The sequence below is a fragment of the Microbacterium jejuense genome, assembly GCF_019511665.1.
Classification (GTDB): Bacteria; Actinomycetota; Actinomycetes; order Actinomycetales; family Microbacteriaceae; genus Microbacterium; species Microbacterium jejuense_A.
On record NZ_JAEUAW010000001.1, the window covers coordinates 57672 to 288357 of the forward strand.

A 230686-nucleotide genomic window follows, 5' to 3' on the forward strand; every position below is an offset into this window, starting at 1 on the left:
CGGTAGTCCACGATCGCCTGCGTCGTGGCGAGGATGTGCGTCTCGTTGAAGCTGCCGGTCAGCGACGAGCCGCGGTGGCCGCTCGTGCCGAACACGACACGCTGCTCGGCCACGGCGGGGTCCGGCGCGATGTCGTAGTACGCGGCGATCAGCTCATCGATGTCGATGAGGTCGGAAGGTTCGGCGGGCTGTCCTGCGCGACTCATCCCTTTAGTCTGCCTGTCCGCTCGGCCGGATGCACGGCCGATGACGTTCGTCCGGTACGCGGAGGGGAAGGGATGCCGCGGGCTAGGGTGGTTCCGTGACTTCCGACCTCCCCGGTGCCGAGGCGCCCGTCCGCCGTACATACAGCTACCTGGGACCGGCCGGAACCTTTACGGAAGCCGCGCTCGCGCAGGTGCCGGAGGCGCGCGGGCGCGACTGGCGTCCGGTCCGCAACGTCGGCGAAGCACTGGCCGACGTGGTCGAGGGCCGCTCGGACGCGGCGATGATCGCGATCGAGAACTCGGTCGACGGCGGCGTGTCGACGGCGCAGGACGCGCTGGCGACGATTCCCGGACTGCGGATCGTGGGGGAGTACCTCGTGCCCGTCGAGTTCGTGCTCGTCGGCCGGCCGGGAGCCCGGCTGCAGGACGTCGGGCTCATCGCCGCGCACCCCGTGGCGTACGCCCAGTGCCTGCAGTGGCTGTCGCGCGAGCTGCCCGCGCACTCGCACGTGCCCGCCGCGAGCAATGTGGCGAGCGCGATGAGCCTGCTCGACGGATCCAGCGACGCGGATGCCGCGATCGCGCCTCCCGGCATCCTCGAGCACCACGAGCTCGAGCTGCTCGCCTCGAACATCGGCGACAACCCGAACGCCGTGACGCGCTTCGTGCTCGTCGCACGGACGGTCGTGCCGCCCGCCCCGACGGGCGCCGACAAGACGTCCCTCATCGTCGAGCTGCCGGACGACCACCCCGGCGCGCTGCTGGAGATGCTGGAGCAGTTCGCCACCCGCGGCATCAACCTGTCGCTGCTCGCGTCGCGTCCGATCGGCGACGAGCTCGGCCGGTACCGCTTCGTCGTCGATGCCGACGGGCACCTGCAGGACGAGCGCATGGCCGACGCCCTCATGGGACTGCGCCGCTTCAGCCCGCGCGTGACGTTCCTCGGGTCGTATCCGCGTGCCGACCGCGCCGTCGTGCACTACCCCGAGCGCTACGCCGACGACGTGTTCGTCGAGGCGCGCGACTGGCTGCGCGGCCTCCTCTCGGGCGAGCCCGAGACCGACTGACGACGGCGGGTCAGACGACGAGGGGTACCTCGTGGACCTCGTCCGCCGGATGCCCGGTGCGCTCGTGGATCCGCATGACGGCCTCCTTGGACGGCGCCTCCGACAGGCAGAACACGACCCCCGTCTCGGGGTCCGCCCAGGCCGTCTTGAACGTGACCTCCTCTTCGCCCTGGATCGCCAGGTCAGCGTCGTGCGCCGCTTTCAGCGCATCGGCGGTGATGCCCACCATCCCGTGGTGGACGTCCATGAACTCAGGCATTTCGATCACTCCCCTCGGAACCTCGGGTGCGGTTGCGCGTCCGGTATACGCCCGCGGGAGAGGCCCGTCAATCGGGACTTTCGGCAGTCCGGCTGCGCGGGCTTCAGAGGGCGGGCTCGACTGCCGGCCGCCGCGCGGCGCGCGCCACGGGGGCTGAGCGCCTTCGCGCCCAGCCCCCGTGTCGTTCGCGCTGTCAGGCGCGACGGCGCCGGGTCGTGACCACGACGAGCGCCAGGCCGAACAGCGTCGCGAGCAGTCCGGCGCCGAGGGCGACGATCGGAACCGCCCCGCCCGTGGCGGGCAACGCGCGCGGCACCGCTGTGCCGGTGTAGTGCGAGGGATCGTCGTCGGTGACGGACATCTCGGTGCCCGGAACCTTCGCCGTGACGGTCCCCACGTTCGCGTAGGCGCCGGTCACGGCGATGCCGTGTGCATCGCACGTGAACGACTCGCCCGGGGCCAGAGGCCCGGGGAAGACGTTCGACGCGGTGCCGTCGCACCAGATCTCGAACGCCGGCACCTTGTCGTCGGTCACCGTCACATCCGCGAGCGGCGTGTTGCCGGTGTTGGTGACCACGTAGGTCCACTCCACGATCGAGCCCGCCGGCACCGCGACACCGGGCGCCTGGTCGGCGTCCTGCCCGTTGGTGGCCTTCTCGATGTCGATCGCGGGGGCGGCGCCGAAGTAGTGCGACGGGTCGTCGTCCCCCACCTCCACCCCGGGCACCGGCTCGCCGTCGACATCCGTCGTCTCGGGTCCGGTCGCGGTCACCGCCCCGAGGTTGGCGTACTGGCCAGCCGTGGCCGCCCCGGTCGCGACGCAGGTGACCGAAGAACCCGGTGCGAGCGGCCCTGGAACGGTGTTGCCGCCGGTCTCGTCGCAGTCGATGTCGGTCGGCTCCACGCGGTCGTCCGTGACGGTGACGTTCGTGAGCGGCACGTTGCCGGTGTTGGTCACCACGTACGTCCACTCGACACCGCCGCCGACGGGTACCAGCGGGCCGGTCGGCTCGTCGGCGTCCTCGTCGTTGGTCGCCTTCTCGATGTCGATGGCCGGGTTCGCACCGAAGTAGTGCGACAGGTCACTGTCGGTGACCTCGTCGCTGGGGACGGTCTCGCCGTCGACGTCGGTGGTCGCGGGACCGGTTCCCGTCACGGTGCCGGTGTTCGCGTACTGTCCGGCGACCGCCGTGCCGGTGGCGACGCACGTGAAGGACCCCTGGGGTTCCAGCGGTCCGGGCGCCACGTTGCTTCCGGTCTCGGCGCAGTCGATGTCGGCGGCAGCCACGAGATCGTCGGTGACGGTCACGTCGGTCAGAGCGGTGTTGCCGGTGTTCGTGACCACATAGGTCCACCGGACGTCGCCTCCCACCGCCGCGAGCGGTCCGGGCGCCTCGTCGGCGTCCTGGGCGTTCGTCGCCTTCTCGATGTCGACCGAGGGCTGCACGCCGAAGTAGTGCGACGGGTCGTCATCGTCGACCTGCACGCCGGCGACCGGATTCCCCTCGACATCCGTCGTGCCCGGGCCCGTGGCCACGACGCTGCCGAGGTTGGCGTACTGGCCGAGCGACGCCGTGCCGGTGGCGACACATGTGAACGACGCCCCCGCTGCGAGCGGCCCCGCGATGACGTTCGACCCAGTGCCGTCGCAGTCGATGTCGGCGGCATCCACCTGGTCGTCGGTGACGGTCACATTCGTGAGCGGCGCGTTGCCCGTGTTGGTGACCACATACGTCCATCGCACGTCGCCGCCCGCCGTGACCAGGGGGCCGGTCGGCCCGTCGGCATCCTGAACGTTCGTCGCCTTCTCGATGTCGACCGAGGGCGCCGCGCCGAAGTAGTGCGACGGGTCTTCGTCGGTCACCTCGACGTCCGTGGGGTCTGACCCGGTGACCGAGCCGGTGTTCGCATACTGGCCCGCCGTCGCGACGCCGGTCGCGACGCATGTGAGGGATGCCTCTGGCGCAAGCGGTCCGGGAATGACGTTGCCGCCCGTGCCGGCGCAGTCGATGTCGGCGGCGTCCACCTTGTCGTCGGTCACCGTGATGTCCCTGAGGTCCACGCCTCCCGTGTTCGTCACGACGTAGGTCCACACCACCGCGCCGCCCGTCGTCACATACGGACCGGTGGGCGTGTCGGCATCCTGCAAGTTGGTCGACTTCTCGATGTCGATCCCGGGCGTGGGCATGACGGCGAGGTCGACTGTGAAGGCGGTGAAGTCGTCGGGGAGCAGAGGACTCCCGAGCCCTGCGACGTTGTCGTCAGCCGGTCCGTTGCCGCCGGCCAGGTCGTCGCCGGCGTACCGGTAGGTCAGCGTGACCGGCGTGCTGGTCAAGCCGGAGGCCGCCGGATCCGCGCTCGCCGTGTTGTTGTTGTCGGCGCCCTCGTTGGGGTCGAGCGCGTCGCTGGAGGCGACCGTCCGCACCACGTGGTCTGCCAGCGGACCGCCGGTCTGGAACATCGCTGCCGGGATGTGCGCGGTGTACGTGCCCGCAGGCAGCGCCTCGACCGACCAGCGGCCGTCGGCGTCGGTGACGGCCGTGCCGACGATGTCGCCGTCGTCGTCGAGCACCTGCACCGTCACACCGGCCACGCCCTGCTCATCGGCGTCGAACCGGCCGTCGCCGTTGCGGTCGCTCCACACCAGGTCACCGAGCGTGAACCCGGGCATCAGCACGTACGGCTCGTTCGACAGCAGGGGCTGATCCTCGAAGGTCGGCGAGAAGATCATGGCCCGGTTGACGTACACGTTGTCGAGTTGATTGCTTGTCGAGACCGCCGGGATCTCGGCACGCACCCTGGACTGGGTCGGAAGCGGGGAGCTCGACACGAAGCGCACCGCGGTCACATCGTCGAAGTCCGCCACCTCGGCCGCGGTCAGCCATCGCCCGCCCGCGGCCGCGGGATCGGAGTTGGAGCCGTCCCGCGGGTCGTGGTTGATCGTCGACGGGGCGGCGGTCGTGTAGTACCAGGTGCCCGGCACCTCACCCCCGCCGGTGGGACGGATGTAGGTCGGTGCCGACAGAGGGCCGACCAGCTGCGCCAGCCCCTGATAGTCCGAGGAGTACTGGTCGCGGCGCGAGAGCGCGCCGCCCGCGCCGTCGCCGTTCCACGGAAGCACGTCGATGACGTCGGGAGCCTGGAACGTCAGCACGGTGGACGTGTTGCCCCAGTCCAGCGTCCAGGAGTACTCCTCTCCGCTGGCGACGAAGGGCTTGTCGACCCGCTTCGAGATGCCCATCTGGCCCGACCCGACGACCTGGATCGTCGCCGTGTCGGTGGGCGCGTTCGTCGAGTTCGTGGCCGTCGCCTGCATGGTGTTCACGTAGGTCTCGCCGGGCTGCGCCAGCGTGTCGACGGTGGTGCAGATCTGCAGGTGGCGCGCTCCCGCGGCGGTGGGGTGGAAGATCCACTGGTTGACCCCCGTGCTGACGATGGGAACGTCTCCGCCGAGGAAGGTCACCTTGCGTGTGGCCGCGTCGTAGCTCATCGTCACGCCCTGTGGCAGTCGCGCCTGGGTGCATACGGGGTCGAAGTGCAGATCCGGCGGGATCGTGTCGACAACGGCCACGTCGAGCATGGTCATGCCCGCGAAGGTCCGGTTCGCCAGCACGTTCAGGTCCCAGATGGCGGTGCCGCCGGGAAGGTACTGCGTGGGACTCACCGTCTTGTCGACCGCCAGCTCCGGACCTTCGAAGCGCCGCTCGCGCAGCGTGGTCGCCCAGCCGCTACCCGCCGTCGGCCATCCGCCGGCGTTCGACAGGCGGATGCGGTGGGGGATGACCTCCCCGGCATCGGGCCCGCCGTTGTAGATGGGCCGGACCTGCAGCCCCGACCACAGGTTGAGGCTGAACGGGCCGACCTCCGTGAGCCCGGCGGTGATCGGCCGCACGCGCATCATGTTGACGTGATCGCGCCAGTCCTCGCCGAACGACGTCGGCTCGCTCGACCACGGGCCGGCGAAGCCTCGGCAGTCGGCAGCGGCGTCGGTGAGCGAACTGGTGTCGCTCGGGAAGAGGTTGACCGACGTGTTGAACGGCCCTGCCTGGGTGTCGACCTCGTTGGGACCGACGGCGTACTCGATCACGTAGTCGGCCGGATCGACCGAGCCGGACGCCGAGATCCAGGCTTGCCCTCCGGGCCGGATGAACTGGGTCGACACGTCGAACACGTCGCAGAGCACGATGTCGGTAGCCGAGACGCGATTGCTGCTGGCGTTGAGACTGACCCTTGTGTTGAGCGTGTGCCCCGCGTACGAGGCCCGGAACTGATTGGGGTCGCTGCCGTATGCGCCGCCGGTCTCGGTGGCGATGTACTGCTTGTCTCCGGTCAGGGTGCCGCAGTCGCTGGCCGACGGGCGGACGCTGCGCACGTCGACGTTGTTGCCGGTGGCGTTCGTGCCGTCCCAGCCGGGCTCGAATCCGGTCCCGTTGTTGGGCTGCCCGTCGACCGTCCAGTGCTCCGAGCCGATCGCCTCGTTGCGCAGGTCCAGCGTGACGTTCGACGTGCAGGGGTCGGCGGGCAGCGCGGTCATCGGGATGAACATGCGTGCGTCGAACTGCCCCAGCCGGAGGTTGAAGCCCGCCTGGTTCGGGACGAAGCTCATGTCCCAGCCATCCGTCGGCTGCACGCCCGTCTCGCAGGTCGGGGTGCCGGTGTTGAGTGCGCCGACGGGGGAGCATGACACCAGGACGGCGCCAGGGTGGCTCACCAGCCGGTCGCGGAACGTCACCGGACGATCAAGCCAGGGGCCCACGTTGTCCGACCCCGCGAGGTCGCGAACGGTCAGCCGGTACGAGATGTAATAGCCGTCGACCGCGGCGCCGTTGACGGTCTCGGTGCCGTACGAGGGTCCGCCGATGAACACCTTCTGAAGGTCCCATTGCGGGGCGGCGGCAGAAGCCACCCGGACCGCCAGGTTGTTGCCGGTGCCGTCCCAGCCCGGTTCGTGGCCGTCGCCGTAGTTGAGCGCGCCGCCGTTGAGCGACCAGTGGTCGGTGCCCTCGGCGCGATTGGCGAAGTCGAACGTGCCCGTAGGGAGGTCGTCGCCCGGCTCCCACGCCGGGTCGATGGCACGATTCATCTCATCCAGGGGAACGAAGACGGTCATCACCATGTGTCCGACACCCGTGTCTCCGCCGACCCCGCTGTTGGGCCGGATGCTGAGCTGCCAGCCGTCAGCCCCCTGAGTCTCGGCTTGGCTCGGACATGTCAGCGTCCACGCCGACCGTCCGGCGTTGTCGGCGAGGTTGGTCGGCCGGCACTCGGTGATGCGCGCACCGGGGAACTCGGGCATGACATCGGTGAAGGTCACCGGCCAGGACAGCTCCGCCCCGCCGGCTCCGCCCAGCGTGTCGGTGATGTTGAACTGGTACCGCACCAGGTAGCCCTGGGTCGCGACGCCGTCGATCATGAGCTCCGTGAAGTCGGGCCCGGCCGCGACGTTTCCGTTCGTGGGGTAGACGATCTTCTCCAGATCCCACCGAGCGGTGCCGGTCACCTCGACCGTCGGCCCCGACACCGAGTTCGAGGTGCCGGCTTCGCCGCCGCCGGCATATGCGTGCATCGCGATGCTCGCGTGCGAGGGGATCGGCGTGTCGGTCGTGAACCGGTACGCCAACTGCACGGCCGCGACGTTGGACGACATCGTGCCCAGGTTGCACTTCACCGTGATCGATCCGTCGGCGTTGAGGGTGCGCGACGAGGGCGGGTTCGCGCCGTTCTCGGCGGCGAGGCATCCGGCCGGGATCCCGTTGGTCCCGGGGCCGGCCAGTTCCAGCGACGCGCCGTCCGGGGACGAGACCGTGAACTCGGCGACCACGTTCGGCACCGAGGCGCCCGTGGGCAGGCCGGTGAGCGACACCGAGTACGACTGCATGACGGTGTCGCGCGTGCGGACGACGCAGTTGCCCGGCCCGGTGTCCTGTCCGGGGCCCTCGACCTCGTCGAACGGCGGGATGCCGGTGATGGCGAACCCCTCGCATCCGTTCGCCTCCGGGAGGCGTGCGACGACCAGGTTCGCGATCGGCTGCAGTCCGGCATCGAGGCCTGTGACCTGCGTGCTGCCGGCGATCGTGAAAGGCGCCGTGACCCCGCGCTCGGGCTCGCCGGTGTTGGGGACTCCCGCCCGCACGAAGTCGTTCGCGCCGCTCGTCGCCGCCGGGAAGACGAAAGGCCCCGGAGCGTCGATGCGCACGACGTAGTCCCCGTCCGCGGCGTTGGCGAAGCTGTACACGCCGGCCGCGTTCGTGGTCGTCGTCGCCACCACTGCGCCGCCGGGCGACGACAGCAGCTGCACGGTGACCCCGGATCGCGTGGGCTCGGTGGACTCCCGCACGCCGTCGCGGTTCGCGTCGGCCCACACGAATCCGCTGACGAGGCTCCCCGCTGCGGCCCATGCCGCTGGTGCCGCCGTCAGCGGCATGACCAGGCCGGCGATCACCGCCAGCACCGTGACGATCACAACGGCCGGCCGTGCCTGCCACGGCGTTCCGGACACACGACGAACCAACGGTCGAGCAGACATACGATCCCCCCGGATCCCGCGGAGCCGTGCCCGTCACGGTCGACGCGGATGCTGCTCTCCACCGTTCCGAATGATCGCGTCGGTCGACATCACGCAGATCACGTGATGTTTCCGTCGGCCGCCGGGCGGGGCGGTCGGCGGCGGCTACGCGAGCGGGAGCTCGGCCGCCAGCAGCTCGAGCGTCTGCACGCGGCCGGGCGAGGCATCCATCGGCTCGGCCTCGTACGCGCCGGCGATGGGCGAGATCATGACCTCGTCGACCCCATGCTTCTGCGCGAAGGCGCGGAGATCGGATGCCACGGCCCGCGGCTCTCCGACGAACCAGTTGGCGCGCGCCGACGCCATGAACGAGTCGCCCAGCGCGTCGAAGTCGGCGGCGCCGGCGATCGCCTGCTCGACCGTCTCGAGCGGGATGAGCGGCTTGTTGGTGCGCAGCCGCGCCGTCATGCGCAGGTTGGGCAGCGCGCGCTCGTCGGCCTCGGTCTGCGTCCGGGCGACGAGCACGTTGGCGGTGAGGAACGTCCGGGGCTCGGACAGCGCCTCGGACGCGACGAACGCGGTGCGGTAGAGATCGAGCGCGCGCTCGAGCCCGTTGCCCGAGAAGTGGTTCGCGAACACGTACGGCAGCCCGAGCGCGGCGGCGAGCTGCGCGGAGTAGTCGCTCGAGCCGAGCAGCCAGACCTCGGGCGTCGAGGTGGCGGCGGGCGTGGCGTGCACGTCGTACGTGCCGCCGGACGTGAAGCGCAGCGCGGCGCCGTCGGGCGCGACGAGCGACAGGATGTCGCGCACGTGGTCGGGGAAGCGCTCGACGTCGCTCGTGGTGCCGCTCTGGCGCAGCAGCTGCGTGATGACGGGGTCCGAGCCGGGGGCGCGGCCGATGCCGAGGTCGATGCGGCCCGGGGCGAGCGCCTCCAGCGCCGCGAACTGCTCGGCCACGACGAGCGGTGAGTGGTTGGGCAGCATGACGCCGCCCGAGCCCAGCCGGATGCGCTCGGTGCGCGCCGCTGCCGCCGCCGCCAGCACCGGCGGCGTCGTCGAGGCGACCGCCGGCATGTTGTGATGCTCGGCGAACCAGTACCGCCGGAACCCCAGGCGGTCCGCCGCGTCTGCGAGGGCGAGGGATGCCGCCACCGCCTGAGCGCTCGTCTGCCCGGTGCGCACCGGCACCAGGTCGAGGACCGAGAGGGAGAGGGGAGCCGGGGCGGGAGCTGCGTCGTTCATCCCTGACGGCAACCGGCCGCGGCATCCCCTCATTCCCCTCACCGCGCATCATCCGGCCGTTCTTGGCGAGTCGCCAGAAACGGCGGGTTGCGCGCGGCGTTCCTGGCGACTCGCCGGACGCTGGAGTCAGGGGAGGCGGTTCGCGATCGCCAGGTTCGCCCGCAGCTCGTCGGCCGTCTGCCGCGTGACGTACGCGGGGCGGTCGCGCTCCAGGCGCCACGACTCGCTGAGCGGTCCGGCACTGACGGTGTCGAAGCCCAGCGCGTCGTAGATGCCGGTGATCAGTTCGACGGCGTCGTCATGGTCGCTCGCGGTGCCGAGCGCGCGACGGTTCGGGTCGCCCGCGGGGAGCCCGGTCGTGTTGATCTCTGACGCGAGGATCTGGTTGAACCCCTTCACGACCTTCGACGCCGGCAGGTGGTCCTGCACCAGCTGTGACGTGGTGGTCTCGCCGCGGTCCAGCGCGTCGATGTGGCCGTCGCGCTCGAAGTAGTAGTTGTTCGTGTCGATCACGATCTTGCCGGCGAGGGGCTCGACGGGCACGTCCTTCAGCGCCTTGAGCGGAACCGTCACGACGGCGATGTCGGCGGCGGCGGCGGCGTCGAACGCGGTCGCGGCGGTGACCTTCGGCCCAAGCTCGGCCACGAGATCGCTGAGCGTCTCAGGCCCCCGCGAGTTGGCGATCACGACGTCGTAGCCGAGTCCCGAGAACGCCCGCGCGAGCGCGCTGCCGATGTGTCCTGCACCGATGATTCCGATAGTGGTCATGGTCGTGCGCAACCGGTCCGCGGGGAGCGGATATTCCGGCATCCGTCACTTTCATCCACTTGCGCGATCCTGCAAGTTCTTGCGTACACTGAGCGCATGTCGAAGCGTCTCGCCGAAGTGGCGCGCAAGGTCGGGGTCAGCGAAGCAACCGTCAGCCGTGTGCTCAACGACAAGCCCGGCGTGTCGGAGGCCACGCGCCAGGCCGTGCTCACCGCGCTCGACGTTCTCGGCTACGAGCGGCCGACCAAGCTCCGCGGCGAGCGCGCGCGCCTCGTGGGGCTCGTGCTGCCTGAGCTGCAGAACCCGATCTTCCCCGCGCTGGCCGAGATCATCGGCGGCGGGTTGACCCAGAACGGCTACACGCCGCTGCTGTGCACGCAGAACGCCGGCGGCATCACCGAGTCGGACTACGTCGACCTGCTGCTGCAGCAGCAGGTGTCGGGCGTCATCTTCCTCGGCGGCAACTACAGCCAGGCCGACGCGGCCCACGATCACTACGAACGCATCCGCCAGGTCAACCTGCCGACGGTCCTGGTCAATGCGCGCATCGACGCCCTCGATTTCGCCACGGTGTCGACCGACGACGCGGCCGCCGCCGAGCAGGCGATCCAGCACCTCCACCAGCTCGGGCATCGCCGCATCGGCATGCTGCTGGGCCCGCTCGACCACATCCCCTCGCAGCGCAAGCTGGCCGCGGCGCAGCAGGTGCTGCAGCGCCTCGGCTCGCCGCTGGACGAGAGCCTCGTCGTCCGCGGGCTGTACTCGCTCGAATCGGGTCAGGCCGGGGCATCCCGTCTCTTCGCCGCCGGCGCGACAGCCGTCGTGTGCGCGAGCGACCCGCTCGCCCTCGGCGCCGTGCGCGCCGCGCGCCGGGCGGGCCTGGGCGTGCCCGAGGACGTCAGCGTCGTCGGCTTCGACGACTCGTTCCTGATGAGCTGCACCGAGCCGCCGCTCACCACGGTGCGCCAGCCGATCGAGTCCATGGGCCGCACCGTCATCGATCTCCTGCTCTCGCAGATCGCCGGCACCACCGAGGCCGGAGACGAGCTGCTCTTCGAGCCCGAGCTCGTCCTGCGCGCCTCAACGGGGCCCGCCGCCCGCTGACCGCGACCGCGCTCGCCCCCATTCGGCGTGCCGTGCTCTGCCTGTGCCACGCTTCCCCTGTCGCGCTCTGCGGGGGCGCACCGCGGTTTGCGACAGGGGAGCCGTAGTGCGTCGCTGGATGCCGCGAGCCCGGCTCGCCTGTCGCAATCTGCTGGGGCGCACCGCGGATCGTGACAGGGGACGGGAGATGGCCGAGATATGCGTGGCGTTGCGCAATCGTGATCTTGCGTAGTTCTGTCAAAGAGTTGCGTTAACCCATCCCGCGTCGTACATTCTCTGCATCGAGACTTTTCAACGACGAACGAGGAGATCTGTGGACACCGAGGTCCTCACGCGCGGCGACCGCGCCGTGCCCGCCGAAGACGACGCACTGTGGTGGCGGTCCGCCGTCATCTACCAGGTCTACGTGCGCAGCTTCGCGGACGGGAACGGCGACGGCACCGGCGACCTCTCCGGCGTCCGGCAGCACCTCGGCTACTTGAAAGACCTCGGCGTCGATGCCATCTGGTTCAACCCGTGGTACCCGAGTCCGCTCGCGGACGGCGGCTACGACGTGCAGGACTACCGCGACATCGACCCGCGCTTCGGCACGCTCGACGAGGCAGAGCTGCTGATCCAGGAGGCCCTGGCCCTCGGCATCCGCACCATCATCGACGTCGTCCCCAACCACGTGAGCGACCAGCACCCGTGGTTCCAGGCGGCGCTGGCAGCCGGCCCCGGCAGCCCCGAGCGCGAGCGGTTCTGGTTCCACCCGGGCAAGGGGCCGAACGGCGACGAGATGCCCACGCACTGGGAGTCGAGCTTCCAGGGCGAGACGTGGACGCGAACGACGAACCCCGACGGCACGCCGGGCGAGTGGTACCTGCACATGTTCACGCCCGAGCAGCCCGACCTCAACTGGAACCATCCCGACGTGCGCCGCGAGCACGAGGACATCCTGCGCTTCTGGTTCGACCGCGGCGTGGCGGGCGTGCGCATCGATTCGGCCGCCCTGCTCATCAAGGACCCCGACCTGCCCGAGGTGGGCGAGAAGCAGGGTCCTGGCCAGCACCCCACCGAGGACCGGGACGAGCTGCACGACGTGTACCGCTCGTGGCGTGCGATCGCCGACTCCTACCCCGGAACGCGCGTGCTCGTGGGCGAGATCTGGGTGCCCGACATCGTGCGGTTCACGAACTACCTGCGGCCCGACGAGATGCACACCGCCTTCAACTTCGACTTCCTCGCGCGGCCCTGGGGCGCGGCATCCTTCCGCGAATCGATCTCGGCCACCCTCGAGGCCCACGCACCGGTCGGCGCGCCGAGCACGTGGGTGCTCAGCAATCACGACGTCACGCGCCCCGTCACGCGCTACGGCCGCGAAGACACGGCGTTCGCGTTCCTCAAGAAGCGGTTCGGGGTGCCGACCGACCCCGAACTGGGTCTGCACCGCGCCCGTGCCGCCGCCCTGCTGGTCGCGGCGCTACCGGGCAGCCTCTACATCTACCAGGGCGACGAGCTCGGCCTGCCCGAAGTCGAGGACCTGCCGCTGCACCTCATCGAGGACCCGATGCACTTCCGCTCCGGCGGCACCGACCCGGGACGGGATGGATGCCGCGTCCCGCTGCCGTGGGCCGGCGACCGGGCTCCGTTCGGGTTCAGCCCCGACGGTGCCGAGACGTGGCTGCCGCAGCCCGAGGGGTGGAGTACCCTGACCGTCGCCGCGCAGGCGGCGGATCCGGCATCCACCCTCAACCTCTACCGAGCTGCGCTGCGTCTGCGCCGCGAGCTGCCCGAGCTCGGCGACGGACCGCTCACCTGGTGGGACGACGCTCCCGGGCTCGCGGACCGCAGCGGTACCGGCCACGATGCCGACATCCTCGCGTTCCGGCGCGGCGACGGCTTCGCGTGCGTCGTCAACGCCGGCGACGACCCGGTCGCGCTGCCCCCGGGCGCGACCGTCCTCCTCTCGAGCTCGCCGCTCGAGGCGGGCGACCTGCCCGCGAACGCAGCCGCATGGCTGCAGCTGGAACCCGAATCCACCACCACCACCACCACAGGGGCTTCCGCGCCGAGAGGCTGACGCGGAGCATCCTCCACGAAAGGAAAGACGATGAAGTCACCAGCAAGGGTCCTGCTCGCCGGTGTCGCCACCGTGGCGACGGTCGGCGCACTCGTCGGCTGCTCGGCGGCCGGCGGCGACGGCGGCGACAGCGACAAGATCGAACTGCGCGTCGCGACCTTCCCGCCGGGCGCCGACGCTGCGGCGTACGACGCGTTCGCGACGCAGGAGAAGCAGTTCGAGAAGGAGCACCCGAACATCGACATCATCGGTGTCGAGTACGAGTGGGAGGGGCCGACGTTCGCCGTGCAGCTCGCCGGCGGCAGCCTGCCCGACGTGTTCACGGTGCCGTTCACCGACTCCAAGACCCTGCTCGAGAACGGGCAGCTCATGGACGTCACCGCCGAGGTGAAGGACCTCGGCTACGAGGACAGCTTCAACCCGATCATCCTCGACGGCGTGACCGGCGACGACGGCAAGATCTACGGCTTCCCGCGCCAGGCCTACGCGATGGGTCTGCACTACAACCGCGATCTGTTCGAGCAGGCGGGCCTCGACCCCGACCAACCTCCGACGACGTGGGACGAGATCCGCGAGTACGCCAAGAAGATCCACGACGCCACGGGCAAGGCCGGCTACGCGCAGATGGCGATCAACAACACCGGGGGCTGGCAGCTCACCGCCCAGACCGTTGCGCGCGGCGGTCGCACGCAGACCGACAACGAGGACGGCACCGCCACCTCGACGGTCGACAATGACGCCACCAAGGCGAGCCTGCAGTTCCTGCACGACCTCAAGTGGGAGGACGACTCGTTCGGCTCGAAGGTCGACCTCGACTGGGGCACGATCAACCAGGAGTTCGCCGCCGGCAACATCGGCATGTACACGTCGGGCTCCGACGTCTACACGGCGCTCGTGCGCGACTTCGGCCTTGACCCCGACGTCTACGGCCTCGGCGTGGTTCCTGTCGAGGGCGACGACCCGGGCACGCTCGGCGGTGGCGACATCGCCGTCATCAGCCCGACGGTCGACGACCCCACCAAGGAGGCGGCGGTCGAGTGGATCGACTGGTACTACATGCAGAAGCTGATGGACAAGGATGCCGCGGTGCAGGACGCCAAGGCGCTCGCCGACTCGGACCAGGCCGTCGGCACCCCGGTGCTGCCGGTGCTCAGCCGTGAGCTGTACGAGGAGTCGCTCACCTGGATCGAGCCGTACATCAACGTGCCGCGCGACCAGATGACGTCGTTCACCGACAACATCTGGGACCAGACGCCGGTCGGCGAGCCCAAGAAGTCGACGCAGGAGGTCTACGCTCTGCTCGACACCGTCGTCCAGACGGTGCTGACCGACCAGAACGCCGATATCGACGCCCTGCTCGCCCAGGCCCAGACCGACGCCCAGGCTCTGCTCGACGAGTAAGGAGTCGTGGTCCCCGCTCCCACTCCAAGCGCCGCTGGCGCGTCGCTCGGAGCCTCAGGGGGCGGGGGCCCAGCCGCACCCCGCGCTGCTCGAAGCCTGGGGTGCGGCATCCGCTCGCGTTTCGTCTCGCTTCGCTCGCTCAACGACCGGAGCATCGGTTCCGGTCGTTGAGCGAGCGAGGAACGAGCGAGACGAAACGCCCCAGACGCACGAACAACCTCCACAGCAAAGGCCGACGATGACCGCGACCCTTCCTGAGCGCCCCGCCGCGGCGGCGGCGCCCCCGCCCCTCGCGCCGCCGGAGCGTCGCAGGACCCGACGCACGCCGCTCACCTGGTACCGCGGGGGAGGCCTCGCGAACCTGCTGTTCGTGCTGCCGATGGTGTTCGTGTTCTTCTTCTTCTCGTGGTCGCCGATCGTGCAGTCCGTGATCATGAGCCTGCAGAAGACGAACCTGCTCGTCTCGGAGTGGGTCGGGCTCGACAACTACGTGGCGGTGCTGAGCGATCCGCAGCTCGGCCGCGCCGTCGTCAACACGATCTACTTCGCCGTGCTCGCACTGCTGTTCGGCTTTCCGCTGCCCCTGTTCATGGCGGTGCTCATGAGCGAGGTGCGCCGCGGCAAGGGGCTGTACTCGGCCCTCGCCTACCTGCCGGTGGTGATCCCGCCGGTCGTGGCGGTGCTGCTGTGGAAGTTCTTCTACGACTCATCGCCGAACGGCGTGTTCAACACGGCGCTCGGGTGGTTCGGGATCCCGCCGCAGCCGTGGCTGTCGTCCGCCGCGCAGGCGATGCCCTCCCTCGTGCTCGAGGCCACGTGGGCGGCGGCCGGCGGATCGATCATCATCTACCTCGCAGCGCTGTTGTCGGTGCCGCCCGAGCTGTACGACGCCGCCGAGGTCGACGGCGCGGGCATCTGGCGCAAGGTGTGGCACGTCACGTTGCCGCAGCTGCGCGGCATCCTCTTCATCATGCTGATCCTGCAGGTCATCGCGACCGCGCAGGTGTTCCTCGAGCCGTTCCTGTTCACCGGCGGCGGGCCGGCGGGCGCGACCAAGACGATCCTCCTGTACATCTACGACAAGGCGTTCCGCAACAGCCTGGGCGGCGACTACGGCGAGGCCACCGCGGTGTCGGTGCTGCTGGCGATCGTGCTCGCGATCCTGTCGTGGCTGTACTTCAAGCTCACCAACCGCTGGAGCACCTCATGACCACGTCGATCACCAACGCCGAGCGCCGCGAGGGCATGAGGGGCTTCCTGTCACGGCGGGGATCCGGTGGCGGCCGCAAGCGGGATTCCGTCGACGATCTGGCCGAGCGCACCATCGTCTCGGCGTCCGAGCGTCGCCGTCCCGGCACGCGATTCGGCATGTCGGTGACGCACGTCTTCTTGTTCGTCACGCTCGTGATCGCCGGGCTCGGTCCGATCCTGTGGCTCGCGAAGTCGGCGGTCACGCCGTCGCAGGACACCATCCAGCAGCCGTTCGCGCTGTGGCCGAACGGCATCGACTGGGCCAACCTGTCGGCCGCGTGGAACGACATCCACATCAGCCAGTACTTCTGGAACACCATCGTCATCGCGGCGGGCGCCTGGTTCGCACAGCTGTTCATCGCGACGACGGCCGGCTACGCGCTGTCGGTGTTGCGGCCGAAGTACGCGCCGGTGCTCAACGCCCTGGTGCTGGCGACGCTGTTCATCCCGGGCATCGTGCTGCTCGTGCCGCTGTACCTGACGATCGTGTCGCCGCCCCTCCTCGGCCGCGACGCCAGCCTGCTCAACAACTACCTCGCGGTGTGGCTGCCGATGGCGGCGAACGCGTTCAACATCCTGCTGGTCAAGCGGTTCTTCGACAACCTGCCGCGCGAGGTGTTCGAGGCGGCCAAGACCGACGGCGCCGGACCGTTCCGTCTGTTCTGGTCGATCGTGCTGCCGATGTCGAAGCCGATCCTCGGCGTCGTGTCGGTGTTCGCGATCATCGCGGCCTGGAAGGACTATCTCTGGCCCATGCTCGTGCTGCCCGATCCGGCCGTTCAGCCGCTGTCGGTGCGCCTGCCGGCGGTCGCCAGCCAGACCGAGCTCGACGTGTTCCTCGCGGCGCTCGCGATCGCGACGCTCATCCCGATCGCCATGTTCCTGCTGTTCCAGTCGGTGTTCCTGCGCTCGGCCGGCCTCGGCGGCGCAGTCAAGGGCTGACGAACCTCGGACCGAGTGGATGCCGCGGCCCGCGGCATCCACTCTCTCCGAGGTCTGCGGGTCAGAGGCCGTCGGTGTCGTGGCCGCGGGGCAGCACGACCTTCAGGGCGCCGGCGGCGACGTGCACGCGGACGGCGGTGGCTTCGCCGAACTCGTCGCCGTCGAGCTGCACGGGCCGCGCCTCCTGGGCGGCGAGGTCGATCCCGGCGCCGCGCGAGTACACGACGGAGTTGTCTTTCGTTCGCAGCGCGAGCACCTGGCGACCGGCGCGGAAGCGGCGCAGCACACTGTTGTCCCACGCGACGCGTCGCCACACGAACAGCCAGCCGAAGAGGCCTTTCGGCTGGAACACCACGATGTCGAGGTCCCCGTCGGCGATGGACGCCTCGGGGATGAGCTCCAGCCCCGCCGGCAGCGACCCGCAGTTGGCGAACAGCACGCTCTGCACCTTCGTCGAGTGCAGGCGCCGGCCGACGAGCTGATACATGACGCGGAAGGACTTCGCGCGCGGAAGGGCCCGTGCGGCGCCGTCGACGTAGGCGACCCAGCCGACGGCCTTCTTGAGCTCCGGGCGGGTGTTGGCGATCATGGCGGCGTCGAGCCCGATGCCGCCCATCACGACGAACGCGTGCTCGGCGATCTCTCCGTCGGGGCGCGTGAGGCGGCACCAGCCGATGTCCATGTCGAGCGTGTCGCCGTCGAACACCGCCGCCACCATCGCGGAAGGATCCGTGAGAGGAAGCTTGAGGTTGCGCGCGAGCAGGTTGCCGGTGCCGCTCGGCACGATGGCGAGCGGGACGCCCGACCCGCTCATCGCCTCCGATACGGCGCGGACGGTGCCGTCGCCGCCGGCGACGAGCACCGCGTCGACCTTCTCGGCGAGTGCCTGCCGGGTGACGTCGTCGCCGAGGTCGTCGACGGTCGTCTCGTAGAACAGCGGCTCGGACCATCCGGCCTCTGCCGACAGGCGGCTCACGGTCTCGCGCAGCGCGTCACCGTCGGCCTTGATGGGGTTGTAGACGAGCGCGGCCTTCGGTGACGGGCGTCCGTCGTCGGCCAGCGGGCGCGTCTCGCCCTCGGGGCCGACGCGTCGCGCCTGACCCGTCTCGTCGTCGGTGGTGTCGGGTTCGACGTCCTCGGGCTCGCGGATCACGTCGTCGGGAGCCGCCGCCGCCTCGGGGTCGGGCTGCGCGCCCGCGGGGGTGTCGGAATCAGGAGCTGCCGGACGCTCGGCGTCTGCGGCGTGCGCCTCGGCGGCCGCGATGTCGAGCTCGCCCGTCGTCGGCCCGTCGGCATAGACCTTGTCGGCCGGATGCGGCGCCAGGTCGTCGGGAGGTGTGTCGTCGCCCGCTCCGGATGCCGCCGCCATGTGGTCCACCCTAGGACCCCGGCGCGGCATCGGGCACGAGCGCGCCCGTCGCCGCACCGGGTGGCGCGGTTCAGGCGCCGACTAAGCTTGCAGGGTGATCGATCCCGTGCTGCTTCGCGACAATCCCGAGCTGGTCAAGCGCTCGCAGGAGGCGCGTGGCGAATCGCCCGACACCGTCGACGCCGCGATCGAGGCGGACCGGGCGCGACGGGCCGCCATCACGGCGTTCGAAGAGCTCCGCGCGGCGCAGAACGCGCACGGCAAGCGCGTCGCGCAGGCTCCCAAGGACGAGAAGGCGGCGCTGGTCGCCGAGGCCAAGGAGCTCAGTGAGCGGGTGAAGCAGGCCCAGCACGCCGTGAGCGCTGCGGAAGAGGCATCCACCGAGGCATTCGCCCTCATCGAGAACATCGTGATCGACGGCGTCCCCGCCGGCGGCGAGGACGACTTCGTCACGCTGCGCACGCACGGCGACATCCCGGCGTTCGGCTTCGAGCCGCGCGACCACCTCGAGCTCGGCGAGAAGCTCGGCGCTATCGACATGGAGCGCGGCACCAAGGTGTCGGGCAGCCGGTTCTACTTCCTCACCGGCGTCGGTGCGCGCCTCGAGCTCGCGCTCATGAACCTCGCCCTCGACCGGGCGCTGCAGGCCGGCTTCACGCCCATGATCCCGCCGACGCTCGTGCGTCCGGAGGTCATGCAGGGCACCGGATTCCTCGGAAAGCACGCCGCCGAGGTCTACCACCTCGAAGACCAGGACCTGTACCTCGTGGGCACCAGCGAGGTGCCGCTCGCCGGCTACCACATGGGCGAGATCCTCGACCTGTCGCGGGGTGCCAAGCGCTACGCCGGCTGGTCGACGTGCTACCGCAGCGAGGCCGGCTCGTACGGCAAGGACACCCGCGGCATCATCCGCGTGCACCAGTTCAACAAGCTCGAGATGTTCGTCTACACGACCCCCGAAGAGGCCGAGGCCGAGCACCTGCGGCTCGTCGAGCTGCAGGAGGGCATGCTGCAGGACCTGGGCCTCGCCTACCGTGTCATCGACGTCGCCGCGGGCGACCTGGGCTCGTCGGCGGCGCGCAAGTACGACGTCGAGGCCTGGGTGCCGACGCAGGGTGCTTACCGCGAGCTCACCTCGACATCGAACTGCACGACGTACCAGGCGCGGCGCCTCGACATCCGGTACCGCCCAGAGGACGCCGGCAAGACGCACCCGGTCGCGACCCTCAACGGCACGCTGGCGACCACCCGCTGGATCGTGGCCCTGCTCGAGACCCACCAGCGCGAAGACGGCTCTGTGACCGTGCCCGAGGTGCTGCGGCCCTTCCTCGGCGGACTCGACGTCCTGGAGCCCATCGCGTGACCGAAGCCCACCTGCCCGCGACGGGGTCCATCAAGGTCGTCAAACCGAAGAAGGCCGCCAAGCTCGTCGAGCAGGTCGCGCGCGACACCGAAGACCCCCGGGTCGCCACCGAGCGGCTGCTCATCGCCCTCGACATCGACGGCACCGTCATCCTCGAAGACGAGTCGCTCAGCCCGGGAGTGGTGGATGCCGTCGAGCACGCGCATCGCGCCGGCCACGAGGTGATGGTCGCCACAGGCCGCAGCTGGCAGGGCACCCGCGGCATCCTGCGCGTCCTCGGGATCGCCCCGGAGTTCGCCGTGTGCTCGAATGGCGCCGTCGTGCTCAAGCGGGTCGAGGCGGACGAACTGCGGTACGAGCGGTGGCATGTCGAGACGTTCGACCCGCGCGAGGTGCTCGAGCAGCTGCGCGAGCACCTGCCCCACGCGCGCTACATGGTCGAGCTCGCCGACGGGCAGCGGCTGTACACCGAGCCTCTGCAGGACTGGAACCTCACGCAGGCACGGCGCGTCGCCTTCGACGAGCTCGCGGCGCAGCCGGTCTGCCGCATCGTCGTGGTGTCGCCCGACCAGGGCGAACAGGACTTCGTCGAGCTCGTCTCGCGCATCGGGCTCAATCACGTGTCGTACGCGGTCGGCTGGACCGCCTGGCTCGACATCGCGCCGCTGGGCGTCGACAAGAGCACGGGCCTCGAACGCGTGCGTACCGCGCTCGGCATAGACCCCGAGCACGTGCTCGTCATGGGCGACGGACGTAACGATGTCGGCATGTTCCGGTGGGCGCTCGACAACGGTGGCCGGGCCGTCGCGATGGCGCAGGGTCCCCAGGAGGTTCGGGATGCCGCCGGCGAGACGACCACGTCGGTCGAGGCCGGCGGGGTCGCGGCCGTGCTGCGCGAGCTCTGACGGACCGGGTCGGCTAGACTCGATCGCGATTCGGCGGATGCCGCCCCGCGGGGCGGGCATCGGTCGGGAGGGTTGTCCGAGCGGCCGATGGACCTGGTCTTGAAAACCAGTGGGCAGCAATGTCCCGTGGGTTCGAATCCCACACCCTCCGCAGTACGTTCCGTGCTCAGTCGAACGTCGACAGCATGATGTTGCGGCTGCCCTCGGGGCTGGCGAAGAGCGCGCTGCACCCGGCATCCACTGTCACTTCCGTGTCGTTGGCACCGGGCGAGTGACGCAGCTCGAGCGGGCCGAGGGCACCGTCCGGCAGCTTCACCTCGTACGAGATGGTGCGGGTCTCGCCCATCTCGAGGAGGACCGTCCTGCTCAGGGCGGTGTTGCCGTGGTCGGTGCCTGCGCGGTCGCGGAACCGGTTGCCCTGCCAGGCTGCGGAGTCCTGCCAGTCGCCGCGTTCGGGGTCCGTCCAGAGGATCTCCGCACCGGGCGGCGCGAAGAACAGCACGTCGAGCATCATCGTTCTGGGGTCGATCCCGCGGAATCCGTTGCGGAGCCCGAGCGTGTACTCGCTCTTGATGGCGTCGGTGATGCCGCTGTGCAGCTCCATCGTGACGGTGATGGTGCGGTCTTCGACGTCACAGGTCGCGCGCTGGTCATAGTCCAGCCAGAAGTTGAGCTTGCCGACCGAGTAGTCGTTGAAGTAGATCCCCAGCTGCGTCGCCTCCGCGTTGTCCTCGCGGAGCGCGCCGTCGAGTCCGTACTCGTGGGCGAGGCCCTGCAGCCCGTCGTCCTCGAACCAGAGGAAGATGCGGCCCTCGTCGGCGCTGCGCACGAGCTGGTCCCACATGGCGCCGATCTCCCAGTCGCCGCCCGTCAGAGCGTCGAACATGACCGTCGTCACCTCACTGAAGAACGCGTCCATCGCGGCGTTGTCGGTTCCGAATCGCTCGTAGGGCTCGCTCATCAGAAGCGAGGCGGCGTTCGCCGAGTCCACGACCTCACCGGAGGCCAGCGTCAGCGGTCCTGTCGCCTCGAGCATGTGAGCGAGGACGACGGGGTCGATCGAGATGACGCCGTCGAACGCGGGCTGGTCGGTCCATTCGCGGGTGGCCTGGAAGAGTTCCACCGCGCGCGGGAAGTGCGGTGTCATCGTGAAGTTGGACGACCAGTTCGTCAGCTCGGAGGGGTAGAGGGATCGCACAGCGGACGGGAGCTTGATGAGCGACCCGTTCACCGTGTCGAATCCCTTCTCAGGCAGCGTGGAGTACATCAGCTCGACGCCGTCCTCCTGGCTGAGCAGGTCCATCTGGCCGTTCTCGACCTTGAGGACGAGCCAATGCGCGGGCCCGCCGCCTGTCGCGCGGATCTCGGCAGGCGTCTGGATCACCAATTGGTAGAGCATCGGGCCGTCCGCGCCCGCGGCGTGCAGGATGGCCGGAAGGTGTTCCTGTGCGATCTTCAGGATCGGGGTCGCCTGAGCGATCAGCCCGACCATTTCGTCCAGAGGCTCGTACACGGCCGGGAGGACTTCGGTCCGATCCAGCCCTGCTGCGATGGCCGAGGCTTCTTCGAAGGAATCGATGACGGTTGGCAGGACGGTCTCGGCCCCGAGGAAGGGCAGCACGTTGAATCCGAGGCCGCCCGCGGGCGTGGTCCCTGTGTCGGCTGCCGAGACCATGTCGACGATCGGCGGGAGCGACTGCGTGGTGATCGTGGTGACCACCTCGGTCACCGCGCGCACCGCGAGCACGTTGCTGCCCACCCGAGGGACCTCTGCGGCGAGGTCCCACAGCACCCCGTTCGAGGTCGCCTGTGCGCGCTGCGTCCGCTCGATGATCTCGTCGCTGGCCTGCTCGAGGGTGGGGACATCCATCGAGACAGCGGCAGCGGCGAGAACCTTCAGCTGCGCCTTCGCGGCCTCCATGTCGTCGCGGACCTGCAGCACCTGCATCGCGAACGTTCCGGCGGCGATCGCGGCGACGGCGAAGATCGCCGCCAGCGGGCCCCCGATCAGACATGCGGCCAAGCGGGCTCGCCGGCGCCGGCGCTCGGCCACGGTCTCGCGTGCGGCGTGGCGAGCGAACGGTCGTGCCGCGGCACGTCGCCGCGGGGCGGGATCGGCCGCGGCGCTGTCCGTTGCCGTCGAGGGCGCAGAGCCGGTCACGCCCGTGATAGTACCGGTAGCCGCGGAACGGAATCCTGCGAGACCGCCGACCATCGACGTCCGCTTCGACCCGCCCAGGCATCAGCGGATGTCCAGGACGGCATGGCAAGGTTGGCGGGAAGGCCAGACGCGTAACGTTGTCGGTTCAGACTCTGAATGACGCATGAATGTGCAGGAGATGCCAGTGTCCTCGAAGGGCAGAGTGAGCGCGACGAGCCACGCTCGTCGCGGGCGCCGCACGGTGGCGCGCCACGGTGAGCTGCGCTCTCCGAGCCCTGTCAGCTTCCTGCTGAAGATCGTCGGCATCGTCGCATCGGTCCTGCTGGTGTCGGGTGCCGGTGTCGCCGCGTATGCCGCGACCGACGTGGTCGCGAGCTTCGCCGAGGGTGCCGTGGAACTCGAGGGCCAGGGGACCGTTCCGCCCGACATCGGCGCGATCGAGGGCGGCGTCGACCTCCTCCTCGTCGGCACCGACGAGTGCGAGGAGGAGTACGCCTACCTGTTCGGCGATCGCTGCACGGGGGCGGACGCCGAGGGTCAGCTGAACGACGTCAACATGCTCGTCCACATCTCCGACAACCCCCGTCGCGTGACGGTGGTGTCGTTCCCGCGCGACCTCATGGTGCCGATCCCGTCGTGCACGCGCGAGGACGGGTCGACCACGTCGGCGACCTCCAAGACGCAGATCAACGCGGCATGGGGTTACGGCGGCCTCTCGTGCGTCGCGAAGACCGTCAAGGAGCTGAGCGGATTCAACATCCCCTTCGCGGCGAAGGTGAGCTTCGGCAACGTGATCAACATCACCGACGCCATCGGCGGCGTCGACGTGTGCATCGGCAACGGCGGCATCAAAGACATTTACACCGGCATCAACTGGCCGGCCGGTGAGCGCACCATTCAGGGCGTCGAAGCCCTGCAGTTCCTGCGCACCCGCCACGGCCTCGAGAACGGCAGCGACCTCGCGCGCATCTCGAACCAGCAGCAGTACATGTCGAGCCTTGCGCGCAAGCTCGTGAGCGACGAGGTGCTGTCGAACCCGGCGACGCTCTACAAGCTCGCGACGACCGCCGTCGACAACATCACACCGAGCCAGTCGCTGACCAACCCGATGACGCTCGTCCAGATCGCGCTCGCCGTGAAGGACGTGCCGTTCGAAGACATCGTGTTCGTGCAGTACCCCGTGCTCACCGACCCGGCGGACTCGAACCGCGTCGTGCCCGACTACGACTCGGCCGAGCAGCTGTGGGCGGCACTGCAGGCGAACGAGCCCATCGAGGTCACCCACGACCAGGACCAGACCGGCGGCGTCATCGTGGCCGACCCGCAGCCGACCGAGGGCGCGACCGACCCGGCGACCCCTGACCCGAACGCGACGACCGACCCGAACGCGACGCCTGCGCCGACCGACACCCCGGTCGCGCTCCCGCAGAACATCCCCGGCCAGAACGCCGCGCAGCAGACCTGCTCGGCCGGCAACGTCAGGGCCAAGGGCTGATGGCGGCGGCGAAACGGCCCTCGGCAGGGGGCCGGGTCACCATCGCGCGCCACGGAGTGCTGCGTACGCGGCATCCACTCGTCTCGCTTCTTGCGATGTTCGGCGTCGTGCTCGGCGTCGTCGGCGTGAGCGGCGTCAGCCTCGCCGCCTACAACGTGTGGGACGCCTCGCAGGCGATCGCGACGAACGCCGTCGTCCTCGACGAAGAGAAGCCGCTGCCGCCGTCGCTCGGCGCCATCGAGGGCGGCGTCAACATCCTTCTCGTCGGCACGGACTCGTGCGAGGGCGAGAACGAGCAGCTGTCGGGCGCGTGCAAGAACCACGACACCGAGGGGGAGCGCAACGACGTCACGATGCTCGTGCACATCTCGGACGAGCCGCGCCGCGTCACGGTGGTGTCGTTCCCGCGCGACATGCTCGTGCCGATCCCGGCATGCGACAAAGCGGACGGCAGCGGCAAGACCTCGGCGATGTCGTCGCAGATGCTCAATGCGTCGTACTGGTACGGCGGTCTCGGATGCACGGTCGACACCGTGGAGGCGCTGATCGGCAACGAGCAGATCAACATCGACTTCGCGGCCGCGATCCGCTGGACCGGCGTGATCAACGTCTCGAACGCGATCGGCGGTGTCGACGTGTGCGTGGCCGGCGACATCAACGACGGCAACACGGGCCTGCACCTCACGGCGGGCACGCACACGCTCCAGGGCGTCGAGGCGCTGCAGTTCCTGCGCATCCGTCACGGCATCGGCGACGGCTCCGACCTCGGCCGCATCTCGAACCAGCAGCAGTTCATGAGCTCGATGGTGCGCAAGCTCCAGTCCGACGCGGTGCTCGCGAACCCTGCGACGCTGTTCAACCTGGCGACCACCACCATCAACCAGGTGCAGGCGGGCCAGCTCGTGCTCTCGTCCGGACTGACGAACCCGACGCTGATGGTGCAGATCGCGATGGCCGTCAAGGATGTGCCGTTCGAAGACATCGTGTTCGTGCAGTACCCGACGGTCTACGCGCCCGGCGTGAACGGCAGCGGATCGAGCCGTGTGCTGCCCGTGAAGGATGCCGCCAAGACCCTGTTCGACGCGCTCGCGGCGAACCAGCCGATCAACCTCACCGGCAAGGCCAGCGGCGGCAACGCCATCGAGGTCACCGGCGAGGCCGCCCAGCCCGTCGTGGCGCCGACCACCGCTGCCACGGACGCGGCCACGCCGCCCGCGACCGATGGCGGGACGGATGCCGCGACTCCGCCGGCCGACGAGACCCGCGTCGACCTTCCGTCGGCGATCACCGGACAGACCGCCAAGGACACCACCTGCACGCTGCCGCAGAAGTGACCCGGTTCGGCGGACCCTCGCCGACCGGTTATGATTGCTGGGCGCATCCCGTTGCTCTTGAGTGCAGGATGCCTGGAGACGTCGCATAGTCAGGCCTAGTGCACCACCCTGCTAAGGTGGAGTCCCCGTAAGGGGACCGAGGGTTCAAATCCCTCCGTCTCCGCAGAAAAAACCCCCGGTCAGGCCCGGGGGTTTTCTCGTTCGTGGCCACAGCATGCGCCCGGTGCTGCAGGTCGACCTCTCCGCGGACGCACGTGCTGACCACCACGAATTCGACACCCTTGTCAAGGCCCTCAGTGCCGCGGCTCGCGGCCCATAACGTGGCGCTCCCTGAGCACGAAGGAGGCCACCATGGTCGACCGCACGCGCGACACGCGTTACGCCGAGACGGCTATTCAGAAGACGGCCCTCATCGTCGGCATCGTCTTCCTGATCGTCGGCATCGCTGGGTTCATCCCTGGACTGACCCATCCCATCGAGCACCTCGACGGCGCCGGAGCAGATTCCGACGCGCTGCTGATGGGTGTCTTCCAGGTATCGGTGCTGCACAACATCGTCCACCTGCTGTTCGGTGTTGCCGGACTCGCGGTCGCCGCGGGCGCCCGGGCGTCCCGCAACTATCTGATCTGGGGCGGGGTCATCTACCTCGTTCTGTTCGTCTACGGGCTGTTCGCCGTCAATGCTCCAGAGGTGAACCTCGTGCCCGTCAACGGCGCCGACAACTGGCTGCACCTGGTGCTCGGGCTGGGGATGCTCGCACTCGGCCTCCTCGTGGACCGCGGTCGCAACCGCACCACCGCGACGCGCAACGTCACCTGACCCGTCGCCTGCGCCGCGCTGTGAACTGCGAGGAGCTCACCATGGTCAACCAGGCTCCACGGGCTGAGTCGCCCATTCACCCCCCGATCCTGCCGCCGCGGCAGGCGGCTCTGCTCAGCACGACGCGCGTCGAGCAGAAGGGCAACACCGTGGTTCGGTGGATCACGTCCACCGATCACAAGACCATCGGGTATCTCTACCTGATCGCGTCGGTGCTGTTCTTCCTGCTCGGCGGCGTGCTCGCCCTGATCATCCGCGCCGAGCTCTTCGAGCCCGGAATGCAGGTGGTGCCGACGCGGGAGCAGTACAACCAGCTCTTCACGATGCACGGCACGATCATGCTGCTGATGTTCGCGACCCCGCTGTTCGCGGGCTTCGCGAACGTGATCATGCCGCTGCAGATCGGGGCTCCCGACGTCGCGTTTCCGAGGCTCAACGCCTTCGCGTTCTGGCTGTTCCTCTTCGGATCTCTCATCGCCGTGTCCGGGTTCCTCACGCCGCAGGGCTCGGCGTCGTTCGGATGGACCGCCTATCGGCCGCTCGCGGACGACACCTTCACGCCGGGCGTGGGCGGCACCCTCTGGTTCGTCGGCCTGGGGATGAGCGGCTTCGGCACGATCCTCGGCTCAGTGAACTTCATCACCACGATCATCACGCTGCGCGCGCCCGGGATGACGATGTGGCGGATGCCGATCTTCACGTGGAACACGCTGATCACCAGCATCCTGGTCCTCGTCGCTTTTCCGGTGCTGGCCGCAGCGCTCTTCGCCGGCGCCTCGGACCGGATCCTCCAGTCGCACATCTACGACCCGCAGAACGGCGGTGTGCTGCTGTGGCAGCATCTGTTCTGGTTCTTCGGCCACCCCGAGGTATACGTCATCGCGCTGCCGTTCTTCGGCATCGTGTCCGAGATCTTCCCGGTGTTCAGCCGCAAGCCGATCTTCGGCTACAAGACCCTCGTCTACGCGACGATCGCGATCGCCGCGTACTCGGTAGCTGTGTGGGCGCACCACATGTACCCCACGGGGGCCGTACTGCTGCCGTTCTTCGCGCTCCTGACGATGCTGATCGCCGTTCCGACAGGGGTGAAGATCTTCAACTGGATCGGCACCATGTGGCGGGGCTCCGTCACTTTCGAGACTCCGATGCTGTTCGCGCTCGGCTTCCTCGTCACGTTCGTGTTCGGCGGACTGACCGGTGTGATCCTCGCCTCGCCGCCTCTGGACTTCCACCTGCACGACTCGTACTTCGTGGTCGCCCATTTCCACTACGTGGTGTTCGGCACCGTCGTGTTCGCGATGTTCGCGGGCTTCTACTTCTGGTGGCCGAAATTCACGGGGCGCATGTTGAACGAGCGCCTCGGCTACGTGCATTTCTGGATGCTGTTCGTCGGCTTCCACATGACCTTCTTGATCCAGCACTGGCTGGGCGTGGAAGGGATGCCGCGCCGGTACGCCGACTACGCCGACCAGGACCTCTTCACCTGGGAGAACCAGGTGTCGACATTGGGCGCGATGCTGCTCGGTGCGTCGATGATCCCGTTCCTGTTCAACGTGTGGATCACGGCGCGCAAGGCGCCCAAGGTCACGGTCAACGACCCGTGGGGCTACGGTGCGTCGTTGGAGTGGGCGACGTCGTGCCCGCCGCCTCGCCACAACTTCACGTCGATTCCCCGCATCCGCAGCGAGCGGCCGGCCTTCGATCTCAACCATCCCGAAGCCGCCCCACCCGTGGGTGTCGGCCCGGCGGATAGCGGCGAGCGGGCGGCGACGACGAGCTGAACGACCAGCGCGAGTGAAAAGTCGGCATCCTGTGGGTGGATTGCGACTTTCCTGGAACTGGTGCCCACCAGTGGCAGAGAGGGACTGCCCGTGTCAGTCTCGCTCGTCGACAGCGAAGACGTCCTTGGCGACGGTGATGGCTGCCATCGCTCTGGGCCAGCCCGTGTAGAAGGCCAGGTGGGTCAGGGCTTCGATCAGTTCCTGCTGGGTGACGCCGTTCTCGCGGGCGAACGCGAGGTGGAAGTTCAGCTGCTCGGTGCTGCCCATGGCCACCAGTGCCGAGACGGTCGCGAGGCTTCGGTCGCGCTTGGACAGCTCGGGACGCTCCCACACCTCGTCGAAGAGCACCTTGTCGGTGTAGTGGGCAAGGGCGGGGGCGATGTCGCCGACCGCGTTCTGACCACCGGTCCAGCCGGTGTTGATGGTCTCGCTCACGGCCTTGGTCCCTTCCGAGAGGTGGCGGCGTCGCCTGGCAGCCCAGGTCGCGCTGTCCGTCCCGCAAGTGCGGCAGGGACGGCTACCGTGGGTGGCGCGAATGCGGCGAACCGCGACAGCAGTGCTGCCCAGTTCGCGCGAGATGAGAGTCGCTGCATGTTGCTCCGTTCGTCACCTCCGAGTCAACGCCTCACCGGTGCGGTGGGGGAGTCTCCCGTGAAACGTGTACTGGCAGTGCATTCCTCGTCACCGACCCGGGGCGTAGCGTCGCAGTCATGGACAACCACAGCGAGGTGCGGGAGTTTCTCACCTCTCGTCGCGCGCGGCTGACGCCCGAGCAGGCGGGGCTGCAGGCGGGCCGCAACCGCCGTGTGCCCGGGCTGCGGCGAGGCGAGGTGGCGATGCTTGCTGACGTCAGCGTGGAGTATTACTCGAAGATCGAGCGAGGCAATCTCACCGGTGCGTCCGACGCTGTCCTGAACGCCATCTCGCGGGCGCTGCAGTTGGATGCGGCGGAGCGTGCGCACCTGTTCGATCTCGCGCGCGCCGCGACTGCTCCCGCCCAGGGGGCGCCGAGGCCAAGACCGAAGGGGTGGGTCGCGCGGCCAGGGCTGCAGTTGATCCTGGAGACGATCACCGGCGGTCCGGCATTCGTCCGCAACGGGCGCATGGATATCCTCGCCACCAATGTGCTCGGCCGAATCTTCTACGACGAGGCGTTCGGCGGGCCGGGGCGGGGCAACATCGCTCGTTACGCGTTCCTCGACGAGCGTGCTCGCAACTTCTATCCGGACTGGGGGAAGGCCGCGGACATCACCGTCCAGATCCTGCGCACCGAGGCGGGCCGTGATCCGTATGACAAGGGGCTGCAGGACCTCGTCGGTGAACTCTCCACCCACAGCGACGAATTCCGTACCCGATGGGGCGCGCATGATGTCCGGCAGCACACCACGGGCACGAAGCGCTTCCGCCATCATGCTGTCGGTGAGCTGACTCTGACGTACGAAGAGCTGGCACTGACCGCCGAGGCCGGCCTGTCGTTGCTCGTCTACGCCGCCGAGCCCGCTTCCGCGACGGAAGAGCGGCTGCGGCTGCTGGCCAGCCTCGCAGCCACGGGCGACCACCTAGGCCAGGCTCTCCGCACCGAAGGGTACACGACAGCGAGCAGCGAGTAACACGGTGCACCCACACGCATTCCGACAGTCCTACGGGTCTCCGCGATCGGGCTCAGCTGGATCGTGATCACGCCGGACGGTCTTCGGGACGAGACTCCGGGCGCCCGGCATCCCGCGGTTGAAGGTGGTCTGGCCTCACGGAGACGCCCGCGAGACACGGCCGGTCAGCGCACCTGGTCGGTGGGGCGGATCAGGAGGCTGTTCACCGAGACGTGCTCGGGCTGGCGCATCGCGTACAGCACGGCCTCGGCGATGTCGCCGGGTTGCAGTGTGCGCATCGAGTCGGCGATCTCGGCGGCCATCCGGCGGCTGTTCGCGTCGGTGATGTGGGTGGTCAGCTCGGTCGCCACGAAGCCGGGCTCGATGAGCGTCACGCGCACGCCCTGCGTGGTGACCTCCTGCCGCAGGGATTCGGTGAACGCGCCGACGCCGAACTTCGTCGCGGAGTAGACGCCGCTGCCGAGGGATGCGATGCGCCCGGACGTCGACGAGACCTGGACGATGTGGCCCTTCGCCTCGATGATGTGCGGCAGTGCCGCGTGGACGGCGTACATCGAGCCGAGCAGGTTGGTGTCGACCATCCGCTGCCAGTGGCGGATGTCGGCGCCGAGGATCATGCCGTTCAGCATGACGCCGGCGTTGCTGATCAGCCCGTCCAGTCGCCCGAAGCGCTCGACGACCTGCGCGACGCCGTGTGCGACGGAGTCGTAGCTCGTCACGTCGAGCGGGACGCTCATCACCTCTCCCGGCGCGGATTCCTCGAGCGCGCTCAGGCGGTCGGTGCGACGCGCGCCGACGGCGACCCGCAATCCGGCGTCCGACAAGGCGAGCGCCGTGGCCCGCCCGATCCCCGATGACGCGCCGGTCACGAGCGCGACCTTGCCGCGCAGTTCCGGAACCGTGGTGGGGGAGTCGCTGGCCATGATCGAGCCCTTTCGTGATCGGATGCTGGTACCTGGGGCCCGCGTCGGTGCAGACGCGACCCGACAGCACTGACAGCGGAGGGATCCGATGTGTGACGGCTCGTCGCGTGAGGGCGCTCACCGGCAGAGCGAGCTCGCGTTCTTGACGCGCTGATCCCGAACGACGAACAGCGCCGCAGCGGTGACGGAGCCGCCGTTAGTGTGAAGCCGTGGACATCCTGCGCATCGCCCGCGGTCCGGACGGGAGCCGGCGAGCCCGCCGGAGCGGCCGCGGACCTCTGACGGACGGCTTGCGATGACGAGAGCCGCGGTCACCGCCGCCTACGGTGCGCGTGCCGGCGAGTACACCGACCTGTTCGGGACGATGGATGCCGCACACGCGGCCGACCGAGCGCTGATCCTCGACTGGGGCCGCCGCCTCGACGGTCCCGTGTTCGATGTCGGGAGCGGCCCGGGGCACTGGACCGATTTCCTCGTCCGCCACGGCGTGGATGCCGAGGGGATCGAGATGGTGCCCGAGTTCCTGGAGCATGCGCGCACGCGCTTCTCTGACGTGCGCTTCCGCGCTGGAAGCCTTCCCGACCTCGACCTGCCGGACGCCTCGGCCGCCGGCATCCTGTCGTGGTACTCGCTCATCCATCTCGCGCCGGACGAACTGCCGGCGGCGCTCGCCGAGCTTGCCCGCGTGATCCGCCCAGGCGGCGGCTTGCTCGTGGGGTTCTTCACCGGCGAGCGCGTCGAACCGTTCGCGCACGCGGTCGTCACTGCGTACTACTGGCCGATCGAGGCGCTCGGCCGGCTGCTCGCCGAGGCGGGCTTCCGCATCGTCGCCACGAGCTCACGAGCGGACCCCGGCGGGCGGAAGCAGGCGACGATCGTCGCCGAGCGCGTCTGACGCGCGGTTCCGCGCGGCCGGGCGCCCGCCCTACTGGCCGCGGGCGCCGCCGGCGGGAGCGCGCAGGAGCTCGAGCTCGTACGCACGCTCCACGACCTCCGAGCGGGTCGATGCACCGAGCTTCCGGAAGATCGAGCCCAACTGGGTGCTGACGGTGTTCCGTGAGACGTGGAGCCGCTGCGCGATCTCCACCCGGGTCAGATGAGTCTGCAGGAGGGGCAGCAGACGCCGCTCTGCCGCGGTCAGCGCGATCGAGCGGGATCTCCGGTCGGCGGTCGCGTGGTGCGCGCGGACCCGTTCGCGCGCCCGCTCGACGCGGTGATCGAGGGCTCCGTGATGCAGGCCGCGGGGGAGCATGTCCTCGATCTCGGCGAGCAGCATCTCGGCCGCTTCGCCGTCGCCGAGACCGAGCTGCGCCCGGACCAGGAGCAGCCGCGTCGGGATGCCGAGCAGGGGCACGGACCTTCCACAGCGCTCGCGCTCGGACATGGCCATCGCGAGGTGTCGCAGGCCCGTCGTGCGTCGTCCCGCCGTCAGGTCGACGCAGGCGGCGGCGGCATGCGCGTAGGCGACCATGACGTAGCCGTCGATGCCTCCGGTGCTGATGGTCTCGAGTGCCCGCTCGACGTGCTGCTCCGCGGTCTTCCATGCGCCGCGCTCGATGGCGACGAGCGCCAGCTCGGCTTCGCAGATCACGACCGACGCCGGATTGCCGTGGGCGCCCGCCAGGTGGATCGCCTCGGTCAGCACCTTGGTCGCCCGCTCCTCGTGGCCCGCGTGCAGCAGCGTGCTGCCGAGGATCTGGACGGCGGGGTCGCGCCACGGGCTGTCGAGCGGCTCGAGCTCGATGGCCAGCTCGGCATCCGCGAGCGCCGCCTCGATGCCGTCCTCCATCAGGATGGCCCGGATCATCGCCTTCGCCGACGCCACCGTGACGCCGACCGCCTCGGCGTCGTCGGGAATCCGGTTGAGCAGCGTGCCCCACTTGAAGGCGTCGTCGTCCGTTCCGGCGAGCACCGCGAACCACGTCATGACGACGACGGCTGACGGATTGAGGAGCAGGTTGGTGTCGCCGATCGCGCGCACCCATCGGCCGAGGGTCGCACTCTGACCCGCCTCGTACGCGGGCAGCGCGGCAGCGGTCACCAGCATCGTCGCGGTGGGGAAGTCGGCCGCCGCGATCGCGTGGTCGATCGCAGCGGGGAGCTGACCCCGCTCGGCGAACCACGCCGATGCACGGCGGTGAAGGTCGGGGACCGACGATGCCTGCTCGCTCTCGAGAGCACCCTGCAGATACTCCCGGAACAGCGGGTGCAGCCGGTAGCTGCGATGTCCGCGGTCGGCGGTGATGAAGAGCTGTCGAGACTCGAGGTCGCGGAGCACTTGCGCCGAATCGGCGCGTGCGAGCACGGCGTCGCACAGTTCGGGGATGTGCGCGTCCAGGATCGAGGTCCGAAGCAGGAACTGGCGGGTGTCCTCGGGCAGGTCGCGCACGCACTCGTGATACAGGTAGTCGGCCAGCACCGCGTCGCCGGAAGACGCGAACGGACCGCGCTTCGACAGCAGTGCGCACATGTGCAGTCCCGCGGCCCAGCCGTCGCAGCGCTCGATCCAGTCCTGCAGCGTCTCGGGCTCGACGTGCGCGCCCGCTTCTTCCGCGATCCGGACGGCCCCTGCCAGGTCGATCCTGAGGTCCGCGGCGCCGACGTCGGCGGCCGACGTCGCGACACGGCCCCGGGCCAGGCGGGTGGGGTGGTGGCGGCTGGCCAGCACGACCTGCGATCCGGTGGGGACCCCGGTGAGCACGACCTCCAGCACATCGAAGCACTCGGGTCGCTCGACGACGTGGACGTCATCGATGAACAGCGCGAACGGCTGCTCGCACCGCGACAGGGCCAGGGCCAGCGCCGGGGCCATATGGCTCAGCACGCCGTCGGATGTCGTCGCGATCTGGCTGAAGACGGAGTCCGCGGTCGTGGCGAAGCGCTCGCACGCGTGCGCGAGCAGACGCACCAGCGCCGCGGGATCATCGTCCTCGACGCGGAGCGTGAGCCAGCCGGTGGCCCGGTCTTCGGACTGCCACCACTCGGCGAGGAGCGACGACTTGCCGTAGCCGGCGGGTGCCGTCACCGTGATCAGCCGGGAGTCTCCGGCCCGCAGCGTCTCGATGAGCTCCGTGCGACGGACGAACGCCGGGTTGAAGACGGGGGCTGTCGTCTTGCTCTCGAGCAGCAGCGCACCCAGATCCTCGCCCGCGAGTACCATGCCGCCCCCACACTCTCACGTGTCGCCACGGCCGGCTCCGCGCGGGTCGCGGCGGGCAACGCATCGTGGCATCCCGATCGGGACCGCGGCCATACTATCGGCGACCGGTTCGGGACGATGGATGCCGCGCACGCGGCCGACCGTGCGCTCACGCGCCGAGGGCGCGGCATCCACTCGCTCCAGCCCGAGTCGCCCGGGCCCGAGGGGCACGCGGGCTCCTCGGGCGCTGCCGGGCTGGGCGACCTCAGGCGCTCAACCGCTCCGGGACGTCGTAACCGCCCGCCGCGATGTCGTCGAGCAGCGTCGGCTGCGTCGGCTGCCAGCCCCAGCGCTCGCGCGTGAGGGTGCTCGTCGCGGTGAAGTCCTGCGAGAAGAACGCGCCCACCCATCCGAAGTGCTCGGGCGCATCCTCGGCGCGCACCGACGCCGTCGACAGGCCCAGTCGTGCGGCGAGCGCCTCGGCGATCTCCTTCGACGGCACGCCCTCCTCGGCGATGGCGTGGACGACCGAACCGCGGTCGGGGGCCTCGGTCGCCAGGCGCACCAGCCGTGCAGCGTCGTCCCGGTGCACGGCAGCCCACCGCGACGAGCCGTCGCCGACGTACGCCGACACCCGGCGCTCGCGTGCGACCTCTGCGAGTCGCTTGACGAACCCGTGGTCGCCGGCGGTGCCGTGCACGCTCGGGGCGAAGCGGAGGATGAGCGGCTTGACGCCGCGGTCGGCCAGCGACAGGACGAACGTCGCGTTCTCGCTGCGCGGGTTGGGGATCTGCGGGACGTCGTCTTCGGTGGCGGGACGGCCGGCGACGAGGCCCGCCACGCCGGACGCGATCGCGAACGTCTTGCCGGTTCCCTCGAGAGCGGAGGCGAAGGTCTCGATGGCGTCGCGGTCCACGCGCACGGAGGTGAGGAAGTCGTTGAAGTCGTGGATGAACCCGAGATGCACGACGACGTCGCTCTGGGTCGCGGCATCCCTCAGCACATCCAGATCCGTGAGTGCGCCGCGCACGACGTCGGCGCCGAGGGCTGCGACAGCCGCGGCGGATGCCTCGGACCGGGCCAGCCCGGTGACCTCATGCCCGGCCGAGAGGAGCTCGCGCGTGACGGCCGTACCGATCCAGCCCGACGCGCCTGTGACGAAATACCGCATGTTTCCTCCTGAAGAGAGTGATGTCAGGTGCTGACATCACGAGACGATACCACTGATGTCAGTGACTGTCATCAGCTATCCTCGAGCCATGGTCAGATGGGAGCCCGATGCGTCAGGGCGCTTGCGCAGGGCCGCTGTCGAGCTCTTCGCCGAGCGCGGCGTCGAGGCGACGACCGTGGCCGCCATCGCCGAACGCGCCGGGGTGACCGAGCGCACGTTCTTCCGCTACTTCACCGACAAGCGCGAGGTGCTCTTTACCGACCAGGGGCAGTTCGCGTCGTTGTTCGTCACCGGCCTGCGAGACGCACCCGCCGACGCGTCGCCGTGGGATGCTGTCGCCGCGGGACTGCGCGAAGCTCAGCGCTTCTTCCCGCCCGAGCGCCGGGAAGGCTCGCGGGTGCGCGCCACCGTCATCGCGACCAACGACGGGCTCCGGGAACGCGAGCTGCTGAAGATGGCGGGCGTCGCCGACGCCATGGCTGCCGCCCTGCGTGAGCGCGGCGTCTCCGAACCGTCCGCGACCATCGCGGCGCATGCCGGCATCGCGGTGTTCGGGGCGGCGTTCGCCGCCTGGCTCGCCGAGGGCGAGACCCGAGAGTTCCCGGCGCTGCTGGACGAGTCGGAACGCGCGCTGCGCTCCCTCTCCGCCGACTGACGGTCCGTCGCGTTCCCGGCGAACTCCGAGCAACCGAGCTCGCCCGGATAATGCATGATGGGACCAGATTTCCAGAGGGAGGCCAGCGATCGCGACGCACGACGAGGTGACCGACGAGTTCGCGGATCTCGCGGAGCTCATGCGCGAAGAGCGGGAGCTGACGGACGGTCTCGCCGACGTCGATCCGGACGCTCGGCTGAGACGCCGCCGACGGCGCAGGATCGGCCTCCTCATCACCGCGATCGTGCTCGTCGCGCTCCTCGGCACCACGGGTGGCTATGTCGTGTGGGCCCTCCACGCACCCCTGCCCGCGCCGACGGCGACCTCACGGCAGCCTGGGCCGCCGGCATCCGGTCCCGCTGTCCAGCTGGCGCTGCCGACCGCGGCGTCCGCCATCTCGGTCTCGGGCGGCGAGGCCTACCTCGGCCCGGGTGCCAGCGGCATCTGGGCGACCAGCGGCACGAACGACCCGGTCCCCATGGCGAGCATCAGCAAGCTCATCACCGCGCTGGTGATCCTCGACGCGAAGCCCCTCGCCGACGCGAACGACCCCGGTCCGACGATCACCTTCAGCAAGGCCGACCACGACCTGTACGACAAGTACTACGTGATGGGTGCGACCATCGTCTCGATGCCCACCGGCAGCTCGATGACACAGCGTGATGCGCTCGCGATGATGCTGCTGCCGTCGGCCAGCAACTATGCCGAGGCCGTGTCGACGTGGGCGTTCGGCTCGCAGGGGGCGTTCGTGGCGGCGGCGCGGCGCTGGATCGCGGCGAACGGGCTCGCGGGGACCACGCTCGTCGAGCCGACCGGCATCAGCCCGCGCAACACGAGCACGCCCACCGACCTCATCGCGCTCGCCCGGCTCGCCGCGGCGAACCCGACCGTGGCGGCGCTCGCCGCGACGCCGTCCATGGTGGTCCCCAGCGTGGGGACCATCACGAACACCAACGACCTGCTCGGGGTCGACGGCATCACCGGCCTGAAGACGGGCAACCTGGGCGACGGCGCGTACAACCTGCTGTACACGGCATCGATGGACGTGGGGATCGGCGATCGGCTCGCTGTCACAGGCGTGCTGCTCGGAGGGATGTCGCGACCGTCCGTCGACAATCAGGTGCGCGCCCAACTCGACAGTATCCGCGAGGGCTTCCACGACGTGCCCGTCGCGTCGCACGGGCAGCAGGTAGGCGGTTACGCGACGCCGTGGGGATCGACCGCGAAGATCGTGATCGCGCAGGAGGCGTCGATCCTGACCTGGTCCGACACGCCCATCACGGTCACCATGCAGACAACGACCCCGAAGACCTACCTCGACGACGAGATCGTCGGCAGCATCACGTGGACCGCCGGGCCGAAGACCACGACGATCCCGCTGGTGATCGAGGGTGACATCGAGCCGCCCGACGACTGGTGGCGGCTGACCCACCCGGACGAGCTGGGCTGACGCGTCAACCCTGGGCCTGACCGAGACGGCGCGCGAGGCGCGCGAACGTCGGGGCAGAGAAGGCGACGAGACGGATGTCGTCGACCGCGGTCCCGGTGCCCTGCAGCACCTCCACGGCCGCGTCGATCGCGTCATCGAGCGGCCAGCCGTACACGCCGGCGCTGATGAGGGGGAACGAGATCGAGCGCGCGCTGAGCTCGTCCGCCACCTCGAGCGAGCGCCGGTAGCAGGACTCCAGCAGCGACCTGTCGCGCTCGCCGGCGGCGAAGTTGGGACCGACCGTGTGGATGATCCACGTCGCCGGCAGGTCGCCCGCCGTGGTCCAGCCGGCGTCGCCGGTCGCCAGCCCGTGCGGGAACCGCGCGATGCAGTCGGCCAGCACGGCCGGGCCGCCCGCGCGGTGGATGGCGCCGTCCACGCCGCCGCCCCCGCGCATGCGGTTGTTCGCGGCGTTCACGACCGCGTCGACGTGCTGCTGTGTGATGTCGCCGTGGACGGCGGTGAGGGTCGGCATGCCGACCAGTCTGATCGTCGAGCGTGGCGGGCGGAACAGCGGAAGAGTGGATGCCGCGGGCTGCGGCATCCACTCTTCTCGAGGATGGTGGAACGGGTCAGGCCGACGTGGGCTTGGTGTACGTGTCGTTGCTGTAGCCCGTGATCAGGTACCCGATCGGGTTGAGCAGGAACAGCAGGAAGAAGGAGAAGGCGCCGCCGTGGCCGAACGCGCGGCCGTTGCGCAGCGCGACGATGATGCCCAGCACGATGTTGGCGATCGGGATGAACCAGAGGATGCCCAGCCAGGCCGAGTAGCCGGCGATCTTGACGAGGACGAAGAGGTTCACGATCGGGATGATCGACAGCCACCCGGGGTAGCCGGCCTTGGTGAACGTCTTCCAGAAGGCGATGATCGTGACGATCCAGTAGATGAGGCCCACGACGATGTACCCGAACATGGCACCCGCCGACACGCCCTGGCTGATCGGCTCGATGTCTTCGATGAAGGTCATGCGCTGAGCATAGAGGCTGGGAAAGTCCTGAGAGTGAACCACGGGCGTCCGTGTCGTGGTGCGGGCTAGCATCGCGACATGAGCTTGGAACGGATCGACCCCACCGCCGCGCCTTCGGGGCCCGGCTGTCAGGAATGCGAGGCCGCCGGCGGGTGGTGGGTGCACTTGCGCCGCTGCGCCGAATGCGGCCACATCGGCTGCTGCGACACCTCGCCCGCCCAGCACGCGACAGCCCACTTCCGCGAGACCGGGCATCGCTACATGCGCAGCTTCGAACCCGGCGAGGAGTGGTTCTGGGACTACGTCGCCGAGGACTATGTCGATGGCCCGTCCCTGGCACCGCCGGAGTCGCGCCCCGAGTCCTGGCCGTCGCCGGGCCCCGAAGGCCGCGTGCCGGATGACTGGCGTCAGCTCATCCACCGGTGAGGCGGCGATGGGTGCGATGAAGCAGGCGCAGATCGAGCGGATGGCCAAGCCGCCGCTGTCGGACGCGCAGTGGGATCGGCTGACGGCGTTCGGCGACCCCCAGGATGTCGCCGAGGGCGAGTACCTCTTCCGCGCGGGCGACCTCGACTACGACCTGATCCTGGTCGACACCGGCGAGGTGCAGATCGTCCGCGACGCCCTGTCGTGGGTCGGCGAGACCGTGATCGGCACCATGGGACCTCGCTCTTTCGTGGGCGAGCTCGGTCTGCTGAACGGTCAGGGCGCCTTCCTGTCGGCGCGGGCGACCAAGGCAGGGCGCATGCTGCGCGTGAGCCGTGCGAGCCTGCGCCTGCTGATGGCCGAGGACGATGAGCTGTGCGATCTCGTGCTGCACGCGCTGTGGGCCCGGCGCGAGATGCTGCGCCGGGGACCGGCCGCGCTCACGCTGAAGCTCGTCGGGCCGCGCTCGTCGCGCGACTTCCTGTCGCTGCGGCGGTTCGCCGAGCGGCTCGACCTCGTGCACACCGCGGTGGAGCTGCCGCCGGACGGCCTGGATGCGCTCGCGGACCACGACATCGCGCCGAACGACCTGCCGGTCGCCTTCATCCAGGGCGAGCCGCTGCGGCGCGCGACGCCGGGCATGGTGGCCGAGCGGCTCGGCCTCAGCTACCAGGCACAGGCCGACGAGGTGGTCGACCTCGTCGTGATCGGCGGGGGTCCAGCGGGGCTCGCCGCCGCGATCTACGGTGCATCGGAGGGGCTCAGCACGGTGCTGCTGGACGCCGTCGCGCCGGGCGGCCAGGCGGCGGCGACATCGCGCATCGAGAACTTCCTCGGCTTCCCGTTCGGGGTGAGCGGCGGCGACCTCATCGGACAGGCATCCCTGCAGGCGCTGAAGTTCGGCGTGCGGGTCTATGCGCCGTGCGAGGCGCGTGAGCTGCGCTCATCCGGCGACACGCTCGACATCACGCTCACCGACGGCCGCATGCTCCGTGCGCGCACGGCGATCGTGACGTCGGGGGCGGCCTACCGCACCCTCGACCTCGACCGCTGGGGCGACTTCGAGGGCGCCGGCATCTTCTATGCCGCCACGCCGCTCGAACTGCGTCAGGTGCTCGAGTCGCCGGTCGTGGTCGTCGGCGGCGCGAACTCGGCGGGTCAGGCATCCCTCTTCCTCGCGGCGAACGGATGCCCCGTGCACCTGGTCGTCCGCGGCTCCGACCTCGGCACGCGCATGTCGTCGTACCTCGTCGACCGTCTGCTCGAAGACCGGCGCATCGAGGTGCACACGCATTCGCACGTCGTCGGGCTGGACGGCGGTGCGACGCTCGAGCGCGTGAGCATCGACTCGGTCGGGGAGGTGCCGGCGCGCGGGCTGTTCTGCTTCATCGGCGCCGAGCCGGCGACCTCGTGGCTCGGCGAGCTGGACCGCGACGCCGACGGGTTCCTGCGCACCGGCACCGATGTGTCGGTGCAGTCGCTCCAGCGGTGGCAGGGGCTCGGACGCGAGCCGCTGCCGTTCGAGACGTCGGTGCCGCGCATCTTCGCCGCCGGCGACGTGCGCCGCGGCTCGATGAAGCGGGTCGCGGCCGCCGTCGGCGAGGGGTCCAGCGCCGTGGCGTCGGTGCATCGGGCGCTCGCCGAGCTGCGCTAGGCGCCCCGCCCGGAAGGGTGTACCGGCAGTACCTGTCTCGTCAGGGTCTGCCGCGCCGGCGCCGGACGTTGTGGAATGGGGATGCCGCGGGCGAGCGCCCGGGCATGTCGAGGAGGAACCATGCACACCAGAACGCTCGGCCAGGGACTCGACGTCTCGGCGGTCGGCATCGGCGCCATGGGAATGTCGATGAGTTACGGACCGAACCCCGGTGACCGCGACGACATGATCGGCGTGCTGCGGTACGCCGTCGAGCACGGCGTGACGTTCATCGACACGGCCGAGGTCTACGGGCCGTACGACAACGAGGTGCTGGTGGGGGAGGCGATCGCGCCCATCCGCGACGAGGTCGTCGTCGCGACGAAGTTCGGCTGGAACATCGTCGACGGCAGGATGCAGGGCACCGACTCGCGACCCGAGCACATCCGCCGCGTCGCCGATGCGTCGCTGCAGCGCCTCGGTGTCGAGACGATCGACCTGTTCTATCAGCACCGCGTCGACCCCGACGTGCCCATCGAAGAGGTCGCCGGCGCGGTCGCCGAGCTGGTCCGCGAGGGCAAGGTCAGGCACTTCGGCTTGTCGGAGGCCGGTGCGCAGACGATCCGCCGCGCGCACGCCGTGTATCCGGTGACCGCGGTGCAGAGCGAGTACTCGCTGTGGACCCGCGACCCCGAGGCGGAGGTGCTGCCGACGCTCGCCGAGCTGGGCATCGGCTTCGTGCCCTTCAGCCCGCTCGGCAAGGGGTTCCTCACCGGAACGGTCGCTCCCGACGCCACGTTCGGCGCCGACGAGATCCGCGGGCGAGTGCCCCGGTTCCAGCCCGACAACCTGCGTGCGAACCAGGCCATCGTCGACGGCGTCCGCGCGATCGCGGCCGCACGCGGCGCGACGCCGGGGCAGGTGGCGCTCGCGTGGCTGCTGTCGCGGCATCCCTTCATCGTCCCGATCCCCGGAACCCGGCGGCGCGAGCGCGTCGACGAGAACGCCCGATCGACGGAGGTCGCCCTGTCGGCCGACGACATCGCGGCCCTCGACGCCCTCGGCGCGAACGTCGCGGGCAACCGCTACGACGACGCCGGCATGGCGATGGTGGGTCTGTGAGGGCCGGGTGGGACGAGCACGACCTGCGCCGCCACCGAGCCGCGGGTCTCATCACGACGGCCTGACAGTGCGCTGCGGTCGTTCGTGACGATCCGGCACGCGGCCATGGGGGACGCGCCGGCGGTCACCGCTCAGATCGGCAGCGACCTCGTCACCAGCCGCTGCGCGTGGGGGTGTGGCCCTCTCTGGCGTCGTCGGGCATCGCCATCTCGGCGCGCATGCCGAGCAGGCGGATGGGCCGGCCGGGCTCGATCTTCGCGACGAGCTCCATCGCCTTCTCGACGACGACGGACCGGTCGGAGGTCGTGGCGACCTTCTTCGTGAACGTCTTCGTGAGGAACGGGGCGTAGCGCACCTTGAGCCCGAGGCCGACGACAGGGCGCTCATCGGCGGCGACCTCGGCGAGCACCTGGTCGAGCAGGCGCCGGGCTTCGCGCTCGATGTCGGCCGGGTCGACGATGTCGGTCTGGAACGTCGTCTCCTTGCTGTGGCCGCGCGCCACCCACGGGGTGTCATCGACCACCGACGAGCCGTCGCCGCGGCCCAGCTGCCGGTACCAGAGGCCCATCTTCGGCCCGAACTCGGTCACGAGCGCGGCCTCGTCGCCGGCGGCGAGCTCGCGCACCGTCTGGATGCCGAGCAGCCCGAGGCGCTTCGAGACCTTGGAGCCCACACCCCACAGCTCCACGACCGGCCGTTCGCCCATGACGTCGAGCCAGTTGTCGGCGGTGAGCCGGAAGACGCCGCGCGGCTTGCCGAAGCCCGTCGCCACCTTGGCGCGCACGAGCGTGTCGCCGATCCCGACGCTGCAGTGCAGCCGCGTCCGGTGGAGCACGTCGGCCTGCAGCCGACGGGCATAGTCCTCGGGGTCGTCCGTCCGGACGCCCACGAAGGCCTCGTCCCAGCCGAGCACCTGCACGACGGCGCCCGGCTGATCCCGCAGCGTCGCCATCACCTCTTCGGACGCCGCGAGATACGCCGGAGCGTCGACCGGCAGGATGACGGCGTCCGGGACCTTCCGCGCGGCGATGCGCAGCGGCATCCCCGATCCCACGCCGAACTCGCGCGCTTCATACGACGCGGTCGAGACGACTGCGCGCTCGGTCGGATCGCCGCGCCCGCCGACGATCACCGGCTTGCCGGCCAGCTCGGGGCGCCGCAGGATCTCGACCGCCGCGATGAACTGGTCGAGGTCGACGTGCAGCACCCACGTGTGCATGGTCCGAGCGTAGGCCGCACCCACGACACGACTCCACCCTGCCGCTACTCCGGCCGGGTCATCGCGTCAAGCCCCGTGTCGTCGGGCGACCCGGGCCGTAGCGTTCATCGTCAGGGCAAACCCCTGCCGACCGGACTCACGAGAGGACGCCATGTCAGACACCCTGCCACCCGACGTGCCCCCGGCTCCCGACGGCCAGCCGGGCGTCCAGCCCGTCCGCGACCGCGACACCACCATCGAACCCGATCCCACGCGCGACCCGGCGCAGGCCGAATGGGATCGCACGACGGCCGAGGACGCAGGTGCGACCGACGACACCGCGACCGCGACCGGCGACGACCCGGCGCACCTGCCGTCGCCCGACGACGACGTGCCCCGCACCGATCTGCCACCCGAGTCGTTCCAGCCCGAGACGCAGGGCGTTCCGCCCGAAGACGCCGAACTGGGCGACCTCGGCCAAGGAGACCTTTCCCCCGAGGACCGCTGACCCCCAGCAGCGGTGGGACGGGATGCCGCGGCTCGCGGCATCCCGTCCCCTCATTCGAAGCCGAACACCGGCGGAAAGACGACCACCACGACGGCCGCCCACGCCAGATAGACCGGGAGGAACGCCGTCTGCCACCGTTCCAGGCGCTCCAGGGGCGCCCGGTGCATCGCGAAGCGCAACTGCAGCCACGCCGCACCGGCGAGGTTCGCCAGCAGGATGACGTTCAGCCCGAGCGAGGCCAGCTTGTTGGGGCTCGCACCCCACTCGGCGATGCGGCCGATCATCGCGATCAGCACCATGAGGTCGACCACGATCGCGGCAGCCACCATCACGAGCTGCAGGCGGTCGAACCAGGACGGCGGGGCGAGCGGGTCGCGGGCGGACTGCGCGTACAGCAGCAGCCCCACCACCACCACGAGCACGACGTCGAACAGGATGAGCAGGTCGCGCTGTCCGAACACCTCGACGCCAGATGCGGTGCTCACGCCCTGCACGATGCCCGCCACGATGAAGGCGAGCAGCAGGAGCGTGAACAGCGGCGTGAAGAGCTTCGTCAACACGGGGGCGATGTTCTCGATGACGCTCTGCTTGGCCTCGACCAGCCACGCCGCGACGACGACCGCTCCGGCTACGCCGCACGGCAGCATCCAGTCCTGCACGAACATGCCGGCGTCCACGCCGATGGCGGAAAACACGCCCATCGTGAGCGCGATGAGCACCCCGCCGCCGAGCGCGATGAGCGCGAGGTACACGACCCACTCGCCCGTGAAGCGGATGAAGTCCATGCGTGCGCGGCTCGATCGCACGCGCCCGTCGACGTAGGCGATGCCGATCACGAGCCACAGCGCGACGGCGCAGTGCGTGGTCGCGAGCACGAGTGTCGCAGCGCCGGTCGCGAACGGGTACACCGCCATCAGCACCGCGGCCACGGCGAACGGTGCGGCCACGACGGCGATCGTCCCGGTCGTCGCGCGCCGGCGCACCAGGAAGTAGGCGGCGACGAACGGCAGGATCAGCAGGGGCAGGAAGCGGGGGTAGAAGTCGCCCGAGCTCGCGAAGTCGATCCCGAACAGCGCGGGCACCTTGATCGCGACCGCGGCCCCGATGGCGAGGCCGACCGCGAGTGCGAGGCCGCCGGCGCGCGGCGCGGCCGGCTCGTCGGCGAACATGAGCTGCTTCCACAGCCGCTCGGAGTGCTCGCGCGCGAACTCGCGTGACAGGTCGTCGAGCGCGCCGAGGCGCTTCACGGCGACGAGGAACGCCTCGTCAGGATCGAGACCGGATGCCGCCAGCCGGGCGATCTCGCCGCGCAGATGGTCCTCCAACTCGTCGACGTCGCGGCCGTCGATCGCCTCGGGGCGCGACACGTAGGCGCGCCACGCCGAGATCTGCTGCTCGGTGCCCGTGTCGAGGACGCCGTCGAGATCGTCGCCCACGTCAGGCACCCCCGAGCGCGGGGGCGCCGAAGAAGTCGGTCCCGCTGCTGTGGCCGTGCCACACCTGCTGCAGCGCCTTGCTGACGACGCTCCACTGGCGCCGCTGCTCGGCGAACGCGGCGCGGCCCTCGGCGCTCAGCCGGTAGTGCTTGCGAGGACGCCCGCTCGGGGACGCGCCCCACGACGACTCGACGTGGCCGAGCCGCTCGAGACGGTGCAGCAGGGGATAGAGCATGCCGTCGCTCCACTCCAGCTCGCCGCCCGACAGCTCGCCGACGCGCTGCAGGATCGCGTAGCCGTACGACTCGCCCTCGGCGAGGATGCCGAGCACCATGGGCGTCGCCGCCGCGGCGACCAGGTCTTTGCCGATCTTCATCGCCCGCCTCCACTCTTACCTAGAACCACAAGGTACATAGAAGTACAAGTTACCTAGAAGTGCAAGGCACTATGGATGACGCCGCGTGACGCCGCGACCGGCGGCGCGGGAATTCCGCCCTCGCGGACGTGTTGGGATGGAGTATGACTTCGCCCGTGAGCGCCCCCGACACCGCCGCCGTCCAAGCCGGCGCAGCCGCCGACCAGCGCTGGGCCGCGGTCTCGGCCCCGCACGGAACGGCGGCCCTGCGCCACACCCACTGGCTCGACGCCGAGCCGCGCGCGTACGAGGGTGCGCCCGGGCTGTGGCACGGCGAGGACGGCCGAGTCGTGGGCACCGGGCTTCCGGGCGAGCCGACCGACGTGACGCTGTCGGCCGGCGAGCACGTCGACGTCGGGCCGCTGCGCCTCAAGGCGATCAACCGGGGCGGCGCCCCCGCGCTGCGCGTGTTCGACCCCGAGACGCCCGGACGGACCTCGCTGCGCGGCATCCTCTCGTTCCCGCACGACGAGGCCTGGGCGATCCCGGGCGTCTTCCACCCGGCGGCGGAGGGCCAGTCGATCGTGATCGAGAGCGTCGACGGCTATGAGCGCGTCGAGCCGGCGGTGGGCACCATCGCCCTCGAGGTCGGCGGCGAGCCCGTCGAGCTCACGGTGTGGGGCGACCTCGACGACGAGCTCGAGGCCGTGATCGCCGACGGCACGAGCAACGTCGACGCGTACCGGTTCCGGTTCCTGCCGATCGAGGTGCCCGCGGCCGACGGCTCGGTGACGGTCGACTTCAACCGCGCATACCTCCCGCCCTGCGCGTTCAGCGACCATTATGTGTGCCCGCTGCCGCCGCTCAACAACCGGCTCGCCGTGCGCGTCGAGGCGGGGGAGCGCATCGCCGACCGCGCCTGACGCGTCGCCCGCGCGCCGTGCGCCACAATGGTGCCGCGGGCGGCACTCCGCTCCCGTGAGCGCGTGGGGATGGCGGGGGCGATGGCCAGGAGAGTGAAGCCGAAGAAGGTCCGTTCGGAACTCAAGAACACCGCGTACGAGATCTTCATCGGCGTGCTGTCGGTGCTGTCGATCGCCAATCTCGTGCTCGTCTGGCTGTTCCGCAGCGATCCGTCGCTGCAGACCGTGCTGGGCGTCATGAACGCCCTGTTCAGCGGCATCTTCCTGATCGACTTCCTCTACCGGATCGTGACAGCACCCTCGGCGAGCCGGTACTTCTTCCGCAACTTCGGCTGGGCGGACCTGTTGGCCAGCCTGCCGTTCGCAGAGTTCAAGGTGCTGCGCATCTTCCGGCTCGTGCGCGTCGCCCGGCTGCTGCGCGAGCTCGGCGTCCGCTCGCTGATCGGAGCGCTCGTGCGCGACCGCGCCAACAGCGCTCTCTGGACGCTGCTGCTGCTGGGGATCCTGGTGCTGGAGTTCGGCAGCATGTCGATGCTCGCCATCGAAGAGGACGCCGAGGGCGCCAACATCACGAACGCCTCCGACGCGCTCTGGTACACGATCGTCACGATCGCCACCGTCGGCTACGGCGACACCTATCCGGTCACCAACGCCGGGCGCCTGCTCGGGGCGGTCATCATCGTGGTCGGCGTCGGCATCTTCGGCACGTTCACGGGCTATCTCGCGAACCTGTTCCTCGGGTCTCCCAAAGACGAGGGGCCCGCGGACGACGACGTGGATGCCGCCCCCGCCCCCGCCCGCGCTCCGGCGCTCGCGGTCCAAGGGTCCGAGGTCGACGCGGCGCGGCTGCAGGCCCTGCTGGCGCAGTCCGAGGCCACCAACGCAGAGATCCGCCGGCTGCTCGCCGGCGGGGCCGCGCACTGACGCACCCGACACCCCCGGGCGCAATCGACCGGACGAATGTTCGCGCTCACATCCGTTACGTTTTCGTTGCACGAACGCGGGCGTCCCGCTCTTGTGAGCGCTAACAGTGAGCGCTAACATCCTGAATCGCGGCCACCGTCGGCGCACCGGAAGCACAGCGATGCGGCATCCCTCCGGCTGACGACGCAACGCGCCGCACCCCAACCTGAACAGAGAGGTTCACTCACATGAAGAAGCTGCTCTCGATCGTCGCAGCCGGCGCGCTGCTGCTCGGTCTCGCGGGCTGCGCCAGCTCGGGTGACGGCGGCGACAGCGCCGGCGGCGACGCTCCGAAGGCGCTCGGCGACCTGGTCGTCGGGTTCGCGCAGGTCGGTGCCGAGTCGGGCTGGCGCACCGCCAACACGAAAGACATCCAGGACTCCTTCAAGGAGGCCGGGATCGAGCTGAAGTTCTCAGACGCCCAGCAGAAGCAGGAGAACCAGATCAAGGCGATCCGCTCGTACATCCAGCAGGGCGTCGACTACATCGCCTTCTCGCCCGTCGTCGAGACGGGCTGGGACGCGGTGCTCAACGAGGCCAAGGCCGCCGGCATCCCGGTCATCCTCACCGACCGCGCCGTCGACAGCAAGGACACGTCGCTGTACGTCTCGTTCCTCGGCTCGGACTTCATCGAGGAGGGCAAGAAGGCCGGTCAGTGGGTGCTCGACGAGTACAAGGACGCCACCGAGCCCGTCAACATCGTGCAGCTGGAGGGCACCACCGGCGCCGCTCCCGCGATCGACCGCGCCGAGGGCTTCGCCGAGGTCATCGCCGACAACGAGAACCTCAAGGTGGTCGCGAGCCAGACCGGTGACTTCACGCGCGCCGGCGGCAAGCAGGTCATGGAGGCGATGCTGAAGTCGCAGCCCGACATCGACCTCGTGTACGCCCACAACGACGACATGGGTCTCGGCGCCATCGAGGCCATCGAGGCCGCCGGGCTCGTGCCAGGCGAGGACATCAAGATCGTGACCGTGGACGCCGTGCACGACGGCATGCAGGCGCTCGCGGATGGCAAGATCAACTTCATCGTCGAGTGCTCGCCGCTGCTGGGAGCCCAGCTCGTCGACATCATCAAGACGCTGAACGAGGGCGGCACGGTCGAGCCGCGCATCATCACCGAAGAGACGACGTTCACGCAGGAGCAGGCCATCGAGGCCCTGCCCGACCGCAAGTACTGAGCGCGTGCGAGGGGCGGATGCCGGCGGCATCCGTCCCTCGTCACGCCGAAGGCCCCCGTTCGACGGAGAACCAGGATGACCGACCACACGCGTCCACCCGCCCCTGACGGCGCCCCCGAGCCCGTCGTCGAGATGACCGACATCTCGATCTCGTTCCCCGGTGTGAAGGCGCTCGACACCGTCTCGTTCCGCATGTTCCCCGGCGAGGTGCACTCGCTCATGGGCGAGAACGGCGCGGGCAAGTCGACCCTCATCAAGGCGCTCACCGGCGTCTACCAGATCGACTCGGGCACCATCGTGCTCGGCGGCGACGAAGTGTCGTTCCACTCGACCGCGCAGGCGCAGGACGCCGGCATCTCGACCGTCTACCAGGAGGTCAACCTCCTGCCCAACCTGTCTGTCGCCGAGAACATCATGCTCGGTCGCGAGCCGCGCCGCTTCGGGGCGATCGACACGCGCCGCATGCGGGCGCGGGCGCGCGAGGTGCTCGCGGGACTCGGACTCGACGTGGACCCCGGCTCGCTGCTCGGCTCGCACTCGCTCGCCATCCAGCAGCTCATCGCCATCGCTCGCGCCATCAACATCGACGCGCGCGTGCTCATCCTCGACGAGCCGACGTCGAGCCTCGACGCCGACGAGGTCGCCGAGCTGTTCCGGATCATCCGGTCGCTCAAGGACGCCGGCGTCGCGATCCTCTTCGTGTCGCACTTCCTCGACCAGGTGTACGAGATCGCCGACCGCCTGACGGTGCTGCGCAACGGCCGTCTCGTGGGGGAGTACCTCACGCCCGAGCTCCTGCGCATCGACCTCGTGCAGAAGATGATCGGCAAAGAGATCACGGCGCTCGACGACCTCGAGCAGCGCGTGCGCGAATCCGACGCGGATGCCGCCGATCCGACCGTGTTCCTGAAGGCCCGGGGGATCGGGCGCCGGGGTGCGGTGCAGCCCGTCGACGTCACGATCCACGAGGGCGAGGTCGTCGGGTTCGCGGGTCTGCTCGGATCCGGCCGCACCGAGGTCGCGCGGCTGCTGGGCGGCATCGACCGCGTCGACAGCGGCACACTCACGGTGCGCGACGACGCGCTTCGCCTGCGCAGCCCGCGCCAGGCCCTGTCGCACCGCATCGCGTTCTCGAGCGAGAACCGGCGCTCGGAGGGCATCGTCGACGAGCTCACCGTGCGCGACAACATCATCCTCGCGCTGCAGGCCGACCGCGGGTGGTTCCGTCCCATCCCGAAGAAGCGGCAGGACGAGCTGGCGCAGAGCTACATCCAGGCGCTCGGCATCCGCCCCGCCGATGCCGAGGCTGTCGTGCGCAACCTGTCGGGCGGCAACCAGCAGAAGGTGCTGCTCGCGCGCTGGCTCGCCGTCGCGCCGCGCCTGCTGATCCTCGACGAGCCCACGCGGGGCATCGACATCGGTGCCAAGGCCGAGATCCAGAAGCTCGTCGTGAGCCTCGCCGAGAACGGCATGAGCGTCGTGTACATCTCGGCCGAGCTCGAGGAGGTGCTGCGCCTGAGCCATCGCGTCGTCGTGATGCGCGATCGGCGCAAGGTCGCCGACCTCGCCAACGACGACCTGACCGTCGACAGCCTGCTCGCCCTCATCGCCGAAGGCAGCGACGACGCCGATGCGCCGTCCGAACCCCGACCCGCCCCTGCGACCGCGGAGGAACCCGCATGACCGCCCTGTTGGCCCGGCTCGCCTCGAGCAGGCTGTTCTGGCCCCTCGTGATGCTCGCCGTGCTGCTGATCATCGACGTGATCGCCGTGCCCGGCTTCTTCTCCATCGCCGTGCGCGACGGCAACCTGTACGGCAGCCTCATCGACATCCTGCGCAACGGGGCCCCGACGCTCATCGTCGCGATCGGGATGACGCTCGTCATCGCGACCCGCGGCATCGACCTGTCGGTCGGCGCCGTCGCCGCGATCTCGGGCGCCGTCGCGTGCAGCATCCTGCTCGGCTCGCCCGATCCCGGCAATCCGGCGACGGTCGCCATCGCGATCGCGGTGGCGCTGCTCATCTCGCTCGTGCTCGGAGTGTGGAACGGCTTCCTCGTGGCGGTGCTCGGCATCCAGCCCATCATCGCCACGCTGATCCTCATGACCGCCGGGCGCGGCGTCGCGATGCTCATCACCGAGGGCCAGATCCTCACCGTGACGAGCCCGCCCTTCAAGGCGCTGGGCTCGGGCTTCTGGCTCGGCGTCCCGATCGCCGTGTACATCGCGGCGGCGGTGTTCGCGCTGGCCGCGACGCTCACCCGCCGCACCGCCCTCGGCATGATGATCGAGGCCGTCGGCATCAACCCGGAGGCCTCGCGTCAGGCGGGCATCCGCGCGCGCGGGCTGCTGTTCGCCGTCTACACGTTCTCGGCCGTCTGCGCCGCGGTCGCGGGCCTCATCCTCACGGCGAACACCATGGCCGCCGACGCCAACAACGCCGCGCTGTTCATCGAGCTCGACGCGATCCTCGCCGTCGTGATCGGCGGTACCTCGCTCGCGGGCGGACGCTACTCCCTGGCCGGCACCCTCGTCGGGGCGCTGGTGATCCAGACGCTCGTGACCACGGTCTACACGGTCGGCATCCCGCCGATCGCGACCATGGTGTTCAAGGCCGCCGTGGTCACCGTCGTCTGCCTGCTGCAGTCGCCGACGACCAACCAGGCGCTCGCATCGTTCCGGCGAAGCCTCGCCGTCCGCGCAGGAAAGGGCGTGGCATCCGCATGATGACGACTCTCACCCCCGCTCCGCCGAGCCTGCCCGCCCCCGGCGCGGCGACGCAGCGCGCCGGCTTCGGCGCCCGCGTGCGCGACGCGTTCACGAGCCCCAAGTACGGACCCGTCCTCGTCACCGCGGTGCTCTTCGTCGCCGTGTTCGTCGCTGGCGGGGTCCGTTACCCCGGGTTCCTCAGCGGCCAGGTGCTGCTCAACCTGTTCGTCGACAACGCGTACCTCATCGTGCTCGCCGTCGGCATGACCTTCGTGATCCTGACCGGCGGGATCGACCTGTCGGTCGGCGCGGTCGTCGCGCTGTCGACGATGATCGCGGCCAGCCTGCTGCAGGCAGGGCTCCCCCCGGCGGTCGTGATCCCGCTGATCCTGGTCACGACCAGCGTGCTGGGGCTGCTCGTCGGCCTCATGATCCACTTCTTCAAGGTGCAGCCGTTCATCGCCACGCTCGCGGCGATGTTCTTGGCGCGCGGCCTCTGCTACGTCATCAGCCAGAGCTCGATCTCGATCAGCGACCCCGCGTTCATCGCGCTCGCCGTGGGTCGCATTCCGCTCGGCGGCGGCATGTCGATCACGTGGAGCGTCGTCATCGCGCTGATCGTCGTCGTGCTGGCGGTGTGGATGCTGCACCGCACGCGCTTCGGACGCACGGTGTACGCGATCGGCGGCGGTGAGCAGAGCGGCATGCTGATGGGGCTCCCCGTCGCGCGCACGAAGGTGCTCGTGTACGTCGTGAGCGGCTTCTGCTCGGGCCTGGCCGGCGTCCTCTTCACCTTCTACACGCTGTCGGGGTACCCGCTCACCGCGATCGGCACCGAGCTCGACGCGATCGCCGCGGTCGTCATCGGCGGCACGCTGCTCGCCGGCGGGTACGGCTTCGTGCTGGGGTCGGTGCTGGGCGTCCTGGTGCTCGGCATCATCCAGACGATCATCACGTTCGAGGGCACCCTCTCGTCGTGGTGGACGAAGATCTTCATCGGCGTGCTCCTCCTCGTGTTCATCGCCCTGCAGCGCGTGCTGACGGCGCGGCGCCGATGACGGGCGGAATGCACCCCGGCCCGGCCTTCGGGCTCGGCCGCCGGCATCCCGCGATAATGGGGGGCGGGACGCGTCACGACGTTCCCGAGGGGAGCGAGCGCAGCACGTGAGCGCGAACGGCGACCGCAACCGCGTCGCGACGATCTTCGACGTCGCGCGCCTGGCCGGTGTGTCGCACCAGACCGTGTCGCGCGTGCTCAACGACCTGCCGAACGTGCGTCCCGCGACGCGCGAGCGCGTCGAGAACGCCATCACGCAGCTGCGCTACGTGCCGTCGCAGGCCGCGCGCGCCCTCGTGACGCGGCGCTCGCGGACCATCGGCCTCGTCGCGACCGGCCTGCCCGACTACGGGCCGTCGAGCGTCGTGCTGAACTTCAACCAGTCGGCGCGCGACGCCGGGTACGCGGTCATCGCGACGAACCCGGCCGATGCGGCCGCGGCGACGCTGCGGTCGGCGACCGAGATGCTCATCCGCCAGAACGTCGAAGCCGTCGTGCTGCTGGCCGCCGAGCGCGCGGCGCTGGACGCGTTCGACGGGTGGGAGCTCGGCGTGCCGCTGGTGTCGATCGCGTCCGAGTCGCGCGGTCGCGGCATCCGCGTCGCGCTCGACCAGTACCAGGGCGCGCGCACGGCGGTGTCGCATCTGCTCGCCCTCGGCCACCGCGACGTCGTGCACATCGCCGGTCCCGAAGGGTCGATGGACGCCGAGGAGCGGCTGCGCGGCTGGCGCGACCGCCTGGCCGAGGCGGGCATCGCCGGGCGCGAGCCCGAACGCGGGGACTGGTCGCCCGAGGCGGGCTACCGCATCGGCGCCGAGCTGGTGCGCGCCGGCGTTCCCGGGGCGGTGTTCGTCTCCAGCGACCAGATGGCGCTCGGCCTGCTGCATGCCCTCGGCGAAGCGGGCCTGCGCGTTCCCGACGACGTCAGTGTGGTGGGCTTCGACGACATCCCCGAGGCCGCGCACTTCTCGCCGCCGCTGACGACGGTGCGGCAGGACTTCGTCGGGCTCGGCCGCGACGCCATGGCCGCCGTGCTGACGCAGCTGCAGGACGAGGAGGCGACGGCACCGCCGCCCACCCGCGTGCCGCAGCTCGTGGTGCGCGCCAGCACGCGCCAGGTCTGATCCCGGGGCGTCTCGCCTTCGCTCGCCTCGCGGGACGCGATGTGCCGCTTCGGGCGGGGCGAAGGGACCATATACGCCACGTGAACGCCGGGGCCGGCGGTGGCGTCAGCGCTGCGCGCGGGTGAGTCGGCGTGCGGCGAGCAGGTTCCAGACGCCGGCGGCCAGCACGACCGCGGCCGCGACGAGCGGCGCCATGAGCGCGGCACCCGCGCCGGAGGCCTCGGCGACGAGGCCGGTGAGGGCGGATGCCGCCGACTGGCCCACCACGAGGGCAGAGCCGAGCATCGTCATGACGGTGGCCGATCGGCCCTGCGGGCTGAATGCCGCGGCGAGGCTGTACTGCGTCACGAGCGTCGGACCGATGCCGACGCCGATGATCAGCAGCGCGGCGGCGATCGCGGCGACGCTGTCGACGAAGGGCAGGACGACGGTGCCGGCGACCAGCACGCCGGCGAACGTCAGCCAGCGCGCCGGGAGCGTGAAGCGGGCGGGGAACAGCGCCACGCCGAGGGCGAGGGCGGCCGAGCCGATGCCCATCGCGCCGTACACGAGACCGGCCTGCTCGGGAACGCCACGCTCGGCCATGAACGCCGTGAGCGAGGTGAGCATCGACCCGAAGAACAGCCCCATGCCGAGCGCCCCGGCCGCGGGTGCCAGCACGCGCGAACGGAACAGCTCCCGCGCCGGCGCCTGCGCGGGACCGGCATCGCCGTGCGCGACGACGGTGCGTGCGGTGGGATGCAGGGCGAAGGCGCTCACGAACACGAGCGCGAGGACGGCGGCGCCGATGACCGGGGCGGCGGGGTTCATCGTCGTCGCCAGCAGACCCACGATCACCGGGCCGAAGACGAACACGATCTCGTCCGCCGCGGACTCGTAGGCCATCGCGCCGTTCACGACCTTCGTGCGGCGCGCGGCCGGGTACGCGCGGCCGATGATGCCGACGAGGCGACTGCGAGAGAGCGGCGCCACCTGGGGCATGGAGGCGCCGATGAGGAACGCGACGCCCAGCAGGGCGGCATCCGCCACCGGGGCGAAGGCGAGCCACGCCATCGCGACGAGCAGCAGGCTGTTCGCAGAGCCCGCGATGAGCAGCACGCGGCGCTGACCGAACCGGTCGGCCGCGGCGCCGAGGAGAGGCCCGACCAGCGCCGTCCCGAGCCCGGTCATGGCGCTCGTCGCACCGCCGAGTGCGAGCGAGCCGCGGGCCGAGACCACAAGGGTCAGGATGCCGACGACCATCATCGCGAACGGCAGGCGTGCGATCAGCGCGATCGGGAAGTACGCGTAGCCGGCCTCGCGGATGAGACTCGGCGGACGGCCGGGCGTCCCTGCTTCGGACGCGCGGGTGTCGGCGGGCGACGTGACGGTGTGCATCTGGCTCCTGGCTCTCTGGCCGCCGACGGCGGCTGGTCGTGCCGCCTTGCTCCGCGGGTCGGCGCGGGCAGGTAGATGCACATCGGGGATGGCCCGGCCAGTCTACCGGGGTCGCCTGGACGCCGGCCGGGTGCTGCACGGCGCCGGGCCGGACGCCGGCCAGGTGGCGGCATCCCTCGCCTACAGCGTCGCGCCGACCATCGCCTCGCCCAGCGGACTGCGGCGGTGCAGGACTCGCGCGCCGTCGCGTGTGCTGACGACGAGCCCGGCCTCGCGCAGCACGGTGAGGTGGTGCGACGCGGTCGAGACGGCGAGCCCGGTGTCGCGGGCGACCTGCGAGGTCGTCCGTGGCTCGTGCGCCTCGAGCAGGATGCGGGCCCGCGCCGGTCCGAGCAGCGCCCCGAGCGCGTCGGCGACGTCGCCCGCGTCGCGCGCCCAGGTCGCCGTGACGCCCTGCGCGGGGTAGAACAGCGTCGGCTGCGCGGGCGGCTCGGTCAGCACGAAGCACCCCGTCGATCCCATCACCGACGGCACGAGCACGAGTCCGCTCCCCCGGCAGTCGACCACCTCGCTCCAGATGCGCATCGTCACGCGCACCGCTCCGTCGGCCCACGCGACGCGGTCGTGCAGCGTCTCGATCATGTCGCCGATGCCGCTCTCGGCGATGCGGCGCGAGCGCACGGCGATGTCGGCGCGCAGCAGACGCTCCAGCTGCGTCCACACCGGCGCGACTGCGGCGTTCCACACCGACAGCCACGCCTCGGCGATCATCGCGCGTGCGCGGTCGGGCTGGTCCAGCATGTGCTGCACCGCGGTGCGGCGCGCGCCGTCGGAGCGCACGAGCACCTTGGTCATGTCGATGTGGAAGCGCTCGTCGTCGATGTCGCGCAGGCGTTCGGCCTCCGCCTCGGGCGTGAGCTCCCACATCGGGGTCGTGGTGAGGAAGTCCGGGAAGTACCCCTCCTCGCGGATCAGCAGGGCGAGCACCTCGAAGTGCTCGCGGGGGACTGCGCCGCGGTTCGCGCGCATCCAGCCCCACTGCAGCGGGTACTCGTCGGGGCGCAGGAGGGCGCGCACGGCGTGGCACAGCTCGTGACCGGGCGAGATGCCGAAACGGATCGCGGTCAGGTCGTCGGGCGCGAGCTGGAAATCGACGTACTTTCGATCCACATCGAAACTCTACGGGCGGGGATGCCGCCCGGCCAGGCTGAAGCCATGAACACCGCAACCCCCGCCATCGTCCCCGCCACCGAGCTCGGCATCGGAACCGGTCGCACGCGTCGGTTCATCGGCGCCGAGCACGACGCCGCCGTGTCGTACTTCTTCGTCGACAACGAGCCCGGACAGGGCCCGGATCTGCACCGCCACCCCTACGCAGAGACCTGGGTGGTCCTCGACGGCGAGGCGCGCATCACGATCGGCGACGTCGTGCTGCACGCCGTCGCCGGCGACACCGCGACCGGGCCCGCGAACGTGTGGCACGGCTTCAAGAACAGCGGCACCGGGCGCCTGCGCGTCCTGTGCATCCACGCGTCGGATCGCATCATCCAGGAGTGGCAGGATGCTCCCGGAGTGCTCGACATCCCCAGCTCAAGCAACTGAACACTCAGGAGAACACCGCATGTCGTTCCAGGCATACCTCGACAACATCGAGACGAAGACCGGCCGCACGCCTCGTCAGCTCGTCGACGAGGCGCACGAGAAGGGCTTCGACGCGAACACCAAGGCCACGCCCATCATCGAGTGGCTCGCCGCCGACTACGGCCTCGGCCGTGGTCACGCGATGGCGCTCGTCCACGTCATCACGAAGGGGCCGCAGATCAGCGAGAAGCACGTCGGCACCGACGGCACGCACTCCGACGTCACGAACGTCCTGTGGCTCGACGGCAAGGCGACGAACCCGAACCCCTGAGCGGGACTCAGGTCGCCGCGGGGATCCAGACGCGCATCGTCGAGGGTCCCCGCTGCGCCCACGCGTGGTACGCCACCAGCGGAACGGCTCGGGATGCCGGCGGCCGGGCCGTCTCGCCGGTCGGCCCGTACGGCCAGCCCGCGTCGGCGGTCGCGCGGTCGATCACCTCGATCCACACGCGGCCGTCGCGCTCGGCCGGCACGGACCCGGGAGCGAGCGCGAGGGTCGACACGTCGGCGCCGGCGTCGACGGACTCCAGTGCGAGGACCTCCGGCCCCCGCTCGACGGCGACGCAGCCGCGCACCGCGTCGATGCGGTCATCGGGCGCCGTGAGGCGCGGGGCCATCGGAAGCACGAGCTCGACGACATCTCCGTCGCGGAACGCGCGTCGCACCTCGACCGTGCCCGGCGCGGCCTCCCGCTCGTCGACGTCGCCGCCCGCCGCAGTCACACGCACGCGTGCGCCCGACGCCCACGCGGGAACGCGGAGCGAGAGCGTCCAGGGTGCCGCGGCGTCCCCTCGCGAGACGACGCGGATCGCGCCGGACGCGGGGTAGTCCGTCTCGACGTCGAAGGCCACGACGCGGCCGTCGGCGAGCGTCGTGCGCACGGAGGCGGGGGCGTACTGGTGCAGCTGCACTCCGTCGTCGTCGGCGGTCGCCACGTAGGCGTCGAGGCTCGCAAATGTGCGGGCGACGTTCGGCGGGCAGCACGACACCTCGAACCACGGCGCGCGCAGCGACGACGAGGCGCGCGGCGAGGTCGCGTCGCGGTCGGCGGGCGATCCGGGCACGCGCTGGTGCAGGGTGTTGGCGTAGAAGAACGCGCGGCCGTCGGGCGCGGGCGAGGTCGCCACGACGTTGTACAGCGTGCGCTCGATGAGGTCCGCCTGGCGCGGATCCCCGCCGGCCAGGAGCAGCCGCCACGAGAACATGATCGAGCCCACGCCCGCGCACGTCTCGGAGTAGGCGCGGTCGGCCGGCAGCTCCCAGTCCTCGCCGAACGCCTCGTCCTGGTGGTGCGAGCCCTGGCCGCCGGTGACGTAGGTGCGGCGCGCGACCGTGCGCTCCCACTGCCGGCGCAGCGCGCCGAGCAGCTCGTCGTCGCCGGTGTCGACCGCCACGTCGGCGGCCCCCGAGGCGAGGTAGTTCGCGCGCACCGCGTGGCCGCGCAGCGCGACCGCGTCGCGCACCGGCACGTCGTCCTGGAAGTAGGAGCGGCCCCACTCGATGTCGCGCAGCGTGCCGTGGCCGTGGCGCTCGACGAACAGACGCGCCTGTTCGAGGTACCGCGGATCGCCCGTCACGCGAGAGAGCTCGGCGAGCCCGACCTCGACCTCGGCGTGCCCGCAGATCCCGTCACGGCCGTCGGCACCGAACTCCGCGCACACCAGGTCGGCGGCGCGGATCGCGATACCGAGCAGGCCGTCGTCGGACCCGGGCCGGGTGCGTTCGCGCGCGGCGGCCGCCTGGAACAGGTGGCCCAGGCAGTAGAGCTCGTGGCCCCACTCGAGGTTCGACCAGCGGTCGGCCTGTCCGGGACGGCCGAAGTTCGTGTTGAGGTAGCCGTCGGGCTCCTGAGCGGCGGCGACGCGCGCGACGACGGCGCGCAGCCGCGTCTCTAGCGCGGGGTCGTCGGTGCGCCCGATCTCCCACGCGAGCGCCTCGAGGTACTTGTAGACCTCGGAGTCGGCGAACTCGCGCCCGCGGCGTCCCTCGGGGAGCGTGCCAGCGGCGGCGCGGTCGAAGTTGCCCAGCCACCCCTCGGACTCCAGTCGCGACTGGATGTGCTCGAGGGTGGCGCTGCCGTTGACGGACTGCCGGTCGCCCCAGAAGCCGCCGGTGATGCGTACCTCGCGCTGACCGAGCGGGCGCAGCCGGCCGCGGGCGGGGACGACGGGAGCCTGAGCGGCGGTGGTGGTGTTCTGCATGGTCATCCCTTGAAGGCTCCCGACATGAATCCGCGGACGTAGTGGCGCTGGAGCACCAGGAACAGCACGACGCAGGGGAGCGCCAGCACGACGACCCCCGCCTCGGTCGCGCCGTAGTCGATGACGCCCTGCACTTGGACGCGGAGGTTGGACACCGCGAGCGGCAGCGTCATGCGGTTCGTGTCCGTGATGAGGATCAGCGGCGCCATGAAGTCGTTCCACGCCGCGAGGAAGGCGAACATGCCGACGGTGATGAGTCCCGGCTTGACCGCCGGCAGCAGCACGCGGCGCAGCGCGCCGAAGGTCGAGGCGCCGTCCACCATGGCCGCTTCGTCGAGTTCCCGCGGCACGGACTCGAACGAGATCCGCATCATGAACATCGAGAACGGCAGCTGGAACATCGTGAGCACGATCGCGACGCCGACGAGCGAGTTGCTCAGCCCGACCGCGTTGAGGATCACGTACAGGGGGATGAGCAGCGTCGTGTACGGCACCATCAGGATGGCGAGCACCGTGAGGAACAGCAGGTTCTTGCCCGGGAACGAGAAGCGCGCGAAGGCGTAGCCGCCGAGCGTCGAGACGACGAGTGTGAGCGCCACCGTCAGCAGCGCGACGAAGGCCGAATTCCCGAGGTACACCCAGACGCCCGCCTGGTAGTTCGCGAGCGCGGCGTAGTTGCCGAAGCCCCAGCCCTCGGGCTGGCTCGTGCCGGCCCGCGGCGCGACCGAAGAGACGGCCGTCCAGATGAGCGGGTACAGGAACATGATCGCGAGCGCGGTGGTCAGCACCGCGTACGGGATGCCGAACACGACGCGCATCGCCGGCGAGCGGCGACCGCGCCGCGACGGCTGCACCTCGATGAGGTGCGTCGCGGAGGGAAGGGTCTGCACAGACATGGCGGGCGGCCTCAGTCCTCGTCGGTGCGGCGGAACGCGCGCAGCTGGGCGATGTTGATCAGGATCAGGGCGAGCAGCACGATGACCGACAGCGCCGCGGCGATGCCGAGGTTGTTCTGGCCCTGGAAGGCGACGTTGTAGATCAGCTGGACGATCGTCATGGTGCTGTTGTCGGGTCCGCCCTTGGTGAGGATGTAGAACTGCTCGAACGCGAGCAGCGAGCCCGTGACACACAGCACGATCGTGAGCGCGAAGGTCGGCCGCAGCAGCGGCAGCGTGATGCGGCGGAAGGTCTGCCACGTCGAGGCGCCGTCGATGCGGGCCGCCTCGTACACATCGTCGGGGATCGCCTGCAGGCCGACCAGCATGAGCAGCATGTAGAACCCGGCGTAGCGCCACACGATGAGGAACACCGTCGACCACAGCGCGCCCTCCGGCGTGCCGAGGAACGTGAAGCCCCACGACTGCATGAGGTCGGCGAACGGCCCGGCGTACGGCGAGTAGAGCACGTAGAAGAGAAGGGATGCCGAGGCCAGGCCGAGTGCGCTCGGCACGAGGAACGACGTACGGAGGATCGACTTCCACCGTGTGGACTCCTGCACCAGCAGGGCGAGTCCGAGCCCCAGACCGATGAGCAGGATCGTCGTGATGACGGTGTACTTCAGCGTGAACCACGTCGCGTCCCAGAACAGCCTGTGCTGGACGGCATCCACGTAGTTCTCGGGGAGGTTCCACCCCTGGTTGCCCGACAGCAGCGGCCAGTCCGACGCAGACATCTGCAGCACGAGCGCCAGCGGCACGAGGAAGACGAACACCACGAACAGGGCTGTCGGCGAGGCGTACAGCCAGCCGCGCAGCGCGTCGCGGCGGGCGCGGGACGTGCGGCGCCGCGGTGGCGGGGCGATCGGGGGACTCGTCGGCGGGGTCAGCGTCTGCGCGGTCATGTCATCGTTCTCCGGGGGAAGGCCGGCGGTGGCCCGGTCGCCCGGGCCACCGCCATGGTTCACTGCGCGAGGATCTCGGTGATGCCGTCGTTGTCGGCGTCGACCGTGTCGGTGCCTTCGAGCACGGCGTTGCGCACGAGGGTCAGCCAGGGGCTGCCGGGTGCGTTGAACGCCTGCTGGAAGTTGAGGGCGACCGGGGTGTCGCCCTGCGCGGCCACCTGGTTGATCGTGACCAGGCGCTCGTCCTTGGCCGCGTACTCGTTGTCGGCGAAGTCGGCGCGCGAGACCACGTCGTTGTCCTTCGCGAGCACGCCGACCTGGGCGTCCTCCGACATCAGCCACGTGAGGAAGTTCCACGCCTGCGCGGTCTTCTTGGAGTCCTTCGAGACGCCGATGCCGTCGCCGCCGACGAACGTCGACGCGCCCCCGTCGACGCCGGGGATGCCGGCCACGCCCACGTCGAACGGGGTCGATGACAGCAGCGTCGCGGGGTAGTACATCAGGCCGACGTTGCCCTCGGTGAAGGCGGCCGTCCACGTGGGACCGGCCTCGTCCTGCGAGCTCGGCAGCACGGCGCCCGACTCCCACAGGTCGCGCCAGGTGTCGTACACCTCCTTGGCGGCGTCGTTCGCGAGAAGCGACTCGCGACCGTCGTCGCTCAGCACCTCTTCGCCCGAGGCCCAGATGCCGGGGAACCACGTGAAGACGAGGCATCCACCGCAGTTCAGGCCCGTCGCGGTGCCGTACACGCCGTCCTTGCCGAGCGCCTGGACCTTCTTGGCGGCGTCGGCGTACTCGGCCATCGTCGCGGGCGCCTTGTCGGGGTCGAGGCCCGCCTCGGCGAAGAGCTCCTTGTTCCAGAACAGCATCGACAGGTCGAGCACGAACGGGAGGACGTGCTCCTTGCCGTCCGCATCGGTGCCGGCCGACAGGTGGCCCTGGTTGATCTGGTCCTTGTAGTCGAGGCCGTCGATCTGGGCGCTGAGGTCCTGGAACAGGCCCTGCTCGACCCAGTTGGGCACGTAGACGATGTCGGCGGCGAACAGGTCGGGGAGGCCCCCGGAGCCGGCGGCCGCGCCCACCTTGGCGACGTAGTCGTCATTGGGGACGACGGTCAGCTCGACCTGGTTCTCGTGCGAGGCGTTGTAGGCGTCGACGAGCAGGTTGGCCTGCTTCTCGAGCGGCGCCCGCGTCCACAGCGTGAGCGTCGAGCCGTCGTCGGTGCCGTCCGCGGGGATCGACTCGGCCGGTGTGGGCGCGCCGCCGCTGCCGGTGCAGGCGGCCAGTCCGCCGATGAGGGCGCCGGCCGTGACGAGTGCCGTGGCCGCGCGCAGCGCGGCACGACGTCGTGTGGTGATCATGCAACTGTCTCCTCTGGCTCTTCTTCGAGCGGATGACGCCGATCCGGGTCGGCACCGCTGCGTCGTGGTGCAGGAGGCTTTCGAAATCACCGAAAGCCATTTCGAGCAAGCTATCGCCCACGCTATCGTGGCGTCAAGTAGTGTCTTCGATAACCTTTAAGCACCGAAGGGGGTGCCGGTGGCAGCGAACGAGCCCGGATCGAGAACCGCGACGCTCAGTGACGTCGCGCGGCTGGCGGGCGTCTCGATCGCGACGGCGTCCAAGGCGCTCAACGACCGCGACGATGTCGCGGTGGCCACGCGTCAGCGGGTGCTGCGCGCGGCGGAAGAGCTGTCGTTCACCCCGAACGCGATGGCCAAGGGCCTTCTCGCCGGTCGTACCGGCACCGTGGGCCTTCTCACGAGCGACCTCGAGGGCCGCTTCATGATCCCCATCCTCATGGGCGCCGAAGACGCGTTCGGGGCGGGGCAGGTCAACGTGTTCCTGTGCGACGCACGCGGCGACGCGATCCGTGAGCAGCACCACCTCAAGGCGCTCCTGAGCCGGCGCGTCGACGGCATCATCGTGGTCGGGCGCCAGACCGATCCCCGTCCGTCGCTCGGACAGGAGATCCCGGTGCCCGTCGTGTACGCCTACGCGCCGTCGGACGATGCGCGCGACCTGTCTCTCACCCCCGACAACTACGCGGGCGGACGCCTGGCGATCGAGCACCTCATCTCGTGCGGCCGCACCCGCATCGCGCACATCACGGGCGACCCCGCGTACGCCGCCGCACAGGATCGCATCGCAGGCGCCCGCGCCGCGCTCGCCGCGGCAGGGCTGGAACTCGTCGGAGACCCGATGTTCTCGGAGTGGAGCGAGCACTGGGGGCGCGACGCCGCCGCCATGCTGCTGCAGCGCCATCCGGACGTGGACGCGGTCTTCTGCGGGTCCGACCAGATCGCGCGTGGCGTGCTCGATACGGCGCGCGATCTCGGCCGCAACGTGCCCGACGACCTCGCCGTCATCGGCTACGACAACTGGGAGGTGCTCTCCACCAACTCCCGCCCGCAGCTGACGAGCATCGACGCCAACCTGCAGCAGCTCGGCCGCCAGGCCGCGCAGCGGGTCTTCGACGCGATCGACGGCGTCGACATCGGGCAGGGCACGCACCACCTGCCCGTGCGGCTGGTCATCCGGGGGTCGACGATCCCGCGCCGCTGAGTCTTCGCTGCGTGAGCGGACGAGTGGATGCCGGGGCTACCGGCCGCGCCCCCACCACCGACGGCGGGGCCGGGGTGCGGCATCCGTCGTCTCATCCTCGGCGGCCGCGGCGCGGGCCTCGCGCCGGGCGTGCCACGCGGCGATCTCGGCGTCGACGTCGCGCGTCGGGGTCACGACGGGCGGGCCGCCGAGCAGCTGCCGGCGAGCCTCGATCACGCGGCGGTTGAAATCCTCCAGCTCGGTGCGGACGTCGGACTCGCGAGTGAACTCGTCGAGACGGTCGTCCAGCGTCTCGTTCTCGACCCTGAGCATGAGCGCGGGCGGGCCGAGGCCGGTGAGCTGCTCGGTCTCGATCTTGCGCCGGATCCACCAGTCCGGATCGTGGTGGTCGCCCAGGCCCGGCAGCGGCTTGCCGGCTCCGGGCAGGTCGTCGAACTCACCGCGCCGGATCGCCTGCTGGATCTCGGTCTCGATCACCGCCGCGCGGTCGGCGGCCGAGTACGCCTGCGCGCGCTCGCGCGACGCGCCGGACGCCGGCGGTGCGGCATCCTGTTCCGCGTCCTGCGCGGCGCGGTACCGGGCGGCGGCGAGGCGCGGGTCTTGGCTCATGATCCCGAGACGTGGTCCCGCCACGAGTGCTGAGGGTTGTAGCCGAGCAGCCGGCGGGCCTTGTCGATCGACAGCAGCGTCTCGTGCTCTCCGAGCTCACGGGTCAGCGGCACCCCAGGGAACACCTCGGCGACGAGCTCGGCGTTCGGGCGCGACATGACGGTGTCGGCCGCGGCGATGATGTAGGTCTCGAAGCCGGTCGGGGCGACCTCGAGCGCCCGCTCGATCGCGTGCGCGCCGTCGCGCGCGTCGATGTAGCCCCACAGGTTCCACTTGCGCGTCGTCGCGTCGTCGTCGTACGACGGGAACGCCGCGTAGTCCTCGGGGACCATGACGTTCGAGAAGCGGAACGCGGTGATCGACAGATCGGGATGCCAGCGCACGAGCTCGACGGCCATGCGCTCTTCGAGGGTCTTCACGAGCGAGTACACCGATTCGGGCCGCGGCGGGTACTCCTCGTCCACGGGGATGTACGGCGGCGGCACGTCGAACGGCAGGCCCAGCACGGTCTCGCTCGACGCGTACACGATCTTGCGGATGCCCAGCCGCACCGCCGCCCAGAACACGTTGAACGTGGCGGTCATGTTGTTGTGGAACGTCGCGACGTCGGAGCGGATGCCGGGGGCCGGGATCGCGCCGAGGTGCACGACCGCGTCGAATCCGGAGTGGCGGTCGTTGACGGCGGTCAGGGCGTCGACGACCTGGCCGTAGTCGGTGAGGTCGACCTGGACGAAGCCGGGACCGCGGGATCCCACCACGTCGAGGCCGATGACGTCATGGCCGGACGCGCGGAGTTCGCGTGCGACGACGGTTCCGAGCTTGCCGGACGAACCGGAGAGGGCGATGCGCATGACACCAGCCTGCCACGGTCACCCGGGTGCGGGGCCCGACGAGCGGCGCGGTACCAGCATGGGCGGACGAGGTGCGCGCTCGGGCGGCGGGGTGCCGTCGATGAGGGCCAGGAGCGTGCGCACGGCGTGCCGCCCTGTCGCGTCGAAGTCGTTGCGCAACGTCGTCAGCGGCGGGTCGAAGTACGCGGCTTCGGGGATGTCGTCCACCCCGACGACGCTGACGTCGTCCGGGATGCGCAGGCCCTGCTCCTTCAGGGCCAGCATCGCTCCGAGCGCCATCTGGTCGTTCGCCGCGACGACCGCCGTCGCTCCCGCCGGGCCGCCGGATGCGGCCGCCGCCTCGTACCCCGAGGCGGCCGACCAGTCGCCGTGGCGGACGCCGGCCGAGGTCAGCCCATGCAGCGCGATCGCCGACTCGTACGCGTGCTGGCGGCCGCGGGCCGATGACCAGTCGGCCGGTCCGGCGATGTGCAGGAAGCGACGGTGGCCCAGGCCCGCGAGGTGGGCGACGAGCTCGGCGATGCCCGTCTCAGAGAAGCTCGACGGGTCGTCGACCTCGACTTCGAGGTGGACGGGCACGCGGAAGTCGACGTCCGACAGCGCCGCCACCATCTCGTCGGTCGACGCCAGGGCGAGGATGCCGGCGAGCGAGTGCTGCGTCAGCTGGTCGAGCGCGTCTTCGATCGCGCGCGGGTCGCGCATGTCGACCGAGATGAGGTCGAGGACGTAGCCGGCCTCGCGTGCCGCGGCGCTGGCCGCCTCGGCGATCCGGCTGGGACCGACCTCGGACGCCTCGTGGGTGATCGCGCCGATGAGATGGGATCTGCCCGACTTCAGGCTGCGTGCGGCCTTGTTGGGGCGGTAGTCGAGTGCCACGAGCGCCTGCGTCACCTTCGCCCGCGTCTCGGGGCGGATCCCCTCGAATCCCGCGAGGAACCTGCTCACCGTCTGGTGCGATACGCCCGCCGCCGCGGCGACGTCGTAGATCGTCGCCGGACGGGCGGCGCGGGGCGAGGCATCCATGCCGGTGATGTTACCTCTTGACACGCCGATGTTATCGGCAACATAGTGGTCCCCACGGATGGATGTTATCGGAAACATCCGGCCCTGCCCCCGCGCGCAACTCGTCACAACGGAGTACGTCTTGAACCCTCACCGCACGCCCCAGCTTCCCAGCGGCATCCTGTTCGGCGCCGCCTACTACGCGGAGTACCACCGCGAAGATCGCACCGCACTCGACCTCGACCTGATGAAGCAGGCGGGGTTCACCGTCATCCGCGTCGGTGAGTCGGTCTGGTCGACGTGGGAGCCCCGCGACGGCGAGTTCGACCTCGACTGGCTGCAGCCGGTGCTGGACGGTGCGCACGCGCGAGGGATCTCAGTGATCCTCGGCACGCCCACCTACGCGGTGCCGCCGTGGCTGCAGGCGGCCTACCCCGAGATCGCGGCCGAGCGCACCACCGGCGGCCCTGTTCCGTGGGGAGCGCGCCAGGAGGTCGACTACTCGCACCCGGCGTTCCGGTTCCACGCCGAGCGTGTCATCCGTGCCGTCATCGAGCGGTACGCCGGGCACCCCGCCGTCATCGGATACCAGGTCGACAACGAACCGGGCATGCTGCTCTTCCACAACCGCGGCTCGTTCCAGCGGTTCGTCCGCCGCCTCAAGGCGCGCTACGGAGGCGTCGAGACGCTCAACCGCGAATGGGGCCTCACGTACTGGTCGCATCGGCTGTCGGACTGGTCGGAGCTGTGGACGCCGGACGGCAACACGCTGCCGCAGTACGACCTCGCCTGGCGGCGGTACCAGTCCGAGCTCACCACCGAGTTCATCGCCTGGCAGGCCGACATCGTGCGGGAGTACGCGCGGTCCGAGCAGTTCGTCACGACGTGCATCGCGTACCCGCGCCCCGCCGTCGACGATGAGCACGTCGTCCGCGCGCTCGACGTCACCGCAGGCAATCCGTACTACGCCATGCAGGATCACCTGGATGCCGCACTCGAGCTGGCGCCGGCAACGCCGTGGACGACCACGGGCGTCGCGGCCCTCTTCCGTCAGGCCGACCGCCTGTACTCGTCGAAGCAGTCGCGGTTCCTGGTGACCGAGACCGACGCCCAGTCGATCGGCGGTGCGGAGTTCAACCTGCCGCCGTACCCGGGGCAGCTGGCGATGGCGGCGTTCGCCCTCATCTCGCGCGGCGCGGCCATGATCGAGTACTGGCACTGGCACACGCTGCCGTACGGGACCGAGACGTACTGGGGCGGCGTGCTGCCGCACAGCCTGGTGCCGGGCCGCGTCTACCGCGAGCTCGCACAGCTGGGTGACGACCTGGGACGCATCGGCGGAGCGCTCGACGGCTACGAGCCCGACGCCGACGTCGCGCTGCTGTGGTCGAACGACAGCCGCTACGCGTTCGAGTTCGCCCCGCCGCTGGCGACGGCCGACGGGGGACCCGACCGCACGGCGTACACGCGGATCTTCGACGCGTTCCACCGCAGCGTCCTCGATGCTGGAGCGCAGGCCCGCATCGTCCACATCGATCAGGCGGCAGCCCTGGGGCCGGAAGAGCTCGCGGCGCGGTTCCCGGTGCTCGCGGCGCCCGCCCTGTACGCGGCATCCGACGAGCAGCTCGACCTGCTGCGCGAATACGCCGCGTCAGGCGGCCACCTCATCGTGGGCATCCGCACGGGCTATGGCGATGAGGAGGCCCGCGCCCGCGTCGAGGTCGCGCCGGCGAGACTGGCCGCCGCTGCCGGCATCCACTACGAAGAGTTCTCGAACCTGGCCGGCGACCTCGCGACCGTGCCGGAGTCGGGCGTCACGGCGGATGCACCGCCGGTGCACGGTGCCGCCCGGCTGTGGGCGGACGGTCTGATCGTCGACGACGCCACCGTGCTGGCGCGCTACGACCACCCCCGGTTCTCGGACTTCGCCGCCGCGACGACCAGGGCCCACGGCGACGGGCGGATCACGGTGGTCGGCACTGTCCCGTCGCCTGAGCTGGGTGCGTCGATCATCCGGCACGCCGTCCCCACGCCGATCGCCGACGCCCTCGTCTCGGAACGTCCGCCGGCGGTCACCGTGTCATCGGGCACGCTCCCGGGCGGTGGCCGGGCGTGGTTCGTCTTCAACTGGGGATGGGAGCCGCAGACCGTCGTGCTGGCGGCATCCGTCACCGACGCCGTGACGGGGGAGTCCCTCGCGTCCGGCACCGAGATCTCACTGGCGTCCTGGGCGACCAGGGCGCTGCTCGCACAGTGAGTGCCAAGGGATCACCGCGATCCGAACGATCACAGGAGGAACCGAAATGAGGAACACGCGGAGGACAGCAGCGACGCTGCTCGGCGGGACCGTGGCGCTGGGGCTGGTGCTCACCGGCTGCAGCGGCAGCGGCGACGACGGCGGCGGCACGAGCGGCGAGGCCGTCACCCAGGACCAGATCGACGAGGCGATGAAGAAGCCGACCGAGCTGACGTTCTGGACGTGGGTGCCCGACATCGACAAGGAGGTGGCCCTCTTCGAGGAGAAGTACCCGGCGATCGACGTCAAGGTCGAGAACGTCGGCCAGGGCCTCGCCCACTATCAGAAGCTGCGCAGCGCGCTCGAAGCCGGCGAAGGCGCACCCGACGTCGCGCAGATCGAGTACCAGTACATCCCGTCGTTCGTGCTGAGCAAGTCGCTGCTCGACCTGAGCCCGTACGGCGCCGACGACATCGCCGACGACTACGTCGACTGGGCGTGGAACCAGGTCTCTCCGGGCGACGAGGTGTGGTCGATCCCGCAGGACGTCGGGCCGATGGGCAATCTGTACCGCGACGACATCCTCACCTCGGCCGGCATCACCGAGCCGCCCGCCACGTGGGACGACTACGCCGCCGCGGCCAAGTCCGTCAAGGACGCCACCGGCTCGTACATCTCGAACCTCGGCGCCACGCAGGCCGGCCAGATGATCGGCTTCTTCTGGCAGGCGGGTGTCAAGCCGTTCGCCTACGACGGGGCCGAGACCGTGTCGATCGACGTCAACAGCGACGGGGCGAAGAAGGTCGCCGACTACTGGACCGGCCTGATCCAGCAGGACCTCATCTCGACGGACGTGGACTTCAACGACCAGTGGTACCAGGGGCTCGCGAACGGCAAGTACGCCGGGTGGCTCACCGCGGCGTGGGGTCCGGTCTTCCTGCAGGGCACCGCCGAGAGCACGTCGGGGCTGTGGCGCGCCGCGAAGCTCCCGCAGTGGAACGCCGGGGACGACGTCTCGGGCAACTGGGGCGGGTCGTCGGATGCCGTCCTCGCCTCGAGCAAGAACCCGATCGCCGCCTACAAGCTCGCCGAGTTCATCAACCACGACGACGAGTCCGCGATGATGCTGGCGACCGAGCAGTTCCTGTTCCCGCCGCAGGTGTCGGTGCTCGACGATCCCGCGTTCGCCGATCAGGAGTCGGAGTTCTACGGCGGTCAGCAGGTCAACAAGCTGTTCGCCGAGATCTCCGACACCGTCGACACCGACTTCCAGTGGCTGCCGTTCATGGACTACGTCTACTCCAGCTACGAAGAGACGGTCGGCACGGTCATCGCCGACAAGGGCGACATCTCGGACGCCCTCGACACGTGGCAGGACCAGCTCGTGTCGTACGCGGAGTCGCAGGGCTTCACGGTCGAGTAGGCCGGCACACCGCTCGACGGGTCCGGCCGGAAGGCCGGCCGGACCCGTCGAGCGCACACATCCGCACAAGGAGCAGCAATGTCGCACTCTCGAACCCTCGCCCCGCCGGCCGGCGCGGCGATGTCGTCGCCACCGTCCGGTCGCCGGCGCAACGCCATGACCCGTCGCCAGCACCGGGCGGCGTACCTGTTCATCCTCCCGTTCTTCATCGTCTTCGTGACGATGCTGGTGGTCCCGCTCGTCTACGCCGGATACCTGAGCCTCTTCGAGAGCAAGCTCATCGGCGGCGAGCAGTTCGCAGGCCTCGCCAACTACCTCCGCGCGTTCGCCGACCCGGACTTCTGGGCCGGTCTGGGCAGGGTCGGTCTGTTCCTGGTCGTGCAGGTGCCGATCATGCTGGGGCTCGCGCTGTTCTTCGCACTCGCTCTCGACAGCGGCCGCGCCCGCGGCTCCCGCAGCGTGCGGCTGCTGATCTTCATGCCGTACGCCGTCCCTGCCGTCATCGCGACGCTGATGTGGGGCTACCTCTACGGCCCCGACTTCGGGCCGCTGGCGCAGATCGCGCGCGCCGTGGGCTGGGGCACTCCCGAGTTCCTGTCGCCCGGCAACATCTTGGGCTCGATGATGAACATCGTCACGTGGGAGTTCGTCGGCTACAACATGATCATCATGTACGCGGCGCTGCGCGCCATCCCCGCCGAGCTGTACGAGGCGGCCGAGATCGACGGCGCCGGTCAGTTCCGCGTCGCATGGAGCATCAAGATCCCGGCGATCCGCCCGGCGATCATGCTGACCGTCATCTTCTCGATCATCGGCTCGTTCCAGCTGTTCAACGAGCCGAGCCTGCTCAACGCGATCGCCCCCGACGCCATCACGAACTCGTTCACGCCCAACTACTACGCGTACAACCTCGCGTTCGTGAACCGGGAGCTGAACTACGCCGCGGCGATCGCCTTCCTGCTGGGGCTGTTCATCGCGATCGTCTCGTACATCGTCCAGCTCGGCGAGCAGAGACGGGAACGCCGCGAACGGAGGGGAATGTCATGACCGACCTCGAGACCCGCGCGATCGTGACGGGACGCCCGGCGCGTCCGCGCCGGCGCACGCCGCGGCGCTACGTGCCGGAGAAGCGGCGCAGCATGCTCCTGACCGTGCTGCTGTGGCTGTGCGTCGTGTACTTCGTGCTGCCGCTGTGGTGGCTGCTGGTGTCGTCGACCAAGGACACGTCGGCGCTGTTCTCGACCTTCGGGCTCTGGTTCGGCGGCGACTTCTCCCTCGGCGAGAACCTTCTCGAGCTCTTCACCGTGCGCGGCGGGCTGTTCGCGCGGTGGCTCCTGAACACGGTCGTGTACGCCGTCGTCGCCGCGTTCGGCGCGACCCTGCTGGCGGCCATGGCCGGCTACGCCTTCGCGAAGTACGAGTTCCCCGGGCGGCGCGCGCTGTTCAGCGTGACGCTCGGCGCCATCATGATCCCGCTGACGGCTCTCGCGCTGCCGACCTACCTGCTCTTCGCCCGTGCGGGACTGACGGACACGCCCTGGGCGATCATCGTGCCCTCGCTCGTGAGCCCGTTCGGCGTGTACCTGATGCGCGTGTACGCCGCAGACGCCATCCCCGACAGCCTGATCGAAGCCGCACGCGTGGACGGCGCAGGCGAGTTCCGCACGTTCTGGCAGGTGGGCCTGCGGCTGCTCGGCCCCGGGCTCGTGACGGTGTTCCTGTTCTCGCTCGTCGGAACGTGGAACAACTACTTCCTGCCGCTGATCATGCTCAACACGTCCGAGCTGTACCCCATCACGGTGGGCCTCGCGCAGCTGCAGGCGGCCGCCTCGGCGGGCGGGGGCTCACAGGCTGTCTTCTCGACCGTCATCACGGGATCGCTGGTCTCGGTGCTGCCGCTCGTGATCGCCTTCCTGTTCCTGCAGCGGTACTGGCAGTCCGGGCTCGGCACGGGCGGGGTCAAGGGATGAGCGAGGGATGCCGCGCCTCGGCGCCGAACGGAGGTGCCCGTCGTGCGGCGCTACCCTGAGCGTCATGCCTGAGGCCGTTCCGTCCAGCCCGCCTGCGGGGATCCGCGACGTGGCGCGCGCAGCCGGCGTGTCGACGCAGACGGTGTCGCGCGTCATCAACGAGCGGCCGAACATCCGTCCCGAGACGCGCGACCGCGTGCTGGCGGCGATGGCGGAGCTCGGCTACCGCGTCAACAACGCGGCGCGCGCGCTCGGCACGCGCACCACGCGCACGCTCGGCGTCATCGCCTCCGACGCGACGCTGTACGGACCCGCGATCGGCATCGCCGCCCTCGACGCCGCTGCGCGCGACGCCGGGCGGTGGATCGCCACGGCCTACGCGGACGCGGTGGACGAGGCATCCGTCCGCGACGCGGCCGACCGGCTGCTCGGGCAGGGCGTGGACGGCCTCATCGTGCTGGCACCGCACGCAGCCACGCTCACGGCACTGGTCGACGCGCATCCCGGCGTCGCGATCACCGCTCTGCACACCGGATCGGGCGCCGCGCGCCAGGAGGAGGGCGCCGCCCTCGCCGTCGCGCACCTGGTCGCGCTCGGGCACTCGCGGATCGCCCGGATGTCGGGTCCGGAGGAGTGGCTCGAGGCGCAGTCGCGCGACGTCGGCGCGTTGCGCGCGCTCGCCGAGGCCGGCCTGACGCCCGGCCCGCGGTGGTCGGGGGACTGGACCGCCGCAGCCGGCGCCGCGCTCGCCGCGGATGTCGCGGCGGCCGTGCGCGCGCCGGACGGACCCACCGCGATCGCCGTCGCCAACGACCAGATGGCTCTCGGACTCGTCGCGGGCCTGCGCGAAGCGGGGCTCGCGGTCCCGGCAGACGTCAGTGTGACGGGCTTCGACGACAACCCCGACGCCGCGTTCTACAGCCCTGCGCTCACGACGGTGGGCCTCGACCTCGTGGGTGAGGCGCGCCGCGCGGTGGCGGGGGTGCTGGGCTCGGACGCTCCCGAGCCTGCCGCACCGCGACTGGTCGCCCGTGCGTCCACGGCGGCCCCGCCGGCCTGACAGCGAACGCGGCGCGACAGTGCGGGCGCAGAGTGGATCGTGCACCTCTCCGAGTGGCACCATGACCATTGTTACCGGTAACATCGACAACCGCGGCATCGAACGCCGCTCCACGAGACCCGACGGAGGACCCCGTGACCAGCCCCGAACCGGCGACACCCGCGCCGACGTTCTCTCCCGAGGTGGAGGCATCCATCGCCGCCGTCCGCGCCGACGTGGCGAAGCTGCACGGCGAGCTCGTGCGCTACGGCCTCGTCGTGTGGACGGGCGGCAACGTGTCGGGCCGCGTGCCCGGCGCCGACCTGTTCGTCATCAAGCCCTCGGGCGTGAGCTACGACGACCTGGCCCCCGAGAACATGATCCTGTGCGATCTCGACGGCAACGTGGTGCCGGGCTCCGAGGGCAGTGAGCGCAGTCCCTCGAGCGACACCGCAGCGCACGCCTACGTGTACCGGCACATGCCCGAGGTCGGGGGAGTCGTGCACACCCACTCGACGTTCGCGGTCGCCTGGGCGGCGCGCGGCGAAGAGATCCCGTGCGTCATCACGGCGATGGCCGACGAGTTCGGCGGTCCGATCCCGGTCGGGCCCTTCGCGATCATCGGCGACGACTCGATCGGCCGGGGCATCGTCGAGACGCTGACCGGCCACCGCAGCCGCGCCGTGCTCATGCAGAACCACGGCCCCTTCACGATCGGCGTGTCGGCCAAGGACGCCGTCAAGGCCGCCGTGATGGTCGAGGACGTCGCCCGCACCGTGCACCACGCCCGCGAAGCCGGGCCGCTCATCCCGATCCCGCAGGAGGCGATCGACAGCCTCTATCACCGATACCAGAACGTGTACGGGCAGTCGTCCGACGAGCGACGCGAGGGCGAGAAGTGACAGTGGCGGGTGTGGATGCCACCGCCCAGGCGATCCTCGACGGCCGCACCGCGCTCGGCATCGAGTTCGGCTCCACACGCATCAAGGCATGCCTCGTCGACGCCGACGACCCGTCGACGGTGCTCGCCGTCGGCGGGCACGAGTGGGAGAACCAGTACCGCGACAGACTCTGGACCTACGCCCTCGACGACGTGTGGTCCGGGTTGCGAGCGGCGTTCGCCGACCTCGTGGCCGACGCCGAACGCCGCCACGGCGCGCGCCCCACGACGTTCGGTGCGATCGGCGTCTCGGCGATGATGCACGGCTATCTCGCCTTCGACGAGGCGGGCGACCTGCTCGTGCCGTTCCGCACGTGGCGCAACACCAACACGGGCCCGGCCGCCGCCGAGCTCACCGAGCTGTTCGGCGTGAACATCCCGTTGCGCTGGTCGATCGCCCACCTGCACCAGGCGGTGATCGACGGCGAGGCCCACGTGCCCGACGTGCGCTTCGTCACCACGCTCGCCGGGTACGTGCACTGGCGGCTCACGGGCGAGAAGGTGCTGGGCGTCGGCGACGCGTCGGGCATGTTCCCGATCGACTCCGGCACCCGCGACTACGACGCGGACCTGGTGTCCCGCTACGACGAGCGCGCAGCCGGTCGCGTCCCGGCACTCGCCGACCTGCTGCCACGCGTGCTCGCCGCAGGAGAGGCCGCCGGGGCGCTGACGGCAGAGGGCGCGGCACTCCTCGACCCGACCGGGACGGTGGGCGCCGGCATCCCGTTCTGCGCTCCCGAAGGGGATGCCGGAACCGGCATGGTCGCCACGAACGCGGTCGCGCCGCGCACGGGCAACGTCAGCGCCGGCACGAGCATCTTCGCGATGGTCGTGCTGGAGCGGCCGCTCCACAGCGTGCACCACGAGCTCGACCTCGTCACGACGCCGTCGGGCGACGCGGTGGCGATGGTCCACTGCAACAACGGCGCGAGCGAGCTCGGCGCGTGGGCGGGCCTGTTCGGGGGCTTCGCCGCCGCGGCGGGCGTCCCGGTCGACAGCGACGCCGTGTTCGAGGCGCTGTTCCGCGCCGCGCTCGACGGCGACGCCGATGCCGGCGGGCTGCTGGCGTACAACCACCTCGCGGGCGAGCCGATCGCCGGACTGGACGAGGGGCGTCCGCTGTTCGTCCGCACGCCCGACAGCGCCTTCACGCTCGGCAACTTCGCGCGCGCCCAGCTGTACGGCGTGTTCGGCACGCTCGCGCTCGGCATGCGCGTGCTCGATGCCGAGGGCGTCGGGCTCGACCGCATGTTCGCGCACGGCGGGCTGTTCCGCACGGCGGGCGTGGCCCAGCGCTTCCTCGCCGCTGCCCTGAACGCGCCGGTGGCCGTCGGCGACACCGCGAGCGAGGGCGGCGCGTGGGGCATCGCGGTGCTGGCCGCGTACACGAGGGCGGTTCAGGATTCTTCGTCTCGTGCGTCGCTCAGCACACGTGCCGGGCGTCCGGCATCCACCCTTCCCGAGTATCTCGAGCAGACCGTGTTCGCCGACGCAGCCATCGACGTCGCCGCCCCCGAGCCGGCGGACGTCGCCGGCTTCACCGCCTACCTCGACCGCTACCGAGCCGGCCTCGCCGTCGAAGCCGCTGCCGTCACCGCACTCTCCGGTCGTTGAGCGGAGCGACGAAGGAGCGAAGACGAAACGTCCAGAGCTCGGCTCACCGCGTTTCGCCTCGCTCCGCTCGCTCGACGACCGGTCCCTACAGAAAGAACTGAGAAATGACCCGTACCCCCCTCTCGACCAGCCTCGACGCGTACGAGATCTGGTTCGTCACCGGCAGCCAGACCCTGTACGGCGAAGAGACCCTGCGCCAGGTCGCCGAGCAGTCCCAGGCCGTGGCGGCCGGTCTCGACGGCCTGCCCGTCAAGGTCGTCTGGAAGCCGGTGCTGAAGGACTCCGACTCGATCCGCCGCCTCGCGCTCGACGTCAACGCGCGCGACGAGGTCATCGGCGTGATCGCGTGGATGCACACGTTCAGCCCCGCCAAGATGTGGATCGCCGGGCTCGACGCCCTGCAGAAGCCGCTGCTGCACCTGCACACGCAGGCCAACGTCGAGCTGCCGTGGGCCGACATCGACTTCGACTTCATGAACCTCAACCAGGCCGCGCACGGCGACCGGGAGTTCGGGTACATCCAGACCCGCCTCGGTGTCGCCCGCAAGACGGTCGTCGGCCACGTGTCGAACCTCTCAGTGCGTCAGCAGGTCGAGGACTGGCAGCGCGCGGCGGCCGGGTGGGCGGCATCCCGCTCGCTCAAGCTCGCGCGCTTCGGCGACAACATGCGCTACGTCGCCGTCACCGAGGGCGACAAGACCGAGGCCGAGCTGCGGTTCGGCGTTCAGGTGAACACGTGGGGTGTCAACGAGCTCGTCGAAGCGGTGGATGCCGCAAGCGACGCCGACATCGACGCCCTGGTCGACGTGTACCTGGCTGAGTACGACGTGGCCGACGAGCTGCGACCGGGCGGCGAGCGGCACCAGTCGCTGCGCGACGGCGCGGCGATCGAGCTCGGCCTGCGCTCGTTCCTGGAGGAGGGGGGCTTCGGCGCCTTCACGACCTCGTTCGAGGACCTCGGCGCGCTGAAGCAGCTGCCGGGTCTCGCCGTGCAGCGGCTGATGGCCGAGGGCTACGGCTTCGGCGCCGAGGGCGACTGGAAGACCGCGATCCTCGTGCGCATCGCGAACGTCATGGGCGAGGGGCTCCCGGGCGGTGCCAGCCTCATGGAGGACTACACGTACGACCTGGTGGCCGGCGACGAGAAGATCCTCGGCGCCCACATGCTCGAGGTGTCGCCGTCGCTGACCACCGCCAAGCCCCGCCTGGAGGTGCACGCGCTCGGCATCGGCGGCAAGGACGACCCGGTGCGCCTCGTCTTCACCGCAGACCCCGGCCCCGCGCTGGTGGTGGCGATGAGCGACATGCGCGACCGGTTCCGGCTCGTGGCCAACGTCGTCGAGAACGTCGACGCGCCCGACCTGCCGAAGCTGCCGGTCGGCCGGGCCGTGTGGAAGCCGGCGCCCGACTTCGCCACCAGCGCCGCCTGCTGGCTGGCCGCCGGGGCCGCCCACCACACCGTCATGACGACAGCGGTGGGCATCGAGGTGTTCCGCGACTTCGCCGAGATCGCCGGCACCGAGCTCGTCGTGATCGACGACGACACCACGGTGCGCGGCTTCCAGCGCGAGCTGCGGTGGAACCAGGCCTACTACCGCCTCGCGCAGGGCCTGTAACCGCACCGCTACTCTGGTCAGCGGCATCCCCTCACCTGCAAGGAGCCCTGTATGGCACGTCCCCCCGCATCCGGAACCCAGCACGCCCTGCGCGCCGGCGACTACGAAGCCGTCGTGGCGAGCGTCGGCGCGACGCTCCGCTCGCTCACGTACCGCGGTCGCGACCTCGTGGTACCGTTCGAGGCCGACGAGGTGCGCCCCGCCCACCGCGGCGCGACACTCGCGCCCTGGCCCAACCGCGTCGTCGACGGGCGGTACTCGTTCGGCGGGCAGGACTTCCAGCTGCCGCTCACCGAGCCCGCGCGCTCGCACGCGCTGCACGGCCTGGCCACGTGGCTGGACTTCGAGGCGATCGACAAGGGGCCCGACCACGTCACGCTGGCCGCCGTCATCCAGCCGTCCACGTTCTACCCGTGGCGACTGGTCGTGACGACGACGTTCGCGCTCGGCCCCGACGGCCTGACCCAGTCGGTCACGGCGACCAACGAGAGCGACGCACCCGCGCCGTGGGGCACCGGTCCGCACCCGTACCTCGTCGCGGGCGAGGGGCACGTCGACGGCTGGACGCTGGAACTGCCCGCCGCCGAGGTGCTCTCGGTCACCCCCGACCGCCTGAATCCGGTCGCCCTCGGCCCGGTCGACGCCGACGACCCGCAGCGCTTCGACTTCCGCGAGGCCCGCACGATCGGCGCCGCCGAGATCGACCACGCGTACACCGGCCTCATCCGCGACGCCGAGGGCTTCGCCACGGTGCGGCTGACGGATGCCACGGGCTCCGGTGTCGAGATGACGTGGGATGCCGCGTGCCCGTGGGTGCAGGTCCACACCGCCGACAAGCCCGAGCCCGCGCAGAGCCGGCTGGGACTCGCGGTCGAGCCGATGACGTGCGCGCCCGACGCGTTCAACGCGGCCTCGTACGACTACGACGCCGGTCTCATCGTGCTGGAGCCCGAGGCATCCACCACCGCCTCGTGGCGCATCGCGGCCATCGCCTGAGCCCGCGGCACGCTCCGCAGAGCCCCGCATGACGAAGGCGGAGCCGGCCCCCCGGTCGGCTCCGCCTTCGTCGTCTGCGGATCAGTGGTCGTCGCGCAGGTCTTCCTTGATGTCGTTGCGGGTCTTGACCGAGTCGCGCTCGGCCTCAGCCTTCTTGACGTCGGCATCCGCCTTCATCTCGTCGACCTTGTCGCCGATCCGATCGGTGGTGTCCTCCCACGCGTCCTTCAGCTTCTCGCCGACGGCTTCCGCGGTTTCTTTGGCGTCGTCCATGAATCCCATCGGTCGCTCCTCTCGTGGGGTGGTCCATTCACCGTACGGCGAGACGCCGGTGGGACGACGGGGGTTGCATCGCGCCCGCGCGCTTGCTAGTGCACGGGCGTGCGCGTATCGATCGCGTCGCGCAGCGGGCGGCGCATCGGGACCCAGTAGTGCGTCGGCGTGATGCGGGTGAGCACGTCGACCAGTCGCGCCTCGCGCCCGATCAGGATGCGGGGCCGGCGCCGGATCGTCGCCTCGACGATGTGCGCCGCGGCGTCCTCGGGCTCCGTGTGGTACATCGCCGCCTGGGCCTCGGCGGCCCGCTGGGCCACCGCGGGGTCGATCGCCGCCGCGTACCGCCCGCGCAGGATGATGCCGGTCTTGACGCCTGCGGGGTACACGGCGCCGACCGACACGGTGGTGCGCTCGAGCTCGTGCCGCAGCGCCTCGGTGAAGCCGCGCACGGCGAACTTGCTCATGGCGTACGGGATGCGCCCGGCCGGCGCGGCCAGGCCGTAGATCGACACCAGATGCGTGATGTGCGCGGCCGGCTCGCGCTGCAGCGCCGGCAGCAGCGCCTGCGTGATGTTGACCGTGCCCCACAGGTTCACGTCCATGAGCCAGCGCATCTCGGCCATCGTGAGCTGCCCGATGTCGCCGAGCATCGACGATCCGGCGCACGTGATGAGGGCCTGGACGTGCGGATGGGATGCCTCCACCTCCGCGGCCGCGGCGGCCACCGCCGCGTCGTCGGCGAGGTCGACCGCGTGCGTCGTGTGGCCGCTGCCCGCCAGGCTCGCCGCGACGTCGGCGAGGCCTTCGGCGTTGCGGTCCACGAGCGCGACGTGCGCGCCGCGTACCGCGAGCTGACGCGCGACGTCGGCCCCCATGCCCGCCGCCGCACCGGTGATGACGGTGGTGCGCCCGCGCACAGCCAGGGCTCGCCGTCTCGTCATGTGAAGCCTCCTGCTCCGGATCGTCCCCGTCGACGATCGCGCCTACGATTCTCGCTGACTCGGAAGCCGCCCGCGGACGCTAGCCTCTTTACGGGAGGTGTGATGGGCAAGACCGCAGAGGCGATCGCCGAGGGGGTGTCCATCGCGTCCGCCGCCGCGCGCCTGTCGATCCGCAACCGCATCCTCGTCGACACCATCGCGAACGACGAGCCCTTCGAGGTCTCGCGGTTCGTGCCGTTCGCGCACGAGACCCTGATCGCGCTGGCCGACGAGCAGGCCGCTGCTGCCGAGCTGGTCAAGCGCCAGCGCAAGAAGGCGTGGGGCAAGTTCACCGACCCCGACGGCACCCACGACTACCGCGATCGCGACACCCGCAATCTGCGCAAGCGGGGCAAGCAGTACGCCGGCGTCGCGCAGGCGCTGCGCCGCATGGCCGACGATCCGCACGTCGTCCGCACGCTCATCGAGCAGTCGCGCGACGCGGCGTGGGGCGACGTCGAGGCCAACCTGCAGCGCCGGCTGCAGGTCGAGGGCATGCGCGCCGACCTGGACCCCGACTACGAGCGCATGCGCGCGGCCCGCATGCAGTCGATCCGTCTCGTCGACCTGCCGCGCCTGGCCGCCCACAAACGTCGGGCCGAAGAGTCCGAGGCGTCCGAGTCTGGTGACCCGGCACCGGTCGTCACGCCGTCGCCGCGCGTCTCGGGCATCGACGTCAGCGAGCTCGACGGCTGACGGTCGCCCGCGGTTGGCGTACCCTCGCCCTCGTGGACGAGGCTCCGACGCATGCGATGTGGTTCCCGCCCGACCACCCGCTCCCGGTGCGGGTGCGCTCCCTGTGCCTGCCGTACCCCGAGGCGGTCGAGGCGATCTCGCACGGCCGCTGCACCTTCCGCGCGGGCAAGCGGCAGTTCGCGATCGTCGGCGTCGGCCCCGACCCCGCCGTGCTGTTCCTCCCCGACGACTTGGAGCGTCCCGCACTGCTCGAGCGCGACGACGTCTTCATCCCGCCGTACGAGGGAGCCTCCGGTTGGCTCGCCCTCCGTGTGGACGTGGATGCCGGCGACTGGACCCTCCTCGCCGAGCTCATCGACACCTCGTACCGGCGTGTGGCGCTCCAGCGGCAGCTGCGCGCGCTGGACGCCGCCGGGCTCTGACGCGGGCGCCGAGACCGCCGGACACGCCCGGGATTCCGGCATCCCGTCTCGATTCGCGCCGAACCGGGGCGTGAGGTATTCTTGACGACGTTGTGCGCGAGAGCGAACGACATGCGCCCGTAGCTCAATGGATAGAGCATCTGACTACGGATCAGAAGGTTAGGGGTTCGAGTCCCTTCGGGCGCGCACTGTGTTGAGACAGTAAGCATTGAAAGCCCGCGGAATCCCGCGGGCTTTCGTGTTTTCTGGGGCGGTCTTGAGCTGCCAACTTGTAAGAACCATCTGCCAGGGGCCGCGGTGGCGGAAGTCGTGTCAGTGCATCGTCCGCCTCTTGCTTGAGACGTCCGTCAGTCGTACGTGTCGGTCCAGGCGGCGATGTCGACGCCGTGGTTGTCGGGTGACGCGAGCGACCACCACATCGGCGCGTGCGAATCGTCGGCGAGCCGGCCGCCAGCGGCGAGTGCGGCATCCACCCGCTCCTGCGCCTGATCGGCCGGCACGAAGACATCGAAGTGCGTCCGGCCTCGCGACGGAACATCGCCGGCGATCGGGTTGAAGGCGAGCGGCGGGCCGCTGCGCAGCGGGTCGACCGCATCGGTGTCGCCGAGTTCTTCGTACCCCAACGCGGCGAGAAAGAAGGGGCGCACGTCGGCGCCCGAGTGCTGGGCGACATAGACGCCCACCGACTGGACGCGCGAGGGATCCGCCACCATGTTGAGGTCGCGCGCGGCGCGCGAGACGATGACGGCGAACTCCGCGGCGCGCGCAGGGATGCCGACGGGATCGCGGGGCGGGACGCGTACGATCACGCCCTCCGGGCGCACGTCGATGTCGGGACGGATGCCGCAGCGTTCGGCCGCGGCGACGACGGGAGCCACGAGCGCCGCTGCCTCGGTGAGCGAATCGGCGGCGAAGACCGCCTGGGGCCCGGTTGCCGTCACCCGCCAGTCCGACACACCCGGCGCACGATGGAACTCAGCCGGGCTGATCCCTGCCTGCTCGCTCGTCGAATCTTCCATGAGGAAGTCCCTTCTTCCGTGCGCGAAGCCCAGCGTACTCGGCAGGGCGCGCGCAGTTCAGGAGTCCCGCATGCGGGATCTGAGCACGTCGAACTCGCAACCCGGCGCGTCGGGATCGAACCCGTGCTCGATGAGCCAACGGGATGCGACCAGGCTGCGTAGCGACCACCACGCGCGGATGACGCTCCGGTCGGCATCGTCGCCGTACCCGGCGAGCAGGTCATCGAGGCGTTCCTCGTGTCCCAGGGTGAGGGTCGCAAGGTCGAACATGGGATCGCCGGGGCCCGCTTCGGACCAGTCGATGACGCCGGTGACCTCGTCGCCTTCGACGAACACGTGAGTGATCTGCAGATCTCCGTGGATGAACCGCGGTTTCCATGGCCGGAGTGCTGCCTGGGCGATCTCGCGGTTCCGGCGGATCGTCTCGGCGGGCAGCACGGCGTTGTCGAGCAGCCAGGAGCACTCCGTCTCCAGCTCCGCGACCACGTCGTGCAGGCTTCGTCCCGGCCAGGGTGGAAGCGGCGCGTCGTGCAGCTTCCGGATGGCGGCACCCGCTGCTGCCCACGCCGCCTTCGACGCCGTGGACGGTTCGCCGAGGACGCCGAGCGCCTCGCCGGGCACGGCGGTGATCGCGAGCACCGGCGGCCTGTGCCAGAGCACGGCTGGGGTGGGGATCGGCGCCACGGAGATCGCCTTCATCTCGACCTCGGCGTGCGCCGGGTTGTTGTCGACCTTCAGGAAGACGTCGCCGACGCGCAGGGTCGCCCGTTGGGAGTGGGCGACGATCACTTCGACATCTTCCATACGACCATCCTGGCGGGACCGACACAGGTGTGAGCGGGTCACCTGCCGTCGCAGAGGATGCGAAGGAAGCCAGTTTCCTGGCATCGCCGGATCGTGTACGCGCAATTCACCGGACGTTCTCGGAGCCGTCGCTCGTGCCGCCTACCGTGGCGGCATCGTCCGTCCGCCGACGAGCGGTTGCGGCATCCTGTCTACGCATTGGAGCACCCATGAAGATCGTCCAGATCTCGGACACCCACATCAGCCACCTCGGCGGCTCGCCGACCGACAACGCGGTGCGGGTCGTGGAGTTCGTCAACGCGCTGCAGCCGGACTTCGTGGTTCACAGCGGCGACGTCACCATCCTCGACCCCGACGAGGATCGAGACCGCGTGGCGGCACGTGAGGTGCTCGCCGGCATCGCGGCGCCCCTGCGCGTGCTGCCGGGCAATCACGACGTGGGCGAGCCGGGAGAGGAGCCGTTCGGTGACCGTCCCGTCACGAGCGAGCGCGTCGCCGCCTTCCGCGCCCACTTCGGCGAGGATCGCTTCGTCGAAGAGGTCGGCGACTGGGTCGTGATCGGCGTGAACAGCGAACTGTTCGACTCCGGACTGCCCGAGGAGGACGAGCAGTGGGAATGGATCGACGCCCTCCCGGCGCTGGTCGGCCCGCGCCCCGCACTCTTCTTCACGCACAAGCCCGTGTGGGCGCTCAGGCCGGAGCTGCAGGACCCGCGCCTCTCGGTGGGGCCGCAGTCGCTGCCCCGGCTGGAGTCCGCGCTGGCTGCTCTCGACGTGCGCGCGTACGGCAGCGGGCACCTGCACCACTACGCCCTCACCTTCCGCGACGGGGTCCCGGTCGTATCGGCCCCGTCGACCGCCTTCGTGCACCGCGGCGCCGTCAGTGCCGACATCGTCGGACCCGGCCTCATCCAGCTCGGCGTCGTGGAGTACGTCATCGACGAGAGTGGAGCGCTCCCGTTCTTCCGCGCGCCGCACGACCTCGTCGAGCCGGAGTTCCTGCAGGTCGAGCAGGCGCGCCTCGCGCTGGACGCGATGGGTGTCGTGCTCCCCGCGTGATCGCGGCGTGGTAGACCCGACAGCATGTATTCGCACGTCGCCGAACCGCCCGTCGGCGGGACCATCGACCACATCCTCTCTGTGCTGCCTTCGCTCGTGCCGAGCGCGCAGCGCGTCGCCCGCATCTGCGCGGAGCGACCGCAGGAGGTCGTCGACATGTCGGGTGCCGATCTCGCCGAGGCTGCGGGCACGTCGGCCGCAACCGTCAGCCGCACCAGCCAGGCGCTGGGCTTCCGCGGATTCCAGCACATGCGGATGCTGCTCATCCGTGATCTCGGCGCCGCCGCGCAGGACGAAGAGGCCAGACCTCAGGGAACCGAGGGATGGCTTCACACGCTCGCCGACGGTGCGGCCGGGCTCATCCGCAGCTCGCTGGCCTCCGTCGATGCCGAGATCTTCGACGCGGCTGCGGACGCCATCGCCGGTGCGCGGCGGGTCCTCGTCGTCGGCACCGGCGGGTCGCATCCGGCGGCGCAGGCCGTCGCCGTCAACTTCATCATGAACGGGCGCTCGTGCGAGGCGCCGATCGACGGCGTCGTGCAGCAGCTGACGGCGAGCGTGCTCGGCGAGGGCGATGTGTGTCTGGTCGTGAGCTCGAGCGGCGCGAACTCCGTCACGCTGGCGTCGGCGGCCGCAGCAGCCGACGCAGGGGCCACGGTCATCGGCGTCACGGGGTTCGCCCGCGCGCCCATTGCCGAGTACGCGGACCTGCTCCTGGTCGGAGGGGCCCGGTTCCAATCGTGGGACAGGGGGACGCTGGGCAGCGGCCTCGTGCAGCTCTTGCTCCTCACGGCTCTCCAGATCGCCGTGGCCGAGCGCATGACCGACGTCGCGGAGCATGCGCAGGCCGCCGTGCGCGACGAGGTGCTGGGCATCGTCGCCGAAGAGACTGCGGACGGGCCGGTCGAGTCCGGTGACGATCCGGACGCGGCCTCGGATGTTCGCGGTGAAACCGTCTGACGTTGGCGCCGAGTTCGCCCGCAATTCACTTTCCCGGCTTTGAATCGCCAGGCAAGCGAATTTCACGGGAAGGTCCCGCCAGGTAAGTCGCTTGCAGAAAGCGACTCATGGGCACGATCCAGCTCTCGGGCATCGGGCGCACCTTCAAGAGCACCGCTGCCGTCCGTGACATCTACCTGACGATCGAGGACGGCGAGTTCGTCGTCCTGCTCGGACCATCGGGCTGCGGCAAGACCACGCTGCTGCGGATGATCGCCGGTCTGCTCGAGCCGACGACCGGCCGCATCCTGCTCGACGGCGTCGACATCACCGAGCTTCCGTCGAAGAAGCGCGACCTCGCGATGGTGTTCCAGAGCTATGCGCTCTACCCGCACCTCAGCGTGCGCAAGAACCTCGCCTTCCCGCTCAAGGTGCAGCACCTGGGCAAGGACGAGATCGAGCGTCGTGTGCAGGACGTCGCCGACTCGCTGGAGATCGGCCACCTGCTGGACCGCAAGCCCAAGGAGCTCTCGGGCGGCCAGCGGCAGCGCGTGGCCGTCGGGCGCGCGCTCGTGCGCAACCCCAAGGCCTTCCTCATGGATGAGCCGCTCTCGAACCTCGACGCGAAGCTGCGCACGCAGACGCGCCACGAGCTGACCGCACTGCACCGCCGCCTCGGCGCCACCTTCGTCTACGTCACGCACGACCAAGTCGAGGCCATGACGATGGCCACGAAGATCGTCGTGCTGAACGCCGGCGCCATCGAGCAGTTCGGCAGCCCCGAGGAGGTGTACGACTGCCCTGAGTCGGTGTTCGTCGCCGGCTTCCTCGGCAGCCCGGCGATGAACCTCCTCGAGGCGCAGGTCATCGGGCGCGAGGGGATCGTGTCGCTGTCGGGCACGGGACTGGCAGGTGACCTCTGGCCCGGTGACACCGACGACCTCGACGTCGTCGTGGGCATCCGTCCCGAGCACCTCGAGATCGCCGCACTGTCGGACGAGCACGACGGAATCCTGCTCGACGGCACCGTCGAGATCGTCGAGAACCTGGGCGGCGAGCAGATCCTCACCTTCAGCACCGGCCGCTCGCGCATCCACATGCGCACCTCCCGCGACGTGCGCGTCTCGGTCGGCGAACAGCTCACCCTGCGCGCCGCCGCGGAGCACGTGCACCTCTTCGACCGCGCCTCCGGCCGCCGCCTCGAATGGGTCGCCGAGACCGCCGCCGATGCGGTGGGCGCCGCCCGCGAGAGCGCCGAGCCGACGGCCGAACCGGCCGCCGCGGCATCCCTCACCAGCCGCTCCGAGCCGCTTCTCACCGCCTGACCATTCCGTCCCCGCCCACCCGAAACAGGAGAACCACGACATGAACACCCGAACCCGCCGTGCGGGTCTTGCGGCGGTCGCCGCTCTCGGCATCGCCGCCCTCAGCGGCTGCGCCGGAGCTGCAGCGACCGGCGCGGCCCCCGCCGCCGGACTGGCCCCGCTCGACGACGACCAGAAGGTCGAGATCACCTTCGAGTCCTACAACCTCAGCAACGCGGGCATCTGGTCCGACACGATCAACACGCTGCTCGACGAGTTCATGACCGAGCACCCCAACATCACGGTCGTCGGCCAGCCCAGCGACTCGGCGAGCGGCACCGCGGCGAGCGTGCAGAAGCAGGTGCTCGCGGGCGACCCGCCCGACGTCGCCCAGCTGACGTTCAACGAGCTCGACTTCGCCGCCACCACCCTCGGCGCACAGAACCTCACCGCCCTCGTCGGCCAGGACGGCCTCGACGAGGAGTTCGGCGGTGAGTACCCGTACCACGAACGCGCCCGCACGCTGGCGGACTGGGACGGCCAGACCTACGGCCTGCCCTACGTCTTCTCGACTCCGATCCTGTGGATCGACGAGGCGAAGTTCGAAGCGGCCGGTCTCGACCCGGCGACGGTCGACCTCTCGAGCTGGGATGCCGTCGCCGCCGCCGCCGAGCAGATCACGGCCTCGACCGGCGCACCCTCGATGAGCGTCACGTGCGTCGTCACCGGCGGCAGCTGGTGCATGCAGGGCCTGTTCCGCTCCAACGACGCCCAGGTGCTGAGCGACGACCGCACGACGATCGAGTTCGGCTCCGACCAGGCGATCGACACCGTGCAGGTGTTCCGCGACATGTACGACGACGGCATCCTCACCAACGAGGACTCCACCTCGCAGTACGAGGCGTTCGCGCAGGGCAAGACGGCGATCCACGTCAACACGTCGGCGCTGCAGGGTGCCTTCATGCAGGGCGCTCAGGCGGGTGGATGGACGCTCGACGCCCGCCCTCTGCCGGCCTTCGGCGACCAGCCCGTGGTGCCGACGAACTCGGGTTCGTTCCTCGCGATGTTCGCGAGCGACCCCGCCAAGCAGGCGGCCGCCTGGGAGCTCATGCAGTGGATGACGAGCCCGCGCGCGTACGAGCTCATCTCCACCGAGATCGGCTACCTGCCGCTGCGCACGTCGCTCACCGAGGAGGGTGGCCCGCTGTACGACTGGGTCGAGCAGAACCCGCTCGTCAAGCCGAACCTCGCGCAGCTGGACGACCTCGAGCCATGGGTGTCGTACCCCGGCGACAGCTATGCCCAGGTCGATCAGGTGCTCGCGACCGCCATCGAGGAGTCGATCTTCTACGGTGCCGACGCGCAGGACGCGATGACGGATGCCGCAGACCGTGCCCAGGAGCTGATCAAATGACCGCCGACGACACACTGACCGAAGCGGTGCGCCGGCACGATGTGCCCGGCGTGTACAACCTGCGCGACACCGGCGGCTATCGGGCCGCGACGGGAACGAGCCGGTGGGGCAAGCTCTTCCGCTCCGACGCCCTGCACCGGATCGATGACGTCGGGCGTGCCCGGCTCGCCGGACTGGGCATCGCACATGTCGTGGATCTGCGCGGCACGGACGAGCGTGAGACGGCGCCGAGCCTGCTCGAAGGGCTGGATGCGCGTGTGCACCACCTGCCGGTCTTCGACGACGCCGCGCCGGCCGTGCAGGCGGGCACCCCCGTCGGCCTGGCGCCCATCTACGACCACATGGTCGACGAGCGCGGCGAGCACCTGGCAGCCGCCATCAGGGTGATCGCCGAGGCGGGTGACGACGAAGCGGTGCTGGTGCATTGCACCGCGGGCAAGGACCGGACCGGCCTGGTGGTCGCGTTCGCGCTGCGCGCGGCGGGAGTCGACCGCGACGAGGTGGTGGCCGACTACGCCCAGACCTCCGACAACCTGCGCGGCGAATGGGCCGACGCGATGCTGCAGGCCTTCACGGAACGCGGGCACGACCTCACGCCCGAGATCGTCGAGCTGGTGACTGCGAGCCCCGCGCCGATCATGGCGGCTCTGCTGGAGCGCATCGAACAGCAGCACGGCTCGATGGCCGCCTACCTGCGCACGCGGGGCTTGACCGACGCCGAGCTCGAGCGCCTCACCGCAGCACTCATCGACTGACCCCCACCCCGAACGGAGAGACCCATGACCGGAATCCAGCCGCAGCACCCCGCGGCCGAGCACTTCATCCTGCACGTGTCCGACACGCACTTCGTCGGCGACGGCGACCTGCTGCACGAGCGCATCGACTCCGACAAGAACCTCGCCGAACTGTTCGACGGCTTCGCGAAGTCGAACGCGCGCCCCGAGGCGATCGTGTTCACCGGCGACCTCGCCGACACCGGTCGTGCCGACGCGTACGAGCGGCTCAGGGCGCTCGTCGAGCCGGCCGCCGAGAAGCTCGGCGCCCAGGTCATCTGGGTGATGGGCAACCACGACGAGCGCGTCGCGTTCCGGCGCGGTCTGCTCGACGAAGAGGGCGAGCAGTCCGAGCCCGTCGATCGCGTCTTCGACGTCAACGGCCTGCGCATCATCGCCCTCGACTCCACCGTGCCGGGCCAGCACTACGGCGAGATCTCGGACGAGCAGCTGGACTGGCTGCGCCACGAGCTCGAGGTGCCCGCGCCCGACGGCACCCTGATCGCCCTTCACCACCCGCCTGTCCCGAGCCCGCTCGGGCTCCTCGCGCTGGTCGAGCTCAAGGACCAGGACCGCTTCGCCGAGGTCATCGCCGGAACCGACGTGCGCGGCATCCTGGGCGGACACCTCCACTACTCGACCCACAGCACGTTCGCCGGCGTGCCGGTCTCGGTGGCATCGGCCACCTGCTACACGCAGGATCTGAACGTGGTGTACCCGGGCGCGCGGGGTCAGGACGGCGCGCAGTCGTACAACCTGGTGCACATCTACGGCGATCGCGTGCTGCATTCGGTCGTGCCGATCGGGCAGTTCCCGACCGTGTACGAGATGACGCCCGAGATGCTGGAGTCGTTCATGAAGCTCAGCGCCGACGAGCAGCTCGCCGCCGTCAACGCGTCGGTCCAGGAGTAGGAAGCGCTCGCCGCATGTTCGTCACCGTCGCCGCCCCCTCGGGGGCCGTCGCCGGCACTGCGGATCCGACGCCTCGCCGGCGTCGGATCCGCCCCGCCCGGCTCGTGCCCTACCTGTACGTCCTGCCCGGGGTCGCGCTCCTGCTGATCTGGACGTACAGCCCCCTGGTCCAGACGTTCTTCCTGTCGTTCTACGACTGGAACCTCCTGCCGACGAGCCCGAAGACGTTCGTCGGCCTCGACAACTACGTCGACGTCGTGCAGCTGCCCGAGCTGCACACCGCGATCGTCAACACCGTCATCTACGTCTCGGCGTTCCTGGTCTTCTCCCTCGTGCTGCCGATCGTGATCGCGATGCTGGCACGTCAGGTGCGCGGCCGCATGCGCACCTTCTATCAGGCGCTGATCTTCGTCCCGTTCCTCGTCACGCCGGTCGCGACCAGCGCCGTGTGGCGCTGGCTCTTCGCCGAGCAGGGGGCCATCGCGACGGTCCTCGCGGGCATGGGCGTCGACATGCCCAACGTGTTCCGGGATGCCGACCTCGCCATCTGGGCCGTCATCGTCATCGTCGGCTGGCAGATGCTCGGCTTCGGCGTGCTCGTGGTCGCCGCCGGGTTCGCCGGCATCAGCCCCGAGTACGGACAGGCCGCGTCGCTCGACGGCGCCGGAACCGGCACCATCACGCGCCGCATCACCCTGCCCCTGCTGTCGCCGACGATCGTGTTCCTCGCGCTCATGACCATCCTCCTGGCGGCGCAGTGGACCTACCCGATCATCGACCTGCTCACGCAGGGCGGGCCCACCAACTCCACGACCAACATCTACTACCTGCTGTACCAGTTCGGGTTCCAGAACTTCGACACCGGGATCTCTTCGGCGGCAGGGGTCATCTTCTTCCTCGGCTTCGGCGTCATCGCGCTCGTGTTCCTCGAGCTGCAGGACCGCCTGAGCTTCTACGACAACTGAGAGATCATCGACATGGCATTCGTCATCGTCGCCGCACCGGTCGCCGTCACCGGTCGAGCGAACCCCCTGCAGTCCAAGGTCGAGGATCTCGCGGTCGGCTCTCGCAGCCACGTGGGCGTCGTCGTGGGTCACGTCATCCTGATCGCGCTCGCACTGTTCAGCATCTTCCCCGTGTACTGGATGTTCGCCACGGCGCTGCGCGCCCCCGGCGACGCGCTCGATCAGACGCTGCTGCCGTGGCCGCTGAGTGTCGAGAACTTCGCCTACGTGTGGAACACCGTGCCGATCGGCAGCATGCTCGTGAACACCTTCGTGATGTCGCTGATCCTCGCGGCGGTCCAGCTGTTCGTGGCGGTCCTCGCCGCCTACGGGTTCGCCGTGTGGGACTTCGTCGGCAGCAAGTTCCTGATGTTCCTGTTCATCGGCTCGTGGCTGGTTCCGTTCCAGGTGACGATGATCCCGAACTACCTCCTGGTCTCTCAGCTGGGACTGCTCGGGACCATCGGCGGCGTGGTCGTGCCGCAGCTCGCCGGGGCGTTCGCCGTGCTGCTGATGGTCCAGCACATGCGCGCCTTCCCGCGCGAGCTGCTGGAGGCCGCGCAGCTCGACGGCCGCTCCAGCTGGTCGACGCTGTGGACCGTCGTCGTGCCGAACATGAAGCCCGCGCTCGCGGCGCTGGGCATCATGGGGTTCATCTCGGCGTGGAACGAGTACCTCTGGCCGGCGCTCATCATGCGGCAGGGAGACGCGCTGATCCAGGTCGGGGTGCGCAGCTTCCTCTCTGCCGAGGGCAACAACTGGGGTGCGACCATGGCCGCCGCCGGTCTCGCCTGCGTCCCGGTCCTGCTGATCTACATCTTCCTCCAGCGCTACGTCGTGGACGCGTTCGTGCGCTCGGGCCTGAAGTAGCTCTCCGACACCGGTCGTACCCGCCGGGAAGGTGTCGGTGGGAGGGTCTACCGTTCGAGCATGGTCGCCGCCTCTGCCAAGCCCGAGCTGCACGTCGATTCCGTCGAGGAATGGGAGCGCTGGCTGGAGGCCGATCCCGATCCGGACGGAGTGCGGCTGCGTCTCCGCAAGGTCGCGTCGAGCAAGCCGGGGATCACGTACGCGGAAGCACTGGACGTCGCACTCTGCTTCGGCTGGATCGACGGGCAGAAGCAGTCGCTGGATGCCGACTACTTCCTGCAGGTCTTCACGCCCCGCAGGCCGCGAGGCGTGTGGTCGAAGGTCAACGTGCAGCACGCCGCCCGTCTCATCGACGAAGGACGCATGCGGCCCGCGGGCCTCAGGGAGATCGACCGTGCGAAGGCGGACGGGCGATGGGATGCGGCCTACCGTCAGAGCGACGGCGAGATCCCGCCCGAGCTGCAGGCGGCACTCGACGCGGACCCGATGATCGCCGCCGCATTCGCCGCGCAGTCGGCGCAGAACCGTTTCGCGATGGCGTTCCGTGTCAGCAGTCTGAAGCGGCCGGAGACCCGCGCGGCCCGCGTCGCCCAGTACGTCGAGATGCTCGCGCGCGGCGAGACGATCCACTGAGTCCGGCGCAACTACCCCCAGCCGCGGACAGTGGAGAGCGTTGCGGCAGAGTGGCGTGGCGGGTTCAGTCCGGATCGTGAACCCGACTGCCGTAGGCTCCTCGGATGACCTTCGAGAAGGATGCCGCGGTCCAGGGCGTCGACGGATTCCTCCGCAAGATTCGGGTCGGCGGTCGGTTCAGCCACGCAGCCCCGTCGGCCGCAGTCCCGGACAGCGAGAGCGTCGCGTGAGCGTCCACCTCATCGGCGGCGGCGCGACCACTGCCGCGGACGCACCTCTGTACGCGCCCTTCGTCGCTGAAGCTGCACAGCGAGCGGCCGACCAGGGCCGCGCGCGGCCGCGCATCGCCGTGATCTCGCTGCACCCCGAGGCCGACGAGAAGGCTGCCGCGCTCGGCGACCTCCTCGCCGAGGCTGGAGCGGATCCCGGGATCGAGGCACACCTGACCGCGGGCCGACCTGGTACGCCGATCGGGGTCGAGGCGATCGCCGACGTCGACGGCGTCGCGGTCGGCGGCGGCGTCGTCGAGGACGTACGCGCCGGGCTGGAGCCGATCTTCAGCGAGTTGCGCCGACTCGTTGCGGGCGGCGTGCCGTACCTCGGCGTGTCGGCCGGAGCGATGATCGCCGCGGAGGGTTCGTTCGGAGGCGGCTCGCGCATCGGCGGCGTGGTCGTCTCGCCGGAAGACCCCGACGAACCCGGCGAGGAATTGGAGATCGAGGCCGGAATCGGCCTCGTCGACGTGGCCATCGAGGTGCACGTGGCCCAGCGCGGCATGCTGTCGCGACTGGTCGCCGGCGTCGAGGCCGGCATCATCGCGGGCGGGCTGGGCATCGACGAGCGCACGGCGCTGATCGTGGGCGATGGACGGCTCCGGGTCGAAGGCAGCGGCAGCGTCTGGCGAGTGCTGCCGACAGACGGCGGCGTACTGGTGTCGACCATCGGACATTGAGGGCGCCCGGCGTCTGCGGCGTCCGAACGGCCTCCCCATCCAGATGTGCCCAGTAGCCTTACGCGGCGTTCTCGTACGCGGCCGCCAGCCATCGCCGGAGCTCACCGTCGACCTCGTCGGGACGGCGCAGCTCGATGTGGTGCATCCATACGTTCTTCGAGGGGTGCGCCACCTCTTTGATTCGAGGACTCTGCAGTCGCTCCGCCAGGCGGAACGACACGACCGCGGGGACGTCGCTGGTCACATACTGGCCTGGTCGCCACACGAACGCGAAGCCTCTGCGCCGGCGAAACGCGATCTGGCTCTTGCTCACCGCGATCTCTGCGGCCCCGAGGTCGGCGATCGCGCCCGCAACCGCCTCGTACACGGCGAGCCCCTCCGGCGACCCAGCGAAGAAGTCTCGGGGTGTCGACGGTGCTGCGGCGTTCACAGGGGACCCGCCTGACGTATCGGTCGCACCGGGCTCACGCTCCGTTCCGCCTCACGAGCTGGTCGCGGCGGCGGGTGAGGTACGCCCGCTCGGCGGGGTTGGAAGCAAGCCCGAGAGCGTCGTCGTACGCGGCGCGCGACTCGTCGCTGCGCCCGAGGCGCCGCAGCAGGTCGGCGCGTGCCGCGTGGTAGGCGTGATATCCGGCGAGGGCGTCGCCGAGCCGGTCGACCTCGGCCAAGGCGACATCCGGGCCGTCGACCTCTGCGACGGCGACCGCGCGGTTGAGGCGCACGACGGGAGAGCCGTCGACCCCGAGGAGCCGATCGTAGAGTGCGACGATCTGCGCCCAGTCCGTGTCGCGCGCCGACGGCGCATCGTCGTGGACGGCGTTGATCGCGGCCAGCAGCTGATACCGACCGACGGTGCCGGCACCGGCCGCGGACGCGGCGATCCGCTCGCGGACGAGGGCGTGCCCTTCCTCGATCAGGCTCCGGTCCCACGCGCCGCGGTCCTGCTCGTCGAGCGTCACGAGCTCGCCGCTCTGCGATACACGGGCTGCACGTCGAGCCTCGATGAGGAGCATCAGGGCGAGCAGGCCGGTCACCTCGCCCTCGTCAGGGAGAAGGCCGCGCAGCAGGCGGCCGAGGCGGATCGCTTCGTCGGTGAGATCCGGCCGCAGGGCGGAGTGGTCGCCGGTCGCCAGGTATCCCTCGTTGAAGATGAGGAAGACGACGGCCAGGACGCCGGGGAGCCGGTCGGGGATGTCGTGCGCGGACGGCACGCGGTACGGGATGCGGGCGGCCTTGATCTTCGCCTTCGCGCGCGTGATGCGCTGCGCCATCGTCGTCTCGGGCACGAGGAACGCTCGGGCGATCTCGGCGACCGTGAGTCCGCCGAGCAGACGCAGGGTCAGTGCGACCCGCGCCTCGATGGCGAGTGCGGGATGGCAGCAGGTGAAGACCAGCCGGAGCCGGTCGTCGTCGACGGGTCCGGTCGGCTCGGCGGGTGTGTCGTCCGACAGCATGTGGGCGGCCTGGTGCTTGGCGTCTCGTCGGGCCTCGCGTCGCAGCCGATCTATCGCCTTGCGCGTCGCGGTGGTGGTGAGCCAGGCAGCGGGATTCGGCGGTACTCCGTCGCGCGGCCAGCGCTCCAGGGCGGTGACATAGGCATCGGCTGCGGCTTCCTCGGCGAGGCCGAGGTCGTCGAAGCGACGCGCGAGGCCGGCCACCAGCCGCGCCCACTCCTCACGGTGGGCGCGGGCGATGGCCTCCTCGACGGACGGTCGCGTCACGGCTCCCCGGCGTGCCGCACCGGCCCGCGCGTCGCGACCCGGTTCACGTCACGAGGTCGTGACCGCATGCTTCTTGACGACCTCCGCCATGTCGGACGGGAAGCGGTGCACCTCCTGCGGCCAGTCCAGCGCCACGGCGAGCCGACCGGCCCAGTAGCGGGCGGCGTCGTCGTCCGGCACCTCGATGACGGTGAACCCGCCGAGGTGCTCCTTCGTCTCCACGAACGGCCCGTCCGTGAAGACGGGCTCGCCGCCCTTGTTCACGACGCTGAACACCGCCGTCGAGGCGTCGATCCCTCCTTCGGCGAAGAGGAAGACGCCGGCGGTCGTCATGTCCTCCAGCACGGAGCGCGAGGCCTCGCTCTTGCGCTGCAGCTCTTCGGCGGTGTGCGGCGGCACCCACTCGTCGTTGAACGCGATCAGATACTTCGGCATTGTCGTCTCCTCACATCGGACGTGAGCCGTGTCGTGGCTCGTCGGTCGCGGCGACCCGGAGGGGCCGCACACCTCATCCACGAACGGCGACGCTCGAATACGACACTATCCCCGCATCTGTTCCGCACGACCTGCGGATTCGGCGCTCTGACGGCCCGCCGCGATTCACGCGAGGTAGGGGTCGACGAGCAGGGGTCCGCGGATCTCGCGGAGCGTGTCGACGAGCCGGTCCAGCGTCTTGGCGTTCCAGGCGGCGACCTGCAGGTCGTGAGGCCCGAGGGGCTGCAGCCTGCCGGTGCGGATCCTCACCACCTCCCACTTCGCGGCTCGCAGCGCGCGGTCTTTGCGGCGGTCGGAGTCCTCCTTCTTGCCGACGTGCTCGAGCCCGTGGCGGCCGGTACTGTCGTACTCGATCGCCACGCGCAGCTCGGGCAGCAGGATGTCGGGCCACACCTCGAGGTGGTCGAAGAACGGCCGTGCCACGCGGACGGCGTTGAGCCCGGGGGTCACTGCGAGCCGGGCGAACACGTCGGCGCGCAGCTGCGCCTCGACCGCGGACGCCGGCTTCGGCGCGCAGTCCGAGAGGAAGGCTTCGCCGGTCGGCAGCTCGGGCGTCTTCGCGCACAGCTGCAGGGTGCGCGGCGGTCGGCGCGGCCGGAGCACGGCGCGGGCGACCGGGTTGCTGACCGCGGCGGGCACGGGCGAACCGGGCGGGGTGACCACGTCGCGCATCGGCAGCGCGCGGGCGGGCCGTGCGAGGTCGGAGCACTCCGGGCACCAGGCGGAACGGCGACGTTCGCGGCCGGGCCGATGGCGCTGCTCGTCGGGGGTGGCGGCGAACTTGTGGCCAGCTTCGCACTGCCACAGCAGCAGGACGTCGGCGGCCGGCGGGATCTGGGTCAGCGCGATGCCGGCGTTGAGCTCGGGATGGTACTGGCGGATGAGTGCCGGGAACGACGCCCACGCCTCGCGGTAGCGGCCGACCGGGTACGGCACCTCGGCGCCCTTGGAGAACTGGCGCCGGGCCCACCACAGTTCGACGCGCTCGGCCATGAGAGCACAGTAGACGCGGCCGGCGACATCGCGGGGGGCGGATCATTCGTGCTCCGGAAGCAGTGGCGTGGACCACCCGGGGTCGCGCCCGAGCTGCGCCGCTCGCGCGACGGATGCCGAACCGAAACGGTCGCGCACGGCGTCGAGCACCGTGTCGAGGCGGACGCCGTCGTCCCAGTCGATCGGCAGCTCGGGCGGCACGCGGTCGATGCGCCCGAGCTGCGTGAGCGAGACGCCGATCAGGGTGATCCCGCGGGCCTCGATCTCGGGCTGGGCGGCCGCGAGCAGCCCCTGCGCGACCGTGAGGATGAGCGCCGTGCGGTCGGTCGGTGCGCGAAAAGAGCGGGAGCGGGTGGCCTTGGCGTAGTCGCCGAAGCGCAGGCGCAGCACCACGGTCCGGCACACGCGGTCCCCGTCGCGCAGGCGCCGGGCGAGGCGGTCGACGATCTGCGCCAGGATCACCTCCAGTTCGGCGGCGGACCGCGGACGGGTGCCCAGGGCGCGCTGCGAGCCGATCGACCCACGGCGGCGCGTGCTGTCGACAGGCCGGGGATCGCGCAGCCGCGAGAGGGCGTGCAGGTGCGCTCCCGCCGCCCTTCCCAGCAGCCGCTCGGCGGTCGCCTCTTCGAGTTCGGCCAGCTGACCGACGGTGCGGATGCCGAGACGGTGCAGCTTCTCGGCGGTCACGGCACCGACGCCCCACAGTCGCTCGACTGGCAGCGGCAGCAGGAACTCCTGCTCGCGCTCGGGCTCGACCACGAGCAGCCCGTCCGGCTTGCTCACAGCGCTCGCGACCTTGGCGAGGAACTTCGTGCGTGCCACGCCGACCGAGATGGCCAGTCCCACCTCGGCGCGCACCCTCTGACGCAGGCGGACGGCGATCTGCTCGGGCGTGCCCGCGATGCGCCGCAGTCCACCGACCTCGAGGAAGGCCTCGTCGATCGAGAGCCCTTCGACGAGGGGCGTCGTGTCGCGGAAGATCGCGAAGACGTCCTTGCTCGCAGCCGAGTACGCGTCCATGCGCGGCGGCACGACGATCGCGTCCGGGCACAGCTCGCGCGCCTGGCGCCCGCCCATCGCCGTGCGCACGCCGCGGGCCTTCGCCTCGTAGCTCGCCGCCAGCACGACGCCGCCGCCGACGATGACGGGCCGGCCGCGGAGGGCGGGTGCGTCGCGCTGCTCGACGGAGGCGTAGAACGCGTCGAGGTCCGCATGCAGCACGGTCGCCTCGCCCCGCATCGCGCCCTCCCTCCGTGGTCCGCCCCCGGGGCGAAGCATCGCACGAAGGTACGACACGTGCCTAAATCGGCACTGCAGACCGTCGGCGATAGGTGCGATGCGCCGAGGTGCCTCGATAATGAGGAGGTGGAGCCCTGGGAGATGCACGCCTGGTACGCCGACTACCTCGACGCATGCATTCGCCACGACCTCGCCGCCATCCGTTCGTTCGTCGACCCTGCGGTGCGCCGTTCGCACCTGCCCGGCGGTGCTGACGCGTGGATAGACGACCTCGCGGGGCTGTTCCGCGGATTCCCGGACTGGCGCTGGCGCCGGATCCAGCTGATCGTCGAGGACGACCGGATCGCCGCGCACGTGCGGGGCAGCGGCACGCATCTGGGCGAGTTCCGGGGCGTCGCGCCGACGCGCCGGCACGTCAATGTCGCCGAGTTCGCCATGTATCGGATCGCGAAAGGGCGGTTCGTGGAGTTCGCGGCCGCCGACACGAGCCTGGAACTGTGGCGCCAGCTGGGCGTCACAGAGCCCTGATCGGTCCGTTCCCGGTCACTGCTGCGGGATGCGGTCGGCGGGCCACCGCAGCACCGCGACGGGTTCGCGCTGCGGGCCGTCCGGTCGCGGCTCGCCCGGAGCGAGGTCCTCGACCGAGACGAGCACGCGGGCTCCGGTGAGGATCGCGGCACGCGCCAGGGCGTCGCCCGCGGGCACGCGACCGAGGCTCGTGGCCGAGTACTCGTCGTCGTCACCCTCCGCGACCCACGGTGCCTCGGCGAGAGCCTCGAGCGTGCGCTCGGCGTCGGCGATGGACTCGTCCAGCAGCAGCGTGTCCACGCGGGCCTGCTGCAGCGCCGGGGTGATCTCGCGAACCCCGTACGCGCCGCGGCGATGGCCCTCGGCCGCCGCGTCGTCGAGTGCTGCGGCCTCGTCCTCGCCGACCGCGGTGCGTGCGGCATCCGCGATCGCGTCATCGACGGGTTCCTGCGAGGCACCGGCGGCGCGCGTGTTGGCGTCCACTTCGACCACCAGATCGAGCGTCGTCGGGCTGATGCGCTCCAGCAGCAGCCGGCGGGCCTGGACGTCGCCGGACACCACGACGAACCGCGGCTGCCGCTCGCGCACCCAGCGGTCGAGCGTCTCGGCGACCTCGTCATGGTTCTGACTCCACACCTCTTCGGTGTGCCGCTGGTACCGCGCCTGGGACCATCCGCCGACCTGCACCTTGGGCAGGCTGTCGGTGGAGCCCTCGACGTCCTCGGTGCGCTCGGGCGCTGCAGCGCCGGTGTGCGCGGCCCGGATCGTGGCGCCGTCGCGACCGGTCTCGACGACGAGGTACCCGACGTCGTGCGACAGGTGGCTCAGCAGCGGGATCACAGCAGGCGCCGCACGGTGGCTGAATCGCTCGGGCCCGTGGCGCGGTTCGGCGAAGCTCTCATCGAGCTCGACCGTTCCGTCGCGGATCAGCAGGAATCGGCTGGAGGGGCTCGGGATGCCGGTGGCCCAGGCCAGCGCCGCGTCGAGGGCCTCGACGTCCGCGGCCGGGGCCCCGGCGTTCTCGACGGCCTCGCGCACGGCTCTGCGCCGTGCGAGCTCATCCGGCTCGGGCAGGTCGCTCGGCCCATCGATGTAGGCGGTCGTCCACGGCCCCTGCTCGGCCAGCAGCCGCTCCAGGTCGAGGGTGTCAGTCATCGCCGCGCCCTTCGTCGTCGCGCCGCCCTTCGTCGCCGCGGAAGGCGGCCTGCGTCTCTTCCGAGTCGGTGTCGTCGGGGAGCGGCTCGGTCTCGCGGAAGGGCTCCGCGTGTGCCGCACCGTGCCCCTGCACCATGCCGCGCGTCTCCTGCTCCAGATGGTCGTCCAGGTTCGGACCGTGGGTCATGTTGCCTCGTTCGCCGCCGGTCATGTCAACTCCTCCGTTCGAGAGCGAGGGACTCGTCGAGTCCTCTCTGCCACGCTCACGCGGAGTGCGCGCGGATGCGACGGGGTTGACAATCGCGGCGGCAGTCGTCGACTGCCGGGCTCGGTGGCCGGGGGCTCAGGCGTGCGGGACGGCCGCGGCGACGACACCCGCCACGGTGGCGCCGGTCGGCGTGCGGTACTCGAAGCGGTCGCCCGGCAGCAGCCCTGCGATCGCCTGCCCGAGGGGCGACTCGGGCGAATACACGGCGAGGTCGCCGTCGGCGCCGATGAGGGAGCGCGAGCCGAGCAGGAACGTCTCGCGCGAACCGTCGGCCGCGAACTCCACCGTGACCCGCATGCCGGGCTCGACGACGCCGTCGTCGGGCCGTGCGCCGACCTGGGCACGACGGATGATGCTGCGAAGCTCGACGGCCCGTGCCTGCGCCTGGTCGTCGGGAGCGGCCTCGCTCTCGATCGCGTCGAGTTCTTGCTCCAGGTGACGCAGAGCGTCCTGCGTGAGCCAGATCGGCTCCTCCACAACAGACACGGCAGACCTCCTCGGCCAGGACAGATGAAGTTCCCGAGCCTAGCCGGTTTGCCGCACCGGCGGAGTGATCCGCCTACTTGCGCTGCTCGAAGGCTCCGGCGGTGATGGGCAGGGCGACGGCCAGCACGATGCACAGCAGTCCGACGACGAACAGCAGCGCGGGCAGCGGCGAGGCGAACGAGATCCCCAGCAGCACCATTCCGCCGATCAGCAGGATGAGATAGAGAACGAACAGCATCGACGGCCCCCTGACTCGTAGCGTTCCTCTCTGCCTACCGCATGACCGACCTCGTGCGCAAAGGGGATGCGCCCGCCAGAATGTCGCCATGAGACTCACGCAGGTCGCCCAGCGCGCCGATGACCTCGATCGCGCGGCCGCGTTCTACGGGACGCTCCTGGGCAGTTCGCCGACGGCACTGTTCGACCCGCCCGGACTGCTGTTCTTCGACCTCGACGGGGTGCGGCTGCTGCTGGACCGCAACGCGCCGTCCGCGCTGCTGTACCTGAACGTCGACGATGTGCGGGCCGCGGTCGGCCGGCTTCCCGAGGGCACAGCGGTCGTCTCCGAGCCGCACGTGATCTTCACCCATGAGGACGACACGCTCGGTCCCGCCGGTCACGACGAGTGGCAGGCCTTCGTGAAGGACTCTGAGGGCAACACGGTCGGGCTGGTGTCGTTCGCGCCGCACGTGTGACCGAGGGATGCCGCACACTGCGCGTCCGCAGGCTCATGGCTCTGGCATCCTGCCCTTCACAAGTCCATAACATCGGGCAGAATGCACGATCGGGCGGCGTAGCCTTGTCGGGATGAGCGCCTACGTCTCGGCGTTCGAGCTGTTCTCCATCGGCGTAGGACCCTCGAGCTCCCACACGGTCGGACCCATGCGGGCCGCCCACGACTTCGCCGTCCGCCTGCGCGAGTCCGGCGACCTGCCGCGGGTGGGACGCATCACCTGCATCCTCTACGGTTCCCTCGGCGCCACCGGCATCGGCCACGGCACGCCGGACGCGGTCGTCGCAGGGCTGCAGGGCCTGGAACCCGAGACCGTGGATCCGGATGCCGTCCGCGCGGCCTGGACGGCATGGCCCGACGGGCGGCGACTCGAGCTGGCGGGCACGCATCCCGTGCCCTTCGATCGCGCCGACATCGTGTTCGCCCCGCGCACGCGCCTGCCGGCGCATCCCAACGCGATGACGCTGGAGGCGTGGGCCGGTCCTGAGGACGGCCCGCAGCGGACGCCGGCCGCGATCGGCGGCATCCGTTCGACGGGCACCGCCGTCGTCGCCGACCCGAGCCCGGCATCGGATGCCGGCCTGATCGCCCGCGAGACGTACTACTCGGTCGGCGGCGGGTTCATCCGCCGCGACGGCGAGGCTCCGCAGGTGCGCGCGCACGCGTACCCGCTCGACTTCGCGTCGGCCGAGCAGCTCCTCGAACTGTGCGACGAGCAGGGGCTCACGATCGCCGAGGCGGCGCGCATCAACGAGTCCGCGATGCGCGGCGAGGAGGAGGTCGCGGCAGGCCTCGACGCGATCTGGGATGCCATGGCCGGCTGCGTCGAGGCCGGCCTGCACGCCGACGGGGTGCTTCCCGGGATGCTCGGGGTCAAGCGGCGCGCGTCGTCGATCCGCGCGCAGCTGGAGGCCGCCGAGGCCGACGGGCGGCGCGAGCTGCCGGGGGAGTGGCTGGGCGCGTTCGCGCTCGCCGTGAACGAGGAGAACGCGGCCGGCGGCCGCGTGGTGACGGCACCCACCAACGGCGCGGCGGGCATCGTGCCGGCGGTCGCCATGTACTGGTGGCGGTTCCTCGCCGACTCCGGTCTGGGCGCCGGCAACGCCGTGACGCCCTACGGCGAGCTCGTGGGCAGTGCGCTGCTCGGCTACGACGGGCACGTCGCCGCACCCGAGGAGGCCGGCGCCTGGGACGACGAGCACGTGGCCGACGCGAACCGGCGGCGCGGCATCCGTCGATATCTGCTCACCGCCGCGGCACTAGGATCGCTGTTCAAGGCGAACGCGTCGATCTCGGGCGCGGAGGGCGGCTGCCAGGCCGAGGTGGGGTCGGCGTGCGCGATGGCCGCCGGCGGGCTCACCGCCGTCATGGGCGGCACGAACCGTCAGATCGAGAACGCCGCCGAGATCGCGATGGAGCACCACCTGGGGCTCACGTGCGATCCCGTGGGCGGGCTGGTGCAGATCCCGTGCATCGAGCGCAACGCGATCGCCGCGTCGACCGCCGTCACGGCGGCGCGACTCGCACTGCGCGGCGACGGGTCGCACTATGTGTCGCTGGACGCGGTGGTCGAGACGATGCGTCAGACGGGCATCGACATGTCGACGAAGTACAAGGAGACCAGCGAGGGCGGCCTCGCGGTCAACGTCATCGAGTGCTGAGCGTCGCGCCCTCGAAGTGGCGCCGGCATCGCGCCTGATACGACTCGACGCCGCCGACCTGCTCGGGCGAGGGCACACGGGCATCCGCGACGTCGCCCGCCGCGATGCGCTGGTGGAACGCGGCATCGGCGCCGCACACTGCGCACACGGCGGTCAGCTTGAGCACGTCCTCGGCGGTCGCCATGAGCGCCGGCAGCGGCTCGAAGGGCTGCCCGTCGAACGTGACGCACAGCCCCGCCACGATGACGGTGACGCCGTCGGCGACGAGTCGCTCGGCGGCGGCGACCAGCGCCGGCCCGAAGAACTGCGCCTCGTCGATCGCCACGATGTCGAGGTCGCGACCGAGCGTCGCGGCGGCGAGTGCGTCGGCGTCTGCCACCGTGAGCGACGGGACGCGCAGACCCGAGTGCGAGCTCACCTCGCCGGTGCCCCGGCGGTCGTCCAGCGCGTGGTTGACGAGCTCGACCGAGAGTCCGGCGATGCGCGCCCGCCGGACGCGGCGCAGCAGCTCCTCCGACTTGCCGGCGAACATGGGGCCGGTCACCACCTGCAGCCGGGCGCGGTCTGGCGTGTGCATGGCGCCAGACTATGCGGCCTAGGATCGAACCACCCGCCCCCCCGGAACGTCAGCAAGGATGCCGATGCCCGAAGTCACGCCTGCGCCCGCCACGTCGCGCGCCCCGCGTCTCTCCGCCCGCACATGGGTGACCGTCGTGGTGCTGGGCCTGGTCGGCCAGCTCGCGTGGACGGTCGAGAACATGTACCTCAACGTGTTCGTGTACGACACGATCACGGCCGACCCCACGGTGATCGCGACGCTGGTCGCGGCATCCGCCGTCGCGGCGACCCTCGCGACGATGCTCGTCGGCGCCTGGTCTGATCGCGCCCGCACCCGCCGGCCGTTCATCGCGATCGGGTACGTGCTGTGGGGTCTGACGACCGCGACGTTCGGCTTCGTGCAGCCGGCGGCGGGGGCGGATGCCGCACTCGCGGTGGGCACGGCGGTCGTCGCCATCGTGGCCCTGGACTGCGTGATGTCGTTCTTCGGCTCGGGCGCCAACGACGCGGCGTTCAACGCGTGGGTGACCGAGTCGACCGCGCCGTCCAACCGCGGACGCGTGGACGGAGTGCTCGCGATCATGCCGCTCATCGGCATGCTCGTCGTGTTCGGGGCTCTCGACGGGCTCACGCAGGCCGGCGAGTGGACGCTCTTCTTCGGCGTCGTCGGGCTGGTGACCGCCGCCGTCGGCGTCGTCGCGTGGTTCGTGGTGCGCGACCCCGATCGCATCGAATCGGCCCAGGGGGCCTACCTCGCGACCGTCGTGCACGGCCTGCGCCCGAGCACCGTCCGTGCGAACCCCCGCCTGTACCTGCTGCTGCTCGCATACGCCGTCGTCGGCACCAGCACGCAGGTGTTCATCCCCTACCTGATCATCTACATCCAGCGGTACCTGCGCATCGACGGCTACGCCATCGTCCTGGGCAGCGTGCTGATCCTCGCCTCGGTCGCAAGCGTCCTCGGCGGACGCGTGATCGACCGCGTCGGCCGGCGGTACCCGCAAGGGAAGGTGCGGGCGATCCTGCCCTCCGTCGGCCTCCTCGTGGCGGGCCTCGTCGGGATGTTCTTCGTCCGCGACATGATCGCCGTGATCGTCGCCGGCACCGTGATGATGGCGGGCTTCATGCTGTCGGTCGCCGCGATCTCGGCCAGCGTGCGCGATGCGACCCCCATCGACCGCGTCGGCATGGTGCAGGGCCTCCGCATGATCGCGGCGGTGCTCATCCCGATGGTGGCCGGGCCCTTCATCGGCGCGGCCGTCATCGTCGGCGCCGCCGAGACCTACGTCGACCTCGGCGTGGTGAAGCAGGTGCCGACGCCCTGGATCTTCCCCGCGGCGGCCCTCGTGGCGGCGCTCGTCGTCGTGCCCGTGCTGCTGCTGCGTCGTCATGACAGACGAGCAGTGGATGCCGCAGCCGCCGTCGCCGCGGAGGCCCGGGCATGACCCTGCTGACGCCGTGGGCCGACGCGCTCGACCCTGATGCGCCGCTGCCCGAGTACCCGCGTCCCCAGCTCGTGCGGGGGGACTGGAAGAACCTCAACGGCCGCTGGGACTACGCGATCGCGCCGCTGCGGGCCGATGCCGGCGACCCGGTGGCTGTCGACGACCCGGCCTCGCCGCCGCTCGCGTGGGACGGGCGCATCGTGGTGCCCTTCTCGCCCGAGACGGCCCTGTCGGGCGTGGGCCGCACCCTCCGCGCCGACCAGACGCTGTGGTACCGGCGGGTGTTCGCGCTGCCGCGCCCGCTGCGCGACGATGAGCGGGTCGTGCTGCACTTCGGCGCCGTCGACCAGTCCTGCCGCATCGCGGTGGACGGGGTCGAGGTCGGCGGACACACCGGCGGGTACCTGCCGTTCGCGCTCGATCTGACCGCCGCGCTCGCCGCGGGCGGCGACGCGGCACACCACGAGCTCGTCGTCGCGGTGCGCGACGTGACCGATGACTCGTGGCTCTCGCGCGGCAAGCAGACGAGCCGCCCGGGCGGCATCTGGTACACGCCGCAGTCCGGCATCTGGCAGACCGTGTGGTTCGAGATCGTGCCGCGCGTCGCGGTGGACCGCCTCGTGCTCACGCCCGACCTCGAGGCTGGAGCGGTCGTCGTCACCGTGCACAGCGACAACGCGACCGGCGGCGAGACCGCGCGGGTCGAGGTGCTCGAGGGCGGGCGGGTGGCGGCATCCACTGATCTTCGCGTCGGCGTGCCGACACCGGTCGTGCTCGACGGCGCTGTGCGCACCTGGAGCCCAGACGATCCGTTCCTGTACGACGTGCGCGTCACGCTCGGCGATGACCGGGTCGACTCGTATGTCGGGATGCGGTCGTTCGGGGTGGGCGTGGATGACCGGGGCTTCGCGCGGCTGCTGCTCAACGGCGCGCCGCACCTGCCGGTGGGGCTGCTCGATCAGGGGTATTGGCCCGACGGCGGGTATACAGCGGCTTCGGACGCGGCGCTGGAGTACGACATCCGGCTCGCGAAGCGCCTCGGGTTCACGATGCTGCGCAAGCACATCAAGGTCGAGCCGCTGCGCTGGTACCACCACTGCGACCGCCTGGGCATGCTGGTGTGGCAGGACGCCGTCAGCGGCGGCACGGTGTACAACCCGCTCGTCGTGAGCGCCCCGGCGATCGCGTCGCCGACGCTCGACGACCGGCGGTACGCGCGATTCGGACGCGCCGACGAGGCCGGGCGTACCGCGTTCGAGAGCGAGCTGCACGACATGATCGAGCACCTGCGCAGCGTGGCGTCGCTGTCGCTGTGGGTGCCGTTCAACGAGGGCTGGGGGCAGTTCGACGCCGCGCGCATCGCGGCCCTCGTGCGCGACCTCGACCCCACGCGCCCCGTCGACCACGCCAGCGGCTGGCACGACCAGGGCGCGGGGGACCTGCGCAGCCTGCACATCTACTTCCGCCCGGTGAAGGCGCCGCGCGGCGACGGGCGCGTGCTGGCGCTCACCGAGTACGGCGGGTACAGCCTCGGGGTGCCGCAGCACACGTGGAGCCCCACGACGTTCGGGTACAGGAAGTACCGCTCGCGCGACCAATTGGTGGCGGCCCTGGAACGGCTGCACGAGCGTGAGATCGCACCGGCGATCGCCCGGGGCCTCGCGGCCACGGTCTATACGCAGCTCGCCGACGTCGAGGAGGAGGTCAACGGCCTCGTCACGTACGATCGGCGGTTCGTGAAGGTTCCTGAGGACGTCATGCGCGCGATCAACGACCGGCTGAGGGAGGCGTCGTCGCAGCGGCTGCTGAGCGAGCGCCGGCGAGACGACGCACGGAAGGACCCCGCATGACCGAACGCGAGCTCACCGCCCCCGTGGCGCTCACCCTGCCGGACGGCCGCGTGAACCCCGAAGCGATCGGCTGGGCGCGGCAGCCGATCGTCGACACGTCGGGCATCGGGCGCGGTCTCGGCCGCAACAAGCGGTGGGAGTACTGGAACGTCACGACACCGACCCACATCCTCGCCCTCACAGTGTCGTCCATCGACTACGCCGCCGTGCACGAGGTGTGGGTGTTCGACCGCGCCACCGAGCGCACATGGGGCAAGGGCGCGACGGTGATCCCCGCACGGGGCGTCGAGCTGCCCGCCGGCGTCGAGAGCGGCCCGGCCCGCGCCCGGGCGAAGGACCTCGAGATCGACGTGATCCCCGAGCCTGGCGGCACGCGGCTGCGGGCACGCATCCCCGGCGCGTCGTTCGACGTGTTCGCGGCGCTGCCCGAGGGGCACGAACGCCTCGCCGTCGTGGTGCCGTGGAGCCGGCGGCGCTTCCAGTACACCGTCAAGGACGTCGCGCGCCCCGCCGCAGGAACGGTCACGGTGGACGGCGTCACCTACGACGTGCCGGCGGGGGAGTCGTGGGCGGTCCTCGACCACGGCCGGGGCCGCTGGCCCTACGACATCTCGTGGAACTGGGGCGCCGGCTCGGGGACCTCGCACGGCCGCACGATCGGTATCCAGGTCGGCGGGCGGTGGACGGAGGGCACCGGGTCCACCGAGAACGCGTTCTTCGTCGACGGCCGCCTGCACAAGATCCACGACGAGCTCGCGTGGGAGTACGACATCGCCGACTGGCGGTCACCCTGGCGGATCGCGGGCGGAGGGCTGGCGGCATCCTTCAGGCCCTTCTACGACAAGACCACCCGCACCGACCTCGCGGTGCTCTCGTCCCGCACCGACCAGTGCTTCGGTCACTGGGCCGGGACGTTCGCGATCCCGGGCGGCGAGACGGTCACCTTCGACGGCATCCTGGGCTGGGCGGAAGAGGTCCACAACCGGTGGTGACGCGGGTCTAGTCTGAGCGCATGGATGCCGTCCACGTGCGCGGACTGCGGGTCACGCGCGGCAGGACCGAGGTGTTCGCCGGCCTCGATCTCGACATCCCGCGCGGGCAGATCACGGGACTGCTCGGACCGTCCGGCTGCGGCAAGACGACCCTCATGCGCTCCATCGTGGGAGTGCAGAAGGTGGCCGGCGGCACGGTCTCGGTGCTGGGCGAGCCGGCCGGCTCGCGTGCGCTGCGGCACCGCGTCTCGTACGACACGCAGGCCGCGTCGGTGTACGGCGATCTCACGATCCGCCAGAACCTGCGCTACTTCGCCCGGCTGCTCGGGGCCCCGCTCAGCGACATCGACCGGGTCATCTCTGAGGTGGGCCTCGCCGCGCAGCGCGACCAGACCATCGACTCGCTCAGCGGCGGCCAGGAGTCACGGGTGTCGCTCGCCGTCGCCATGCTCGGAGCGCCCGAGCTCCTCGTCCTCGACGAGCCCACGGTCGGCCTGGATCCGCTGCTGCGATCCGAGCTGTGGGACGTGTTCCGCGGGCTCTCGGACGCCGGAACGACGCTCATCGTGTCGAGTCACGTCATGGACGAGGCGCTGCGATGCGACCGGCTCATCCTGATGCGCGCCGGCCGCATCATCGCCGACACCACCCCCGACGGCCTGCTCGCCGACACCGGGACGGGTGACCCCGACGCCGCCTTCCTCGCGCTCATCGAGCGCGATGCGCGCGGGGTCGCCCAGGGCGCGGCATCCGCTCATCCGCTCACCCGCCGGGAGGCGCGGGAGCACGCGCAATACCCGGAGCCGATGCCGCCCTCGGAGGGTGCGCCGTGAACGGCGTGCGCACGTTCGCGACCGCGGGCAGGGTGCTTCGCCAGCTCAGCCACGACCCGCGCTCGATCGCGCTGATGCTCATCGCGCCGAGCCTGCTGGTGGGCCTGTTCGCGTGGCTCTTCAGCGATCAGGAGGGCGTCTTCGATCAGTTCGGCGGCCCGATCCTCGCGCTGTTCCCGTTCATCGTGATGTTCCTCATCACCTCGATCACGACGCTCCGCGAGCGGCGGTCGGGGACGCTGGAGCGCCTCATGACGACGCCGATCGCCAAGGCGGACTTCATCCTCGGGTACGGACTCGCGTTCGGGCTCATGGCGACGCTGCAGGCCGTCATCACGGTGACCTTCGCCGTGTGGGTGTGCGATCTGCAGGTCGACGGCGAGCTGTGGCAGCTCGGGCTGGTGGCGGTCGTCGACGCGATCCTCGGCACGGCGCTCGGGCTGCTGGCGAGCGCGTTCGCCCGCACCGAGTTCCAGGCGGTGCAGTTCATGCCGCTGATCGTGTTCCCGCAGATCATCCTCGGAGGCCTGTTCATGCCGCGCGAGGACATGCCCGATGCGCTCTACCAGATCTCGAAGATCCTGCCGCTGAGCTACGCGATCGACACCATCGACGCGGTGACGGCTGGCGACGAGGGGTGGGACGTGTTCGGGCCGCTGCTCGTGGTCGTGGCGTTCGCGGTGGGCGCGCTGATCCTCGCGTCACTCACGCTGCGCCGGCGGACGCCGTGAGCGACCCGGCGCCGACCGCGGTGGCCGCGTCCGACGGGCTCAGCAGCTCGGCTGCTTCTTGCGCAGCTTGGACGTGAGCTCGCGCAGCTGCGCGAGCTCGTCGTCGGTCAGCAGCGACATGCGCTCGGCGATGGCCTTGCCGTGCGCGCTGGCGATGCGCCGGAACAGCGACGCCCCGGCCTCCGTCGCGCGCACCAGCGAGCCGCGCCCGTCCTCGGGGTCGGCGCATTTCGTCAGCAGGCCGCGGGCGACCATGCGGTCGACCAGTCGCGACACGCTGGGCTGGCTGATCAGCATGTTCGCGGTGACGTCGCGCAGTCGGGCGGTGAGGTCGTCGGCGCGCGTGACGGTCAGCAGCACGTCGTACTCGGCCTGGCTGAGGGTGTCGTCGTCGAAGTCCTCGTTGATGTCGCCGAACACCTCGTGCTGGGCGCGGAACAGGCTCTCCCATGCGTCGATGGCGAGGCGGCGGTCGGTCATATCGACAAGAGTAGGGCAGGCCGCCGACCGTAGGCTTGCGGCATGGTCTCTCTCGCACCGCGCGCGTCGCGGGGGCGCCGTGCCGGCGTCGTCGGCCTGCTGATCGCGCTGCTCGCCGGGCTGCTGCTGGCGGGTGCGTCGGCCGCTCCGGCGCGCGCCGACGTCGACGACTTCTCGTTCGAGAGCCTCGACGTGCAGTACCAGCTGGGCCGCGCCGAGGACGGGTCGAGCACGCTCACCGTCGTCGAGACGTTCGTCGCGCTGTTCCCCGACATCGACCAGAACCGCGGCATGCGGCGCGCCGTCCCGGAGTCGTACCAGGGCGCACCGCTCGATCCGCAGCTGGTGTCGATCACCGACGAGAACGGCACCCCGCGCGAGTCCGAGTCCGAGAGCGACGACGGGTTCTACGTCATGACGTCCCGCGCCGACGGCTTCGTCCACGGGCGGCAGACATACGTGTTCACGTACACGCTGCGGAACGTCACGCGCTCCTTCTCCGACACCGGCGCCGACGAGTTCTACTGGGACGTCAACGGCACCGCGTGGCCGCAGTCGTTCGGGCGCATCACGGCGCGCGTCGCGATGAGCCCCGATGTGGATGCCGTGCGCACGGGTGCGATGGCCTGCTACGTCGGTGAACAGGGGTCGACGGCGACGTGCCCCATCTCGGACTCCGACGGCGCGGTCGTGGCGTCCGCCACCGACGTCGGGCCCTACCAGACGCTGACGATCGCGATCGGGTTCGAGCAGGGGACGTTCACGCCGTTCGACTCGTCCTACTTCGGCTCGCCGTGGGGCTGGCTGCAGAGCATCGTCGCGGTGCTCGGTCTCGGCGGGTCGTTCGTCGCGGCGCTGGTCGCGCGGCGCCGGTTCCTGCGGGATGCGCCCGGACGTTCCGTGATCATCGCCGAGTACACGCCGCCCCGGGGGCTCGACGCGCTGCAGAGCGCCGTGCTGCTGGGGCACACCACGAAGGCGATCCCGGCGGAGGTGCTCGAGCAGGCCATCGTGGGCAGCATCCGCATCGAAGAGGGCTCGCGCAAGCTGTTCGGCGGCGTGCGGCTGAAAGCCGTGCTGCAGGACCCGCACATCGCCGACGCGGACGGGCAGATGCTGCTGCCCGGGCTCTTTCCGTCCGGCGTCCCCGGCGAGGAGTTCGAGTTCGGCGGCACCGACACGAGGTTCTCGAAGACGGCCCAGGCGGTGCTCAAGGCCGCGGCCGACGACCTGAAGGCACGCGGCTTCCGTCGCGTCGTGCCGGCGGGCGCGAAGGCCTGGCCCATCGCCATCGCGTGGCTCTCGGCGGCGCTCGTGATCGTGTTCGGCGTGGCTGCGCTCATCGCGTTCGTGAACCCTGCGGTGCCGCTCCTGCTGCTGTTCGGCGGCATCGCGGTGGCGCTGACCGCGACTCTGCTGGTGGCGCGCGATCCGCTCACCGCGGCGGGCGCCGAGGCCCGCGACCACCTCCTGGGCCTCAAGCAGTTCATCGAGTGGGCGGAGGCCGACCGCATCCGCATGCTGCAGTCCCCGCAGGGCGCCGAGCGCGTGCCCGTCGACCTCACCGACCCGGCGGTCAAGCTCAAGCTGTACGAGACGCTGCTCCCGTACGCGGTGGTGTTCGGCCAGGAGAAGAAGTGGGCCGAAGAGCTCGCCGTGCTCTACGGCGACCGCGGAAACCCCGGCTGGTACGTGGGGACCTCGGGGTTCAACGCGGCCGCGTTCTCGTCCGGCATCTCGGGCCTGTCGGCCTCGGCCGCCTCGTCGTCCTCATCGGGCGGTTCGTCCGGCGGGGGCTCCGCCGGCGGCGGCGGTGGCGGTGGTGGCGGCGGCGGGGTCTGACGCTACCCGCACTACCCCCGATCACGCCGATCTCGCGCGTGCGATTTCGTTGTGGAGCACGCGGTTCGGTGGCCGCCATCGACGCTGCGGATCGATCCACGCGGGCGCGCGGACCTCGGGAGTCCCGTCACGCATGCGGATCTCCCAGCCGCTGGCCTCGATCGTCCGATGGTGGTGCCAGCACAGCAGCACGCCGTTGCCGATGTCGGTCGGTCCGCCGCGTGAGTGCTCGATGACGTGATGGACCTCGCACCACGCCGCGCGCACGCGGCACCCGGGGACGATGCAGCCGCCGTCACGCGCGGCGATGGCCTTTCGCTGCCAGTGGGTGAACACGCGATCGGTGACCGTGAGTGCCTTGATGGCTCCGTTCGGGCCGAGAGCGACGCGATGGATCGTGCCGTGGCATCCGATGTGCCGCGCGAACGCTGCCGAGACTGCTGTCTCACCGTCCGGTCCGTCGACGAAGGCGACGCCGTCGGGGCGCCCGAGCTGATCCGCCGTGACGGTGACGACGAGCGTGGGAGCGGCCCCGCCGAGCCGCGGCGAGTCGACCGACGCGGCAGCCGTGGCAACGAGCGCCGCGAAGGCGTCGTGCCGCTTCTGATCGGCCGTACGCGGGTCTCGCACATTCTCGTCGGGCGATACCGCGGCCGCTTCGGCGTCGAGGTCGTCGAGGAACCGTGGCCTGCGGTCGTCCACGCGCGGATTGAGGTGAGCATCGAGCAGCCGCACCAACCCGGCGGCCACATCTGCGGTGACGTTGCCGTGGATCGGGAAAAGGCTGTTGCGCTCGCGGCCGACGCGAAACGTGCGGAACCGCTCGCTGTCGTCGTCGGGCAGCGTCCCGTCGGCGTCGAGGTACAGCGCCCATGTCTGCGCCATGATGCGGAGTTCGTGGATGCCGCACGACGGCTCGTCCGCGGCACCGACCGCCGCTCGCACGAGTTCCGCCTCGGCTGCGGCAAGGTCTTCGGCGCCGACGCGGCGCTGGAGAGGACGCAGGGCGTCGGCGATCGTGGTGAGCGCGTCGAGGCTCAGTCGGCCTGCCGCGAGTTCCTGCCGCGCGTGGTCGAGTGGAGCCGGGCGGTCCTGGCCGGTGAGCGTGGTGTGCACGGTGATCGCTCGCCCCGTCCGCAGTCGCGCGCGAGCAGTGGCGTGCGAGATGCCCACGGCTCGCTCGATCAGCTCCGTCGCGTTATCGCACCCGTACGCCGTCACCAAGGGAACCTCGTGCGCACCCGGCTCGCTGCGCGCACCGATCTCGCCGGCTATGGTCAGGCGTGCGGCATCCACCCACTGCCCGAGGTCTTCCACCGCCCTCAAGGACTCGACGAGATCGCCGTCGGACACCGCGCGCTGCGCACCCAGAGCGAGGGGTTCGCGCAGGGTGTCGCCGAGCAGCGCAGCGAGTCCGCGGAGGTCGTCGAGCGGGAAGTCCATACCTCCATCATGCCGAGGGGTTCCGACATCCGCGGACCCCGAAATCGCAGGTCAGAGGGCGTTTCTGTGGAAAAGCCGCCACGGCCGGGCTTCGACATCACCTGGGGAGGAAGCGTCGCGATAGCGTGGCGGGATGAGCGCCGACATCGTCATCCTGACCGGGCCGCCCGGGGCCGGCAAGTCGACGGTCGCGAGGGCCGTCGCACGGTCTCAGCCCCGTGCCGTGCACCTGCACACGGACGACTTCTGGAGCTGCATCGCCTCGGGGGCCATCCCGCCGTACCTCCCCGAGTCCGATGCGCAGAACCAGACGGTGATGCGCGTGATCAGCGCGGCCGCTCGAGAGTACGCCGCCGGCGGCTATCTGGCGGTGGTCGACGGCATCGTCGGCCCGTGGATGCTGCGCCACTTCCGCGACCTCGTCGCGGCGGGCGACCAGGGTGGCGGATCGCGGGTGCACTACGTCGTGCTGCGCCCCTCCCGCGATGAGACGCTGCGCCGCGCGCAGGCGCGCACTGCCCCGGATGCGCTCGTCGACGAGGGGCCCGTCGTGTCGCTGTGGGAGCAGTTCGCCGAACTCGCCGCCCTGGAGTCGCACGTGATCGACACGAGCGGGCAGGACCAGGACGAGACGGTGGATGCCGTCGCCGCGACGATCTCGGACGGCACCCGCCTGCTCGCCCTGGCGAAGATTCCGGCGTCGGCGCGCTGACGCCGCGCGCCGTCAGTCCCGGGTGACCGGCTGGCGCAGGATCGTCCGCAGCTTCTCGGGGGCGGTGCGGCGCGGGTCGCTGAGGTAGATCTCGTGGTGGGTGCCCGTCATGCGCAGGCCCTCGGACGGGATGAACTCGTGATGCATCCTGTCGAGCACCGGGCCCTCGTCATCGAACGAGCCGACGTGGAGCGTCTGGACGCAGCATCCCTCGTCCAAGGTCTGAAGGCGGATCTCGGCGAGGCGCACGGGAGCCTTCTTCGCCGCGACCTGGGCGACGGCCGCGTCGACGAGGTCGGCGCCGATCCAGTCCGGCACCAGGAGCATCATCGTCCAGTCCCACTGCGACTTGTCGCGGGCGGTCGTGAAGGCGTCGAGGTCGTCGGCGGTCCAGAGGCCCTCGAGCGGCGGCACGACGTAGTCGCGCTCGAGGGTGCGCTTGCTCGCGAACTTGAGCGTGTACGCGACCGGATACAGCGCTTCGAGCGCCTCGGCGTACGCGGGGGAGGTGTTCGGGTCGCCGTGGCCGTCGATCATCAGGTACTGCCGTGGCGGCAGGTCGAGGATCCGGAACTCGCCGCGCTTCGCGCGGTAGCTGTCGAGCGTCTTGGTGACGTCGATCTTGTCGGCCATGCGGACTCCCTCCGGGCGTCTTCCCCGAGGCAAGAGTAAGGGCCGGTCGGAGAGGCTACCGACCGGCCCTTGTCCCTTGCACCAAGAGTGTCCTGCAATCACATGCCGGTAGCTGCCACAGCAAAACAACTACCGTGCAAGCACTCTATAACGGCGAGATAACGACAGCAAGGGTTTGCCGTTATCTTTCTGTGATTCATTTCATGAGAATCCGATGAGCTTGATTCGGAGGTTCTGCATGCGTTCCTGCCGGTGTCACAACGCCGACCCGCGCCCGGTCACTGTTGGTGGGCGGTGCCGTGATCCGCCACGCAGATCTTCTGGAGGGTGAGCATGTCGGCCATGGGTGGGGAGCCGGATCCCGGCGCAGTCGCGTTGAACGGTGCGCTCGGTACGGAGCTGTTCGTCCTGCAATCGGTCGCCGGCTCGACGATCGCCGAGGCGGGGACGCGCAGCACGATCTACCTGGCCACGCTGTCGAGCGGGCTGGTGGCGATCGGGTTCGCGGGCGGATCACCGGCGCTTCTGGCCACCCTCACGTTCACCGTCCTGCCGACGATCTTCATGCTCGGCTGGTTCACCGTCGTGCGGCTGGTCGACACCAGCGTCGAGAACATCACGGTGCGCCGGCGCATGCTGCGCATCCGCGAGCACTGGGCCGGCCTGCATCCTCTGGGCGCGGAGCTGATCGCCCTCGACCATCCGCGCACCGGCGAGCTCGGCGTGCGCTATTCGCGTTCGTCGTTCCTGTTCACGATGTCGAGCATGATCGCCGCCGTGAACGCCGTGCTCGGGGGAGCCCTCGTCGCCCTCGTCCTGATCTTCGGAGCGGACGTCCCTCCGCTCGTCGCACAGTTCGCGGGCATCCTCGTCGGGGTGGTGCTGCTCGCCGCGACACTGACCTACGAACGGCGTCGCATCCGCCTCGCGTACCCGGACTGACCGACCCCCTCGAAGGAAGGCACATCCCATGAACGACGCACTCCCTCAGCCCGCGGATCTCGCCGGGACCGTCGACGAGCGGCAACGGCTGCTCGCGTCGCTTCCCGCGGAATCGCTGTCGGCGCGGTGGCTCCGCCGGCAGCTCGACAACGCGCTCAGCGCCTGGGCGGCCACCGAGACGGCGTTCGACATCTCGGAGGACGCGCGCGTCGACTACTGACAGGGCCCCCGACACGACGACGCACCGCCGGCCTCGAGCGGCGGCATCCACTCTCCGCACGAGGCGCGGCTCACCGGAACCGGCCCAGGTGGATGCCGGCGAACGCGAGCGCGGCGATCGTCTCGCCGTCGGTGATCTCGCCGGCCATGATGAGCGACAGCACGTCGGCGAACGGCACCCAGCGGACGCCGTCGATGCCCTCTTCGTGCTGCGTGGAGGCAGCGTCCGCCACGCGTCGCAGCCCGCGCGCCAGAAACACGTGCTCGGGCGCGTCGGCCAGTCCGTTCAGCGCGTCCATGCTGCCGAGCTCGGTCCACTCGTCGGCCGCGTAGCCGGTCTCTTCGGCGAGCTCGCGCTGCGCGGCGATCAGGGCGTCCTCGCCGTCGGAGCCGCCGGCCGGCACCTCCAGCGATGAGCGGCTCGTGGCGTACCGGTACAGCGAGACGAGCAGCACGCGGTCATCCGGATCGAGTGCCACGACGAAGACGGCGGGATGCCGCATCTCGAGGACTCCGTAGATGCCCGCGCCGTCGGGGCCGATGACGTCGTCCTCGCGCACCCGGATCCAGCGGTTCTCGTACACGGTGCGGGAGGCGAGCGTCTGCCAGATCATGGAGGCCACACTATGTCGGAGGTGCCCGTGCGCGATGTCATGAGGCAGGATGCACTCATGCGTCCCCTTCGTGCGGCCACGGTGTGCGGCATCGCCGTCGCGCTGCTGCTCTCGGGCTGCGCCACACCGGCCGCGCAGGGCGGCGCCGCGGACGCCGCGGAGCCCGATGCGATCGCGTCCCGAGCTGCCTCGCTCGGCATCGCGCCCGACCTCGTCTACACGACCGCGGTGGACGGCTGGCTGCTGGCGCCGCAATCCGTCGGCGTGAACGGGTCGGAGGGCATGACGGCGGCGTGGACCGCCGACGGCTCGGCGGCGATCCTGATGCTGCGCACCGACCGCGGCGAGCTCACGGCCGACACGTGTGCGGCGATGCCCCTGTGGGATGCCTCCGACGCACCCGTGACGTGCACGGAGGAGGGCGGTGTGTGGCATCGCTCCGGGGGTGGCGTCGACGAGTACGCCACCTCGTCCGAGGGCGCGATCATCTGGGTGATCGGCATGAACGCGGCGCCGACCGAGGATCTCAAGGCCGCCGCCCAGGCCGTGCATGTGCCCTCGGAGGCCGAACTGCAGCTGCTGTTCTCGGACGCCCCGACCGGGGCTGCGACGCCGGTCGAGCGCGGCGACATCCCCGAGAACGGCGACGGCGCGCCCGTCGACCCCGTCGGACCGGGCGGCTGATCCCGCGGCGCTGGCGGCGCCCGCGATTTGACCTGCGTCGCGCGCCGCGGGTACGGTCGCGGCATGGACTTCCGCTGGTATGCGTATCGGAGTGGCTCTGGAGGAGCCGACCGCCGATAAGCGCCAGCGCCTCCAGAGCCACAGGCAGACACTCGTCCGAGGGTCTGCCTTCGTCGTTAACACGGCGGTGGCCTGGGATCCGGGTTCCGCCGGGAACAGGAACCCCATGAACGCCACCCACGATCTCCGCGTCGCGTCCTTCACCCCCTTGCCCTCGCCCGCACAGCTGCGGCGCGAGCTGCCCATGACCGCCGCGCACGAGGCTGCCGTCACCGATGCCCGCGCCGAGGTCGAGGCCGTCCTGCGCGGCGACGACGACCGCCTGCTGGTCGTCGTCGGACCGTGCTCGGTGCACGATCCCGAGGCCGCCGTCGACTACGCCCGCCGGCTCGCGGTCGCGGCCCGGCAGCATCGCGACGACCTGCTCGTCGTGATGCGCGTGTACTTCGAGAAGCCGCGCTCCACCGGCGGTTGGAAGGGCCTCATCAACGACCCCGGCCTCGACGGGACCCACGACGTCGTGCGCGGACTGCGGGTCGCGCGGCGCCTGCTGCTCGATGTGCTGGACCTCGGGCTGCCGATCGGGTGCGAGTTCCTGGAGCCCATCAGCCCGCAGTTCATCGCGGACGCCGTCGCGTGGGGCGCGATCGGCGCCCGCACGACCGAGAGTCAGATCCACCGCCAGCTCGCGTCGGGGCTGTCGATGCCGATCGGCTTCAAGAACGCGACCGATGGCGACGTGCAGATCGCGATCGACGGCTGCACGGTCGCGTCGCAGCGGCACGTGTTCTTCGGCACCGACGACTCGGGCTCAGCGGCCGTCGTGTCGACGACCGGCAACCGCGCCGCCCACGTCGTCCTGCGCGGAGGCCGCGGCGGGCCGAACTACGGGCCCGCCGATCTCGAGCGCGCGGCCGCCCTCCTCGAACGCGCCGGCATGCCGCGCCGCCTCGTCGTCGACGCGAGTCATGCCAACAGCGGCAAGGATCACGTGCGCCAGGCCGAGGTGGTGCGCGAGCTGGCCGGGCAGCTCGCCGGCACCACCGACATCGCCGGAATCATGATCGAGAGCTTCCTCGTGGGCGGCAACCAGAAGCTCACCGCCGAGACCCGCGACCGGCTCGTGTACGGCCAGTCGGTCACCGACGCGTGCATCGACTGGGACACCACCGACGTGCTGCTGGGCGAGATCGCCGCTGCGGCGCGTCAGCGCCGCCACCGGCTCGCGATCGCCGCGTGACGTGAAGAGTGGATGCCGCCACCCGGTGCTCCCGCGCGCGCCGGGTGGCGGCATCCACTCGTCGCAATGGCGGCGCTAGCATCGTCCGAGCGAGGGCGCCGGTCCCGCAGACGGGAAGCGGATGGGATGTCGGAGGTGACGCGATGACCTCGTGGGACGACCGCGTCGCGGAGTTCTGGGACACGGCCGACGACGCCGACCCCGCTGTCGTTGACCGCATGCGCGAGCTGGTCGCCGAGCGTCCGGCGGACGACCCGGCCGCGCTGTTCGAGTGGGCGTCCGTGCTGGACTTCGTCGGGCGCGAGGACGAGGCCGTTGCGCAGTACCGGGCGGCGCTCGCCGCCGGGCTGGACGGTGATCGGATGCCGCAAGCCGTCGTCCAGCTGGCCAGCTCCCTGCGCAACATCGGCCGAGCCGACGAAGGGATCGAGCTGCTGTGGGCGCTCGGCGACGAGACCGTCGCAGGAGCTGCGGTGCACGCGTTCCTCGCGCTGTGCCTGCGCGACGCCGGCCGCCCGGACGAGGCGTTCGCGGTGGCGCTGCGCGCGCTCGCGCCGACGCTTCCGATGTACGGACGCTCGATCGCGGCGTACGCCGACGAGCTGGACGGCCGCGCCTCGGGGCCCGGCCCCGGCCCCGGTCCCGCGTAGCCGCGAGGGCGCGCCGGGATGCGGCATCCCGGCCTCGTCGCTCACGCGGTCGAAACCTGCACGCGCGGCTGAAAGACACATGCGCGGATGCAGGTTTCGACCGCGCAAGACGGCGTCGAGCGCGCTGGCGAGCACCTGCCTCAGTCCGATGCGTCAGGGGCGTCATCGTGCCGAGCGGTGCGCAGCGGCGACACGAGCACGACCACCGCGGCGACGGCGAACACCGCGGCGCCGATGCCGAGGGTGGCAGCGAAGCCGAAGGCCGTCATGAGCACGCCCGTCAGCAGGGCGCCGAAGAAGAACACGACGCGGTTGACCGTGCGGATGGTGGAGTTCATGCGGCCCTGGATGCCGTCGGGGGCGACTGCCTGCCGATAGCCGATGTCGTTCGCGTCTTCGATCCCCATCGCGAGGCCGTAGACGAACTGGGCGCCCGAGACGACGGCGAGCACGACGCCGACAGCGGTGGCGGCGCTCAGCGGCGCGACGGCCAGGACGGCCCAGGGCACCACGACCAGCGCACGGCCGAGCAGGATCGCCCGGCCCGCGCCGAACCGGATGCCGATGGCCGGCGCGACGACGGCGCCGGTGAAGCCTCCGAGCGCACCGAACGCGAGCGCGATGCCGAACGCCCAGGCCGGCAGGTCGAGTGCGCGCAGCACGAACACGGCGAACACCGTCGTCACGATGCTGTTGCCGAGGAACCAGACGTGCACCGACAGCGCGAGCGGACGCAGCGTGCGGTGGCCGTACGTGTAGCGCATGCCGTCGGCGATCTCGTGGCCGACGTGCCGACCGGGCGGGCGCGGCTCTGCGCGCGGCTCGTCGACGGCGATGCGCCACTGCAGCAGTGCGGCGACGGCGTTGATGACGGCGTCGAACGCGAACAGCAGCGGCGCTCCGACGAGGTTCATCAGCGTGCCGCCGAGGGCGGGGCCGGCCGTCTCGGCCACGGTCTGGCTCTGACCGAGGCGCGCGTTGGCCATGACGAGCGCGTCGCGAGGCACGATGCGCGGCAGGAGCGGCTGCGCCGCCGAGTCGGCGAACAGCGTCAGCACTCCCAGGGTCAGCACGACGGCCGCCAGCGACCAGAAGCCGAGGGTTCCCGTGAGCAGCAGCACCGGGATGATCGCGAGCACGACGGCGCGGCCGATGCTCGTCAGCACGAGTGTGCGCTGCCGTCGCCAGCGGTCCATCAGCGCACCGATGATCAGCCCGAGGAACAGGTACGGCACGACGCCGAGTGCGCTCAGCACGCTGATCTGCAGCGGCGTCGCGTCGATGACCGTGACGATGAGCACCTGGAACGCGACGCCCGCGATGCTCCCGCCGAAGGCGCGCAGCGTCGCGGCGCTCCAGAACAGCGCGAAGGCCGGCTGCCGCAGCACCTCGCGCCTGCTCCGAACCTCCTCGTCAGGCACGGGCCCAGCGTATCGGCGGGCCCTCGGCGTCTCGCGCCGGGCCGGCGGCGAGTGGATGCCGCGGCCGCCGGCATCCCGTCGAGAACGCACGATCTCGCCGAGGACGCACGTCCTGCGCGTCGACAGCGTGCGTGCTCGGCGAGAACGTACGTCGTCGACGAACCGGCGGCGGCAGATGATGCGCACCCTCTTGACGGCGCGGATCAGATGTGTACGGTGTGAACATACGACATCACCTCGGAGGTCACGATGCAGAGCACGACCCAGAACGCCCTTCCGCCCGTCGTCGACGCCGAGGCGTGGCGCCGCGAACTCGCAGAGCTTCGGGTGCGCGAGAAGGCGGCGACGCGGGAGCTCGACGCGATCGCCGCGCAGCGGCGGCGGCTGCCGATGGTCGAGCTGCCCGAGTACACGCTCGTCGGCAAGGACGGGCCGGTGCGGCTGGTCGACGTCTTCGAGGGCAGGAGCCAGCTGATCACGTACCACCACATGTGGTTCCCCGGAAAGCAATGGCACTGCCCCGGCTGCACGGGCTACACGTCGCAGTTCGTGCGCCTCGGCTTCCTCGAGCCGTACGATGCGCGCTTCGTCATCGTCACTCAGGGGCCGATCGATGAGGCGCTGGAGTACCGCGACCGGGTCGGCAACCGCATGGAGTGGTACTCGACCGCCGACAGCCCCTTCGGCGCCGACGTCGACGCGCCGCCGGAGGGCGGCTTCGCGGTGAACGTGTTCCTGCGCGACGGCGACACGGTGTACCGGACGTGGCACACGAACGGCCGCGGCACCGAGCAGCTGAGCTACACCTTCCCGCTCATCGACGTGCTTCCCTACGGCCGGCGGGAGTCCTGGCAGGACTCGCCCGAAGGATGGCCGCAGACCGACGCGTACGAGGGCTGGCTCTCGTCGCAGAAGGTCGCCGAGCTGTACGGGCAGGGCGCCGCCGGCTGAGTCTCGACTGTGGATTGCGCTCGTCCCGGCCGCCCGTCGGCCAGGATGAGGGGCGATGCGCACTCCTCTCAGCCGCCGCCTGCTCTTCTCGAGCGGCCTCGCGGTCGCCCTCTGGCTTCTCGTCGTCGTGGTCCGCTGGGGGTTCTCGCGGATCCCGAGCGGAGCTGCCCAGCTCGCGAACCTCGTGCCGCAGGTCGTGCCGCGCGGGCTGCTGTGGGGCGAGAGCGGCGGGTGGCTGGTCGTCGCGATCGCGCTCGGCGCCGTCGCGGTGGCGCTCGTCCACGCGGTCGTCACGACGCTCGCCGGGCGCGGTGGGGCGATGTTCCTGGCGGCCTGGTTCGCGACGGTCGCCGCCGGGGCGCTCGTGGGCCTTGCGTTCGACCTCGCCGCGGTGTGGGATGCTCTCGGCGACTACGGCCCGCGCGGACTGCTCGTCGGCGAATTCGGCGCCGGCGCCGCGTCCGGCGCGCTGTGGGGCCTGGCGGCGGGGTGGATGCCGGGGCTCGTCGCCCGAGCGCCGGCCGCGGCGCCCGCATACGCGGAGGGCGGTGGCAGGCAGCCCGCGTGGCTGCTTCCCGCGGCGGTCGTCGCCGTCATCGCCGCGGTCGCCGGGGGAGTCTCGTCCGAGAACGCCCGGACGACGGCCATCGCCGCCGATGCCGCGGCGCAGCAGGAGGCGGAGGCCGCCGTCACGTTCGGCGCCCCGCCCGACCCGAACGCGCCCGGGGTCGCGGTGCCGGCCCGGGCCGAGGCATCCCTCGATCTCGAGCCGGCGTGGTGCACGCCCGACAAGGCGACGGTGCTGAAGGGTGAACCCGACGCGGCGACCGGCCACCGCGCCCTGGCGATCCGGCTCATGAACTTCTCGGACCAGCCGTGCGTCATCGAGGGCTACCCCGACATCGCGTTCGGCGACCAGAACGACCATCTGCTCGACGTCACGATCGAGCAGGGCAGCTCGTTCATGACGCAGGACCTCGGCCCGCAGCGCATCGAGGTGCCCGCCGGCGGGTACGCCGTGACCTACCTCGGCTGGGATGCCGCGTCGCCTCACGGTGCGCTCGTCACGAAGACGGTGTACGCGGCGCCCACTGCCGGGATGGAACGCGGCTCGTGGCCGATCGACCTCGACGTCGTCGAGGGCTCGACCGTCGCTGTCACCGCATGGGCGCCGGACGCGGGACCGCAGCCCTCATCGTGAGAAGGCGGATGCCGCACCCGGGCCTGGGGTGCGGCATCCGCCTTCGCGATGCGTGACGAACGTGCTCAGTACCAGTTGACGGCCTGCGAGTGCGCCCACGCGGCGCACGGCGTGCCGTACGACGAGGCGATGTAGCCGAGCCCCCACGCGATCTGCGTCGCGGCGTTGGTCTGCCAGTCGGCGCCGGCGCTGGCCATCTTGTTGCCCGGCAGCGCCTGCGGGATGCCCGTCGCGCCGCCGTTGTTGTTGTAGGCCTGGTAGTTCCAGCCCGACTCCTTGGTCCACAGCGACTCGAGGCACGAGAACTGGCCGTCGCCCCAGCCGTACTGCGACGCGGCCATCTGGCGCGCGGTGGCCTTGGCGCCCTCCGGCGTGTTCGACGCGGCGAGCGCGGCCGCGGCCGCCTCGGCCTGTCGCTGCGCTTCGGCGGCTGCCGCGGCCGCTGCCGCCGCAGCCTCTTCGGCGGCCTTCTGCGCCTTCGCGGCGTCGAGGTGCTCGCGCAGGTCGGCCACGCGGGCCGTGACCTTCTCGGTCGCCGACGAGGCGTCGGCGGCGAGACCGGGCAGCAGCAGCGCCGGGATGAGGTCGAGGTCTGCGAGGCGGTCGGCGGAGCGCGTGAGCTCGTCCGTGTCGACCGACGTGTCGGTCAGGCCGATGTCGAGGCCGGCGGCGGTGATGTCGGCCGTGACGGTCTCGGCCGACGTGAGGGCGACACGGGCGGCGAGGAGCGTGTTCTTCGCGTCCACGCGGATGTCGCGCAGCGTGTGCACGGTGGCGTCGGGGGCGGCGACGGAGGCGAGGGCCGTGGCGGCCAGCGGGGCAGCCGCGGCGAGGTTCGGCGAGGCGAGCGTGAGGCCGGTCGTGACGACGATGCCGAGAGCGGTTCCGGCGGCGACGGCCGCGGCGGTGAGCCGCCGACGGGGCCGGCGGGCAGGGGTGATCTGGTCTGTGAGCATGACGAACGTACGTTCCTTGCGTCGGGTTCGCGCCGTCGGGTGCAGCGCGCGGCGCCCTCGGGTCGGACGCACAAGTCCCCGAGTCTGCCTCATCGCTTCTGGACGACTTCTGGCGTTTCGCTGGAAGAACCGTGGGAGCGGTCTTGCGCGAAAGGCCAGATCCGGCGCCCTGTCCTGTCCGCTGCGCTTCCTTCGGCGCCTGCGTTCGCGCGACAGAAAACGGCATCCGCGCCCGTTGCTCCGGGGCGCGGATGCCGTTTTCGACAGCGCGAAAGAGTGGGGTGACGAAAGGAGCGGGGTGGATGCCGGGGCCCCGGCATCCCGGATCCTCAGCGCGTGCGGTGGGCGGCGTAGTACGCCAGCAGCGACCGGGTCGAGGCGTCCTGCGCGGCGATGGCGGCTTCATCTCCTTCGATCGCGGGAGCGATCTGCAGCGCCAGCTGCTTGCCGAGCTCGACGCCCCACTGGTCGAAGGAGTTGACGCCCCAGATCGCGCCCTGCGTGAAGGTGATGTGCTCGTACAGCGCCACGAGCTGGCCGAGCACGGCGGGCGTGAGCGCCGGCGCGAAGATCGAGGTCGTCGGCTTGTTGCCGGCGAAGGTCCGGGCGGCGACCAGCGGGCCGGTCGTGCCCTCGGCCTCGACCTCGGCGGCGGTCTTTCCGAACGCGAGCGCCTTGGTCTGCGCGAGGAAGTTCGACAGGAACAGCCCGTGCACGTCGCGTCCACCGTCTTCGAGCGGGTACGCGGGGTTGGCGAACGCGATGAAGTCGGCGGGGATCAGGCGCGTGCCCTGGTGGATCAGCTGGTAGAACGCGTGCTGGCCGTTCGTGCCCGGCTCGCCCCAGAACACCTCGCCGGTGTCTGTCGTCACGGGGGATCCGTCCCAGCGCACGGACTTGCCGTTGGACTCCATCGTGAGCTGCTGCAGGTAGGCGGCGAAGCGGCTGAGCTGCTGCGCGTAGGGCAGCACCGCGTGCGACTGCGCACCGAGGAAGTTGGAGTACCAGACGTTCAGCAGCCCCATGAGCACCGGCACGTTGCGCTCGAGCGGCGTCGTGCGCACGTGCTCGTCGACGGCGTGGAAGCCGGCGAGCAGCTCGCGGAACACGTCGGGCCCGAGCTCGATCATGAGCGACAGACCGATCGCCGAGTCGACGGAGTACCGCCCGCCGACCCAGTCCCAGAACCCGAACGCGTTGACCGGGTCGATGCCGAAGTCCGCCACCTTGTCGAGGGCGGTCGACACGGCCACGAAGTGGTGCGCGACGGCATCCTTCTTCGCCTCGTCCGAGCCGTCGATCGCCCCCGACGCCTCGAGCCCCGCCCACAGCCAGTCCCGGGCGAGCCGCGCGTTGGTGAGGGTCTCGAGGGTCGTGAAGGTCTTCGACGCGACGATGAAGAGCGTCGTCTCGGGGTCGAGGTCCTTCGTCTTGTTCGCGAGGTCGAACGGGTCGATGTTCGACACGAAGCGGGCCTGGATGCCGGCGGTCGCGTACGGCTCGAGCGCCGCCGAGACCATGACCGGGCCGAGGTCCGACCCGCCGATGCCGATGTTGACGATGTGCATGACCTTCTTGCCCGTCACACCGGTCCATTCGCCGGCGCGCACACGGGTCGCGAACTCCGTCATGGCGGTGAGCACGGACTGCATGTCGGCGTCGATGTGCTGCCCGTCGACGACGAGCGCGGGCTCGGCGCCCGCGGGACGACGGAGCGCCGTGTGCAGCACCGCCCGGTCCTCGGTGGTGTTGATGTGCTCGCCGGCGAGCATCGCCGCGTAGCGCTCGGCCACGCCGGTCTGCTCGGCCAGGCGCACGAGCGCGGCGAGGATCTCGTCGGTCACCAGGTTCTTCGACAGGTCGACGTGCAGGTCGGCGAGCTCGAAGCTCAGCCGCTCGGCACGGCGGGGATCGATCGCGAACCAGTCGCGCAGATCGGGGGCGAACGAATCCCGGAGCGAGCTGAGCTCGGACCAGGCGGGCGTGGCGGTGGCATCGACGGGAGCGGTCACGCACCCTAAGGTACCCGCGCGGGTGGCGGGGATCATTTCGTGTTTCTCACGGCGGGCGAAGCGGCGGAGTGAGCCGCGTACGCTCGAGCCGATGCCTTTTCCGAGCCCAGACCTGCGCCTGATCGCCGTCGACATGGACGGCACCCTGCTCGACGGCGAAGGACGCATCCCCGAGGCGCTGTGGCCGCTTCTCGACCGGCTGCACGAGCGGGGCATCCGCTTCGCACCCGCCAGCGGGCGGCAGCTCGCGACCCTCCAGCGCGCGTTCGCCGCGCACCTCGACGACATGGTGTTCATCGCCGAGAACGGGGCGTACGTCGTCGAGGGTGGGGTCGAGATCAGTTCGGACGCCATGGATGCCGCCTTCGTGGCATCCCTCATCACCCGCGTCCGTGCGCTCACGCAGCGTGACCTCGGCGTCGTGGTGTGCGGCAAGAGGTCGGCGTACATCGAGCGCGCCGACGACGCGTTCCACCCCGAGGCCGACAAGTACTACGCCCGCCTGGAGGTCGTGCCGGACCTGCTGCAGGTCGACGACCAGATCTTCAAGGCCGCGATCTTCGACTTCGACGACGCCGCTGCCACGGCCCCCGCGTTCGACGACTTCCGAGCGACGCATCAGGTCGTGGTGTCGGGCGAGCACTGGATCGACGTCATGAACCTGGGCGTCGACAAGGGCGCCGCACTCGAGCGTCTTCAAGCCGCGACGGGCATCACGCGTGACCAGACCGCCGCCTTCGGCGATTACCTCAACGACCTCGAGATGATGGATGCCGCGGCCCTCTCGTTCGCGATGGCAAACGCGCATCCGCTCGTGGCCGAGCGCGCGCGGTATTCGGCGCCGTCGAACCTCGACCATGGCGTGATCACGACGATCGAGCGGCTGCTGGACGGCGTCCCCGACGCCGCCGCGTGACCCGCACCACCCCGTCACGATCACGTCGACGGCCGGGTGGGCGTGCCGACCGGGCAGCGACCGGAGCGGTCGGTAGCGTGAGGGCATGGCCGTCAGTCAGACCCGTCGCGCTCGCGCGGCGCGACGCCGGGCGCGCCGCGTCGCGGCAGCCGACAACGACCTCACGCTCGACGAGTGGCAGGCGCTGCTGGAGGCGTGGGGCGCCTGCGCGTACTGCGGCGTCGCGACCGGTCCGTTCCAGAAGGACTGCGTGCTGCCGATCTCGCGCGGCGGCCGGTACACGTTCGAGAACGTCGTGCCGGCGTGCCGCTCGTGCAACGCCTCGAAGAGCAACGACGAAGTCACCGGCTGGCTGCGCCGCAAGCGGCTCGACGAGCGGGCGTTCCTGCTGCGCCACGTCGAGGTGCTCGCCGCGTGGCGCGGAACCGCCTCGTCGCCTGCGCCCTGAGCGAGAGGATCAGGCTGCGGGTCGGTGCGGCCACCAGTCAGGAAGCAGCGCCGCGTAGAGGGCCAGGAACTGGTCGACCTGAGGGCGGGGATGCCGCAGCCATCCGTCGATGAGGCCGACGGTGCCGTCCGCCAGAAAGCGCGCGGCGGCGTCGGCCACGTCGGCGGGAGGGATGCCGGCGACGGGCACGTCGAGCTCGATGCGGCCGCGCGCGATGAGCGCCTCGGTCGATCCCCGGAAGTGGCGGCTGAGCAGGGCGTGCAGCGCGCCGCCACCGTCGGTCAGCTCGCGGCGGTAGATGTCGGCGTGCCGCAGCACGTGCTCGAGCACACCTCGGGTGACGGTGACCAGCGCGGTGGCGGCATCCGAGCGATCCGACAGCAGCCCCTCGCGCAGCACGTCGAGCTCGGCGGTCAGCGCGGCCTCGACCAATGACGCCGGCGAATCGCCGTGCTCGTAGAACGTCGAGCGGTGGACCCCCGCCGCCTCGGCGAGCTGCGTGACGGACAGTTCCGCCATCGGCCGGTCGGCCGCGAGTTCCAGCGCGGCGGCGTACAGGCGCTGCTGACTGCGCCGCTTTCGGGGATCCATGCCGCCTCCGGGAATCTTTTCGACAGGTGTAGGTTAACTCATAGGTAACCGACATCTGTCGGATAATCGACCGGCGCCACCCGATGACGCCACCAACGGAGGTACATCATGGCTACGTACGATGTCGCGGACCGCTCCGCCATCGTCACGGGCGCCGGATCCGGCATCGGCCGGGCGGTCGCCCTCACCCTCGCGGCGAACGGCGCCGCCGTCCTCGTCGCGGACGTGCGGCAGGAGGCCGCCGACGCGGTCGTCGCCGAGATCACCGGCGCCGGCGGCACGGCAGCCGCCTTCGTCGGCGACGTGTCGGACCCCGCCGTCGGCGAGGCCGCCGTGCAGGCTGCGGAGGCGCTCGCGCCGCTGCGGATCGCCGTCAACAACGCCGGCATCGGCGGCGCGGCAGCCCCCATGGGCGAATACCCGATCGACTCGTGGCAGAAGGTCATCGAGATCAACCTCAACGCGGTGTTCTACGGCACGCGCGCACAGGCTCCCGCCATCGCCCGCAACGGCGGCGGCTCGATCGTGAACATCTCGTCCGTGCTCGGCTCGGTCGGCATCCCGATGTCTTCCGCGTACGTCACCGCCAAGCACGGCGTCGTCGGCCTCACCAAGAACGCGGCACTCGAGTACGGCGCGCAGGGCGTGCGCGTGAACGCGGTCGGCCCGGGCTTCATCCACACGCCGCTGGTCGACGCGAACCTCGACGACGACGCGCAGACCGCGCTCGCCGGCAAGCACGCGCTCGGTCGCCTCGGCGACCCGCAGGAGGTCGCGAACATCGTCGCCTTCCTCGCCTCGGATGCCGCGAGCTTCGTCAGCGGCAGCTACCACCTGGTCGACGGCGGCTACGCCGCGCAGTAGGTCGGCCCCACGAACCAGCGGCCCGCGCGACCCGAACGCGCGGGCCGCTTCGTCTGCGCCGACCGGTGACGGACGCAGAGCGTCGACAGCCCCTCAGCCGTCGACCGTGTCGTCCTTCGCCAGGAGCGCGACGCCGTCCAGCACGGCTCGCCGGGTCGCCTTGGAGCCGAGCACGCGGAAGTGGCCCGACACGGGCACCGCGACGTTCGTCGCCCCGTCCAGGGCGCTGCCCTCGGGAATGTGGGGATCCCACGGCCCGAACACCGACACGATCCTGCCGTTCACCGACGTCTCGCGCCCGAGCGTGACGATGGTCTCGTCCTGCGGGCGGAACGCGCGGATGCTGGGCACGACGAACAGGCTCGCGAGGCGTGAGCCGCCGAAGGGCGTCGCCACGGCGACCATCCCGAGCAGGCCGAGCGGGCGGCCCTCGTGCGGTGCAGTCGCGGCCGCCTCAGCCGGGTCGCCGCCGTCGGCGGCCTCTGCGGCGGCTCGCGCCGCGGCGCCCGTCGACACGAGCACGTGCTTGCCGATGAGTCCGCCCTTGCTGTGCGCCACGAGCACGCGGCCGGCGGGGGGAGCGGGCGTCTTGCCGAGCAGCGCCGCCAGCCGGTCGGCGGTGCCGGCGATGCTGCGACGGTTCACGCCGAGCCCGTGCACGACGCGCACCCGGTGCCCGGCATCCGCGAGCGCATCGCCGACAGGTCGCAGGAACGTCCAGTGCTCGTACACTCCGGGGAGCAGGTACACCTCGGGGAGCCGGGGGTCGCCGCGCCGCCACGCATCGGGCGTCGGGCGCGGGCGGCCGATCGCCCACGGGAACGACAGCACCGCGAGCTGCCGTCGCAGCGCGTAGACGTAGTCCGCCGCCCACCACAGGCCGCGGCGCACCACGGAGGGCCGCGTGGCCGACGACACCGACATGCGCGTCAGTCTAGGAGGTGCGAGGCGGCGGGGCGGGTGCGCCGATGACCCCCGTGATCGCCGATTCCACGACGCCTGCCGCGAGCGCGTCGACCACCTCCGGCGGCTGCCACCGCACGGGGCCGTGCACGGCGATGTCGGCGAAGCCATGGACCGCCGACCAGCACGCCCATTCCGCGAACGGTCGTCTGTCGGGGGCGAGGGCGCCGGCATCCACCATCGCATCGAGCGTGTCCATCAGCAGCCGGAAGGGGGCGACGATCTCGTCGTCGAGCGTGACGATGCCCTCGCTGGGCTGCGCGTCGTGGGTGAAGAACGCCGTCTCGAACCAGCCGCGCTCGGTGCGTGCGAAGGCGATGTAGCCCGCGCCCACGCGCCGGAGACGCTCGATCGCGGCGTCGCGCGGCGACAGGCCGGCGGGTGTCTCGGCGACGTGAGCGAGGATGGCGTCGGCGAGAGCACGCTGAGCGCCGTGCGCGACGGCGTGCACGAGGGCGTCCCGGTCGGCGAAGTGCCGGTACGCGGCGTTCGGCGACACACCGACGGCGCGGGTCGCCTCGCGGAGCGTGACGGCACCGGGACCGCCGGTCCGCGCGAGCTGCAGGCCCTCGTCGATGAGGGCGCGGCGCAGATCGCCGTGGTGATAGGTGCGCACGGCAGGTGAGGTCATTGCGCGCTCCCGCTCTCGTGGGTACGGTGTGAGCACTGAATGTGAACAGTGTCCACATTCAGCCTACGCCCCCGATCGCCCCTCCCCGACATCGAACACGCCGGAGCAGACGCCATGAATCAGCCCACCCTCGGACCGCGGACGGTCCGTGCCTTCCACCAGGTCCTGGTGAACACGGCGGTGGCCAACGTCACCACCAGCTACCTGTGGTTCGCGCTGACGTTCTGGGTCTACCTCGAGACGCAGTCGGTGCTGGCCACCGCCATCATCGGCGGGTCGTACATGCTGCTCGTGGCGGTGTTCGGCGTCGTGTTCGGCGTGATCGTCGACCACATGAAGAAGAAGGCGGTCATGATGCTGTCGAGCATCGTGACCGCCGTCGCCTACGTGCTCGCCGGGGCGATGTTCCTCGCGTTCCCCGAGAGCGCGCTGCTGGACTGGGGCGGGCCCTGGTTCTGGGTCTTCGCCGGCGTGATCCTCATCGGCGGCGTCGTCGAGAACCTCCGTAACATCGCGCTGTCGACCACGGTGACGCTGCTCGTCCCCGCCGACCAGCGCGACCGCGCCAACGGGCTCGTGGGAGCCGTCCAGGGCATCGCCTTCATGGTCACGAGCGTGTTCTCGGGGCTGTCGATCGGCATCCTCGGCATGGGGTGGACTGTCGCGATCGCGATCGCCGCGACCGTCATCGCGCTCGTGCACCTGCTGTTCGTGCCGATCCCCGAGCGCGGCGTCGCCCATGTCGAGGGCGTGGCACCGAAGGGGTTCGGCTTCCGCGGCGTCATCCCGGCGGTGATGGCCGTGCCGGGACTGCTCGCCCTCGTGCTGTTCTCGACGTTCAACAATCTGGTCGGCGGCGTCTTCATGGCGCTCATGGACCCGTACGGCCTGACCCTCTTCTCGGTCGAGATGTGGGGCATCGTCCTGGGCGTCACGAGCTTCGGGTTCATCATCGGCGGCGCGCTGGTGGCCAGGTTCGGCCTCGGCAAGAACCCCGTGCGCACGATGCTGCTCGTGAACATCGGCATCGCGCTGCTGGGCATGACGTTCGCGATCCGCGAGCTGTGGTGGATCTACGCGCTGGGCATCCTCGTCTTCATGTGCCTCATGCCGATCGCGGAGGCGTCCGAGCAGACGATCGTGCAGCGGGTGGTGCCGTTCGACAAGCAGGGCCGGGTCTTCGGCTTCGCGGCGAGCGTCGAGTCGGCCGCGGCTCCCGTCTCGGCGTTCATCATCGGACCGCTCGCCCAGTTCTGGCTCATCCCGTACATGGAGTCACCGCAGGGGCAGAACACGTTCGGCTGGCTGCTCGGCGACGGCGAGGCGCGGGGCATCGCACTCGCCTTCGTGGGGGCGAGCCTCGTACTGCTGCTGGTCGTGCTGCTCGCGTTCGTGTCGAAGCCGTACCGCGAGCTCAGCGACGCCTACGCCTCGGCGGTGGCGGCCGACGAAGAGGGGGATGCCGCACCCGACGTTGCCGCGGCGGTGGGGGATGCGGGCGAAGACCTGAGGTCCGGCCTGCGCTGACCGCCGGCGTTCTCGGCGAGTCGCCACAAACGGCCGGTAGCTGCGGCGTGTCGTGGCGACGCGTCGGCGGACGGGTGTGGATGCCGGGGCGTGTGTTCTTGGCGAGTCGCCACAAACGGCCGGCGGCTGCGGCGTGTCGTGGCGACACGTCGGCGGGGCGTCGATGCCCGGGTGCGCGTTCTTGGCGAGTCGCCACGAACGTCCGGCGGCTGCGGCGTGTCGTGGCGACACAACCGGCGCCGGCCGTCTGCGCCGCTCAGAAGTTGACGTTGGAATACCCCATGGGGGTATGGTCGTTCCGTCCACTCGAGATACCCGCAGGGGGTATCCGGATCGAAGGAGACGCGCATGACCACCGTGACCCGGCCGACCCCCGACGTACGCAGGCGGTGGTGGGGACTCGCCCTCATCGCCACCGCGCAGTTCGTCGTCATCATGGACACGTCGATCATCGGCGTCGCACTGCCCGACATCCAGCGAGCGCTCGGCTTCACTCCCGAGACCCTGTCGTGGGTGTTCAACGCGTATGTCGTGGCGTTCGGAGGACTGCTGCTGCTCGGCGGACGACTGTCCGACCTGCTCGGCGCGCGCAAGGTGTTCGCGGCGGGCTGGATCGTGCTGCTGGTCGGCTCGGTCATCGCCGGTCTCGCCGGCGGCGTCGGCGTCGAGATCGCCGGCCGCGTCGTCCAGGGAGCCGGCGCCGCGCTGATCGCCCCCGCGGCACTCACGCTGCTGATTACGCTGTTCGGCGGCACCGCGGATCTGCCGAAGGCCTTCGCCGTGTACGGCGCTGCGGCGCCCATCGGCGGATCCGTCGGCGTGTTCCTCGGTGGTGTGCTCACCGAGTACGCCGGCTGGCCGTGGGTGTTCTACGTCACTGTGCCCATCGCGCTCGTCGTGCTGCTGCTGACCGGGGCGGCGCTGCCGTCGTCGCAGACCGGTCCGACCCGCTCGGGGCGCCGGCGCCTGGACGTCGGCGGAGCCCTCACGTCGACCCTCGGCCTCGCGGCCCTCGTGTTCGCCATCGTCCGTGCGCCCGAAGTCGGCTGGATCAGTCCGCAGACGCTCGTGCCGCTCGTCGGCGGCGCGGCCCTGCTGGTCGCCTTCCTCGCGATCGAGGCCCGCGTGCGCGAACCGCTCCTGCGCCTGTCGCTGCTGCGCCGTCCGCTCCTCGGCGGGGCGAACCTGGCGCAGCTGCTGCTCGGAGCGGCCTGGATCTCGATGTGGTACTTCCTGAACCTCCACCTGCAGAACGTGCTCGGCGCGACGCCGTTCCTCGCCGGTGCGGCGCTGCTGCCGATGACAGCGCTCATCGTGCTGGGCATGACGACCGTGTCACCGCGCCTGGCGGCGCGCTACGGCACGCGAGCGATGGTGACGTGGGGCTTCGTCCTGCTGGCCGCGGGTCTCGTGTGGCTGGCCTTCGCAGGACAGGGCGCGTACGCGGTCGCGGTGCTCCCGGCCTCGCTCGTGGCGGCGGCGGGAATGGCACTGGCTTTCGTGCCCTCGCTCAGCGCCGCCATCTCGTCGGCGCCGCAGGAGGACGCCGGCGTCGCGTCTGGGCTGGTCAACACGAGCTATCAGATCGGCTCGGCGCTGGGGCTCGCGGTGCTGATCGCCGTGGTCTCCGCGCTGCCGCAACCCGCCGACGGCGTCGACTACGGCGGTGGATTCCTCGGCGCGGCGATCGTCGCGGCTGTCGGCGCCCTCATCGCCCTGGCATCGCTGCGCGCCCCGCGCACGCGCTGAACCGCACGGGACGAGAGGGTGGATGCCGCGGCATCCACCCCCTCGTCCGCCCGGGTCAGCCGAGCTCGGGCGTGCGCGGGGGAGCCGTGCGCCGCGGACGCAGCGCCTCGAACGCGGCGGCCCAGGTGAGCAGGTCGACGTCGGCGTAGGCGCGGCCCGCGATCGTGAGACCGACCGGCATGCCGATGTCGCTCATCGTGCCCATCGGCACGGTCACCGTGGGGATCCCGAGGTGGCGGATCGCGAGGTTGCCGTTCGCGACCCACACGCCGTTGCGCCAGCCGAGATCGGCGGACGCCTCGTTCACGTCCATGTCGGCCGGCCCGACGTCGGCTACGGCGGGGAAGAGCACGGCATCGAGGCCGAGGCGCAGCATCCATTCGTCCAGGTCGATGCGACGCGTCTCTTCGAGCCCGCGCAGCCCGCCTTCCAGCTCGGGGATGTCGGTCAGCGTCTCGTACGGGTGGGTGCGCACCTGAGCCGGGTACTCGGCGATGTCGTCGTCGAAGCCCGTGTAGCGGTCGGGGAGCGCGCCCGCAGGGTGAGGGAAGATCGCGGCCCCGTCGACGTCCGCCAGCGTGTGGAGCGCGGGATCGCCGTTGGCGGCGAGGAAGTCCTCCCACGCCCAGGCCGACAGGTCGACGATCTCGCGCTGCAGGAACGCCTCGGTCACGAGTCCCCGAGTCTTGACCGTGGGAGCGCCCGGCCGATCGCCCTCGTAGTTCGACACGACGGGGAAGTCGACCTCGACGACCACGGCGCCCGCGGCCTCGAGGTCGCGCCGCGCCTGCTGCCACAGCTCCATCACCGACGGCCGGGTCTCGATGCGCTGCCCCGTCGGGCCTCCGATGCCGCCATCCGGGTTCGTGCCCGCCTCGGGGTCGGCGTTGATGTACAAGCGCGGCACTCCGAACCGCCGGCCGGCGAGCGTGGCGCGCGCCCCGTCGAGGCCCGTGGGGGCCAGCGCCGGGTACGACGCGGGGCGTGTGGCCGTGGCATCCGGGATCTCTATCCACGGCTGCGCGCGCCAGAAGTCGCCGCGGGTCTCGGGGTCGTCGGCGACCATGACGTCGAGGATCTCGAGCATGTCGGCCATCGTGCGGGTGTGCGGAACGACGACGTCCATGGTGGGCACGAGCGGCCAGTTGCCGCGCACCGAGATCACGCCGCGCGACGGCGTGTAGGCGCACAGTGCGTTGTGGGATGCCGGGGCCCGGCCGCTCGACCACGTCTCTTCGCCGAGACCGAAGGCGGCGAACGAAGCCGCGGTGGCGGTGCCCGAGCCGTTCGACGAGCCGCTGCCGAACGCGCTCGTGAGGTACTCGGCGTTGTACGGGCTCTCGGCGCGGCCGTACACGCCGCGCTGCATGCCGCCGTTGGCCATCGGCGGCATGTTCGTGAGGCCGACGAGCACGGCGCCGGCGGCGCGCAGCCGCTCGATCGAGAAGGCGTCGCGCTGCGCGACCAGGTGCTCGAAGGCGGGGGACCCGGCGGCGACCGTCAGCCCCTTCGCCATGAACGAGTCCTTGGCGGTGTAGGGGATGCCGTCGAGCGGTCCGAGCGTGCGGCCTTCGGCGCGGCGCAGATCGGATGCCTCGGCCTCGGCCCGTGCGCCCGGATTGCGCACGACGACGGCGTTGAGCGCGGTCTCGGTGCCCGGCGCGTCATAGGCCGCGATGCGCGCCTCGTACGCGTCGAGCAGCTCGACGGCGGTGACCTCGCCGGACTCGAGTGCGGCGCGCAGCTGCGCGATCGTCTTCTCGACGACGGGGTAGTGGCTCATCGCGTGCTTCCACCCGGTCGTTGAGCGAAGGGCGCTCTGGCGCCCGAAGACGAAACGTGTCCTGGCGCGGGGTCGTTCGTGTGCTCGGGGCGTTTCGTCTCGGTCGCTGGCGCTCCCTCGCTCAACGACCGGGTGGTTGCGGTCGCTGACGACCGCGACGGGACGGCCGGCTGCTGCTGCGTGATGCAGTGGATGCCGCCGCCGCCCGCGAAGATCTGACGGGCGTCGACCGTGACGGCGCGGCGGCCCGGGTAGGCGGCTTCGAGGATCTCGCGCGCCTGCGCGTCGGCGCGCTCTTCGCCGAAGCCGCACGCGATGACGCCGCCGTTGACCACGAGGTGGTTGACGTAGCTGTAGTCGACGAAGCCCTCCGCATCGCGGAGCTTGTCGGGTGCCGGAAGGTCGATGATCTCGAAGCGCCGGCCGGCGGCATCCGTCTGCTCCTCGAGGTGCGCGCGCAGCGACCGGCTGACCTCGAAGTCGGGATGGTCGGGGTTCTGCTGCGCGTGCAGCAGGATGCGGCCGGGCGTCGGGATGGTCGCGACGATGTCGACATGGCCGTTGGTGCCGAACTCGTCGTAGTCGCGCGTGAGTCCGCGGGGGAGCCACACCGCCTTCGTCGCGCCGATCGTGCGCGCGAGCTCGGCCTCGACGCGCTCCTTGTCGGCGAACCGGTTGCGGCGCGGGTCGAGCTGCACGGTCTCGGTGACGAGCACCGTGCCCTCGCCATCGACGTGGATGCCGCCGCCCTCGTTGACCAGCAGCGAGCTGACGACCTCGGCGCCCACGAGGTCCGCGGTGAAGCGGGCGTGCGCGGCGGCCTTGGTCCACGACGCCCACTCCGGGGCGCCCCAGCCGTTGAAGATCCAGTCGACGGCTCCGAGCACGCCGGGACGCTCGTCGTCGACGACGAAGGTCGGCCCGTGGTCGCGGAACCAGAACTCGTCGACCGGCGTCTCGACCAGCTCGATCCCGGAATGGAGCGATCGGCGTGCGCGCGCGGTCTTCGACGGGTCCATCAGCATCGTGACCGGCTCGAACTCGGCAACGGCGTTCGCGACGGCGCTCCACGCGGCGTAGTAGCGCTCCTGCTCGGCGGGGTCGTCGCCGAGCGTCGGCCCCTCGTTGGGGAACGCCATCCACGTGCGCTCGTGCGGATCCCCCTCGTGCGGCATCCTCCAGGCCATCGTCGCCCCTCCATGAGTATAATTGATCTAGCGATCAATAGAGACAGTATCTATGCTGGCGAGACCATGTCAAGCACCGTGCCCCGGCCCCGCACCCGCAAGGCTCCCGCCGAACGCGCCGCCGAGATCGTCGCCGCGGCGACCGCCGTCGCCCGCGACCAGGGGCTGAGCGCCCTCACCCTGCGCGCCGTCGCCGAGCGGGCGGGCATCACCTCAGGCCTCGTCGCGCACTACCAGCCGTCGATGGACGACCTCGTGGCGCGCGTCTACACCGACCTCGTCGAGGAGGAGGTGCGCGACGTCGAACGGGTCGTGGCCGCCGCGACGGACGCCCCCGCCCGCCTCGGCTCGCTCATCGACACCCTCATGGACGGCGCGCGCGACGAGCTCACCGTGGTGTGGGTCGAGGGATGGGCGATGGCCCGCCGCAGCGACGCGCTCGCCGCCGCCGTGCGCACGCAGATGCAGCGGTGGCAGGCGCTGGTCGAGGGGATCGTCGACGAGGGATGCCGCGCCGGAGTCTTCTCGACGACCGAGCCGGGCGAGGTCGCGTGGCAGCTCATCGGCATGATCGACGGCCTCAACGCCCAGTCGCTCGCGCGCGGCGCCGACACCACGCGCTTCGCCCGCCGCACCGCCCGCGCCGCCGAGGCGCTCGTGGGCGCGCGGCCGGGGACGATCCCGGTGAGCGCATGAGCCGGCTCGCGTGGCACGACCTTCCCCCTTCGGTGCGCACGGGCATCGAGGATCTGCTCGGCGGCCCGGTGGTCGAGGCGGTGTCGCAGCCCGGCGGATACTCGCCCGGGTCGGCGGACCGCGTCGTCACGGCCGCTGGGCGCCGCGCGTTCGTCAAGGCCGCGAGTCCCGCCGTCAACCTCGACACTCCGCGCATCCACCGTCGCGAGGGCGAGATCACGGCGCGCCTGCCCGAGGCCGTGCCCGCCCCGCGGCTCATCGGCGCCGTCGACGACGGCGAGTGGATCGCGCTCGTGCTCGACGACGTCGAAGGACGGCATCCCGCCACGCCCTGGCGGTCCCGGGAACTCGACGCGACGTTCGATGCGCTGCGGCAGATCGCCTCGGTCGACCTCCCCGGCGACGTCCCCGTCGCCGACGCCGCCGACCTGCTCGACGGCGACGCGGCGAAGTGGGACGCGATCGACGTCGACGCCGTGCCGCCGATGCCGCGTGGCCTGGACGTCTGGCTGCGCGCGCACCGCGACGAGGTGAGGGATGCCGCACACCGCGCCGCCGCGGGAGCCCGGGGGGATCGGCTCATCCACTACGACACGCGTGCCGACAACCTGCTGCTGCGCCCCGACGGCTCGGTCGTGCTGGTGGACTGGCCGTGGGCGGCGCGCGGCGCCGGCTGGTTCGACGCCCTGAGCCTGCTCATCAACGTCCGGTACTTCGACGCGCAGGCCGACGTCGAGGCACTGATCGCCGGGCATGCCGTGTTCGACGGGATGCCGGCGGCCGCGGCCTCGAACGTGCTCGCGGCGTTCGCGGGCATGTTCCTCTCGTCCTCGCTGCTGCCCGACCCGCCGCGCATGCCGACGCTGCGGACCTTCCAGCGCGATCAGGCCGTCGTGACGCTGGACTGGCTCCGCGAGCGCTGGGAGGGTTGAGACATGGGCGAGCTCGACGATCCGGTGGTCGTCGGGTTCCCGCTGCGCGGCGAGGGCTGGGTCGCCGTGACCACACCGGCCGCCCGCATCCCGAGCCACGGGGTCGATCTGCTGGGCCAGCGGTACGCATACGACTTCGTGCGGGTCGACGACCGGCCGGGTGTGCCGGTCCACCCGGCGAGCAGGCTGAGGACGGCGACGATCGGTTGCCGCGCCGACGAGTGCTACGCCTGGGATGAGCCGGTTCACGCCCCGTTCGACGCCGTCGTCGTCGCTGCCTCTGACGGCATGGCCGAGCGGCGCTGGATCCACCCTGTGCGCGAGTTCGCGCGCATGACGTGGAACGGTCTCACGTTCCGTCCGTCGAGGATCCCGGCGATCCTCGGCAACCACGTCCTGCTGCGCGCCGGCGACGTCCATGCGGGCTTCGCGCACCTGCGGCCGGGCTCGGTCGCCGTGCGCGCCGGAGAGACGGTCCGTGCGGGTGAGGTCATCGGCGCCGTGGGGCACACCGGCAACTCCACGTCGCCGCACCTGCACTTCCAGCTCATGGACCGCGCCGACCTGATGCGGGCGCGCGGCATCGCGTGCGCCTTCGCCGCGTACGACGTGCGCGGCGACGACGGGTCGTGGCGGCGCGTCGAGCGCGGCATCCCTGCTCCGCACGAGCGGCTCCGCTCTGCCGAGACCGCCGCGGCGTCGTAGCGCTACCGGTTCGCGCGTGGGCTCGCAAGCCCCCTCCGCGAGCGGGCGCGGGCTCGTACGTTCGGGAGCAGCGAAAGGAGACGCCATGACCAACCAGACCCCCTACATCGGCCCGATCGGCGACGACGACCCCACGACCGACGACGACGTGCTCGAAGACGGCGTGCTCGAAGACGGCGTCCTCGCGGGCGGCCTCGACGGCGACGACGACCGCCCGCTCGACACCGATCTCGACGCGGACCGCGTCGACAGCGCCGCAGCCGACGAGCGCGCAGCCACCGAGGGCACCGTCGACGTCGAGGATCTGCCCTGAGGGCACGCCGAAGCCCGGGTCCGCACGGCGCGAGCCCTGCGGATCCGGGCCAGGATGTAACCATGAGCGCGATCCCCACCGTGACCTTGAACGACGGAGCCTGGTTCCCCGAACTCGGCCTCGGCACCTACAACCTGCGCGGCGAGGAGGGCATCGCAGCCATCGTGTCGGCGATCGACGCGGGCTACCGTCTGCTCGACACCGCCGTCAACTACGAGAACGAGCGCGAGGTCGGCGAGGCGGTGCGCCGCAGCGGCGCCGAGCGCGACACGCTGCTGGTGACCTCGAAGATCCCGGGACGCCATCACGGCCGGCAGGAGGCCGTCGACAGCATCCGCGGATCGCTCGACCTCCTCGGCCTCGACCGCATCGACCTGCACCTGATCCACTGGCCGAACCCGAGCGTCGGCAAGTACGTCGACACATGGCGCGGCATGATCGAGGCGCAGCAGGAGGGTCTCGTGCGATCGATCGGCGTCTCGAACTTCACGGAAGACATGCTGACCGAGCTCATCGAGGCCACCGGTGTGGTGCCGGCCGTCAACCAGGTCGAGCTGCATCCGTACTTCCCCCAGGCCGAGCTCCGCGCCTTCCACGCGACGCACGGCATCCGCACCGAGAGCTGGAGTCCGCTCGCCCGCCGCACCGAGCTGCTGAACGAGCAGATCCTGCGGGAGCTCGCGGTCGTCCACGACGTCACCCCCACCCAGGTGGTGCTCCGCTGGCACACGCAGCTGGGGAGCACGCCGATCCCGAAGTCCGCCGACCCCGACCGGCAGCGCGAGAACGCCGACGTCTTCGGCTTCACCCTCACCGACGACCAGGTCGCGGCGATCAGCGACCTCGAGCGCGGTCGCCTGTGGGACGGCGACCCGCTGACGCACGAAGAGATGTGAGGGGCGCTTCGTCCCGTTCCTGGCTCAGCTCGTGTGCCGCGACCGCCATGCGACACCGGGCCGCGGCATCCACCCCGTCCCTCGTCTGCGCTGTCCGCGTCGGCATGCGCGGTCGTTCTGACGGGGTCGCCCCGTTCGCGCTGTCGAAAGCGTCATGCGCTGTCGAAAAGTTCGGGCACGGATGCCGATTTCGACAGCGCGGACGACTCGCGACCTCGTGAGGAGTGGATGCCGCCTCCCGCGCGACCTCGCCGGTCGGGGTGGCGGCATCCCACCGGGCTAGGCGTCGGGGAGGGCGGCCAGCCATTCGGTGAACGTCTGCGTGCCACGCAGCGCGCCGGGGCCCGGAAGCAGCGCGCCGGAGCGGAACGCGCGGCCGAGGGTGCCGGGCATGTCGACGACCGGCAGCACGCCGTGATGGCCGATGGCATGTGCGTAGCGGCGCACGAGGTCGGCGAGGCTCTCTTCGCGGGGACCGCCCAGGTCGGTCGCTCGGCCGGCGGGGCCGCCCTCGGCGAGGTCCACGAGCCGTACCGCCACTTCGCGCAGCGACACCGGCTGCACCCGTCCCGTCGGCGTGACGTGGGCGCCGGCGTGCGTGCGGTGGTACATCATGCCCGCGTACTCGTGGAACTGCGTCGTGCGCTGGATGGTCCAGGGCACGTCGCCCTGCTCGATCAGCCGCTCCTGCGCGAGCTTGCCGGCGTAATACCCGTCCGGAGCCGCCTCGGCGTTCACGATCGTCAGGGCGAGGTGGTGCGCGACCCCGGCCGCGCGCTCCGCCGACAGCAGGTTCGTGGTCGCGCCGGCGAAGAACGACACCGACACCTCAGGCTTGGGTGTCGTGATGTTCGAGACGTCGATGACGGTGGCGACGCCGTCGAGCGCACCGTGCAGCCCCGCTCCGCTGACGAGGTCGACGCCGGTGCCGCGTGAGAGCAGCACGACGTCGTGGCCGCGCTCGCGCGCGACCGCCTCGACGTGCCTGCCCGTCATCCCCGTGCCGCCGGCGATCGCGAACCTCATGATGCGCTCCCTCTGGTCGTCGCCCCCATCGTGGCGACCCCGCCGGGCGCGCGCAAACCGGGCGCGTCACCAAGCGGTCCGGCCCGATCGGGGGAGAGTGCGGGTCCGGACCGCTCACCGTGTGCAGAGCCCGCCCGGCAGGCGTGAGATACACGGGTCCGGAGCCATGCGCCGGTCACGCGTGGTCGAGCGCCGTCAGCCAGTCCGCGAACGTCTGCGTGCCCCGCATCGCGTCGTCGCTGGGCAGCGCCAGTCCCGCGCGCATGGCCTTCAGCTGCCTCCCCGGAAGGTTCACCGACGGGATCCAGCCGCGGTGCCCGGTGCGCTCGGCGTAGGCCTTCACCATCTCGTCGAGGCGCTCCTCGCGGGGGCCTGCCAGGTCAGCCGCGCGCCCCTGCGCGGAGCCCGCGGCGAGGGCGGCGAGCCGTCCGCCGACCTCTCGCGCCGCGATCGGCTGCACGCGCGCCCGGGGCGCGATGTGCAGCGGTCCGAGCTTCGCCCGCGCGAACATCTGCGCCGCGAACTCGTGGAACTGCGTCGCACGCAGGATCGTCCACGGCACGGACGAGGCCTCGGCCACCCGCTCCTGCGCCACCTTGCCGGCGTAGTAGTCGTACGGCATGCGGTCGATCCCGACGATCGACAGCACCACGAGGTGGCGTACGCCCGCCCGCGCCGCCGCCGCCGCGAGGTTCCCCGTCGCCTGCTGGAAGAACGAGGTGGCCGCCTTCGCCGACAGCGTCTCGATGTTGGCCGTGTCGACGACTGCGTCGACCCCGTCGAGTGCGGCATCGAGCCCCGCGCCCGTCAGCAGGTCGACACCCGTGCGGCGGGTCAGCACGATCGGCTCGTCACCGTTCGCCCTCACCGCCTCGACGACGTGGCTTCCGACGATGCCCGTTCCTCCGGCGATCGCGATCCTCATGACGGATGAATTCCTCTCTCGCCCCGCCGGTGCGGGGCCTCACCTCATCGACGACGCGACGCGCAAGAATGTGAGCGAACCACCGCACATTCGCACGGCCCGCGTCGTCGACTCATCGAAACGGAATCGCATGCCGCACCTCGACGACCTCGAGAACGAGCGCGAGCCGCTCCTCGGGCTGTGCTATCGCATGCTCGGGACCGTCGCCGACGCCGAGGACGCGGTGCAGGAGACGTTCGTGCGCTGGCTGCGGCTGACGGACGCCGAACGGGCCGCGATCCGCAACCCCGCCGCGTGGCTGACGCGGGTCGCGGGACGCGTGTGTCTGGACATGCTCGGGTCGGCACGCGCGCGCCGCGAACGGTACGTCGGTGAGTGGCTGCCCGAGCCCGTGCCCGGCGACTCGCCGATCGCGGCACCCGCCCCCATCGACCCCGCCGACCGGGTCACGCTCGACGACTCGGTGTCGATGGCGCTGCTGGTGCTGCTGGAGTCGCTCAGCCCCGCCGAGCGGGTCGCGTTCGTGCTGCACGACGTGTTCGGCGTCCCGTTCGGCGAGATCGCCGAGTCGGTGGGCCGCAGTCCCGATGCCGTGCGGCAGCTGGCCTCACAGGCACGTCGTCGCGTGCAGCAGCACCGCGCCCGCGCCGCCTCGCGCGAGCAGCATGACGCCGTGACCCGCGCCTTCGCCGCCGCGACGCAGACGGGCGATCTGCAGTCGCTCGTGGCCGTGCTCGATCCCGATGTCGTCCTGCGGGCCGACGGCGGCGGTCGCGTGTCGGCCGCGCGACGGCCGGTACGGGGAGCGGATCGTGTGGCGCGCTTCCTCCTCGGTCTGCCGCGCCTGGAGCCGGACGCCGTCGTCGAGGCGGTCCGGACGCCCGACGGGCTGGGGCTGATCGCGACGCTCCGCGGCGAGCCCAGCGCGCTGTTCACCCTCGCTGTGCGCGACGGGCGGGTCGCCGACATCTACGTCATGCGCAACCCCGACAAGCTCTCGCAGTGGGGCTGATGCCCGGCCTCGGTTAGCGTGGACGCATGCCGACCCCCACCCCGTTCGACTCGCTCACCGACTACATCGCTCTTCCCCGGGTCGAGGCGGTGGCACTGTCTCCTGACGGCACGACCGCCGTGCTCACGGTCGCGGTCCTCAAGAAGGACGGCACGGGCTACGAGCGCGCGCTGTGGGCCGTGCCCGCCGACGGCGGCGGCACGCCGCGCCGGCTGACGCGCTCGGCGAAGGGCGAAGCGGGCGCGGCGTTCACCGGCAGCGGTGACATCCTGTTCGTCTCGGCGCGCCCGGACGCCGAGGGGGACGCGGACGACGAATCGGGGCAGCTCTGGCTGCTCCCGGCAGCCGGCGGCGAGGCCCGTGCCGTCACCCGGCTGGCGGGCGGCGTCGACGGCATCGCCGCGACGGCCTCGGCATCGGATCGGGTCGTGCTGGCGGCATCCCTTCTTCCCTCGTCCGAGACGATCGAGGCCGATGCCGCGCTGCGCGCGAAGCGCAAGGAGAAGAAGGTGTCGGCGATCCTGCACGACACCTACCCGGTCCGTTACTGGGACCACGACCTCGGTCCCGCCCAGCCGCACCTGTTCGCCGTCGAGGTCGGCGAGCTGGCCGACACGATCGCCGCCGTCGCCGAAGAGGCGGTGGGGGATGCCGCCGCCGCCGACGCGGACGCCGGGGCCTCCGCCGCCGACCCGAAGCCGTACCCGGCGACGCTGCCGCGGCCGCGCGATCTGACACCGCGGCCCGGACGCACGCTCGACCACGCCGAGGCCGTGCTCACGCCGGACGGCTCGACGCTGGTGGCCTCGATCGAGGTGCGCGAGCAGCGCGCCGGGCGCCGGGCGATCGTCACGATCGACACCGCCACCGGCGAGCGCACGACGCTGTTCGACGAGGTCGACGTCGACTTCGAGATGCCCGCCGTCAGCCACGACGGCACGCGCATCGCGTATCTGCGGACCGTCAAAAGCACCCCTGCAGGCCCGACCGACTACGAGGTGTGGGTCGCCGGCATCGACGGCTCGCAGCCGCGGCGCATCGCCGCGGACTGGGACCGCTGGGCGTCGTCGCTGGCGTTCGACGCCGACGACGAGGCGCTCATCGCGACCGCGGATCATGACGGCCGGGGGCCGGTCTTCCGCCTGCCGCTGGATGGCGGCGCGCCGGCGCGCCTCACCTCCGATGACTTCGCGTACACCCACGTCGCGGTCGACCGCACGAGCGGCGACCTGGTCGCCCTGCGCTCGTCGTGGGTCGTGCCGCCGCATCCGGTGCGCATCCGCCGTGACGGCACGGTGACTCCGCTCGCGACCCCGGCGCCGTCGCCCGCCGCGCCGGGCACCATCACCGAGATCGAGACGACCGCCGAGGACGGCGCCCGCGTGCGCGGCTGGCTGCTGCTGCCCGAGGACGCGTCCGCCGCGGCACCCGCGCCGCTGCTGCTGTGGATCCACGGCGGACCGCTCAACAGCTGGAACGCCTGGAGCTGGCGCTGGGCCCCGCTGCTGGCGGTCGCCCGCGGCTATGCGGTGCTGCTGCCCGACCCGGCGCTGTCGACGGGCTACGGGCTGGAGTTCATCGCCCGCGGCTGGAACAGCTGGGGAGCCAAGCCCTACACCGACCTGCTCGCGATCACCGACGCGGCGGAGGCCCGCGACGACATCGACGAGTCGCGCACTGCGGCGATGGGCGGATCGTTCGGCGGATACATGGCCAACTGGGTCGCCGGGCACACCGACCGCTTCCGCGCCATCGTGACCCACGCGAGCCTGTGGGCGCTCGACCAGTTCGCGGGGACCACCGACAGCTCGGAGTACTGGCAGCGCATCTTCACGCCCGAGGCGATGCTCGAGCATTCGCCGCACCGGTTCGTGGCCGACATCCGCACGCCGCTGCTCGTCGTGCACGGCGACAAGGACTACCGCGTACCGGTCGGCGAGGGACTGCGGCTGTGGTCGGAGCTCGCGGAGCACCACGCCGACGACGAAGGGCGCATGGCGCACCGCTTCCTGTACTTCCCCGACGAGAACCACTGGGTGCTGAAGCCTCAGCACGCCGTCGTCTGGTACGAGACGGTGTTCGCGTTCCTGGCCGAGCACGTGCTCGGCCAGGAGCCGGCGCGCTACGAGCTGCTCGGCTGACGGGCGCCCACCGGGCGTCAGCCGACGTGACGGACTTCGCAGTCGCTGCCCGGTGACAGGATCGCCTCGTGGCCGTCGTCGAAGCGCGCCACCAGCAACGGGCTCTCGGTGTCGCCGCGGACCTCGACGACCTCGCCGGCGCGCTCGGCAGCGCCCACGACGCGACCGTGGATGACCACGCGGTCACCGACGTTGGCGTGCATGCGGATCACCTCCTGGCGCTCACGATACGTCGCGTCGCGCGCGAGGGGTAGCCCCGTGGATGCCGCCTACAGCTGCGCCCCGTCATCGTCGCGGTTCTCGAGGCCGACGTTGCGCCCGCGCCATGACTCGTAGGCCATCAGCCAGCCGATCGAGACGGCCGCCGCGAGCACGATTCCCAGCAGCACATTGCCCCAGATGAGCCCGAACACGATGCCCAGGGTGAACATCAGGGCGGTGCCCAGTGCCCAGCCGGAGTGTCCGCGGGTCCAGCCCTTGCGCGTCGTCGTCATGCCGAAAGCCTAGAGCCGCCGCGGCCGCGGCGGGCGAGGGTCGATAGGTTGGGGGCACACCCACACGGAACGGATGCCATGACCCTCAACGTCAGCCCGCTCACCCTCGGCGCCTCCGGCCTCGGCCGCGACACCGAGCCCGGATCCGACGGCGAAGCGGCCGCCGTCGACATCGCCGTGCGCCTGCTCGCAAGCACGCACGCGTTCGTCGACACCTCGAACAACTACGCCGGCGGCCGGTCCGAGGCCGTCCTGGGGCTCGCCATCGCCCGCATCGGCGCCGATGCGACGACGCGCGTGATCTCGAAGGTCGACGCCGAACCCGCGACGGGTGTGTTCGACCGCGACCGCGTGATGCGCTCGTTCGACGAGACGACGGCGCGTCTGGGTGTGGACCGGCTGCCACTGCTGCACCTGCACGATCCGTACAGCGTGAGCTTCAGCGAGGCCATGGGCCCCCGCGGCGCCGTCGAGGGCCTCATCGAGCTGCGCGAGTCCGGCCGTGTCGATGCCATCGGCGTCGCCGCGGGGCCCGTGCCGTTCATGGCGCGCTACGTCGAGACCGGCGTCTTCGACGCCGTGCTCATCCACAATCGGTTCACGGTCGTCGACCGCTCGGCCGAGCCCGTGTTCGCCGACGCCCGCGAGCGCGGCATGACGGTGTTCAACGCGGCACCCTTCGGTGCCGGCATCCTCGCGACCGGTCCCCGGGAGGGCGCCATGTACGGCTACCGCCCGGCGACGCCCGAGCTTCAGGAGTGGGTCTCGAAGCTGGAGCGCGTGTGCGCCGCGCACGGTGTCACGTTGCCGGCGGTCGCGCTGCACTTCTCGCTGCGGTCGCCGCTCGTGGACTCCACGGTCGTCGGGGTCTCTTCCGCGGCGCGACTGGAGCAGCTCGACGCACTCGCGGCGTCGCCGATCCCCGACGGGGTGTGGGCCGAGCTCGATGAACTCGGCCCCGCCCCGTCGCCGGTCGACGACAGCGAGTACGCCTGACGTCAGGGCTGCTGCGCGTTCAGCGCGACCATCCAGTCGATGCCGAAGCGGTCGGTCAGCATGCCGAACTTGCCGCCCCACGGCGGCGTGTCATAGGGCATCGTCACCGTGCCGCCGTCGGCCAGCTTGTTCCAGTACTCCTGCAGCGACGCCTCGTCGTCGCCGCTGACCGACACCGAGATGCCCGCGGGCTTCTCGTACGTCATGCCGCTGGGGGTGTCGGCGCCCATCAGCACGAAGCCTTCGGGGCTGGTGAGCTGGGCGTGCATGACGAGGTCGTTCTCGGCCTGGTCCTGCACCATGCCGTCGAACTGGCCGAACGTCGAGATCTCGAGGTCGCCGCCGAACACGGTCTGGTAGAACGTCATCGCCTCCCGCGCCTGGTCGCGGAAGGAGAGGTAGGGATTGAGGCTGGGCATTTCGGAACTCCTGAAGGTGGACGGATGCCTCGCCCGGCCGCGGGGCATGGCCCAGTGTGCTCCGCCCCTCCGACATCGACAAGAGCCACCGGTGACGCTGCGATGACGCGCCGGTGTCACCGGGCGCGGTGGTCCTCCGGGTGCAGGCGCGGCGCCCGTCGCGGCTCCATCGCACCGCCGGCCCCGATGAGCCGGATGACGCGCTGCCGGTGGCCCGGCCATGCGGCAAGGAGCGCCAGCATCCCGTCGTCATCCGTGCGCGCGCCCGCGAGGGCGTAGCCGACGTGATGCGCCAGGTGGAAGTCGCCCACGCTCACCGCGTCCGCGTCGCCCAGCGCGCGGATGCGGGTCTCGGCCGAGGTCCAGGGACCGATGCCGTGCTGGCTGACCAGCACGCGGTCGACGGCCTCGCCGTCCTCGGCGGCCAGCACCGCGCTCACGATGGCGTCGCCGCGGCGGGCGGCGCGCACCACGGTCTTCGACTGCGGAGGCTCGAGTCCGGCTCGGTGCCAGATCCACGACGGCACGTGCTGCCACCCCTCGATCGTGGGCGGCGCGAACATCGGCTGCGGCGTCGGACCGGGAGCCCGCTCGCCGCACCATGTCACGACACGGCGCCACGCGCCGAACGCCTGCATGCCGGTGACCTTCTGCTCGAACACCGCGCTGACGAGGGCGTCGAACACGAGGTCGGTGCGCGAGAGGCGCAGGCCCGGGTTGCGGCGGTGCGCGTCGGCGATGAGGGGATGCCGCGACGCGTCGAAGCCCGTCGCATCGTCGTCCGCACCGCACAGCGCGGGCAATTGCGCCAGAGCCCACTCCCGCCCCGGACCCCAGGCGGCTGCCCGCACGACGCCGGGATGGGTCTCGCGGATCGCGAGGGTCGCCACGCCGGCAGGTGTGCGGGACGCGCGCCAGATCACCGACCCCGACACCGTCATGGTCGGGTCGCCGGCGCCGTGCCGCTGGTAGAGCACCGTGCGCCGCAGGTCGAGAGGGTGCCGGGGCCGGTACTCCGTCTCGAGCGGGCGCTCCGGCGCCGGACGCGGATCGCGCGCCGCCGGGCTCGCCGCGGTGTGGGCCGGGAATCGCCCCGCGTCCCTCGAGCGAGGGATGCGCGAGAGCGACGTGGTCATGCCGCCCACCCTACGCCGCGACCTCCGACATCGAGCATCGGGAAGGGCCGGGGACCGGCATCCACTCCCCGCACCGCAGCGGGGGCGTCAGAAGCGGTCGGGCGACGGCGTGCCGTGGCCGTACCGGATGACGACGTCGGCGTGACGGTCGAAGCGGTAGCCGACGCCGCGCACGGTGCGCACGATGTCTTCGTAGCGGCCGAGCTTGGCGCGCAGGCGGCGGACGTGCACGTCGATCGTGCGCTCGCCGGGGGCGTCCTCTTCGGAGGCGCCCTGCCACAGCGACGTCACGAGCTCGGTCCGCTCGATCGTGCGGCCCTCGCGCAGCACCAGATACTGCAGCAGCTCGAACTCCTTGAACGTGAACGCGGCCGATTCGCCGTCGATGAGCACGCGCTTGCGCGAGATGTCGACGACGACGCCGCCGGCCGCGCTCTCTTCGTCCTCGGGCTCCTCCTGCTTGGTGCGGGCGATTGCGGAAGGCTCGTGGAGCGCGAGGCGCACGACGTCGACGTCGCGGCCGCCCGACCCGACCGGCGCCAGCGCGACGGTGGCGTAGGTCTCGGCGGTGGGAGCGAGGTCGGCGAGGGTGCGGCGCAGCGCGTCGACGAGGACCCCGAGGCTGACGCCGCTGGCGGCGGCCTTCGCCTCGTCGATGCCGACGTACAGGGCGAAGCCGCGCGGGGCGGTGCCGGCAGGAAGCGCGCGTGCCGGTGCGGGCTCGGCGGGGGCGGCGGGCGTCTCGACGCGGGCGGGGTGGTTCACGGCGCGGAGGTGACGGACGGGAGCGGAGGTTGCGGGACGGTCGAGGAGTGCGGTGGTCGACATGATGATGGTCCTTGCGGAAGGAACCCGTATGACGGTGCCGGGTTCGGATGTGCTGCGGCCCTGATCGGCCGGGAGCCCGGGAGGGGCTGGTGCCCGACGTTGGGCGGTGTGCGAAGCGGATCCGGGTGCGCGTGATCGACGCACATGACCGGTGCTTCGGGGGACTCCATGCGATCCGTGTTCAGAAGCGGAGAAGGAGTCCGACGGGGGTCACCGTGCTAGTGGCACATTCGACAACACATGACAGCGCGGCCGGCCATCATCATGCCGGCAGTCCCGTTCGCCTCCCAGGCGGACAGAGAATGCGCGTTGTCAGTCATGTGGCCGATTATGACCGACTTTGTCGGAATACGTCAAATCGCCCGGATGCCGCGGCTCGAACGTGTCGGAATGTGACAGTTTGCTCAGTCTGAGGCGAGGGACGCGGTCGTCAGGGCGTCCGCGCAGTTTACTGGCAGCGTGCACACGCGACCCGGCCCGCTGAAACGGTGGTGGCTCGACCTCATCCAGCGGCGTCTCAATCCCTGGACGCTGGACCTCGCCCGGCGTGGCCGCGGCCCCTTCTCGCTCGTCCGGCACGTCGGACGCAAGAGCGGCAGGGTCTTCGAGACGCCCGTGATCCTCGGCGAGGCCGCAGGCGGCTTCGTCGCCGAGCTCACCTACGGCCCGGCGGTGAACTGGTACCGCAACATCGTGGCCGGCGAAGGATGGGTGCTGCACCGGCGGCAGTGGTACCGCATCGTCGCGGTCGAGCCGCTCGCGGCCGACGAGGGCCGGCGAGCGTTCGGCCGCGGCCCGCGGGCCGTGCTGACGATCCTGCGGCGCCACGAGTTCCGGCTGCTGCGGGTGGAGCTTCTCGACGGTCCGCCGCCGGAGCCGGACGGCACTGCCTGAGTGATCGCCGCGACATCCGCTGCAGTGCGCACCGACGTCCGCCGCCGGGCGTACCCTGTGCGGGTGAGCGAGCTGCGTTTCTCGAATGAGCCGGATGCCTCGCGGTACACCCTGCACCGCGGCGACGACCTCGTGAGCATCCTGGACTATCGCGACGACGGCCGGACCGTCGCCATGACCCGCGCGTACACCGTCCCCACCTTCCGGGGCCACGGCTACGCCGGAGAGCTGGTGGGGCGCGCTGTCGCGGAGCTGGAGAGCAGCGGCGACCGCAAGATCATCCCGGTGTGCTGGTACGTCGCCGACTGGTTCGACGAGAACCCCTCGCATCGCGGCATCCTCAACCCCCGCGCCTGACCCCTGCCGCGGCGTCGCGGTGCCGCCCCGCTCGTTGTCAACCCCATCCCGCCGCGCCGGCGCGCGACGGAGAGTGGAGGTCGACGAGAGGAGACGCCATGCGACGCGATGGATCCGAGAACGGCAGCCTTCCCGAGGGCGTGATCAACGCCGACCCCGCCGGCGGCTGGGAGGCCGTCGACGACCAGGAGTCGCGGGAGCGCAACATCGACGCTGATCCCGGACTGCTGACGGACGCCGCACTGCAGCCGGACGACCCGGTCGAAGGGGAGGCGGCCCGGCAAGGGGCCGATCCCGACCTGGTCGCCCCGGACGAGCGGGGGGAGCAGCCGTGACGACCCCTTCCCACGAAGACCGGCCCGAGCGTCCCCGCGACCAGGCCGGACACGAGAACGACAGCGGACAGCAGCCCGACCACGAAGCGGTGGGCGTCGGCGTGATCCACGGACCCGCGGCGCCCGGCACCGGAGAACCGCCCGAGGCGGCCGGCTCCGCGGCGGAGCCGACCACCGGCGCAGCCGGGGACGCGCTGGATCAGGACCAGGAGCGCCGCTTGCCGACCATGGCGGAGGACGACGCGGAAGGACTCGAGAAGGTGACGGGCATCGTCGCTCAGACCCGCCAGGACAGCGGCACCGAACCCCTCGACCGGATCGTCGAGGTGCTGCGCGACAGGCTGCAGCAGGCCGGCGTGGAGCTGCCCGACGGCGACATCGAGGAGCTCGCGCGCCAGGTGTCGACGGGTGACGCCCCCGACGACGGCGCCGACGGCCAGGGCTAGGCGACCGCGCAGCCGGCTGCGGCCTCGCCGTGCGCGTGGAGCCCGATGGGGCGCGGCCAGGCCGTCCGTTCCGGACGCGGCGCGACGACGGTCGTCCGCGGCTGCGGCGCGAAGGCGTCGAGGTGCGCCGGGGCGGCGGCGGAGCGCTCCCGGATCGATGCGAGGATCAGGCGTTCGTGCTCTCGAGTGCGGCTGTCGTGGTGGTACTGCTGTTCGGCGGCGTATACAGCGAACATGGCTTCCTCCGTTGGTTCGACAGGGGCAACCTACGCCGGGGGTCCGACATTGCCGGGCCGAGCCGGCCTGGCAGGAATCCGCCGCCAAGAGGCAGTCGGGCGAGGTGTCAGCGGCCTTCGGCGGCGAACGCGGTGATCAGACGCGCGGCGGGTGCGGCATCCCGGATCATCGTCTCGTGACCGTGACCCGCGACCTCGGCGTAGCGTCCGTCCGGAAGGCCCGCCGCGACGCGTCGGCACCAGGCCCGCGGTGCGACGAGATCCTCCTCGCCGCGGATCACCAGAGCGGGCACGTGCGCGCGGGCCAGCACGTCCTCCGGCCGGTGGATCAGCATCGCGCGCAGCTTCGCCCGCAGATGGGGCCCCGCCCGCACGTACTCCCGCGCACCGCGCACGATCACCCGGGGGCTCTCCACGGCGATGTCGCGCAGGAGCCGACCCAGCTGACGCGGAGCCGTCCGGGCCGAGGGGTCGACCGTCGGGCCGATGAGCACGATGCGCTCGACGACGTCGGGATGCCGCACCGCCACCTCGAGCACCACCTGCGCGCCCATCGAGTGCCCGATCAGCACCGCGCGACCCGCCACGCGCGCGCGCAGGTAGGCCGCGACGAGGTCGGCGGTGCGCTCCATGGTCAGCACGCGCGCGGGCTCGGGGGCTTCGCCGAACCCCGGCAGATCCACGGCGATGACCTCGCCGTCGCCCAGATGACGTGCCAGGTCGGCGAACACGGTGCGTCCCATGCCGATGCCGTGCACCAGGACGTAGACCGGGGTCCCCTCTCCGCGGCGCTCGGCGACGAGCGTCGCGCCGGCGTGCGCGAACCGTTCCGCCGCCCGCATGCTCAGGCGGCGCCCGGCTGGTCGCGCAGACCGACGCGATCGGGGATGTCGAACTGCACGCGGGGCAGCCACGACGACGGCTCGGGCCACGGTCGCGACGCCGGAAGGGCCCGCAGTCGCGCCCGCACAGCCGTGCCCGACGCCTCGACCGGCAGCACGCGCGACGGCGCGTGGTGCGCGAGGGCGCCCAGCCACCAGTGCCGCCACGTCCCCTCGATCGCCTCGGGGCCGGCCACCAGGTAGTAGTCGGGCATGACAGCCTCGCCCGATGCGAACAGCGACAGCAGCTCGTCGATCTCGGCCTCCAGCGACCCGAGGGTCGCTCGCTCCTCGTACAGCTCGACCCATGCCGCTCCGACGTGGACGAGCGGATCCGCGTCGTGCACGACGTAGGGAAGCGACACCGACGTCACGAGGTGGGCCGCCGTGGCCGGGTCGGCGTCGCGCAGCGACAGCGCGACCAGCGCAGGGAGGTCCGCGAGGCCGGTCAGCAGCTCGTCGCTGTCGGCGCCGACGAGGGCGACGACGGTGGACAGCGGGGCGGGGTCCGGGATGAGCGCCATGTTCCACGATACGTCCGCGCCGCCGTGTTGCGGCGGCGCACCCGCCGCGACGGGGCGTCCGGACACTCGTCGACCGGCGTGTTGCGGGCGCGCGGCCAGCCTCGGCGCGGATGTCGGTGCCCGAACGTACCGTGGCTGCATGCGGATCCTGCACACCTCGGACTGGCACATCGGGCGGTCGTTCCACGGCCACGCCACGCTCGATGCGCTGCGCGGCGTGCTCGACGCGCTGACCGCCCAGGTGCGAGAGCGCGACGTCGACGTCGTCATCGTCGCGGGCGACGTGTTCGACTCCGCCACGCCGGCCGCGGGCGCCTACACCCTTCTCACCGATGCGCTCCGGGGCATCGCGGACGCGGGTGCGACCGTCGTCGTCACGAGCGGCAACCACGACTCGGCCGCCCGTCTGGGGTTCCAGTCAGGACTGCTGCGCGACGGCGTGCACGTCCTCACGGACCCCTCTGCGATCGGCTCGCCGGTGACGGTGCACGACGAGCACGGCGCGGTGCACGTGTACGGCATCCCCTTCCTCGAGCCCGTGCTGATGCGCGGCGAGTGGCCCGGCGTGCGCTCCCAGGCCGACGTGCTCGCGCGCGCCATGGACATCGTGCGGGCGGATGCCGCCACCCGCGGCGGTCGCACGGTCGCGGTCGCGCACTGCTTCGCCGCGGGGGTCGAGCCCACGCCGCACCTCGAGCGCGACATTCAGCAAGGCGGTCTCGACATCGTGCCGCTGTCGACCTTCGCCGGCGTGGACTACGCGGCGCTGGGGCACATCCACGGGCGCCAGCAGCTCGCACCGCACATGCGCTACGCCGGGGCGCCGCTGCACTACAGCTTCGACGAAGGACACAAGCCGCGCGGTTCGTGGCTCGTCGAGCTCGGCGCCGACGGACTCGGTGAGGTGGAGTGGATGCCCCTCCCTGTGCCGCGCGTGCTCACGACGCTCACCGCGACCCTCGACGAGCTGCTGACGGACGAGCGCTTCGCCGCCCACTGCGACGACTGGGTGCGCGCCGTGTACACCGACGCGCTGCCGCAGCGCGAGCCGATGCGCCGGCTGCTGGCCCGGTTCCCGTACTGCGCCGAGGTGCGGCACACGCCGCCCGCCGGGCGCGCCCATCCGCCCCGCACCTACGCGGAGCGCGTCGCGAGCGCCCGCAACGACTCCGAGCTCGTCGACGCGTTCCTCGCGCACGTGCGCGACGGCGAGGGCGCCTCCGACCGTGAGGCCGAGCTTGTCCGCGAGCTGCTGGACGACCGCGTGCGAGCGGAGGCGTCGGCGTGAGGCTGCACCGGCTGGAGCTCACCGGCTTCGGGCCGTTCCGCGAGCGGCAGACCGTCGACTTCGACGAGTTCGCGCGCGAGGGCATCTTCCTCATCACCGGTCGCACCGGCGCCGGCAAGTCGAGCATCCTCGACGGCGTGTGCTTCGCGCTCTACGGCAGCGTGCCGCGGTACGAAACCGGCGACAAGAGGCTGCGCAGCGACCACTGCGAGCCGGAGGACCCGACCGAGGTGCGGCTGGAGTTCACGGTCGGCGACCGGCGCTGGAGGGTCACGAGGGCCCCGGACTATCAGCGGCCGGCCCGGCGCGGCGGCGGCATGACGACCGAGCCGACGCGCGCCGAGCTCGAAGAGCTCGTCGAGGGGGAGTGGATCGGGCGTGCGGCCAAGCCGCGCGAGGTCGGCCTGCTGCTCGACGAGGTGCTCGGGCTCAGTGCGCAGCAGTTCCAGCAGGTGATCCTGCTGGCGCAGAACAAGTTCTCGCGGTTCCTGCTCGCGTCGGGCGGTGAGCGCCAGTCGCTGCTGCGCGCGCTGTTCGGCACCCGCCGGTACGAGGAGTACACGCGTGAGCTCGGTGAGCGCGGCAAGCGCGCGCAGCAGGAGGTCGAAGCGCTCGGCGAGCGTGCCCGGACGCTCCTCGACCAGGCGGAGCGTCTCGTCGCGGCGAGCGACCTCGGCGCCACCGCGGAGGGCGCCGAGGACGCGGTCGATGCGGCGTCCGACTCCGGAGCGCCGCGCGATCTCGCGGCACGTCGCGCAGCCGTCGAGCTGGCGCTGCAGCGTGCGGCGTACCGCCTTGAGACGGCGACCCATCAGCGCGCCGACGCCGAGGCCGCGCGTGCTGCCGCCGAGGCCGCGCATGCCGCCGTTGTGGCCTTGGCGAAGTCGCAGGGCGAGCTGGCACGCGCGCGCGAACGGCTGTCGGCGCTCGAAGATGCTGCCGACGTCGTCGCCGCCGACCGTGCGACCCTCGACGACGCCCGCGCCGCCGAGGCGCTGCGCGCGCCGCTCGACGCCGCACGCCGCGCCGAAGCCGCGGCAGCTGCCGCCTCCGCCGCCACGATCACGGCCGACGATGCGTGGCACCGCGCCGCGGCCGACATCGGAGCGGATGCGGACGGCGAGCTCGACGCGATCATCGAGCGGCTCACCGGCGATCTCGCGGTCTGGACGGCGGCTCTGGCCCAGGAGTCCGCGCTCGCCGAGCAGCGCGTCGAGTGCGAACGCGCCACCGCGGACGTGGTGCGCCTGGAGGCAGACGTCGTCGCGCTCGACGCCCAGCGCGCCGCGGTACCCGCCGAGCTCGCGCGTATCGAGGCCGAGCTCGCGGACGCCCGAGAGCGTGCGGCGCTCCTCGATCCAGCGCAGGAACGGCGCGCCGAGGTCGCCGCGCGCCTCGTCGCGGCCGAAGAGGCTGCCGGTCTGGCCGACACCCGCCGGGCGGCCGAGCTCGCGCATCGGGATGCGGCGGCCGCGGCATCCGACACGGCGGCTCAGGTCGCCGCACTGCTGCAGCGCCGCCTCGACGGCTACGCGGGCGAGCTCGCGACGCACCTCGTCGACGGCGAGGCGTGTGCGGTCTGCGGAGCCACCGAGCACCCGCGCCCCGCCGAGCCCTCGCTCGAGCCGGTGACCGATGAGCTGCTGGCCGCCGCGGAGGCCGCACGCGACCGGGCCGCCGCCGCCGAGCGCACGGCGTCCGACGTTGCCCGCAGCGCGCGCGAGCGCCATGCCGAGGCGACGGCGCGTGCCGGGGGAGAGTCCGTCGAGGCGCTTCGCGACCGGCTCGAAGCTGCCGTCGTCGAGGTCGCCGCAGCGGAGCAGGCCGGGGCCCGGCGAGACACGCTGGCCTCGCAGCTCGCCGAGCTGGCCGCCCTCGACGCCGAGGCCGAGGCTTCGCGAGCCGTGCTGCTCGAAGCCCTGGCCGCAGCCCGCACACAGGTCGAGGTCCTCACCGCGACGATCGAGGCCACGCAGGCTGTGGTCGACGAGGCCCGCGGCGGGTACGAGACCGTCGCCGCCCGCGTCGCGCAGGCCACGGCGTCGAGGGATGCCGCACGCGCCGCCTCCCGCGCGCGCGATGACGCCGCACGCGCGGCTGTCGCGCTCGACGCCGCGCGGGCCGACGTGGCCGACCGGGTCGCGGCATCCCCCTTCGCCGACGCCGAGGCCGCGACGGCCGCACTGCGCGACCCGTCGGCCGTCGCCGCACTGGCGACGCGCATCGCCGAGCACGACAGCCAGCTCGCCGCGGTCCGCGCGCGCCTGCTCGAGCTCGAACTGGAGCTCGCCGGGGCGCCGGACGGCCCCGTCGACACGGCGCAGTCGCAGACGACGCTCGACGCCGCCGACCGGGCGCGCACCGAGGCGCTCGAAGCAGAGCACAGCGCACGCTCGCTGGTCGCCGCACTGCGCGACCTGGGGATGCAGATCGACGACGCCTACGCGGGGATCGGCGTGCGTGCCGACGAGGCCGCCGCCATCGTCCGCCTGGCCGACACGCTCGCGGGCCGCGCCCCCAACACGATGAAGATGGACCTCGAGACGTTCGTGCTGGCCGCCGAGCTCGAAGAGATCGTCGCCGCGGCCAACGTCCGCCTGGCCGACATGTCTTCGGGCCGCTACCGTCTGCAGCACACCGACGCACGCGCGGCGCGCGGTGCGGCATCCGGTCTGGGACTGGAGATCCTCGACGGGTTCACCGGCCAGGCGCGCCCGGCGCAGTCGCTGTCGGGGGGCGAGACGTTCCTCGCGTCGCTCGCCCTCGCGCTGGGGCTCGCCGAGGTCGTCACCTCTCGCGCCGGGGGCGTGCGGCTCGACACCCTGTTCGTCGACGAGGGCTTCGGCTCGCTCGATGACGACACGCTCGACCTCGCCATGCGCACGCTCGACGAGCTGCGCCAGGGCGGGCGCACCGTGGGCGTCATCAGCCACGTCGCCGCGATGAAGGAGCTGCTGCCCGCGCAGCTCGCCGTCGAGGCGACGCCGCACGGCCCGAGCGTCATCCGTCAGGCATCCGTCGTCGCGCACTGAGGCCACGCCGGGCGCCCAGCGCGCGGTGTTTCAGACCCCGTACTCCTCCCGGAGATGGTCGCGAAGCTGGTGGCTGCACGCGGTGACCGCGGCGTGCCAGTCGGTGATCGCGCCGTCCTGCGCGCGATCCGAGACCGCCTTGAACACGCGGATCGGCACGCCGAAGCGCTGCGCCACCCAGATGTAGGCGTAGGTCTCCATGTCGACGAGGCTCGCGCCGAGCGGCCGGATCACGGCCACCGCCTCGGCGTCGTCCACGAAGTGGTCGCCGGTCGCGATGGCGACGCCCTCAGGGCCGACCTCGACCCGCGCCGGCAGTGACACGTGCTGGCCGACGATGCCGTCGATGTCGGTCACGTCGTGCTGGATCGCCGCCGAGATCTCGTAGACGGATGCCTCCAGCCGGGCGTCGATCGCGCCGGCGGTGCCGACCACCACGATCTCGTCGTAGGTCGCGGCGTCCAGCGCGCGCGTCAGCGCGTACGTCGCCTGCAGCTTGCCGGGACCGGTGACGAGCCGGGCGAACCCGGGCAGCTCCGGCTCGAAGGCGACGAGCTCGGACTCGAGGGCGGCGACGAGAAGTCTCATCCGTCCATTCTCGCGTGCCGCCGTGCGGTCTTGGCGAGTCGCCACGTTTCGCGCCGGCCGGGCGGCGTTCCTGGCGACTCGCCAAGAACGTGGGGCGGGCGGCGTGGGCGTGAAGGCCGAGTCGTCGGGGCGGACTTCGTCGGACGTGGCGAGTCGCCACATTCGCCCGGGTGGGGATCGCCAGGTTCGCCGGGGTGGGGCTGCCGGTCGTGGCGAGTCGCCAGGTTCGCCGGGGTGGGGCTGCCGGTCGTGGCGAGTCGCCAGGTTCGCCGAGGTGGGGCTGCCGATCCTGGCGAGTCGCCAGGAACGCGCTGCCGCGGCACCCGTGCAGACCAAAGCCCGAGCCTCCGCCGCGCAGTCCCGACCAACGACGGTCGACGCCCACCGCACACTACATCGCCCCCTCCGCCGAGAGCACGGGGATAGCCTGAAGACGATGTCGACCTCAGATCAGCCCCGCACCGGCAAGGCGACGCCGGCGACGACCGCCGTCATCCCGTTGAGCTCCGGTGCCCGGTGGCGGGCGTTCTGGGTGTGTGCGGCGGTGGCGGCGATCACGATCCTCGACATGACGAAAGTGAACGTCGCCCTGCCGTCGATCGGCGAGGTGCTCGGCGCCGGTTCCACCGAGCTGCAACTCATCGTGTCGGGGTTCGTGCTCACCTTCGGGCTCACGCTGGTGCCGATGGGGCGGCTCGGCGACCAGCGTTCGCGCCGCACCCTGTTCGTCGTCGGCCTGTCGCTGTACACGCTGACGAGCATCGCGTGCGCGCTGGCGCCGACAGCCGGCTTCCTGCTGGTGGCGAGACTGCTGCAGGGTGCGGCCGCCGGCGTGCAGATGCCGCAGGTGATCGGCATGACGCAGGAGCTCTTCCAGGGCAAGGAACGCGGCCGCGCGTTCGGCCTGTTCGGGGCGACCATCGGTGTCGCGACGGCCTTCGGCCCGACGCTCGGCGGCCTGCTGATCGCGCTCGGGGGTCCGACCGACGGCTGGCGGCTCATCTTCTGGATGAACGTTCCGCTGTGCCTCATCGCCATCGCCCTGGCGCTCTGGCTGCTGCCCGACACGCGCACGCGGTCGCAGCGCCCCGTGCAGCTCGACCCGGTCGGGGTACTGCTGTTCGGCCTGAGCGTCGTGTCACTGATGTGGCCGTTCCTGTTCACGACCGGCGCGCCCACCGACAACCCGGCGAGATGGTGGATACTGGCGGTCTTCGCGCTGTTCGTCTCGGCGTTCATCGCGTGGGAGCGGCGCTACGCCTCGCGTGGCCGGAGTCCGCTGCTGCCGCTGAGCCTGTTCGGCGTGGAGTCGTTCCGCAACGGCACGCTGCTGCAGACCGCGTACTTCACCGCGACGCCGGCGATGTTCCTCGTGACGACGCTGTACCTGCAGCTCGGGCTGGGCCTCGCCCCCGTGTACGCCGGGATGGTGTCGATCGGCTTCGCCCTGGCCAGCGCCATCACGTCGTGGGTCGGCGGAAACCTCGTAACCACGCACGGTCGCATCGTCGTGGTGTGGGGACTGGTCGGCGTGCTCGTGTGCGTGGCCGGCCTCGTGCTCACGGCGCTGTTCAGCGATCCTGCCTGGACGCCGTACCTCGCAGCGGCGGTGATGACGGTCGGCGGCGCGGGCGGCGGTCTGGTCATCGCCCCCAACCAGACGCTCACCCTGGCCGACATCCCCGTCAAGCAGGGCGGCCTCGCCGGCTCGGTCGGGCAGCTGGGTCAGCGCATCGGCGCCGCCGTCGGCACGGCTGTCGCCCTGTCGATGTTCTACGCAGCGATCTACCGCGAGTCCGGCTCGCACGACGACCTCGTGGTCTTCCATGACGCGTACGCGTTCGGGATGCTGTCGGTCGGCGTCTTCCTGGCGCTCGCGTTCCTCGTGGCCATCGTCGACCTCACCGCTCGCCGCCGTCAGCGTGCCGGCGATGTGGCCGAGACCGGCGGCCTCGTCCCCTGAGTGCGGGACGGGCGGGATCCGTCCTTCGCCGGTTCTGCAGGTGACGCGCGTAGAACCCGTTTCACTCCATGATTCCGGTCGACCCAGACTACAGGTTGACGCGCGTAGACTCCGCGTGACAGACTCCCCGGGAGTCGGCACCGGGCCGACCCGCAAGCATGAGGATTCGCCATGGCTTTCTCCCTGGGCATCGTCGGCGCCGGCCAGTTCGCCGGGCAGTTCGCGACCCTGTTCCACCACCACCCCCTCGTCTCAGCGGTGTACGCGACGGATGTGCTCGCGGACCGCGCAGACGCCCTCGTCGCGCAGACCGGGATCGCCGGTACCTTCGAGAGCTTCGAGGCCATGCTGGCGTCCGACGCCGTCGACGCCGTCGCGATCTTCACGCAGCGATGGACGCACGGACCCCTCGTGGTCAAGGCGCTGCGCGCGGGCAAGCACGTGTATTCGGCGGTGCCGATGGCGATCAGCGTCGAAGAGATCGCCGCGATCATCGACGCGGTCCGAGAGACCGGCCTCGTCTACATGATGGGTGAGACGAGTTACTACAACCCCGCCACGGTGTTCGCCCGCGGCAAGCTGCAGGCCGGGGAGTTCGGGCGCCTGTTCTATGCCGAGGGGGACTACGTGCACGACATGGACCTCGGCTTCTACGACGCCTATCGCTACTCCGGCGGTGAGAACTGGAAGTCGACGGCCAGCTACCCGCCCCTGTGGTACCCCACGCACTCGATCGGCGGCGTGCTGGGCGCGTGGCCGACGCACGCCGCCGCGGTGTCGGCCGTGGGCGTCGTCGACGATCGCGGCGACGGGGTGTTCGACCGGGCGATCAGCCAGTTCGGCAACGACTTCTCGAACGCGACGGCGCTCTTCGAACTCGCTGCCGGCGGGTCGATGCGGATCAACGAGTTCCGCCGCGTCGGCTTCCCCTCGCATCGTCGCGAGTCGCGGTTCCGCTGGTTCGGCACCGACGGTTCGTTCGAGCAGGTCACGACGGCGTCGTTCTGGCAGACCCGCGACAGCGTCGAGGACGTCTCGAGCCTCATCGATACGCGCGCGTCGCTGTCGCTCGACGACCCTTCGCTCGCGAACGTGTCACCGGCACTGCGTGACGCATTCGTGTCGGGGTACGCCGCGATCCACGACATCGAGCGCGTGCCCGCCGAGCTGCGCGGCCTGCACAACGGCCATGAGGGGAGCCACCACTTCCTCGTCGACGACTTCGCACGTGCCGTAGAGTCGAACCTGCTCCCGCCGGTGAACGCGTGGACCGCCGCGCGCTTCACGCTGCCGGGGCTCATCGCGCACGAGTCGGCACGGCGTGGCGGTGAGCGGCTGATCATCCCCGACTTCGGCGATGCGATCGGGCCGGTCGCCACTCTGGAGGTCGCCACCGCGTAGGCCGGGCCGGCGGGCCGCCGGTGAGAGGAAGCCGAATGGTCCAGCATCCCAAGCCCCGCAACGTCACACGCGCCGACGTCGCGCGCCTGAGCGGGGTGAGCACCGCCGTCGTGAGCTACGTGCTCAACAACGGGCCGAAACCCGTCGCGCCCGCCACGCGGGAGCGCGTGCTCGAGGCCGTGCGGGCGCTCGGATATCGGCCGAACGCGGCGGCCCGTGCGCTCTCGCGGGGCACGGCCGACACCATCGGGATGATCGTCGTCGACAGTCGCAGCCCGTTCTTCGCACAGTTCCTGCACGCACTGGACGCGGCGAGCGTACGCCACGACCGGTCGATGCTCATCGTGAACAGGGACCGCGAGCGGCAGTCGGCCGTCGAGCAGGTGCACGACCTCGTCGCCCGACAGATCGGCGGACTGATCATCGCCGATGTGATCGGCGACGCGGAGCAGCAGGTCATCGCCGCGCTCGGCATCCCCACGCTGCTCATCAACCAGTACGGGGGCGCCGGCGGTGCGCTCGGGGCGATGGGCGTCGACTTCCGTGCCGGTGCCGAGCAGGCCGTCCAGCATCTGGTCGCCCACGGCTACCGCACCATCGATTTCGTCGGCGACGCGGCTGCGATCGATCAGCGCGAGCGCGGGTGGGCGGACGCCCTCCGCGAGGCGGGCCTTCCGCTGGGAAGGAGCGTGCACGCGTCGTTCTCGTACGAGGGCGGGTTCGCCGCGGGGCGCGCCATCGCGTCTCGCGCGACGCGGCCGCGAGCGCTGTTCGCGGCATCTGACCAGATCGCCATCGGGCTCCTCGCCGCGCTGACGGACGCCGAGCTGCGCGTTCCCGACGACATCGCCGTCGTGTCGTTCGACGGCATCGTCGAGGCGGCGTACGCCCGGCCCGCACTCACGACCGTCGCGCAGCCCATCGTCGAGATGGCGGATGCCGCGATCCGCCGCCTCGTCGCCGACGACGCCGAACCGGGCTTCACGACCTTCGACGCGACGCTCGTCGTCCGCCGGTCGTGCGGATGCGACGACGGACTCGTCGGCGGCCACTGACGCCCACGCGATCGCGGGACGCACAGTCTCACTCGCGCAGCGACGCCGGCCCCAGCACGGGACGACGCCGGTCGCGCACCCAGCGCGCGTGCGTCTCGCGGAACTCCGCGCGCGTCGTGAAGCGGTACCGGTACGACACCGCCCGCACCCACCGCGGCCTCTCGCCCGCGAAGGGATCGTGCGCGAGCAGGCGCAGGGTGGCGGCATCCCCTTCGAGGAGCTTCACGAGGAACGCCGTGAACCAGTCGTCGAGCGACCGCCCGAGCGGCAGGAACCACATGAGCCAGTCCAGGCGCAGGTGGTACGGCGCGAACTGACGCGGGATGCGCCGCAGGTCGCCCGGCTTGCCCTTGAACTCGTACTCGTGCCACGTCGCCGTCTGCGGGTCGTCGTCCAGCGTGCCCTCGACGACGATCTCGATGCGCTCCTTCGTGACGGTGCCGAACGCGCCGTACGCGTTGGCGAGCTGAAAGCGGTTGAAGCTCGCGTTCATCAGCTGGCGGCGTGCGAACAGGTTGCGCAGCGGCGCCCAGCTGAGCCACACGTACAGCAGCGCGACCGCCGATGTCACGACGACCCAGTACAGGGGGAGCGCGGGTGCCGCACCGTCGGCGCCTCGTCCGCCGATGCCCGGCAGCCCGATGGCCGAGAACGCGAGCACGATCGTCATCCAGTTGAGCCACGCGAAGTTGCCGGTGACGACGAGCCAGGCCTGTGTGGCGATCACGATCCCGGCGGCGACCGCTCCCACGATCGCGGGCACCGGACCGGGCACCCACAGGCCGAGGATCGGCGTGAACAGGAACCACGGCACGACGAGCTGCGCGAAGTGGTTGCCGAGCACCTCGCCCTTGTGGAACCAGCGGGGGAGCAGGTGCGCCTGGCGGCTGAGGGGACCGGGCATGGGCTGCGTCTCGTGGTGGTAGGTGAGCGCCGTGAGGTCGCGCCACTCGCTTCCGCCGCGGATCTTGATCATGCCGGCGCCGAACTCGAGCCGGAAGACGAGCCACCAGAACAGCACGATGACGACGGTCGGCGGCGGCTGGTCGTCCGAGCCGAGGAACGCGGCGAGGAACCCCGCCTCCAGCAGCAGCATCTCCCACCCGAAGCCGTAGAACGTCTGGCCGATCGACGTGATCGACATGTACCCCAGCCACAGCGCGAGGAAGCACAGCATCGGCACCCACGGCGGACCGAGTTGAGGGATGCCGGCGGCCAGCGCGCCGGCTACCCCGACGCCGCCCGCGCACAGCGCGACCAGGCGGCGGTCGGTGTACCGGAGGTACCGGAAGACGGTGGGATGCAGCATCCACTTCTTCCGTGTGTGCGCCCAGGCGAGCAGCTCGGGAGCGGGCAGCAGGCCGCGCTCGCCGAGGAGCGGGCGGAACTGGTTCAGCGTCGAGACGAAGGCCACGACGTACAGCGCGGCGATGCCCCGCTGCAGCACCTGCCGTGCGAACTCGAAGTCGACCGCTGCCAGTGCGTCCATCGCGTCACCCGCCGAAGAGATCCTCGAGCTCGCGGCGCTCGCCGCGGCCGTGGCGCGCGGCGTCGCGCATGGCCTGCCGTGCGGCATACCAGCCGGGCATGCCGGTGACGCCCGGCCCGGGAGGTGTCGAGGCCGACGCGAGGTAGACGCCCCGCAGCGGCGTGCGCCAGGGCGTCGTCGACACGACCGGACGGCGGATGGCCTGCGCGAACGTGAACGCGCCGCCGAGGATGTCGCCGCCGATGTCGCACGGGTTGAACGCCGTGCGCTGGGCGGCCGTCATCGCGTGGCTGGCCAGGATGTGGCGGCGGAAGCCCGGTGCGAAGCGCTCGACCTGACGGACGACGAGCTCGGTCGGGTCGAGCGTCGATCCCGACGGCACGTGGATGTACGCCCACAGCACGTGCTTGCCCGCCGGTGCTCGAGTCGAGTCGAGCACCGACGACTGCACGGCCAGCACATACGGCCGCTCGGTCATGCCGCCGCGGGCCACCGCGTTCTCGCTCGCCGCGATCTCGTCGCGGGTGCCGCCGAGGTGCACGGTGGGCGCGAGCGCGACGTCGGGGTGCGCCCATGGCACCGGCGCGTCGAGGGCGAAGTCGACCTTGGCGGCGGCCGCGCCGTACCGGTAGCGCCGGATCGCCTCGGCGTACTGCTGCGGAAGGCCGGGGTGCGTCAGCAGCAGCCGCGGGGTCGTGTCGAGCAGCAGCAGATCGCCCGCCTCGGGGTCGCCCCAGTCGAGGGCGGCGAGATCCGCGACGTGGTGCCGGGTCTCGACGGTGCCGCCGTGCGCGTAGAGGTCCGCGACCAGCGCGTCGGCGATCGCCTGCGCCCCGCCGCGCGGGAACGCCCACCCGTCGGCCGTGTGCGCGTGCGCCGCCAGGAACAGTCCCGACGCCGCCGCACCCAGTGACGGCAGGCGCGTGTTCGCGTGGGCCAGCACGCCGGCCAGCAGCGCGTCGGCCTCCTCGGTCGCGAACGTGCTGCGCCCGAGCGGCGACCCGAGCTGCAGGGCGCGCAGGCCGAACCGCAGCGCCGTGACGGGATGCCGGGGCACTCGCAGCAGCTGCGAGCCGGTGAAGTCCACGAGCGCGCCGAGGTGGCGGCTGAGCGGCCGCAGCACGCCGCGCCACGCGCGCGCGTCGCGGCCCAGCGCGTCAGCCGTGCGCTCCAGATCGCGCCACGCGATCGCCGCCCGCCCGCCGTCGAGCGGCTGCGCGTACGACGCACGCGGATGGATCCACTCGATGCGCTCGCCGAGGCCGAAGGCGCGGAAGAAGGGCGACGACAGCGCCGCCGGGTGCACGGTCGAGCCCACGTCGTGGCGGAAGCCGGGGAGCGTCAGCGCTGCGGTGCGGGTGCCGCCGCCGACGGTGGAGGAGGCCTCGAGGACGCGCACGTCGTACCCGGCGCGGCCGAGTGCGACCGCCGCCGCCAGGCCGTTCGGCCCGCTTCCGACCACCGTGGCACGTCTGGCCATGCCCCCATCCTCCCACCGGACGCGCGACCCCGCTGAGGTGCCGAGATCGGGCGGGCGAGTCCGCGTGGCGACCTTCCTCGCGACCCGGGGCAGGGACAGGATGGAGGGGCGGACGGTCCGCGGAGATGAGGTGGATCATGCAATCGGTGCTTCTCGACACTCCGGACGGGATCACGGCGCGACTGGGCTGGGACCCGAAGCTGCCCGAGCACGACCGCAAGCGTCAGCTGGCGAAGGAGCTCGTCGCCGCCCGCCTCGGCGTGGAGCCGACGGACGTCCGCGTCGAGCGCGAAGCGCCCGGCACGTTCGGCTTCCACACGCAGTTGATCGCCGAAGTCGCCGGCCAGGAGGTGCCGCTCAAGATCCGCAACGCCAGCTTCCGCGCGGCGACCGTCGTCGCGCTCGTCGACCCGGCGGCGCAGCTCGGGATCGATCTGCGCGACGCGCACCCCGACGACAACGAGCTGCACGTCATGCAGCGGCACTCGCACCTGTTCGCCACCGACGAGGGCGACCTCCCCAAGCTCCTCGCGCATTGGACCCGCGTCCAGGCGGTGCGCGACGCCGACGGCCGCGGCGCGCGCGTGGCCGCCGATCACGTGCGGCTCGACAGCCCGCTCGCGAAGGGCTGGATCCCCGACCGCAAGGTGCAGTACCGCCTCGTCGACGTGTCGCGCGACAGCTGGATCATCACACTGGCCTACGCACCGGCGCCGGCCTGAGCCGGGGCGGGCAGGCGTTTCGTCTCCGCGCGCCCAGATCTCGGTCGTTGAGCGGAGCGACGAAGGAGCGAAGACGAAACGCTCAGGCCGCCGTTCGGCCCGGGCGCCCGGCATCCACTCTCCTTCGTGCTGCCGAAAGCGTCGAACGCTGTCGAAAGCATCTGGCGCGAATGCCGATTTCGACAGCGTGGGCGATGGGCGTGCGGCGCCGCCCGTCGGAGCCGGTGGACGAGGGATGCCGGGCCCCCGGCATCCACGATCCTCAGTCCTCGACGAGGTCGGGCAGCGCCTCCGCGAGCTCGGCCAGCCACGCGCGGGCGTTGCCGTCCGACGGGGCGCGCCAGTCACCGCGCGGCGACAGCGAGCCTGCAGGCGACACCTTGGGGCCGTTGGGGATCGCCGAGCGCTTGAACTGCGCGAACGCGAAGTAGCGCTGGAGGAACACCTGCAGCCACTTGACCACGGTGGGCAGGTCGTAGGCGAAGCGGTCGTCTTCGGGGAATCCGGGCGGCCACGCGCCGGCCTCGGCGTCGCGCCACGCGTGCTCGGCGAGGTACGCGATCTTCGACGGGCGGAAGCCGTAGCGCAGGACGTGGAAGAGGGCGAAGTCGTGCAGCGCGTACGGGCCGATGCGGTCCTCGGTGGACTGCATCTTCCCGTCCTGGCCGGCGGGCACGAGCTCGGGCGAGATCTCGGTGTCGAGCACCGACTGCAGCACCTTCGCCTCGGCCTCGTCGACGCCCTCGCCGTGCGCGATCACCCAGCGGATGACGTGCTGGATGAGGGTCTTGGGCACGCCGGCGTTCACCGCATAGTGGCTCATGTGGTCGCCGACGCCGTACGTCGCCCATCCCAGGGCGAGCTCCGACAGGTCGGATGTGCCGATGACCATGCCGCCGTGGTGGTTCGCCAGGCGGAAGAGGTAGTCGGTGCGCAGCCCTGCCTGCACGTTCTCGAACGTCACGTCGTGCACGGGCTCGCCGCCGGCGAAGGGATGCCCGAGCCGCTGAAGCATCTCGGTCGCGGCGGGGCGGATGTCGATCGTCTCGATGGACGCGCCCACGGACTTGGCGAGCGCGATGGCGTTCGACTTGGTGTGGTCGCTCGTGGCGAAGCCGGGCATCGTGTAGGCGAGGATGTCGCTGCGCGGACGGCCCATGCGGTCCATGGCGCGCGCCACGACGAGCAGCGCATGGGTCGAGTCGAGGCCGCCGCTCACGCCGATGACGGGCTTCGGGCCGCCGATCGCGCTGAGACGCTGCACGAGCCCCGAGACCTGGATGTTGAATGCCTCGTAGCAGTCCTGCGCCAGCCGGGCCGGGTCGTCGGGCACGAACGGGAAGCGGTCCAGCGTGCGCAGCAGGCCGATGTCGGTGCGGGGCGGGTCGAGGCGGAAGTGGACGGTCCGGAACTCCGCGTCGGCCCCGGTCGCGCGGCGGTTGTCGTCGAACGTGCCCTGGCGCAGCCGGTCCTGCCGCAGCCGGTCGAGGTCGACGTCGGCGATCGAGCGGCGCGGCCCGTCGGGGAAGCGCTCGGTCTCGGCGAGCAGGTTGCCGCCCTCGTAGATCATCGTCTGGCCGTCCCACGACACGTCGTTCGTGGACTCGCCGGTGCCGGCCGCGGCGTACGCGTACGCGGCCAGGCAGCGCAGCGACTGCGACTGCACGAGGTCCTTGCGGTCCTCGGCGCGGGCGATCGTGATGGGACTGCCGCTGAGGTTCAGCAGCACCGTGGCGCCCGCGAGCGCGGCGCGCGACGACGGCGGGATCGGCACCCACACGTCCTCGCACACCTCCGCGTGCACCACGAGCCCCGGCACGTCGAGAGACTCGAACAGCAGGTCGGGACCGAAGGGCGCTTCGAGCGTGCCGACCCGGATGTCCTGACCCGACTGGTCGTCGCCCGGCGCGTACCAGCGCCTCTCGTAGAACTCGCGGTACGTCGGCAGGTAGGACTTGGGTGCGACCCCGAGCAGCTCGCCGCGGTGGATCACGACGGCGCAGTTGTAGAGGCGGTTGCGGTGGCGCAGCGGCGCGCCCACGACGAGGATCGGGAGAAGATCGACGGATGCCTCGACCAGGCGCTCGATCGCGCGCTCCACGGCATCGAGCACGGGGTCCTGCATCACGAGGTCGTCGATCGCGTAGCCGGTGAGGCACAGCTCGGGGAAGACGGCGACCGCGACGGCGTCGGCGTCGCATGCGCGCGCGCTCTCGAGCACGGCCTCGGCGTTGGCGGCCGGGTCGGCGATCGCGACCGGGATCGTGCACGCCGCGATGCGGGCGAACCCGTGGCGGTACGCGCTCTCGAAGGGCAGGCTCATGCGCCCAGTCTTGCAGGTGGCGCAGGGCTTGCGGCATCCATTCATCCGGGCTCCGCTGTCACGATCCGCTGACCGGCAGCGCCGATTGCGACAGGGGAGCCGAGGGCGACTGGTGTCGTAGGGCGCGGCTACTGTCGAAGGGGAGAAGGGGAGCACATGCGCTACATCGAAGGCGAAGGCCGGATCGTCTGGAGTGCGAGCGACCTCAAGGCCGCGGCCGAGTGCGAGTTCGCGTGGCTGCGCGCGATCGATGCGCGTCTGGGCCGCGTCGCGGCGGTCGAAGAGCCCGAGGACCTGACGCTCGAGCGCGCCGGCCGCCTGGGCACCGTGCACGAGCGGCGTGTGCTGGCCGACTACATCGCGCGCTTCGGCGATCGCGTCGTCGAGATCCCCGAGACGCGATCGACGGATGCCGCGGCCCTCGCCGACGCGGTCGCGCGGACGAACGCCGCCCTCGCCTCGGACGCCGAGGTCGTCTACCAGGCCGCCTTCGCCACGGAGTCCTTCGTCGGGTTCGCGGACTTCCTCGTGCGGGACGACGAGGGCCGCTGGCTCGTGCAGGACACGAAGCTCGCCCGGCACGCCCGCGTCACCGCCCTCATGCAGCTGGCCGCGTACGTGCATCAGCTGGATCGCCTGGGCGTGCCGCGGTCCGACCGCGTGCAGCTGCTGCTGGGCGACGGGAGCGTCAGCGAGCACGAGGTCGACGATCTGCTCCCCGTCTTCCAGCTGCGGCGCGAGCGCCTGGCCGCGCTCGTGGCCGACCGCCGCCTCGACCTCGGTGCGGCGGGCGAGCCGATCGCGTGGGGCGACCCCCGCGGCGAGCTCGGCGTCGTGGCGTGCGGCCGGTGCGCGACGTGCGACGCGGAGGTCGTGGCATCCCGCGATCTTCTCCTCGTGGCGGGGATGCGCCCCGTGCAGCGCGAGCGTCTGCGCGACGGCGGCGTGGTCACGATCGAGCAGCTGGCCGAGGCTCCCCACGCACCGGCCGGGATGAACCCCGATGTCTTCGCGTCCCTGCGCACGCAGGCGCGGCTGCAGCTGCTGAGCCCGGCCGGCACGCCGCCGCTCATCGCGCCGAAGCACCCCGCCGAGGTGGTCGAAGCGGCCGTGCTCGGCGGCGAGGGCGGCGTCGTGCTCGCCGTCGCCGAAGAGGCGCCGCCGGCTCCGCCGCTGCCGGTGTACGAGGTGGTGGCGCCGAAGGCGCTGGGTGCGCTGCCGCGGCCCGACCACGGCGACCTCTTCTTCGACTTCGAGGGCGATCCGCTCTACTCCGAGCCGCCCGTGCCCGGCGAGCCGACGCAGTGGGGCATCGACTACCTGTTCGGCTGGGTCGACACGCGCGAGCAGTACACGGCACTCTGGGCGCACAGCTTCGCCGACGAGAAGCGCGCGCTCGAGGTGTTCCTCGACCTCGTCAACCTGCGCCGGCAGCAGTACCCCGGCATGCACATCTACCACTACGCCCCGTACGAGCCCACGCACCTGCTCGCGATGGCCGCCCGCCACGGGGTGCGCGAGGCCGATGTGGACCGGCTGCTGCGCGACGGCGTCTTCGTCGACCTGTACCCGATCGTGCGGCGTGCGCTGCGGGTCGGATCGCGGTCGTACTCCATCAAGAAGCTCGAGCCGCTCTACATGGGCGACGAGGTGCGCACCAGCGACGTCCAGAAGGGCGACGACTCGATCGTCCGGTACGTCGACGCCCGCGCGCTCCAGGCCGACGGCGACGAGGCCGCGGCCGGCCTCGTGCTCGACGACCTCGCCGACTACAACCGGTACGACTGCGTCTCGACGCGGCGCCTGCGCGACTGGCTCGTCGACAGGGCGCGCGAGGCGGACCTGAGGCCGTCGACCGATCCCGAGCCCGACGAGAGGGCGTACGAGCCGTCGCCGCGCGCGACGATGCTCGACCGGCTGGCGCAGGACCACGTGGACCGCGAGGGGGCCGACTCCGCTGCGGCGCGGTCCCTGCGCCTGGGCGCCGCGGCGATCGACTACTATCCCCGCGAGGCGAAGTCGTTCTGGGCCACGCACTTCCTTCGGCTGCGCGAGCCCGTCTCGCTGTGGGACGAGAACCGCGACGTGGTCGTCGTCGACCACGCCCGCAGCACCGTGCGCGAGGACTGGCACTTCGCCGAGAGCGGCCGCGGCGGCGAGCGACGGATCGTCGAGATCCACGGCGACCTCGCTCCCGGCACGCGGCTCAGCGAGGGGACGAACCCGTTCGCCCTGTACGAGCTGCCCGCGCCGTATCCGTTCGAGGCCCGCGCGAGGTGGATCCACTCGTACCGCTCGGTCACCGTGCTCGAGGTGCTCGACGACGGAGCGGTGATCGAAGAGACGGCCGTCGACGGCATCACGTGGAGCGAGCTGCCCCTGGCGCTCACCCCGCAGGCGCCGCCCAGCGCGGGCAATCAGCAGTCCGCCATCGACGCGTGGGCGGATGCCGTCATCGCGGCGTCGCCCGGACTGCCGGCCGACCCCGCCACCGACATCCTGGGGCGCCAGGCGCCCCGCACGCTGTCGGGCACGCTGCCCGAGGCCGGTGACGACGTGGTCGACGCGATCGCGCGCGCCGTGCGCGACCTCGACCGCAGCTACCTCGCGGTGCAGGGCCCGCCCGGAACGGGCAAGACGTATGTCGGCTCGCATGTCATCGCCCGGCTCGTGCGCGACCACGGCTACAAGGTCGGCGTCGTGGCCCAGGGGCACGCGACGATCGAGCAGCTGCTCGAGCGCGTCATCGCCGCGGGGGTTCCGGCGTCGCAGGTCGGCAAGGCCCCGAAGGACGCGGCCGCCGCCCACGGGTTCACGGTGCTGCCCAAGAACGGGGTCGCGGCGTTCACCGCCGAGCACGAGGGCGAGGGCTACGTCATCGGCGGCACCGCGTGGGACTTCAGCCATGAGGGACGCGTGCCGCGCGGCAGCCTCGACCTGCTCGTCGTGGACGAGGCGGGCCAGTTCTCGCTCGCCTCGACGATCGCGGTCTCGCTCGCCGCGCCGCGTCTGCTGCTGCTCGGCGACCCCCAGCAGCTGCCGCAGGTGAGCCAGGGCACGCACCCTGCCCCGGTCGACACCTCGGCGCTCGGCTGGGTCATGGACGGCGCCGACGTCATCCCGCCCGAGTTCGGCTACTTCCTCGCGCAGACGCGGCGCATGCGCCCGGAGGTCGCCGCGACGGTCTCGACGCTGTCGTACCGCGGCGAGCTCGAGGCTCACCCGTCGACGGCTCTGCGCAGCATCGACGGCATCCAGCCCGGCCTCGTGCCGGTCGCCATGCGCCATCACGGCAATGCGACGCAGTCCCTCGAAGAAGCGGCAGAGGTGGCCCGGATCGTCGGCGATCTGGTCGGCCGGGCGTGGACGGACGTGCGCACCGACGACGCCGACGGCGTGTCGGTCGCGCAACCCGCGCGCCCGCTCGAGCAGCGCGACCTCATCGTCGTGACGCCCTACAACGCCCAGCAGGTGGCGGTCGAAGAGGCGCTCGCCGCCGCCGGCTTCCCGGGCGTCCCGGTCGGGACGGTCGACAAGTTCCAGGGCAAGGAGGCCGCGGTCGCGATCGTGTCGCTCGCCGCCTCGAGCGGACGCGATGCGCCGCGCGGACTGGAGTTCCTGCTGCTGCGCAACCGGCTCAACGTCGCGATCTCACGGGCGATGCACACCGCGTACGTCATCTACTCGCCGGGGCTGCTCGACGATCTGCCGTTCACACCCGAGGGCGTCGCCCGGCTGAGCGGCTTCGCGCGGCTCGTCGGGCGCGGCTGAGCGACGCCGCCACCCGTTAGACTCGCGCACACCGCCGGAAGCGACTGGCAGAAGGAGCCCGCATGGCCGAGGACGCACCGCGCCAGTTCGAGATCGATCTGCCGCCCGAGCTCATCGGCGGCGCCTACGCCGACTTCGCGAACGTGTGGCACACGCCCACGGTCTTCGTGATGGACTTCCTGACCCTCGCCCAGCCGCCCCGCGAAGACGTCGACGCCGAGACCGGGCAGCGCCATACGGTCGTGCCGGCGCGCGTCGTGAGTCGCATCCGCATCCCTCCCGAGCAGGTGTTCGAGCTCGCGAAGGCGCTGACGCAGCAGCTCGAGTTCTGGGAGCGCGAGACCGGCCGCCGCAACCCGCAGGAGCCGCAGCTCGGCGACTGAGCGCCGATGCCCGGCGGCGCCGACGCGGCGCCCGGGATCTCCGAGCTCAGACCGTGCCGTACAGGCGGTCGCCGGCGTCGCCGAGGCCGGGCACGATATAGCCCTTCTCGTTGAGCCTCTCGTCGAGGGCGCCGAGCACGAGGGTGACGTCGCGGCCGTCGACCTGCTTCTCGATGGCGGCGACGCCCTCGGGGGCGCCGAGGATGCAGATGGCGGTGACGTCCTGCGCGCCACGTTGGAACAGGAACTCGATGGCCGCGCCGAGCGACCCGCCCGTGGCGAGCATGGGGTCGAGCACGAAGCACTGGCGGTCGCTGAGGTCGTCGGGCAGGCGCTCGGCGTAGGTCGACGGCTCGAGCGTCTCGTGGTCGCGCACCATGCCGAGGAAGCCGACCTCGGCGGTCGGGATCAGCTTGACCATGCCTTCGAGCATGCCCAGGCCGGCGCGGAGGATCGGGACCACGAGCGGACGCGGCTCGTCGATCCGCACGCCGGTCGTGGTCGTCACGGGCGTCTGGATCTCGATCGGCGCGACGCGCACGTTGCGGGTCGCCTCATACGCGAGCAGCGTCACCAGCTCTTCGGTGAGCTGACGGAACACCGGCGACGAGGTGCGCTGGTCGCGCAGCACCGTGAGCTTGTGGGTGATGAGCGGGTGGTCGGCGACGTGCAAGCGCATGGCACCAGATTACTGGGCGCGCGGTGGGTCTCCCAGATCAGGAGATCTCGCGGCGGCAGGACGCTTCTCGCGCCATCGTCCTGCGCAGGCGAGATCTCCTGATTCCGTGAACGGGGATCGCCGGGCCGACCGCCCGGATACGCTCGGGGGGTGAACGTCGACCCCGCCGACCTTGCCGCGATGGACCGCGCGCTCCAGCTCGCCGCGCACGCGGGGGAGTCCGGCGACGTCCCGGTCGGTGCGGTGGTGACGGATGCCGGCGGCCGGGTGATCGGCGAAGGCCTGAACCTGCGCGAACGCGACCACGACCCGACGGCCCACGCCGAGGTCGTCGCACTGCGCGCGGCGGCTGCCGTGCGCGGCGACTGGAACCTCGACGGCTGCACGCTCGTGGTGACCCTCGAGCCGTGCCTCATGTGCGCCGGCGCCATCCTGCAGGCACGCATCTCGCGTGTCGTGTTCGGCGCGTGGGATGACAAGGCCGGCGCCGTGGGGTCGATGTACGACGTCGTGCGCGACCGGCGCCTGCCGTACCGCGCCGAGGTGGTGGCCGGCGTGCGTGAGGACGAGGCATCCACTCTTCTGCGGGGCTTCTTCGACGCCCGTCGCTGACGCAGCGGCTGCGATCCCCTGCGGACGAACGCGTTCACTTGCGCTGAACGTACGCTCGAATCCAGTCTCGGCGTACAAACAGCGCAAGTGAACCTATTCATACCCGCGCCCCGTGCGAGGGCGGCGGGCCGGACCGGGCGGTGGTCAGCGCGGCAGGTGGGGCAGCACCTCGGTGCCGAGGTACTCGACGTGCGACACGTCCTGCAGGTCCATCAGCTGGAAGTACACGCGCTGGGCGCCCAGCGCAGCGAGGCGTTCGACCTTCGCGACGATCTCGTCGCGTCCGCCCACGATGTCGACGTCGCGGCGCAGCTCGTCGACGGTGCGTCCGATGTTGGCGGCGCGCCGGTCGAGTTCGGAATCGGATGCCGCGGCCAGCGTGGGCAGGGCGACCGACAGCTTCAGCGACCCGGGGTCGCGGCCGACGCGCTCGCACGCGGCGCGCACGCCGGTGAACTTCTCGGCGATCACCGGTTCGGGCTGGAAGCCGATGTTGAACTCCGTCGCGAACCGCGCAGCCAGTTCGGGGGTGCGCCTCGGGCCGCCGCCGCCGACGATGACGGGCACGCGTTCCTGGACCGGCTTGGGCAGGGCCGGGGCATCCGTCAGCTCGTAATGGGCGCCCGCGAAGCTGTACGACCCGCCGACCGGCGTCGCCCACAGGCCCGTGACGATCTGCAGCTGCTCCTCGAGCAGATCGAACCTCTTGGCAGGGAACGGGATGCCGTACGCCCGGTGCTCACGCTCGAACCAGCCGGTGCCGAGCCCGAGCTCGGCGCGCCCGTGCGACATCGCGTCGACCTGGGCGACCTGGATCGCGAGCAGGCCGGGCACGCGGTAGGTGACCGACGACACGAGCGTGCCCAGACGGATGCGGGAGGTCTCGCGCGCGAGGCCGGCCAGCGTCGTCCACGCGTCCGTCGGACCCGGCAGCCCCGAGCCGTCGCCCATGTGCAGGTAGTGGTCCGATCGGAAGAACCCGTCGAAGCCGAGCAGTTCGGCGGTCTGCGCGAAGGCGAGCTGGTCGTCGTAGCTCGCGCCCTGCTGGGGCTCGGTGAAGATGCAGTATTCCATGGGTCCGGTGCCTGAGCCTGTCGAGGGGTCAGTTCGAGGAGGTGATCACGAACTCCGACGTCGGCGGCGTCGGGTCGGTGCCGGGCCGGTAGATGTCGGGCTCGAAGTAGATGACGCGTGCGGTGGGCACCGCCTCGCGCACCCGGGCCTCGACCCTGTCGATGTCGGCGGCGACCTGGGCGAGCGACGCGTCGGACGCGAAGCCGAGCTTGGCGGCGACCAGCAGCTCGTCGGGTCCGAGGTACAGCGTCTTGATGTGGATGAGCTTCTCGACCTCGGGACCGGACTCGATGGCCGTCACGATGCGGTCGTAGTCGGCATCCGTCGCCCCCTCGCCGACGAGGAGGCTCTTCGTCTCGATGCCGAGGACGATCGCGATGAGGATCAGCAGCGTGCCGATCATCAGCGTGCCGAGGGCGTCGAACAGTGAGTTGCCCGTGATGACGGTGAGGCCCACTCCCAGCAGCGCGAAGCACAGGCCGGTGAGGGCGCCGACGTCTTCGAGCAGCACGACGGGCAGCTCGGGCGCCTTGGCGCGACGCACGAACGACACCCACGACTGGCCCTTCGCCCGCACGTGGTTGCTCTCTCGCACGGCGGTGCGCAGCGAGAAGCCCTCGAGGACGATCGAGATGACGAGCACCACGATCGGCAGCCACCACCACTTCTCGTCGAGCGCGTGGGGGTGGGTGATCTTCTCGACGCCCTCGTAGATGGCGAACAGGCCACCCACCGAGAACAGGATGATCGACACCACGAACGCGTACACGTAGCGCTCGCGGCCGTAGCCGAACGGGTGCTCGCGGTCGGCGGACTTCTTCGCCCGCCGGCCGCCCAGCATCAGCAGCAGCTGGTTGCACGAATCGGCGACCGAGTGGATCGCCTCGGCCAGCATCGACGCCGAACCCGAGAGGAACCATGCCACGAACTTCGCGAGGGCGATGCCCATGTTCGCCAGGAACGCCGCGAGGATCGCCTTGCCGCCGCCGGAAGCACTCATGCCGATGAGTCTACGGACACTTGGTCGCGTGCCTCGCCCCGTGCGAGCGCCGCGGCCGCGACGCGCCGCTGCCCGCCGCGTGCGTCGGATCAGTCGGACGAGCGCAGGATGATGGCCTCGGTCGGCGGAGCCGGGTCGTGCGGGTGCCCGACGTACCCGATGACCTCCAGGAGCGCGTGCCGGAACTCGGCCGGCCGCTCGAGATGAGGCGAGTGACCGACGCCCTCCAGGCTCACCTCGGCGACCTCGCCGCCGGCGGCCGCATAGCGCCCGAGCACGTCCCGGGTCTGCGACACCATCTCCTGCGGCGGCGCGACGTCGTCGCCGGGCCACCCCGGGATCACGCCCAGCTTGCCGAGGTGGTTGAGGTCGTAGAACGAGGCGTCCGACACGATGGCGTCGGCGGTGCCGTGGATCCACAGGATCGGCGGCTTCGGGTCGAGGTCCACGATGCCCGATACATCGAAGTGGCCGGGCGCCATCGTGTTGAGCACGCCGAGGCCGCCCGCGCCGAAGCCCGGCCAGCTCTCGCTCTGGACGGCGTCGCCGGGGTAGTTGCCGGTGGCGGTCGAGGTGCTGAGCATCGACTCGACCCATACGTCCTCGTGCGCGGTCGTGTAGCCCGCGGCGACGTAGCCCGAGCGGAACACGCTGCGCGGCGACGTGGGCGCCTCGTCGGTGGTGTCGTGGTCGATCAATCGCTGGACGAAGTCGGGGTTCGCGCCGCCGCCTCCGCAGCCGGCGTCGTCGTCGGTCAGGCGCGTGCCGTCGCGCCGCGTGCCGCCGAAGCCGTAGGGCGAGACGGGCGACTGCAGCGTAAGGCTGAGCACGGGGTGATCGAGCGCGTACTGCATGATCACGCCGCCGCCCATCGACCACCCGACGAGGTGCGCGGTCTCGATGCCGAGCGTCTGCAGCGTCGCGTACAGGTCGTCGCTGAAGTCCCGCACGCCGCGCGTCGCGTCGACGGGGGCGCTCTCGGTGCCACCGAAGCCGCGCAGGTCGACGGCGATGACGCGCAGGTCGGAGGGGAGGTCCTGCATGGTCTCTTGCCAGAACAGCGACGACGACACGTTCCCGTGGATGAGGACCACGGTGCGCTCCGCCGGCGCGGCCGGATCGTCGCCCGCCCGCTCCAGCACGTTGACAGACAGATCGGGCGTCTCCACGATGCGAGCGGTGATGCCGTCGAAGAGGGTCATATCGGGTTCTCCACGTCTCGCAGAGGCCCCTGCGCCCCCGCACCTCCGAGGATAGACCGCGTCGCCGCCGTTGTGAATCACCTTTCAGGTTGTGGGGTCCGTACCCTCCGTCGGCGTCTGGCCGGTGTAGAACGCGAAGGTGTTGCCGGCGGCGCGGTGGGCTTCGGCCGGATCGGCGCCGGCCGCGGCGTGCGCGGCGCCCCACGCGTCGGCCGCGCCGCGGTAGAAGGCGCGACCCTCGTCCGTGAACGCCCAGGCCTCGGCGTCTTCGGGGGAGGGGCCGACGCCGCCGGTGAGGTGCAGCGCGAGGCCGAGGAGTCCGCCGTCCCAGCCGACGCCGGTCGCGCCGGGTCCGTAGGTCTCCCAGAACCCGGGCGGGACGTCGTCGGTGCGCGCCACGTGCTCCAGTTCGAGACGCGTCGCGTCCGCACCCTCGGCTGTCAGGCGCACCGTGAGCCAGGTCACGCCGCCGCCGTACTCCCACGTCGCCTTGTAATGCGCGGCTCCGGCGGCGGGCGGCACGCACTCCTGGATCTCGCCACCCGCATTGTTCTCGATCTGATAGCGCCCGCCGGCACGCAGGTCGCCCGAGATGGGCTGGAACCACCGCGCGATGCGGGATGCGGTCGTGACGGCATCCCATACGTCCTCGATGGGCGAGGGGTACGTCTGCGCGAGCGTCTGCACCCGCGCGGCGTAGCCGTCGATGTCCTCGTCGGCGATCTCGCGCGTCACCGCGGCGAGCTGGCCCTGTACGTCGACCATGTCAGTCCTCCTGTGGATCGGTCGTGTGCGTGTCGTCGGTCTCGGCATCGCGCTCGGCCGCGAGGCGGCGTTCGCGCCGGCCGCGCGCGAGCTCGGTGGCCAGGGCGTCGAGATGCGGCTGCCAGAACCGCCGGAACGGGTCGAACCACGCCGCTGCGGATGCCAGCGGCTCGGGGTCGATCGCGTACAGGCGACGGGCGCCGTCGGGGCGCACGGTCGCGAACCCGGACTCCCGCAGCACCCTGAGGTGCTGCGAGACCGCGGGCTGCGAGATGCCGAACTCGCGCTGCACGTCCTGGCCGATCTCGCCGGCGCTGCGCTCGCCCTCCGCGAGGAGTTCGAGGATGCGCCGGCGAACGGGGTCGCCGAGGATGTCGAGCGCGTGCATGGATCGATGATTGCGTTAACACTTATATAAGTCAAGACCGAAGCGAGGGATGCCGTCACGCCCGGCTCGTAGGATGACGCCATGGCTGAAGAAACCCCGACCCTCCCGCCCATCGCGATCCTCGGCGCCGGCTCGATGGGCGGCGCGATCGCACGCGGGCTGTCCCGCTCGGGGCTGGCGACGGCGGGTGTCACGGCGACGAACCGGTCGCGTGAGAAGGCGGCAGAGCTCGCCGGCCTCGAGGGGGTCACGAGCATCGCGCTGGAGGAGCGCGCGACCGGCAACACCGACGCCGCGGCTGCCGCCGACATCGTGCTGGTCGGCGTGAAGCCCGCGATGGTGCCCGACCTGCTGCGCGAGATCGCCCCGGTGCTCCGCCCCGGCACGCTCGTCGTGAGCCTCGCGGCCGGCGTGACGATCGAGACGTTCGAGCGGATCCTCGGCGATGCGGCGGTGCTGCGCTCGATGCCCAACACGCCCGCCCTCGTCGGTCGCGGGGTCACCGGCCTCGCCGCCGGTTCGCGCGCCGACGCCGGCGCCGTCGCCCTCGTGCGGCGTCTGTTCGAGACGGTGGGCACGGTGATCGAGGTGCCCGAAGCGCAGATCGACGCGCTGTCCACCATCTCGGGGTCCGGTCCCGCCTACTTCTTCCTCGTCGTCGAGGAGTTCACGAAGGCCGCGATCGGCAAGGGGTTCGCCGAGCACGAGGCCCGGCTCATGGCCGAGCAGACCTTCGTCGGCGCGGCGGCCCTGCTGGAGGCATCCGATCACGATCCGGCCGAGCTGCGCCGGCAGGTGACGAGCCCCAAGGGCACCACCGAGCGGGCCGTCGCGGCGCTGCAGGACGCCGCCCTCGACGAGGTCTTCGCGCGCGCCACCGACGCCGCCCTGGCCCGCGCGAAGGAGCTGGCGGCGGGGGCGTGACGGCGCGGGGCGTCAGCTCTTGTGCGCCTGATCCATCCACCATTCGGTGAAGGCCTCGGCACGGCGGTCCTCGGCGAGGTCGATCACCCACAGGTTGCTGTACACGGTGCCCGAGTCGTAGCGCGTCACGCCCTCGACGATCGCGCGGCGGCCGTCCACGGCCGTCACGTCGCCCTCGAAGCGGTACGTGCCGGGTTCGTCGCGCCGGTCCAGCCAGGACGCGACGATCGCGTCCTGGCCCGTCACGGCAGTCGTCCACGGCTCGTACCGGTACACGGCCTCGGGGGTGAAGACGGCGCGGATGTCGTCCGGATCGTTCGACTCCCACGCCCGGAGGTAGCCGTCGAGCCACGCACGCGCCGCAGCCAGGGTCTGGTCTCGTTCGGTCATGACGGCAGTCTGCGCGGGGGCGCCGACATCCGTCCAGGCTCAGCGCTCGAGTGACGCGAAGCGCTCGATGTCGGAGTTGGTGCCCGACACGATGATGAGGTCGTGGTTGGTCACGACGGTGTTGGCCTCCGCGTAGCGGAACGGCTTGCCCGGGCTCTTCACACCGACGACCGTCACGTTGTACTTCGTGCGCACGCCCGACTCGTTGAGGCCCTTGCCGCGGATGAACTTCGGCGGATATAGCTTGGCCAGCGCGAAGTCGTCGTCGAACCGGATGAAGTCGAGCATGCGGCCGCTCACGAGATGCGCGACGCGCTCGCCGGCCTCGCGCTCGGGGTAGATCACGTGGTTGGCGCCGACGCGGGCGAGGATCTTGCCGTGCGACTGCGACACGGCCTTCGCCCAGATCTGCGGCACCTTCAGGTCGACGAGGTTCGCCGTGATGAGGACCGAGGCCTCGATGGAGGAGCCGACCGCGACGACGGCCACCTGGAAGTCCTGCGCGCCGATCTGCTTGAGCGCGTCGATGTTCTTGGCGTCGGCCTGCACCGTGTGCGTGACCCGCTCCGACCACTTCTGCACCAGGTCGAGGTTCTCGTCGATCGCGAGCACCTCGCGGTCCAGGCGATCGAGCTCGCCGGCGCAGGCGGCGCCGAAGCGGCCCAGTCCGATGACCAGGACGGGCGCGTCGCCCCTCAAGCGCTCAACCAACGATCGGCCTTTCGACGGGCAGCGAGTAGAGCTGCGAACGGTTCGTCGCGGCCACGGCCGCGGCGAGAGTCACTGTACCAACGCGACCCATGACGATCGTGAGGGCGAGGACGTACACGGCGGGATCGGGGAGCGTCTCGGTCAGCCCCGTCGACAGGCCGACGGTCGCGAAGCCCGAGATCACGTCGAACAGCACGTCGCCGAGATCGGCCTTCGTGATCTGCGTGATGATGATCGTCGAGATCGCGACGATCGTCGCGCCCCACGCGACGACCGACAGCGCGACCCGCAGCACATCGCTCGGGATGCGGCGGCCGAACACCTGGTTGGACGCCCGGCCCTTCGCCTCCGAGACGACGGCGAGGGCGATCACGGCGAGCGTGGTCACCTTGATGCCGCCGGCGGTGGATGCCGAGCCGCCGCCGACGAACATGAGCATGCAGGCGACGAGCAGGCTCGACTGGTTGAGCTGCCCGATGTCGAGGATCGCGAAGCCGCCGGATCTGGTCATCGCCGACAGGAAGAACGCCTGGAACGTCGTGTCCCAGGCGTCGTTGGTGCCGAGTGTCAGCAGGTTGTCGTACTCCAGGACGAGGAAGACGACGCCGCCCAGGAAGAACAGGGTCACGGTCGTGATGATCGTGAGCTTGGCGTGCAGCGACCACCGGCGCACGTGCCACAGCTGACGGCGGAGCGTGTAGATCACGGGGAAGCCGATGGAGCCCAGGAACACGCCTGCCATCAGCACCGTGAGGAAGAAGTAGTCGTGGCGGAACGGCTCCAGGCCCTGCGGGTTGGGGGTGAAGCCGGTGTTGGTGAACGACATCGCCGCGTAGAAGGGCGCCTCCCACAGCGCGACGTTCCACGGCACGCCCGCGACCAGCAGCCCGGGGTAGAGCAGGATGGCGATGCCCGCCTCGATGACGAGCGTCGACAGCGCGACCGTCGCGAGCAGGCTGCCGATCTGACCCAGCTGCACGGTCTGGCTCTCGTTGACCGGGCCGCCGTGCGTGCGCAGCGGGTTGGTGTCGCTCGCGGCGATGAGCTTCGCCCGCAGCCCCAGCCGTCGCGAGATGACGAGACCCAGGATCGACGCGAGGGTCAGCACGCCCAGCGCGCCGATCTGCACGCCGACGAAGACCAGCACGTGCCCGAACGGCGACCAGTGCGTCGCCATGTCGACCGTCGCGAGGCCCGTGACGCAGATGGTCGACACCGCCGTGAAGAACGCGTCCGCGAACGGCGTCCGAACCCCGTCGGCCGCCGCGATGGGCAGCGAGAACAGCACCGTGAAGACAAGGATCAACGACAGGAAGATGATGATCGCGAACCGGGCAGGGGAGCGCTGCGTGAGGTCGCGGAAGAACTCCATGAAGGCGTGACCGATCGCCCGGACGCGGCCCGCCGCACCGACGGGGGCGCGCCTGCCATCCGTCATACGGAATCCTCCCTGGGCGAATCGGCACGCGTGCACCCGACACCCCGTGGGCGCCAGGCGGTCGTGCTCATGGTACTCGGCAGGGGTCCCGACTACTCTGAGCCTATGGCGGACATCTTCGACGTGATCGCGGACCGAACGCGTCGCGACATCCTTCGACTGCTGCTCGATCGCTCATCCGCCGGGGAACGCGGCACCAGCGTGTCGCACATCGTCACGGAGCTCGGTGCCAGCCAGCCGACGGTGTCGAAGCACTTGAAGGTGCTGCGCGACGCGCACCTCGTCTCGGTCCGCGAAGAAGGCCAGCACCGCTACTACAGCCTGTCCGCGGCGCCGCTGGACGAGGTCGACGACTGGCTGGTCCCCTTCCTGGACGACGACGGACTCGGCGACGCCGCCGCCCCTGCCGGCACCCTGACCGAGTCCGCCGCGCACGCCGCTGACGTCGTCGGCCGCGCCGCGGCCTCCGCCAAGCACGCGTTCGAGACGGCGCTGAAGAAGCTGCCGGGTCGCTGACCACTCGACAGGCTCAGGGACCGCGAGATGACGGGATGCCGCGGCCCGCGGCATCCCGTCATCGTCTGTCATGGCGGCTCGACCGTCAGCGTCGCCCGCTCTTGCGGCCGAACAGCCACGCACCCCACACGGCCGAGGCGGCGAGGATCAGCACGCACCAGCCGACGGCCCACAGCGGCTCGGTGCCGAGCTCGGTGCCCATCAGGAGCCCGCGGATCGTCTCGATGATCGGCGTGATGGGCTGGTTGTCGGCGAACCACTGCAGCCACGTAGGCATCGTGTCGACCGGCACGAAGGCGCTCGACAGGTACGGCAGGAACAGCAGGATGAACCCGTAGCCCGACGCCGCCTCGGGGCTGCCGGCGGCCAGCCCGATGGCTGCGAAGAGGTACGTGATCGTCAGGATGTACAGCGCGATGAGCGCCGTCGCGCCGAACCAGGCGGCGACGCCGCCGGTCGGACTGAATCCGAGCAGCAGCGCGACGCCGATCACGACGGCCGTGGCCAGCAGGTTGCGCACGAGGCTCGAGATCACGTGGCCGGTGAGCACCGCCCCCGCGCGCAGCGGCATCGTGCGGAACCGGTCGATGATGCCGCTCGACATGTCGCGGGCGACGTAGGTCGCCGTCGTGGCGGCGCCGAAGCCGGCGCACAGCAGGATGATGCCCGGCACGACGTAGTCGACGTACGAGCCGTCGGGGTCGAGCGCGCCGCCGAACACGAACGTGAACAGCAGCATGAGCATCACGGGCAGCATGATCGACATGCTGAGCGACTCGCCGTCGCGCAGCGACTGCGTCATGCTGCGGCGGACGAACACCGCTTCGGCGGTGAATCCGCGAAGGCGCGGACGGGGGACGGCCGTGACGGCGGCCGGGGCGAGGGCGGTCATGCGTACTCCTTGGCGGTGTCGTGGGCGGGTCGCGCACCCGGCGTGCCGGTGAGCGACAGGAAGACGTCGTCGAGCGTGGGGCGTCGCAGCGTCACCTCGGCGCCCGGCACGTCGTCGACGTCGAGCTGGGCGATCGCGGCCCGCAGGCCGGCGACGCTGCCGTCGGTGGGGATCTCGTGCACCACGGTGCCGGCGGCATCGGTCAGCACGACGGTGTCGCTGCCGACGAGCGCCTTGAGCTCGGCGGGCGTGCCGGTGGCGACGATGCGTCCCTCGTCGAGCACGGCGATGCGGTCGGCGAGCTGGTCGGCCTCTTCGAGGTACTGCGTCGTGAGGAACACGGTCGTGCCCGCGTCCGACAGCGACCGGATGACCTCCCACAGGTCGCGCCGACTGCGCGGATCGACGCCGGTCGTGGGCTCGTCGAGGAACAGCACCTCGGGCACGACGACGAAGCTCAGCGCGAGGTCGAGCCGGCGGCGCATGCCACCGGAGTACGTGCGCACGCGCCGGGTGGCGGCATCCGTCAGCGCGAACCGCTCCAGCAGCTCCGCCGCGCGGGTGCGCGCGCGGCGAGGCGACAGGCCCGACAGGCGGCCGAGCATCACGAGGTTCTCGGTGCCGGTCAGCATGTCGTCGACGGCGGCGGACTGACCCGTCAGCGCGATGCGCTGGCGCACGGCGTCGCGGTGGGTGGCGACGTCGAAGCCGGCGACCGCCGCGCTGCCGCGGTCGGGCCGCTGGAGGGTGGTGAGGATCGAGATCGTCGTCGTCTTGCCGGCGCCGTTCGCGCCGAGCAGGGCGAAGATCTCGCCGCGGGGGACGGTGAGATCGAGCCCGTCGAGGACGACGGAGCGCCCGAAGCTCTTGCCGAGCCCGCGGATGTCGATGGCGGGAGCGTTCATGCGTGGCATCCTTCCGTGTGTATGAGGGAAACTGTTTACGATCGCAACTGTTTATGACAGTAACACACTGTTTACGGAATAAACAGTCCTAGGATGGCGACATGACCGAAGACGCCGAGCCTGAGCTCCCTCGCGGTATCGCCCTGGCGTGGGGCGTCGCTGCCAACCCGCAACGCGGCCCCAAGCGGGAGATGAGCGTCGAGCGCATCGTCGAGGCCGCCGTCGAGATCGCCGATGCCGAGGGTCTCGGTGCGGTGTCGATGGCAGCCGTCGCGGCGCGCATGGGCTTCACGCCGATGTCGCTGTACCGCTACGTCAGCGCCAAGGAGGACCTGATCCTGCTGATGCAGGAAGAGGCGACGGGCGCGCCTTCCGATGCCGTGCGCGAGGCCGGAGGCTGGCGCGAGCAGCTGGAGGCGTTGTACCGCGAGCAGATCCAGGGTCACCTGGCCCACCCGTGGGTGCTCGACATCCCCATCTCGGGAGTCCCGGTCACCCCGAACATGGCCGCGTGGATGGATGCCGGGCTCCATGCGCTCGCCGACACGCACCTGACCTACGAGGAGCGCCTGGCGGTCGTGCTGTTCGTGAGCGGGGCGGCGCGCTGGGCCGGCAGCATCTTCGCCGGCTACGCGCGGCTCGAACGCGAGCGGGGCATGGATGCCCCCACCATCACCCGCAGCGAGGATGCGCTGTTCCGCGCCCTCATCACGGGGGACGCCTATCCCGACCTTCGCGCGGCGATCGAGGCGGGGGCCTTCCTCGACGAGTCCGATCCGTTCGCCTTCGCGCTCGCCCGCGGTCTGGACGGCATCGGCGACTACATCGCCGCCGCGGCGGAGGGGCGTCACGAGCCGAGCGTCCCGTGGACTGGGCCGGACGACGCCGACATCGCCGACGACAAGAAGTACCGAGAGGCGCGCAAGGCGGTGCGCGACGCCGAGAAGGTGCTGCGCGCCGCCCGCAAGGCCGAACGGCTGGAGGCGCGCGCCGCGCGCGAGCGCCGCGCCAAGCATGGGCCGGCCGCGTGATCGCCGCGTCTCGCGAGTCCCACAGGTCACACGGGTTTACACACGTCCCGACGGCGTTCTAGAGTGATCCACAGCTGATCTGGGTTTCGGCGTGTCGCAGCGATTCTGGGGAAGGTGAATGGCATGGCAGAACTGTCGGATGTGCGCTTCCTCACGGTCGCCGAGGTGGCCGAACTGATGCGTGTCTCGAAGATGACGGTCTATCGACTCGTGCATTCGGGCGAACTGCCGGCCGTGCGTTTCGGGCGCAGCTATCGCGTGCCCGAATCGGCCGTCACGGAGGCCCTGCAACGGCCCATCGCCGACGTCGGCTAGACTGTTCCGAGGCATTTTCCGTATCTGCCCGTTCCCGGGCGCCGCACACGCCGCGCCCAGACCCCGACATAGTGAGGTTTTCCGTGGGTTCTGTCATCAAGAAGCGCCGCAAGCGCATGGCGAAGAAGAAGCACCGCAAGCTGCTTCGCAAGACTCGCCACCAGCGCCGCAACAAGAAGTAAGCGGCATCCGCACCTAGCGCCTGTCTCCGGACGGGCGCTTCGTGTATCCCCCGGATCCCGAAAGGCTGTCATGAAGTCCATCACCGTCCAGCAGCTGCGTCAGCGCGTCGAGACCCCGCTCATCGACGTGCGCGAGGTCGACGAGTACGCCGCCGGTCACGTGCCCGGCGCCGTCAACATCCCCATGTCGGCGATCGGCGGCCGCCTCGACGAGCTGCCCGACGGCGCGTTCGACGTCATCTGCGCGGTCGGCGGTCGCTCGGCCCGCGTGGCAGAGGCGCTCGAGGCGCGCGGCTACGACGTCACGAACGTCGACGGCGGCACCAACGAGTGGATCGCGGCCGGCTTCCCGGTCGAGGCCTGAGCGCACCGGACGGGCACGCATGACGACGCTCACGCTCATCGGCAAGCCCGACTGCCACCTGTGCGATGTCGCGCACGAGGTCGTCGAGGCCGTCGTGGCCGAGCTTCCCGAAGGCGCGGTCGAGGTCGAAGAGCTCTCGATCGCCGATGACCCGGCGCTCTATGCGCAGTGGTGGGAGAAGATCCCCGTCGTGCTCATCGACGGACAGCTGCACGGGCACTGGCGCGTCTCGCCCGAGCGTCTGCGCGTGGCGCTCGGCGCCGCGCGCTGACCCGCACTCAGGCCGTCAGGCGCGTCCGCAGGGCGTCGAGCTCGTCTTCGGTCAGGCCGCCCGACCGGAGATACGCGACCGAGCCGCCCTGCGCGTCGACCCACGCCAGCGCCTGCTCGATCGCCGCGGGCGGCGTCGCCGTCACGAGCGCGTCGAGCTCGGGAGTGAGCGGGACGCCCAGTGCGGTGACCGTGCCGCGCATGCGATCCGCCCACGGGCCCTCGAGGTTCGCCGCCGACGCGGCGTAGTCGGCGACGACGGCCGACCGCTCCGCGCCGACGGCGTCGAGGATCAACGCGACCGAGACGCCCGTGCGGTCCTTGCCGGCCGTGCAGTGCACGAGCACCGCGGTGGGGGAGTCGTCCCGGGATGCCGCGACCAGCCGCGCCGCCTCGGCGAAGGAGGGCGCGCCGTGCTCGAGCATCGAGACGTAGAGGTCGCCGAGGCCCGGCAGCTGAGCCAGCGCCGCCGCGACCGCCTGCTGTGCGGCATCCGGATCCGCCGCCTGCAGCGCCGCCTGCGCGAAGCCGGTCATCGCGCCCTCGAGCAGAGGGAGCTCGACGACCCGCAGGTCGCGGGTCGTCGGGAGCGTGTCGGGCGACATCGCGCGCTCGATGTCGGTGCGGAAGTCCGCGATCACGCCGATGTCGGTGGCCGCCAGCTGTTCGAGGCCCCGGGGCGTGAGCGTGGTCAGCGCTTCGGAGCGGTACAGCACCCCGCTGCGTGTCGCACCGCCTCCGGTGAGCGGTGTGCCGCCGGTGTCGCGGAAGTTCTGCAGGCCGTCGATCGTGATCACCGGTCCACCCTATGGGCGAGGCGTCCTCACGCCCGGCGACGCAGCAGCAGCACGCCGTCGTCGAGGTGGGCCGGGGTCCCGTCGGGCGCGGTGGCCTCGCGCCGGCGGACCTCGACGATCTCGGCCTGCCACTGATCGGGGACCAGGGCGAGGAGCGACAGCTCCTCGTCGGGTGTGCGCATGACGGGCGCATGATCGGGCACCTCACGTGCCCACGGCGGCGGCGCGGCGTGCGTCACGATCAGCAGGCGCCCGCCCGGCGCCACGTGGTCGGCAGCTTCGCGCAGCAGGCGCAGTCGCGGGAAGTCCGGCTCCCACGAGTGCAGGAAGCTCGCGAGGACGAGATCGAATTCGCCGCCGACGGATGCCGCACCGTCACCCGTCCGGAAGTCGACGTCGACGCCCCGCGACGCGGCCAGCGCGGCTGCGCGCGTCACGGCGGTCGTCGAGACGTCGACCCCCGTCGTGCGCCAGCCGTGCTCGGCGAGCCAGACGGCATCGCCGCCTTCGCCGGAGCCGAGGTCCAGCGCGGTGCCCGGTTCGAGCGGTGCGACCACCGCCGCCACGGTGGCGTTGACGCGGCCCGACCAGAACCGCCCCTCGGCGGCATAGCGTTCCTCCCACGCGGCGTTGCGCTCGGCGGTGCGCGCAGTGACAGCGAGCGCGAAGTCCTCGGCGGCCAGCATCCCGTTCACACCGGCGCCGGCCATGGATCCCGCCCCCATCGAGAGGGGCACGTTGCCGAACGGCGCCGTCACGTTGCCGGCAGCGAAGACTCGCGGGTGGCTCGTGGCGCCGCGCAGATCCGCGGCGAGGGGCGCCCCGGGCGCATCCGTGCGCGCGAGGTCCAGTCCGGCTGCGAACCCCAGATCGAGCTCGGGGGCGCCGCCGGCGAACAGCGCGTCGACGACGTGGCGGTCGCCGGAAGCCGTCGTGATCTCGAGCGCACCCTCTCGTCCGTGGGCTGCGCGGACCTCGTCCCGCACGATGCGGATTCCGCGGGCGGTGAACCGCACCACCGTCGTCTCGTCGAACGGTTCGGACGTGAACACCACGACGTCGTCCGACAGCTGCCGCACGAGCTCGACCTGGTGCAGGCTCGCCGCCGAGGTCGCGAGCACTCCGAGCCGGCGGCCGGCGACCTCCCAGCCGTGGCAGTACGGGCAGTGCAGCACCGTCCGGCCCCATTCCTGGTTCAGCCCGGGCACATCGGGAAGGACGTCGCGGATGCCCGTCGCGATGACGACCGCGCGCGCGGTGTCCATCGTCCCGTCGGTGCGGACCACGCGCAGCAGGTCAGCCTCGTCGATGAGCTCGGCTACGGCCCCGTCGGCGAACTCCACGCCGTACGACCGGGCCTCCTCCCTGCCCGTGGCGAGCAGCTCCGCCGGGGGTCTGCCGTCGTGGCCGAGAACACCGTGCATGTGCGCCGCGAACCTGTTGCGCGGCATCCCGCCGTCGATCACCAGCGTGCGACGCCGTGAGCGCCCCAGCATCTGCGCGGCGCTGAGGCCGGCCACACCGCCGCCGATGACGACGGCATCCCATTCGTTCTGCATGATTCCAGAGTCGTAGGGTGAGGGAGAATCCGCAAACGGCTTTGCAGAAATGGCAAGATGATCATATGGACGCACTGGATCAGGTCGGCCCGCGGCTGCGAGCGGCGCGCAAGGATCGCGGCTGGACGCTCGACGATCTCGCAAGCCGCGCTGGCATGTCGCCGAGCACGTTGTCGCGCCTCGAGGCCGGCAAGCGCCAGGCATCGCTGGAGCTTCTGCTGCCGCTCACGAGGCAGCTCGGGATCCGCATCGACGACCTGCTGCCCGACGCGCCTGCAGACCCGCGTGTGCACCGTCCGGTCCGGCGCCGCGAGGGCATGGTGATCGCGCCGCTGACGCTCGACCACTCGCCGGTGCAGACGTACAAGGTGACGTTCCCGGCGGCGACGCATGCTCCGGAGCCCCGGGTGCACGACGGGTACGAGTGGCTCTACGTGCTGAGCGGTCGCCTGCGTCTCGCGCTCGACGACCGAGAGCACATCATCGAGCGGGGCGAGGCTGCCGAGTTCGACACGCGGCTGCCGCACAGTCTGAGCGCGACCGCCGACGGTCCGGCCGAGGTTCTCAGCATCTTCAGCGCCTCGGGGGAGCGCATGCACACGCACGGAGCCCCGTGAGCGCCGAGGCGCTCACGGGGCTCCGTGACGGTCGTGCTTACGGCGCGAGGCGCGTCGGGCCGCGGAAGAGGTAGGTGACCTCGCGGATCGAGTCCTGGCCGAGCAGCAGCATGAGCACGCGCGCGAGGCCCATGCCGAAGCCGCCGTGGGGCGGGGCGCCGTAGCGGAAGAAGTCGAAGTAGAAGTCGAGGTGCTCGGCGCCCAGACCCTTCTCCTTGGCCTGCTCGATGAGCACGTCGACGCGGTGCTCGCGCTGCGCGCCCGTCGTGATCTCGACGCCCTTGAACAGCAGGTCGTACGACTTGGTGAGCCCGGTCTCTTCGTCGCGCATGTGGTAGAACGCACGGATCTCGGGGTGGTAGTCGGTGATGAACACGAACTGGTGGCCGTAGGTCTCTTCGACGTACGCCGAGATCTGACGCTCGCCCTCGGGGTCGAGGTCGCCGTCGGTGCGGGGGATCTCGTAGCCGCGGCTCTTGACGATCTCGCGCGCCTCGGCCAGCGGGATGCGCGGGAACGGGATGCTGGGCACCTGCACCTCGAGGCCGAAGAGCTCTTCGATCTCGGCGCCGTGCTTGTCCTTGACCGCCTGGAAGCCCGCCTGCAGCAGCTCCTCCTGCATCGCGGCGACATCCTCGTGCGAGTCGATCCAGCTGATCTCGGCGTCCACCGACGTGAACTCGGTCGCGTGCCGCGACGTGAACGAGGGGTCGGCGCGGAACGCGGGCGCGATCTCGAAGATCTTGCCGAAGCCGGCGACCTGCGCCATCTGCTTGAAGAACTGCGGCGACTGCGCGAGGTACGCCGTCTGATCGCCGAAGTACTCGAGCGAGAACAGCTCGGCGTTGGACTCGGATGCCGACGCCATGAGCTTGGGCGAGTGCACCTCGATGTAGTCGCGCTCGATCCAGTACGAGCGGAAGGCGTGCTCGAGCGTCGTCTGCACGCGGAAGATCAGGTTGTTGCGGCGCTGACGCAGGTCGAGGAAGCGCCAGTCCATGCGCTTGTCGAGACCCGAGTCGGCGGCGATCGGCGTCTCGGGCAGCGCCGCGGCGGCGATGTCGAGCGCGCCGATCTTGATCTCGACGCCGCCGAGCTTGACGCGCTCGTCGTGCTTGAGCTCGCCGGTGACGGTCAGGAACGTGCCGGTGGCGAGGTTCGAGATGAGGTCGGTGAGGGCGAGGGCAGCGGCATCCTGCTCCGTCCCGTCCTCTGCCGGACGCGTCGCCGGGTTCACCAGCTGGACCGCCCCGGTCTCGTCGCGAAGGATGACGAACTGCACCTTCTTCTGATCGCGGACGGTCTCCACCCAGCCCGACACCGAGACAGGGCCGTCGGGGAGGCCCTTCAACTGACTGACGAGAACGCGTTCACTCACGAGCGACAAGTCTACGTGCCCGGTCGGCGGCCACTTTGCGCGTACGGGCGTGGGCGACCGCTAGCATGCGGGCATGACGACGCCCGAGCCTGAGCCGGTGGCGCCCGGGCCACCGCCCGCCCCTTCCGCCGAACCGGGAAACGCCACGGCGGCTCGCGCCAAGCGGCCGGTCCGCGTGTGGGATCTCATCCTCACGATCATCCTGGTCGTGGGCGCCGTCGTCCTGGCGGCGCTCGCGTCGTTCATGGGCGTGTTCCTCGCGATGGCGTCTGACCCGTGCGGCGCCGTCGACTGCAACTTCGACCTCATCACCGCGGGCTTCCTGCTGGGCACCATCGGCCCATGGGTGGCCCTCGCCCTGACCGTCGCCGGCGCCGTCGTGCTGCTGGTGCTGCGCCGGCTCGCGTTCTGGGTGCCCGTGGTCGGCGCCGTGCTCATCGTGCTCGTCCTGATGTGCGCCTTCTGGCTCGCCGGCGCCGGTGTCCCGTAGGGCGAACGCTCAGCCGGTCCACAGAAGACGCCCACGTAGACTGGTGCGGTGCCCGCCGCTCGCCTCCATCTCGTGCGCCACGGGGAGGTCCACAACCCCGCCCGCGTGCTCTATGGGCGACTCCCCGGGTATCGCCTCAGCACCGACGGCCGGCGCATGGCGCGGCAGGCGGCGGAGTACGTGAAGTCGCTCGAGCGGCCGGTCTCTGTGCTCATCAGCTCGCCGCTGCAGCGCACGCAGGAGTCGGCCGAGCCGTTCACCGAGCTCTTCGGCATCGAGCCCGTCATCGACGAGCGGGTGATCGAGCCCGCGAACGTGTTCGAGGGCAAGCGCATGGCGCGCGCACTCGTGAACCCCTGGAACTGGCGTCACCTGCGCAAGCCCGCGCTGCCCAGCTGGGGGGAGCCGTACGCCGATGTCGTGGGCCGCATGAACAAGGCCATGACCGAGGCGTGGGAGCGGACGGACTCGGGCGACGTCGTCATCGTGTCGCACCAGCTGCCCATCTGGATCACCCACCTCGCCGTCACCGGGCAGCCGCTGCGGCACGATCCTCGCGCGCGACGCTGCGCGCTGTCGAGCGTGACGAGCTTCGAGATGGTCGACGGCAAATGGACCGAGACCGCCTACGCCGAACCGGCGTCGACGGCGGGCGCAGTGGATGTGGGGGCGGTATGAGCCGGGGATTCTCGAGGGTTCGGGCGGCGGCATCCGTTCTGCTCAGCCTGGGACTCGTCGCAGGCCTCGCGGCGTGCGCCGCCGACCCGCTGGCCGACCAGTACCGCGAGGGCGACAACAAGGGGTTCGTCGCCGCCGCCAACGGCTTCGAGGTCGTCGAGATCAAGGCCGCCGACCGCACCGACCCGATCGAGTTCGAGGGCGTGCTCGACACCGGCGACAAGACGAGCAGCGCCGACTACGCGGGCGACGTCACCGTCGTGAACTTCTGGTACGCCGGCTGCGCGCCGTGCCGCGTCGAGGCGCCCGAGCTCGCGAAGGTGTACGACGCGTTCGAGGGTCAGGACGTGAAGTTCCTGGGGGTCAACCTCTACGACGGCGCCGAGGCGTCGCAGGCGTTCGCCAAGAAGTTCGGCGTGCAGTACCCGAGCGCGCTCACCACGGTCGACGGGTCGATCAAGCTCGCGTTCGCCGGGGCCACGCCGCTCAACGCCGTGCCGGTGACCCTCGTGCTCGACAAGGAGGGGCGCGTCGCCGCACGCCTCATCGGGCAGATCGAGGAGCCGTCGATCCTCGAGACCCTCGTGCGCGAGACGCTGGAGGAGTCGTGAGCCTCGGCGAGCTCGTCGCCGACGGGTCGCTCCTCATCGCCATCCCGATCGCCCTCCTCGCCGGCGCCCTGTCGTTCCTCTCTCCCTGCGTGCTGCCGCTCGTGCCCGGCTACCTCGGCTTCATCGGCGGTGCGGTCGCGCCGCGTGGTCCCCGGTCGTTGAGCGAGCGAGGAACGCGCGAGACGAAACGCCCCGACGCCACCGCCACCTCAGGCGCGTTTCGTCTTCGGGCGCCAGAGCGCCCTCCGCTCAACGACCGGGAGCAGAAGGGCCGTCTGGTTCTCGGCGTGCTGCTGTTCATCGCCGGGTTCACTGTGGTGTTCGTCAGCATGGCGATGCTCGGCGGCACGGTCGGCCGGTTCCTGCTCGAGTACGCCGACATCATCACGCGCGTGCTGGGGGTGCTGATCATCGCGATGGGGCTCGTCTTCATCGGCTGGTTCGGGCTCGCGCAGCGCATCGCGCGTCCGCAGGTGCGCGGCAACCTCGGGCTCATCGGCGCACCGCTGCTCGGCATCGCGCTCGCGATCGGCTGGGCGCCGTGCATCGGACCCACCCTCGCGGTGATCCTCACGATGTCGTTCGACTCCGGGTCGGTGGGCAGGGCGGCGCTCCTCGGCGTCGCGTACTCGCTCGGGCTCGGCATCCCGTTCCTTCTCATCACGCTCGGATTCGGCTGGGCGACGCGCTCGGTCACGTTCGTGCGTCGTCACATCCGCGTCGTCAACCTCATCGGCGGCGGTCTGCTCATCCTGCTCGGCCTGCTGATGGTGACCGGCGTGTGGACCGTGGCGATGGCCCAGCTCCAGGGGGTGTTCACGAGTGTCCCGGCCCCGCTCTGACGCTTCAGCAGGCTCAGCGACCGAGGGCGGATCGGATCCGCTGCGTCCGGCCGACCACGCCGACGGCGCGGCATCCGACGAGGTGACGCAGCCCACGCTCGGCGTGATCGGCTGGCTGCGGTGGGGGTGGCGCCAGCTCACCTCGATGCGCACGGCCCTCGTGCTGCTGCTGCTCCTGGCGATCGCCGCCGTGCCGGGCTCGCTCGTGCCGCAGCGCAGCGCCGACCCCAACGGCGTGCGCCAGTACTTCGTCGACAACCCCGATCTCGCACCGGTGCTCGACAAGCTGAGCCTGTTCGACGTGTACACGTCGCCGTGGTTCTCGGCGATCTACATCCTGCTCTTCATCTCGCTCGTGGGCTGCGTCATCCCGCGCACGAAGCACCATTTCAAGGCCATGCGGGCGAAGCCGCCGCGCACCCCGGCGCGCTTGTCGCGGCTGGACGCCCACCGCTCCGAGATCCTCGAGTACTCGGACGACGTGGATGCCGCAGCCGCCGCCGCGACCGCGGTGGAGGCGGCGGAGCAGCAGCTGCGCAAGTCCGGCTATCGCGTCGAGCGCTACGACACCGCGAAGTCGCTCTCGGTGTCGGCGGAGCGCGGCTACCTGCGTGAGACGGGAAACCTGGTGTTCCACGCGGCGCTCGTCGGGGTGCTGCTGGCCGTTGGCATCGGCGGCGGGTTCACGTACACCGGGCAGACGGTCATCATCGAGGGCCGCACGTGGGTCAACACGATGCTCGACTACACGTCGTTCAACCCCGGCCGGTTCGTCGACGAGGACGCACTCGCGCCGTACGCGCTCACCCTCGACCGGTTCGACGTGACGTATCAGCCGAACGGATCGCAGGGCTCCGGCATGGCCGGCGACTTCGTCGCGAATCTGACGACGCAGTACGCGGGCCAGGCGACGAAGAAGGGCGAGGTGCGCGTCAACCACCCGCTCGACATGGCGGGCGACCGCATCTACCTCATGGGCAACGGCTACGCGCCGACCCTCACGATCCGCGACGCGGACGGCGAGGTCGTGTTCTCGGAGGCCGTGCCGTTCCTGCCGCAGGACACGAACATGACCTCGCTCGGCGTCATCAAGGTGCCGGACGGCCTCAGCGACCAGGTGGGCCTCGTCGGCTTCTTCTACCCGACCCAGGTCAAACTCGACAGCGGCGCATACACGTCCAGCTACCCGGCGCTCATCAACCCCGTCGTCACGCTCGACGTGTACGTGGGTGACCTCGGCATCGACGGTGGCGTGCCGAAGTCGGTGTACACCCTCGACACGAGCGAGATGGACAAGCTGACGGGTGTCGGCACCGACGTGAAATCGCTCGAGCTCGCACCCGGCGAGACCGCCGAGCTTCCGGGAGGCCGCGGCACGGTGACGTTCGAGAACGAGGCGCCCGCCGGTGCGCAGGGCTATGACGGGTCGGTCAAGCGGTACGTCTCGCTGTCGATCCATCGGGATGCCGCGGCCACGTGGGTGCTCGTCTTCGCGGTGCTCGCCCTCGCCGGGCTGCTCGCCGCGCTGTTCGTGCCGCGCCGCCGCATGTGGGTCAAAGCCGTCGTGCAGGGACACACCGTGCACCTGGAGTACGCCGGGCTCGCCCGCGGCGAGGACCCGACACTCGCGGCCGCCGTCGACCAGTTCGCCGTCAAGCACCTGGCCTCGCTGCCCGACACCGCCCGGACCCCGTCCGAGACCACCCCCGACGTAGACTGAGGATCATGCCCGACGCCACCCCCTTCTCGCTCGACACGGTCTCGGTGCTGCTGGTCTGGACGGCCATCGCGATCTACGCCCTCGCCTTCATCGCTTACACCGTCGACCTGTCGCGCCGCGGCGCCGTCGCCGTCGAAGCGAAGGACGCGGCGGCGAAGGATGCCGCGACGAAGGCCGTCCGGGAGCGTGAGCTCGTGACCGCCGCGGGCTACGCGGGCTCCGAATCGGTCGCGGCGCTGCGCGCACAGGAGTCTGCATCCGAAGAAGCGCTCAACGCTCCGGTCGGGCAGCGCGCGCGTCTCGTGTGGGCACGCATCGGCACGTCGCTGACGGTGCTGGGCTTCCTGTTCCACGTGGGCGGCGACGTGACGCGTGGCCTCGCCGCCGGTCGCGTGCCGTGGTCGAACATGTACGAGTTCGCGCTCACCGGCACGATGCTCATCGTCGCGGTGTACCTCGCGGTCCTGTTCCGCTACGACCTGCGGTTCCTGGGCACGTTCATCACGGGCCTGGTGGTGGTGCTGCTGGGCGGCACCGCCATCTGGTTCTACACCGAGATCGTCCCCCTCATGGACCCACTGAAGTCCGTGTGGCTCGTCATCCACGTGTTCGTCGCGTCGCTGTCGACGGCCATCTTCGCGCTCGCCTTCGGCCTGTCGGTGCTGCAGCTCATGCAGGCCCGGCGCGAGCGGAAGGTCGCCGCCGCGGCGGCCGAGCCGTCGCAGAACGCGGTCAAGACGGGCCCGCGGTTTCTGCGCACGCTGCCCAGCGCCGATGCGCTGGAGTCGCTCGCGTACCGCTTCGCCATCATCGGCTTCATCTTCTGGACCTTCACGCTCATCGCCGGCTCGATCTGGGCGAACGACGCGTGGGGGCGCTACTGGGGCTTCGACACCAAGGAAGTCTGGACTTTCGTCATCTGGGTGCTCTACGCCGGGTACATCCACGCGCGTGCAACGCGCGGTTGGCGCGGGTCTCGGTCGGCCTGGCTGTCGATCATCGGCTTCACCGCGGTGCTCTTCAACTTCACGATCGTGAACATGTTCTTCAAGGGTCTGCACGCCTACTCAGGCCTCAACTGACCCGTCTTTCCGCGACATTCCGTTCACGGAATGCGGTGATCGCCGCGCCCGTTCCCACGGGAATGTGCGACGCGCCCTTGACGGATCCTCACAGGCAGGTCTAGCTTTGCGCCTGTTCGGTCCGCCGATCGCTCGCCCTCGTGGCGCACGGTCGACGACACCGAGTGGGGTTGAGATTCAGGGGTATCAGGGTCATCGCCGGGGTTCGGGGGAGCCGCCAAGCGGATCGAAGTGCACCGGCGCGTTGTCAAGTTCGTCCAACGAGCGACAGGCGCGTCATGGTTTGGGGATCGGTAACGGAGCGCTACCGCAGCGCGGCGTTCGGCGTGGTCGCATATGCGACCGCCATCGCCGTCGCCGTGGGCATCGCGCTTCCGTACAGCGCACCGCGTGCGCTCCCCGTCGTGACCGTCGCCGCCGATCCCGCGGACGTGCCCGCCTCGGCACCCGTCGCCCCGTCTGAGGCACCCGCCGCCTCCGTCGCGGGGGGATCCGCCGACGTCGCGCCCGATGAACTCATCGGCGAGCCGGCCGCGCTGAACGTGCGGCCCTTCGACGCGACGGATGCGGCGCCCGCCGACACGGCTCCGGCCGATACCGCTCCGGCCGACACGCCTCCCGCGGACCCGGCTCCGGCGGATCCGGCTCCGGTCGAGCCCGCTCCCGATCCCGCGCCCGCGGTCGATCCCGCTCCGGCGCCCGCGCCGAGCGAGCCGGCCGTGGTCGACCCGGCGCCCGCGCCTGTCGACCCCGGGACGCCTGCGGAGCCCGCGCCGGCAGACCCGGCTCCTGCAGCGCCCGCACCGTGGGTGCTGACCATGTCGGGCACGTCGTCGTCGCTGGTCTTCCACGGCGACGGCACGGTCACCTTCGACGGCGTCACACGCTCGCTCTCGGAGATCTCCGAGATCCGCGTGACGGGCACGGCGGGCGACGACAGCTTCACGATCGACTTCGGCGGCACCGACCCGGGCGTGCCGATCTGGTTCGACGGCGCGGCCGGCTTCGACACGCTCATCACGAACGGCGGCGGCGGGTTCTCGTCGCAGCCGACCGATGGATCCAGCGGCACGATGACGCTCGGCTCGACCGTCGTCCACTACGCGGGAATCGAGCCGATCACCAACACCGGTGGCTCGGGGAACGCCGAGTTCACCCTCGGCGGCAGCGACGACGACGCCGTGCTCGAGGTCGACCCCGACGACCCGTCCCTGCTGCGGCTGCGCTCGCTGGCCGGCACCTTCGAGCAGACGAGTTTCTCGGCGCCCACCGGCACCGGCACGGTGCTGAAGATCTCCGGCGGAGGCGGCCACGACAAGCTGACCATCTTCGGGATCATCAACCTGCTCGACGCCGCGTTCGAGGCGTACTTCGAGTCGATCTTCTTCCAGGGCGCCACGGTCACCGCGGACTCGGTCACCGCAGTCGCCGAAGAGACCAACGCCGACGGCATCCCGTTCACCGTCGACGACTGCACGGACTTCGACGACTTCTCGATCCTCGGATGCCTCGACCACGACGCGAACACGTCGGTGGTCGTGGACGGCGGCTCGATCACCACGGGCGACCTCACCCTGACCGCCTCCTCGACCGTCAATCCCGACACGAGCGCAGCCACGGCCTACGCCGTGATCGTGAACTCGAACGCGAGCGTCGAGGTCAAGGGCGGCGCGAACATCGTCGCGAGCGGCGACTTCACGGCGACCGCGACCTCGAACGTCGGCGCGTTCACGCTGAACAAGCAGTACGGCGACGCGGCCTTCATCACGTCGAACGCCGCCGTCACGATCGGCGGCACCTCGACCGTCACCGTCGGGGGCGCCGCGACGATGAGCGCGGCCTCCACCGTCACCGCCTCGGCGGTGCCGCAGACCGACAGCTCGAAGCAGGAGTCGGCGGGGAGCTTCGACGCCGCCGTCGCCGTCCTGTGGACCACCGCGAACGTCATCGCGAAGATCACCGGCGCGGCGCGCGTCGCCGTCACCGGGGCTCTGGGCATCGCGGCCGCGAACACCGCGACGCTGACGGCGACCGGCGACGCTCACGAAGCGGCCAGCGGCGCGGGCGTCGCGGTCGTGCACCTGTCGCAGACGACGGATGCCGCGATCGACACGGCCGACGCGACCGGGGTGTCGGCGGCATCCGTCGACGTCCTCGCCGACCAGACCTCGAACGTCACGGCGACCGCCACCGCGAGCAAGGGCGGCGCGACGCAGTCCAACAAGAGCCAGAACAGCCCGAGCCGCGCGAACGGCCAGTCCAACACCGGCAGCGCCGCGAGCGGCGGCGGCAGCATCGACATCGCGGCCGCGTTCGGCCTGGCGCACGTGCAGACCGACACCCGCAGCCGGGCCACCGGCGCGAAGGTCGTCACGACCGGGGCGCAGAAGTACGGGGCGCACGCCAAGAACACCGTCGCGGTCACCGGCAACGGCGGCACGACCGACGGCTCGGGCGGCGGCAGCGGCGCGGGGGTCGGCATCGGCATCGGCCTGCTGATCCTCGACTTCGCGACGCGGGCATTCGTCTCGGGCGGTGCACTCGACGCGGCCGGTGGCGTCACCGTCGAAGCGGCGGGCCCGGATGCCGGCGACTCGTCGTTCACCGCGACCGCCGTCTCGGGCGCCAAGCCCGCGTCGGGCACGGTGGCCTTCGCCGGCTCGTTCGCCCTGGCGAAGATCGACACCCTGACCTCGGCGACCCTCGAGGGCGCTCCGTCGTTCGCCGGCCGCGCCGTCACGGTCACGGCACGCGGCAGCAGCAAGAGCACCGCGCAGGCGACGGCCAAGCAGGAGCTCGGCGGAGACAACGGCAGCGCCGTCGGCGCCGGGGCCTCCGTGGCGCTGTCGCTGATCCGCGACGACATCGTCGCCGCGGTCGCCGCAGGCGCCGCGCCCACCGGCATCGGAGCCCTCGTCCTCGCCGCGACGGGATCCGACGAAGCCACGACCAAGACCGTCGGCGGCGCCGACGGCGGCACCAGCGCGACGCTGACCGGCGTCGCGAGCATCGCCATCCACAACGTGCGGACCTTCGCCGGCATCCTGTCGGGGCCCGCGGTCGCCCTCGCCTCGCTCGCTGCGACCGCCACGCAGACCGCCAAGGCCACGACGTCGGCGATCGGCGCGACCAAGGCCGGCAGCGGCTCGTCGCTCGCCCTCACGATCTCGTTCGCGCTGGCCAGCGTCGACCACGAGGTCGAGGCATCCCTCGCCCGCGCGGTCACCGCCACCGGCCCCGTGACGCTCACCGCCGACGGTGCGTCGACGACGACCACCACCGCCGAGGCCAGCGCCGCCGGCGCGCCCGGTGAGGGCACCGGCGGCAACGCCACGAACGACAATGTCAAGACCAAGTCCGACGCGAAGCTCGGCGATGCCGGGGGTAGGACGAAGGGCGGCGCCGGCGGCGGCACGTCCACACCCGAGCAGAAGAACGAGGACGGCACGTCGGTCTCGGTCGCCGCGGCCATCGCGATCAACCTCGTCACCTCGGTGACGCGCGCCATGCTGCTCGCCGGAGCGTCGCTCACGACGCCGGGCGCGGTGACCCTCACGGCGACGAACAACACGGACGCCTCCGCCACGGCGAAGGGCACCGCCACCGACTCGAGCACCGTGGGCATCGGGGCAGCCGTCGCCGTCAACAAGGTGCGGCTGGTCAACGAGGCGGGCATCGGCATCGGCGCGTCGCTGCACGCGGCGTCGCTGGCGGTATCGGCCACGGTGAAGGCCGCCGGCCCCGACGACACGCACACGTTCGAGGCTGTCGCGCAGGCGGGGGCGACCGGCACCGGAGGCACGCTCGGCGTGGCAGGCGCCTTCGCCCTCAACCTCGTCGACGAAGACACGCGTGCCGTGGTCGACGCCGACGACGATCCGCTGAACCCCGACCCGCCGGCACCGCTGCCGGGCGTCGTGCTCACCGGCGGCGCCGCGAGCTTCACGGCCGGCTCGAAGAGCACCGACAAGGCGTCGGGCAAGGCGGGCCAGTCCGGTTCGGGCACCGTCGGCATCGGGGCGGCGGTCGCTCTCAACCTCGTGACCCACGAGGTGTACGCGGGCATCGCACCCGCCGTGAACGCCACGCGCGGCCCTCCCGTGACCGGCGCAGGCGCACTGACCATCACCGCCACGCACGGCGTCACGCTCACCACCGAGGCAGAAGCAGGCGCGGCAGGCGGCGGGGTGACCATCACCCCCTCGGTCGCCATCGTCATCGCGACCATCCACACCGCAGCATCCATCGGCAGAGGCTCCGCTCCGCTCACCGCGTCGAGCATCACCGCCACCGCCACCCAGACCGTCGCCGCCGACACCACGGCGAAGGGGTCGACCACAGCCGGCAGCACCGCCGGGATCGGCGTCTCTCTCGCCCTGGCGATCCTCGACGACATCACGTCGACGTCCGGCAGCGACCGCGGTCTCACCACGACCGGCGCAGCTTCGTTCACCGCGACGCAGCGCGTCGACGCCAAGACCACCGCGAAGGCCTCGACCCAGGGCGCCAAGCCGTCCGAGGGCAAGGACCAGGGCGGCAAGGACGTCAACGAGAAGGCCGACGCGAACCTCGGTCAGGCGAGCGCGACCAAGCAGCAGAACGGCGGCGGGTCGACCTCCACGACCTCCACACCGAAGGCCGCGACGAACGACAACAACGGGGCCTCGCTGTCGATCGCCGGTGCGATCGCCATCGCCGTGGTCTCGCCCACGGTCCGTGCGCGCTTCGCGAACGGTGTGATCGTGGTCGCCGGCGGACTCGTGACCCTGCGCGCCCTCGCCGACATCGACTCGAGGGCGGACGCGCGCGGCGACACCTCGACCAAGGGCGACGTGGGCATCGGCGCCGGCGTCGCAGTCCAGGCCGTCGAGATCACGGTCAACGCCACGACCGGTGTCTCGACGATCACGGCCACCGGGCTCGTCGTCGAGGCCGGCATGCTCGACGGCGACACCGACGACGTCGTGCGGCGCTGGGACGACGCGAGCAAGACGTGGATCGTGGTCGACTCGGGCGAGCAGCTGCCGGGACCCTCGAAGAACGACACGGCCTACGTCAAGGAGTCCGGCCAGGAGGGCATCTACACGTTCGACGGCTCGAACTGGTCGAACACGACGCCCGGGGCCATCACGGCCGGCGACTCGCTGCCCGGCTCGCCGGCGAACGGAGACCTGTTCCTGCTCCGTGCCGAGAAGGACGGCCACCCGGGCAACTCGGTGTGGAAGTACAACGGCACGACATGGGTGTTCCAGACCGCGGCGGTCTACGCCAAGAAGGACGACCTGCCCAAGGACGACATCGCAGAAGGCGACTGGTTCCAGCTGACGACACAGGACGGCACGCACGCCCCCGGCTTCTACAAGCGCAACGGCAGCCACGAGTGGGAGCTGCAGTCCGTCACCGTCGGCTCGGGCGACCGCCTGCCCGCCGCCCCCGCCGACAAGGACCTCTTCCGCCTGTTCGAGCACGAGATCACCTCGATCGCCCGCGCCGGCGCCAGCAAGTCCGACAGCGTCGGCGTGGCCGGAGCCATCGCCATCGACATCCTCGGCAACCAGACCGAGGCCGTCGTCCCGACGGGCGCGACGGTGTCGCTCTCGTCGGCGGCATCCACGATCTCGGCCGAGAGCAATGAGCGGGATGCCGCGACCGCGACCTCGCAGGCGAACCAGGGCAAAGCGACGGGCGTGGGCGCCGTGTTCACGCTGCAGGTGATCGACGGCAGCGACGTGCGCGCCGAGGTCGAGAACGGCGCGGCGCTCACCGGCGGAACGGGTCTCGCGATCACGGCGTTCGGGTTCCGCGAGTTCATCACGAAGGCCGAGGGCGGCAGCACCTCCACCGGGGCCGCTGCCATCGCTCCTGTCGTGGCGCTCGTGATCAGTGTCGACGACGACGTCACGGCCCGTCTGGGGACGGGCACGGCCACGACGGTCACAGGGGCTCTCAGCGTCACCGCCACCCACCAGCTGCGCATCCGCACCGACGGCAACGCCAAGGCGGCGGGCAAGAGCGCCGCGGTGGGTGCGATCATCGCCGTGAACGCGGTCGTCGGGTGGGACACGCTCGCCGAGATCGCGAGGGATGCCTCGGCTACGACGGTCTCGGTCGTCGCGGACTCCCTCGCCTTCACCGAGGCGAAGGTCGAGGCGTCAGCTGAGGGCGCCAGCTCGAGCGAGACCCAGTCCGGCGACCAGAAGTCGACCGAGGCCGTCAACGGCACGAACAACCCGAACACCGCGGGCACGCGCGACGACACGGCGGGCATGCCGACGTCCAACGGCGGCACGAACGGCACGAACGGCGGCAACGGCGCGAACCAGCAGCAGTCCGCCCAGTCCGGCCAGTCCGGCAGCGGCAGCAGCGACACGACAGCCGTCGCGGCGGCCGTGGGCGTCAACTGGCTCGTCGCGACGTCGACCGCCCGCATCGCGGCGAACGTCACGGTGACAGCGACCACTGGCGAGCTGGTGGTGCGATCGCTGCTGGCGCAGCGCGCGTACGTCTTCGCTGTCGGCACGGCCATCGACATCACCCACGGCGGCACCCGCGTGGGCGCCACGATCGGGCTGAACGTCCAGGACGCGACCAACCGCGCGATCGTCGGCGCCGGCACGCACGCGACAGGGCAGACGGGCGTCACCATCGCCGCCGTCGCGCCGACAGGCACCCACAACGACTTCATCGTCTGGTCGTTCGCCGCGGCCGGCGGCAAGAACACCTCTGTCGCCGGCAGCGCCGCGGTGCAGATCCTGCTGCTCACCACGGAGGCCTCCGTCGGTGCCGGAGGCGAACTCGACGCGCCGGCCGGGGGAGTGACCGTGACCGCGACGCAGCCGATGCGGCTGCAGAACCTCGCCATCTCGGGCGCCTTGGGCACCGGGTCGGACGCCGCGGTCGGCGGGGCGTTCCTCGTCAACTACCTCGAGATCGGCACGCGAGCCTGGATCGACTCGACCGCCGGCATCCCGACGGACGTCGACGCATCCGGTGCGATCGCGGTCACCGCGACGACGACGCTCGACCCGATCGCACCCGAGCTGCCCGAACCCGTCAAGGGCAAGGTCGACATCCCTGCCGTGACCAACATCGCGATCGCGGGCGGCGCCACGCAGGGCACGGCGGTCGTGGGGGCGTTCATCGTCAACATCTTCAACCTGCAGACCCGTGCCTGGATCGGCAGCGGAGCGCAGGTGAACCAGACCGGTGCGGCGGGCGGATCGGGGCAGAGCGTGACCGTATCGGCCGGCGATGCGATCACCGTCGTGGACGCCTCGGGCGCGCTCGGGCTCAGCCTGGACTCGTCGAGCGTCGGGATCACCGTCGCCGTCGAGATCTCGAACTCCGACGTGCGCGCGTGGATCGGCGACCAGGCGGCGGTACGCGCGGGCGGCAGCGTGAAGGTCGAGGCGACCTCGGACGAGGACTGGTTCGTGCTCGCCGTCTCGGGCGGCATCACCGTCAGCGGCAGCGTGGCGGCGACCGGCGCGGTGCTCGTGATCGTCGCGAACCAGGGCGGCAGCGACCCCCAGACTCTCGCCCGCATCGGCCAGGCGACCGTGCGAGCCGGCGGCGACCTCACGGTTCACGCGAAGAAGACCGTCGTGGCGAAGCTCTCCAGCGGCAATATCGCCGTCTCGGGCAGCGGCACAGGCGTGGGAGCCTCGGTGACCGTGAACGTCCGCGACGACGACGTCACCGCGCAGATCCTCGGCGGCGCCGACGTGCAGGCGACGGGCGACACGCTCGTCAAGGCCGAGCAGTCCGGCGACTTCCTGCTCTTCGCCGTCGGCGGCTCGGGCGGCAACTCGGTGGGCGTCGGGGGATCGGTCACCGTCAACGTCCTCACCGACACCACCACCGCCGGCATCGGCGACGGGGCGAAGGTCAACTGCGTCGGCGTCTCGTGCAGCAACACCAACCCGAGCCTCACGCAGGATGTCGTGGTCGAGGCCTCCGACGAGACCACGGTCCTCGCCCTCGCGGGCGTGCTGGCCGTCGGCGGCACCGCCGGCGTCGGCGTGGGCGTCGACGTCGAGGTCGTGCACAAGACGACGCAGGCGAACATCGGCGTCGGCGCCCTCGTGAACGCGAACGGCGACGTCGTCGTGAAGGCATCGTCTTCGGAGCAGATCGACTCCATCTCGGCCGGCGGCTCCGTCGGCGGCACCGCAGCCGTGACGGTCAACGCGGCAGTGCCCGTCATCACGGTCACGACGAAGGCGTGGATCGGGGCGTCTGCCACCGTCATCGCCGGTGGCAACGTCATCGTGGCCGCCGCGGACGACTTCACACTGTTCACCATCGCGGGAAACATCTCCGTCGCGGGAACGGCCGCGGTCGGCGCCGGCGTCGCCGTTCCGGTCGTGACCAAGACGACGCAGTCCTGGATCGGCGACGGCGCACGCGTCACCGCGCGGGCGCTCGCCGGTCACATGACGCACACCACGGTGTCGTCGGGCTCGTTCGACACGAACGGCACCGACACGCGCTTCGACCCGCGCGGCACACTCGGCGGCTACCCGACGCCCTACCCGCACAACCCGATCAACGGCAGCGGGCTCCAGGCCGACGGTGCCACGATCAACCTCGGGTACCAGCACGGCTTCAAGGCCGGACAGCAGGTCGTCTACGACGCCGGCGGCGGCGCGCCCATCACCGGCCTCACCGACGGCGGGACGTACTACGCCATCCCGGTCTCGAGCACCGCCATCAAGCTGTGCACGAAGCGCGGACCCCCGGTCAGCCCGGGCTCCGACGAATACACGTGCGAGCCGGGTCACCTCGTCACCGGACTCAGCCTCCCCGCCGGCGTCAAGATGGGCGAGAACCAGCGGTTCGTGCCCACCACCCGTCCCGGCCTTCCCTCCGACGTCTCGCCCCGCTTCACCGCCCAGTACGCGGTCGGCACCGACTACCTGGTGCTCCCGTACGACCTCACCGTCACGGTGGGCGACCCGGTCATCTACAGCGCCGGCGGTGGCACCCCCATCGGCGGGCTCATGGACGGCGCGACGTACTACGTCGTGAACGCCGATCCGAACCACTTCCAGATCGCCCGCACGCAGTGCGAGGCCACGGGCCTCGCCGACGACTGCAACAGCGTCGCCGGCCCCATCGTCCCGATCGTCTTCAGCTCGACGGGCAGCGGCCGTTCCCACAGCATCGTCGCCTCGGGCGACCTTCCCGCGGCGGATGCCTCGGCCCTCGGCCCCCAGTCCACCATTGCTCCTGTCACGAGCGGATTCGCAGGCGTCGCCGTCACGGCGACCGACAGCACGTACCTCGCCGGCATCGGCATCTCGGCAGGCGGGTCGGGCACGGCGGCCGTCACGCTCTCGGGATCGGTATCGGTCGCCACCGTCCACGTCGAATCGTGGATCGGTGCGGGTGCCCGCATCAACTGCGGCGACGTGACGTGCAGCGTGAACGACCCCGCGTCGGCCGGAACCGCGCAGTCCGTCCTCGTGTCGGCATCCAGCTCGTTCCGCACCCTCGGCCTGGCCGCCGCCCTCGCGATCGGCGGCACGGCGGGTGTCGGCGCCTCGGCCGCGGTGCGGGTCATCGACCTGACCACGACCGCAGAGATCCGCGGCGGCGCCGTGGTGAACGCGCGCGACGACATCGTCATCGTCGCCGACTCGTCGCTCGATGTCATCTCGGTCAACGCCGCCGCCGGCGGCGGCACCGTGGGGGTCGCCGGCACCGTCGGCGTCACCGTCGTGACGACCTCGACCGTCGCGCGCACGGGCACCGGCGTCGTGTTGCGCGCGGGCGGCGACATCGGCGTCTTCGCCCGCTCGGACGATCGGCTCATCCTCGTCACCGCGTCGGTGGCCGCGGGGTATGTGGGGGTCGGCGTCGGAGTCGGTGTCGCCGTCGTCGACAAGACCACCAAGGCGCTGATCGGGCAGAACAACACGATCGTCGTCGGCGGCAACGGCGCCGCAGGCCTGCCGGGCGTCAGCAACGGTCTCATCGCCGCGGGCGACTTCGCCTTCCTCGGCGAGTTCCACGGCCTGGCCGTCCAGGCGATCTCGCGCGAGAGCCTGTTCGGTCTGGTGGCGGGCGTCGGTGCCGGCTTCGTCGGCGTCACCGCCAACGTCGGGGTGAACATCTTCACCGTCGTCACGCAGGCCTACATCGACCTCGGATCGACCGTGAACGCGGCCGGCGCGGTGTCGGCGGCATCCAGTCAGCAGGGCGTCTCGGTCACCGCGGGCGACCGCTTCGACTCGGTCACCTTCGCGGGCGGGGCGGCCGGCGGCTTCGTCGGCGCCGCCGGCGGCGTCGACATCGGCGTCGCGAGCATCGGCGTGACCGCCTACCTCGCCACCGGCACCGATGTGTGGGCCAAGGGCGACGTCGCCGTCAACGCCCTCGGCATCAAGCACGTGCAGTCGTACGCGATGAGCGTCGGCGCCGGCTTCGTGGGTGCCGCCGGGGCCGTGTCGGTGTGGTCGATCGGCACGCAGCCCACCGCCTCGTACTCCAGCGACGGCAACGGACCCGACCGCGGGGCGTGGAGCGCGGCCACCTCGTACAACACCGGCGACGTCGTGACCTTCGCGGGGCAGCGGTACGCGGCCAAGCGCGTCAGCAAGGGCGCCCAGCCGAACACGTCCCCGGCGGACTGGAGCGCGATCCAGGACTCCGACCCGACGAACTACGGGGGCGGGCAGAGCTCGCAGGGCGACGCCGACAAGGTCGTCGCCGGCGGCGGCACGGGCGGCTGGAAGTCGATCCTCGGCGACGCACCCTCCGGCTCGGGAAGCACTCCGTACGAGAGCACCGTGTACGGCACGATGGCGAGCACCGGCACCGCCGTCGGCAGCTCGTCGAGCCAGACGTCGCCGACCTCGCAGCGCTTCACACAGCCCGCACCGCCGTCGGGCACGTCGGCCGGCATCTACGGCAGCGTGCACTCGCAGCTCGCCGACATCAGCGTCATCGCGACGGACGAACTCGAGGTCTTCGCGCTCGCCGGGGCGGTCGCCGGCGGCGTCGGCGCCATCGGCGCCGGCGTGACCGTGCTCACCATCGGCCTCAACACGGACGCCGGCATCTACAGCGGAGCGCATGTCTCGGCCGCAGGCCGCGTCGACGTCAAGGCGCTCGCGACCGAACGCACGACGCAGATCGGCGTCGCGGGAGCCGGCGGCTTCATCGCCATCGCCGGGCAGGTCGCCGTGCTCGGCGACCACGCGGCGCAGACCGCCCACGTCGACACCGGATCGTTCGTCGACCGCGCCGACGGCGGACTGCATGTGAACGCCCGAGCCGACCGCGAGGTCTCGGTCTACGCGATCGGCGTCACCGTCGGCGCGGGTGCCGCCGGGGTCTCGATCGCGGTCATCACGATCGACGGCGACGCACGCGCCCGCGTCGGCGCTGTCGCTCTCGGCCACATCGGCGGCCTCGAGGTGCGTGCCTCCGATCGCTTCGTCCCCACCGTCCTGTCGGTCGGCGTCGCCGGCGGCATCGCGGTCGGCCTGAGCGGCGTCGTCGCCGTCATCACGTACTCCGGCGTCACTCGTGCCGACTCCTTCGCCACCGGCACCGTCGACGGCGACGTCACCGTCGCCGCGTCGGCCGAGCGCTCCACCATCGCGCCGCTCGCGGTCAACGTCTCGACCGGCGTCGCCGCCGTGGGCGTCACGGTGCTGGTGGCCACCAGCGACCGCGACACCGAGGCCGAACTCGGCGGCAGCGTGAATCTGACCGCGGTGCCGACGGCGGACGTGAGCGTGACGGCATCCGCCACCAACGCCGTCCGTGCCTACACGCCGGGCGTCTCGGTCGGCGGAGCCGCCATCACCGCCATGGTGCCGATCGCCACCGTGTCGGGTCACACCACGGCGCGCCTCAGCGGCGCGGTGTCGGCCAACGATGTCACCGTCAGCGCTACCGGCCGCCAGCAGGCGTCCGCGCAGGTCGATGTGATCGGCGTCGCCGGTGCCGCCTTCAACGCCTCGGTCGCCATCGCCGTCGTCACGGACGGCGCCGAGGTCGCGGCGCGCGTCACGGGACCGGCATCCATCACCGCCACCGGCGCCGTCGTCGTCAGCGCCACGCAGCCCGGACGCAATGAGGCGATCGCGCTGGTCAACAGCATCCAGGTGAGCATGGCGTTCTCGGGGGCCGTGGTCATCGCCGATGCGCACCTCGGAAGCGCGCTCATCGCGGCACTCGACGGCGACGTCGTCTCGTCGGCCGCGGTGCAGGTGACGGCGAACGGTCAGAACTTCGCGCAGGCCAAGGTGCTGCTCGTCGCCGGCTCGCTGGGCGTCGGCATCGGCGTCAACGTGCTCACCGCTGTAGTGACGGCCGCCGCTGTGGTCGCGGCGACGTCGGCCGACGCGAACAACGACCAGCTCATCTCCAGCTCGGGCACCGTCGCCTTCAGCGCGACGTCGGCCAACACGGCCGACGTCCACACCGATCTCGCCGGCGGCGGGCTGCTCGGCGGAGCGGCCGTGTCGGTCCCGACCGCGACGGTCGCCGGTGCGACCACCGCGTCGGTCGAAGGCGACGTCACCGGCAACGCGGGCGTGAGCGTCAGCGCCACCAGCGCCAACCGTGCGACGAGCGAGGTCGTGCTGGTCGCCATCGGCGGCATCGCCGGCGCAGCCGTCAACGTCTCGACCGCAGAGATCACCGCCGCAGCCGCCACGACCGCCGATGTGAAGGCCGGCTCGACCGTCAGCGCGCCAGGCGATCCCGTCACCGTCCAGGCGACGTCGGCGAACCGCGCCACCTCGAGCACGCTCGCCGTCGGCGCCGGCATCGGCGCGGCGGTCGCGGTGCAGATCACGCTGGCCGAGGTGGCCGGCGCGACCACCGCACGCTTCGACGGCGACATCCTGTCGACGCCGACCAAGACGGGCAGCCTGTTCGTACAGGCCCAGGGCGGCAACCAGGCGGTCGCCGACACCAAGGTGCTCACGATCTCGGCCGGGCTCAGCGGCACAGGTGTCAGCTCGCGCGCGATCGTGTCGGGAGAGACGCTGGCCGTGATCGGCTCGACGGCGTCGGTGAACGTGTCGGGCGCCGTGATGGTGAAGGCGCTGCTGTCGTCCTTCGGCGGCGAGCAGAACCTCGCGCGCAGCACGCTGCAGGGCTTCGCCCTCGGCGGCATCGCCGCCGGCATCGTCGTCATCGAGGCCACGGTGTCGGGCTCGGTGCACGCCCTCTTGAACGGTGCCATCGCTGGATCCGGGTCGATCACGCTGGACGCCGACGCGACCATGCACGCGGTCGCCGACAGCCTCTTCGTCGCCGCGGGGCTGGGGACGCTCACCGGCATCGCCACCACCGCCACCGTCTCGGCCGACACCGTGGCCGGGGGCGACGACGCCGGCAGCGTCGCGACCACGAGCGGCCTGTTCACCGTGACCGCCGACTCGACGTACACGGCCGAGTCGACCTCGAACGCCCCGACGATCGGCGGCGTCGCCATCATCGTCCAGCTGCCGCTGGCGCGGGTCAGCGGCCGCACCGGCGCCGTCTACGCCGGACAGGTCGCAGGCGCCTCGTCGGCGTCGGCCGCGGCGAACTCGCACAACACGGCGATGGCCGACGCCTCCGAGCTCATCGCGATCTCGCTCATCGGCGTCATCATCGCCTACGCGCTCGGCGAGATGACGGCCACGACCGAGGCGGGCCTCGGCGGCGCGAACGTGGGCGGCGGCTCGGTCACCGTCACCGCGACCTCCGACGACGACGCGCAAGCCATCGTCGGCGGCCTGTCGGGCGGGGGACTCGCGGTGTCGCTGCTGCGGCCGGAAGCGCGCTCGACCGGCATCACGCGGGCGTTCGTCGGCCCGAGCAAGACCGTCACGGCGGGTTCGCTGACGATCAGCGCGATCGCCACGCCGGACGCCACCGCCGAGGCCAAGATGGTGGGCATCAGCCTTCTCGCCAACGTGCTGGTGAGCAACCCGATCGCGACCGTCGCGGGAACGACGGAGGCGTTCATCGGCTTCGACGAGACGGTGTCGCTCGGCGCCGGAGCCCTCACGCTCGCGGCCACGCGCACCGCCAACGCGAGCGCGACCGGCAGCAGCGTCCAGGTGTCGCCGATCTCGCTGTCGGGCATCACGCTCGAGGCCAAGACGCAGGGCACGGTCTCGACGCACATCGACGACCGCGCGGACGTCACCGCCGGCTCCGTGACGATGACGGCCGGCGGATCCAGCACGCCGGTCGCCTCCAGCACCACCGTCGGCATCTCGCTGCTCGGCGGCACCGTCGTCGCGATGAACACCACCGACGCGACGACCGTCGCCAGCTGGGTCGGACCGGCCGATGGCGTCGCCGCGGCCGACGCCGCCGACCCGGCGAGCGTCACCACGTCCGGTGCCGGCGGCATCACGGTCGCCACCGACTACACGTCCCACGTGTACGTCATGGCAGTCGCCGCAGGATTCGGCGTGCTGGCTGCAGGCTCATACATCCAGGGCACCGCGACCAACACCGCCACGGCCCTCGTCTACCTCGGCGACCGTGCCGAGCTGCGCGCCAACGGCGGCGGGGCCATCGTGTTCGACGCCGCCGCGGTGACGACCGCCATCGCCGACGCCGTCGGCTTCAACGCCGGACTCGGGTTCGCGGTCGGCCAGACGACCACGACGGCCGACCTGCGCCCGACGATCAAGGCGTACACCGTCTCGGGCGGCGTGCTGAGCGGAGCGACAGTCACCGTGCGGGCCCGCAGCAACACCGACGCCGCCGGTGCGGCGATCCGCCCGACGTACACGTACAACACCGTCCTCGGCGACAACTCGCCGACGGTGGTCGCACCCGCCTTCGCCCGTGCTTCGCTCGGCGGCGCCTCGCTGCTCGGCAGCGTCACGGGTGCCGAAGGGCACGCCATCAACTCGCCGACGGTGCGCGCCGCGATCGGCTCCGGCACCACCGTGTCGTCCACCGGCGCGCTGTGGGTGATCGCACGCTCGCTCGGCGACGCGCAGGTCGATGCGTACTCGCTCGCCGCCGCTGTCGGGATCGGCGTCGGGATGGTCGACGGCTATGCCACGAGCGGCGGCAGCGTCACCGCCGAGTTCCACGGGCTCTCGGGCGCGCTCGGCTCCGCGAACATCCTCACCTTCGTGACCGCGACGGCCCTGACCGAAGGCCGTGCGGTCGGCGGCGGAGTCCTCGCCGGCGCGACGAACGGCACACAGACCTCGAACGTCGCACCGACGGTGCGCACGCTCGTGGGCGGCACCCTCACGACGACGAGCGGCATCGAGGTCCGCAGCGACGTGCGCACCGCCGCCACCGCCGTCTACCGGGCTCTGTCGCTCTCGGGCTTCGTGTCGGCGAGCTTCGGGACGATCACCGCCACCGACGAGTCCGACGTCCGCACGGCGGTCGTCGGCAGCGGATCGGTCAAGAGCAACGGCGGCAACGTCACGATCGAGGCCTGGCACAACTTCGACGGCACGAAGTTCCTCACCGACAACAAGGCCGACGCGTCGGTCGTGCAGACGACGTTCGCCTTCGGCCTGTCGATCGGATCGTCGAGCCTCCACGCGACAGCCAAGGCGGTCGTCAAGGCCGAGGTCGAAGCCGGTGCGACCGTGGCAGCCCCCAACGGCAACGTGGTGCTCAGGGCGCTGTCGGGCAATTACGCGGACTCGTTCTACAAGCGCACCGGCGGGGCCCTGATCAACGTCCAGCCCAACTCCAACCCGACCTCGACCGCGTCGGGTACGACGGCCGCGAACCTGCTCGGTCACGTGAACGTCAGCGGCGCGAACGGCGCGAAGGGTCTCACGGTCCTGGCCCAGGGCAATGACCGTGCCGAGGCCGGCATCCGCAACGTGGGCGGCGGTCTCATCCAGATCGGCAGCTCGTCGTCGACGGCCGAGGGACACCCCGTCGTCAGCGTCACGCTCGGGGGAGCGGCATCCATCATCCGCGTCGAGGGTGCGATCAGCGCGAAGGCGATCAGCTCGTACGACGCGGACGCCAGCACCTACAGCGCCACGGGCGGTGTGCTGAACGTCTCGAGCTTCGACGCCCGCGCCTCGATGAACCCCACCTCGTCCGCCACCATCACGGGCGGAGCGTCGATCATCGCCGGCGGGGCGATCGAGCTGACGGCGGCCGCCAATCCGCCACTGCCGCCCGCGTCCGACGGCACCTTCGACGCCGTCGGCGGCGTGGACGGAACCGCGCACACCATCACATTCGGCGCCGTCCACAACTCCAGCACCGGCGACACCGTCACGTACAACGCGCAGGGCCAGCCGACCGTATCGGGCCTCGTCCCCGGCCGCCAGTACTCGATCATCGTCATCGACGCCGACACGGTGCAGCTGGGTGTGGTGTACAGCAGCGACAACGTCAGCACGGTCTACGACACCATCGGCTTCGGCACCCGCAAGCACGGCCTGAACACCGGCGACGTCCTGCTGTACCAGCTCGTCAACGGCGGCACACCGATCGGCGGCCTCACCACCGACACGCTCTACGAGGTGTACAAGGTCGACGACAGCACGATCAAGCTCCGCGCGATCGGCGCGGCCACCACGACCGACACCGTGAGCGCCGGCGCCGTCGACAACGGCACGCACACGATCGGCGGTTCCAGCGGGTTCCACAACGGCGACTACGTGACCTACCACGCCCCGGCGGCGACCGCGACGTTCACGTCCGGTCAGGTCGACAAGCAGTGGGACTCCGGCAGCAACACGTGGGTCGCCACCACGGGCTCGAACACCGACAACATCTACTTCGCCCGCGACACGAGCCCGGCGGACAACTCGTTCGACGACATCGGCTTCGCCAGCGGACAGCTCGTGCGCTACTTCACGACCGGCACGCCCATCAGCGGGCTCACCAACGGCGCGTACTACTGGGTCATCCGCAAGAGCGGCCAGAGCTACCAGCTGGCGGCCACGAAGTGCAAGGCGACCGGGCTCGCGGCCGACTGCGGCGGCAGCGCCGGCCCGATCACGCCGATCGCGATCTCGGCCAGCGGCACGAACGCCGTCGACGTCCACTCGCTGACGGCCGCGAACAACGCACCCATCACGGGTCTCGTCGACGGTCACGGGTACTACGTCGTCGGCTGCCCGGTCAGCGGATGCGACGCGAACGGCTACCAGCTCTCGCTGACCGCGGGCGGCTCGGCCATCGCGATCAGCCACACCGGCACGTCTGTCGACGGCGTCTCGTTCTCGTTCACCGGCGCCGGCCACGTGTTCCGCACCGAGGGCATCGACTTCACCGGCCAGGGCGCGACCGTGCAGAAGCTGATCTTCGCGATCGCACCGGTCGCCGGCCCCGGGCCCAAGAACGAGAAGCTCGCAGGCATCGGCAGCGCGATCCCGTTCAGCGCGATCGGCGGCGACCAGATCGTGTCGGCCTCGGCGACGGGCGGTGGCGGGGGCGCCATCAGCGTCAGTGCGGCCGACTCGTGGGCCGTCTCGGACGCCACGGTCTCGGCGAGCGTCGGAAGCGGTGCGAACGTCACGGGCGGCGCGGTCACCATCACCACCGACGGCCACTCGGACGCGAAGGCGATCTCGTCGAACGACAGCGGCGGACTCATCTCGGTCAACTCGGCCAAGGCGGAGGCCGACGTGCACCTGACGAGCACGGTGTCGGTGGCCTCCGGCGCGACACTCACCGCGACGAACGCGCTGGTGGTCGCGGCGAACGGCTCGCTCAAGCCGGTGGTCATCGCCTCGTCCGACTCGGGCGGCCTGTTCGCCGGCGGCGAGGGCGGCGAGACGGCGCGGCTGGACTACACGACGACCGCCGACGTCGCGGGCACCCTGATCTCGCTCAACAACACCGCGACCGTCGAGGCCCACACCGCCGTGTTCGGCTACGCGCAGGGCACCGCCGACCTCGGCACCTTCGCCGGCAGCGCCGAGACCTACACCGACTTCCATGTCGGCCAGGGTGCGAGCAAGTCGTGGGACGGCGACACCTACAACCTGTGGAGCGCGCAGGCGCTCACCCGCAGCACCGTCTCGGGCACCGTCAAGGGCCGCTCCGTGTTCGTGCACGCCATCGTCGACCCGGTGTCGATCGAAGCTCGCTCCGACACCAGCACCGGGGCGTTCGGCGCCGATTCCGACGCCAACACCTACGTGTACGTCCGCGGCACCGCCGAGGTCGTGCTGGCGAACGGCGCGGTCCTCGAGGGCCAGGTGGCGACGGAGCTGAACGCCGAGTACAAGACGTGGGACGTCATCTCGCACGCCTTCGCGAACTGCGACTGCTTCGGCGGCGACACCGACGCCGACGCCGTGATCGACGCGCAGACGCTCGCCAAGGTCACCGGCCGCACCGGATCGGTGATCCGCACCGCGGACCTCACGGTCGCGGTGAACCAGCGGGCGACCGCCTCGGACTTCGACCGCGACGCCGACACGTCCGAGGGCTTCCTCGACTTCGGCAACGGCGGCGTGGGATCGGGACCGACCTCGTTGTCGCGGCAGACGTTCTGGCAGGTGCGGGTCATCATGCTCGGCGAGCCGAACCCGGTCCTCGAGGTGGACTCCGCGGGCAACATCACGAACATCGTGAACGTGCGCGTGTGCGACGACCAGGGCCACTGCTACGAAGACAACCCCTTCACGAACACGCACACCGCCGGCCAGCTCACCGGCACGACGTTCACCGTCGACGACATCGTGTACGACCACGGTGCGCAGGCGCGCTTCCTCACCAACGAGATGGGAAGCCTCGGCGACCCGGGCGTGATCTGGGGCCGCGGCGGCACGTTCGAGTTCCAGCAGACGTGGGACTGGGTCAAGCTCCTCAATGCGTCGAGCCTCAACATGGTGACGAACATCATCGACGTGGTGAACATCCTCAACTCGCCGCTCATCGACATCCGCGTCGACTCGGTGCCCGACGACGCGTCGAGCGCGAACACGCCGGGCCTCAGCGAGGCCGGACCCGCGACGACGTTCGACTTCGACATCCTGTACCGGTTCCCGCCGACGCTCGTGCAGCTCGTGAACTCGTGCGCCTACTCGTGCCCGACCCGCAACCCGTTCATCCGGCTCGACGACTACATCGAGAACCCGCTCGGCACGACGCAGATCACCAACGCGTCGGGCGACATCCTTTCGGGCCCGGGCCACGAGCTCATCCGCACGAACGTGCTCGACCTCGACGCGCCGCACGGCGACATCGGCCACCAGAGCCCGACCCACGCGAACCCCGACCCCGAGCGCAACCCGATCGAGGTGGAGCTCGTGAAGTACCTCCACCCGTCGGCGGAGTTCTGCGGCGGAGGCTACGGTCCGGCCCCGTGCCTGCACGACATCGTCGTGACGGTGGATGCCGGCAAGGACGCGGTCCTCGACCTCACGGCCTTCCGCCGCACCGACCAGACGCTGACCGACCCGATCACGGTGCCGGTCGCCCGCATCCGCGCGGGCGACGATGTGGACGTCGTGCTCAACGACAGCAAGGCCGGGGACGACACCTCGTCGCTGTCGCTGGTCGAGGTCGACGTGTACAACCCTGGCACGAGCTACTACGACTACACGTACTTCGGCCAGTACAACCCGGCGCTCAGCGACGGCAGTCCGCTGAACCCGTGCCCCGGCGGCGCGTGCGGCTCCGGCTCGGGCAAGTACGAGAAGCACTTCCGCCCCGACGTGTCGGATCCCGACCTGGCGCACATCCTGCGCGCCCTCGGCACCGACATCGACGGCGAGATCGAGTCGACCTACGACTTCGCCGACCTGCGCGCGGGCGACGACATCGACGTCTGCCACGTCACGGTGCTCTCCACCGACCCCGGCGGCGAGGAGCCCAAGACCTGCTTCACCACAAGCATCGACAGCGCCACGCACACCGTGACCGCCGACACGCCTGACACGACGGTGCACATCGTCGCGATGATCGACTCGGCGTGGACAGGCGGCGCCGGTCACACCGGACCCGTCGACGACCCCGGCATGAGCGTGAACGTGTCGCAGATCTTCCTGCGCACGAACGGGAACATCACCGCGACCGAGATCACCGGCGACATGCTGGTCGGCCACATCCACTCGACCCACGGCGACGTGGTGCTGCACTCGCCGCAGCGGATCCTCGACGCCGACGGCCGGCCCACGATCGACGTGACGGGCGTCAACATCACGATGTACGCGGGCGAAGGCGGCGTGCTCGGCGGCATCGGCGTCCCGAACAATTGGCTCGAGATCAACACGGCCGTGAACCAGCCGAGCGGCATCGCCGGTGGCGTGCTCAAGGCGTACGACACCGCGGCAGCCCTCGGCGGGGGCTCGACCGAGGGCATCTTCCTCGACGAGCTCACCGGCGACATGCCCATCTGGGAGATCTTCACCGGCGGCAGCTCGTCGCTCGCGACAGGCAACGTCGGCCTGCGGACGACGGGTGGCAGCATCCTGAACGCGAAGCTCAACGCCGATGAAGACAACGTCCGCGGCGACTCGGTCGACATGGATGCCAACGGCGGCGGGTCGATCGGCCTCGTCTCGAAGGACGTCATGGTGGACTCGGGTCGCGCGCCCCCGTTCGAGTGCACGTACCTCAATTGCGGCAACGACCCGGCCTCGCCGTACCTCTCCGACCCGCGCCTGGCCCAGGCGGGCGACGACGTCGGTCTCGAGGCCACAGGCGGCATCTACTACACCGAGACCGACGCGTACCTGCGTCTCGTGCTCGCCCACTCCTTCACGGGGAACATCCGGCTCACGGTGCGTGAGACCCAGGCTCTCGACGAGGATCTCTACCTCGTCGCCTCGGGCAGCGCCCTCTTCGCCGAATCGCACTTCCGGGCCCCGACGTCCGACGACGACCACCCGCGTCCGGTGGCGCACGGCACCATCTTCGCCGAGACCGGCGGCGTCGAGCTCCGCGTCGGCGACGACGTGACTCTGCACCAGAACAGCCAGATCCTGGCGAACCTGTCGATCGACATCCGCGGCGACTACGGCAACGTCGACACCGGCTCGGTGCTCACCGAGTACGGCACGTCGATGATCCTCCGCGGCCGCATCATCGCCGACTGCGTCGTCACGGCGGGCGTCTTCGGGGCCGACCCCATGGGCACGTGCGCACCGTCCACCGCCAACCCGGTCCCCGGACAGCAGACGAACATCTGGGGCGGCATCGACGTCGACGTCATCCAGCTCGGCGACCGCTCGGGCCTCGACCGCGACAACACCAAGATCACATGGGGGAGCGCGGGCTACATCTTCCTCGGCTCCAAGACCACGGTGCACGGCAACCTCGACAGCACGTCGAACACGACCGACGGCGAAGACGTCATCACCGTCTACTACCTGCAGTCGATGAATGTGATCACGAGCCCCGCCCAGCCGGGCACCGGGGCCGGACACGTGCTCAACCTCGACGGACAGGGCGAGAGCGACCACTACGCCGTCTACACCAACGGCAGCCACGGCAGCGTCCGCAACTACAACATCGAGGTGCTCGACTCGGGCCCCGCGAACCAGGGCGTCGACGACCTGGCGGTCTACGGCTTCGACGACCTCGACCCGGCCCACAACACCGGCACCCGTGCCGACGACATCTGGCTGCTGCGGGCGCTCACCTGCATCGACAACCAGTCGCCGTTCGGAGTCACGGTGGCGCAGGGTCAGGCGTCGTGCGTCTCGCCGAGCGAGACCGCCGACCACCCCGCGTTCATCGCCCTGCTCGCGGGCAACGAGAGTGCGGACGGCGGCATCGGGCAGTACCGCGACCGCGACCCGGCGACGGCGCCGAGCGCCCTCGTGCAGCGCATCACCTACGACCGCGCGCTCAACGGCCGCATCACGGTCTACGGCCTCGGCGGCAACGACGCGTTCTACGTCGACGACACGCAGGCCACGATGACCCTCGACGGCGGCGCCGGCAACGACGCGTTCCAGATCGGCCAGATCTTCGGCACCCAGCGCGACTCCGACCCGGCCCCGAACGGCGGCGCCCTGCTCCCGTCCGACACGTTCCCGTCGCTCGTGGCGACGACCCGCGGCTGGCTGAGCCCCGGCACCCACGCGCCGCTGCTCGCGACCGGCGGCACCGGCAACGACCGGTTCGTCGTGTACTCGAACCAGGCCGAGATCCAGCTGAACGGCGACGACGACAACGACCTGTTCATCGTGCGGGCCTTCGCGATCGCCGCCGTCTGCGACCTCAGCGCCGACAACGACACCGACTGCGATCTCGCCGACGTCGACTTCCGTCCGGCCGGGGGAGTGTTCCCGCAGGTGAACGGCAGCGCGGTCCACCCCGTGACGCACCTGTCGACCCCGACCTGCACCGGCGCCGGGTACTTCCGCTTCGACAACAACGGCGACGGCACGTGCAATAACGCCGACGCCCACGTCACGTACAACCACGCGGCAGGCTCGAACGTCGACCTCGATAACACGAAGTGGCTCGACGACACCATCCCGCTCGACGCGAACGGCGTCGCGGTGCCCGTCATCGGTCTCGGCTTCTCGACGAGCCGGCCGCTCGACATCCGCGCCGGCGGCGGCGAGGACGAGGTGCAGTACAACGTCAACGCCCCCGTGAACGTCGACGGCGGCACCGGCTTCGACAAGCTCGTGGTGCTGGGCACCGAGTTCGCCGACGACTTCGTGATCACCGACAAGGCGATCTACGGCGCAGGCCTCAACGTCAAGTACGCGACCATCGAGGTGCTCGAGATCGACGGGCTCGAGGGCGATGACCAGTTCTTCGTGCTCTCGACGGCGTACGGCGTGGCCTACCGGGTCATCGGCGGTCTCGGCAGCGACCAGATCTCGGTCGCGGGCGACGTGACGAGCGACATCGTCACGCGCGAGCTCGAAGGCCTCTCGGGCGCCGTCGACCACATCGTGCGCTCGAACGACCCGCGCTACGACGGCATCGTCGTCGACGGCGTGCCCTACAACCTCGCCACGGGACCGTCCGGGCTCGTCGTCGTCCGCGAGGTCGGCACGTCCACCAGCGTGCGCGAGTCGGCCGCAGGGCCCATCGGGCAGACCGCGTACTACGAGGTGACCCTCAGCCAGGATCCGAGCGTCGGCGGCGCGAACAGGCACGTCTACGTGACCGTCTCGGCTGCGGCATCCCCCGATGAAGAGGCGCGCGACACGTTCCACAACCCCACGGGCTTCGGGCTCAGCGACGGTCCGGCCGACACCATCTGGCTGTGCGTCGACACCGGCCCCGTGTACGGCGACCAGTGCAACAGCGCGAGCGACTTCCAGCGCCACTACATCCGCAACGGCGTCATCGTCGACGAGGCTGGACGCGCCGTCGTCCTCACCTTCGACCAGAGCAACTGGAGCGCCGCCCAGCGCGTGTACGTCCGGGCCGTGAACGACGACCGCTCCGAAGGTGACCGCATCGTCGTGCTGCAGCACTCGGTGATCAGCGACAACCCGCTGTTCCACGGCACCGCCGTGCGGCAGCTGAACGTCCGCGTGTACGACGACGACACACCGGGCGTCTACGTCACGCACGTCGAGCCGGGCACGACGGTGCTCGACGACCGCGGCATCGTCATCGAAGGCGACACCCCGACCACGCGCCGCACCGACGACGTGCTCGTGCAGCTCGCCAAAGACCCGTGCCCGGCGTCGAACCCGGCCTGCGGCCTCGTGATCACGGTGAAGATCACGATGGATGCCGACAGCCAGAAGCTCCTGCAGATCGACGATGCGGCGGCCGAGGCCCTGCTGGGCTCGCGGTGGACGAAGTTCATCGACGCCGACGGCGGCACGCACTACGAGCTGACGTTCGACCACTCGAACTGGAACATCCTGGTCCGGCTCACCCTCATCGCCCGCCCGAACCCCGACGCGAGCGATCCGACGACCGCCGTCATCAGCTGGGGCCAGGCGAACGCGACGAACGCCTATCGCTTCCCGAACCTGCGCAGCGGCAGCCAGCGCACCGACGTGACGGTGTACGACGACGAGTCCGCCCAGGTGGTCACGATCCCGACCGGCACCGACACCGTCGTGGTGCAGGGCGGCGCGAACGACGACTACCTCATCCGGCTCACGACCCAGCCCACCGCGAACGTGAACATCGCGATCACGCCCGACGGTCTCGTCGACGTCGTGAGCGTCAACGGCGTCGCCGTCAACCCGACGAACTACGTCGAGATCGGCGGCGACATCCCGTCACGTCTGTTCCTCGGCTTCCTCACCTTCGCCGGCAGCACGGTCAGCCGGGCCAACGGCAGCGACACGGGCAGCTTCATCGACGACGGCATCGTCGCCGGCATGCGGCTCACCTTCGGCGCCTGCACCGGCGTCTACACGGTCAACGCGGGATCGGTGACGGCGGGCTCGTTCACCGTCACGCCGGCGCTCAACTGCGGCGCGGTGCCCGTCGGCGGCACGACCATCAACGTCCTCACGTACCGCGGCAAGTGGAGCGGCGCGCTCGCCGGCGCACCGGCGCAGGTCGCGGGCGACGACAGCGTGCTCCGCTGGCGCATCACGCGCAGCGGCGGCGGCTGGCTCGCCGACGGGTTCCTCGAGGGCCAGTGGGTCAAGGTGTGCGACCGCTTCGGGCACTGCGCGATCGGCAAGATCCAGAACATCCGCGGCACCAACGCCGAGCACGACACGCAGCTGGAGTTCGGACTGTCGCTGTGGGGCGACTCGTTCGGCAGCCTGGTCGGCCCGGTCACCGTGACGCGGATCGCGGCGCAGGCGGTGTTCACCGCGGCGAACTGGATGACCGACCAGCGCATCGAGCTGCAGGGCGACACCGGCTACTACCAGCCGCTCATCCGCCAGGGGGTCAAGACGTTCCCGGCTTCGCAGCACCTGCTGACCCGTCTGCGCGGGCCGCTGGCCGTCGAGGGCGGCGTCACGGGCGCCGACCGGTCGCTGGAGCTCGGGCTGAAGCTCCCCGGTGAGCAGGACGGCCCCCTGTTCGCGATCGCGACGCAGGCGCCCGAGTCCAAGCAGATCGACGTCCTGAACATCTACGGCGACTCCAGCGTGGCGAACAACTGGGGCGTCATGAGCTCGACGACGCTGCGCGGCCTGGGCATGTCCAAGGATCTCGACTTCGGCGCCTCGTACGGCGGCGCGCAGGGCGAGACCTTCGGCGAGCCGCAGATCTTCCCCGGCGGCATCAGCTTCGGATCGATCTCGTTCGACGGGACGAACTACTCGACGGATGCCGGCACCTCCTCCATCGAGGTCATCAACCTGTTCCTCGGCTCGGGCAATGACCGGCTGGACGTGCAGGGCACCCTCCAGCCCGACGTTCCCGTCAAGTCCGTCGGCGCAGTCGTCGTGCAGCCGCAGGCGCCGGGTGGCGGCATCCCGAGCGGAACGACCCACCGGCTCTCTCGTGCCACGCCGTTCGACTTCAAGGCGCAGGGCTTCCTGATCGGCCAGACGATCACCGTGCGCCAGGGCGGCCACGTGACCCGCTACCTCGTCACCGGCTTCGGCGACGACAACCTGGGCGATACGACCGACAACACCGTGATGTACCTCGCGTTCCTGGACGACGCGCTCACGCCGACACCGGTGGCGATGGTCACGGCGTCCGACGTGCCGGTGATCGTGACGGTCCCGGTCACGATCACCGGCGGCGCGGCGGGCGGCACCGTCACGCGGCAGACAGGCAGCTTCGTCACCGACGGCTTCGTCGTCGGGCAGCTGGTGCGCATCGCCGGCATCGACGGCCAGTGGCGCCTCATCGGCATCTCGGCCGACGGCCGGACGCTCACCCTCGACCGTGGCGACGTGCTGCCCAGCAAGGCGCTCGGGTCGCAGAACGTCTTCGTTCCCGGCCCGCACGGCGGCCTGACCACGATCCACGGCGGTGGGAACTCGGCGATGCAGGCGGTGTTCCCGATGACGCGCACCGCCGTCGCCGGCGGCGGCCTGCGGCTCACGCGCCTCGACGGCGGCAGCTGGACCTTCAACGGCCGGTTCGCCGGCAGCGGCTACTACGCGGGCGACCCGTACCAGCACGCGTTCCAGCACATCCAGCTCGCGGGCGAGACGTTCACGCGCATGATCCTCGGCTTCGAGGACGCGGACTGCCTCGCCCTGGGCATCACCGATCCGTACCCCGGCTGCGGCAAGAGCGCCATCATGATCCTGAGCGGGCCGCAGGTGCCGGCGGGCGAGCCGGCGGGCACCGTGCTGCCGAGCGGCACTGCGAACACCGACGTCAGCGTCGTCGCCCCGCTCAAGGTCGAGACGACGACCGCGGTCGAGGTGCACACGTCGAGCCTGGTGCGCGCGTCCGGCAGCTGGAGGACGGATGGCTTCCGGGCGGGCATGCAGGTGCGCATCAGCGGGTTCGCCGGTCCGTTCACGATCGCCGGGATCAGCGCCGACGGGCGCACGCTCACCCTTGCGAACACGGCGTTCGCGCCCAGCGTGCACCTGAACGCCGCCGGAGTGGCGATCTGGGATGCCGTCCTCCTGACGGTCACCGGCTTCGACGCCTCGCGCAGCGGAGGACTCCTCATCGGCGGTGACATCATCACCGTCTGCAACCGCGCCGCCGACACGCTCCTGTTCAAGATCGCGAAGGACGCCGACGGCGTCGAGGACGACGCCGTGCGGTGCGACCAGACGCACACCGCCGGTCCCGGGTCGCCGCTCGTGATCTACGGCGACACGTCGCAGGACGGCATCTGGTACTCGGGCAGCCCGGGCGACACGCTCGGCATGGAGTTCGGCCCGAAGCCGTTCGACCCGTTCACGCACATCCCCGACGCGCAGAACGAGGACGACGAGTGGGTGTTCGGCCTCGCCAACCCCTACGACCACGCCGGCAACGACATCATCGACGCGTCGGGCCTGTTCGCCGATGTCGCACCGAACCTGCTGCCGACCGTGGGCCTGACGATCTACGGCGGCCTGGGCGACGACCTCCTCATCGGCAGCCAGGCGGGCGACCACCTCGCGGGAGGCTCCGGCGACGACGAGATCCGCGGCCAGCGCGGCGTCGACCACATCTACGGCGACTCCGGCGTCAACGTCGACGTGCTCACGCGGGCGCTGCAGATCACGACGGTCAACGCGAGCCCGCGCCCGTCCGTCACCGGCGCCGGCGTCATCTCCAACGGCACCACGATCATCCCGGCCCCGGGCGGCGTCGCCGGCATCGTCGACGACCTGCAGGTGCCCGGTCGCGACCTGCTGTACGGCGAAGGGGCGCCGGGCCTCGGTCTCGGCGGCTACACCGTCAACGCCGGCGGCTCGCCCGAGTACGCGTACGCCGACATCATCTTCGGCGACCACGGCGCCATCGACCAGGACGTCGCCGACCCGAACGAGCCGGACGCGCGCCCGCAGAAGATCCAGACGACCGCGCTCGCCTCGGTGCTGCGCATCCGCAGCGTGCGGCTCGACATGGGCGACGACGATACCGTCTTCGGCGGCCTCGGCCAGGACGTCATCATCGGCGGCGCCGGCGACGACATGGCCGACGGCGACGAGGCCGACGACCTCGTGTTCGGCGACGCGGTCGACCTCCTCCGCACGATCGGCGACTGGACGAGCCTGCGGTTCCAGGCGCTGTGCGGCACGCTGCTCTACGGACGCAGCGACATCACGGATGCCGCCAACCTGTGCAACGGACTGTACCCGGTGCCGACCGAGAACAACTCGGGCACGCTCCTCGTCGACGGCACACCGCGCGCCTACCGCGATCCCGACGGTGCGCCGTGGTGGGCCGAGTACGACGTGAAGAACCTGTTCCACGACGTCGCGTCCGACACCGGCAGCAAGTGGGCCGGAACGTGGGGCAACGACTACCTCGCGGGCGGCCAGGCGCACGACATGCTCTTCGGCGGGCTGGGCGACGACGTCATGCAGGGTGACGGCGGCATCGACGACGCGTACCGTCGCATGATCGACGACACGCGCGTCGCCGTCCACGTCGGAGCCAGCCGCACGCCGCTCGGCTGCGTCGGGCCGGCCGGCGCGATGGTGTGCGACTACACCGGCGTGCTCTCGGTGGTGCCCTCGTTCGAGGCCGCGACCGACGGCGAGGACTACCTCGAAGGCAACGCCGGCAACGACGTCATCTTCGGCGGCCTCGGTCAGGACGACATCGTCGGCGGCTCCAGCGACTTCTTCAGCCTGATCACTCCCGACCTGCGTCCCGACGGACTGCAGAACCCGGCCCCCAACTACCAGCCCGGCCACGACCGCGGCGCCGACATCCTGTTCGGCGGATCCGGCCAGCGCATCGGCATCAACGACGAGACGTCGGGCGGCACGAACGCGAGCACGCCGACCACGGGCGGCACCCTCGCCGGTGGCACTGCTCCGGCCGACATGGACGCCCGCGACGCCGACACGATCATCGGCGACAACGGTCGCATCGTCCGCATCGTCGGGGTCAACCGTCAAGACGGCATCACGGGCATCGGCACCGGGCAGACCACCGCCGCGCAGGCCCCGAACAACTACGTCACCTTCCAATACGACGCCAACACCGGTGCGCAGCGTCTCGTCGTCCGCGGCGTCACGCTGCTGGACTACACGCTGGGCGGCCCGGACTTCCAGCCCGAGAACTTCGGCCTGGGCCTCGGCAGCGACTGCACGAACGGCTCGCCGACGCAGCCCATCTGCTCGAACATCCTGAACACCGACCTGGGCGCCTGGCGCAACGCGTCGTTCGGCGGCACGCCGTGGCAGACGGGAGGCCGCGACGAGGTGCACGGCGAGACCGGCGACGACACGGTGTACGGCGGCGCCGACCACGACATCCTCTACGGCGACGCGCAGAGCGACGACCTCATCGGCGGATGGGGCAACGACTGGATCTCGGGCGGCACGGGGCAGGACGGCATCCTGGGCGACGACGGCCGCATCTTCACCAGCCGCAACGGCTCGACGGGCACCACGGTCGCCGGCGCCGCGTGCAACGGCAACAGCGTCGTCACCGGCGCGCCGGGCGCGTGCTACAGCGAGCGTCTCTTCGGCATCACGGCGCTGCTGGCGACCGACCCCGACACCAAGTACTCGAACGGCAACGTGCTGAACGAGTTCATCTACACGCCGGGCCAGGGGCAGACGGCGACGATCAACCTCGCCGGCGCTCTCAACAAGGCAGCCGACCTCACGGTCTACAACCTCGGTCCCGACGTGAACGCCGGCAACCAGCACGTGGCCAACTCGCCGCTGTACGACGCCAACAACTCCGACGACATCATCTTCGGCGGCTGGGGCTCCGACTGGATCCACGGCGGCGCGGGCGACGACGCGATCTCGGGCGCCGAGGCGATCGGCACCGACCCCGACGACCTGACCGCGACCGGCGGCACGAACGGACCCAAGACGGCGGCATCCGGCTACAACCAGCACTACGACGCCGCCGGCAGCCTCGTGGGCCTCGAGTACATCGACTTCGCCCACCCGTACAACCCCGGCGACGTGCTGCACTTCGGCGCCGACACCAACCCGTGGCACTCGAACAACCACAACGAGATGCGGCTCGGCGAGTTCCTGCTCTACGACGAGTACGACCCGCTGCGGACGATCCTCTTCAACGCAGCCGGTCAGACGTGGGGCTGCACCTCGTGGTCGCCGAGCGGGCACACGTGCACCGGCAGCACCGACCGCGCGCTGTTCCCGAACCAGTTCTTCCTCAACAACGAAGACACCTTCGGCGACATCCTCGCCAAGGTCTGCGTGGCCGTCGACAACCAGGGCAACTGCATCACCTACATGTACAACACGCAGCCGACCGACGGCGACGACGCGATCTTCGGCGACCTCGGCAACGACTGGATGGTCGGCGGAACCGGCATGGACACGCTGTGGGGCGGCTGGGGCAACGACCTGCTGCAGGCCGACGACGATCTGCACTCGGGCTGCGTCACGATGACACCCAACGGCACGTGCACGGTCCCCGGCGACACCTGGCTCAACAACACGCCCGACGGCGTCAACTCCAGCTACCAGGATCGCGCGTACGGCGGCGCCGGACTCGACATCCTCATCGGCAACACCGCGGGCGACCGCCTGATCGACTGGGTCGGCGAGTTCAACACGTACCTGGTGCCGTTCGCCCCGTTCGGCATGGCCACCGTCAGCCGCCAGAACAACCCGGCGCTGCCGGAGTTCCTGTACGCGCTCAGCCGCAGCCAGGGCGCCGACCCGACCCGCTGGAGCGACGAGGGCAGCGACCCGGCGCGAAACGGCGAGCCGTTCGGCGAGCTGGGCCTCATCCGCCAGGAGGACCACGGCTACTGGCAGACGCAGACGGGCGGCCCGACCGACCCGCAGGCGGGGAACATCCCCGGCGGCAAGCGCGACAGCGTCCGCGGCGCCGACTTCAACGACGGCACGCTGCAGGGCTTCCTCACCGACTCCGGCACCTTCACCATCGCCCAGGGCGTGCTGACGGTCACCGCCGCCGACTCGCAGGGCGACGCCGTCGCGGTCTGGTACTCCGACGCGTATCAGACGGTGTACTACGAGGTCTCGGCCAAGATCTCGATGCAGAAGCCGACCGGCGGCTGGAAGGCCAACGCGTACATCATCTTCGACTACTTCTCGCCGACCGACTTCAAGTTCGCCGGCATCGACCAGTCGATCAACAAGATGGTGATCGGCGAACGGACCGCCACCGGCTGGTGGGTGCGCGCGCAGGGGAGTGTGCCCGGCGGCGTCAAAGCCGACACGTTCTACGACCTGAACGTCGTCATCAACGGACTCGTCGTCACGGTGACAGCGAACGGCAAGAACGCGTTCAGCTACACCTTCGCGCCCCGCACCATCGGCGGTGAGAAGGTCGCGCTCAACCGCGGGCTCACCGGGTTCGGGTCGAACCAGGCCAGGGGGCAGTTCGACAACATCAACCTGGTCGTCATCTCGCCCGAGATCACGATCGACCGCACGGAGTTCTTCGAGGGGACGGCCGTCGCCGCCCGCCAGGATGTGACCGGCACGTGGACGACCGTCGGCGGCCGCCTCCAGGGCACGACGGACGCGACCGGCACCGCCACGACGCTGCTGGGCATCCCGACCACGGGCAGCTCCTACGCGGGGGTGCCGCAGCTGGATCCCACCGCCTACGTGCAGCTCACCGCGACGCTGCGGGCGGCAGGGTTCACCGGCATCCTCTTCGACTGGTACTCGGCGAAGGACTACAAGTTCGTCGGCATCGACGTCGCCGGCCAGCGGGTCGTCATCGGTCACGTCGCGAAGGGTGTGCGCACGATCGACCTCGTGATCGCCCGGACGCTGGTCGCCGGCACCGACTACGCGCTCGACGTGGTGCTGAAGGCGACCGTGGTGACGGTGACGCTCGCCGGCCAGGTGCTCGCGTCGTACGCGTTCAACTCGCCCCTCGCCGACGGCGCGCAGGGTCTGTTCGCGTTCGGCGCCGGCGTGACGGCATCCGCCGCCGACTACCGGCTGCGCACCGACGACGACGCCTATACGGGGTCCGCACCTGCGGCGCAGGCGGTGCGGATCTCGGACGCGACCGTCACCGAGGGCGCCGCGGGCACGACCAAGACCGTCATGCTCACCGTCACACGCGACCAGGCCGGTGCGGCGCTGTCGGTCGGCTGGAGCGTCGACACGCTCATCGCGGGCGGTGTCACCTGGGGCACCGACGTCAAGGGCGCGACCTCGGGCACCGTGGTCTTCGCTGCCGGCGCGACCACCGCGACCATCACGTTCACGATCGTCGGCGACAGCGCGAAGGAACCCGATGAGGCGTTCATCGTGACACTGCAGCCGGCGCCGGGTGCGAACCTCGCGGATGCGCAGGCGCTCGTCACGATCAAGAACGACGACGGCTAGCCCGTCCCACAGACTCCGGCGGGTCGGGCCGACTCTCCCCCGACGACCCCGACCCGCCGGGACCATCACCCAGATCCGCGAAAGGGTGTGGTGCCGCCGCCCCTTCGACGTGCGGAACCATCCCCTTTCGTGTCAGCGCGTTCTGCGCCCGAGGGTCAGGGAGCGGGCGAGAGCACGACGACCGGGGTCTCACGGGAGCGCAGCGCCGCGTGCGCGTCGAGGTCGTCGCCGCCGTTGAGGGTGCGGTAGACGGCCCACAGCCGCTCGCGCTCGGCGCCGGTCGCGGCGTGCGCCACGACATCGCGCCGGCCGTCCGGCAGGTCGACCGACGCCGTCGGCGTCGCCTCGAGGTTGAGCCACCACGCCGGCGGCGGATCGCCCCACCCGTTCATCGCGAGGGTCACGAGGTCGTCGCCGTCCTCGACGTAGGCCAGGATCGCGACGCGCGGCTTGCCCGACCGGCGTCCGACGGTGTGCAGTCGCATCATCCCCCAGACGGCGGGGGTGGGATGCCGCAGCCCGAGCCGTCCGCCCGACACGCGATACAGGGCACGGTGCACCACCCACGCCGTGCGGATGAACCAGCGCGGCGGCAGTCTGGCGTCGCCCTGCGGTGTCTCGGCTCGTTCCGGAGAGCTCACGCCTCGATCCTGGCCCTGCCTCGCGCGGCCCGGCAAGTACTGGTTCCGGCGCGGGGCGCCGGGCGTTTCTGGCGAGTCGCCAGGAATCGCGTGGGCGGGTGGTCGTTGGTGGCGAGTCGCCCGGGTGTGACGGTGGCGGGTGGATGCCGGCATCCCGGGGTTTCGGGGCGTCCGGCGTGTCCGGCGTGTTCGGGGTGTTCGGGGTGCTGTCCGGGGTGCGGCGTTGGTGGCGAGTCGCCAAGAACGGCGTGGGCGGGTGGTCGTTGGTGGCGAGTCGCCCGGGCGTGACGGTGGCGGGTGGATGCCGGCATCCCGGGGTTTCGGGGCGTCCGGCGTGGTCGGGTGTTCGGGGTGCTGTCCGGGGTGCGGCGTTTGTGGCGAGTCGCCAAGAACGGCGTGGGCGGGTGGTCGTTGGTGGCGAGTCGCCCGGGTGTGACGGTGGCGGGTGGATGGCGGCATCCCAGGGTTCCGGGTGGTCGGGGTGTTGGGGGTGTTGTCCGGTGCGGCGTTTGTGGCGAGTCGCCACGAACGGCGTCGTCAGCTGGTCGTTCGTGGCGAGTCGCCAAGACCGGATGAGGGAGTGGATGCCGCACGCTCCGCCGCCTCGATACGGCGCCGCCCCGGCCGCGAGAGCGACCGGGGCGGCGGGGGACCGAGCTCAGGCGGTGACCGGCGTCGCCTTCAGCAGCGCGCGGGCCGACGTCGTGCGTCGTCGGGCGACGGCGAGCATCGTGGCGGCGAGGGCGACGAGGGTCCAGATCACGAGGCCGGCGATGGCGGCCCCGATCCCGGATGCCGACGTGAGCGCGGCGACCATGCCCTGGTACGCGGCCGACGTCGGCAGCAGCCCTGCGATGCTCGAGAGCACGCCCGGCACGGTCGAGACGATCCCCGTGGCGACCGCGAGCACCCCGACGAGCGCCGAGATCCACCGTCCGGCGCCGCCGAACACGGCGACCAGCGCCTGGTTGACCGCCGCGAAGGCGATTCCCGCCGCGACGCTCACGCCCGCGAACACCCACCATTCGCCCCACGAGTACGAGGCGGCCACCTGCACGACGCCGGCGACGAGCAGTCCCTGCAGGGCGCCGATGCCGGCGGCCGGAGCGTACGCGCGCAGCGCCAGCAGCGCCGACGGCGTGCGCGAGGTGAGCGCGCGCCGCGACACCGCCTGCAGCGCGATGAAGGTGCCGAGACCGCCGAACCACAGCGCGAGCGTCGCCAGCAGCGGGATCGCCGAGGCGCCAAACAGCGACGTGCCGACGCCGTCCGTCTCGACCGGGTTCGCGACGACGGTCGCGAGGTCTGTCGCCTCCTGATCGGTGTACGACGGAATCGACGTGGATGCCGTGTGCAGACCGTCCGCGAGGCTCGCGGTGCCGTCGGCCAGCTGTGCCACGCCGTCCGCGAGGCTCGTCGCGCCAGTCGCCGCCTGGGACGCCCCGTCGGCGAGCTGGGACGCGCCCGACGCGAGGCCGTTGGCGCCGGTCTGGATGCCGGTGGCTCCAGAGGCGAGGCTGCCCGCGCCGGCAGCGGACTGATCGATGCCACCCGCGAGCTGGGTGAGACCGCCGCTCAGTGTCGCCACGTTCGTGCCGATCGTGCGGAATTGGTTGACGAATTCCTGTGTCGCCTCGGTGTTGAACTGCGTGAGGCCGGTCGACACTCCGTTGGCGGCCGTCTGTGCACCGGCGGCAGTCTCCTTCGTGATTGTGGCCTGGGTGATGAGGCTGGTGCAGTACGTCGGATCGCTGCTGTATTTCACGCAGTCGTTGGCGAGGGCGAGGAGGTCATCGGCCGCCGTCTTCGTCTTGGCGGCGACACCAGCGCTGGCGGCTGCGCCGTCCGACAGCTTCGAAGGGACCAGCCCCGTCTGCTCCAGCTGCGCCGCGCCGGCGTTCACGCCGTCGGCGAGCTGCTGCGCGCCGGTTGCCGCCTCGCGCGTCTTGCCGGCGATCGTCGTCAGGCCTGACTGCAGCGACGTCGCACCGCCCGAGAGCTGTGCCGCGCCGTCCGCCAGCTGTGTGGCGCCGCCGGCGAGCTGAGAGTTCCCGTCCGCGAGCTGCGAGATGCCCGACGGCAGCTGGGCCGCGCCGTCGGCGGCCTGCGTCGCGCCATCGGCGAGCCGCGTCGCACCGTCCGCGGCGGTGCCGAGCTGGTCGCCCAGCGTCGTGAAGCCGACGAAGACGTTCTCGAGGTACACCTCAGAGAGCTGCGTGCCCATGCTGGATGCCGCGACCGAGGCGACCTGCGCGGTGATGGCGTCATCGACGATGAGGCTGTCGGGGGGTGTCGTGACCTCGATCGTCGCCTTCTCGGGCGTCTCGCCGGGCTGCGTGGAGGTCGCGGCGGCCGAGAAGTTCTCGGGGATCGTGATGACGGCCGCGTAGGTGCCGTCGGCGAGGCCCGCGGCTGCGTCGTCGGCGTTCGAGATGGTCCAGGTGAGGTTGCTGTCGATGTCGTCCGAGCCCTCGACGAGGCCGGCGGTCAGCTGGCGGCCGAGCGGCACCATCTGGCCGTCGATCGTGACGGGCTCGTCCTCGTTCACGACGGCGGCGGTGAGGCTGTCGAGCCGCTCGGTCGGGTTGTACAGCGCGGCGACGAGGATGCCGCCGATGACGACCGGCAGCAGCAGCACGCCGACGAGCGTCAGCCACGTGACCGGACGGCGGGAGCGCGAGCGCTCGATGGCCGTGGTGATCCAGTTGGGGGTCATGCGTTCACCTCTGCGGTGGTGGAGGAGTGGGCGGCGCCCGTCTGGAGCGCGAGCGTGGACAGCTCGGGGCGGTGCGCGTCCGCGAGCAATGCGAGGGCGGCGCTGTCGGTGCGCGAGGTCACGACGAGCGTGAGCGTCGGGGTTCGTTCCGCGGTGGCGCGGGCGGCCAGCGCTGCCGTGGCGTCGCGCAGCAGCGCGGCGGCCTGGTCACGCTCGGCGGCGTCCAGTGCGTCGACGCCGTCGATCACGACGATCTCGGCGCGACCCGACAGGGCGCGGCGCAGGCTCTCGACGCGGTCTTCGCTGTCGCCGAGAAGAGCGAGGCCGACGTGGCCGCGCACCCAGGCGGCACGCTCGGGCAGCAGGTGCCCGGCGACGCGCAGGCGGCCGTCGGTGGGTGTCAGTCGTCCGGCGGCGACGAGCGCGAAGGCGCGCGTCGCGCGCGGGTCGCCAGTCGCGATGAGCGTGCCACCGGGCTCCACGCGGAAGGTCGCATCGTCGAACAGCGCCACCTCGCCTGCCGCGCGACCGCCGTCGGCCGTCACGCCGACGTCTTCGCCGACGACGACGGCCGTCGTTCCGGGCTCGGGCCACTCGGCGAGCGACAGTTCGCGCTCGACGGCCTCGCCCTCGATGTCGAAGTGGGGGAGCGCGCGATCGAGCCAGCGCGGCATCCACCACGCCTTGTCGCCGAGCAGCGCCATGACAGCGGGCACCAGCGTCATGCGCACGAGGAAGGCGTCGATGGCGATGCCGGCGGCCAGCCCGAGTGCGATCGGCTTGATGGACGAGTCGCCCTCTGGCACGAACGCGGCGAACACCGCGAACATGATGACGGCGGCGGCGGTCACGACGCGCGCGGATGCGGTGAAGCCCGAGCGCACGGCACCGATCGCGATGTCGCGGGCGCTGCGCGTGGCGTGCACGGCGGTGTTCGCCCCGGCGCCGCGGCGGGCGTGGACGTAGTCCTCGCGCATGCGGCTGACGAGGAACACCTGGTAGTCCATCGCGAGGCCGAACAGCACGCCCATGAGGATGATCGGCATGAAGCTGATGACCGGTCCGGTCTTGTCGACGTGCAGCAGATCGGCGCCCCAGCCCCACTCGAACACCGCCGCGACGACGCCGAACGCGGCGAGGACCGACAGGAGGTAGCCGAGGGCGGCCGTGAGCGGCACCCAGATCGAGCGGAACACGATCATCAGGAGGATCAGCGACAGCCCGACGACGAAGATGCCGAACGGCAGCAGCGCGGCGCCCAGCTGGTCAGAGATGTCGATGCCGACGGCGGTGAAGCCGGTGACGAGCAGATCGACGCCGTACTCGTCCTTCAGCTCGGGGGCGAGGTCGCGCAGCGCGCGCACGAGCTCAGCGGTCGCGGGGTCGTCGGGGCCGGTCTCGGGAACGATCTGGATCAGGCCGGTGTCGGCGGTCTCGTTCGGGGTCGCGAGCGCGACTTCCTTCACTCCCGGCACCTTCTCGATCTCGGTCTTGAGGTCTTCCATGAGCCCGAGGGGGTCGGTCGAGGTGACGATGGTGCCCGTCATGATGAGCGGGCCGTTCGCACCCGCGCCGAAGTGCTCGGCCGTGAGGTCGTACGCCTGGCGCGCCTGGCTGGACTCCGGTTGCTGACCCGCGTTGGGCAGCGCCAGCGCGAGGCTGCCGGCGGGGATCGCGACCACGCCGAGCGTGATGACGACAGCGAGCGTCGTGATGAGTGGATGCCGCGTCACGAGCGTCACCCAGCGGTTCGGCTTCTTGACCGCCGGTGTCGCAACAACGTGTGCGCGGCCCGCGGCGCCGTCCCCTTCCGCGACCTGTTCTCCGGTCGCTGAGCGAGCGCCAACGCCTTCTCCGGTCGCTGAGCGATCGCCAGCGAGACGAAGCGTGTCTCCCTGCGCCTCTGCCTCCCCGGCATCGGCGGCGCCGGCCGCTGCCGCGCGGCGACCGCCGGGAAGCGGCATCCCCTTCTGCAGCAGACGCTGCCGCTTCTTGCCGTGACCCCACCCGGCGACGCGCTCCTTCGCGAACCCGAGCAGCGCGGGCGTGAGCGTGATGGCGACCACCACCGCGATCGCGACGGCGACGGCCGCGGCGATGCCCATCGTGGTGAGGAACGGGATGCCGGCGAAGCCGAGGCCGACGAGGGCGATGAGCACCGTCACGCCGGCGAACACGACGGCCGATCCGGCGGTTCCGGTCGCGCGCGCGGCGGACTCCTCGGGGTCCTCGCCGGCGCGCACCTGGTCCTGATGTCGAGCCACGATGAACAGCGCGTAATCGATGCCGACGGCCAGTCCCAGCATGATCGCGAGCATCGGCGTGGTGGACGAGATCGACGCGAACGCCGTGGACACGTAGATGAGCGCGATCGCCAGTCCCACGCCGATGAGCGCCGAGACGAGCGGGAACCACGCCACCGCGAACGAGCGGAACGTCACGATGAGCACGAAGAGCGCGATGAGCACGCCGACAGCCTCGATGATCGACAGCGCAGGCACCGACGTCGAGAACAGGTCTCCGCCGAGGGCGACCTGAGAATCGGCGGGCAGGGCCTCGCGCAGGTCGGCGGCGACGTCCTGGAGCTGCGTCTTGGTCTCGTCCGAGACGTCGGTGGACTGTCCGTCGAACTGCAGCCGCACGATGGCGGCCGACTCGTCGTCGGCGATCATGCCGCTGACCATCTCGTCGTACGGATCGGTGACGGCGATGACACCGTCGATGTCTTCGAACTGCGACACGGCGTCGCCGATGTCGCTCTTGTACGGGTCGTCGGTCACGCGGTCGCCGTCGGCGGCGACGACCACCATCTGGGCGCTCGTGCCACTGGCCTGCGGGAAGCTGCGGTCGAGCAGCTCGATGCCCTCTTGCGCCTCGGTGCCCGGGATCGAGAACGAGTTGTCGGTGCCCTTCATGAACACCGCGGCGCCGCCACCGGCCAGTGCGAGCAGCAGCAGCCACGAGACGAGCACCCGCCACGGGTGGCGGTACGCCCATCGGCCGAGCGCATACAGGACAGTCGACACAGCGCATCCTCCGGTTACGGGTGAGAGGTTCGGGAACTGTCGATACAGCGCTGTATCGGATACATGAGTGTATCGTAAGGCTGGTTCGGCGCCCGAACCTGAGTAGTCCGTGTGAGACTGGCGGAGAGGAGAACCATGACCGACACCCAGACGGCCGACACGGTCGTCACGTCCCCCCGTCGCGAGGCGACACGGCAGAAGCTGCTGGATGCCGCAGCCCTCGTCTTCGCCGAGGTCGGCGTGGACGCCGCCTCCGTCGAGGCGATCTGCGAGCGGGCGGGCTTCACGCGGGGGGCGTTCTACTCCAACTTCGAGACGAAGGACGAGCTCATGCTCGCCCTCACCGAGCGGGTCGCCGGCGAGAAGATCGACGACGTCGCCGACCGCGTCGCTGCGCTGCAGGCGCGGGGCGAGGAGC

General features: G+C 71.0%; 193 protein-coding genes and 3 tRNA genes (2 of these 196 only partly in view). 114 read left to right on the top strand and 82 right to left on the bottom strand.

What is annotated here, in order from left to right:
- Positions 1-206, bottom strand: partial view of a phosphoglucomutase (alpha-D-glucose-1,6-bisphosphate-dependent) gene (pgm, locus tag JNB62_RS00200; protein ID WP_220298870.1) — the start only. It extends 1438 nt beyond the left edge of the window; the window shows 206 of its 1644 coding nt (coding positions 1-206); its start codon is at positions 204-206; its stop codon lies off the left edge, out of view.
- 95 nt (positions 207-301) lie between these two features.
- Between pgm and pheA the strand changes: the two genes are divergently transcribed.
- A complete protein-coding gene (pheA, locus tag JNB62_RS00205) occupies positions 302-1273 on the top strand; it encodes a prephenate dehydratase (protein ID WP_220298871.1) in 972 nt (323 codons plus the stop codon).
- Between the two features lie 10 nt (positions 1274-1283).
- Here the strand turns inward: pheA and JNB62_RS00210 are convergent, their stop codons facing one another.
- The 4 genes from JNB62_RS00210 to JNB62_RS00225 form a co-directional block, all read right to left on the bottom strand.
- Positions 1284-1532, bottom strand: coding sequence for an SCO4226 family nickel-binding protein (locus JNB62_RS00210; protein ID WP_220298872.1), 249 nt, complete (start codon positions 1530-1532; stop codon positions 1284-1286).
- A gap of 193 nt (positions 1533-1725) precedes the next feature.
- The gene (locus JNB62_RS00215) at positions 1726-8031 is read right to left on the bottom strand and encodes a DUF7507 domain-containing protein (protein WP_308291683.1); all 6306 of its coding nucleotides are present in this window, start codon (positions 8029-8031) and stop codon (positions 1726-1728) included.
- Between the two features lie 171 nt (positions 8032-8202).
- Entirely contained in the window at positions 8203-9279 is a 1077-nt protein-coding gene (locus tag JNB62_RS00220) for an LLM class flavin-dependent oxidoreductase (RefSeq protein WP_220298874.1), read from the bottom strand.
- A gap of 126 nt (positions 9280-9405) precedes the next feature.
- On the bottom strand, positions 9406-10089 hold the full coding sequence (locus tag JNB62_RS00225; protein ID WP_374449755.1) for an NADPH-dependent F420 reductase: 684 nt from the start codon (positions 10087-10089) through the stop codon (positions 9406-9408).
- 54 nt (positions 10090-10143) lie between these two features.
- On the opposite strand from JNB62_RS00225, the gene JNB62_RS00230 reads away from it, so the two are divergent.
- The 5 genes from JNB62_RS00230 to JNB62_RS00250 all read left to right on the top strand — a co-directional run bounded on the left by JNB62_RS00230 (position 10144) and on the right by JNB62_RS00250 (position 16807).
- Complete coding sequence (locus JNB62_RS00230) at positions 10144-11151, top strand: LacI family DNA-binding transcriptional regulator (protein ID WP_220298876.1); 1008 nt, start codon at positions 10144-10146, stop codon at positions 11149-11151.
- A 313-nt stretch (positions 11152-11464) separates the two neighbouring features.
- Positions 11465-13213, top strand: coding sequence for a glycoside hydrolase family 13 protein (locus tag JNB62_RS00235; protein WP_220298877.1), 1749 nt, complete (start codon positions 11465-11467; stop codon positions 13211-13213).
- A gap of 30 nt (positions 13214-13243) precedes the next feature.
- The gene (locus tag JNB62_RS00240) at positions 13244-14614 is read left to right on the top strand and encodes an ABC transporter substrate-binding protein (RefSeq protein ID WP_220298878.1); all 1371 of its coding nucleotides are present in this window, start codon (positions 13244-13246) and stop codon (positions 14612-14614) included.
- A 238-nt stretch (positions 14615-14852) separates the two neighbouring features.
- Positions 14853-15824 carry a carbohydrate ABC transporter permease gene (locus tag JNB62_RS00245; RefSeq protein WP_220298879.1) on the top strand — a complete coding sequence of 324 codons (972 nt, stop codon included), beginning with the start codon at positions 14853-14855 and terminating at the stop codon, positions 15822-15824.
- A complete protein-coding gene (locus JNB62_RS00250; RefSeq protein ID WP_220298880.1) occupies positions 15821-16807 on the top strand; it encodes a carbohydrate ABC transporter permease in 987 nt (328 codons plus the stop codon). The genes JNB62_RS00245 and JNB62_RS00250 overlap by 4 nt, the downstream gene beginning before the upstream one ends.
- A 61-nt stretch (positions 16808-16868) precedes the next feature.
- Here the strand turns inward: JNB62_RS00250 and JNB62_RS00255 are convergent, their stop codons facing one another.
- The gene (locus JNB62_RS00255) at positions 16869-18176 is read right to left on the bottom strand and encodes a diacylglycerol/lipid kinase family protein (RefSeq protein ID WP_223230843.1); all 1308 of its coding nucleotides are present in this window, start codon (positions 18174-18176) and stop codon (positions 16869-16871) included.
- Between the two features lie 94 nt (positions 18177-18270).
- Between JNB62_RS00255 and serS the strand changes: the two genes are divergently transcribed.
- From serS to JNB62_RS00270, 3 genes are all read left to right on the top strand, one after another.
- Positions 18271-19539 (top strand): serine--tRNA ligase, encoded by a 1269-nt coding sequence (gene serS / locus JNB62_RS00260; protein ID WP_220298881.1) that lies wholly within the window; start codon positions 18271-18273, stop codon positions 19537-19539.
- Positions 19536-20444 (top strand): HAD family hydrolase, encoded by a 909-nt coding sequence (locus JNB62_RS00265; RefSeq protein ID WP_220298882.1) that lies wholly within the window; start codon positions 19536-19538, stop codon positions 20442-20444. The genes serS and JNB62_RS00265 overlap by 4 nt, the downstream gene beginning before the upstream one ends.
- A 66-nt stretch (positions 20445-20510) precedes the next feature.
- Positions 20511-20595 (top strand) — tRNA-Ser (locus JNB62_RS00270).
- A 15-nt stretch (positions 20596-20610) separates the two neighbouring features.
- Here the strand turns inward: JNB62_RS00270 and JNB62_RS00275 are convergent.
- Positions 20611-22467, bottom strand: a complete 1857-nt coding sequence (locus JNB62_RS00275) for a DUF4012 domain-containing protein (RefSeq protein ID WP_220298883.1) — start codon at positions 22465-22467, stop codon at positions 20611-20613.
- A gap of 340 nt (positions 22468-22807) precedes the next feature.
- On the opposite strand from JNB62_RS00275, the gene JNB62_RS00280 reads away from it, so the two are divergent.
- The 5 genes from JNB62_RS00280 (at position 22808) to ctaD (ending at position 28034) form a co-directional block, all read left to right on the top strand.
- Entirely contained in the window at positions 22808-24100 is a 1293-nt protein-coding gene (locus JNB62_RS00280) for an LCP family protein (protein ID WP_220298884.1), read from the top strand.
- Positions 24101-24195: 95 nt separating this feature from the next.
- Positions 24196-25434, top strand: coding sequence for an LCP family protein (locus tag JNB62_RS00285; RefSeq protein WP_223230844.1), 1239 nt, complete (start codon positions 24196-24198; stop codon positions 25432-25434).
- 74 nt (positions 25435-25508) lie between these two features.
- Positions 25509-25597: transfer RNA gene (locus tag JNB62_RS00290), tRNA-Ser, on the top strand.
- 188 nt (positions 25598-25785) lie between these two features.
- Positions 25786-26253 carry a DUF4383 domain-containing protein gene (locus JNB62_RS00295; protein WP_220298886.1) on the top strand — a complete coding sequence of 156 codons (468 nt, stop codon included), beginning with the start codon at positions 25786-25788 and terminating at the stop codon, positions 26251-26253.
- Between the two features lie 41 nt (positions 26254-26294).
- Positions 26295-28034, top strand: coding sequence for an aa3-type cytochrome oxidase subunit I (ctaD, locus tag JNB62_RS00300; protein WP_220298887.1), 1740 nt, complete (start codon positions 26295-26297; stop codon positions 28032-28034).
- Between the two features lie 93 nt (positions 28035-28127).
- Here ctaD and JNB62_RS00305 read toward each other — a convergent pair whose 3' ends face one another.
- The gene (locus tag JNB62_RS00305) at positions 28128-28469 is read right to left on the bottom strand and encodes a carboxymuconolactone decarboxylase family protein (RefSeq protein ID WP_308291684.1); all 342 of its coding nucleotides are present in this window, start codon (positions 28467-28469) and stop codon (positions 28128-28130) included.
- 275 nt (positions 28470-28744) lie between these two features.
- Here JNB62_RS00305 and JNB62_RS00310 point away from each other — a divergent pair, with 275 nt between their 5' ends.
- The gene (locus JNB62_RS00310; protein WP_220298888.1) at positions 28745-29644 is read left to right on the top strand and encodes a helix-turn-helix domain-containing protein; all 900 of its coding nucleotides are present in this window, start codon (positions 28745-28747) and stop codon (positions 29642-29644) included.
- Between the two features lie 164 nt (positions 29645-29808).
- On the opposite strand, the gene JNB62_RS00315 is transcribed toward JNB62_RS00310, so the two are convergent.
- The gene (locus tag JNB62_RS00315) at positions 29809-30567 is read right to left on the bottom strand and encodes an SDR family oxidoreductase (protein ID WP_220298889.1); all 759 of its coding nucleotides are present in this window, start codon (positions 30565-30567) and stop codon (positions 29809-29811) included.
- Positions 30568-30862: 295 nt separating this feature from the next.
- Between JNB62_RS00315 and JNB62_RS00320 the strand changes: the two genes are divergently transcribed.
- Positions 30863-31462, top strand: coding sequence for a class I SAM-dependent methyltransferase (locus tag JNB62_RS00320; RefSeq protein WP_220298890.1), 600 nt, complete (start codon positions 30863-30865; stop codon positions 31460-31462).
- Positions 31463-31492: 30 nt separating this feature from the next.
- Here JNB62_RS00320 and JNB62_RS00325 read toward each other — a convergent pair whose 3' ends face one another.
- Both JNB62_RS00325 and JNB62_RS00330 read right to left on the bottom strand, forming a co-directional pair.
- Positions 31493-33727, bottom strand: a complete 2235-nt coding sequence (locus JNB62_RS00325) for a LuxR family transcriptional regulator (RefSeq protein WP_220298891.1) — start codon at positions 33725-33727, stop codon at positions 31493-31495.
- Between the two features lie 244 nt (positions 33728-33971).
- On the bottom strand, positions 33972-34877 hold the full coding sequence (locus JNB62_RS00330) for an SDR family oxidoreductase (protein ID WP_220298892.1): 906 nt from the start codon (positions 34875-34877) through the stop codon (positions 33972-33974).
- 88 nt (positions 34878-34965) lie between these two features.
- Here JNB62_RS00330 and JNB62_RS00335 point away from each other — a divergent pair, with 88 nt between their 5' ends.
- Positions 34966-35532 carry a TetR family transcriptional regulator gene (locus tag JNB62_RS00335; protein ID WP_220298893.1) on the top strand — a complete coding sequence of 189 codons (567 nt, stop codon included), beginning with the start codon at positions 34966-34968 and terminating at the stop codon, positions 35530-35532.
- Positions 35533-35638: 106 nt separating this feature from the next.
- Positions 35639-36982, top strand: a complete 1344-nt coding sequence (locus tag JNB62_RS00340; RefSeq protein ID WP_308291685.1) for a D-alanyl-D-alanine carboxypeptidase family protein — start codon at positions 35639-35641, stop codon at positions 36980-36982.
- Positions 36983-36986: 4 nt separating this feature from the next.
- On the opposite strand, the gene JNB62_RS00345 is transcribed toward JNB62_RS00340, so the two are convergent.
- Both JNB62_RS00345 and JNB62_RS00350 read right to left on the bottom strand, forming a co-directional pair.
- Positions 36987-37496 (bottom strand): O-acetyl-ADP-ribose deacetylase, encoded by a 510-nt coding sequence (locus JNB62_RS00345; RefSeq protein WP_220299185.1) that lies wholly within the window; start codon positions 37494-37496, stop codon positions 36987-36989.
- Between the two features lie 97 nt (positions 37497-37593).
- A complete protein-coding gene (locus tag JNB62_RS00350) occupies positions 37594-37989 on the bottom strand; it encodes a DUF5684 domain-containing protein (protein ID WP_220298894.1) in 396 nt (131 codons plus the stop codon).
- A gap of 78 nt (positions 37990-38067) precedes the next feature.
- On the opposite strand from JNB62_RS00350, the gene JNB62_RS00355 reads away from it, so the two are divergent.
- The 3 genes from JNB62_RS00355 (at position 38068) to JNB62_RS00365 (ending at position 41170) form a co-directional block, all read left to right on the top strand.
- Entirely contained in the window at positions 38068-38415 is a 348-nt protein-coding gene (locus JNB62_RS00355; protein WP_220298895.1) for a UBP-type zinc finger domain-containing protein, read from the top strand.
- The gene (locus JNB62_RS00360) at positions 38387-40069 is read left to right on the top strand and encodes an FAD-dependent oxidoreductase (protein WP_223230846.1); all 1683 of its coding nucleotides are present in this window, start codon (positions 38387-38389) and stop codon (positions 40067-40069) included. Before JNB62_RS00355 ends, JNB62_RS00360 begins: the two co-directional genes overlap by 29 nt.
- Positions 40070-40189: 120 nt before the next feature.
- Positions 40190-41170, top strand: coding sequence for an aldo/keto reductase (locus JNB62_RS00365; protein ID WP_220298896.1), 981 nt, complete (start codon positions 40190-40192; stop codon positions 41168-41170).
- Between the two features lie 151 nt (positions 41171-41321).
- On the opposite strand, the gene JNB62_RS00370 is transcribed toward JNB62_RS00365, so the two are convergent.
- Positions 41322-42389: a DNA polymerase IV gene (locus tag JNB62_RS00370; RefSeq protein WP_220298897.1), complete on the bottom strand. Its 1068-nt coding sequence runs from the start codon at positions 42387-42389 to the stop codon at positions 41322-41324.
- Positions 42390-42540: 151 nt separating this feature from the next.
- Here JNB62_RS00370 and JNB62_RS00375 point away from each other — a divergent pair, with 151 nt between their 5' ends.
- Entirely contained in the window at positions 42541-42876 is a 336-nt protein-coding gene (locus JNB62_RS00375) for a sugar ABC transporter ATPase (RefSeq protein WP_220298898.1), read from the top strand.
- Positions 42877-42926: 50 nt separating this feature from the next.
- On the opposite strand, the gene JNB62_RS00380 is transcribed toward JNB62_RS00375, so the two are convergent.
- Entirely contained in the window at positions 42927-44312 is a 1386-nt protein-coding gene (locus tag JNB62_RS00380) for a permease prefix domain 1-containing protein (protein ID WP_220298899.1), read from the bottom strand.
- Position 44313: 1 nt separating this feature from the next.
- Positions 44314-44688 carry a PadR family transcriptional regulator gene (locus tag JNB62_RS00385; protein WP_220298900.1) on the bottom strand — a complete coding sequence of 125 codons (375 nt, stop codon included), beginning with the start codon at positions 44686-44688 and terminating at the stop codon, positions 44314-44316.
- 143 nt (positions 44689-44831) lie between these two features.
- On the opposite strand from JNB62_RS00385, the gene JNB62_RS00390 reads away from it, so the two are divergent.
- From JNB62_RS00390 to JNB62_RS00420, 7 genes are all read left to right on the top strand, one after another.
- Positions 44832-45590, top strand: coding sequence for a DUF1684 domain-containing protein (locus JNB62_RS00390; RefSeq protein WP_220298901.1), 759 nt, complete (start codon positions 44832-44834; stop codon positions 45588-45590).
- An 81-nt stretch (positions 45591-45671) separates the two neighbouring features.
- A complete protein-coding gene (locus JNB62_RS00395; protein ID WP_220298902.1) occupies positions 45672-46514 on the top strand; it encodes an ion transporter in 843 nt (280 codons plus the stop codon).
- A gap of 227 nt (positions 46515-46741) precedes the next feature.
- Positions 46742-47734, top strand: coding sequence for an ABC transporter substrate-binding protein (locus tag JNB62_RS00400; protein WP_220298903.1), 993 nt, complete (start codon positions 46742-46744; stop codon positions 47732-47734).
- A gap of 75 nt (positions 47735-47809) precedes the next feature.
- Complete coding sequence (locus JNB62_RS00405) at positions 47810-49417, top strand: sugar ABC transporter ATP-binding protein (RefSeq protein ID WP_220298904.1); 1608 nt, start codon at positions 47810-47812, stop codon at positions 49415-49417.
- A complete protein-coding gene (locus tag JNB62_RS00410; RefSeq protein ID WP_220298905.1) occupies positions 49414-50460 on the top strand; it encodes an ABC transporter permease in 1047 nt (348 codons plus the stop codon). The genes JNB62_RS00405 and JNB62_RS00410 overlap by 4 nt, the downstream gene beginning before the upstream one ends.
- The gene (gene yjfF, locus JNB62_RS00415; RefSeq protein WP_220299187.1) at positions 50460-51500 is read left to right on the top strand and encodes a galactofuranose ABC transporter, permease protein YjfF; all 1041 of its coding nucleotides are present in this window, start codon (positions 50460-50462) and stop codon (positions 51498-51500) included. The genes JNB62_RS00410 and yjfF overlap by 1 nt, the downstream gene beginning before the upstream one ends.
- Positions 51501-51606: 106 nt before the next feature.
- The gene (locus JNB62_RS00420; RefSeq protein WP_220298906.1) at positions 51607-52623 is read left to right on the top strand and encodes a LacI family DNA-binding transcriptional regulator; all 1017 of its coding nucleotides are present in this window, start codon (positions 51607-51609) and stop codon (positions 52621-52623) included.
- Positions 52624-52728: 105 nt separating this feature from the next.
- Here JNB62_RS00420 and JNB62_RS00425 read toward each other — a convergent pair whose 3' ends face one another.
- Both JNB62_RS00425 and JNB62_RS00430 read right to left on the bottom strand, forming a co-directional pair.
- Positions 52729-54000 (bottom strand): MFS transporter, encoded by a 1272-nt coding sequence (locus tag JNB62_RS00425; RefSeq protein WP_220298907.1) that lies wholly within the window; start codon positions 53998-54000, stop codon positions 52729-52731.
- A gap of 180 nt (positions 54001-54180) precedes the next feature.
- Positions 54181-55170 (bottom strand): ArsR/SmtB family transcription factor, encoded by a 990-nt coding sequence (locus JNB62_RS00430; RefSeq protein WP_220298908.1) that lies wholly within the window; start codon positions 55168-55170, stop codon positions 54181-54183.
- Between the two features lie 45 nt (positions 55171-55215).
- Here JNB62_RS00430 and JNB62_RS00435 point away from each other — a divergent pair, with 45 nt between their 5' ends.
- Entirely contained in the window at positions 55216-55602 is a 387-nt protein-coding gene (locus tag JNB62_RS00435) for a cupin domain-containing protein (RefSeq protein WP_220298909.1), read from the top strand.
- Positions 55603-55621: 19 nt separating this feature from the next.
- Positions 55622-55912: a DUF4287 domain-containing protein gene (locus tag JNB62_RS00440; RefSeq protein WP_220298910.1), complete on the top strand. Its 291-nt coding sequence runs from the start codon at positions 55622-55624 to the stop codon at positions 55910-55912.
- A gap of 7 nt (positions 55913-55919) precedes the next feature.
- Here the strand turns inward: JNB62_RS00440 and JNB62_RS00445 are convergent, their stop codons facing one another.
- Genes JNB62_RS00445 through JNB62_RS00460 form a run of 4 tightly spaced genes read right to left on the bottom strand, consistent with a single transcriptional unit; the run spans position 55920 to position 61043 of the window.
- Positions 55920-57848 (bottom strand): glycoside hydrolase family 127 protein, encoded by a 1929-nt coding sequence (locus JNB62_RS00445; RefSeq protein ID WP_220298911.1) that lies wholly within the window; start codon positions 57846-57848, stop codon positions 55920-55922.
- Entirely contained in the window at positions 57845-58738 is an 894-nt protein-coding gene (locus tag JNB62_RS00450; RefSeq protein WP_220298912.1) for a carbohydrate ABC transporter permease, read from the bottom strand. Before JNB62_RS00450 ends, JNB62_RS00445 begins: the two co-directional genes overlap by 4 nt.
- A gap of 11 nt (positions 58739-58749) precedes the next feature.
- Positions 58750-59682, bottom strand: coding sequence for a carbohydrate ABC transporter permease (locus JNB62_RS00455; protein ID WP_220298913.1), 933 nt, complete (start codon positions 59680-59682; stop codon positions 58750-58752).
- A gap of 59 nt (positions 59683-59741) precedes the next feature.
- Positions 59742-61043 (bottom strand): ABC transporter substrate-binding protein, encoded by a 1302-nt coding sequence (locus tag JNB62_RS00460; RefSeq protein WP_220298914.1) that lies wholly within the window; start codon positions 61041-61043, stop codon positions 59742-59744.
- A gap of 178 nt (positions 61044-61221) precedes the next feature.
- Here JNB62_RS00460 and JNB62_RS00465 point away from each other — a divergent pair, with 178 nt between their 5' ends.
- Complete coding sequence (locus tag JNB62_RS00465) at positions 61222-62247, top strand: LacI family DNA-binding transcriptional regulator (protein ID WP_220298915.1); 1026 nt, start codon at positions 61222-61224, stop codon at positions 62245-62247.
- Positions 62248-62283: 36 nt separating this feature from the next.
- Here JNB62_RS00465 and JNB62_RS00470 read toward each other — a convergent pair whose 3' ends face one another.
- The 3 genes from JNB62_RS00470 to JNB62_RS00480 are packed head-to-tail and all read right to left on the bottom strand — an operon-like array spanning position 62284 to position 64730.
- Positions 62284-62856, bottom strand: a complete 573-nt coding sequence (locus JNB62_RS00470) for a DnaJ family domain-containing protein (protein WP_220298916.1) — start codon at positions 62854-62856, stop codon at positions 62284-62286.
- Positions 62853-63707, bottom strand: a complete 855-nt coding sequence (locus JNB62_RS00475) for an NAD-dependent epimerase/dehydratase family protein (RefSeq protein ID WP_220298917.1) — start codon at positions 63705-63707, stop codon at positions 62853-62855. The genes JNB62_RS00470 and JNB62_RS00475 overlap by 4 nt, the downstream gene beginning before the upstream one ends.
- An 18-nt stretch (positions 63708-63725) precedes the next feature.
- Entirely contained in the window at positions 63726-64730 is a 1005-nt protein-coding gene (locus tag JNB62_RS00480) for a LacI family DNA-binding transcriptional regulator (RefSeq protein WP_220298918.1), read from the bottom strand.
- A 121-nt stretch (positions 64731-64851) separates the two neighbouring features.
- Between JNB62_RS00480 and JNB62_RS00485 the strand changes: the two genes are divergently transcribed.
- From JNB62_RS00485 to JNB62_RS00525, 9 genes are all read left to right on the top strand, one after another.
- The gene (locus JNB62_RS00485) at positions 64852-66966 is read left to right on the top strand and encodes a beta-galactosidase (protein ID WP_223230847.1); all 2115 of its coding nucleotides are present in this window, start codon (positions 64852-64854) and stop codon (positions 66964-66966) included.
- 46 nt (positions 66967-67012) lie between these two features.
- Positions 67013-68368: an ABC transporter substrate-binding protein gene (locus tag JNB62_RS00490; protein WP_220298920.1), complete on the top strand. Its 1356-nt coding sequence runs from the start codon at positions 67013-67015 to the stop codon at positions 68366-68368.
- Positions 68369-68446: 78 nt separating this feature from the next.
- On the top strand, positions 68447-69415 hold the full coding sequence (locus JNB62_RS00495; protein ID WP_223230848.1) for a carbohydrate ABC transporter permease: 969 nt from the start codon (positions 68447-68449) through the stop codon (positions 69413-69415).
- Positions 69412-70338: a carbohydrate ABC transporter permease gene (locus JNB62_RS00500; protein ID WP_220298921.1), complete on the top strand. Its 927-nt coding sequence runs from the start codon at positions 69412-69414 to the stop codon at positions 70336-70338. The genes JNB62_RS00495 and JNB62_RS00500 overlap by 4 nt, the downstream gene beginning before the upstream one ends.
- A gap of 64 nt (positions 70339-70402) precedes the next feature.
- On the top strand, positions 70403-71398 hold the full coding sequence (locus JNB62_RS00505; RefSeq protein WP_220298922.1) for a LacI family DNA-binding transcriptional regulator: 996 nt from the start codon (positions 70403-70405) through the stop codon (positions 71396-71398).
- A gap of 134 nt (positions 71399-71532) precedes the next feature.
- Complete coding sequence (locus JNB62_RS00510) at positions 71533-72279, top strand: L-ribulose-5-phosphate 4-epimerase (protein WP_308291687.1); 747 nt, start codon at positions 71533-71535, stop codon at positions 72277-72279.
- An 11-nt stretch (positions 72280-72290) separates the two neighbouring features.
- A complete protein-coding gene (locus JNB62_RS00515; RefSeq protein ID WP_308291688.1) occupies positions 72291-73931 on the top strand; it encodes a xylulokinase in 1641 nt (546 codons plus the stop codon).
- Positions 73932-74035: 104 nt separating this feature from the next.
- Positions 74036-75547 (top strand): L-arabinose isomerase, encoded by a 1512-nt coding sequence (araA, locus tag JNB62_RS00520; protein ID WP_220298924.1) that lies wholly within the window; start codon positions 74036-74038, stop codon positions 75545-75547.
- Positions 75548-75598: 51 nt separating this feature from the next.
- Positions 75599-76543 (top strand): aldose 1-epimerase family protein, encoded by a 945-nt coding sequence (locus JNB62_RS00525; protein ID WP_220298925.1) that lies wholly within the window; start codon positions 75599-75601, stop codon positions 76541-76543.
- 81 nt (positions 76544-76624) lie between these two features.
- Here JNB62_RS00525 and JNB62_RS00530 read toward each other — a convergent pair whose 3' ends face one another.
- Entirely contained in the window at positions 76625-76825 is a 201-nt protein-coding gene (locus JNB62_RS00530) for a hypothetical protein (RefSeq protein ID WP_220298926.1), read from the bottom strand.
- An 86-nt stretch (positions 76826-76911) separates the two neighbouring features.
- Entirely contained in the window at positions 76912-77760 is an 849-nt protein-coding gene (locus JNB62_RS00535; RefSeq protein ID WP_220298927.1) for an SDR family NAD(P)-dependent oxidoreductase, read from the bottom strand.
- 102 nt (positions 77761-77862) lie between these two features.
- On the opposite strand from JNB62_RS00535, the gene JNB62_RS00540 reads away from it, so the two are divergent.
- The 3 genes from JNB62_RS00540 (at position 77863) to JNB62_RS00550 (ending at position 79103) form a co-directional block, all read left to right on the top strand.
- Positions 77863-78495 carry an asparagine synthase gene (locus JNB62_RS00540; RefSeq protein ID WP_220298928.1) on the top strand — a complete coding sequence of 211 codons (633 nt, stop codon included), beginning with the start codon at positions 77863-77865 and terminating at the stop codon, positions 78493-78495.
- A gap of 32 nt (positions 78496-78527) precedes the next feature.
- Entirely contained in the window at positions 78528-78917 is a 390-nt protein-coding gene (locus JNB62_RS00545) for an MmcQ/YjbR family DNA-binding protein (RefSeq protein ID WP_308291689.1), read from the top strand.
- 113 nt (positions 78918-79030) lie between these two features.
- Positions 79031-79103: transfer RNA gene (locus tag JNB62_RS00550), tRNA-Arg, on the top strand.
- A gap of 161 nt (positions 79104-79264) precedes the next feature.
- Here the strand turns inward: JNB62_RS00550 and JNB62_RS00555 are convergent.
- Together JNB62_RS00555 and JNB62_RS00560 are read right to left on the bottom strand one after the other, a co-directional pair.
- Positions 79265-79936 (bottom strand): VOC family protein, encoded by a 672-nt coding sequence (locus JNB62_RS00555; protein WP_220298929.1) that lies wholly within the window; start codon positions 79934-79936, stop codon positions 79265-79267.
- Between the two features lie 57 nt (positions 79937-79993).
- Positions 79994-80782 carry a phosphotransferase family protein gene (locus JNB62_RS00560; RefSeq protein WP_308291690.1) on the bottom strand — a complete coding sequence of 263 codons (789 nt, stop codon included), beginning with the start codon at positions 80780-80782 and terminating at the stop codon, positions 79994-79996.
- Positions 80783-80949: 167 nt separating this feature from the next.
- On the opposite strand from JNB62_RS00560, the gene JNB62_RS00565 reads away from it, so the two are divergent.
- From JNB62_RS00565 to JNB62_RS00610, 11 genes are all read left to right on the top strand, one after another.
- On the top strand, positions 80950-81798 hold the full coding sequence (locus tag JNB62_RS00565) for a metallophosphoesterase family protein (protein WP_220298930.1): 849 nt from the start codon (positions 80950-80952) through the stop codon (positions 81796-81798).
- Positions 81799-81822: 24 nt separating this feature from the next.
- A complete protein-coding gene (locus JNB62_RS00570) occupies positions 81823-82758 on the top strand; it encodes a MurR/RpiR family transcriptional regulator (protein WP_220298931.1) in 936 nt (311 codons plus the stop codon).
- 107 nt (positions 82759-82865) lie between these two features.
- Complete coding sequence (locus JNB62_RS00575) at positions 82866-84062, top strand: ABC transporter ATP-binding protein (RefSeq protein WP_220298932.1); 1197 nt, start codon at positions 82866-82868, stop codon at positions 84060-84062.
- Between the two features lie 40 nt (positions 84063-84102).
- Positions 84103-85455 carry an ABC transporter substrate-binding protein gene (locus JNB62_RS00580; protein ID WP_220298933.1) on the top strand — a complete coding sequence of 451 codons (1353 nt, stop codon included), beginning with the start codon at positions 84103-84105 and terminating at the stop codon, positions 85453-85455.
- Entirely contained in the window at positions 85452-86210 is a 759-nt protein-coding gene (locus JNB62_RS00585) for a tyrosine-protein phosphatase (protein ID WP_220298934.1), read from the top strand. Before JNB62_RS00580 ends, JNB62_RS00585 begins: the two co-directional genes overlap by 4 nt.
- 24 nt (positions 86211-86234) lie before the next feature.
- On the top strand, positions 86235-87140 hold the full coding sequence (locus JNB62_RS00590; RefSeq protein WP_220298935.1) for a phosphodiesterase: 906 nt from the start codon (positions 86235-86237) through the stop codon (positions 87138-87140).
- Between the two features lie 14 nt (positions 87141-87154).
- Positions 87155-88105, top strand: coding sequence for a carbohydrate ABC transporter permease (locus tag JNB62_RS00595; protein ID WP_220298936.1), 951 nt, complete (start codon positions 87155-87157; stop codon positions 88103-88105).
- A 12-nt stretch (positions 88106-88117) separates the two neighbouring features.
- A complete protein-coding gene (locus tag JNB62_RS00600; protein WP_220298937.1) occupies positions 88118-89014 on the top strand; it encodes a carbohydrate ABC transporter permease in 897 nt (298 codons plus the stop codon).
- 60 nt (positions 89015-89074) lie between these two features.
- A complete protein-coding gene (locus tag JNB62_RS00605; RefSeq protein WP_220298938.1) occupies positions 89075-89647 on the top strand; it encodes a YdeI/OmpD-associated family protein in 573 nt (190 codons plus the stop codon).
- A gap of 104 nt (positions 89648-89751) precedes the next feature.
- Complete coding sequence (locus JNB62_RS19345; protein WP_262985897.1) at positions 89752-89877, top strand: hypothetical protein; 126 nt, start codon at positions 89752-89754, stop codon at positions 89875-89877.
- Positions 89874-90599: a Type 1 glutamine amidotransferase-like domain-containing protein gene (locus JNB62_RS00610; RefSeq protein WP_220298939.1), complete on the top strand. Its 726-nt coding sequence runs from the start codon at positions 89874-89876 to the stop codon at positions 90597-90599. Before JNB62_RS19345 ends, JNB62_RS00610 begins: the two co-directional genes overlap by 4 nt.
- Before the next feature lie 58 nt (positions 90600-90657).
- Here the strand turns inward: JNB62_RS00610 and JNB62_RS00615 are convergent, their stop codons facing one another.
- The 5 genes from JNB62_RS00615 to dinB form a co-directional block, all read right to left on the bottom strand.
- Positions 90658-91029 (bottom strand): DUF5655 domain-containing protein, encoded by a 372-nt coding sequence (locus tag JNB62_RS00615; RefSeq protein WP_220298940.1) that lies wholly within the window; start codon positions 91027-91029, stop codon positions 90658-90660.
- Positions 91030-91063: 34 nt separating this feature from the next.
- Positions 91064-92320, bottom strand: a complete 1257-nt coding sequence (locus JNB62_RS00620) for an RNA polymerase sigma factor (protein WP_220298941.1) — start codon at positions 92318-92320, stop codon at positions 91064-91066.
- Between the two features lie 48 nt (positions 92321-92368).
- Positions 92369-92755 (bottom strand): YciI family protein, encoded by a 387-nt coding sequence (locus tag JNB62_RS00625; RefSeq protein ID WP_220298942.1) that lies wholly within the window; start codon positions 92753-92755, stop codon positions 92369-92371.
- Between the two features lie 165 nt (positions 92756-92920).
- The gene (locus tag JNB62_RS00630) at positions 92921-93808 is read right to left on the bottom strand and encodes a zinc-ribbon domain-containing protein (protein WP_220298943.1); all 888 of its coding nucleotides are present in this window, start codon (positions 93806-93808) and stop codon (positions 92921-92923) included.
- Between the two features lie 42 nt (positions 93809-93850).
- Positions 93851-95047 (bottom strand): DNA polymerase IV, encoded by a 1197-nt coding sequence (gene dinB / locus JNB62_RS00635; RefSeq protein WP_220298944.1) that lies wholly within the window; start codon positions 95045-95047, stop codon positions 93851-93853.
- A 126-nt stretch (positions 95048-95173) separates the two neighbouring features.
- Between dinB and JNB62_RS00640 the strand changes: the two genes are divergently transcribed.
- Positions 95174-95575: an ester cyclase gene (locus JNB62_RS00640; protein WP_220298945.1), complete on the top strand. Its 402-nt coding sequence runs from the start codon at positions 95174-95176 to the stop codon at positions 95573-95575.
- A 15-nt stretch (positions 95576-95590) separates the two neighbouring features.
- Here the strand turns inward: JNB62_RS00640 and JNB62_RS00645 are convergent, their stop codons facing one another.
- From JNB62_RS00645 to JNB62_RS00660, 4 genes are all read right to left on the bottom strand, one after another.
- Positions 95591-96730 carry a baeRF2 domain-containing protein gene (locus JNB62_RS00645; protein ID WP_220298946.1) on the bottom strand — a complete coding sequence of 380 codons (1140 nt, stop codon included), beginning with the start codon at positions 96728-96730 and terminating at the stop codon, positions 95591-95593.
- On the bottom strand, positions 96723-96941 hold the full coding sequence (locus JNB62_RS00650; RefSeq protein WP_220298947.1) for a hypothetical protein: 219 nt from the start codon (positions 96939-96941) through the stop codon (positions 96723-96725). Before JNB62_RS00650 ends, JNB62_RS00645 begins: the two co-directional genes overlap by 8 nt.
- 132 nt (positions 96942-97073) lie before the next feature.
- Complete coding sequence (locus JNB62_RS00655; RefSeq protein WP_308291691.1) at positions 97074-97484, bottom strand: GreA/GreB family elongation factor; 411 nt, start codon at positions 97482-97484, stop codon at positions 97074-97076.
- A 73-nt stretch (positions 97485-97557) separates the two neighbouring features.
- Positions 97558-97722 (bottom strand): hypothetical protein, encoded by a 165-nt coding sequence (locus JNB62_RS00660; protein ID WP_220298948.1) that lies wholly within the window; start codon positions 97720-97722, stop codon positions 97558-97560.
- An 88-nt stretch (positions 97723-97810) separates the two neighbouring features.
- On the opposite strand from JNB62_RS00660, the gene JNB62_RS00665 reads away from it, so the two are divergent.
- Both JNB62_RS00665 and JNB62_RS00670 read left to right on the top strand, forming a co-directional pair.
- Positions 97811-98179: a VOC family protein gene (locus JNB62_RS00665; protein ID WP_220298949.1), complete on the top strand. Its 369-nt coding sequence runs from the start codon at positions 97811-97813 to the stop codon at positions 98177-98179.
- 112 nt (positions 98180-98291) lie between these two features.
- Positions 98292-99878 (top strand): L-serine ammonia-lyase, iron-sulfur-dependent, subunit alpha, encoded by a 1587-nt coding sequence (locus JNB62_RS00670; RefSeq protein WP_220298950.1) that lies wholly within the window; start codon positions 98292-98294, stop codon positions 99876-99878.
- Here the strand turns inward: JNB62_RS00670 and JNB62_RS00675 are convergent.
- The gene (locus JNB62_RS00675; RefSeq protein ID WP_220298951.1) at positions 99865-100455 is read right to left on the bottom strand and encodes a thymidine kinase; all 591 of its coding nucleotides are present in this window, start codon (positions 100453-100455) and stop codon (positions 99865-99867) included. The genes JNB62_RS00670 and JNB62_RS00675 overlap by 14 nt on opposite strands.
- 64 nt (positions 100456-100519) lie before the next feature.
- On the opposite strand from JNB62_RS00675, the gene JNB62_RS00680 reads away from it, so the two are divergent.
- From JNB62_RS00680 to JNB62_RS00700, 5 genes are read left to right on the top strand one after another with little or no spacing between them, the layout of a single operon-like run.
- Positions 100520-101881, top strand: a complete 1362-nt coding sequence (locus JNB62_RS00680; RefSeq protein WP_220298952.1) for an MFS transporter — start codon at positions 100520-100522, stop codon at positions 101879-101881.
- Positions 101878-103731 carry a glycoside hydrolase family 2 protein gene (locus tag JNB62_RS00685; protein ID WP_220298953.1) on the top strand — a complete coding sequence of 618 codons (1854 nt, stop codon included), beginning with the start codon at positions 101878-101880 and terminating at the stop codon, positions 103729-103731. Before JNB62_RS00680 ends, JNB62_RS00685 begins: the two co-directional genes overlap by 4 nt.
- Complete coding sequence (locus tag JNB62_RS00690) at positions 103728-104723, top strand: DUF2804 domain-containing protein (protein WP_220298954.1); 996 nt, start codon at positions 103728-103730, stop codon at positions 104721-104723. Before JNB62_RS00685 ends, JNB62_RS00690 begins: the two co-directional genes overlap by 4 nt.
- A 20-nt stretch (positions 104724-104743) precedes the next feature.
- Positions 104744-105556, top strand: a complete 813-nt coding sequence (locus JNB62_RS00695; protein WP_220298955.1) for an ABC transporter ATP-binding protein — start codon at positions 104744-104746, stop codon at positions 105554-105556.
- On the top strand, positions 105553-106287 hold the full coding sequence (locus JNB62_RS00700; RefSeq protein ID WP_220298956.1) for an ABC transporter permease: 735 nt from the start codon (positions 105553-105555) through the stop codon (positions 106285-106287). The genes JNB62_RS00695 and JNB62_RS00700 overlap by 4 nt, the downstream gene beginning before the upstream one ends.
- A 39-nt stretch (positions 106288-106326) precedes the next feature.
- Here JNB62_RS00700 and JNB62_RS00705 read toward each other — a convergent pair whose 3' ends face one another.
- Positions 106327-106767: a MarR family winged helix-turn-helix transcriptional regulator gene (locus JNB62_RS00705; RefSeq protein ID WP_220298957.1), complete on the bottom strand. Its 441-nt coding sequence runs from the start codon at positions 106765-106767 to the stop codon at positions 106327-106329.
- A gap of 42 nt (positions 106768-106809) precedes the next feature.
- Here JNB62_RS00705 and JNB62_RS00710 point away from each other — a divergent pair, with 42 nt between their 5' ends.
- Positions 106810-108609 (top strand): DUF2207 domain-containing protein, encoded by a 1800-nt coding sequence (locus tag JNB62_RS00710; protein WP_220298958.1) that lies wholly within the window; start codon positions 106810-106812, stop codon positions 108607-108609.
- 21 nt (positions 108610-108630) lie between these two features.
- Here JNB62_RS00710 and JNB62_RS00715 read toward each other — a convergent pair whose 3' ends face one another.
- Complete coding sequence (locus JNB62_RS00715) at positions 108631-110052, bottom strand: HNH endonuclease signature motif containing protein (RefSeq protein WP_220298959.1); 1422 nt, start codon at positions 110050-110052, stop codon at positions 108631-108633.
- A gap of 133 nt (positions 110053-110185) precedes the next feature.
- On the opposite strand from JNB62_RS00715, the gene JNB62_RS00720 reads away from it, so the two are divergent.
- On the top strand, positions 110186-110764 hold the full coding sequence (locus JNB62_RS00720; protein ID WP_220298960.1) for an AAA family ATPase: 579 nt from the start codon (positions 110186-110188) through the stop codon (positions 110762-110764).
- 12 nt (positions 110765-110776) lie between these two features.
- On the opposite strand, the gene JNB62_RS00725 is transcribed toward JNB62_RS00720, so the two are convergent.
- Positions 110777-111397 carry a GyrI-like domain-containing protein gene (locus tag JNB62_RS00725; RefSeq protein WP_220298961.1) on the bottom strand — a complete coding sequence of 207 codons (621 nt, stop codon included), beginning with the start codon at positions 111395-111397 and terminating at the stop codon, positions 110777-110779.
- A 342-nt stretch (positions 111398-111739) separates the two neighbouring features.
- Between JNB62_RS00725 and JNB62_RS00730 the strand changes: the two genes are divergently transcribed.
- Positions 111740-112339 carry a hypothetical protein gene (locus JNB62_RS00730; RefSeq protein ID WP_220298962.1) on the top strand — a complete coding sequence of 200 codons (600 nt, stop codon included), beginning with the start codon at positions 111740-111742 and terminating at the stop codon, positions 112337-112339.
- A 28-nt stretch (positions 112340-112367) separates the two neighbouring features.
- Complete coding sequence (locus tag JNB62_RS00735; RefSeq protein WP_220298963.1) at positions 112368-112559, top strand: hypothetical protein; 192 nt, start codon at positions 112368-112370, stop codon at positions 112557-112559.
- A 70-nt stretch (positions 112560-112629) separates the two neighbouring features.
- Here JNB62_RS00735 and JNB62_RS00740 read toward each other — a convergent pair whose 3' ends face one another.
- On the bottom strand, positions 112630-113172 hold the full coding sequence (locus JNB62_RS00740; RefSeq protein ID WP_220298964.1) for an NUDIX domain-containing protein: 543 nt from the start codon (positions 113170-113172) through the stop codon (positions 112630-112632).
- 57 nt (positions 113173-113229) lie between these two features.
- Here JNB62_RS00740 and JNB62_RS00745 point away from each other — a divergent pair, with 57 nt between their 5' ends.
- The 3 genes from JNB62_RS00745 to JNB62_RS00755 all read left to right on the top strand — a co-directional run bounded on the left by JNB62_RS00745 (position 113230) and on the right by JNB62_RS00755 (position 115806).
- Positions 113230-113856 (top strand): hypothetical protein, encoded by a 627-nt coding sequence (locus JNB62_RS00745; RefSeq protein WP_223230849.1) that lies wholly within the window; start codon positions 113230-113232, stop codon positions 113854-113856.
- 226 nt (positions 113857-114082) lie between these two features.
- Positions 114083-115156, top strand: coding sequence for a 3-deoxy-7-phosphoheptulonate synthase (locus JNB62_RS00750; RefSeq protein ID WP_220298965.1), 1074 nt, complete (start codon positions 114083-114085; stop codon positions 115154-115156).
- Between the two features lie 143 nt (positions 115157-115299).
- Positions 115300-115806, top strand: a complete 507-nt coding sequence (locus JNB62_RS00755) for a tetratricopeptide repeat protein (protein WP_220298966.1) — start codon at positions 115300-115302, stop codon at positions 115804-115806.
- 140 nt (positions 115807-115946) lie between these two features.
- Here the strand turns inward: JNB62_RS00755 and JNB62_RS00760 are convergent, their stop codons facing one another.
- Positions 115947-117227 carry an MFS transporter gene (locus JNB62_RS00760; protein WP_220298967.1) on the bottom strand — a complete coding sequence of 427 codons (1281 nt, stop codon included), beginning with the start codon at positions 117225-117227 and terminating at the stop codon, positions 115947-115949.
- A 249-nt stretch (positions 117228-117476) separates the two neighbouring features.
- On the opposite strand from JNB62_RS00760, the gene JNB62_RS00765 reads away from it, so the two are divergent.
- The gene (locus JNB62_RS00765; RefSeq protein ID WP_220298968.1) at positions 117477-118178 is read left to right on the top strand and encodes a DUF899 domain-containing protein; all 702 of its coding nucleotides are present in this window, start codon (positions 117477-117479) and stop codon (positions 118176-118178) included.
- Between the two features lie 55 nt (positions 118179-118233).
- Positions 118234-119379 carry a DUF4232 domain-containing protein gene (locus JNB62_RS00770; protein WP_220298969.1) on the top strand — a complete coding sequence of 382 codons (1146 nt, stop codon included), beginning with the start codon at positions 118234-118236 and terminating at the stop codon, positions 119377-119379.
- Positions 119380-119444: 65 nt separating this feature from the next.
- Here JNB62_RS00770 and JNB62_RS00775 read toward each other — a convergent pair whose 3' ends face one another.
- Both JNB62_RS00775 and pgi read right to left on the bottom strand, forming a co-directional pair.
- Positions 119445-120335, bottom strand: a complete 891-nt coding sequence (locus JNB62_RS00775) for a phospholipase (RefSeq protein ID WP_220298970.1) — start codon at positions 120333-120335, stop codon at positions 119445-119447.
- 329 nt (positions 120336-120664) lie between these two features.
- Positions 120665-122347 (bottom strand): glucose-6-phosphate isomerase, encoded by a 1683-nt coding sequence (gene pgi / locus JNB62_RS00780; protein WP_374449827.1) that lies wholly within the window; start codon positions 122345-122347, stop codon positions 120665-120667.
- Positions 122348-122438: 91 nt separating this feature from the next.
- On the opposite strand from pgi, the gene JNB62_RS00785 reads away from it, so the two are divergent.
- Both JNB62_RS00785 and JNB62_RS00790 read left to right on the top strand, forming a co-directional pair.
- A complete protein-coding gene (locus tag JNB62_RS00785) occupies positions 122439-123263 on the top strand; it encodes a Cof-type HAD-IIB family hydrolase (RefSeq protein ID WP_220298972.1) in 825 nt (274 codons plus the stop codon).
- A gap of 85 nt (positions 123264-123348) precedes the next feature.
- Positions 123349-123711 carry an HNH endonuclease gene (locus JNB62_RS00790; protein WP_220298973.1) on the top strand — a complete coding sequence of 121 codons (363 nt, stop codon included), beginning with the start codon at positions 123349-123351 and terminating at the stop codon, positions 123709-123711.
- A 9-nt stretch (positions 123712-123720) separates the two neighbouring features.
- Here JNB62_RS00790 and JNB62_RS00795 read toward each other — a convergent pair whose 3' ends face one another.
- Positions 123721-124302 (bottom strand): TetR/AcrR family transcriptional regulator, encoded by a 582-nt coding sequence (locus JNB62_RS00795; RefSeq protein ID WP_220298974.1) that lies wholly within the window; start codon positions 124300-124302, stop codon positions 123721-123723.
- A gap of 108 nt (positions 124303-124410) precedes the next feature.
- On the opposite strand from JNB62_RS00795, the gene JNB62_RS00800 reads away from it, so the two are divergent.
- On the top strand, positions 124411-125166 hold the full coding sequence (locus JNB62_RS00800; RefSeq protein ID WP_220298975.1) for an SDR family NAD(P)-dependent oxidoreductase: 756 nt from the start codon (positions 124411-124413) through the stop codon (positions 125164-125166).
- Between the two features lie 93 nt (positions 125167-125259).
- On the opposite strand, the gene JNB62_RS00805 is transcribed toward JNB62_RS00800, so the two are convergent.
- Positions 125260-126090 carry an esterase/lipase family protein gene (locus tag JNB62_RS00805; RefSeq protein ID WP_220298976.1) on the bottom strand — a complete coding sequence of 277 codons (831 nt, stop codon included), beginning with the start codon at positions 126088-126090 and terminating at the stop codon, positions 125260-125262.
- A gap of 10 nt (positions 126091-126100) precedes the next feature.
- Positions 126101-126760, bottom strand: coding sequence for a TetR/AcrR family transcriptional regulator (locus JNB62_RS00810; protein WP_220298977.1), 660 nt, complete (start codon positions 126758-126760; stop codon positions 126101-126103).
- A gap of 114 nt (positions 126761-126874) precedes the next feature.
- Between JNB62_RS00810 and JNB62_RS00815 the strand changes: the two genes are divergently transcribed.
- Both JNB62_RS00815 and JNB62_RS00820 read left to right on the top strand, forming a co-directional pair.
- A complete protein-coding gene (locus JNB62_RS00815) occupies positions 126875-128287 on the top strand; it encodes an MFS transporter (RefSeq protein WP_220298978.1) in 1413 nt (470 codons plus the stop codon).
- Between the two features lie 348 nt (positions 128288-128635).
- The gene (locus JNB62_RS00820) at positions 128636-130036 is read left to right on the top strand and encodes an MFS transporter (protein WP_220298979.1); all 1401 of its coding nucleotides are present in this window, start codon (positions 128636-128638) and stop codon (positions 130034-130036) included.
- A 55-nt stretch (positions 130037-130091) separates the two neighbouring features.
- Here the strand turns inward: JNB62_RS00820 and JNB62_RS00825 are convergent, their stop codons facing one another.
- A complete protein-coding gene (locus tag JNB62_RS00825; RefSeq protein ID WP_220298980.1) occupies positions 130092-131819 on the bottom strand; it encodes an amidase in 1728 nt (575 codons plus the stop codon).
- A complete protein-coding gene (locus tag JNB62_RS00830) occupies positions 131816-133006 on the bottom strand; it encodes an agmatine deiminase family protein (protein ID WP_223230850.1) in 1191 nt (396 codons plus the stop codon). Before JNB62_RS00830 ends, JNB62_RS00825 begins: the two co-directional genes overlap by 4 nt.
- 66 nt (positions 133007-133072) lie before the next feature.
- On the opposite strand from JNB62_RS00830, the gene JNB62_RS00835 reads away from it, so the two are divergent.
- The 5 genes from JNB62_RS00835 (at position 133073) to JNB62_RS00855 (ending at position 136548) form a co-directional block, all read left to right on the top strand.
- Complete coding sequence (locus JNB62_RS00835; protein ID WP_222855603.1) at positions 133073-133702, top strand: TetR/AcrR family transcriptional regulator; 630 nt, start codon at positions 133073-133075, stop codon at positions 133700-133702.
- Positions 133699-134634, top strand: a complete 936-nt coding sequence (locus tag JNB62_RS00840; RefSeq protein WP_220298981.1) for a phosphotransferase — start codon at positions 133699-133701, stop codon at positions 134632-134634. Before JNB62_RS00835 ends, JNB62_RS00840 begins: the two co-directional genes overlap by 4 nt.
- A 3-nt stretch (positions 134635-134637) precedes the next feature.
- Positions 134638-135339: a M23 family metallopeptidase gene (locus JNB62_RS00845; RefSeq protein WP_220298982.1), complete on the top strand. Its 702-nt coding sequence runs from the start codon at positions 134638-134640 to the stop codon at positions 135337-135339.
- Positions 135340-135424: 85 nt separating this feature from the next.
- Positions 135425-135652, top strand: coding sequence for a hypothetical protein (locus JNB62_RS00850; protein WP_220298983.1), 228 nt, complete (start codon positions 135425-135427; stop codon positions 135650-135652).
- A 62-nt stretch (positions 135653-135714) separates the two neighbouring features.
- On the top strand, positions 135715-136548 hold the full coding sequence (locus JNB62_RS00855) for an aldo/keto reductase (protein WP_220298984.1): 834 nt from the start codon (positions 135715-135717) through the stop codon (positions 136546-136548).
- A gap of 279 nt (positions 136549-136827) precedes the next feature.
- On the opposite strand, the gene JNB62_RS00860 is transcribed toward JNB62_RS00855, so the two are convergent.
- Both JNB62_RS00860 and JNB62_RS00865 read right to left on the bottom strand, forming a co-directional pair.
- Positions 136828-137574 (bottom strand): SDR family oxidoreductase, encoded by a 747-nt coding sequence (locus JNB62_RS00860; protein WP_220298985.1) that lies wholly within the window; start codon positions 137572-137574, stop codon positions 136828-136830.
- Between the two features lie 175 nt (positions 137575-137749).
- Entirely contained in the window at positions 137750-138499 is a 750-nt protein-coding gene (locus tag JNB62_RS00865) for an SDR family oxidoreductase (RefSeq protein WP_220298986.1), read from the bottom strand.
- 130 nt (positions 138500-138629) lie between these two features.
- On the opposite strand from JNB62_RS00865, the gene sigJ reads away from it, so the two are divergent.
- Positions 138630-139511, top strand: a complete 882-nt coding sequence (gene sigJ, locus JNB62_RS00870; protein WP_220298987.1) for an RNA polymerase sigma factor SigJ — start codon at positions 138630-138632, stop codon at positions 139509-139511.
- 26 nt (positions 139512-139537) lie between these two features.
- Positions 139538-141652 (top strand): S9 family peptidase, encoded by a 2115-nt coding sequence (locus tag JNB62_RS00875; RefSeq protein WP_220298988.1) that lies wholly within the window; start codon positions 139538-139540, stop codon positions 141650-141652.
- 17 nt (positions 141653-141669) lie between these two features.
- Here JNB62_RS00875 and JNB62_RS00880 read toward each other — a convergent pair whose 3' ends face one another.
- Complete coding sequence (locus tag JNB62_RS00880) at positions 141670-141855, bottom strand: DUF1918 domain-containing protein (protein ID WP_220298989.1); 186 nt, start codon at positions 141853-141855, stop codon at positions 141670-141672.
- A gap of 66 nt (positions 141856-141921) precedes the next feature.
- Positions 141922-142146: a hypothetical protein gene (locus JNB62_RS00885; protein WP_220298990.1), complete on the bottom strand. Its 225-nt coding sequence runs from the start codon at positions 142144-142146 to the stop codon at positions 141922-141924.
- Positions 142147-142224: 78 nt separating this feature from the next.
- On the opposite strand from JNB62_RS00885, the gene JNB62_RS00890 reads away from it, so the two are divergent.
- Positions 142225-143142 carry an aldo/keto reductase gene (locus tag JNB62_RS00890; RefSeq protein WP_220298991.1) on the top strand — a complete coding sequence of 306 codons (918 nt, stop codon included), beginning with the start codon at positions 142225-142227 and terminating at the stop codon, positions 143140-143142.
- 2 nt (positions 143143-143144) lie between these two features.
- Here the strand turns inward: JNB62_RS00890 and JNB62_RS00895 are convergent, their stop codons facing one another.
- The 3 genes from JNB62_RS00895 to JNB62_RS00905 all read right to left on the bottom strand — a co-directional run bounded on the left by JNB62_RS00895 (position 143145) and on the right by JNB62_RS00905 (position 145525).
- On the bottom strand, positions 143145-143561 hold the full coding sequence (locus JNB62_RS00895) for a VOC family protein (RefSeq protein WP_220298992.1): 417 nt from the start codon (positions 143559-143561) through the stop codon (positions 143145-143147).
- A gap of 116 nt (positions 143562-143677) precedes the next feature.
- Complete coding sequence (locus tag JNB62_RS00900) at positions 143678-144697, bottom strand: DNA-3-methyladenine glycosylase family protein (protein WP_220298993.1); 1020 nt, start codon at positions 144695-144697, stop codon at positions 143678-143680.
- 87 nt (positions 144698-144784) lie between these two features.
- Positions 144785-145525 (bottom strand): winged helix-turn-helix domain-containing protein, encoded by a 741-nt coding sequence (locus tag JNB62_RS00905; protein WP_220298994.1) that lies wholly within the window; start codon positions 145523-145525, stop codon positions 144785-144787.
- A 459-nt stretch (positions 145526-145984) separates the two neighbouring features.
- Here JNB62_RS00905 and JNB62_RS00910 point away from each other — a divergent pair, with 459 nt between their 5' ends.
- From JNB62_RS00910 to JNB62_RS00925, 4 genes are all read left to right on the top strand, one after another.
- The gene (locus tag JNB62_RS00910) at positions 145985-146419 is read left to right on the top strand and encodes a nitroreductase family deazaflavin-dependent oxidoreductase (RefSeq protein WP_220298995.1); all 435 of its coding nucleotides are present in this window, start codon (positions 145985-145987) and stop codon (positions 146417-146419) included.
- Positions 146420-146482: 63 nt separating this feature from the next.
- On the top strand, positions 146483-146776 hold the full coding sequence (locus tag JNB62_RS00915; protein ID WP_220298996.1) for a GNAT family N-acetyltransferase: 294 nt from the start codon (positions 146483-146485) through the stop codon (positions 146774-146776).
- Between the two features lie 98 nt (positions 146777-146874).
- Positions 146875-147111: a hypothetical protein gene (locus tag JNB62_RS00920; protein WP_220298997.1), complete on the top strand. Its 237-nt coding sequence runs from the start codon at positions 146875-146877 to the stop codon at positions 147109-147111.
- Positions 147108-147557, top strand: coding sequence for a hypothetical protein (locus tag JNB62_RS00925; RefSeq protein WP_220298998.1), 450 nt, complete (start codon positions 147108-147110; stop codon positions 147555-147557). Before JNB62_RS00920 ends, JNB62_RS00925 begins: the two co-directional genes overlap by 4 nt.
- On the opposite strand, the gene JNB62_RS00930 is transcribed toward JNB62_RS00925, so the two are convergent.
- The 3 genes from JNB62_RS00930 to JNB62_RS00940 all read right to left on the bottom strand — a co-directional run bounded on the left by JNB62_RS00930 (position 147554) and on the right by JNB62_RS00940 (position 149198).
- Positions 147554-147793: a hypothetical protein gene (locus tag JNB62_RS00930; RefSeq protein ID WP_220298999.1), complete on the bottom strand. Its 240-nt coding sequence runs from the start codon at positions 147791-147793 to the stop codon at positions 147554-147556. The genes JNB62_RS00925 and JNB62_RS00930 overlap by 4 nt on opposite strands.
- Positions 147794-147900: 107 nt before the next feature.
- Positions 147901-148635: an alpha/beta fold hydrolase gene (locus JNB62_RS00935; RefSeq protein WP_220299000.1), complete on the bottom strand. Its 735-nt coding sequence runs from the start codon at positions 148633-148635 to the stop codon at positions 147901-147903.
- Positions 148636-148637: 2 nt separating this feature from the next.
- Complete coding sequence (locus JNB62_RS00940) at positions 148638-149198, bottom strand: hypothetical protein (RefSeq protein WP_220299001.1); 561 nt, start codon at positions 149196-149198, stop codon at positions 148638-148640.
- 139 nt (positions 149199-149337) lie between these two features.
- Between JNB62_RS00940 and JNB62_RS00945 the strand changes: the two genes are divergently transcribed.
- Entirely contained in the window at positions 149338-150486 is a 1149-nt protein-coding gene (locus JNB62_RS00945) for an exonuclease SbcCD subunit D (RefSeq protein ID WP_220299002.1), read from the top strand.
- Positions 150483-153518, top strand: coding sequence for an AAA family ATPase (locus JNB62_RS00950; RefSeq protein WP_220299003.1), 3036 nt, complete (start codon positions 150483-150485; stop codon positions 153516-153518). Before JNB62_RS00945 ends, JNB62_RS00950 begins: the two co-directional genes overlap by 4 nt.
- Before the next feature lie 30 nt (positions 153519-153548).
- Here the strand turns inward: JNB62_RS00950 and JNB62_RS00955 are convergent, their stop codons facing one another.
- A complete protein-coding gene (locus JNB62_RS00955) occupies positions 153549-154106 on the bottom strand; it encodes a phosphorylase family protein (protein ID WP_220299004.1) in 558 nt (185 codons plus the stop codon).
- Positions 154107-154542: 436 nt separating this feature from the next.
- Here JNB62_RS00955 and JNB62_RS00960 point away from each other — a divergent pair, with 436 nt between their 5' ends.
- The 3 genes from JNB62_RS00960 to JNB62_RS00970 all read left to right on the top strand — a co-directional run bounded on the left by JNB62_RS00960 (position 154543) and on the right by JNB62_RS00970 (position 158525).
- Positions 154543-156069 carry an MFS transporter gene (locus tag JNB62_RS00960; protein WP_220299005.1) on the top strand — a complete coding sequence of 509 codons (1527 nt, stop codon included), beginning with the start codon at positions 154543-154545 and terminating at the stop codon, positions 156067-156069.
- 171 nt (positions 156070-156240) lie between these two features.
- Complete coding sequence (locus tag JNB62_RS00965) at positions 156241-157470, top strand: Gfo/Idh/MocA family protein (RefSeq protein WP_220299006.1); 1230 nt, start codon at positions 156241-156243, stop codon at positions 157468-157470.
- A 35-nt stretch (positions 157471-157505) separates the two neighbouring features.
- Positions 157506-158525 (top strand): LacI family DNA-binding transcriptional regulator, encoded by a 1020-nt coding sequence (locus JNB62_RS00970; RefSeq protein WP_220299007.1) that lies wholly within the window; start codon positions 157506-157508, stop codon positions 158523-158525.
- A gap of 28 nt (positions 158526-158553) precedes the next feature.
- On the opposite strand, the gene JNB62_RS00975 is transcribed toward JNB62_RS00970, so the two are convergent.
- Positions 158554-160014 carry a lipase maturation factor family protein gene (locus tag JNB62_RS00975; RefSeq protein ID WP_220299008.1) on the bottom strand — a complete coding sequence of 487 codons (1461 nt, stop codon included), beginning with the start codon at positions 160012-160014 and terminating at the stop codon, positions 158554-158556.
- 4 nt (positions 160015-160018) lie between these two features.
- The gene (locus JNB62_RS00980) at positions 160019-161494 is read right to left on the bottom strand and encodes a phytoene desaturase family protein (protein WP_220299009.1); all 1476 of its coding nucleotides are present in this window, start codon (positions 161492-161494) and stop codon (positions 160019-160021) included.
- Positions 161495-161631: 137 nt separating this feature from the next.
- On the opposite strand from JNB62_RS00980, the gene JNB62_RS00985 reads away from it, so the two are divergent.
- Complete coding sequence (locus JNB62_RS00985; protein WP_220299010.1) at positions 161632-162216, top strand: hypothetical protein; 585 nt, start codon at positions 161632-161634, stop codon at positions 162214-162216.
- A gap of 262 nt (positions 162217-162478) precedes the next feature.
- Here the strand turns inward: JNB62_RS00985 and JNB62_RS00990 are convergent, their stop codons facing one another.
- Positions 162479-164539 (bottom strand): NAD(+) synthase, encoded by a 2061-nt coding sequence (locus tag JNB62_RS00990; RefSeq protein ID WP_220299011.1) that lies wholly within the window; start codon positions 164537-164539, stop codon positions 162479-162481.
- Between the two features lie 156 nt (positions 164540-164695).
- Between JNB62_RS00990 and JNB62_RS00995 the strand changes: the two genes are divergently transcribed.
- Both JNB62_RS00995 and JNB62_RS01000 read left to right on the top strand, forming a co-directional pair.
- Entirely contained in the window at positions 164696-168310 is a 3615-nt protein-coding gene (locus JNB62_RS00995) for a TM0106 family RecB-like putative nuclease (protein ID WP_220299012.1), read from the top strand.
- A 62-nt stretch (positions 168311-168372) separates the two neighbouring features.
- Complete coding sequence (locus tag JNB62_RS01000; protein ID WP_018172956.1) at positions 168373-168693, top strand: DUF3467 domain-containing protein; 321 nt, start codon at positions 168373-168375, stop codon at positions 168691-168693.
- Positions 168694-168739: 46 nt separating this feature from the next.
- Here JNB62_RS01000 and upp read toward each other — a convergent pair whose 3' ends face one another.
- Positions 168740-169372 (bottom strand): uracil phosphoribosyltransferase, encoded by a 633-nt coding sequence (gene upp / locus JNB62_RS01005; RefSeq protein ID WP_220299013.1) that lies wholly within the window; start codon positions 169370-169372, stop codon positions 168740-168742.
- Positions 169373-169552: 180 nt separating this feature from the next.
- Here upp and JNB62_RS01010 point away from each other — a divergent pair, with 180 nt between their 5' ends.
- Positions 169553-169984, top strand: coding sequence for a nucleoside deaminase (locus JNB62_RS01010; protein ID WP_220299195.1), 432 nt, complete (start codon positions 169553-169555; stop codon positions 169982-169984).
- A gap of 144 nt (positions 169985-170128) precedes the next feature.
- Here the strand turns inward: JNB62_RS01010 and JNB62_RS01015 are convergent, their stop codons facing one another.
- From JNB62_RS01015 to JNB62_RS01035, 5 genes are all read right to left on the bottom strand, one after another.
- Complete coding sequence (locus JNB62_RS01015) at positions 170129-171058, bottom strand: LLM class F420-dependent oxidoreductase (RefSeq protein ID WP_220299014.1); 930 nt, start codon at positions 171056-171058, stop codon at positions 170129-170131.
- A 28-nt stretch (positions 171059-171086) separates the two neighbouring features.
- Positions 171087-172058 (bottom strand): cation diffusion facilitator family transporter, encoded by a 972-nt coding sequence (locus JNB62_RS01020; protein ID WP_220299015.1) that lies wholly within the window; start codon positions 172056-172058, stop codon positions 171087-171089.
- A gap of 89 nt (positions 172059-172147) precedes the next feature.
- The gene (locus JNB62_RS01025; RefSeq protein ID WP_220299016.1) at positions 172148-173260 is read right to left on the bottom strand and encodes an alpha/beta hydrolase; all 1113 of its coding nucleotides are present in this window, start codon (positions 173258-173260) and stop codon (positions 172148-172150) included.
- Between the two features lie 84 nt (positions 173261-173344).
- Positions 173345-174025 carry an SRPBCC domain-containing protein gene (locus tag JNB62_RS01030; protein ID WP_220299017.1) on the bottom strand — a complete coding sequence of 227 codons (681 nt, stop codon included), beginning with the start codon at positions 174023-174025 and terminating at the stop codon, positions 173345-173347.
- A gap of 1 nt (position 174026) precedes the next feature.
- Entirely contained in the window at positions 174027-174413 is a 387-nt protein-coding gene (locus JNB62_RS01035) for an ArsR/SmtB family transcription factor (protein WP_220299018.1), read from the bottom strand.
- An 81-nt stretch (positions 174414-174494) separates the two neighbouring features.
- Between JNB62_RS01035 and proC the strand changes: the two genes are divergently transcribed.
- Positions 174495-175337, top strand: coding sequence for a pyrroline-5-carboxylate reductase (gene proC / locus JNB62_RS01040; RefSeq protein WP_220299019.1), 843 nt, complete (start codon positions 174495-174497; stop codon positions 175335-175337).
- Positions 175338-175349: 12 nt separating this feature from the next.
- Here proC and JNB62_RS01045 read toward each other — a convergent pair whose 3' ends face one another.
- From JNB62_RS01045 to JNB62_RS01055, 3 genes are read right to left on the bottom strand one after another with little or no spacing between them, the layout of a single operon-like run.
- The gene (locus JNB62_RS01045) at positions 175350-175727 is read right to left on the bottom strand and encodes a YybH family protein (RefSeq protein ID WP_220299020.1); all 378 of its coding nucleotides are present in this window, start codon (positions 175725-175727) and stop codon (positions 175350-175352) included.
- A 39-nt stretch (positions 175728-175766) separates the two neighbouring features.
- Positions 175767-176438: a potassium channel family protein gene (locus JNB62_RS01050; RefSeq protein WP_220299021.1), complete on the bottom strand. Its 672-nt coding sequence runs from the start codon at positions 176436-176438 to the stop codon at positions 175767-175769.
- Entirely contained in the window at positions 176431-177810 is a 1380-nt protein-coding gene (locus tag JNB62_RS01055; protein WP_220299196.1) for a TrkH family potassium uptake protein, read from the bottom strand. The genes JNB62_RS01050 and JNB62_RS01055 overlap by 8 nt, the downstream gene beginning before the upstream one ends.
- A gap of 171 nt (positions 177811-177981) precedes the next feature.
- On the opposite strand from JNB62_RS01055, the gene JNB62_RS01060 reads away from it, so the two are divergent.
- A complete protein-coding gene (locus tag JNB62_RS01060) occupies positions 177982-178392 on the top strand; it encodes an ArsR/SmtB family transcription factor (RefSeq protein WP_220299022.1) in 411 nt (136 codons plus the stop codon).
- Between the two features lie 85 nt (positions 178393-178477).
- On the opposite strand, the gene JNB62_RS01065 is transcribed toward JNB62_RS01060, so the two are convergent.
- Together JNB62_RS01065 and JNB62_RS01070 are read right to left on the bottom strand one after the other, a co-directional pair.
- A complete protein-coding gene (locus tag JNB62_RS01065; RefSeq protein WP_220299023.1) occupies positions 178478-179284 on the bottom strand; it encodes an ABC transporter permease in 807 nt (268 codons plus the stop codon).
- Positions 179281-180189, bottom strand: coding sequence for an ATP-binding cassette domain-containing protein (locus JNB62_RS01070; RefSeq protein ID WP_220299024.1), 909 nt, complete (start codon positions 180187-180189; stop codon positions 179281-179283). Before JNB62_RS01070 ends, JNB62_RS01065 begins: the two co-directional genes overlap by 4 nt.
- Before the next feature lie 101 nt (positions 180190-180290).
- Between JNB62_RS01070 and JNB62_RS01075 the strand changes: the two genes are divergently transcribed.
- The 5 genes from JNB62_RS01075 (at position 180291) to JNB62_RS01095 (ending at position 182352) form a co-directional block, all read left to right on the top strand.
- Positions 180291-181220 carry a TetR/AcrR family transcriptional regulator gene (locus tag JNB62_RS01075; RefSeq protein ID WP_220299025.1) on the top strand — a complete coding sequence of 310 codons (930 nt, stop codon included), beginning with the start codon at positions 180291-180293 and terminating at the stop codon, positions 181218-181220.
- Between the two features lie 123 nt (positions 181221-181343).
- Positions 181344-181535: a helix-turn-helix domain-containing protein gene (locus JNB62_RS01080; RefSeq protein WP_163618319.1), complete on the top strand. Its 192-nt coding sequence runs from the start codon at positions 181344-181346 to the stop codon at positions 181533-181535.
- Positions 181536-181618: 83 nt separating this feature from the next.
- Positions 181619-181717: a 30S ribosomal protein bS22 gene (locus JNB62_RS01085; RefSeq protein WP_003792170.1), complete on the top strand. Its 99-nt coding sequence runs from the start codon at positions 181619-181621 to the stop codon at positions 181715-181717.
- A gap of 70 nt (positions 181718-181787) precedes the next feature.
- Entirely contained in the window at positions 181788-182081 is a 294-nt protein-coding gene (locus tag JNB62_RS01090) for a rhodanese-like domain-containing protein (protein ID WP_220299026.1), read from the top strand.
- 19 nt (positions 182082-182100) lie between these two features.
- Positions 182101-182352, top strand: a complete 252-nt coding sequence (locus JNB62_RS01095) for a glutaredoxin family protein (RefSeq protein ID WP_220299027.1) — start codon at positions 182101-182103, stop codon at positions 182350-182352.
- A 7-nt stretch (positions 182353-182359) separates the two neighbouring features.
- Here the strand turns inward: JNB62_RS01095 and JNB62_RS01100 are convergent, their stop codons facing one another.
- Together JNB62_RS01100 and JNB62_RS01105 are read right to left on the bottom strand one after the other, a co-directional pair.
- Complete coding sequence (locus JNB62_RS01100; protein ID WP_220299028.1) at positions 182360-183148, bottom strand: tyrosine-protein phosphatase; 789 nt, start codon at positions 183146-183148, stop codon at positions 182360-182362.
- Positions 183149-183174: 26 nt separating this feature from the next.
- Positions 183175-184707 (bottom strand): FAD-dependent oxidoreductase, encoded by a 1533-nt coding sequence (locus JNB62_RS01105; protein WP_220299029.1) that lies wholly within the window; start codon positions 184705-184707, stop codon positions 183175-183177.
- Positions 184708-184772: 65 nt separating this feature from the next.
- Here JNB62_RS01105 and JNB62_RS01110 point away from each other — a divergent pair, with 65 nt between their 5' ends.
- Positions 184773-185324 carry a helix-turn-helix domain-containing protein gene (locus JNB62_RS01110; RefSeq protein WP_220299030.1) on the top strand — a complete coding sequence of 184 codons (552 nt, stop codon included), beginning with the start codon at positions 184773-184775 and terminating at the stop codon, positions 185322-185324.
- Between the two features lie 37 nt (positions 185325-185361).
- Here JNB62_RS01110 and aspS read toward each other — a convergent pair whose 3' ends face one another.
- Positions 185362-186702 carry an aspartate--tRNA(Asn) ligase gene (gene aspS, locus JNB62_RS01115; protein WP_220299031.1) on the bottom strand — a complete coding sequence of 447 codons (1341 nt, stop codon included), beginning with the start codon at positions 186700-186702 and terminating at the stop codon, positions 185362-185364.
- Between the two features lie 73 nt (positions 186703-186775).
- Between aspS and JNB62_RS01120 the strand changes: the two genes are divergently transcribed.
- The 7 genes from JNB62_RS01120 to JNB62_RS01150 all read left to right on the top strand — a co-directional run bounded on the left by JNB62_RS01120 (position 186776) and on the right by JNB62_RS01150 (position 223885).
- Positions 186776-187192, top strand: coding sequence for a DUF6264 family protein (locus JNB62_RS01120; protein WP_223230851.1), 417 nt, complete (start codon positions 186776-186778; stop codon positions 187190-187192).
- Between the two features lie 48 nt (positions 187193-187240).
- On the top strand, positions 187241-187870 hold the full coding sequence (locus JNB62_RS01125; RefSeq protein ID WP_220299032.1) for a histidine phosphatase family protein: 630 nt from the start codon (positions 187241-187243) through the stop codon (positions 187868-187870).
- Positions 187867-188481 carry a TlpA family protein disulfide reductase gene (locus JNB62_RS01130; protein ID WP_220299033.1) on the top strand — a complete coding sequence of 205 codons (615 nt, stop codon included), beginning with the start codon at positions 187867-187869 and terminating at the stop codon, positions 188479-188481. Before JNB62_RS01125 ends, JNB62_RS01130 begins: the two co-directional genes overlap by 4 nt.
- A complete protein-coding gene (locus JNB62_RS01135; RefSeq protein WP_220299034.1) occupies positions 188478-189323 on the top strand; it encodes a cytochrome c biogenesis CcdA family protein in 846 nt (281 codons plus the stop codon). The genes JNB62_RS01130 and JNB62_RS01135 overlap by 4 nt, the downstream gene beginning before the upstream one ends.
- Complete coding sequence (resB, locus tag JNB62_RS01140; RefSeq protein ID WP_220299035.1) at positions 189304-191043, top strand: cytochrome c biogenesis protein ResB; 1740 nt, start codon at positions 189304-189306, stop codon at positions 191041-191043. The genes JNB62_RS01135 and resB overlap by 20 nt, the downstream gene beginning before the upstream one ends.
- A gap of 5 nt (positions 191044-191048) precedes the next feature.
- The gene (ccsB, locus tag JNB62_RS01145; RefSeq protein ID WP_220299036.1) at positions 191049-192125 is read left to right on the top strand and encodes a c-type cytochrome biogenesis protein CcsB; all 1077 of its coding nucleotides are present in this window, start codon (positions 191049-191051) and stop codon (positions 192123-192125) included.
- A 278-nt stretch (positions 192126-192403) separates the two neighbouring features.
- The gene (locus JNB62_RS01150; RefSeq protein ID WP_220299037.1) at positions 192404-223885 is read left to right on the top strand and encodes a hypothetical protein; all 31482 of its coding nucleotides are present in this window, start codon (positions 192404-192406) and stop codon (positions 223883-223885) included.
- A gap of 155 nt (positions 223886-224040) precedes the next feature.
- Here JNB62_RS01150 and JNB62_RS01155 read toward each other — a convergent pair whose 3' ends face one another.
- The 3 genes from JNB62_RS01155 to JNB62_RS01165 form a co-directional block, all read right to left on the bottom strand.
- Complete coding sequence (locus JNB62_RS01155) at positions 224041-224526, bottom strand: nitroreductase/quinone reductase family protein (RefSeq protein ID WP_220299038.1); 486 nt, start codon at positions 224524-224526, stop codon at positions 224041-224043.
- Positions 224527-225184: 658 nt separating this feature from the next.
- Positions 225185-227242 (bottom strand): YhgE/Pip domain-containing protein, encoded by a 2058-nt coding sequence (locus tag JNB62_RS01160; RefSeq protein ID WP_220299039.1) that lies wholly within the window; start codon positions 227240-227242, stop codon positions 225185-225187.
- The gene (locus JNB62_RS01165; protein ID WP_220299040.1) at positions 227239-230268 is read right to left on the bottom strand and encodes an MMPL family transporter; all 3030 of its coding nucleotides are present in this window, start codon (positions 230266-230268) and stop codon (positions 227239-227241) included. Before JNB62_RS01165 ends, JNB62_RS01160 begins: the two co-directional genes overlap by 4 nt.
- A gap of 135 nt (positions 230269-230403) precedes the next feature.
- Between JNB62_RS01165 and JNB62_RS01170 the strand changes: the two genes are divergently transcribed.
- Positions 230404-230686, top strand: partial view of a TetR/AcrR family transcriptional regulator gene (locus JNB62_RS01170; protein WP_220299041.1) — the 5' end (the start) only. Its footprint extends 356 nt past the window's final position; 283 of the gene's 639 nt are visible here — the first part of the coding sequence; its start codon is at positions 230404-230406; the stop codon falls past the right edge of the window.

What these genes read in the sequence shown, in the direction of transcription:
- JNB62_RS00210 (WP_220298872.1), bottom strand. Translation starts at nt 1,532, where the DNA reads ATGCCTGAGTTCATGGACGTCCACCACGGGATGGTGGGCATCACCGCC.
- JNB62_RS00220 (WP_220298874.1), bottom strand. Translation starts at nt 9,279, where the DNA reads ATGAACGACGCAGCTCCCGCCCCGGCTCCCCTCTCCCTCTCGGTCCTC.
- JNB62_RS00225 (WP_374449755.1), bottom strand. Translation starts at nt 10,089, where the DNA reads ATGCCGGAATATCCGCTCCCCGCGGACCGGTTGCGCACGACCATGACC.
- JNB62_RS00230 (WP_220298876.1), top strand. Translation starts at nt 10,144, where the DNA reads ATGTCGAAGCGTCTCGCCGAAGTGGCGCGCAAGGTCGGGGTCAGCGAA.
- JNB62_RS00240 (WP_220298878.1), top strand. Translation starts at nt 13,244, where the DNA reads ATGAAGTCACCAGCAAGGGTCCTGCTCGCCGGTGTCGCCACCGTGGCG.
- JNB62_RS00245 (WP_220298879.1), top strand. Translation starts at nt 14,853, where the DNA reads ATGACCGCGACCCTTCCTGAGCGCCCCGCCGCGGCGGCGGCGCCCCCG.
- JNB62_RS00250 (WP_220298880.1), top strand. Translation starts at nt 15,821, where the DNA reads ATGACCACGTCGATCACCAACGCCGAGCGCCGCGAGGGCATGAGGGGC.
- JNB62_RS00255 (WP_223230843.1), bottom strand. Translation starts at nt 18,176, where the DNA reads ATGGCGGCGGCATCCGGAGCGGGCGACGACACACCTCCCGACGACCTG.
- JNB62_RS00285 (WP_223230844.1), top strand. Translation starts at nt 24,196, where the DNA reads ATGTTCGGCGTCGTGCTCGGCGTCGTCGGCGTGAGCGGCGTCAGCCTC.
- JNB62_RS00295 (WP_220298886.1), top strand. Translation starts at nt 25,786, where the DNA reads ATGGTCGACCGCACGCGCGACACGCGTTACGCCGAGACGGCTATTCAG.
- ctaD (WP_220298887.1), top strand. Translation starts at nt 26,295, where the DNA reads ATGGTCAACCAGGCTCCACGGGCTGAGTCGCCCATTCACCCCCCGATC.
- JNB62_RS00310 (WP_220298888.1), top strand. Translation starts at nt 28,745, where the DNA reads ATGGACAACCACAGCGAGGTGCGGGAGTTTCTCACCTCTCGTCGCGCG.
- JNB62_RS00315 (WP_220298889.1), bottom strand. Translation starts at nt 30,567, where the DNA reads ATGGCCAGCGACTCCCCCACCACGGTTCCGGAACTGCGCGGCAAGGTC.
- JNB62_RS00320 (WP_220298890.1), top strand. Translation starts at nt 30,863, where the DNA reads ATGACGAGAGCCGCGGTCACCGCCGCCTACGGTGCGCGTGCCGGCGAG.
- JNB62_RS00325 (WP_220298891.1), bottom strand. Translation starts at nt 33,727, where the DNA reads ATGGTACTCGCGGGCGAGGATCTGGGTGCGCTGCTGCTCGAGAGCAAG.
- JNB62_RS00330 (WP_220298892.1), bottom strand. Translation starts at nt 34,877, where the DNA reads ATGCGGTATTTCGTCACAGGCGCGTCGGGCTGGATCGGTACGGCCGTC.
- JNB62_RS00335 (WP_220298893.1), top strand. Translation starts at nt 34,966, where the DNA reads ATGGTCAGATGGGAGCCCGATGCGTCAGGGCGCTTGCGCAGGGCCGCT.
- JNB62_RS00345 (WP_220299185.1), bottom strand. Translation starts at nt 37,496, where the DNA reads ATGCCGACCCTCACCGCCGTCCACGGCGACATCACACAGCAGCACGTC.
- JNB62_RS00350 (WP_220298894.1), bottom strand. Translation starts at nt 37,989, where the DNA reads ATGACCTTCATCGAAGACATCGAGCCGATCAGCCAGGGCGTGTCGGCG.
- JNB62_RS00355 (WP_220298895.1), top strand. Translation starts at nt 38,068, where the DNA reads ATGAGCTTGGAACGGATCGACCCCACCGCCGCGCCTTCGGGGCCCGGC.
- JNB62_RS00360 (WP_223230846.1), top strand. Translation starts at nt 38,387, where the DNA reads ATGACTGGCGTCAGCTCATCCACCGGTGAGGCGGCGATGGGTGCGATG.
- JNB62_RS00365 (WP_220298896.1), top strand. Translation starts at nt 40,190, where the DNA reads ATGCACACCAGAACGCTCGGCCAGGGACTCGACGTCTCGGCGGTCGGC.
- JNB62_RS00370 (WP_220298897.1), bottom strand. Translation starts at nt 42,389, where the DNA reads ATGCACACGTGGGTGCTGCACGTCGACCTCGACCAGTTCATCGCGGCG.
- JNB62_RS00375 (WP_220298898.1), top strand. Translation starts at nt 42,541, where the DNA reads ATGTCAGACACCCTGCCACCCGACGTGCCCCCGGCTCCCGACGGCCAG.
- JNB62_RS00385 (WP_220298900.1), bottom strand. Translation starts at nt 44,688, where the DNA reads ATGAAGATCGGCAAAGACCTGGTCGCCGCGGCGGCGACGCCCATGGTG.
- JNB62_RS00390 (WP_220298901.1), top strand. Translation starts at nt 44,832, where the DNA reads ATGACTTCGCCCGTGAGCGCCCCCGACACCGCCGCCGTCCAAGCCGGC.
- JNB62_RS00395 (WP_220298902.1), top strand. Translation starts at nt 45,672, where the DNA reads ATGGCCAGGAGAGTGAAGCCGAAGAAGGTCCGTTCGGAACTCAAGAAC.
- JNB62_RS00400 (WP_220298903.1), top strand. Translation starts at nt 46,742, where the DNA reads ATGAAGAAGCTGCTCTCGATCGTCGCAGCCGGCGCGCTGCTGCTCGGT.
- JNB62_RS00405 (WP_220298904.1), top strand. Translation starts at nt 47,810, where the DNA reads ATGACCGACCACACGCGTCCACCCGCCCCTGACGGCGCCCCCGAGCCC.
- JNB62_RS00410 (WP_220298905.1), top strand. Translation starts at nt 49,414, where the DNA reads ATGACCGCCCTGTTGGCCCGGCTCGCCTCGAGCAGGCTGTTCTGGCCC.
- yjfF (WP_220299187.1), top strand. Translation starts at nt 50,460, where the DNA reads ATGACGACTCTCACCCCCGCTCCGCCGAGCCTGCCCGCCCCCGGCGCG.
- JNB62_RS00425 (WP_220298907.1), bottom strand. Translation starts at nt 54,000, where the DNA reads ATGCACACCGTCACGTCGCCCGCCGACACCCGCGCGTCCGAAGCAGGG.
- JNB62_RS00435 (WP_220298909.1), top strand. Translation starts at nt 55,216, where the DNA reads ATGAACACCGCAACCCCCGCCATCGTCCCCGCCACCGAGCTCGGCATC.
- JNB62_RS00440 (WP_220298910.1), top strand. Translation starts at nt 55,622, where the DNA reads ATGTCGTTCCAGGCATACCTCGACAACATCGAGACGAAGACCGGCCGC.
- JNB62_RS00445 (WP_220298911.1), bottom strand. Translation starts at nt 57,848, where the DNA reads ATGACCATGCAGAACACCACCACCGCCGCTCAGGCTCCCGTCGTCCCC.
- JNB62_RS00450 (WP_220298912.1), bottom strand. Translation starts at nt 58,738, where the DNA reads ATGTCTGTGCAGACCCTTCCCTCCGCGACGCACCTCATCGAGGTGCAG.
- JNB62_RS00455 (WP_220298913.1), bottom strand. Translation starts at nt 59,682, where the DNA reads ATGACCGCGCAGACGCTGACCCCGCCGACGAGTCCCCCGATCGCCCCG.
- JNB62_RS00460 (WP_220298914.1), bottom strand. Translation starts at nt 61,043, where the DNA reads ATGATCACCACACGACGTCGTGCCGCGCTGCGCGCGGCCACGGCACTC.
- JNB62_RS00470 (WP_220298916.1), bottom strand. Translation starts at nt 62,856, where the DNA reads ATGAGCCAAGACCCGCGCCTCGCCGCCGCCCGGTACCGCGCCGCGCAG.
- JNB62_RS00475 (WP_220298917.1), bottom strand. Translation starts at nt 63,707, where the DNA reads ATGCGCATCGCCCTCTCCGGTTCGTCCGGCAAGCTCGGAACCGTCGTC.
- JNB62_RS00480 (WP_220298918.1), bottom strand. Translation starts at nt 64,730, where the DNA reads ATGGATGCCTCGCCCCGCGCCGCCCGTCCGGCGACGATCTACGACGTC.
- JNB62_RS00490 (WP_220298920.1), top strand. Translation starts at nt 67,013, where the DNA reads ATGAGGAACACGCGGAGGACAGCAGCGACGCTGCTCGGCGGGACCGTG.
- JNB62_RS00495 (WP_223230848.1), top strand. Translation starts at nt 68,447, where the DNA reads ATGTCGCACTCTCGAACCCTCGCCCCGCCGGCCGGCGCGGCGATGTCG.
- JNB62_RS00500 (WP_220298921.1), top strand. Translation starts at nt 69,412, where the DNA reads ATGACCGACCTCGAGACCCGCGCGATCGTGACGGGACGCCCGGCGCGT.
- JNB62_RS00505 (WP_220298922.1), top strand. Translation starts at nt 70,403, where the DNA reads ATGCCTGAGGCCGTTCCGTCCAGCCCGCCTGCGGGGATCCGCGACGTG.
- araA (WP_220298924.1), top strand. Translation starts at nt 74,036, where the DNA reads ATGACCCGTACCCCCCTCTCGACCAGCCTCGACGCGTACGAGATCTGG.
- JNB62_RS00525 (WP_220298925.1), top strand. Translation starts at nt 75,599, where the DNA reads ATGGCACGTCCCCCCGCATCCGGAACCCAGCACGCCCTGCGCGCCGGC.
- JNB62_RS00530 (WP_220298926.1), bottom strand. Translation starts at nt 76,825, where the DNA reads ATGGGATTCATGGACGACGCCAAAGAAACCGCGGAAGCCGTCGGCGAG.
- JNB62_RS00535 (WP_220298927.1), bottom strand. Translation starts at nt 77,760, where the DNA reads ATGACGAGACGGCGAGCCCTGGCTGTGCGCGGGCGCACCACCGTCATC.
- JNB62_RS00540 (WP_220298928.1), top strand. Translation starts at nt 77,863, where the DNA reads ATGGGCAAGACCGCAGAGGCGATCGCCGAGGGGGTGTCCATCGCGTCC.
- JNB62_RS00555 (WP_220298929.1), bottom strand. Translation starts at nt 79,936, where the DNA reads ATGGAAGATTCGACGAGCGAGCAGGCAGGGATCAGCCCGGCTGAGTTC.
- JNB62_RS00565 (WP_220298930.1), top strand. Translation starts at nt 80,950, where the DNA reads ATGAAGATCGTCCAGATCTCGGACACCCACATCAGCCACCTCGGCGGC.
- JNB62_RS00570 (WP_220298931.1), top strand. Translation starts at nt 81,823, where the DNA reads ATGTATTCGCACGTCGCCGAACCGCCCGTCGGCGGGACCATCGACCAC.
- JNB62_RS00575 (WP_220298932.1), top strand. Translation starts at nt 82,866, where the DNA reads ATGGGCACGATCCAGCTCTCGGGCATCGGGCGCACCTTCAAGAGCACC.
- JNB62_RS00580 (WP_220298933.1), top strand. Translation starts at nt 84,103, where the DNA reads ATGAACACCCGAACCCGCCGTGCGGGTCTTGCGGCGGTCGCCGCTCTC.
- JNB62_RS00585 (WP_220298934.1), top strand. Translation starts at nt 85,452, where the DNA reads ATGACCGCCGACGACACACTGACCGAAGCGGTGCGCCGGCACGATGTG.
- JNB62_RS00590 (WP_220298935.1), top strand. Translation starts at nt 86,235, where the DNA reads ATGACCGGAATCCAGCCGCAGCACCCCGCGGCCGAGCACTTCATCCTG.
- JNB62_RS00595 (WP_220298936.1), top strand. Translation starts at nt 87,155, where the DNA reads ATGTTCGTCACCGTCGCCGCCCCCTCGGGGGCCGTCGCCGGCACTGCG.
- JNB62_RS00600 (WP_220298937.1), top strand. Translation starts at nt 88,118, where the DNA reads ATGGCATTCGTCATCGTCGCCGCACCGGTCGCCGTCACCGGTCGAGCG.
- JNB62_RS00605 (WP_220298938.1), top strand. Translation starts at nt 89,075, where the DNA reads ATGGTCGCCGCCTCTGCCAAGCCCGAGCTGCACGTCGATTCCGTCGAG.
- JNB62_RS19345 (WP_262985897.1), top strand. Translation starts at nt 89,752, where the DNA reads ATGACCTTCGAGAAGGATGCCGCGGTCCAGGGCGTCGACGGATTCCTC.
- JNB62_RS00625 (WP_220298942.1), bottom strand. Translation starts at nt 92,755, where the DNA reads ATGCCGAAGTATCTGATCGCGTTCAACGACGAGTGGGTGCCGCCGCAC.
- JNB62_RS00630 (WP_220298943.1), bottom strand. Translation starts at nt 93,808, where the DNA reads ATGGCCGAGCGCGTCGAACTGTGGTGGGCCCGGCGCCAGTTCTCCAAG.
- dinB (WP_220298944.1), bottom strand. Translation starts at nt 95,047, where the DNA reads ATGCGGGGCGAGGCGACCGTGCTGCATGCGGACCTCGACGCGTTCTAC.
- JNB62_RS00645 (WP_220298946.1), bottom strand. Translation starts at nt 96,730, where the DNA reads ATGACTGACACCCTCGACCTGGAGCGGCTGCTGGCCGAGCAGGGGCCG.
- JNB62_RS00650 (WP_220298947.1), bottom strand. Translation starts at nt 96,941, where the DNA reads ATGACCGGCGGCGAACGAGGCAACATGACCCACGGTCCGAACCTGGAC.
- JNB62_RS00660 (WP_220298948.1), bottom strand. Translation starts at nt 97,722, where the DNA reads ATGCTGTTCGTTCTCTATCTCATCCTGCTGATCGGCGGAATGGTGCTG.
- JNB62_RS00665 (WP_220298949.1), top strand. Translation starts at nt 97,811, where the DNA reads ATGAGACTCACGCAGGTCGCCCAGCGCGCCGATGACCTCGATCGCGCG.
- JNB62_RS00670 (WP_220298950.1), top strand. Translation starts at nt 98,292, where the DNA reads ATGAGCGCCTACGTCTCGGCGTTCGAGCTGTTCTCCATCGGCGTAGGA.
- JNB62_RS00675 (WP_220298951.1), bottom strand. Translation starts at nt 100,455, where the DNA reads ATGCACACGCCAGACCGCGCCCGGCTGCAGGTGGTGACCGGCCCCATG.
- JNB62_RS00680 (WP_220298952.1), top strand. Translation starts at nt 100,520, where the DNA reads ATGCCCGAAGTCACGCCTGCGCCCGCCACGTCGCGCGCCCCGCGTCTC.
- JNB62_RS00685 (WP_220298953.1), top strand. Translation starts at nt 101,878, where the DNA reads ATGACCCTGCTGACGCCGTGGGCCGACGCGCTCGACCCTGATGCGCCG.
- JNB62_RS00690 (WP_220298954.1), top strand. Translation starts at nt 103,728, where the DNA reads ATGACCGAACGCGAGCTCACCGCCCCCGTGGCGCTCACCCTGCCGGAC.
- JNB62_RS00695 (WP_220298955.1), top strand. Translation starts at nt 104,744, where the DNA reads ATGGATGCCGTCCACGTGCGCGGACTGCGGGTCACGCGCGGCAGGACC.
- JNB62_RS00705 (WP_220298957.1), bottom strand. Translation starts at nt 106,767, where the DNA reads ATGACCGACCGCCGCCTCGCCATCGACGCATGGGAGAGCCTGTTCCGC.
- JNB62_RS00710 (WP_220298958.1), top strand. Translation starts at nt 106,810, where the DNA reads ATGGTCTCTCTCGCACCGCGCGCGTCGCGGGGGCGCCGTGCCGGCGTC.
- JNB62_RS00715 (WP_220298959.1), bottom strand. Translation starts at nt 110,052, where the DNA reads ATGGACTTCCCGCTCGACGACCTCCGCGGACTCGCTGCGCTGCTCGGC.
- JNB62_RS00720 (WP_220298960.1), top strand. Translation starts at nt 110,186, where the DNA reads ATGAGCGCCGACATCGTCATCCTGACCGGGCCGCCCGGGGCCGGCAAG.
- JNB62_RS00725 (WP_220298961.1), bottom strand. Translation starts at nt 111,397, where the DNA reads ATGGCCGACAAGATCGACGTCACCAAGACGCTCGACAGCTACCGCGCG.
- JNB62_RS00730 (WP_220298962.1), top strand. Translation starts at nt 111,740, where the DNA reads ATGGGTGGGGAGCCGGATCCCGGCGCAGTCGCGTTGAACGGTGCGCTC.
- JNB62_RS00735 (WP_220298963.1), top strand. Translation starts at nt 112,368, where the DNA reads ATGAACGACGCACTCCCTCAGCCCGCGGATCTCGCCGGGACCGTCGAC.
- JNB62_RS00740 (WP_220298964.1), bottom strand. Translation starts at nt 113,172, where the DNA reads ATGATCTGGCAGACGCTCGCCTCCCGCACCGTGTACGAGAACCGCTGG.
- JNB62_RS00745 (WP_223230849.1), top strand. Translation starts at nt 113,230, where the DNA reads ATGCGTCCCCTTCGTGCGGCCACGGTGTGCGGCATCGCCGTCGCGCTG.
- JNB62_RS00750 (WP_220298965.1), top strand. Translation starts at nt 114,083, where the DNA reads ATGAACGCCACCCACGATCTCCGCGTCGCGTCCTTCACCCCCTTGCCC.
- JNB62_RS00755 (WP_220298966.1), top strand. Translation starts at nt 115,300, where the DNA reads ATGACCTCGTGGGACGACCGCGTCGCGGAGTTCTGGGACACGGCCGAC.
- JNB62_RS00765 (WP_220298968.1), top strand. Translation starts at nt 117,477, where the DNA reads ATGCAGAGCACGACCCAGAACGCCCTTCCGCCCGTCGTCGACGCCGAG.
- JNB62_RS00770 (WP_220298969.1), top strand. Translation starts at nt 118,234, where the DNA reads ATGCGCACTCCTCTCAGCCGCCGCCTGCTCTTCTCGAGCGGCCTCGCG.
- JNB62_RS00775 (WP_220298970.1), bottom strand. Translation starts at nt 120,335, where the DNA reads ATGCTCACAGACCAGATCACCCCTGCCCGCCGGCCCCGTCGGCGGCTC.
- JNB62_RS00785 (WP_220298972.1), top strand. Translation starts at nt 122,439, where the DNA reads ATGCCTTTTCCGAGCCCAGACCTGCGCCTGATCGCCGTCGACATGGAC.
- JNB62_RS00790 (WP_220298973.1), top strand. Translation starts at nt 123,349, where the DNA reads ATGGCCGTCAGTCAGACCCGTCGCGCTCGCGCGGCGCGACGCCGGGCG.
- JNB62_RS00795 (WP_220298974.1), bottom strand. Translation starts at nt 124,302, where the DNA reads ATGGATCCCCGAAAGCGGCGCAGTCAGCAGCGCCTGTACGCCGCCGCG.
- JNB62_RS00800 (WP_220298975.1), top strand. Translation starts at nt 124,411, where the DNA reads ATGGCTACGTACGATGTCGCGGACCGCTCCGCCATCGTCACGGGCGCC.
- JNB62_RS00805 (WP_220298976.1), bottom strand. Translation starts at nt 126,090, where the DNA reads ATGTCGGTGTCGTCGGCCACGCGGCCCTCCGTGGTGCGCCGCGGCCTG.
- JNB62_RS00810 (WP_220298977.1), bottom strand. Translation starts at nt 126,760, where the DNA reads ATGACCTCACCTGCCGTGCGCACCTATCACCACGGCGATCTGCGCCGC.
- JNB62_RS00815 (WP_220298978.1), top strand. Translation starts at nt 126,875, where the DNA reads ATGAATCAGCCCACCCTCGGACCGCGGACGGTCCGTGCCTTCCACCAG.
- JNB62_RS00820 (WP_220298979.1), top strand. Translation starts at nt 128,636, where the DNA reads ATGACCACCGTGACCCGGCCGACCCCCGACGTACGCAGGCGGTGGTGG.
- JNB62_RS00825 (WP_220298980.1), bottom strand. Translation starts at nt 131,819, where the DNA reads ATGAGCCACTACCCCGTCGTCGAGAAGACGATCGCGCAGCTGCGCGCC.
- JNB62_RS00830 (WP_223230850.1), bottom strand. Translation starts at nt 133,006, where the DNA reads ATGGCCTGGAGGATGCCGCACGAGGGGGATCCGCACGAGCGCACGTGG.
- JNB62_RS00835 (WP_222855603.1), top strand. Translation starts at nt 133,073, where the DNA reads ATGTCAAGCACCGTGCCCCGGCCCCGCACCCGCAAGGCTCCCGCCGAA.
- JNB62_RS00840 (WP_220298981.1), top strand. Translation starts at nt 133,699, where the DNA reads ATGAGCCGGCTCGCGTGGCACGACCTTCCCCCTTCGGTGCGCACGGGC.
- JNB62_RS00845 (WP_220298982.1), top strand. Translation starts at nt 134,638, where the DNA reads ATGGGCGAGCTCGACGATCCGGTGGTCGTCGGGTTCCCGCTGCGCGGC.
- JNB62_RS00850 (WP_220298983.1), top strand. Translation starts at nt 135,425, where the DNA reads ATGACCAACCAGACCCCCTACATCGGCCCGATCGGCGACGACGACCCC.
- JNB62_RS00855 (WP_220298984.1), top strand. Translation starts at nt 135,715, where the DNA reads ATGAGCGCGATCCCCACCGTGACCTTGAACGACGGAGCCTGGTTCCCC.
- JNB62_RS00860 (WP_220298985.1), bottom strand. Translation starts at nt 137,574, where the DNA reads ATGAGGTTCGCGATCGCCGGCGGCACGGGGATGACGGGCAGGCACGTC.
- JNB62_RS00865 (WP_220298986.1), bottom strand. Translation starts at nt 138,499, where the DNA reads ATGAGGATCGCGATCGCCGGAGGAACGGGCATCGTCGGAAGCCACGTC.
- sigJ (WP_220298987.1), top strand. Translation starts at nt 138,630, where the DNA reads ATGCCGCACCTCGACGACCTCGAGAACGAGCGCGAGCCGCTCCTCGGG.
- JNB62_RS00875 (WP_220298988.1), top strand. Translation starts at nt 139,538, where the DNA reads ATGCCGACCCCCACCCCGTTCGACTCGCTCACCGACTACATCGCTCTT.
- JNB62_RS00880 (WP_220298989.1), bottom strand. Translation starts at nt 141,855, where the DNA reads ATGCACGCCAACGTCGGTGACCGCGTGGTCATCCACGGTCGCGTCGTG.
- JNB62_RS00885 (WP_220298990.1), bottom strand. Translation starts at nt 142,146, where the DNA reads ATGACGACGACGCGCAAGGGCTGGACCCGCGGACACTCCGGCTGGGCA.
- JNB62_RS00890 (WP_220298991.1), top strand. Translation starts at nt 142,225, where the DNA reads ATGACCCTCAACGTCAGCCCGCTCACCCTCGGCGCCTCCGGCCTCGGC.
- JNB62_RS00895 (WP_220298992.1), bottom strand. Translation starts at nt 143,561, where the DNA reads ATGCCCAGCCTCAATCCCTACCTCTCCTTCCGCGACCAGGCGCGGGAG.
- JNB62_RS00900 (WP_220298993.1), bottom strand. Translation starts at nt 144,697, where the DNA reads ATGACCACGTCGCTCTCGCGCATCCCTCGCTCGAGGGACGCGGGGCGA.
- JNB62_RS00905 (WP_220298994.1), bottom strand. Translation starts at nt 145,525, where the DNA reads ATGTCGACCACCGCACTCCTCGACCGTCCCGCAACCTCCGCTCCCGTC.
- JNB62_RS00920 (WP_220298997.1), top strand. Translation starts at nt 146,875, where the DNA reads ATGCGACGCGATGGATCCGAGAACGGCAGCCTTCCCGAGGGCGTGATC.
- JNB62_RS00930 (WP_220298999.1), bottom strand. Translation starts at nt 147,793, where the DNA reads ATGTTCGCTGTATACGCCGCCGAACAGCAGTACCACCACGACAGCCGC.
- JNB62_RS00935 (WP_220299000.1), bottom strand. Translation starts at nt 148,635, where the DNA reads ATGCGGGCGGCGGAACGGTTCGCGCACGCCGGCGCGACGCTCGTCGCC.
- JNB62_RS00940 (WP_220299001.1), bottom strand. Translation starts at nt 149,198, where the DNA reads ATGGCGCTCATCCCGGACCCCGCCCCGCTGTCCACCGTCGTCGCCCTC.
- JNB62_RS00945 (WP_220299002.1), top strand. Translation starts at nt 149,338, where the DNA reads ATGCGGATCCTGCACACCTCGGACTGGCACATCGGGCGGTCGTTCCAC.
- JNB62_RS00955 (WP_220299004.1), bottom strand. Translation starts at nt 154,106, where the DNA reads ATGAGACTTCTCGTCGCCGCCCTCGAGTCCGAGCTCGTCGCCTTCGAG.
- JNB62_RS00960 (WP_220299005.1), top strand. Translation starts at nt 154,543, where the DNA reads ATGTCGACCTCAGATCAGCCCCGCACCGGCAAGGCGACGCCGGCGACG.
- JNB62_RS00965 (WP_220299006.1), top strand. Translation starts at nt 156,241, where the DNA reads ATGGCTTTCTCCCTGGGCATCGTCGGCGCCGGCCAGTTCGCCGGGCAG.
- JNB62_RS00970 (WP_220299007.1), top strand. Translation starts at nt 157,506, where the DNA reads ATGGTCCAGCATCCCAAGCCCCGCAACGTCACACGCGCCGACGTCGCG.
- JNB62_RS00975 (WP_220299008.1), bottom strand. Translation starts at nt 160,014, where the DNA reads ATGGACGCACTGGCAGCGGTCGACTTCGAGTTCGCACGGCAGGTGCTG.
- JNB62_RS00980 (WP_220299009.1), bottom strand. Translation starts at nt 161,494, where the DNA reads ATGGCCAGACGTGCCACGGTGGTCGGAAGCGGGCCGAACGGCCTGGCG.
- JNB62_RS00985 (WP_220299010.1), top strand. Translation starts at nt 161,632, where the DNA reads ATGCAATCGGTGCTTCTCGACACTCCGGACGGGATCACGGCGCGACTG.
- JNB62_RS00990 (WP_220299011.1), bottom strand. Translation starts at nt 164,539, where the DNA reads ATGAGCCTGCCCTTCGAGAGCGCGTACCGCCACGGGTTCGCCCGCATC.
- JNB62_RS00995 (WP_220299012.1), top strand. Translation starts at nt 164,696, where the DNA reads ATGCGCTACATCGAAGGCGAAGGCCGGATCGTCTGGAGTGCGAGCGAC.
- JNB62_RS01000 (WP_018172956.1), top strand. Translation starts at nt 168,373, where the DNA reads ATGGCCGAGGACGCACCGCGCCAGTTCGAGATCGATCTGCCGCCCGAG.
- upp (WP_220299013.1), bottom strand. Translation starts at nt 169,372, where the DNA reads ATGCGCTTGCACGTCGCCGACCACCCGCTCATCACCCACAAGCTCACG.
- JNB62_RS01010 (WP_220299195.1), top strand. Translation starts at nt 169,553, where the DNA reads ATGGACCGCGCGCTCCAGCTCGCCGCGCACGCGGGGGAGTCCGGCGAC.
- JNB62_RS01015 (WP_220299014.1), bottom strand. Translation starts at nt 171,058, where the DNA reads ATGGAATACTGCATCTTCACCGAGCCCCAGCAGGGCGCGAGCTACGAC.
- JNB62_RS01020 (WP_220299015.1), bottom strand. Translation starts at nt 172,058, where the DNA reads ATGAGTGCTTCCGGCGGCGGCAAGGCGATCCTCGCGGCGTTCCTGGCG.
- JNB62_RS01025 (WP_220299016.1), bottom strand. Translation starts at nt 173,260, where the DNA reads ATGACCCTCTTCGACGGCATCACCGCTCGCATCGTGGAGACGCCCGAT.
- JNB62_RS01030 (WP_220299017.1), bottom strand. Translation starts at nt 174,025, where the DNA reads ATGGTCGACGTACAGGGCCAGCTCGCCGCGGTGACGCGCGAGATCGCC.
- JNB62_RS01035 (WP_220299018.1), bottom strand. Translation starts at nt 174,413, where the DNA reads ATGCACGCGCTCGACATCCTCGGCGACCCCGTTCGCCGGCGCATCCTC.
- proC (WP_220299019.1), top strand. Translation starts at nt 174,495, where the DNA reads ATGGCTGAAGAAACCCCGACCCTCCCGCCCATCGCGATCCTCGGCGCC.
- JNB62_RS01045 (WP_220299020.1), bottom strand. Translation starts at nt 175,727, where the DNA reads ATGACCGAACGAGACCAGACCCTGGCTGCGGCGCGTGCGTGGCTCGAC.
- JNB62_RS01055 (WP_220299196.1), bottom strand. Translation starts at nt 177,810, where the DNA reads ATGGAGTTCTTCCGCGACCTCACGCAGCGCTCCCCTGCCCGGTTCGCG.
- JNB62_RS01060 (WP_220299022.1), top strand. Translation starts at nt 177,982, where the DNA reads ATGGCGGACATCTTCGACGTGATCGCGGACCGAACGCGTCGCGACATC.
- JNB62_RS01065 (WP_220299023.1), bottom strand. Translation starts at nt 179,284, where the DNA reads ATGACCGCCCTCGCCCCGGCCGCCGTCACGGCCGTCCCCCGTCCGCGC.
- JNB62_RS01070 (WP_220299024.1), bottom strand. Translation starts at nt 180,189, where the DNA reads ATGAACGCTCCCGCCATCGACATCCGCGGGCTCGGCAAGAGCTTCGGG.
- JNB62_RS01075 (WP_220299025.1), top strand. Translation starts at nt 180,291, where the DNA reads ATGACCGAAGACGCCGAGCCTGAGCTCCCTCGCGGTATCGCCCTGGCG.
- JNB62_RS01080 (WP_163618319.1), top strand. Translation starts at nt 181,344, where the DNA reads ATGGCAGAACTGTCGGATGTGCGCTTCCTCACGGTCGCCGAGGTGGCC.
- JNB62_RS01090 (WP_220299026.1), top strand. Translation starts at nt 181,788, where the DNA reads ATGAAGTCCATCACCGTCCAGCAGCTGCGTCAGCGCGTCGAGACCCCG.
- JNB62_RS01095 (WP_220299027.1), top strand. Translation starts at nt 182,101, where the DNA reads ATGACGACGCTCACGCTCATCGGCAAGCCCGACTGCCACCTGTGCGAT.
- JNB62_RS01105 (WP_220299029.1), bottom strand. Translation starts at nt 184,707, where the DNA reads ATGCAGAACGAATGGGATGCCGTCGTCATCGGCGGCGGTGTGGCCGGC.
- JNB62_RS01110 (WP_220299030.1), top strand. Translation starts at nt 184,773, where the DNA reads ATGGACGCACTGGATCAGGTCGGCCCGCGGCTGCGAGCGGCGCGCAAG.
- JNB62_RS01120 (WP_223230851.1), top strand. Translation starts at nt 186,776, where the DNA reads ATGACGACGCCCGAGCCTGAGCCGGTGGCGCCCGGGCCACCGCCCGCC.
- JNB62_RS01130 (WP_220299033.1), top strand. Translation starts at nt 187,867, where the DNA reads ATGAGCCGGGGATTCTCGAGGGTTCGGGCGGCGGCATCCGTTCTGCTC.
- ccsB (WP_220299036.1), top strand. Translation starts at nt 191,049, where the DNA reads ATGCCCGACGCCACCCCCTTCTCGCTCGACACGGTCTCGGTGCTGCTG.
- JNB62_RS01150 (WP_220299037.1), top strand. Translation starts at nt 192,404, where the DNA reads ATGGTTTGGGGATCGGTAACGGAGCGCTACCGCAGCGCGGCGTTCGGC.
- JNB62_RS01160 (WP_220299039.1), bottom strand. Translation starts at nt 227,242, where the DNA reads ATGACCCCCAACTGGATCACCACGGCCATCGAGCGCTCGCGCTCCCGC.